Annotated in this window: 189 protein-coding genes and 10 pseudogenes (2 of these 199 only partly in view); 91 read left to right on the top strand and 108 right to left on the bottom strand. The window is 73.8% G+C overall.

The window, feature by feature from the left end:
* The 7 genes from AC2RP6_RS34340 to AC2RP6_RS34310 form a co-directional block, all read right to left on the bottom strand.
* Positions 1–478 carry the 5' portion of a transcriptional regulator gene (locus AC2RP6_RS34340; RefSeq protein WP_486449728.1) on the bottom strand. The gene continues 314 nt to the left of window position 1, outside the view, so 478 of the gene's 792 nt are visible here — the first part of the coding sequence; the start codon lies at positions 476–478; the stop codon falls past the left edge of the window.
* Positions 475–888 (bottom strand): hypothetical protein, encoded by a 414-nt coding sequence (locus AC2RP6_RS34335; protein ID WP_486449727.1) that lies wholly within the window; start codon positions 886–888, stop codon positions 475–477. Before AC2RP6_RS34335 ends, AC2RP6_RS34340 begins: the two co-directional genes overlap by 4 nt.
* A gap of 160 nt (positions 889–1048) precedes the next feature.
* The gene (locus AC2RP6_RS34330; protein WP_030654054.1) at positions 1049–1291 is read right to left on the bottom strand and encodes a helix-turn-helix domain-containing protein; all 243 of its coding nucleotides are present in this window, start codon (positions 1289–1291) and stop codon (positions 1049–1051) included.
* A 355-nt stretch (positions 1292–1646) separates the two neighbouring features.
* A complete protein-coding gene (locus AC2RP6_RS34325; protein ID WP_486449726.1) occupies positions 1647–3611 on the bottom strand; it encodes an APC family permease in 1965 nt (654 codons plus the stop codon).
* A 61-nt stretch (positions 3612–3672) separates the two neighbouring features.
* Positions 3673–5130 carry a helix-turn-helix domain-containing protein gene (locus AC2RP6_RS34320; protein ID WP_486449725.1) on the bottom strand — a complete coding sequence of 486 codons (1458 nt, stop codon included), beginning with the start codon at positions 5128–5130 and terminating at the stop codon, positions 3673–3675.
* A 170-nt stretch (positions 5131–5300) separates the two neighbouring features.
* Positions 5301–5756, bottom strand: a complete 456-nt coding sequence (locus AC2RP6_RS34315) for a (2Fe-2S)-binding protein (protein ID WP_486449724.1) — start codon at positions 5754–5756, stop codon at positions 5301–5303.
* A gap of 21 nt (positions 5757–5777) precedes the next feature.
* Entirely contained in the window at positions 5778–8015 is a 2238-nt protein-coding gene (locus AC2RP6_RS34310) for a xanthine dehydrogenase family protein molybdopterin-binding subunit (RefSeq protein WP_486449723.1), read from the bottom strand.
* Positions 8016–8505: 490 nt separating this feature from the next.
* Here AC2RP6_RS34310 and AC2RP6_RS34305 point away from each other — a divergent pair, with 490 nt between their 5' ends.
* Positions 8506–9927: a PP2C family protein-serine/threonine phosphatase gene (locus tag AC2RP6_RS34305; protein ID WP_486449722.1), complete on the top strand. Its 1422-nt coding sequence runs from the start codon at positions 8506–8508 to the stop codon at positions 9925–9927.
* A gap of 215 nt (positions 9928–10142) precedes the next feature.
* Here the strand turns inward: AC2RP6_RS34305 and AC2RP6_RS34300 are convergent, their stop codons facing one another.
* On the bottom strand, positions 10143–11642 hold the full coding sequence (locus tag AC2RP6_RS34300) for a DNA-binding protein NsdB (protein WP_486449721.1): 1500 nt from the start codon (positions 11640–11642) through the stop codon (positions 10143–10145).
* Positions 11643–11871: 229 nt separating this feature from the next.
* Between AC2RP6_RS34300 and AC2RP6_RS34295 the strand changes: the two genes are divergently transcribed.
* The 3 genes from AC2RP6_RS34295 to kstD all read left to right on the top strand — a co-directional run bounded on the left by AC2RP6_RS34295 (position 11872) and on the right by kstD (position 15464).
* Entirely contained in the window at positions 11872–12996 is a 1125-nt protein-coding gene (locus AC2RP6_RS34295) for an aminoglycoside phosphotransferase family protein (RefSeq protein WP_486449720.1), read from the top strand.
* Between the two features lie 159 nt (positions 12997–13155).
* Positions 13156–13548 (top strand): MmcQ/YjbR family DNA-binding protein, encoded by a 393-nt coding sequence (locus AC2RP6_RS34290; RefSeq protein WP_486449719.1) that lies wholly within the window; start codon positions 13156–13158, stop codon positions 13546–13548.
* 122 nt (positions 13549–13670) lie between these two features.
* On the top strand, positions 13671–15464 hold the full coding sequence (kstD, locus tag AC2RP6_RS34285) for a 3-oxosteroid 1-dehydrogenase (protein ID WP_486449718.1): 1794 nt from the start codon (positions 13671–13673) through the stop codon (positions 15462–15464).
* 63 nt (positions 15465–15527) lie between these two features.
* Here kstD and AC2RP6_RS34280 read toward each other — a convergent pair whose 3' ends face one another.
* The 8 genes and pseudogenes from AC2RP6_RS34280 to AC2RP6_RS34245 all read right to left on the bottom strand — a co-directional run bounded on the left by AC2RP6_RS34280 (position 15528) and on the right by AC2RP6_RS34245 (position 24689).
* Positions 15528–16028: a hypothetical protein gene (locus AC2RP6_RS34280; protein WP_030030746.1), complete on the bottom strand. Its 501-nt coding sequence runs from the start codon at positions 16026–16028 to the stop codon at positions 15528–15530.
* A 469-nt stretch (positions 16029–16497) separates the two neighbouring features.
* Complete coding sequence (locus tag AC2RP6_RS34275; RefSeq protein WP_486449717.1) at positions 16498–19320, bottom strand: ATP-binding protein; 2823 nt, start codon at positions 19318–19320, stop codon at positions 16498–16500.
* A 157-nt stretch (positions 19321–19477) separates the two neighbouring features.
* The gene (locus AC2RP6_RS34270) at positions 19478–19897 is read right to left on the bottom strand and encodes an ACT domain-containing protein (protein ID WP_486449716.1); all 420 of its coding nucleotides are present in this window, start codon (positions 19895–19897) and stop codon (positions 19478–19480) included.
* A gap of 63 nt (positions 19898–19960) precedes the next feature.
* Positions 19961–20188 (bottom strand): DUF397 domain-containing protein, encoded by a 228-nt coding sequence (locus AC2RP6_RS34265; RefSeq protein WP_486450548.1) that lies wholly within the window; start codon positions 20186–20188, stop codon positions 19961–19963.
* A 133-nt stretch (positions 20189–20321) separates the two neighbouring features.
* A complete protein-coding gene (locus AC2RP6_RS34260) occupies positions 20322–21488 on the bottom strand; it encodes a thiolase domain-containing protein (protein ID WP_486449715.1) in 1167 nt (388 codons plus the stop codon).
* On the bottom strand, positions 21485–22558 hold the full coding sequence (locus AC2RP6_RS34255) for a thiolase domain-containing protein (RefSeq protein ID WP_486449714.1): 1074 nt from the start codon (positions 22556–22558) through the stop codon (positions 21485–21487). Before AC2RP6_RS34255 ends, AC2RP6_RS34260 begins: the two co-directional genes overlap by 4 nt.
* Positions 22558–23524: pseudogene (locus AC2RP6_RS34250) on the bottom strand (Zn-ribbon domain-containing OB-fold protein). The gene AC2RP6_RS34255 and the pseudogene AC2RP6_RS34250 overlap by 1 nt, the downstream one beginning before the upstream one ends.
* Before the next feature lie 364 nt (positions 23525–23888).
* Positions 23889–24689 (bottom strand): crotonase/enoyl-CoA hydratase family protein, encoded by an 801-nt coding sequence (locus AC2RP6_RS34245; protein ID WP_486449713.1) that lies wholly within the window; start codon positions 24687–24689, stop codon positions 23889–23891.
* 187 nt (positions 24690–24876) lie between these two features.
* On the opposite strand from AC2RP6_RS34245, the gene AC2RP6_RS34240 reads away from it, so the two are divergent.
* The 4 genes from AC2RP6_RS34240 (at position 24877) to AC2RP6_RS34225 (ending at position 30089) form a co-directional block, all read left to right on the top strand.
* A complete protein-coding gene (locus tag AC2RP6_RS34240; RefSeq protein WP_486449712.1) occupies positions 24877–26529 on the top strand; it encodes an acyl-CoA synthetase in 1653 nt (550 codons plus the stop codon).
* 522 nt (positions 26530–27051) lie between these two features.
* Positions 27052–28368, top strand: a complete 1317-nt coding sequence (gene paaK, locus AC2RP6_RS34235) for a phenylacetate--CoA ligase PaaK (protein WP_486449711.1) — start codon at positions 27052–27054, stop codon at positions 28366–28368.
* Between the two features lie 106 nt (positions 28369–28474).
* Positions 28475–29008, top strand: coding sequence for a hypothetical protein (locus AC2RP6_RS34230; RefSeq protein ID WP_486449710.1), 534 nt, complete (start codon positions 28475–28477; stop codon positions 29006–29008).
* Between the two features lie 232 nt (positions 29009–29240).
* Positions 29241–30089, top strand: a complete 849-nt coding sequence (locus AC2RP6_RS34225; RefSeq protein WP_486449709.1) for a YhjD/YihY/BrkB family envelope integrity protein — start codon at positions 29241–29243, stop codon at positions 30087–30089.
* Between the two features lie 33 nt (positions 30090–30122).
* Here the strand turns inward: AC2RP6_RS34225 and AC2RP6_RS34220 are convergent, their stop codons facing one another.
* Positions 30123–31661 (bottom strand): fatty acyl-CoA synthetase, encoded by a 1539-nt coding sequence (locus tag AC2RP6_RS34220; protein WP_486449708.1) that lies wholly within the window; start codon positions 31659–31661, stop codon positions 30123–30125.
* Between the two features lie 157 nt (positions 31662–31818).
* Between AC2RP6_RS34220 and AC2RP6_RS34215 the strand changes: the two genes are divergently transcribed.
* The gene (locus tag AC2RP6_RS34215; RefSeq protein WP_486449707.1) at positions 31819–34344 is read left to right on the top strand and encodes a penicillin acylase family protein; all 2526 of its coding nucleotides are present in this window, start codon (positions 31819–31821) and stop codon (positions 34342–34344) included.
* A gap of 42 nt (positions 34345–34386) precedes the next feature.
* On the opposite strand, the gene AC2RP6_RS34210 is transcribed toward AC2RP6_RS34215, so the two are convergent.
* From AC2RP6_RS34210 to AC2RP6_RS34200, 3 genes are all read right to left on the bottom strand, one after another.
* Positions 34387–35502: a calcium:cation antiporter gene (locus AC2RP6_RS34210; RefSeq protein WP_486449706.1), complete on the bottom strand. Its 1116-nt coding sequence runs from the start codon at positions 35500–35502 to the stop codon at positions 34387–34389.
* 167 nt (positions 35503–35669) lie between these two features.
* Positions 35670–37253, bottom strand: coding sequence for an acyl-CoA synthetase (locus tag AC2RP6_RS34205; protein WP_486449705.1), 1584 nt, complete (start codon positions 37251–37253; stop codon positions 35670–35672).
* 5 nt (positions 37254–37258) lie between these two features.
* Positions 37259–38374, bottom strand: coding sequence for a nitronate monooxygenase (locus AC2RP6_RS34200; protein ID WP_486449704.1), 1116 nt, complete (start codon positions 38372–38374; stop codon positions 37259–37261).
* 456 nt (positions 38375–38830) lie between these two features.
* On the opposite strand from AC2RP6_RS34200, the gene AC2RP6_RS34195 reads away from it, so the two are divergent.
* The gene (locus tag AC2RP6_RS34195) at positions 38831–40612 is read left to right on the top strand and encodes a serine hydrolase domain-containing protein (protein ID WP_486450547.1); all 1782 of its coding nucleotides are present in this window, start codon (positions 38831–38833) and stop codon (positions 40610–40612) included.
* Positions 40613–40634: 22 nt separating this feature from the next.
* On the opposite strand, the gene AC2RP6_RS34190 is transcribed toward AC2RP6_RS34195, so the two are convergent.
* The 3 genes and pseudogenes from AC2RP6_RS34190 to AC2RP6_RS34180 all read right to left on the bottom strand — a co-directional run bounded on the left by AC2RP6_RS34190 (position 40635) and on the right by AC2RP6_RS34180 (position 43048).
* Complete coding sequence (locus AC2RP6_RS34190; protein ID WP_486449703.1) at positions 40635–41009, bottom strand: VOC family protein; 375 nt, start codon at positions 41007–41009, stop codon at positions 40635–40637.
* A gap of 9 nt (positions 41010–41018) precedes the next feature.
* Positions 41019–42102, bottom strand: a pseudogene (locus tag AC2RP6_RS34185) (IS630 family transposase).
* Between the two features lie 292 nt (positions 42103–42394).
* A complete protein-coding gene (locus tag AC2RP6_RS34180; RefSeq protein ID WP_486449702.1) occupies positions 42395–43048 on the bottom strand; it encodes a TetR/AcrR family transcriptional regulator in 654 nt (217 codons plus the stop codon).
* A gap of 77 nt (positions 43049–43125) precedes the next feature.
* Here AC2RP6_RS34180 and AC2RP6_RS34175 point away from each other — a divergent pair, with 77 nt between their 5' ends.
* Together AC2RP6_RS34175 and AC2RP6_RS34170 are read left to right on the top strand one after the other, a co-directional pair.
* Positions 43126–44334 carry an FAD-dependent monooxygenase gene (locus AC2RP6_RS34175; RefSeq protein ID WP_486449701.1) on the top strand — a complete coding sequence of 403 codons (1209 nt, stop codon included), beginning with the start codon at positions 43126–43128 and terminating at the stop codon, positions 44332–44334.
* Between the two features lie 42 nt (positions 44335–44376).
* Positions 44377–44826, top strand: a complete 450-nt coding sequence (locus AC2RP6_RS34170; RefSeq protein WP_486449700.1) for a nitroreductase family deazaflavin-dependent oxidoreductase — start codon at positions 44377–44379, stop codon at positions 44824–44826.
* Between the two features lie 77 nt (positions 44827–44903).
* On the opposite strand, the gene AC2RP6_RS34165 is transcribed toward AC2RP6_RS34170, so the two are convergent.
* Genes AC2RP6_RS34165 through AC2RP6_RS34155 form a run of 3 tightly spaced genes read right to left on the bottom strand, consistent with a single transcriptional unit; the run spans position 44904 to position 49596 of the window.
* Positions 44904–46481, bottom strand: coding sequence for a phytoene desaturase family protein (locus tag AC2RP6_RS34165; protein ID WP_486449699.1), 1578 nt, complete (start codon positions 46479–46481; stop codon positions 44904–44906).
* Positions 46478–48610 carry a serine/threonine-protein kinase gene (locus tag AC2RP6_RS34160; RefSeq protein ID WP_486449698.1) on the bottom strand — a complete coding sequence of 711 codons (2133 nt, stop codon included), beginning with the start codon at positions 48608–48610 and terminating at the stop codon, positions 46478–46480. Before AC2RP6_RS34160 ends, AC2RP6_RS34165 begins: the two co-directional genes overlap by 4 nt.
* Positions 48611–48636: 26 nt before the next feature.
* On the bottom strand, positions 48637–49596 hold the full coding sequence (locus AC2RP6_RS34155; protein WP_486449697.1) for an oxygenase MpaB family protein: 960 nt from the start codon (positions 49594–49596) through the stop codon (positions 48637–48639).
* 167 nt (positions 49597–49763) lie between these two features.
* On the opposite strand from AC2RP6_RS34155, the gene AC2RP6_RS34150 reads away from it, so the two are divergent.
* The 3 genes from AC2RP6_RS34150 to AC2RP6_RS34140 all read left to right on the top strand — a co-directional run bounded on the left by AC2RP6_RS34150 (position 49764) and on the right by AC2RP6_RS34140 (position 51826).
* Entirely contained in the window at positions 49764–49958 is a 195-nt protein-coding gene (locus AC2RP6_RS34150) for a hypothetical protein (protein ID WP_486449696.1), read from the top strand.
* 225 nt (positions 49959–50183) lie between these two features.
* Positions 50184–51521: a geranylgeranyl reductase family protein gene (locus AC2RP6_RS34145; protein WP_486449695.1), complete on the top strand. Its 1338-nt coding sequence runs from the start codon at positions 50184–50186 to the stop codon at positions 51519–51521.
* Positions 51522–51652: 131 nt separating this feature from the next.
* Complete coding sequence (locus tag AC2RP6_RS34140; protein ID WP_486449694.1) at positions 51653–51826, top strand: CsbD family protein; 174 nt, start codon at positions 51653–51655, stop codon at positions 51824–51826.
* 102 nt (positions 51827–51928) lie between these two features.
* On the opposite strand, the gene AC2RP6_RS34135 is transcribed toward AC2RP6_RS34140, so the two are convergent.
* Together AC2RP6_RS34135 and AC2RP6_RS34130 are read right to left on the bottom strand one after the other, a co-directional pair.
* Positions 51929–53035: an SRPBCC family protein gene (locus AC2RP6_RS34135; protein WP_486449693.1), complete on the bottom strand. Its 1107-nt coding sequence runs from the start codon at positions 53033–53035 to the stop codon at positions 51929–51931.
* A gap of 3 nt (positions 53036–53038) precedes the next feature.
* Positions 53039–54265: a histone protein gene (locus AC2RP6_RS34130; RefSeq protein ID WP_486449692.1), complete on the bottom strand. Its 1227-nt coding sequence runs from the start codon at positions 54263–54265 to the stop codon at positions 53039–53041.
* Between the two features lie 243 nt (positions 54266–54508).
* Here AC2RP6_RS34130 and AC2RP6_RS34125 point away from each other — a divergent pair, with 243 nt between their 5' ends.
* The 8 genes from AC2RP6_RS34125 to AC2RP6_RS34090 are packed head-to-tail and all read left to right on the top strand — an operon-like array spanning position 54509 to position 58369.
* On the top strand, positions 54509–54892 hold the full coding sequence (locus AC2RP6_RS34125) for a gas vesicle protein GvpO (protein WP_486449691.1): 384 nt from the start codon (positions 54509–54511) through the stop codon (positions 54890–54892).
* Between the two features lie 34 nt (positions 54893–54926).
* Positions 54927–55391 carry a gas vesicle structural protein GvpA gene (locus AC2RP6_RS34120; RefSeq protein ID WP_486449690.1) on the top strand — a complete coding sequence of 155 codons (465 nt, stop codon included), beginning with the start codon at positions 54927–54929 and terminating at the stop codon, positions 55389–55391.
* A gap of 27 nt (positions 55392–55418) precedes the next feature.
* The gene (locus AC2RP6_RS34115; protein ID WP_486449689.1) at positions 55419–56129 is read left to right on the top strand and encodes a GvpL/GvpF family gas vesicle protein; all 711 of its coding nucleotides are present in this window, start codon (positions 55419–55421) and stop codon (positions 56127–56129) included.
* A gap of 17 nt (positions 56130–56146) precedes the next feature.
* Complete coding sequence (locus AC2RP6_RS34110; RefSeq protein WP_486449688.1) at positions 56147–56398, top strand: gas vesicle protein GvpG; 252 nt, start codon at positions 56147–56149, stop codon at positions 56396–56398.
* Positions 56399–56416: 18 nt separating this feature from the next.
* Entirely contained in the window at positions 56417–56869 is a 453-nt protein-coding gene (gvpJ, locus tag AC2RP6_RS34105; protein ID WP_486449687.1) for a gas vesicle protein GvpJ, read from the top strand.
* Positions 56866–57759, top strand: a complete 894-nt coding sequence (locus AC2RP6_RS34100; protein WP_486449686.1) for a GvpL/GvpF family gas vesicle protein — start codon at positions 56866–56868, stop codon at positions 57757–57759. Before gvpJ ends, AC2RP6_RS34100 begins: the two co-directional genes overlap by 4 nt.
* Positions 57756–57971: a gas vesicle protein gene (locus AC2RP6_RS34095; protein WP_486449685.1), complete on the top strand. Its 216-nt coding sequence runs from the start codon at positions 57756–57758 to the stop codon at positions 57969–57971. The genes AC2RP6_RS34100 and AC2RP6_RS34095 overlap by 4 nt, the downstream gene beginning before the upstream one ends.
* Positions 57968–58369, top strand: a complete 402-nt coding sequence (locus AC2RP6_RS34090) for a gas vesicle protein K (protein ID WP_486449684.1) — start codon at positions 57968–57970, stop codon at positions 58367–58369. The genes AC2RP6_RS34095 and AC2RP6_RS34090 overlap by 4 nt, the downstream gene beginning before the upstream one ends.
* Positions 58370–58430: 61 nt before the next feature.
* Here AC2RP6_RS34090 and AC2RP6_RS34085 read toward each other — a convergent pair whose 3' ends face one another.
* Both AC2RP6_RS34085 and AC2RP6_RS34080 read right to left on the bottom strand, forming a co-directional pair.
* On the bottom strand, positions 58431–58694 hold the full coding sequence (locus tag AC2RP6_RS34085; protein WP_486449683.1) for a GlsB/YeaQ/YmgE family stress response membrane protein: 264 nt from the start codon (positions 58692–58694) through the stop codon (positions 58431–58433).
* A gap of 36 nt (positions 58695–58730) precedes the next feature.
* Positions 58731–58895 (bottom strand): hypothetical protein, encoded by a 165-nt coding sequence (locus AC2RP6_RS34080; RefSeq protein ID WP_486450593.1) that lies wholly within the window; start codon positions 58893–58895, stop codon positions 58731–58733.
* Positions 58896–59016: 121 nt separating this feature from the next.
* On the opposite strand from AC2RP6_RS34080, the gene AC2RP6_RS34075 reads away from it, so the two are divergent.
* The gene (locus AC2RP6_RS34075) at positions 59017–59409 is read left to right on the top strand and encodes a TOBE domain-containing protein (RefSeq protein WP_486449682.1); all 393 of its coding nucleotides are present in this window, start codon (positions 59017–59019) and stop codon (positions 59407–59409) included.
* 11 nt (positions 59410–59420) lie between these two features.
* On the opposite strand, the gene AC2RP6_RS34070 is transcribed toward AC2RP6_RS34075, so the two are convergent.
* The 3 genes from AC2RP6_RS34070 to AC2RP6_RS34060 are packed head-to-tail and all read right to left on the bottom strand — an operon-like array spanning position 59421 to position 66564.
* On the bottom strand, positions 59421–60377 hold the full coding sequence (locus tag AC2RP6_RS34070) for an ABC transporter ATP-binding protein (protein ID WP_486449681.1): 957 nt from the start codon (positions 60375–60377) through the stop codon (positions 59421–59423).
* Complete coding sequence (locus tag AC2RP6_RS34065; protein WP_486449680.1) at positions 60374–63298, bottom strand: hypothetical protein; 2925 nt, start codon at positions 63296–63298, stop codon at positions 60374–60376. The genes AC2RP6_RS34070 and AC2RP6_RS34065 overlap by 4 nt, the downstream gene beginning before the upstream one ends.
* The gene (locus AC2RP6_RS34060; RefSeq protein WP_486449679.1) at positions 63295–66564 is read right to left on the bottom strand and encodes an FtsX-like permease family protein; all 3270 of its coding nucleotides are present in this window, start codon (positions 66562–66564) and stop codon (positions 63295–63297) included. Before AC2RP6_RS34060 ends, AC2RP6_RS34065 begins: the two co-directional genes overlap by 4 nt.
* Before the next feature lie 238 nt (positions 66565–66802).
* On the opposite strand from AC2RP6_RS34060, the gene AC2RP6_RS34055 reads away from it, so the two are divergent.
* Positions 66803–67528, top strand: coding sequence for an ABC transporter ATP-binding protein (locus tag AC2RP6_RS34055; protein WP_486450546.1), 726 nt, complete (start codon positions 66803–66805; stop codon positions 67526–67528).
* 202 nt (positions 67529–67730) lie between these two features.
* A complete protein-coding gene (locus tag AC2RP6_RS34050) occupies positions 67731–68438 on the top strand; it encodes a scabin-related ADP-ribosyltransferase (protein WP_486449678.1) in 708 nt (235 codons plus the stop codon).
* 37 nt (positions 68439–68475) lie between these two features.
* Here the strand turns inward: AC2RP6_RS34050 and AC2RP6_RS34045 are convergent, their stop codons facing one another.
* Both AC2RP6_RS34045 and AC2RP6_RS34040 read right to left on the bottom strand, forming a co-directional pair.
* Entirely contained in the window at positions 68476–69213 is a 738-nt protein-coding gene (locus tag AC2RP6_RS34045) for a VOC family protein (RefSeq protein WP_486449677.1), read from the bottom strand.
* 38 nt (positions 69214–69251) lie between these two features.
* Positions 69252–69461, bottom strand: a pseudogene (locus AC2RP6_RS34040) (hypothetical protein); the annotation flags it as partial.
* Positions 69462–69470: 9 nt separating this feature from the next.
* Between AC2RP6_RS34040 and AC2RP6_RS34035 the strand changes: the two are divergent.
* Positions 69471–69783: pseudogene (locus AC2RP6_RS34035) on the top strand (RHS repeat domain-containing protein); the annotation flags it as partial.
* On the opposite strand, the gene AC2RP6_RS34030 reads toward AC2RP6_RS34035, so the two are convergent.
* The 4 genes from AC2RP6_RS34030 to AC2RP6_RS34015 form a co-directional block, all read right to left on the bottom strand.
* Positions 69746–69988, bottom strand: a complete 243-nt coding sequence (locus AC2RP6_RS34030) for a hypothetical protein (RefSeq protein ID WP_486449676.1) — start codon at positions 69986–69988, stop codon at positions 69746–69748. The pseudogene AC2RP6_RS34035 and the gene AC2RP6_RS34030 overlap by 38 nt on opposite strands.
* Positions 69989–70158: 170 nt before the next feature.
* Complete coding sequence (locus AC2RP6_RS34025; RefSeq protein WP_486449675.1) at positions 70159–70551, bottom strand: Imm50 family immunity protein; 393 nt, start codon at positions 70549–70551, stop codon at positions 70159–70161.
* A 1-nt stretch (position 70552) separates the two neighbouring features.
* On the bottom strand, positions 70553–71035 hold the full coding sequence (locus AC2RP6_RS34020) for an Imm50 family immunity protein (protein WP_486449674.1): 483 nt from the start codon (positions 71033–71035) through the stop codon (positions 70553–70555).
* Entirely contained in the window at positions 71022–71288 is a 267-nt protein-coding gene (locus AC2RP6_RS34015) for an HNH/endonuclease VII fold putative polymorphic toxin (protein WP_486449673.1), read from the bottom strand. Before AC2RP6_RS34015 ends, AC2RP6_RS34020 begins: the two co-directional genes overlap by 14 nt.
* A gap of 366 nt (positions 71289–71654) precedes the next feature.
* Here AC2RP6_RS34015 and AC2RP6_RS34010 point away from each other — a divergent pair, with 366 nt between their 5' ends.
* Both AC2RP6_RS34010 and AC2RP6_RS34005 read left to right on the top strand, forming a co-directional pair.
* On the top strand, positions 71655–72677 hold the full coding sequence (locus AC2RP6_RS34010) for a hypothetical protein (protein ID WP_486449672.1): 1023 nt from the start codon (positions 71655–71657) through the stop codon (positions 72675–72677).
* A 469-nt stretch (positions 72678–73146) separates the two neighbouring features.
* Entirely contained in the window at positions 73147–73656 is a 510-nt protein-coding gene (locus AC2RP6_RS34005; protein ID WP_486449671.1) for a hypothetical protein, read from the top strand.
* Between the two features lie 90 nt (positions 73657–73746).
* Here the strand turns inward: AC2RP6_RS34005 and AC2RP6_RS34000 are convergent, their stop codons facing one another.
* The gene (locus AC2RP6_RS34000; protein WP_486449670.1) at positions 73747–74937 is read right to left on the bottom strand and encodes an acyl-CoA dehydrogenase family protein; all 1191 of its coding nucleotides are present in this window, start codon (positions 74935–74937) and stop codon (positions 73747–73749) included.
* A 127-nt stretch (positions 74938–75064) separates the two neighbouring features.
* On the opposite strand from AC2RP6_RS34000, the gene AC2RP6_RS33995 reads away from it, so the two are divergent.
* The gene (locus AC2RP6_RS33995) at positions 75065–75619 is read left to right on the top strand and encodes a DinB family protein (RefSeq protein ID WP_486449669.1); all 555 of its coding nucleotides are present in this window, start codon (positions 75065–75067) and stop codon (positions 75617–75619) included.
* A 20-nt stretch (positions 75620–75639) separates the two neighbouring features.
* On the opposite strand, the gene AC2RP6_RS33990 is transcribed toward AC2RP6_RS33995, so the two are convergent.
* Genes AC2RP6_RS33990 through AC2RP6_RS33980 form a run of 3 tightly spaced genes read right to left on the bottom strand, consistent with a single transcriptional unit; the run spans position 75640 to position 77958 of the window.
* Positions 75640–76203 carry a hypothetical protein gene (locus AC2RP6_RS33990; RefSeq protein ID WP_486449668.1) on the bottom strand — a complete coding sequence of 188 codons (564 nt, stop codon included), beginning with the start codon at positions 76201–76203 and terminating at the stop codon, positions 75640–75642.
* A 19-nt stretch (positions 76204–76222) separates the two neighbouring features.
* Positions 76223–77059 (bottom strand): class II fructose-bisphosphate aldolase, encoded by an 837-nt coding sequence (locus AC2RP6_RS33985; RefSeq protein WP_486449667.1) that lies wholly within the window; start codon positions 77057–77059, stop codon positions 76223–76225.
* Complete coding sequence (locus tag AC2RP6_RS33980) at positions 77056–77958, bottom strand: SIS domain-containing protein (RefSeq protein WP_486449666.1); 903 nt, start codon at positions 77956–77958, stop codon at positions 77056–77058. Before AC2RP6_RS33980 ends, AC2RP6_RS33985 begins: the two co-directional genes overlap by 4 nt.
* Positions 77959–78136: 178 nt before the next feature.
* On the opposite strand from AC2RP6_RS33980, the gene AC2RP6_RS33975 reads away from it, so the two are divergent.
* On the top strand, positions 78137–78916 hold the full coding sequence (locus AC2RP6_RS33975) for a DeoR/GlpR family DNA-binding transcription regulator (RefSeq protein WP_486449665.1): 780 nt from the start codon (positions 78137–78139) through the stop codon (positions 78914–78916).
* 32 nt (positions 78917–78948) lie between these two features.
* Here AC2RP6_RS33975 and AC2RP6_RS33970 read toward each other — a convergent pair whose 3' ends face one another.
* From AC2RP6_RS33970 to tdh, 3 genes are all read right to left on the bottom strand, one after another.
* Entirely contained in the window at positions 78949–79863 is a 915-nt protein-coding gene (locus AC2RP6_RS33970; RefSeq protein WP_486449664.1) for a LysR family transcriptional regulator, read from the bottom strand.
* A gap of 12 nt (positions 79864–79875) precedes the next feature.
* Positions 79876–81084, bottom strand: a complete 1209-nt coding sequence (locus AC2RP6_RS33965; protein WP_486449663.1) for a glycine C-acetyltransferase — start codon at positions 81082–81084, stop codon at positions 79876–79878.
* Positions 81085–81194: 110 nt separating this feature from the next.
* Positions 81195–82223 carry an L-threonine 3-dehydrogenase gene (gene tdh / locus AC2RP6_RS33960; RefSeq protein WP_486449662.1) on the bottom strand — a complete coding sequence of 343 codons (1029 nt, stop codon included), beginning with the start codon at positions 82221–82223 and terminating at the stop codon, positions 81195–81197.
* Between the two features lie 201 nt (positions 82224–82424).
* On the opposite strand from tdh, the gene AC2RP6_RS33955 reads away from it, so the two are divergent.
* Positions 82425–83333 (top strand): alpha/beta hydrolase fold domain-containing protein, encoded by a 909-nt coding sequence (locus AC2RP6_RS33955; protein WP_486449661.1) that lies wholly within the window; start codon positions 82425–82427, stop codon positions 83331–83333.
* 21 nt (positions 83334–83354) lie between these two features.
* Here the strand turns inward: AC2RP6_RS33955 and AC2RP6_RS33950 are convergent, their stop codons facing one another.
* Positions 83355–84092: a class I SAM-dependent methyltransferase gene (locus tag AC2RP6_RS33950; protein ID WP_486449660.1), complete on the bottom strand. Its 738-nt coding sequence runs from the start codon at positions 84090–84092 to the stop codon at positions 83355–83357.
* A gap of 125 nt (positions 84093–84217) precedes the next feature.
* Positions 84218–85156: a LysR family transcriptional regulator gene (locus AC2RP6_RS33945; protein WP_486449659.1), complete on the bottom strand. Its 939-nt coding sequence runs from the start codon at positions 85154–85156 to the stop codon at positions 84218–84220.
* Positions 85157–85218: 62 nt separating this feature from the next.
* On the opposite strand from AC2RP6_RS33945, the gene AC2RP6_RS33940 reads away from it, so the two are divergent.
* Together AC2RP6_RS33940 and AC2RP6_RS33935 are read left to right on the top strand one after the other, a co-directional pair.
* On the top strand, positions 85219–86712 hold the full coding sequence (locus AC2RP6_RS33940; protein WP_486449658.1) for an MFS transporter: 1494 nt from the start codon (positions 85219–85221) through the stop codon (positions 86710–86712).
* Positions 86713–86788: 76 nt separating this feature from the next.
* Entirely contained in the window at positions 86789–88918 is a 2130-nt protein-coding gene (locus AC2RP6_RS33935; RefSeq protein WP_486450545.1) for a PP2C family protein-serine/threonine phosphatase, read from the top strand.
* A gap of 160 nt (positions 88919–89078) precedes the next feature.
* Here the strand turns inward: AC2RP6_RS33935 and AC2RP6_RS33930 are convergent, their stop codons facing one another.
* The 4 genes from AC2RP6_RS33930 to AC2RP6_RS33915 form a co-directional block, all read right to left on the bottom strand.
* Entirely contained in the window at positions 89079–90170 is a 1092-nt protein-coding gene (locus AC2RP6_RS33930) for an IS630 family transposase (RefSeq protein ID WP_486449657.1), read from the bottom strand.
* Between the two features lie 43 nt (positions 90171–90213).
* Entirely contained in the window at positions 90214–91074 is an 861-nt protein-coding gene (locus tag AC2RP6_RS33925) for a hypothetical protein (RefSeq protein ID WP_486449656.1), read from the bottom strand.
* A 4-nt stretch (positions 91075–91078) separates the two neighbouring features.
* Positions 91079–92881, bottom strand: a complete 1803-nt coding sequence (locus AC2RP6_RS33920) for a glycoside hydrolase family 15 protein (protein WP_486449655.1) — start codon at positions 92879–92881, stop codon at positions 91079–91081.
* A 92-nt stretch (positions 92882–92973) separates the two neighbouring features.
* Positions 92974–93540, bottom strand: coding sequence for a DoxX family protein (locus AC2RP6_RS33915; RefSeq protein ID WP_486449654.1), 567 nt, complete (start codon positions 93538–93540; stop codon positions 92974–92976).
* Positions 93541–93661: 121 nt separating this feature from the next.
* Here AC2RP6_RS33915 and AC2RP6_RS33910 point away from each other — a divergent pair, with 121 nt between their 5' ends.
* The gene (locus AC2RP6_RS33910) at positions 93662–94126 is read left to right on the top strand and encodes a MarR family winged helix-turn-helix transcriptional regulator (RefSeq protein ID WP_486449653.1); all 465 of its coding nucleotides are present in this window, start codon (positions 93662–93664) and stop codon (positions 94124–94126) included.
* A gap of 55 nt (positions 94127–94181) precedes the next feature.
* Positions 94182–94490 carry a YkvA family protein gene (locus AC2RP6_RS33905; protein ID WP_486449652.1) on the top strand — a complete coding sequence of 103 codons (309 nt, stop codon included), beginning with the start codon at positions 94182–94184 and terminating at the stop codon, positions 94488–94490.
* Between the two features lie 16 nt (positions 94491–94506).
* Here AC2RP6_RS33905 and AC2RP6_RS33900 read toward each other — a convergent pair whose 3' ends face one another.
* From AC2RP6_RS33900 to AC2RP6_RS33890, 3 genes are read right to left on the bottom strand one after another with little or no spacing between them, the layout of a single operon-like run.
* Complete coding sequence (locus AC2RP6_RS33900; protein ID WP_486449651.1) at positions 94507–94878, bottom strand: VOC family protein; 372 nt, start codon at positions 94876–94878, stop codon at positions 94507–94509.
* A 55-nt stretch (positions 94879–94933) separates the two neighbouring features.
* Positions 94934–95569, bottom strand: a complete 636-nt coding sequence (locus AC2RP6_RS33895; protein ID WP_486449650.1) for an alpha-ketoglutarate-dependent dioxygenase AlkB — start codon at positions 95567–95569, stop codon at positions 94934–94936.
* A 45-nt stretch (positions 95570–95614) separates the two neighbouring features.
* Positions 95615–96859 carry an MFS transporter gene (locus AC2RP6_RS33890; RefSeq protein ID WP_486449649.1) on the bottom strand — a complete coding sequence of 415 codons (1245 nt, stop codon included), beginning with the start codon at positions 96857–96859 and terminating at the stop codon, positions 95615–95617.
* Positions 96860–97225: 366 nt separating this feature from the next.
* Here AC2RP6_RS33890 and AC2RP6_RS33885 point away from each other — a divergent pair, with 366 nt between their 5' ends.
* From AC2RP6_RS33885 to AC2RP6_RS33870, 4 genes are all read left to right on the top strand, one after another.
* Entirely contained in the window at positions 97226–97453 is a 228-nt protein-coding gene (locus AC2RP6_RS33885) for a CbtB domain-containing protein (protein ID WP_486449648.1), read from the top strand.
* Between the two features lie 12 nt (positions 97454–97465).
* On the top strand, positions 97466–98293 hold the full coding sequence (locus AC2RP6_RS33880; protein ID WP_486449647.1) for a CbtA family protein: 828 nt from the start codon (positions 97466–97468) through the stop codon (positions 98291–98293).
* Between the two features lie 153 nt (positions 98294–98446).
* Entirely contained in the window at positions 98447–98797 is a 351-nt protein-coding gene (locus AC2RP6_RS33875) for an ArsR/SmtB family transcription factor (protein ID WP_486449646.1), read from the top strand.
* A 199-nt stretch (positions 98798–98996) separates the two neighbouring features.
* A complete protein-coding gene (locus AC2RP6_RS33870; RefSeq protein WP_486450544.1) occupies positions 98997–100388 on the top strand; it encodes an MFS transporter in 1392 nt (463 codons plus the stop codon).
* Between the two features lie 210 nt (positions 100389–100598).
* Here AC2RP6_RS33870 and AC2RP6_RS33865 read toward each other — a convergent pair whose 3' ends face one another.
* Together AC2RP6_RS33865 and AC2RP6_RS33860 are read right to left on the bottom strand one after the other, a co-directional pair.
* On the bottom strand, positions 100599–101708 hold the full coding sequence (locus tag AC2RP6_RS33865; protein ID WP_486449645.1) for a CPBP family intramembrane glutamic endopeptidase: 1110 nt from the start codon (positions 101706–101708) through the stop codon (positions 100599–100601).
* A 62-nt stretch (positions 101709–101770) separates the two neighbouring features.
* Positions 101771–103708: a PAS domain S-box protein gene (locus AC2RP6_RS33860; RefSeq protein ID WP_486449644.1), complete on the bottom strand. Its 1938-nt coding sequence runs from the start codon at positions 103706–103708 to the stop codon at positions 101771–101773.
* 304 nt (positions 103709–104012) lie between these two features.
* Between AC2RP6_RS33860 and dhaL the strand changes: the two genes are divergently transcribed.
* Both dhaL and AC2RP6_RS33850 read left to right on the top strand, forming a co-directional pair.
* Positions 104013–104627, top strand: coding sequence for a dihydroxyacetone kinase subunit DhaL (gene dhaL, locus AC2RP6_RS33855; RefSeq protein WP_486449643.1), 615 nt, complete (start codon positions 104013–104015; stop codon positions 104625–104627).
* Positions 104624–105061 carry a PTS-dependent dihydroxyacetone kinase phosphotransferase subunit DhaM gene (locus AC2RP6_RS33850; RefSeq protein WP_486449642.1) on the top strand — a complete coding sequence of 146 codons (438 nt, stop codon included), beginning with the start codon at positions 104624–104626 and terminating at the stop codon, positions 105059–105061. The genes dhaL and AC2RP6_RS33850 overlap by 4 nt, the downstream gene beginning before the upstream one ends.
* Before the next feature lie 227 nt (positions 105062–105288).
* Here the strand turns inward: AC2RP6_RS33850 and AC2RP6_RS33845 are convergent, their stop codons facing one another.
* The gene (locus tag AC2RP6_RS33845) at positions 105289–105678 is read right to left on the bottom strand and encodes an RNA-binding S4 domain-containing protein (protein WP_046778076.1); all 390 of its coding nucleotides are present in this window, start codon (positions 105676–105678) and stop codon (positions 105289–105291) included.
* 146 nt (positions 105679–105824) lie between these two features.
* Here AC2RP6_RS33845 and AC2RP6_RS33840 point away from each other — a divergent pair, with 146 nt between their 5' ends.
* From AC2RP6_RS33840 to AC2RP6_RS33830, 3 genes are all read left to right on the top strand, one after another.
* On the top strand, positions 105825–106220 hold the full coding sequence (locus AC2RP6_RS33840) for a TOBE domain-containing protein (protein ID WP_030818506.1): 396 nt from the start codon (positions 105825–105827) through the stop codon (positions 106218–106220).
* A 189-nt stretch (positions 106221–106409) separates the two neighbouring features.
* A complete protein-coding gene (modA, locus tag AC2RP6_RS33835; protein WP_486449641.1) occupies positions 106410–107231 on the top strand; it encodes a molybdate ABC transporter substrate-binding protein in 822 nt (273 codons plus the stop codon).
* A 207-nt stretch (positions 107232–107438) separates the two neighbouring features.
* A complete protein-coding gene (locus tag AC2RP6_RS33830; protein WP_486449640.1) occupies positions 107439–109385 on the top strand; it encodes an ABC transporter permease in 1947 nt (648 codons plus the stop codon).
* 57 nt (positions 109386–109442) lie between these two features.
* On the opposite strand, the gene AC2RP6_RS33825 is transcribed toward AC2RP6_RS33830, so the two are convergent.
* Positions 109443–111512 (bottom strand): SpoIIE family protein phosphatase, encoded by a 2070-nt coding sequence (locus AC2RP6_RS33825; protein WP_486449639.1) that lies wholly within the window; start codon positions 111510–111512, stop codon positions 109443–109445.
* A gap of 134 nt (positions 111513–111646) precedes the next feature.
* Positions 111647–111874, bottom strand: a complete 228-nt coding sequence (locus tag AC2RP6_RS33820; protein ID WP_486449638.1) for a hypothetical protein — start codon at positions 111872–111874, stop codon at positions 111647–111649.
* A gap of 399 nt (positions 111875–112273) precedes the next feature.
* Here AC2RP6_RS33820 and AC2RP6_RS33815 point away from each other — a divergent pair.
* Positions 112274–112562 (top strand): annotated as a pseudogene (locus tag AC2RP6_RS33815) (DNA alkylation repair protein); the annotation flags it as partial.
* A gap of 566 nt (positions 112563–113128) precedes the next feature.
* On the opposite strand, the pseudogene AC2RP6_RS33810 reads toward AC2RP6_RS33815, so the two are convergent.
* Positions 113129–114424: pseudogene (locus tag AC2RP6_RS33810) on the bottom strand (DUF6777 domain-containing protein); the annotation flags it as partial.
* A gap of 60 nt (positions 114425–114484) precedes the next feature.
* Here AC2RP6_RS33810 and AC2RP6_RS33805 point away from each other — a divergent pair.
* On the top strand, positions 114485–115951 hold the full coding sequence (locus AC2RP6_RS33805; protein WP_486449637.1) for a streptophobe family protein: 1467 nt from the start codon (positions 114485–114487) through the stop codon (positions 115949–115951).
* A gap of 493 nt (positions 115952–116444) precedes the next feature.
* Here the strand turns inward: AC2RP6_RS33805 and AC2RP6_RS33800 are convergent, their stop codons facing one another.
* Positions 116445–118823, bottom strand: coding sequence for an FHA domain-containing protein (locus AC2RP6_RS33800; protein WP_486449636.1), 2379 nt, complete (start codon positions 118821–118823; stop codon positions 116445–116447).
* Between the two features lie 179 nt (positions 118824–119002).
* On the opposite strand from AC2RP6_RS33800, the gene AC2RP6_RS33795 reads away from it, so the two are divergent.
* From AC2RP6_RS33795 to AC2RP6_RS33775, 5 genes are all read left to right on the top strand, one after another.
* Positions 119003–120010: a cation diffusion facilitator family transporter gene (locus AC2RP6_RS33795; RefSeq protein WP_486449635.1), complete on the top strand. Its 1008-nt coding sequence runs from the start codon at positions 119003–119005 to the stop codon at positions 120008–120010.
* 30 nt (positions 120011–120040) lie between these two features.
* Positions 120041–120541: an NUDIX hydrolase gene (locus AC2RP6_RS33790; RefSeq protein WP_486449634.1), complete on the top strand. Its 501-nt coding sequence runs from the start codon at positions 120041–120043 to the stop codon at positions 120539–120541.
* A 48-nt stretch (positions 120542–120589) separates the two neighbouring features.
* The gene (locus tag AC2RP6_RS33785; protein WP_486449633.1) at positions 120590–121840 is read left to right on the top strand and encodes a Tm-1-like ATP-binding domain-containing protein; all 1251 of its coding nucleotides are present in this window, start codon (positions 120590–120592) and stop codon (positions 121838–121840) included.
* Between the two features lie 153 nt (positions 121841–121993).
* Positions 121994–123622 (top strand): serine/threonine-protein kinase, encoded by a 1629-nt coding sequence (locus AC2RP6_RS33780; RefSeq protein ID WP_486449632.1) that lies wholly within the window; start codon positions 121994–121996, stop codon positions 123620–123622.
* On the top strand, positions 123619–124227 hold the full coding sequence (locus AC2RP6_RS33775) for a hypothetical protein (RefSeq protein WP_486449631.1): 609 nt from the start codon (positions 123619–123621) through the stop codon (positions 124225–124227). The genes AC2RP6_RS33780 and AC2RP6_RS33775 overlap by 4 nt, the downstream gene beginning before the upstream one ends.
* A 133-nt stretch (positions 124228–124360) precedes the next feature.
* On the opposite strand, the gene AC2RP6_RS33770 is transcribed toward AC2RP6_RS33775, so the two are convergent.
* Positions 124361–125650 carry an ATP-binding protein gene (locus AC2RP6_RS33770; protein WP_486449630.1) on the bottom strand — a complete coding sequence of 430 codons (1290 nt, stop codon included), beginning with the start codon at positions 125648–125650 and terminating at the stop codon, positions 124361–124363.
* Positions 125651–125812: 162 nt separating this feature from the next.
* Here AC2RP6_RS33770 and AC2RP6_RS33765 point away from each other — a divergent pair, with 162 nt between their 5' ends.
* Complete coding sequence (locus AC2RP6_RS33765) at positions 125813–127267, top strand: glycosyltransferase family 39 protein (protein ID WP_486449629.1); 1455 nt, start codon at positions 125813–125815, stop codon at positions 127265–127267.
* A 162-nt stretch (positions 127268–127429) separates the two neighbouring features.
* Positions 127430–128209: a trypsin-like serine peptidase gene (locus AC2RP6_RS33760; protein ID WP_486449628.1), complete on the top strand. Its 780-nt coding sequence runs from the start codon at positions 127430–127432 to the stop codon at positions 128207–128209.
* Between the two features lie 38 nt (positions 128210–128247).
* On the opposite strand, the gene AC2RP6_RS33755 is transcribed toward AC2RP6_RS33760, so the two are convergent.
* The 5 genes and pseudogenes from AC2RP6_RS33755 to AC2RP6_RS33735 form a co-directional block, all read right to left on the bottom strand.
* Positions 128248–129447: an acyltransferase family protein gene (locus tag AC2RP6_RS33755; protein ID WP_486449627.1), complete on the bottom strand. Its 1200-nt coding sequence runs from the start codon at positions 129445–129447 to the stop codon at positions 128248–128250.
* Positions 129448–129567: 120 nt separating this feature from the next.
* Complete coding sequence (locus AC2RP6_RS33750; protein ID WP_486449626.1) at positions 129568–130059, bottom strand: NUDIX hydrolase; 492 nt, start codon at positions 130057–130059, stop codon at positions 129568–129570.
* Between the two features lie 35 nt (positions 130060–130094).
* Positions 130095–131735 (bottom strand): apolipoprotein N-acyltransferase, encoded by a 1641-nt coding sequence (lnt, locus tag AC2RP6_RS33745; RefSeq protein ID WP_486449625.1) that lies wholly within the window; start codon positions 131733–131735, stop codon positions 130095–130097.
* 119 nt (positions 131736–131854) lie between these two features.
* Positions 131855–132370, bottom strand: coding sequence for a hypothetical protein (locus AC2RP6_RS33740; RefSeq protein WP_486449624.1), 516 nt, complete (start codon positions 132368–132370; stop codon positions 131855–131857).
* Between the two features lie 86 nt (positions 132371–132456).
* Positions 132457–133545: pseudogene (locus AC2RP6_RS33735) on the bottom strand (FAD-dependent oxidoreductase).
* Positions 133546–133630: 85 nt separating this feature from the next.
* Between AC2RP6_RS33735 and AC2RP6_RS33730 the strand changes: the two are divergent.
* Positions 133631–134221: a TetR/AcrR family transcriptional regulator gene (locus AC2RP6_RS33730; RefSeq protein WP_486449623.1), complete on the top strand. Its 591-nt coding sequence runs from the start codon at positions 133631–133633 to the stop codon at positions 134219–134221.
* Positions 134218–135150 (top strand): ADP-ribosylglycohydrolase family protein, encoded by a 933-nt coding sequence (locus tag AC2RP6_RS33725; protein ID WP_486449622.1) that lies wholly within the window; start codon positions 134218–134220, stop codon positions 135148–135150. Before AC2RP6_RS33730 ends, AC2RP6_RS33725 begins: the two co-directional genes overlap by 4 nt.
* Here the strand turns inward: AC2RP6_RS33725 and AC2RP6_RS33720 are convergent.
* Both AC2RP6_RS33720 and AC2RP6_RS33715 read right to left on the bottom strand, forming a co-directional pair.
* Positions 135120–136721, bottom strand: coding sequence for an ABC-F family ATP-binding cassette domain-containing protein (locus AC2RP6_RS33720; protein ID WP_486450543.1), 1602 nt, complete (start codon positions 136719–136721; stop codon positions 135120–135122). The two genes, AC2RP6_RS33725 and AC2RP6_RS33720, sit on opposite strands and share 31 nt — an antisense overlap.
* A gap of 280 nt (positions 136722–137001) precedes the next feature.
* The gene (locus tag AC2RP6_RS33715; RefSeq protein WP_486449621.1) at positions 137002–137793 is read right to left on the bottom strand and encodes a glutamate racemase; all 792 of its coding nucleotides are present in this window, start codon (positions 137791–137793) and stop codon (positions 137002–137004) included.
* Between the two features lie 728 nt (positions 137794–138521).
* Here AC2RP6_RS33715 and AC2RP6_RS33710 point away from each other — a divergent pair.
* The 5 genes from AC2RP6_RS33710 (at position 138522) to AC2RP6_RS33690 (ending at position 144708) form a co-directional block, all read left to right on the top strand.
* Entirely contained in the window at positions 138522–139712 is a 1191-nt protein-coding gene (locus AC2RP6_RS33710; protein ID WP_486449620.1) for a glycosyltransferase, read from the top strand.
* A gap of 247 nt (positions 139713–139959) precedes the next feature.
* Positions 139960–140472, top strand: coding sequence for a DUF6643 family protein (locus AC2RP6_RS33705; protein WP_486449619.1), 513 nt, complete (start codon positions 139960–139962; stop codon positions 140470–140472).
* A 52-nt stretch (positions 140473–140524) separates the two neighbouring features.
* Positions 140525–141349 (top strand): MOSC domain-containing protein, encoded by an 825-nt coding sequence (locus AC2RP6_RS33700; protein WP_486449618.1) that lies wholly within the window; start codon positions 140525–140527, stop codon positions 141347–141349.
* A gap of 135 nt (positions 141350–141484) precedes the next feature.
* Complete coding sequence (locus AC2RP6_RS33695) at positions 141485–142096, top strand: Rv1733c family protein (protein ID WP_486449617.1); 612 nt, start codon at positions 141485–141487, stop codon at positions 142094–142096.
* A 146-nt stretch (positions 142097–142242) separates the two neighbouring features.
* Positions 142243–144708, top strand: coding sequence for a right-handed parallel beta-helix repeat-containing protein (locus AC2RP6_RS33690; RefSeq protein WP_486449616.1), 2466 nt, complete (start codon positions 142243–142245; stop codon positions 144706–144708).
* Here AC2RP6_RS33690 and AC2RP6_RS33685 read toward each other — a convergent pair.
* Positions 144659–147034 (bottom strand): hypothetical protein, encoded by a 2376-nt coding sequence (locus tag AC2RP6_RS33685; protein WP_486449615.1) that lies wholly within the window; start codon positions 147032–147034, stop codon positions 144659–144661. The genes AC2RP6_RS33690 and AC2RP6_RS33685 overlap by 50 nt on opposite strands.
* A 270-nt stretch (positions 147035–147304) precedes the next feature.
* Between AC2RP6_RS33685 and AC2RP6_RS33680 the strand changes: the two genes are divergently transcribed.
* Positions 147305–147793: an SRPBCC family protein gene (locus AC2RP6_RS33680; protein ID WP_486449614.1), complete on the top strand. Its 489-nt coding sequence runs from the start codon at positions 147305–147307 to the stop codon at positions 147791–147793.
* Between the two features lie 182 nt (positions 147794–147975).
* On the opposite strand, the gene AC2RP6_RS33675 is transcribed toward AC2RP6_RS33680, so the two are convergent.
* On the bottom strand, positions 147976–149139 hold the full coding sequence (locus AC2RP6_RS33675; RefSeq protein ID WP_486449613.1) for a PLP-dependent cysteine synthase family protein: 1164 nt from the start codon (positions 149137–149139) through the stop codon (positions 147976–147978).
* 198 nt (positions 149140–149337) lie between these two features.
* Here AC2RP6_RS33675 and AC2RP6_RS33670 point away from each other — a divergent pair.
* A pseudogene (locus AC2RP6_RS33670) lies at positions 149338–149887 on the top strand (ATP-binding protein).
* 11 nt (positions 149888–149898) lie between these two features.
* On the opposite strand, the gene AC2RP6_RS33665 reads toward AC2RP6_RS33670, so the two are convergent.
* Both AC2RP6_RS33665 and AC2RP6_RS33660 read right to left on the bottom strand, forming a co-directional pair.
* Positions 149899–151185, bottom strand: coding sequence for an ROK family protein (locus tag AC2RP6_RS33665; protein ID WP_486449612.1), 1287 nt, complete (start codon positions 151183–151185; stop codon positions 149899–149901).
* A gap of 145 nt (positions 151186–151330) precedes the next feature.
* Entirely contained in the window at positions 151331–152005 is a 675-nt protein-coding gene (locus AC2RP6_RS33660; protein WP_486449611.1) for an alpha-ketoglutarate-dependent dioxygenase AlkB family protein, read from the bottom strand.
* A 38-nt stretch (positions 152006–152043) separates the two neighbouring features.
* Here AC2RP6_RS33660 and AC2RP6_RS33655 point away from each other — a divergent pair, with 38 nt between their 5' ends.
* Positions 152044–152787, top strand: a complete 744-nt coding sequence (locus tag AC2RP6_RS33655; protein ID WP_486449610.1) for a maleylpyruvate isomerase family mycothiol-dependent enzyme — start codon at positions 152044–152046, stop codon at positions 152785–152787.
* Positions 152788–153042: 255 nt separating this feature from the next.
* Positions 153043–153903 (top strand): annotated as a pseudogene (locus tag AC2RP6_RS33650) (serine hydrolase domain-containing protein); the annotation flags it as partial.
* A gap of 210 nt (positions 153904–154113) precedes the next feature.
* On the opposite strand, the gene AC2RP6_RS33645 reads toward AC2RP6_RS33650, so the two are convergent.
* A complete protein-coding gene (locus AC2RP6_RS33645) occupies positions 154114–155070 on the bottom strand; it encodes a spherulation-specific family 4 protein (protein WP_486449609.1) in 957 nt (318 codons plus the stop codon).
* Between the two features lie 188 nt (positions 155071–155258).
* Positions 155259–155957: a TetR/AcrR family transcriptional regulator gene (locus AC2RP6_RS33640; protein WP_486449608.1), complete on the bottom strand. Its 699-nt coding sequence runs from the start codon at positions 155955–155957 to the stop codon at positions 155259–155261.
* A gap of 94 nt (positions 155958–156051) precedes the next feature.
* Between AC2RP6_RS33640 and AC2RP6_RS33635 the strand changes: the two genes are divergently transcribed.
* Entirely contained in the window at positions 156052–156588 is a 537-nt protein-coding gene (locus AC2RP6_RS33635) for a nitroreductase/quinone reductase family protein (protein WP_486449607.1), read from the top strand.
* A gap of 197 nt (positions 156589–156785) precedes the next feature.
* Here the strand turns inward: AC2RP6_RS33635 and AC2RP6_RS33630 are convergent, their stop codons facing one another.
* Positions 156786–157985 (bottom strand): geranylgeranyl reductase family protein, encoded by a 1200-nt coding sequence (locus AC2RP6_RS33630; RefSeq protein ID WP_486450542.1) that lies wholly within the window; start codon positions 157983–157985, stop codon positions 156786–156788.
* 336 nt (positions 157986–158321) lie between these two features.
* Between AC2RP6_RS33630 and AC2RP6_RS33625 the strand changes: the two genes are divergently transcribed.
* Positions 158322–159686, top strand: coding sequence for a M20/M25/M40 family metallo-hydrolase (locus tag AC2RP6_RS33625; RefSeq protein WP_486449606.1), 1365 nt, complete (start codon positions 158322–158324; stop codon positions 159684–159686).
* Positions 159687–159835: 149 nt separating this feature from the next.
* Positions 159836–160531, top strand: coding sequence for an MBL fold metallo-hydrolase (locus AC2RP6_RS33620; RefSeq protein WP_486449605.1), 696 nt, complete (start codon positions 159836–159838; stop codon positions 160529–160531).
* A gap of 63 nt (positions 160532–160594) precedes the next feature.
* Here AC2RP6_RS33620 and AC2RP6_RS33615 read toward each other — a convergent pair whose 3' ends face one another.
* A complete protein-coding gene (locus AC2RP6_RS33615; protein WP_486449604.1) occupies positions 160595–161632 on the bottom strand; it encodes an NUDIX hydrolase in 1038 nt (345 codons plus the stop codon).
* A gap of 197 nt (positions 161633–161829) precedes the next feature.
* Here AC2RP6_RS33615 and AC2RP6_RS33610 point away from each other — a divergent pair, with 197 nt between their 5' ends.
* Entirely contained in the window at positions 161830–162816 is a 987-nt protein-coding gene (locus tag AC2RP6_RS33610) for a LacI family DNA-binding transcriptional regulator (protein WP_486450541.1), read from the top strand.
* A 64-nt stretch (positions 162817–162880) separates the two neighbouring features.
* Here AC2RP6_RS33610 and AC2RP6_RS33605 read toward each other — a convergent pair whose 3' ends face one another.
* From AC2RP6_RS33605 to AC2RP6_RS33585, 5 genes are all read right to left on the bottom strand, one after another.
* On the bottom strand, positions 162881–164179 hold the full coding sequence (locus AC2RP6_RS33605; RefSeq protein ID WP_486449603.1) for a DUF6986 family protein: 1299 nt from the start codon (positions 164177–164179) through the stop codon (positions 162881–162883).
* A gap of 183 nt (positions 164180–164362) precedes the next feature.
* Entirely contained in the window at positions 164363–165325 is a 963-nt protein-coding gene (locus tag AC2RP6_RS33600) for an electron transfer flavoprotein subunit alpha/FixB family protein (RefSeq protein WP_486449602.1), read from the bottom strand.
* Between the two features lie 60 nt (positions 165326–165385).
* Positions 165386–166171: an electron transfer flavoprotein subunit beta/FixA family protein gene (locus tag AC2RP6_RS33595; RefSeq protein ID WP_486449601.1), complete on the bottom strand. Its 786-nt coding sequence runs from the start codon at positions 166169–166171 to the stop codon at positions 165386–165388.
* Positions 166172–166371: 200 nt separating this feature from the next.
* Positions 166372–166911, bottom strand: coding sequence for a flavin reductase family protein (locus tag AC2RP6_RS33590; protein WP_486449600.1), 540 nt, complete (start codon positions 166909–166911; stop codon positions 166372–166374).
* 283 nt (positions 166912–167194) lie between these two features.
* Positions 167195–167590, bottom strand: a complete 396-nt coding sequence (locus tag AC2RP6_RS33585) for a thioredoxin family protein (RefSeq protein WP_486449599.1) — start codon at positions 167588–167590, stop codon at positions 167195–167197.
* 229 nt (positions 167591–167819) lie between these two features.
* On the opposite strand from AC2RP6_RS33585, the gene AC2RP6_RS33580 reads away from it, so the two are divergent.
* Positions 167820–168542, top strand: coding sequence for a lysophospholipid acyltransferase family protein (locus AC2RP6_RS33580; protein ID WP_030657609.1), 723 nt, complete (start codon positions 167820–167822; stop codon positions 168540–168542).
* A 52-nt stretch (positions 168543–168594) separates the two neighbouring features.
* Here AC2RP6_RS33580 and AC2RP6_RS33575 read toward each other — a convergent pair whose 3' ends face one another.
* The 7 genes from AC2RP6_RS33575 to AC2RP6_RS33545 form a co-directional block, all read right to left on the bottom strand.
* Complete coding sequence (locus AC2RP6_RS33575) at positions 168595–168993, bottom strand: hypothetical protein (protein WP_486449598.1); 399 nt, start codon at positions 168991–168993, stop codon at positions 168595–168597.
* A 111-nt stretch (positions 168994–169104) separates the two neighbouring features.
* On the bottom strand, positions 169105–169704 hold the full coding sequence (locus AC2RP6_RS33570; protein ID WP_486450540.1) for a transglutaminase-like domain-containing protein: 600 nt from the start codon (positions 169702–169704) through the stop codon (positions 169105–169107).
* A gap of 96 nt (positions 169705–169800) precedes the next feature.
* A complete protein-coding gene (locus tag AC2RP6_RS33565; RefSeq protein ID WP_486449597.1) occupies positions 169801–170862 on the bottom strand; it encodes a threonine aldolase family protein in 1062 nt (353 codons plus the stop codon).
* Entirely contained in the window at positions 170859–171620 is a 762-nt protein-coding gene (locus AC2RP6_RS33560; RefSeq protein ID WP_486449596.1) for an SDR family NAD(P)-dependent oxidoreductase, read from the bottom strand. Before AC2RP6_RS33560 ends, AC2RP6_RS33565 begins: the two co-directional genes overlap by 4 nt.
* A gap of 26 nt (positions 171621–171646) precedes the next feature.
* Complete coding sequence (locus AC2RP6_RS33555) at positions 171647–173053, bottom strand: DUF6421 family protein (protein ID WP_486449595.1); 1407 nt, start codon at positions 173051–173053, stop codon at positions 171647–171649.
* Positions 173054–173134: 81 nt separating this feature from the next.
* The gene (locus tag AC2RP6_RS33550) at positions 173135–174193 is read right to left on the bottom strand and encodes an alpha/beta hydrolase (RefSeq protein WP_486449594.1); all 1059 of its coding nucleotides are present in this window, start codon (positions 174191–174193) and stop codon (positions 173135–173137) included.
* Positions 174193–175314 carry an LLM class flavin-dependent oxidoreductase gene (locus AC2RP6_RS33545; protein ID WP_486449593.1) on the bottom strand — a complete coding sequence of 374 codons (1122 nt, stop codon included), beginning with the start codon at positions 175312–175314 and terminating at the stop codon, positions 174193–174195. Before AC2RP6_RS33545 ends, AC2RP6_RS33550 begins: the two co-directional genes overlap by 1 nt.
* A gap of 49 nt (positions 175315–175363) precedes the next feature.
* Between AC2RP6_RS33545 and AC2RP6_RS33540 the strand changes: the two genes are divergently transcribed.
* Both AC2RP6_RS33540 and AC2RP6_RS33535 read left to right on the top strand, forming a co-directional pair.
* On the top strand, positions 175364–176008 hold the full coding sequence (locus tag AC2RP6_RS33540; RefSeq protein WP_486449592.1) for a PadR family transcriptional regulator: 645 nt from the start codon (positions 175364–175366) through the stop codon (positions 176006–176008).
* A gap of 191 nt (positions 176009–176199) precedes the next feature.
* Complete coding sequence (locus AC2RP6_RS33535) at positions 176200–176892, top strand: glycerophosphodiester phosphodiesterase (RefSeq protein WP_486449591.1); 693 nt, start codon at positions 176200–176202, stop codon at positions 176890–176892.
* Between the two features lie 11 nt (positions 176893–176903).
* Here AC2RP6_RS33535 and AC2RP6_RS33530 read toward each other — a convergent pair whose 3' ends face one another.
* Complete coding sequence (locus tag AC2RP6_RS33530) at positions 176904–177443, bottom strand: GNAT family N-acetyltransferase (RefSeq protein ID WP_486449590.1); 540 nt, start codon at positions 177441–177443, stop codon at positions 176904–176906.
* A 130-nt stretch (positions 177444–177573) separates the two neighbouring features.
* Here AC2RP6_RS33530 and AC2RP6_RS33525 point away from each other — a divergent pair, with 130 nt between their 5' ends.
* The 4 genes from AC2RP6_RS33525 to AC2RP6_RS33510 all read left to right on the top strand — a co-directional run bounded on the left by AC2RP6_RS33525 (position 177574) and on the right by AC2RP6_RS33510 (position 180589).
* Positions 177574–178140, top strand: coding sequence for a DUF5134 domain-containing protein (locus tag AC2RP6_RS33525; RefSeq protein WP_486449589.1), 567 nt, complete (start codon positions 177574–177576; stop codon positions 178138–178140).
* 84 nt (positions 178141–178224) lie between these two features.
* The gene (locus AC2RP6_RS33520) at positions 178225–179163 is read left to right on the top strand and encodes a M56 family metallopeptidase (protein ID WP_486449588.1); all 939 of its coding nucleotides are present in this window, start codon (positions 178225–178227) and stop codon (positions 179161–179163) included.
* 46 nt (positions 179164–179209) lie between these two features.
* Complete coding sequence (locus tag AC2RP6_RS33515) at positions 179210–179857, top strand: phosphatase PAP2 family protein (protein WP_486449587.1); 648 nt, start codon at positions 179210–179212, stop codon at positions 179855–179857.
* Between the two features lie 102 nt (positions 179858–179959).
* Positions 179960–180589 carry a TetR/AcrR family transcriptional regulator gene (locus tag AC2RP6_RS33510; protein ID WP_486449586.1) on the top strand — a complete coding sequence of 210 codons (630 nt, stop codon included), beginning with the start codon at positions 179960–179962 and terminating at the stop codon, positions 180587–180589.
* Positions 180590–180600: 11 nt separating this feature from the next.
* Here AC2RP6_RS33510 and AC2RP6_RS33505 read toward each other — a convergent pair whose 3' ends face one another.
* Positions 180601–182097, bottom strand: coding sequence for an LVIVD repeat-containing protein (locus tag AC2RP6_RS33505; RefSeq protein ID WP_486449585.1), 1497 nt, complete (start codon positions 182095–182097; stop codon positions 180601–180603).
* Positions 182098–182166: 69 nt separating this feature from the next.
* On the opposite strand from AC2RP6_RS33505, the gene AC2RP6_RS33500 reads away from it, so the two are divergent.
* The 3 genes from AC2RP6_RS33500 to AC2RP6_RS33490 all read left to right on the top strand — a co-directional run bounded on the left by AC2RP6_RS33500 (position 182167) and on the right by AC2RP6_RS33490 (position 185851).
* Positions 182167–182892, top strand: coding sequence for a DUF305 domain-containing protein (locus AC2RP6_RS33500; protein WP_486450539.1), 726 nt, complete (start codon positions 182167–182169; stop codon positions 182890–182892).
* 52 nt (positions 182893–182944) lie between these two features.
* Positions 182945–184309 (top strand): FAD-dependent oxidoreductase, encoded by a 1365-nt coding sequence (locus AC2RP6_RS33495; protein WP_486449584.1) that lies wholly within the window; start codon positions 182945–182947, stop codon positions 184307–184309.
* Between the two features lie 99 nt (positions 184310–184408).
* Positions 184409–185851, top strand: coding sequence for an SDR family NAD(P)-dependent oxidoreductase (locus tag AC2RP6_RS33490; protein ID WP_486449583.1), 1443 nt, complete (start codon positions 184409–184411; stop codon positions 185849–185851).
* Between the two features lie 42 nt (positions 185852–185893).
* Here the strand turns inward: AC2RP6_RS33490 and AC2RP6_RS33485 are convergent, their stop codons facing one another.
* From AC2RP6_RS33485 to AC2RP6_RS33475, 3 genes are all read right to left on the bottom strand, one after another.
* On the bottom strand, positions 185894–186241 hold the full coding sequence (locus tag AC2RP6_RS33485) for an ArsR/SmtB family transcription factor (protein WP_486449582.1): 348 nt from the start codon (positions 186239–186241) through the stop codon (positions 185894–185896).
* A gap of 133 nt (positions 186242–186374) precedes the next feature.
* The gene (locus AC2RP6_RS33480) at positions 186375–187484 is read right to left on the bottom strand and encodes an NADH:flavin oxidoreductase/NADH oxidase (protein WP_486449581.1); all 1110 of its coding nucleotides are present in this window, start codon (positions 187482–187484) and stop codon (positions 186375–186377) included.
* Between the two features lie 79 nt (positions 187485–187563).
* The gene (locus AC2RP6_RS33475; protein WP_486449580.1) at positions 187564–188907 is read right to left on the bottom strand and encodes a wax ester/triacylglycerol synthase family O-acyltransferase; all 1344 of its coding nucleotides are present in this window, start codon (positions 188905–188907) and stop codon (positions 187564–187566) included.
* 223 nt (positions 188908–189130) lie between these two features.
* On the opposite strand from AC2RP6_RS33475, the gene AC2RP6_RS33470 reads away from it, so the two are divergent.
* The 3 genes from AC2RP6_RS33470 to AC2RP6_RS33460 all read left to right on the top strand — a co-directional run bounded on the left by AC2RP6_RS33470 (position 189131) and on the right by AC2RP6_RS33460 (position 191931).
* Positions 189131–190222, top strand: a complete 1092-nt coding sequence (locus AC2RP6_RS33470; RefSeq protein WP_486449579.1) for a WD40/YVTN/BNR-like repeat-containing protein — start codon at positions 189131–189133, stop codon at positions 190220–190222.
* Positions 190223–190233: 11 nt separating this feature from the next.
* Entirely contained in the window at positions 190234–190920 is a 687-nt protein-coding gene (locus AC2RP6_RS33465) for a uracil-DNA glycosylase (protein ID WP_486449578.1), read from the top strand.
* Between the two features lie 96 nt (positions 190921–191016).
* On the top strand, positions 191017–191931 hold the full coding sequence (locus AC2RP6_RS33460) for a sirohydrochlorin chelatase (RefSeq protein ID WP_486449577.1): 915 nt from the start codon (positions 191017–191019) through the stop codon (positions 191929–191931).
* A 95-nt stretch (positions 191932–192026) separates the two neighbouring features.
* Here the strand turns inward: AC2RP6_RS33460 and AC2RP6_RS33455 are convergent, their stop codons facing one another.
* From AC2RP6_RS33455 to AC2RP6_RS33445, 3 genes are all read right to left on the bottom strand, one after another.
* Positions 192027–193073 (bottom strand): lactonase family protein, encoded by a 1047-nt coding sequence (locus AC2RP6_RS33455; protein WP_486449576.1) that lies wholly within the window; start codon positions 193071–193073, stop codon positions 192027–192029.
* A 73-nt stretch (positions 193074–193146) separates the two neighbouring features.
* Positions 193147–194283 (bottom strand): nitric oxide synthase oxygenase, encoded by a 1137-nt coding sequence (locus AC2RP6_RS33450; protein WP_486449575.1) that lies wholly within the window; start codon positions 194281–194283, stop codon positions 193147–193149.
* 254 nt (positions 194284–194537) lie between these two features.
* Entirely contained in the window at positions 194538–195125 is a 588-nt protein-coding gene (locus AC2RP6_RS33445) for a GNAT family N-acetyltransferase (protein WP_486449574.1), read from the bottom strand.
* 141 nt (positions 195126–195266) lie between these two features.
* On the opposite strand from AC2RP6_RS33445, the gene AC2RP6_RS33440 reads away from it, so the two are divergent.
* Positions 195267–197564 carry a HelD family protein gene (locus AC2RP6_RS33440; protein ID WP_486449573.1) on the top strand — a complete coding sequence of 766 codons (2298 nt, stop codon included), beginning with the start codon at positions 195267–195269 and terminating at the stop codon, positions 197562–197564.
* Here the strand turns inward: AC2RP6_RS33440 and AC2RP6_RS33435 are convergent.
* Positions 197554–199055, bottom strand: a pseudogene (locus tag AC2RP6_RS33435) (FUSC family protein). The gene AC2RP6_RS33440 and the pseudogene AC2RP6_RS33435 overlap by 11 nt on opposite strands.
* Positions 199056–199424: 369 nt before the next feature.
* Here AC2RP6_RS33435 and AC2RP6_RS33430 point away from each other — a divergent pair.
* Together AC2RP6_RS33430 and AC2RP6_RS33425 are read left to right on the top strand one after the other, a co-directional pair.
* Entirely contained in the window at positions 199425–199895 is a 471-nt protein-coding gene (locus AC2RP6_RS33430) for a MarR family winged helix-turn-helix transcriptional regulator (protein WP_486449572.1), read from the top strand.
* A gap of 139 nt (positions 199896–200034) precedes the next feature.
* Positions 200035–203085 (top strand): AfsR/SARP family transcriptional regulator, encoded by a 3051-nt coding sequence (locus AC2RP6_RS33425; protein WP_486449571.1) that lies wholly within the window; start codon positions 200035–200037, stop codon positions 203083–203085.
* Between the two features lie 166 nt (positions 203086–203251).
* Here AC2RP6_RS33425 and AC2RP6_RS33420 read toward each other — a convergent pair whose 3' ends face one another.
* Positions 203252–203458 carry a hypothetical protein gene (locus AC2RP6_RS33420; RefSeq protein WP_486449570.1) on the bottom strand — a complete coding sequence of 69 codons (207 nt, stop codon included), beginning with the start codon at positions 203456–203458 and terminating at the stop codon, positions 203252–203254.
* A gap of 211 nt (positions 203459–203669) precedes the next feature.
* On the opposite strand from AC2RP6_RS33420, the gene AC2RP6_RS33415 reads away from it, so the two are divergent.
* From AC2RP6_RS33415 to AC2RP6_RS33390, 6 genes are all read left to right on the top strand, one after another.
* Positions 203670–205535, top strand: coding sequence for an AfsR/SARP family transcriptional regulator (locus AC2RP6_RS33415; RefSeq protein WP_486449569.1), 1866 nt, complete (start codon positions 203670–203672; stop codon positions 205533–205535).
* Between the two features lie 91 nt (positions 205536–205626).
* Positions 205627–208917 (top strand): non-ribosomal peptide synthetase, encoded by a 3291-nt coding sequence (locus tag AC2RP6_RS33410; RefSeq protein ID WP_486449568.1) that lies wholly within the window; start codon positions 205627–205629, stop codon positions 208915–208917.
* A gap of 54 nt (positions 208918–208971) precedes the next feature.
* Positions 208972–210372, top strand: a complete 1401-nt coding sequence (locus AC2RP6_RS33405; protein ID WP_486449567.1) for a serine hydroxymethyltransferase — start codon at positions 208972–208974, stop codon at positions 210370–210372.
* On the top strand, positions 210369–211058 hold the full coding sequence (locus AC2RP6_RS33400) for a DUF2461 domain-containing protein (RefSeq protein ID WP_486449566.1): 690 nt from the start codon (positions 210369–210371) through the stop codon (positions 211056–211058). Before AC2RP6_RS33405 ends, AC2RP6_RS33400 begins: the two co-directional genes overlap by 4 nt.
* Positions 211055–212155 (top strand): threonine aldolase family protein, encoded by a 1101-nt coding sequence (locus AC2RP6_RS33395; RefSeq protein ID WP_486449565.1) that lies wholly within the window; start codon positions 211055–211057, stop codon positions 212153–212155. The genes AC2RP6_RS33400 and AC2RP6_RS33395 overlap by 4 nt, the downstream gene beginning before the upstream one ends.
* On the top strand, positions 212152–212733 hold the full coding sequence (locus AC2RP6_RS33390; RefSeq protein ID WP_030818697.1) for a GNAT family N-acetyltransferase: 582 nt from the start codon (positions 212152–212154) through the stop codon (positions 212731–212733). The genes AC2RP6_RS33395 and AC2RP6_RS33390 overlap by 4 nt, the downstream gene beginning before the upstream one ends.
* 75 nt (positions 212734–212808) lie before the next feature.
* Here AC2RP6_RS33390 and AC2RP6_RS33385 read toward each other — a convergent pair whose 3' ends face one another.
* The 8 genes from AC2RP6_RS33385 to AC2RP6_RS33350 all read right to left on the bottom strand — a co-directional run.
* Positions 212809–213954 carry an acyl-CoA dehydrogenase family protein gene (locus tag AC2RP6_RS33385; RefSeq protein ID WP_486449564.1) on the bottom strand — a complete coding sequence of 382 codons (1146 nt, stop codon included), beginning with the start codon at positions 213952–213954 and terminating at the stop codon, positions 212809–212811.
* Entirely contained in the window at positions 213951–215141 is a 1191-nt protein-coding gene (locus AC2RP6_RS33380) for an acyl-CoA dehydrogenase family protein (protein WP_486449563.1), read from the bottom strand. Before AC2RP6_RS33380 ends, AC2RP6_RS33385 begins: the two co-directional genes overlap by 4 nt.
* 74 nt (positions 215142–215215) lie before the next feature.
* Complete coding sequence (locus AC2RP6_RS33375) at positions 215216–216622, bottom strand: condensation domain-containing protein (RefSeq protein ID WP_486449562.1); 1407 nt, start codon at positions 216620–216622, stop codon at positions 215216–215218.
* The gene (locus tag AC2RP6_RS33370) at positions 216622–219978 is read right to left on the bottom strand and encodes a non-ribosomal peptide synthetase (RefSeq protein ID WP_486449561.1); all 3357 of its coding nucleotides are present in this window, start codon (positions 219976–219978) and stop codon (positions 216622–216624) included. Before AC2RP6_RS33370 ends, AC2RP6_RS33375 begins: the two co-directional genes overlap by 1 nt.
* Complete coding sequence (locus AC2RP6_RS33365; RefSeq protein WP_486449560.1) at positions 219971–224056, bottom strand: non-ribosomal peptide synthetase; 4086 nt, start codon at positions 224054–224056, stop codon at positions 219971–219973. The genes AC2RP6_RS33370 and AC2RP6_RS33365 overlap by 8 nt, the downstream gene beginning before the upstream one ends.
* A 241-nt stretch (positions 224057–224297) precedes the next feature.
* The gene (locus tag AC2RP6_RS33360) at positions 224298–225575 is read right to left on the bottom strand and encodes an MFS transporter (RefSeq protein ID WP_486449559.1); all 1278 of its coding nucleotides are present in this window, start codon (positions 225573–225575) and stop codon (positions 224298–224300) included.
* 119 nt (positions 225576–225694) lie between these two features.
* Positions 225695–226729 carry a winged helix DNA-binding domain-containing protein gene (locus AC2RP6_RS33355; RefSeq protein WP_486449558.1) on the bottom strand — a complete coding sequence of 345 codons (1035 nt, stop codon included), beginning with the start codon at positions 226727–226729 and terminating at the stop codon, positions 225695–225697.
* Between the two features lie 12 nt (positions 226730–226741).
* Positions 226742–227166: the 3' portion of a 4'-phosphopantetheinyl transferase family protein gene (locus tag AC2RP6_RS33350; RefSeq protein WP_486449557.1), read on the bottom strand. It continues 220 nt past the right edge of the window; 425 of the gene's 645 nt are visible here — the last part of the coding sequence; the start codon falls outside the window, past its right edge — the gene reads right to left on this strand; the stop codon is at positions 226742–226744.

The raw sequence follows: 227166 nt of genomic DNA, 5'->3' as shown, positions 1-227166 counted from the left end.
GGTAGGGCCAGACGGCGTCGAGCAGTTCGCGGCGGCGCCGGGTCTCGCGTTCGACGGCCGCGGCCGCAACGGAGCGGACGGAGCCGATCCAGTGGGTGGCCCCGCGGCGGAACCGGGAGGGACCGCTGCCCGGGGACAGTGCGAAGAAGGCGGCGTCGAAGATGGCGGCGAGGTGACAGATCTCCAGCTCCCCGCCGGCGAGCCCGCCGCTGTCCACGAGGAAGCGGGCGACCTGCCGGCGGGCCCCGGCCCGGTCCACCGCCTCGCGCCATCGTTCGGGGGCGAGGCCGCCGCCGGTGGTGAGGAGGACGTCGAGGCCGGGGGTGGCGGGGCTCTCCGCGTGGACTATTCGTCCGTCCTCCAGGAAGAGGGTGCCGCGGTCGCGGAGCAGGGCGCCGGTGGCCCGCTCCGCGGCGAGCCGGGTGAGGAGGGGGGAGACGGCCGCGAAGGCGTTCGGGGCCGTTGCCGGGGCGGTCATCTGAGCACCAGCCCCTCGGCGAGGGACCTGAGTTTGAGGCGGGCGAGGGCGAGGTTGCCGTCCGCGCGGTCGAGCCAGACGTGCAGGAAGACGCTGCTGTCGAAGCTCGTCTCGACGAACCGCAGGACGTGGAAGCCACTGCGGGTCGTGACGATCAGGTCCTCGACGGGCGGGCCGGCGGGTCCCACGACGTCACCGAGGGCCGGACCGGCCTCGGCGCGGGCGAAGGACTCGTACTCCGCGGCCGCACGGGCCAGCTCGGCGGTCTCGGCTGCGGTGGTCTCGTGGTCCCCCACGGGCGATTCCCCGATGGTGCCGAGAGCCAGACCACTGCTCCAGTCGACCAGCGCGGCCCCCCGCGCACCAGGCAGGGCCATGGCTTCGAGCAGGCATTCGTCGATCCCGGGCACGCGGGCTCCCCTCCCGGCCGGACGTGCGGTGTGCACGGTAGTGCGGCGCGACAGGAGGGAACTTACTCAAGTTCCGCAGGGCGAAAGGGCGTTCTGGCATTTTCCGCTGGAACATGCCATTCACCGTGTAAGAGCTTGGCCGGAACGCGTCGGAATCTGATCACGAAGCCAGTGGAAGATCGTCCGCGAGGCGGAAGGCCCCGCCTTCCCGCTCGACGTATCCCTCGTGGCTGAGGGTGCGGAGCAGGTGGTAGACGGTGGGCAGGGGGATCCCGGTGACCCGCGCGAGCCGTTTCGCCGTAGCCCCGCCTTCCGCGTGCATCGCTTCCACGAGCCGCAGCGCGCGCTGCACGGAACCGATCAGGGTGGGTGTGCTGTCCTTCTGGATGCGGTCGGTTCCCATGAATGGTCCCCCTGCTCCGGTACGAGGCGTGGCAGACCCATCAAAGTGGCTCACCGCCCGCAAAACCAGCGGACTCGCGTAAACCCGAGCATAAGATCACCGGACCCGGTGGCCCGGCCGGCGGGTGCGGTTGACATATGCGGGGAGCGGAGCGGGCATCCCGCCGCGGGTCCTGTCCCCGGTGACGTCCGCCATCCGGCACCCGCCACGGTCCGATCCTCGACATCGGCGCACCCCCACCGGCACGATAGTCAGTCCGCGGCCCGCTGCGGGAGGAGACGCCCGGCCAACGTCTCGATCAGGCCCTCCCCCGGATGGGCGTCCGGCGGCGCGGGCACGGTCAGGCCGTCCACGATCAGCCCGACACCCCCCGGCCGAGCTTCCCCGGGGCCGCGGCCGCGCGCGCCGCCTTCGCCGACTCCAGCAGGTACGGCACGTCGATCACCGCGACCCCCGGCGTGAAGAGCAGGCGCGCCTTGAGCCGGAGGGCGTTCTGGTTGTGCAGGGGCTGTTCCCACCAGTGCCCCACGACGTACTCCGGGATCACCACGGACAGCATGTCGGTGGCCGGTTCGGCGGCCAGTTCCTCCACGTACGCCAGGATCGGGCCGACGACCTCGCGGTAGGGCGAGTGGATGATCTTGAGCGGGAGGCCGGGGTCGCGCTCCTCCCACACCTGGCGCAGCCGGGCCGCCTCCGCCTCGTCGGCGGCGACGGTCACCGCCGTGAGGGTGTCGGGGCGCAGCCCCTGCGCGTAGCCGATGGCCTTGAGGGTCGGGGCGTGCACGGCGGCGACCAGGACGACCACGTGGTGGTGGACCGGCTTGCGCGGTCTGGTGCCGGGGGCGACGCCGACCTGCAGGGCGACGTGGTCGTAGTGGCGGCGTACGCCCTTCATGCCGACGAAGAGCAGGGGCATGGCGATGACGACCAGCCAGGCCCCGTGCGTGAACTTGGTGATGAGGACGATGACGAGGACCAGTGCGGTCAGGGTGGCGCCGACGGCGTTGATGGCGAGCCTGCGGTGGATGTGGACGCGCTCCTCGCGCGGGGTGGCGGGTGAGGCGAGCGCCTTGCGCCAGTGCCGGACCATGCCGGACTGGGAGAGGGTGAAGGAGACGAACACGCCGATGATGTAGAGCTGGATGAGGCGGGTCAGTTCGGCGTCGAAGGCCACGATGAGGGCGACGGCGGCGAGGGCGAGGAGCACGACGCCGTTGGAGTAGACGAGGCGGTCGCCCCGGTTGTAGAGCTGGCGGGGCGCGTAGCGGTCCCTGGCCAGGATCGAGGCGAGCATCGGGAAGCCGTTGAAGGCGGTGTTCGCGGCGAGGATCAGCACGCCGGCGGTGACGGCCTGGAGCAGGTAGAAGAGGAAGTGCCAGCTGCCGAAGGTGGCCCGGCCGATCTGGGCGAGTGCGGTGGAGGTCGCGGTCCCGGGGGGCAACCCCAGTTCGGTGGGGTCGGCCGCGACGTGCACCTCGTAGGTCATGGCGAGCGCGGTGATGCCGGCGAACATCGTCACCGACAGGAAGCCCATGGCGGCGAGCGTGGTCGCCGCGTTCTTCGCCTTGGGCTTGCGGAAGGCGGGGACGCCGTTGCTGATGGCCTCGACACCGGTGAGCGCGGTGCAGCCGGAGGCGAAGGCGCGCATCGCGAGGAGCACGAGGGCGAGTCCGGTGTAGGTGCCCTCCGCGATGATCGGGAGGTCGGCGGACTCGGCGCGGATGGTCTGGCCGGTGCCGAGCCGGACGGCGGCGACGGCGAACATGAGGTAGATGACGAGGACGAAGCCGTAGGTGGGGATGGCGAAGACGCGGCCGGACTCGCGGACGCCGCGCAGGTTCATCAGGGTCAGCAGCCCCACGAAGGCGACGGACATGACCACTTCGTGGTCGTCGAGCGCGGGGACGGCCGAGGTGATGGCGGAGACTCCGGAGACGACGGAGACGGCGACGGTCATGACGTAGTCGACGAGCAGGGCGCTGGCGGCGGTGAGCGCGGCGGTCTGTCCGAGGTTCTCGGCGCTGACGACGTACGCCCCGCCGCCGCCGGGGTAGGCGTGGCAGGTCTGGCGGTAGGAGGCGATGACGACGACGAGGAGGAAGACGATGGCCGCGGCCGCGTACCAGGTGAGGTGGAGCAGTGCGACGCCGCCGAGGGCGAGGATCAGCAGGATCTCCTCGGTGGCGTACGCCACCGAGGAGAGGGGGTCGCTGCAGAAGATCGGCAGGGCGAGCCGTTTGGGAAGCAGGGTCTCGCCGAGCCGCGCGGTGTCGAGTGGTTCGCCGACCAGCACGCGCTTCGCATTGATACGCCTCATTCGGGCATGATCGTCCATTTTTGCGCGTTTTCTACGGTGCACATCCCTTTCAGGGCTTGTGTCACTCGGCGAGCTCCTCGGCCCGGTGCGCCAGCCACAGGTCGTACCGGACGCTCGGGGACTGCAGCAGCGAGCGCTCCAGCACGGCCTCGATCCGGGCCAGCCGCTTGCGGGCGCCCGGGACGGAGACCCCGAGCGCGGCGGCGGCCGGGGCGAGCCGGGCGTCGTGCTCCAGCCAGGTGCGTACCGTGGTCCGGGCGCCGGCCGGGGCGTCCGGGCCGGTCAGCCGGCTCAGGTGGGCCCGGGCCCATGCGGTCAGCCGCGGATCGCGCAGGACCGTGTCGAGCGCGGGCGCCGCGGCCGGAGCCGTGCGGCCGGCGCTCCCCCGCCCCGCGCCCGGGGTAAGCCGCAGCGCCAGGGAGAGCGCCGACTGGTCGCCGAGCCGGCCGAGGTCAAGTCCGAGCAGCGTCTCGACCAGCCGGATCCTGGCCGCCAGGGTGTTGCGGTGCACCCTCAGCAGCCGGGTGGCGTGCGGGCCGAAGTTCAGCCAGGCGTGGGCGGTGTCGCGCAGCTCCCGCCCGCCCGGGTCCTGCGGGCGCCGGGGTTCGTACGCGTCCAGGGGAGCGAGCAGCGCGTCGGCCCAGCCGGACCCGGCCTCGTGGGCCGCGAGCGCCAGCTCCGGGCCGGGGCCGAACCGGGCGTGCCGCTCGCCGCGGCCGCGGGCGACGGCCAGGGCGTGGAAGGCCTGGGTGTAGGCGGTGGGGGCCTGCCCCAGGTCCAGCTCGCCGCTGACCCCGACGGTGCAGTCCGGGGCGGTCGCCGTCAGCGCCCCCGCCAGGGGGTCGTGGTCGGCGGACACCGCTGCCACGTCGGCCGGAACGAGGATGATGAGGTGGCGCACGTAGACCGGGCAGCGCACGACCCAGGCCCGGCCGCCCGTCAGCTCCCGGCACAGCCGCGCCACTTCGGCCAGACGCCCGGTGCGGCACTCGGCGACGTAGATCCGCATCGGGTCGGGCAGCGAGGGCCGCAGCGCCTCGGCGATCTGGTGGGCGGTGGGCAGCTGGCCGCTCATCAGCAGGCGGAGCACGGCCTCACGGGCCCGCGCCTCGGCGGTCGCGGCCCGCTCCTCGCGCCGTTCGGCCTCCTCGGCGCGCAGGACCAGCGCCAGCGGTACGGCCGCGTCCGCCAGCAGCGTCGGCGCGTCGGCCGGGTGGGGCAGGGGCAGTACGGCGGCCAGCGCGCGTCCGGCGTCCAACGCGAACAGCAGGGTGGCGGACCCCTCGCCGTGCAGGACGGCGGACCGTACACCGCGGGCGCTCATCTCGGCGGCGCCGCGGACGGCGGCGGCGGGCGCGTCCCCGGCGTGCTCCCGGTCCGCCCCGTCGGTGCCGGGACCCCCTGCACGTACCAGTCCGGTCCATCCCCCGAGGCGGGCGGCGAGCCACTCCAGCAGGGCGGCCGACCCTCCCGTGTGGGTGAGCCGGTGGATCTTGAGTACGTCGTCGGACCGTGCCACCGGCGCATTCAACCACCCACCCCACACTGTGCGCTGTGATACCGGTCTCGCCCGCTCACTGGGCAGTGCGAATCCTGCGGACGGCGACGCGCCCGCATAGGTTGTTCCACGAGCGGACGGGTCCCGGGGTCCATGAGTACGAACACGGGGGAGGCGCCGGGATCCGCCGCTCACATCCTGGCGGCCGCACTGCGGATGGCCTCGCGGATGCGGACGTAGGTGCCGCACCGGCAGATGTTGGCGATGGCGTCGATGTCCTCGTCCGTGGGCTCGGCGGTGCGCCGGAGCAGCGCGACGGCCGCCATGATCTGACCCGGCTGGCAGAAACCGCACTGGGCGACGTCCTGTTCGAGCCAGGCCTCCTGCACGGGATGCAGTTCGTCGCCGTTCGCGAGGCCCTCGATCGTGGTCACCTCCCGTCCCGCGCACGCCGAGACGGGCACCACGCACGGGCGGACGTCCACCCCGTCGAGGTGGCTGGTGCAGGCCTTGCAGACGTCCACCCCGCAGCCGTACTTGGGGCCGTGGACGCCCAGCATGTCGCGGAGCACCCAGAGCAGGGGCAGGTCGTCGGGCGCGTCCACGGTCACGCTGCGCCCGTTGACGGTGAAGGTGTGCGAGGGCACGGCGTACTCCTGGCTCGGCGGCTAGCGGGGGTAGGGGGTGAAGTCGACGTCGAAGGCGAGGGGAAAGCTGCGCGGCTTCGAACCGGTGGCCCGGGCCCACGCGTTGGCGATGGCTCCGACCGCGGCGGGCACGCCGAGCTCGCCCGCGCCGCCCGGCTCCGTACCGGTCGCCGGGAGCACGAAGACCCGTACGTCGCGCGGGGTGTCACGCTGCTGCGCCCAATGGAACTGGCTGTAACTGCCTTCCAGCGGAAGCCCCTTGTCGATGTGGAGCCCGGCGCGCAGGGTGGTGGAGACGGCGTCGGTGAGGCCACCGATCATCTGGGCCTCCAGCCCGCGCGGGTTGACCGGCAGGCCGACGTCCACGGCGATGACGGCCTTGGTGACGCGGGCGCGCTGCGGATCGCGGACGTCGATCTCCACGAGGCAGGCGGTGCGGGACTTGTACTCCTCGTGGAAGGCGATGCCCTGCGCGCGGCCGGGCTCCATCGCCCGTCCCCAGTTCCCCTCGGTCGCGACCTTGTCCAGTACGGCGCGCTGGGCGTCGGTCTTCAGGAAGGTGCGCCGGAAGCGGTACGGGGCCCTGCCGGTCGCCGCGGCCAGTTCGTCGACCATGATCTCCTCGGCCCCGCGCGTGTTGGCGGAGTACACCGAGCGCCACGAGGCGGTGGGGATCCCGGTCGGCACCTCGGTGAGGGCCTGGGTGGTGAGGCCGAAGTGGTAGGGGGACTTCACCGTGGTCAGGAACAGCGTCTGGGCGAGGGTGGCGTTGCCGATGCCGAGCGGCAGGTGGGCCGCGGTCGCGGTGATGATCTCACCGAGGCCGTGCCGGAAGTCGGTCTCGGCGGCGGCGACGCGGTGCTCGAAGCTGAGCACCTCGCCCAGCAGGTGCGTGGCGCGGATCCTGTGGTGGGTGGCGGGGCGCATCCGGCCGTGGCGCGTGTCGTCGACACGGGTCCACATCAGCTTGACGGGACGGCGGCAGGCCCGGGAGATCCGGGCGGCCTCCAGCGCTGCGTCGAAGAACAGCCGCCGGCCGAAGGAGCCCCCGGCCTGGACGACGTGCACCGTCACCCGGTCCAGGGGCAGGCCGAGGTCGGCCGCGATCGTCTGCCGGGCCACGACGGGGGACTTCAGGCCGGACCAGATCTCGGCCCGGTCGTCGCGTACGTCGGCGACGGCGCAGTTGGTCTCCATCGGCGCGTGGCTGACGAAGGCGAAGTCGAACTCGGCGTCCACGTAAGGGGTGAGCAGCGGCGGCACCAGCAGCGGCGGGGTGGCGGCGCGCAGCCTGGTGCGGATCTGCGCGTCGGAGAGCTGGTCGGCCGGGCCGGTTCCCCAGGTGACCTGCAGCGCCGCTCTGGCGGTGAGGGCCTGCCCGAAGGTCTCGGCGACGACGGCGACGCCGGTGGGGACGGTGACCACGTCCAGGACACCGGACATGGCCCGGACCGCGGCGAGGTTGGCGACCGTGCGGACGGCGGCGCCGAAGGTGGGCGGGCGGCGCACCACGCAGGGCCTGGCGCCGGGCACGTCGAGGTCCAGGGTGTACCGCAGGGCGCCGGTGACCATGGCGCGGGCGTCGATGCGGTTCGTCGGCCGGCCGACGAGGGCGTGCTGCGCGGCCTTCTTGGGGGCGCCGGCCGGGACGACGAGGTCGGGGGCGGCCGCGGCCACGGCGAGTTCGCCGTAGCGGGCGGTGCGTCCGTCGGGGGCGCGGACGGCACCTTCCGCGGTGGTCAGCGACGCCGGGGCGAGGCTCCAGCGCCGGGCGGCGGCCGCGACGAGGCGGGCCCGCGCGGTGGCGGCGCACTGGCGGACGGGGCCGTAGAGGGAGCGGATGGAGTTGGAGGAGCCGGTGAGCTGGTTGAAGAGCAGCTCGGGCCGGGCGTCGTCCAGCTCCACGCGTACGTCGGCCAGGGGCGCGTCGAGTTCCTCGGCGACGAGCATGGCCACGGCGGTGGTGAGTCCCTGCCCGACCTCCTCGCGCGGCAGCCGGAAGCGGATGGTCCCGTCCGTCTCGACAGCGAGGGCGAGCAGGGCGGAGGTGGGTGCGCCCGCGAGGATGAAGAGGTCGCCGAGGTCGATCACGTCGGCGACGGCCGGCAGGGAGGGCACGACGGCCTGGGCGGTCTGCGGGGCCAGCGCGTCGGCGCCGGCGCGGGTGACCAGGGCGAGGGTCGGCGCCGCCACGAGGAGGGTGAGGAAGGAACGCCGGCTCGGGCCGGTGGCGTCGGTGGCGTCGTGCTGCCCGCTCAATGTCCTCGTGTCCCCTGCGCTGTGCGGGCCCGCCCGCGCGGACCTCCCCCGGCTTATTACCGGCACGTAGGGTAGCGGCCGGTACACCGGCTGGGAAGCCCCGATTCCGCCGCCGTACCGCGCGCGGGGGTCCTCCGTTCGGGGGTATTGCGCCGCGCGCCCCGCGCCGGATCCGGCGTCGTCGGAACGGGCCGAACGCCTCGTACGGATCGGGCGTTTGATCGAGCCACAGAAGGCGGATGGCCGGAATCCGCCACAGGTCGCCTCCGCACCTCGCGCCCCACCGGCAGGCATGCGCACCACGGCCTCGAACCCCGGCTGACCGGATTCGTTCGTACACGCCGGAGGGGCTGCCAGGCCTGCGGCATATACCAGAAGCAAGAACGTAGCGGATGTTGCCAAACGTCTTACACAGTGTCGCCGCCTGTGCAACAGTCGTTACCGGTCCTTCCTTCAGACTTGGCCGTGCCGCGCCTGTATCGGAGTTCTCATGCCGTCCCACCTGTTCGCGGACCGTCCCGCGCAGCCGCCCGAGCCCGGGTCGGTGGACGCACTGATCTCTCAGACCCGGCGCCTCCGGGGGGACGTGGACGCGGTCCGCCGCGACACCGTCGTGGACGACGACGACGCCCAGGGCCGCTGGCAGCGCGCGTTGTGCGACCTCGCCGTGCACCACCTCGACGACCTCCGCGAGCACCTCGGCCAGCTCAAGGAGGGACTGCCCCCGGCCCCCGAGGCCACGGTGTTCCCGCAGGCGGCTCCCGAAGCGGCTCCCGAGGCCCAGACCCGGGTCGGCAGCGCCGAGTGGAACCTGCTGACCGACGAGGTCAGTTGGTCCGACGAGTTGTTCCAGATCTTCGGCCGGTCCCCCGAGGCGGGCGCCCTCCCCCTGGACGAGCTGGGTTCCACCCTGTTCTCCGAGGACCAGCCCCTGCTCACCGCGTGGGTCACCGCCTGCCTGGTGGACGGCAGGCCCATCGACGGCGAGTTCCGCATCGTCCGGGCCGACGGCCGGGTCCGGACGCTGCACATGAGGGGCGAGCCGGTACTCGACTCCGACGGCTGCGCCGCCTCGATGTGGGCCGTGCTGCGGGACGTGAGCGAACTGCGCCGCAGCCAGCGGGCGGTGCGCGAGTCCCGTGACTCGCTGCAGCGCCAGCGGGAGATCGCCCAGACCGAGCACCGCCTGGCGGTCGAGCTGCAGGAGGCCGTGCTCCCCCCGTGGCGCGGCTCCCTGCGGTTCCCGCACCGCGACGCCGGCTCGCTGGACGTGGCCGCGCACTACCTGCCCTCCGCGACCAGCGCGCTGATCGGCGGGGACTGGTACGACGCGCTCGAACTGCCCGACGGGTCGTCGATGCTGACGGTCGGCGACCTGACCGGGCACGGCGTGACCGCCACCTCCGGGATGGCGATGATGCTGGGTGCCCTGCGCGGCATGGCCATGGCCGGGATCGCGCCCGGACCGCTCATGGGCTGGCTCAACCAGCTCCTGGAGACCTCCGTCCAGCCCGCCCTGGGCTCGGCCGTGTGCTGCAGCTACGACCCCGCGCGCCGGGTCCTGACCTGGTCCCAGGCCGGCCACCCCGCCCCCCTGCTGTTCCGCCGCGGTTCGGGCCGCGCCCTGGCGCCGCCGGAAGGCATCCTGCTCGGCGCGACCTCGGGAGCCTCGTACGGACAGGCCGAGGAGCGCCTGGAAGTGGGTGACCTGCTGATTCTGCACACGGACGGCCTCACCCCGCGCAGCATCGAGTTCAGCCGGGCGGACGGGACCGAGCGGCTCCTGGCACTCGCGCCGAGGCTCTCGGCGGCGCGTTCGGCGCAGGACTGCGTACGGCTCGTGGTCGAGGAGTTCGGCGAGGTCGAGCGGGAGGACGACGCCTGCGTACTCGTCGCCCGGGTCGGCGGGTAGGACACCGGTCTGCCGCAGGGCAGTTCGTACGGACTTCAGGGCCGCGCCGGAAGGCGCGGCCTCTTCTCGTCTCCGCCGTGTCCGCGCACCTGTCGCCGGCTCGTCGGCGAGGCCGGTCACGACGTACCGGTCCCGCCCTCGTACCGGCCCGTGGGCGGTGTGGAGGGCATGGGGAACTGCTGGGGGGGGCAGGGCGGCCCGCCGGAGGGGGAAAACTACACCCCCGTCGCCGGCCGGCCGCTCGACGCCGGGGTGTCGGGGAGGGCCAGCTCGATCTCCTGGCGGAGGTCCTCGATGCGCGCGTACCCGGCGTACTGCGCGGTGAGCCGGTACATCTCGCGCAAACGGTCCCACGTCCGGTGCGAGGAGGTCTCGTTCATGGATACGAGGGCCAGGCGCGCGTAGCGGTCCGCCTGTTCCGGCTCGTCGGCGATGAAGCAGGCGGAGGCCATGGAGATGTAGTCGAAGATCTGCGAGCGCTGGTAGCCGTCGCCGCGCAGCCGCAGGGCCTCCTTGGCGTGGCGCGCCGCGATCGGCGCCGCCGTGGCGTCGTGGTCGGCGAGGGTCCGGTAGGCGAGCGCCTGCATGCCGTGGAGGTCCGCCTCGTCGAAGTGCTGCATCCAACTCGGCGGCGGTACGTCGCCCTTGTCGGAGACGAACAGGTCCTCCGCCTCGCCCAGGGTGCGGCGCATGGCCTGGCCCTTCCCCATGGCGGCCTGCGCCCACGCCTCGATGGTGTGCAGCATGGCGCGGGTGCGCGGGAGGGTCTGCTCGCCGGAACCGGACTGGGCGAGCTTCATCAAATCCAGGGCCTCGTTCGGCTTGCCGAGGTGGACCATCTGGCGGGCGGCTCGGGACAGCGCCTCCCCCGCGCGCGGGCGGTCGCCGCCCTCGCGGGCCGCGTGCGCGGCGATGACGAAGTACTTCTGCGCGGTGGGTTCGAGGCCCACGTCGTGCGACATCCACCCCGCGAGGACCGCCAGATTGGCCGCCACCCCCCAGAGCCGCCGCTGGAGGTGGTCGGGGTGGTGGTAGGCGAGCATCCCGCCGACCTCGTTGAGCTGCCCCACGACGGCCTTGCGCTGCAGTCCGCCCCCTCTGGAGGCGTCCCAGGCGCGGAACACCTCGACGGAACGCTCCAACGCCTCGATCTCCTGCGAGCCGATCGGGGCGGCCTCGTAGCGGTCGTATCCCGCCGGGTCGGCCTGGAAGGAGTCGCCGAAGCGCGCCGGACTCGCCTTCGCCGGGGCGGGGTCGGTGTGCAGCCAGTCGTACATGGCGTTGCTGAGGGCGGAGCCGGCGGTGAGCACGGCGCCCGCGCCCATCAGACCGCGACGGTTGAGCATGAGGTCCATTCCCGTGAATTCGGTGAGGACCGCGGCTGTGCGTTCGGGCGCCCAGGGCATCCCGTCGGGGTTCTCGCGAGCCCCGTCCGGCTGCCGTCTCGAGGTGCGCCGCTGCCGTACGAACCCGAGGTCCTCGATGGTCACGACACGACCGAGCCGCTCGGTGAACAGTGCTGCCAGTACCGTGGGCACCGGTTCGCGGGGGCTCTCCCCCATGTCGATCCAGCGCCGTACCCGCGAGGTGTCGGTGGCCAGCTGGGGGTGGCCCATGGCCGCCGCCTGCCGGTTCACCATCCTCGCCAGTTCGCCCTTCGACCAGCCGGCCAGGCCGAACAGGTCGTTCAAGCGGGTGTTTGGACCTTTGCTCACGTCAAGCCCCCAGGTTCTCGGCTGAGTTGACAGTAGCCCCCCGTCAGATGCCCAGCGACTATTCGCCAGGCTTCGCCAGGGCACGCCCGATGGTTCGCCACCTTGCGCCGGGTGTCAGGTAGGAATGCGCCTCCCCGCCCCGGTCACCGGCGGAACTCCCCAGGGTGAAGCACGGGATCGGCGGGGCGGCGTTCGCAACTCGTCGGCGCACGAAGGGATCCGTATCACCATGTACGCAGCAACGTCCTCCGTGTCCGCACCGGTCCGGTCGCACCGCACGCTCCCGGCGGGCGGCGGCCCCTACCTCGAACCGGGCCGCGCGTCGGCCGCGACTCAGGGCGCAGTCCGGGCACGGCGGATGCCGAGCGCCGGGTCCCAGCCCGTCAGCGGAAGAATCGACCTCTCCGGGCCGCAGGGCGCGCAACTGCGCACCGCCCTCGCCTCGGTGCAGCGGATCTGTCCGGAGTTCGCGCCGGTGCAGGTGCTGCGGCGCAGCGGCCGCTCGGTCCTCCTGGTGGGCACCACCGGTCGCATGACCGCCGTGGCGAAGGTGTTACTGGACCACTCGCCGGAGTGGCGTGAGCGCTACCGGCACGAAATAGCGGCATACCGGGCGTTCGTCCGGCACCGCCCGCCGGTCCGGGTGCCGCGGCTGGTCGCCGCCGACCCCGAGAACTGCACGCTGGTGGTGGAGCGGATGGCGGGCCGGGTGGCGGCGTTGCAGCGGCACCCGGTGGAGCCGCCGCCGCGGGTGGACCTCCGGGCGGCCCTGGGTGCGGTGTGCCGGGTCAACCACTGGCAGCCGCCGGCCGAGCTGTTCGGGACCCCGATGAACTACGCCCGGCGGATCGCCCGCGACTACGAGCTGGGGCTCCTCACCGACCGGGACCTCGGCGACCTGCAGAAGCTGCTGCACGGGGTCAAGGTGTCGGGAGCGGCGCTCCAGTTCAACCACGGCGACGCGCTGCTGTCGAACCTGCTGCTCTCCCCCGCCGGTCCGGTGCTGCTCGACTGGGAGCACGCCGGCTGGTACCTGCCCGGCTACGACCTGGCCACCCTGTGGGCGGTGCTCGGTGACGCCCCCGCCGCCCGCGCGCAGATCAGCCGGCTCGCCCAGTCCGCCGGTCCGGTGGCCCGGGACGCCTTCCTGATCAACCTGATGCTGGTGCTGACGCGGGAGATCCGGATGTCCGAGACGGCGGTGCAGCGTTCGATGCTGGCGACCGCCCCGGCCCAGCCGCTGCCGGTGGGCGCGCTGTCGTCCGGCGAGGAGCAGCGGCTGCTGCTCCGCCGTCTGCACGACGACGCGGGCATGGCCCGCCGGGCGGTGCGCGCGGCGGTCGGCACACGCTGATCCGCCGCGATCCGCCCCGGTCTCCGCTGGTCCACCCGGGTCCGCCCGCCCCCTGACGCGAAGTCCCGTGGCCCCCACCGCCACGGGACTTCGCTCGTTCGCGGTCCGGAAGGGCGACACCCCCTACCGTGGGTCGGGTCGATCGACGGGAGGCGTTGAATGAAGTCCGGTGTGCGCGCGTGGGAGGCGGTACGGGCATTCGCCCTGGGCCTGCCGGAGGCGGTCGAGGACCATCCGTGGGGTCCCGAGGACTGCGTGGTGAAGGTGAACAAGAAGATCTTCGTCTTCCTGGGCAACACCGACGGGCCGGGATCGCCCGGGCTGTCGGTCAAGCTCAAGGACGAGGCGCTGCACGGACACGCGATGACGGCACCGGGGGCGGAGCCCACCGGATACGGCCTGGGCCGGTCCGGCTGGGTGTCGGTACCGCTGGCGGGGAAGGGGGCGCCTTCGGTGCAGGTGCTGTGCGAGTGGGTGGAGGAGAGCTACCGGACGGTGGCCCTCAAGCGACATGTGAAGGAGCTGGACGCGCGGATCCAGGGTGACGGCTGAGCGGCGGGGCCGGACCCGGGTGCGTCGGATGGCTTGACATCACATGATCCCCCGAACACCTTTTCTGACTCAGCATCAGACATGTTGGTGTCACCTCCTCCCCATACCGCTGGAGCCTGCCGATGTCCGCAAGCGCTTCACGCACGTCCCCCTCCCTCCGCCCGTCCAGACGCGCCGTCCTCGCCGGTACCGGGGCCGGGGTGATCGCCGCGACCGTGCTGCCGTCCGGCGCGGCGCGGGCCGACGGTGCCCAGGCCGGGCCGCAGCTCGGTGAGTACGACGTGGTGGTGGTCGGTTCCGGGGCCGCCGGAATGACGGCCGCCCTCACCGCCGCGAAGCGCGGGCTGAGCGTGCTGGTGGTCGAGAAGGCCCCCACCTTCGGCGGGTCGGCCGCGCGTTCCGGGGCCGGCATCTGGCTGCCGAACAACTCGGTGATCCTGGCCGCGGGGGTGCCGGACACCCCGCAGAAGGCGGCGACGTACCTGTCGGCCGTCGTGGGTCCCGAGGTGCCGGCCGACCGCCAGGCCGCTTTCCTCGCCCACGGTCCCCGCATGCTGGACTTCGTCATGGCCAACAGCCCGCTGCGGTTCCGCTTCATGGAGGGGTACAGCGACTACTACCCGAACCTGCCGGGCGGGCTGCCGAACGGCCGGTCCATCGAGCCGGACCAGATCGACGGGAACGTCCTGGGCGGGGAACTGGCCCGCCTGAACCCGGCGTACATGCCGGTCCCGGCGGGCATGGTGGTCTTCAGCCAGGACTACAAGTGGCTGAACCTGGCGGCGGTGAGCGCCAGGGGCCTGGCCGTGTCCACCGAGTGCCTGGCACGCGGTACGAAGGCGGCGCTGCGCGGCGAGAAGCCGCTGACGATGGGGCAGGCCCTGGCGGCCGGGCTGCGGGCCGGTCTCCAGCGGGCCGGGGTACCGGTGTGGCTGAACAGCCCGCTGGTGGACCTGGTCCAGGAGGGCGGCGCCGTCACCGGGGCGGTGGTCGACAAGGAAGGTGTGCGGGGTGTCGTACGGGCCCGCAAGGGGGTGATCGTCGGCTCCGGCGGCTTCGAGCACAACGCGGCGATGCGGGCGCAGTACCAGCAGCAGCCGATCGGCACGCAGTGGTCGGTGGGCGCGAAGGAGAACACGGGCGACGGCATCCTGGCGGGTCAGCGGGCCGGGGCGGCGTTGGCCCTGATGGAGGACGCCTGGTGGGGGCCCTCGATCCCGCTGCCCGGGGAGCCGTACTTCTGCCTGGCCGAACGGACCCTGCCGGGCGGGCTGATCGTGAACGCGAACGGCACGCGCTTCGTCAACGAGGCGGCGCCGTACAGCGACGTGGTGCACGTGATGTACGAGAAGGACCGGGGCGCGGTCGGCTCGCACATTCCCGCGTGGCTGATCGTGGATCAGAACTACCGCAACAAGTACCTGTTCAAGGACATCCTGCCGACACTCCCCTTCCCGGACTCCTGGTACCAGGCGGGGGCGGCGAAGAAGGCGTGGACGTGGGACGGGCTGGCGGACCGGATCGGCGTGCCCGCGGGTGCGCTGCGGGCGACGCTGGGCCGGTTCAACGCGCAGGCGTGGAGCGGCACCGACGCCGACTTCCACCGGGGCGACACCGCGTACGACCACTACTACACGGACCCGAACGTGCTGCCGAACTCGTGCCTGGCGCCGGTCTGGGTGCCGCCGTTCTACGCGTTCAAGATCGTGCCGGGGGATCTCGGTACGAAGGGCGGCATGGTCACGGACGCGCGGGCCCGGGCGCTGCGGCCGGACGGCTCGGTGATCCGCGGCCTGTACGCGGCGGGCAACGCCAGTGCCGCGGTGATGGGCCACAGCTATGCGGGGGCCGGGTCGACGATCGGTCCCGCGATGACGTTCGGCTACGTGGCGGCCAACGACATCGCGGATGCGTGAGGTGATGGGGCGCGGGCCGGGACCCGGACCGGCCCGGGACCGCGGAGGGGCGGCCCGGTGGAGTCAGCCCTGCTGGAAGAGCTCGGCGGGGAGCGGCTTCAGGAGGGCGTAGAGGTCGTCCGTGATCGGGCGGTCCCAGCTGGCGATGGTGACCAGCACGTTGTCGCTGCGGTCGAACTGCACGCAGGAGATGCGGGACTCCGACAGCTTGATCTTCCGGACGATGAGGAGGTTGTCACCCTGCATGACGGGGCAGTCCTCGACGCCCGTGACCTCGACGTCCTCGTCGTTCTCCAGCGCGTCGAGGAGCTGGGCCACCTCGAAGGGGACCTGCCCGTCGGTGAGGTCCCGCGCCGGAGACCCCTCGGGCAGGTTTCCGATGATCATCGCGGGGCCGCGTCCGCCGAACAGGTCGTAGCGGAGGAAGACGCCCTGGCAGCTGCCGTCGGGCGCGGGCAGCAGCCCGGCCCCGAGATTGCCCGGCCAGTCCCCCGGGTCCATGGCCAGGACGTCGAAGTCCGGGCCGGCGGGTGTGGCGGCGCGGTGGCGGCGGAGGAAGGACATGCGGCCATGGTACGTGGCCGCGGGAGTTTTACGGTCCGGGGGCCCCGCATTCCGCGCCCCGCCGGCGGGCGGGCGCGGCGCCACGGGAAGATCGCCGGGCCCGGGGCGGGGCCGGCCGCCTCGACGGCGACCGGTGCGGTGGAGCCGGTCTCCGGCAGCACCTGGTCACCCGAGCAGAGGACGGTCGAGGATTCCGGGCCGCCCGTACGCCGGAAGCGGTACCCCTCCCCCCGTGCCGGGCGGCGCCTGCTGCCAGGCACGGCGGGCGGGGTGCCGGCCGCGGATTCGGTGTCCCCTCGGGGACGCACGGCTCGGTCAGCCCCGTGCGCGGCCGGGAGCCCGAGGTCCGCTGAGCCGATCAGGTCCACACGGGGGTGTCCGGGCCGCCGGGGCCGTGCGCGCGGGGCGTGAGCCGTGGGCGCGGGGCGTGCGCGAGGTGGCGTTGCGCTCCGCCGGACGGCGGCTGCCGTCACGTCGAGCTGCGGGCGAACGCCTCCAGGGCGGCGCGCAGCCCTGAGCGGTCGGTGCCGAGCTTGCGGCAGGCGGCCGACAGCACCCAGTCGGGGGACGCCGGCCCCGGTTCCTCCCCGGAGCGCACGGCCAGGTCGGCGGCCCGGATCTCCTCCTCGGTGACCCAGTCCGCCCGGGGCGGCACGGCGGGCAGGGCGCCGCCCATGCCGGTCAGGATCTCGGTCGCCTCCTCCACCAGTCCGTCGGCCCCGCACTCCCGGGCCGTGACCACGGCCGCGGTCAGCAGGTCCGCGTCGCGCAGCCCGTAACCGAGGGCGGCGAGGGCGCGGGCGAGTTCGTAGCCCGCGGGTGAGGCCGAGAGCAGGGTGACCGCCTCCCGGAGCAGCTCGGTGCGGTCCTGGGGTGCGGCGACCTCCGCCGCCACCCGGAGGGCCTGGCCGATGGCGGAGGGGGCGCCGAAGGCGCGGGCACGCCGGACGGCGTCCGCGGCGAGGGTCCGGGCTCGCTGCGGGTCGTCGGCGGCGACGGCGCGCGCGAGGTGCAGCTGCCAGGGGCACCAGGCCGGGTTCTGGATGCCGCGGGGGGTCAGCCGCCGGTCCACCGCCTCCAGTTCGGCGACGGCCGCGCCCGTCTCGCCGCGGGCGAGCAGCAGTTCGGCGTAGACGGTCTGCGAGTCGGGGAAGACCACGGCGGCCGGGAAGGGCGCGCCGAACTCGTGCTCCCGCGCGAGCTCCCAGGCCTCGTCGACCCGGCCCCGGGCGAGCAGGGTCGTGAGGAGGATCGCTATGGCGTACCAGTGCACGGGGGTGCGTCGGCCCACGCGTTCGGCGAGGCGCAGGCCGGACCGGGCCAGTTCCTCGGCGTCCACGAGCCGTCCCCGCCGGTAGCGGATGTAGGCGCGCAGGCTGTACGCGAAGGACAGGTGGGCGCCGCGCCAGCCCTGGCGTTCGAACTCGGCGGTGCCGGCCTCGAACAGCTCCTCCGCCCGGCCGGGGCGGTCCGCGTACATGTGGACCATGGCGGCGAGCACCGGGACCTCGAAACCGCGGTCCTCGTGGGCCCAGCTGAAGGGGCTCTCCAGTACCCGGCCGGCGTGGTGCAGGACCACGTCCACCGGCTCGCCGCGCAGGCAGGCGTCCCAGGCGCGCAGGGCGATGACGTACCGCTCGGTGAGGTCGCGGCCGGTGAGGCGGTCGGCGAGCCGGGCGAGGCGCCGGGAGCGGGCCGGCGAGTCGGTCTCGGCGGCGTTGAAGGCGTCCCACATGAACTGCTCCGACTGCAGGCGCAGTCGGGCGCGTACGTCGGGGGTCCGGGCGATCTCCCGGGCGAGTGCTTCGGAGGCGTCGGCGAGGCGGTCGCTGTGCGCGAGGACCTGGGCGAGCCGGATGACGATGCCCTGGCGCAGGCCCGGGTCGTCGAAGGGCTCGGCGAGGGCGGCCCGCAGGTGGTTGACGGTGTTGGCGGGCTCGGTCAGCAGGGAGGCGCAGCCCAGTTCGTACAGGACTGCGGCGCGTTCGTCGAAGTCGGGTGGCTCGCGCAGGGCGCGAGCTAGCTGGCGGCGGGCGGCGTCGGGGGCTCCGGCGCGGAGGTTCTCCGCGGCCGCCTCGCGCAGGGTGCGCACCACCCAGGGGTCGTTCTCGGGGTGGGTCTCCAGCAGGTGGCGGGCGGCGGCCGAGGAGCCGAGGCCCGCGTCGACGACGGCCGCGGCGGCCTTTCCGTGCAGTGCGACGCGCAGGGCGTCGGGGATGGCCCGGTAGATGGCGGTGGCGATGAGGGGGTGGACGAACTCCAGTCCGGGCTCGGGTTCGTCGTCGGAGGTGGAGCCGGGGGCCGACAGGATGCGGGCGGCCCGCAGGCGGGTGGTGGCGCCCGCTGCCTCCTCGGTGCCGAGGGCGGCGACGCGGGCGGCGATGTCCTGCGGGATGGCGGTGCCGAGGACGGCGCAGGCCCAGGCGAAGCGGACGGTGGAGGGGCCGAGGCGTTCCAGGCGGGCGACCAGGCCACTGCCGCGCTGGGCTGCGGCGAGGTCGGCCAGTTGCGGGGCGTTCTCCTCGACGGGTCGCAGTCCTGTGCCGCGGACCTTGGCGGTGAGTTCGACGGCTTCGAACGGGTTGCCGGTGGTGACCGCCCAGGCCTCCTGGCAGAAGGCGTCGTCGGCGTGATCGCCGAGGGCCTCGCGGACCAGTGCGGCGACGGCGGCCGGGGTGAGCGGGGCGAGGGGCAGCGGGGCCTGTCCCGCCCGGCCGGGCAGGGTCCGGAAGGCATCGGCGTGCGCGGGCAGTTCGTCGGGCCGGTAGGCGACGACGAGGAGCAGCGGGAGGTGTTCGGCGCGCGGGGCGAAGGCGGCGAGCCAGCTCAGGGACTCGGGGTCGGCCCAGTGAGCGTCGTCGAGGACGAGGGTGACGGGGGCACGTTTGACGACGAGGTGGGTGAGGACCCAGTCGAGGCCGTCGCGCAGGCCCTGGGGGTCGGGCGGGGCGCCCTGTTCGGGGGCGCAGAGTCCGAGGGCGGGGCCGACGATGGGGTACCAGCCGCCGAGGGCGGCGCGCAGTTCCTGTTCGGAGGTGCCGGCCAGCTGGGGCTGGATGAGCTGGCGTGCGACGTGGAAGGGCTGGCTCTGCTCCTGTTCGCCGCCGCGTGCGGCCAGGACGGTGCAGGAGCGGGCGTGGGCGCGGCGGCGCAGTTCGGCGAGCAGGGTGGTCTTGCCGAGGCCGGCGGGCCCGGAGAAGGCGAGCAGCGCGCCGCCGGCGTCCGGGCCCGGACCGGTGAGCTGGTCCAGGGCCTCGTCGACGATCGCGAGTTCGGCATCGCGTTCGACCATGGTGCGCCGTATACGCATCCGGTGGTCCGTCATGGCTGGTACCCCCCAGGCCTGTTCCGGGAGATCAGCGTACGCCCGCGCACATCGCGGGGTGTCCCACTGTCGGAAACAATCCGATCTTCTTTTCCGGCGGGGTTCCGAGAAGGATCCGGGACGGTCACGAACCCGATCGGTCCTGCCCGGAACGGGTCGCGAGGCCTTCGAGGGCGGCCATGGCCTCGGTGGTCCGGTCGGCCGCCACGAAGAGGTGGTCGTGGTGGTGTCCTGCGATGACGTTGCAGCTCAGACCGTGCGAGCCGAGTGCGGTGGCGACGGCCGCGGTGAGGCCGACGGCGTCGAGCGCGGAGTGGACGCGCAGGGTGATCCACCCGGCGGTCCAGTCGTAGGCGAGCCCGGCGGCGTCGGCGTCCTCCTGGCGCAGGACGAGGGTGAGGCCCTCGGGCTCCAGGACGGTGGCGACGGGTGCCGTCCCCGGGGGAACGGCGTCCCCGGGGACGGTGCAGAACACGTACACTCCGTCGTTCAGCTCGGGCCGCATCCCGCTCAGCAGTTTCCGCAGGTCGCTCTCTCCGCTCATGCGGCGACCCTACCGACCGCGCGGGCCCCGCCCCGGCAGGCGGGCCGGGGCGGTGACGGGCGGTCAGGTGAGGTCGAACTCCCCGCCCCGGGCGTCCAGCACGAACTTGTGCCACTCGTCCGGCGAGAAGATCAGGGAGGGGCTCTCGGGGCGCTCGCTGTTGCGCATCGCGATGAAGCCCTCGACGAAGGCGATCTGGACGTCACCCGCTCCCCGGCTGCTCGACCGCCAGTCCGCCCCGGTGAGATCGAGGTCCGGCTTCCCCCAGCCGGCCAGGGGCTCTGAAGTCATGCTCTCGGCCACGTGCGTGCTCCTCCCGGTACGTCGTCCGGGGGCCAGGTTAACCATCGCGGCGGGTGCCGCACAGGCCACGGTGCGTCACGCGTGACCGGTCCGGCACCCGGGCGGGACCCACCCCGCGGTGTCAGGTCGTCGGCTCCTGCGCCCCCACCAGCCACATGGCGAAGAACTGAGCGCCGCCGCCGTAGGCGTGCCCGAGTGCCCGGCGGGCTCCCGGGACCTGGTGTTCCCCGGCCTGGCCGCGCACCTGGAGGGCCGCCTCGGCGAACCGGATCATGCCGGACGCGCCGATCGGGTTGGTGGACAGCACACCGCCGGACGGATTGACCGGAAGGTCCCCGTCGATCTCGGTGACCCCCGCCTCGGTGAGCTTCCAGCCCTCGCCCTCCTCGGCGAAGCCGAGGTTCTCCAGCCACATCGGCTCGTACCAGGAGAACGGCACGTACATCTCGACCGCGTCGATCTCCCGGCGCGGATCGGTGATCCCGGCCTGCCGGTAGACGTCGGCCGCGCAGTCCTTGCCGGCCTGCGGGGAGACGAAGTCCTTGCCGGCGAAGAGGGTGGGTTCGCTGCGCATCGCCCCGCCGTGCACCCAGGCGGGGGGCTTCGGCGAACGGGCCGCACCCGCCCGGTCGGTGAGGACCATCGCGCAGGCGCCGTCGGAGGACGGGCAGGTCTCGGAGTACCGGATCGGGTCCCACAGCATCGGCGAGGCCTGGACCTTCTCCAGGGTGATGTCGTGCTCGTGCAGGTGCGCGTAGGGGTTCTTCAGCGCGTTGCGCCGGTCCTTGTACGCCACCAGCGAGCCGACCCCGTCGGGTGCGCCGGTGCGCCGCATGTAGGCGCGCACGTGCGGGGCGAAGAATCCGCCGGCGCCGGCGAGCAGGGGCTGCTGGAAGGGCACGGGGAGGGACAGCCCCCACATGGCGTTCGATTCGGACTGTTTCTCGAAGGCGAGGGTGAGGACGGTGCGGTGGACGCGGGCGGCGACGAGGTTGGCGGCGACGAGCGCGGTGGACCCGCCGACCGACCCGGCCGTGTGCACGCGCAGCATCGGTTTGCCGACGGCGCCGAGCGCGTCGGCCAGGTACAGCTCCGGCATCATCACCCCCTCGAAGAAGTCGGGGGCCTTGCCGATGACGACCGCGTCGATGTCGGCCCAGGTCAGTCCGGCGTCGGCGAGGGCGCGTACCGCGGCCTCGCGGACGAGTCCGGCGATGGACACGTCGTGGCGGGCGGCCACGTGCTTGGTCTGGCCGATGCCGACGACGGCCACGGGCTCTTTACTCACCTTGCGTCCCCTTCCAGGACGGCGACCAGGTTCTGCTGGAGGCAGGGGCCGGAGGTGGCGTGGGCGACGGCCCGGTCGGATGCGCCGCGGTGGATGCGGGCGGCCGCCTCACCGATGCGGATCAGGCCGGCGGCCATCATCGGGTTGGCGGCGAGCGCCCCGCCGGAGGGGTTGACGGCGACGGCGTCGCCGAGCCCGAGGGCCTTGCGGAGCACCACCTCCTGGGAGGTGAACGGCGCGTGCAGTTCCGCCGTGTCCACGGGCGCGTCGAAGACCCCGGCGTGCTGCGCCGCGATCCGGGTGGACTGGGAGTCCGTGAGGTCGCGCAGGCCCAGGCCGTGCGCCTCGATGCGGTGGTCGATGCCGGTGATCCAGGCGGGGCGTTCGCAGAGCTGCCGGGCGAGGTCTCCGGCGGCCAGGACCACCGCGGCCACGCCGTCGCCGATGGGCGGGCAGTCCCCGGTGCGCAGCGGCCTGACCTGGTGGTCGCCGTGCGGGACGGCGCCGCGCAGCTGGGCGTGCGGGTTGGCCTCGGCGTCGGCGCGGCTGCGCGCGGCGATGGCGGCGAGCGCGGGCTCGTCGGTCTCGCCCGCGTCGAGGAGGGCCCGGGCCTGGAGGGCGGCGAGGGCCACCGCGTCGGGCCAGAGCGGGGCGAGGTAGTACGGGTCGAGCTGGCGGGTGAGCACGTCGCGCACGGATCCGGGCGAGGACTTCCCGTACGAGTAGACGAGGGCGGTGTCCGCCTCACCTGTCTGGATCTTGACCCAGGCCTCGTAAAGGGCCCAGGCACCGTCCATTTCGACGTGGGACTCGGAGATGGGCGGCCAGGCACCCACCCCGTCGAGGGTCATGGTAAAGGAGAAGGCGCGGCCCGCGAGGTAGTCGCTGGATCCGGAGCAGGTGAAGCCGATCTCGCCGGCCTTCAGTCCGGTGGCGGCCAGCACCTGGTGGAGGACCGGCATGACCATCTCGACTTCGCTGAGCTCGTCGGTGCGGCGCAGGTGGTCGCTCTGCGCGAAGGCGACGACGGCCACGTCGCGCGCGTACCTGCTCCTCCTGGGCCCGGTCATCAGATGAGCTCCTTGTACGCGTCGTAGTCCGCGTCCGGTTCACCGGTGGGGCGGTAGTGGTCGGGGTAGCGGCCGCCCTCGGTCCAGACGGGCTCGACGCGCAGGCCCATGCGGACCTGGTCGTACGGGATGCCGCCGATCCGGCCGTGGAGGGCGAGGCCGGCGTCCGTCGAGGGCGATGTGGGCGTAGACGTAGGGGACCTCGATGTCCAGGTTCTTCGCCTTGATGTTGACGATGCAGAAGGTGGTGACCGTGCCGGCCGGGCCGACCTCGACGTGGTCGGTGGTGGCGACCCCGCAGGTGGGGCAGGCGCCGCGCGGCGGGACGTAGACCTTGTGGCAGGAGGGGCACCGCTCGCCGACGGTCCGCCGCTCGGAGAGGGCGTTGATGTAGGCGGTCTGGGCCCGGCCGGGGCTGTAGACGTAGTCCAGGCGGGCCTCGGCGACGATGCCCGTGACGGGGTCCTGGAAGACGCCGTCGTGCGGGGCGGGCGGCCCGGCTTCGGGGACGGGGCCGTCGTCGGGCTCGAAGCAGGCGATGTCGGTGATGGCGCCGGTGCGTTCGGCGGCCCAGCGGACGCGCACGCGCATGCCGGTGCGCACGGCGTCGGGGCCGAGGGCGTCGAGGGCGTGCAGGAGGGCGGTGTCGGCTCCGTCGAGCCGGACCAGCACCCAGGCGAAGGGGGTGTCCAGGGGCTGTTGGGGGCGGGGGCGGTCGTTCCAGGCCCAGGTGGTGACGGTGCCGGTGGCGGCGACCTCGACGAGTTCGCGGACCTCCTCGGAGGTGACCGGGTCGTACTCGACGGGCGGCACCACCACGGTGCCGTCGGAGGTCTTCACCCCGAGGACGACGCCGTCGCGCAGGCCGGTGAGGAAGGCGCTCTGGACGGGCCCGAGGGACCGGGTGAAGGGGAACTCGACGACGAGAGGCGCGCGGAGCACCTCCGGTGGGGAGGCAGCTGTCATGGTGGCTCTCCGTTGCGGTTGATTCCGGTGATTCGAAGCGCTCTTCCGACCCGGCCGGCGCCCGAGCCCGTCCTTCCGGCCCCGCCGGCGTTCGAGGAGTTCTTCCGGCCCGGCCGGCGTTCGAGGCCGCCCTCCCAGCCCCGCCGGCATTTGAGGCGCGGGGGCCCGGGGGCAGGGCCCCCACCACCAGCCCCGCCGGCGTTCGAGGCGCGGGGGCCCGGGGGCAGGGCCCCCACCACCAGCCCCGCCGGCGTTCGAGGCGCGGGGGTCCGGGGGCAGGGCCCCCGGCAGCGGCGCCGGACCCGGGCACGGGTACCGGTAAGGGCACGGGCACGGCACCGCGCCCGGCGCCAGCCGCCCCGGCCTACTCGCGCCGGTACACCGGCGGCCGCCGCTCGGCGAAGGCCCGCGCCCCCTCCTTCGCGTCCGCGGTGTCGAAGACCGGCCAGCCGCGCAGCAGTTCCGACGCCAGCCCCTCCGTCTCCGTCAGCCCGGCGGTCTCGTAGACCGACGCCTTGACCGCCTCGACCGCCAGCGGCCCGCACGCGTTGATCTGCCCGGCGATCTCCAGGGCCGCGTCGAGCGCCGTTCCGTCCGGGACGACCCGCCCGACGAGCCCGATCCGCGCGGCCTCCTTGGCGGAGTACGGGCGTCCGGTCAGCAGCATCTCGAGGGCGTGCGTGCGCGGGATCTGCCGGGGCAGCCGCACCGTGGAGCCGCCGATCGGGAAGAGCCCCCGCTTGACCTCGAAGAGCCCGAAGGTGGCGCCCTCGGCCGCCACCCGGATGTCGGTGCCCTGGAGGATCTCGGTACCGCCGGCCACGCAGTAGCCCTCCACAGCCGCGATCACGGGCTTGCGCGGCCGGTGGTGGCGGAGCATCGCCTTCCAGTGCAGGTCGGGGTCGGCCTTGAGGCGGTCCCGGTACTGGTCGCCCGCCATGCCCTTGCCGGCCAGGGCCTTGAGGTCCATTCCGGCGCAGAAGTCGCCGCCGGCGCCGGTCAGGACGACGGAGCGGATCTCGTGGTCGGCGTCCGCCTCCAGCCAGCCGTCGTACAGCCCCACCAGCAGCGGCAGCGAGAGCGCGTTCTTCGCCTCGGGCCTGTTCATCGTGAGCACCAGCGTGGCGCCGCGGCGTTCCACGGTCAGGTGTTCCGTCCCACCCATTGCCGTCCTCCCGTCTCAAGACCTAGAACAGGTTGCAGTAGGGGAGGGTGCAGTTCAAGAGTTTTCTGACACCCAGTCAGTTTTCTTGGGCGGCGCCCCTTCCCAGTTGCCGGCCGCGGCGCTCTAATGACCGCCGAGCAGCCGGCCACGGGGCCAGTCGTCGGGATCAACGGGGTCAGGAGGAACGGTGGAGTACAACCTTGCCGACCTGTTCGAGTCGGTCGTGGACGTGGTCCCGGACCGCGAGGCCCTCGTGTACGTGGACCACCCCGGTACGGGCGCCGAGCGCCGTCTCACGTACGCGGAGCTGGACACGGCGGCGAACCGGATCGCGCACCACCTGCTGGACAGCGGCCTGGAGGCCGGCGAGCACCTGGGCCTGCACCTCTACAACGGGATCGAGTACCTCCAGACCGTGCTGGCCTGCCTGAAGGCCAGGCTGGTCCCGGTGAACGTCAACTACCGCTACGTGGAGGAGGAGCTGGTCTACCTCTACAACGACGCCGATCTCGCCGCGCTCGTCTTCGAGGGCGAGTTCACGGAGCGGGTCGCGGCCGCGCTGCCGCGGACGACGAAGCTCCGGCACCTGATCCGCGTCGGTGAGGCCCCCGAGGGCGCCCCGGAGCCGTCCGTCGCACCCGTCCCGTACGCGGCCGCCGAGGCGTCCGGCTCACCCGCGCGCGGGTTCCCGCCGCGCAGCCCCGACGACCTCTTCATCATCTACACCGGTGGCACCACGGGCATGCCCAAGGGCGTGATGTGGCGGGCGGAGGACCTCTTCTTCGCGGGACTCTTCGGCGGCGAGCCCTCCGGCGAACCGGTGAAGCGGCCGGAGGAACTGGCGGAGCGGGTGGCGGCGCGCGGCGCCGGGCTCACCTTCTTCCCGGCTCCCCCGCTGATGCACGGCACGTCGACGCTGACCTCCTTCATCGCCTTCAACTACGGCCAGCGGGTGGTCATCCACCGCAAGTACGCGCCCGAGGAAGTGCTCCGTACGATCGAGAAGGAGAGGGTGTCCAGCGTCTCCCTGGTCGGCGACGCGATGCTGCGCCCGCTGATCGACGCCCTGAACGGCCCGCTCAGGGGTACGGACCTGTCGTCGCTGTTCAGCGTCTCGTCGTCCGGGGCGATCATGTCGGACACGGTGCGCGCCGAGTTCCGGCGACTGGTGCCGAACGTCGTGCTCCTGAACAACTTCGGGTCCTCCGAGTCCGGGTCCAACGGCCGGGCCACGGACGACTCCGGCCCGGAGAAGGGATTCCGGCTGGAGGTCAACGACCGTACGCAGGTGGTGGACCCGGTGACGCACGAGCCGGTGGCGGTCGGCGAACCGGGACGCCTCGCGCAGCGCGGCCACGTACCGCTCGGCTACTACAACGACCCGGAGAAGACCGCCGACACCTTCTTCCAGAAGGGCGGGGAGCGGTGGGTGCTCCTCGGCGACATGGCGACCGTCGACGAACAGGGCATCGTCACGGTGCTCGGCCGCGGCTCGCAGTGCATCAACACGGGCGGCGAGAAGGTCTATCCGGAAGAGGTCGAGCAGGCGCTGAAGTCGCACCCCGACGTGTACGACGCCCTGGTGGCCGGGGTCTCCGACCCGACCTGGGGCAGTCACGTGGCGGCGGTGGTGCAGGTGCGCGCGGGCGCCGAGGCGCCGACGCTGGACGCCATCCAGAGCCACTGCCGCACGCGACTGGCGGGCTACAAGATCCCGCGGCAGCTGGTGATCGCACCGGCCATACAGCGCTCCCCGAGCGGCAAGGCGGACTACCGCTGGGCGAAGGCGGTCGCGACGGAGGCGGACGCCGGCGGCAGGGGCGCCGGCACCGCGCACTGAGGGAACCGGCGGGTCCGGTCCGGCGCCGCCCTGCGCGGGCGCCGGACCGGACCCGTTGCCCGTGTCGGGCCCCGGCGGCCGGGAAGCGCTCGACGCGCCCCGTGAAGCGGACGGGGTCCTCCGGCGACGGGTGCTGCGCGGCGCCCGACGCCGAGGAACCAGCCGGGCAGCGCCGCCGCGATCCGCGCCGGGCGGGCCGACCAAGGCGGTCCGGCCCCGCCGCGCAGTCGCCGGTGCCGGGCAGGTCGAGGAGGATCGGAGTGCGGCCGGCGGCAGTGCTCCGAGGTCCCCCGGACAGCGCGGGGCGCGCACGGCACCGCGGGGAGGGAGCGGGCGTCGGCCCCTCGCCCTTGGTGCGGTGGGCGAGGGCGGTCCCGTCCTACGCGGAACGCCGAGAAGGTCGGCAGGGAGGCCGTCAGATCAGACGATCACTCGTTCGAGTCATTGATTTAACCTGCGGAGACCTGGCAATCTACCGAATGATCGGTCGGTGTTCGGGGCTACTCACGATGGGGTGACGACATGGCGGCGCGGGCGGGATTCCACGACGACGGCGAGCGGCTGAGCCGCGACGAGCTGGCGGCCCTCCAGCTCACCCGGCTGCGGGCGACGCTGCACCGCGCTTACGAGCGGGTGCCGTTCTACCGGCAGGCCTTCGACGAGGCCGGCGTCCATCCGGACGACTGCCACTCCCTCGCCGACCTCTCCCTGTTCCCCCTCACGACCAAGGCCGATCTGCGCGACCAGTACCCCTTCGGGATGTTCGCGGTGCCGCGTTCCGAGGTGCGCCGCATCCACGCCTCCAGCGGCACCACCGGGCGTCCGACCGTTGTCGGCTACACCGAGGGGGACCTCGCCACCTGGTCCGACGTCGTGGCCCGTTCGATACGAGCGGCCGGCGGCAGACCCGGCCAGATCGTCCACATCGCCTATGGTTACGGCCTGTTCACCGGCGGCCTCGGCGCGCACTACGGCGCCGAGCGCCTCGGCTGTACGGTCGTGCCCGCCTCGGGCGGGATGACGGACCGCCAGGTCCGCCTCATCGAGGACTTCCGGCCGGAGGTCATCATGGTGACCCCCTCCTACATGCTGACCCTGCTGGACGAGATGGAGCGCCAGGGCATCGACCCGCGCACCACGTCCCTGCGGACGGGGATCTTCGGCGCGGAACCGTGGACCGAGGAGATGCGCCGCGAGATCGAGGAGCGCCTCGACATGGACGCGGTGGACATCTACGGCCTGTCCGAGGTCATGGGACCGGGCGTGGCGCAGGAATGCGTCGAGACGAAAGACGGCCTGCACATCTGGGAGGACCACTTCTACCCCGAGGTGGTCGATCCCCTGACGGGCGCGGTGCTGCCGGAGGGCGAGCTCGGGGAACTGGTGTTCACCTCCCTCACCAAGGAGGCCATGCCGGTCGTCCGCTACCGCACCCGGGACCTGACGCGGCTGCTCCCCGGCACGGCACGGCCGGCCTTCCGCCGGATGGAGAAGATCACGGGCCGCAGCGACGACATGATCATCCTGCGCGGGGTGAACCTGTACCCGACCCAGATCGAGGAGATCCTGCTGCGGACGCCGGGGCTGGCACCGCACTTCCAGCTGCGGCTGGGCCGGGAGGGGCGGATGGACACCCTGACGGTCCGCGTGGAGGCCCGCCGGGAATCGGACGCCGCCCTGCGGGAGAAGGCGGCGGCCGATGTGGTCCAGGCGGTGAAAGCGGGGATCGGCGTCTCCGTCCGGGTCGAGGTGGTCGACCCGGAAACCCTGGAACGCTCCGTAGGCAAGATCAAGAGGCTGGTGGACCTCCGCACCCCGAACCGCACCCCGACCGGCTGACCCCCGGCAGGGGCCGATCGGACGAATCCGCCGGACGACCACCCGCCGGACGAACGGAATCGGACCCGGCGGTGGTTCACCTTCCGGGGAGGGCCATAATCCCGCCATGAACATGACGGCCGGGCGGGCGCTGGTGGCGTTCGTGCTCCTGGGGGCGGGTCTGAGCGGCTGTTCCCTCCTTCCCCCGTACGAGACGTGCGAGGGAACGGAGACGGCCGTGGCGGAACTCGATCAGCTGCCCCCGCTGGACCTGCGCCCGAAGGGCGCGGCGTCGGTCGGCGGGCCGTGGGCCGGTGCCGAATGCGTCGACGACACGGGCGGCGCCTGGCTCTCCGCGACGCGGTTCTACGCCTTCGGCGGGACCAGACAGGAAGTGCTTGAGTACTACGGCCGACAGGCCTCGGCGGCGGGATGGCGTCCGGTGGGCGACCTGGACACGGGACCGGACGGCCGCGTCGCGGTCTTCTGCTTCGCATCACCCGACCGCCCGAGCATCACCCTCGCCTTCGAGTCGCCGCAGGACCTCCGCGAGATCTACGGCACGCAACCGCACCCCGCGGAGCTGCTCGGGGTGGAAGCGCGCACCTGGTTCTCGTGGTCCACCGAAGCGGAGACCGACGGCTCGCCCATCAGCTGCTAGCGGGTTTCCGACCTTGTCCGCCGGACACCCCCCAGGGAGCGTCCTGGTGCGCCCCTGCCCGGTCCTGGCCGGCATGGTCGTCCACCGCGTCCGGGGCGAGGCCCCACGGGTACGGCCCGGCCGCCCGAGCATGCGCGTCGGCGCCGGGGGCGGGCGGCCCGAGCCACCCCTTCGGGCTCATTTCGGTCCGGGTCCCGGGAGCCGTCGGGCCCGTCCGGGTAGTGCATGAGGCGTGACCTCGACCCTCCGGCAGCTCCATGACCGGCTCCAGGGCTCCTACGTCGGGCTGGCCTGGAGCCGGGGCCGGGAGATGGAGCTGATGCACCGGGCGATGGGCTTCGCGGCCCTCGGGTTCCTCACCCTGGTGCCGCTGCTGGTGGTCGTGGCAGCCGCGGCGCCCGGGAGCGGCTCCGGTTTCGGCCGGTGGCTCGGCCAGGCCCTCGGGGTGACGGAGGCCTCGCGGGCCAGGGTCGAGATGGTCTTCGGCGCGGCGGACCTGGCGCTGGAGCGGACCACGGCCTTCGGGCTGGCCGCCCTCGCCGTGTTCGGCCTGACCTTCGGCTCGGCCGTGCAGACGGGCTACGAGAAGGTGTGGGACCTGCCGACCGCCCGCTGGCACACCATGTGGCGGCACGTGGTGTGGCTCGCCCTCCTGGTCTGCTACCTCGGGCTGCTGGTGGCGATCCCCGCTCCGTCGAACGACGGCTTCGGCCCGGTCCTGGGCACGCTCGGCGACCTGTTCGGCACCTGCCTGTTCTTCGTCGGCTCGCAGCGCCTGCTGCTCGGCGGCCGGGTGCGCTGGCGGGCCCTGGTACCGGGGGCGGTGGCCACCAGCATCGGCCTGCTCGGGCTGCGGGTCTTCTCGCAGCTGGTGTTCTCGCCGCTCATCGCGTCCAACGCCGTGACGTACGGGCCCTTCGGGACGCTGCTCGTGGTTCAGTCGTGGCTCGTCGGCGTCGGCTTCGTGGTCTACGGCGGCGCGCTCGTCGGCCGCCTCGTGCACGAGCACCTCACCCTGCGGCGCCTGCGGCGCAGCGGCCTCCTCCCCGCGGACGCCCACCCTTCCCCGCCGACGGACTGACCGCACCGGACCGGCCGCGCCCGGGGCTCACGCTCACCGGGGCGTTCCGAAGCGGTCCCGCAGCTCCCGCTTGAGGATCTTGCCGCTGGCGTTGCGCGGGAGCGAGTCGACGAACAGTACCCGCTTCGGGGCCTTGAAGTGGGCGAGCCGCTCCCGGGCGTAGGCCATGACTTCCGCCTCCGTCACCTCGCCGCGCGGTACCACCACCGCCGTGACCGCCTCGATCCACTGCTCGTCGGGCAGCCCGACCACCGCCGCCTCGGCGACGCCCGGATGGGTGTAGAGCACGTCCTCCACCTGCCGCGAGGCGACCAGCACCCCGCCCGAGTTGATGACGTCCTTCACCCGGTCCACGACCGTGAAGTAGCCTTCCGCGTCCCGTACCGCGAGGTCGCCCGAGCGGAACCAGCCGTCCCGGAAGGCCTTCTCCGTCGCGCCGGGGTCGTTCCAGTAGCCCAGGCAGAGCTGCGGCGAGCGGTAGACGACCTCGCCCGCGGTGCCGTCCGGTACGTCCTCGCCGTCCTCGTCGACGACCTTGGCCTCCACGTGGCGTACGGGACGTCCGCAGGAGTCCATCCGGCCCTCGTGTTCCCGGGGACCGAGCACCGTGGCCAGCGGGCCGATCTCGCTCTGGCCGAAGCAGTTGTAGAAGGCGAGGTCCGGCAGCCGGTCGCGCAGCCGCTCCAGGACCGGGACGGGCATGATCGATGCCCCGTAGTACGCCTTGCGCAGGCCTCCCAGGTCGCGTGCGGTGAACTGCGGATGGTTGGCCAGTCCGATCCAGACCGTCGGCGGGGCGAACAGGCTGTCCGCCTCCCCCGCCTCGACGAGGTCGAAGACCTGCTCGGCGACGGGTGCGTCCATGACGGTGTTGCGGGCCCCGACCGCCAGGTACGGCAGCAGGAAGACGTGCATCTGCGCCGAGTGGTACAGCGGCAGCGAGTGCACCGGCCGGTCCTCCTCGGCCAGGTCGAGTGCCTCGACCGCGCTCTCGTACTCGTGGGCCAGTGCCCGGTGGGTCATCATCGCGCCCTTGGGCAGCGCCGTGGTCCCGGAGGTGTAGAGGAGCTGCGCCAGGGTGTCCGGGCCGCGGTCCGGCTCGAAGGGGAGCGGTTCTGCCAGCCCGTCGAGGAAGGAGCCGGGGGCGTCGCGCAGGGGCCGTACGCGGTACCCGTCGGGGACACGTCCGGCCGGCCCCGGGTCGGCGAGGACGAGCGTGCTCCCGGAGTCGTCCAGGATGTGCGCGAGGTCCTCGCCGGTGAGGTTCTGGTTGACCGGCACGTGGGTGAGCCCGGCCCGGGCGCAGGCGAGGAAGGCCAGCAGGTAGGCGTCGCTGTTGTGGGCGTAGGTGGCGACCCGGTCGCCGGCGGCCAGCCCGTACCGCCCCCGCAGGACGGCCGCCCCGGTGGTGACGGCCGCGTCGAGTTCCGCGTACGTCCAGCTGCGCCCGGCGTAGCGGACGGCCGGGCGATCGGGGACCCGCCGCGCGCTGTCGCGGACCAGCCCGTCGACCGTGTTGTGCCGCACGGCGCCTGCCGCCGGCCCTGTCTGCCCCGCTCGCGCTGACGTCATGGCGTGATCCTCGTCGCCGGGGGGACGCCGGTCAATGACCGGATGCCAGAAGGCATGTTGACAGGTCATCAGTCCACCTGAGTGAGTGTGGGGGCACGGAGGCACCGCCTGTCCGATCGGGTAACCACGGCCGTTCTCGGCCCACTTGGGAGGCACTTTGCACCGCAGTACGTGGCACGGCAGTACACGGCACCGCAGTACGCGTTCGGCGCTCCGCCGCATCGCCCTCGCCGGGGCGGCCCTGCTCGCCGCGACGGCACTGGTCCCCCCGGCGCACGCCCAGGCCCGCGCCACCGGCGCCGAGACGGCGTCCGACGAGCGGATACCGGCCGGCGGCGGCCTGTCCGCCGTCATCCGCTACACCGAGAACGGCATCCCGCACATCCTGGGCCGCACCTACGCGCAGATCGGTTTCGGCACCGGCTGGGCACAGGCCGCGGACCAGGTCTGCGTCCTCGCCGACGGGTTCGTGACCGTCTCGGGTGAGCGCTCGCGCTGGTTCGGGCCGGACGCCTCGACCGACGGGTCGCTCTCCTCCCCCACCCGGAACCTCTCCAGCGACCTGTACTTCAAGGGCGTGCGTGAGTCGGGCACCGTGGAGAGGCTGCTGGCGACGCCCGCCCCGGCGGGTCCGAGCAAGGACCTCAAGGAGCTGATGCGGGGCTGGGCCGCCGGCTACAACGCCTGGCTCGCCCAGAACGAGGTCACCGATCCGGCCTGCGGGGGTGCGGGCTGGCTCCGCCCCGTCACCACGGCCGACGTGGCGGCACGAGGCTTCGCCATCGCGGTCCTCGGCGGCGAGGGACGCGGCATCGACGGCATCACGGCGGCCGGCCCCCCGGCGCCCGCCGCCCCGGCGCCGCCCTCGCCGCCCTCGCCGCCCGGCGGCGGATCCCGTACGGCCGCCTCGGCGGAGACCGGTCCGGCGGACGCGGCGGAGGCCGCGCGGGAGTTCTTCGACACGACCCGCTACGACATGGGCTCCAACGCGGTGGCCTTCGCGGGGTCCACCACGGCGAACGGCCGCGGTCTGCTGCTCGGCAACCCGCACTATCCGTGGCAGGGCGGACGTCGCTTCTGGCAGTCGCAGCAGACCATCCCGGGCGAGCTGAACGTCTCCGGCGGGTCGCTGCTGGGCATGCCCGCGATCAGCATCGGCTTCAACGAGAAGGTGGCCTGGAGCCACACCGTGGCCACCGGCACCCCGGTGAACCTGCACGAACTCACCCTCGACCCGGCGGATCCGACCGCGTACCTCGTCGACGGCGTCCCGCAGAAGATGGTCCCGCGAACCGTCACCGTACCCGTGGCCGGCGGCGCCCCGGTCACCCGCACCCAGTGGTGGACCCGCTACGGCCCGGTCGTGACGAGCCTCGGCCCCGGTCTGCCGCTGCCCTGGACCAGTCGGTCGGCGTACGCCCTGAACGACCCCAACGCGTCGAACCTGCGCGGCTCCGACACCGCCCTCGCCCTGGGCAGGGCCCGCTCGGTCGCCGGGGTCCAGGAGGCCCTGGCCCGCACCCAGGGGCTGCCCTGGGTCAACACGGTGGCCGCCGACTCGGCGGGCCGGACGCTCTTCACCCAGACGCAGGTGCTCCCCCGCATCACGGACGAGCTCGCCGCCCGCTGCTCCACTGCGCTGGGCCGGGCCACGTACCCGGCCTCGGGGCTGGCGGTGCTGGACGGTGCGCGCGGCGACTGCGCACTCGGCTCGGACGCCGACGCGGTGCAGCCCGGCGTGTTCGGCCCGGGGAAGGCGCCGACACTGCGCGACGCCCCGTACGCCGAGAACTCCAACGACAGTGCCTGGCTGGCCAATGCCGACCGGCCCCTCACCGGCTACGAGCGGATCTGGGGCAATGTAGCCACCCCGCGCTCGCTCCGGACGCGCGGAGCGGTCGAGGACGTGGCGGCGATGGCCGCGAAGGGCCGCCTGACCGTGGCCGACCTGCAGGAACAGCAGTTCGCGAACCGGGCCCCGGCCGGGGACCTGGCGGCGTCGGACGCGGCGCGGGCCTGCTCCGACCTGCCCGGAGGCACGGCCACCGCGAGCGACGGCTCGGAGGTGGACGTCTCCGCGGCCTGTCCGGTGCTCGCGCGCTGGGACCGGACGACCGACGGCTCCAGCCGCGGTGCGCTGCTCTTCGACCGGTTCTGGCGCCGGGTGACGGCATCGACGCCGCCCACGGACCTGTGGCTGGTGCCGTTCTCGGCCGCCGACCCGGTCAACACGCCGCGTACGCTCAACCGGGCCGCGCCCGGCATCGGACGGGCGCTGGCGGACACGGTCGCGGAGTTGGAGGCGGCCGGCTTCGCGCTGGACGCACCGCTGGGCGCGCACCAGTTCGTGGTCCGTGACGGCCGGAAACTGCCGGTCGGCGGCGGTACGGAGGCGCTCGGCGTCTGGAACAAGGTCGAGGCGCGCTGGAACGCGGCCGCCGGCGGATACCCGGACGTTGCGAACGGGTCCAGCCACATCCAGGCGGTGGGCTGGGACGGCAGCTCCTGCCCGGTGGCGCGCACTCTGCTGACGTACGGACAGTCCTCGGACCCCGGTTCGCCGTTCCATGCGGACCAGACGCGGCTGTTCTCCCGGGAACGGTGGGTGCGGGCGCGGTTCTGCGAGCGGGACATCCTCACCTCGCCGCAGCTGAGGGTGGTGCTGGTGCGCGAGCGGCGGTGAGGGGCGGCCGCGGCCTCTTCCCGGACCGGCCACGCCGGCCCTTCACGGGCTGACGGCGAGGAAGAGGTACGCGGCCAGCACCACGACGTGCACCCCGCCCTGGAGCAGGGTGGCGCGGCCGGGAGCGAGGGTCAGGGCGCTGACCACGACGGTCAGGGCGAGCAGCACCATGTGGACGGCGCCGAGACCGAGCAGGAGCGGGCCGGAGAGCCAGATCGAGGCCAGCGCGATGGCCGGGATGGTCAGCCCGATGCTGGCGATCGCGGAGCCGTAGGCCAGGTTGAGGCTGGTCTGGACGCGGTCGCGGCGGGCCGCACGGACGGCGGCGAGGGTCTCGGGAAGCAGCACGAGCAGGGCGATGATCACGCCGACGACCGCCTGGGGCAGGCCCGCTTTGGCCACCGCCGACTCGATGGTCGGGGAGACGGCCTTGGCGTCGCCGACCACCGCGACGAGCGCGACGAGCAGCAGGCCGAGGCTGAGCAGGGCGGCGCGGGCGGTGGGCGGGGCCGCGTGGTCGTCCTGCTGGTCGGCGTCCCGCCCGGTGTCCCGGCCGGTGTCCACGGGCAGGAAGTAGTTGCGGTGGCGGACGGTCTGGACGGCGATGAACAGCCCGTACAGGGCGAGCGAGGCGACGGCGGCGAAGGTCAGCTGCGCGGTGGAGAACTCCGGGCCGGGCTTGCTCGTGGTGAAGGTCGGCAGGACCAGGCTGAGGGTGGCGAGGGTGGCGACGGTCGCCAGCGCGGCACCGGACCCCTCGGGGTTGAAGACGGCGACCCGGTTGCGCAGGGCGCCGACGAGCAGGGACACGCCGACGATGCCGTTGCAGGTGATCATGACGGCGGCGAAGACGGTGTCCCGGGCCAGGGAGGCCGTCTTGTCCCCGCCGTCGGCCATCAGGGTGACGATGAGGGCCACTTCGATGACGGTGACCGCGACGGCGAGGATGAGGGAACCGAAGGGTTCGCCCACCCGGTGGGCGACGACCTCGGCGTGGTGGACGGCCGCGAGGACCGCGCCGGCCAGGCACAGGGCGACGAGTACCACCGCGAAGCCGGGTAGGTCCCGGCCCCAGCTGAAGACCAGCGCGACCAGCGCCACCACGGGGACCAGGACGGTCCAGTCGGTCAGGGGGGATCTGCGCTTAGTCGTACCCATATCGTCCAACTTGCCAGAAGCATCCCTCCAGTGGGCCGCACGGCGCGCTCGCACCCCCTTGACGTGGCATTCCTCACGGAACCGCGCGCCCGCCCAGCCGCACAGCCGCGGGCAGCAGCGCACGCGGGCGCGCGGGCACCACCGCTCGCCGGCGCGGTCCCCTCCGATCACATGGCGCGCTCGTGACCTTCCCAGTACGGGTCGCGCAGCCGCCGCTTGTAGAGCTTGCCGTTGGGGTCGCGCGGCATCGTCTCGATGAAGTCGACGGTCTTGGGCCGCTTGTACCCGGCGAGCTGCCGCTCGCAGTGGTGCAGGATCTCCGCGGCCAGCGCGTCACCGGCCGCGAACCCCTCCGCCGGTTCGATGACGGCCTTGACCTCCTCGCCCCAGTCGGCGTGCGGGATGCCGAAGGCGGCCGCGTCCGCGACGGCCGGGTGGGAGAGCAGGGCCGACTCGATCTCGGCGGGGTAGATGTTGACGCCGCCGGAAATGATCATGTCGATCTTGCGGTCGCGGAGGAAGAGGTAGCCCTCCTCGTCCAGCAGCCCGAGGTCACCGACGGTGAAGAAGTCCCCGATGCGGTTCTTCCTCGTCTTGCCCTCGTCCTTGTGGTAGCTGAAGCCGCCGGTGTTCATCTTCATGTAGACGGTGCCCAGTTCGCCCGGGGGCAGCCGGTTGCCGTCGTCGTCGAAGACGGCCAGCTCGCTGATGGGCCAGGCCCTGCCCACGGTTCCCGGCTTCTTCAGCCAGTCCTCGGCGGTCGCGAAGGCGCCGCCGCCCTCGCTCGCCGCGTAGTACTCCTCCACGCAGCCGCCCCACCAGTCGATCATCGCCCGCTTGACGTGGTCGGGGCAGGGCGCGGCGCCGTGGATGGCGTGCCGCATCGAGGAGACGTCGTAGGCGTCCTTGGTCTCCTGCGGGAGGGCGAGCAGCCGGTGGAACTGGGTCGGCACCATGTGGGTGTGGGTGCAGCCGTGGCCGTCGATCAGGCGCAGCATCTCCTGCGGGGTCCACTTGTCCATGAGGACGAGCGGGTGGCCGATGTGCAGGGCGGCGCCCGCGAACTGCAGGACGGCCGTGTGGTAGAGCGGTGAGCAGACCAGGTGGACGTTGCCGTCGAAGGGCCGGATCCCGAAGATGCCGAGGAAGCCGCCCAGGTACGTCTCCTCCGGGGGCTTGCCGGGCAGGGGGCGGCGGATGCCGCGCGGCCGGCCGGTGGTCCCGGAGGTGTAGTTCATGACCCAGCCGAGGGTGCGCTCCCCCGGGGGCGTGGCGGGCTGCCCGTCGAGGAGCTCGCCGTACGCCCGGAACCCCGGTACGGCTCCGACCGCGTAGCGGTGGCTCGCGGGGAGGGCGGCCTCGTCGGCCGCGGCGGTGGCGGCGGCGGCGAATCGCTCGTGGGCGATCAGGACCTTGGCGCCGGAGTCGGAGACGATCCAGGCGATTTCGGGGCCCACGAGGTGGTGGTTGACGGGGACGAGGTAGAAGCCCGCCTGCGAGGCGGCGAGGTAGGCGGTGAGGAATTCGACGCCGTTGGGGAGGACGACGGCGAAGACGTCGCCCTTCTCCAGCCCGGCGGCGCGCAGCCCGTGGACGAGGCGGTTGACGTCGGCGTGCAGCCGGCCTGCGCTCCACTCCTCGCCGCCGGGGGCGGTCAGGACGGTGCGTCCGGGGTCGGCGGCGGCCTGGGCCCAGAAGCCGTTGGGGGGCTGCGGGCCGGACGCGGGGGCGGTGGACGGGGTCGCGGTCATGGCGGTCACGCCTCTCGGACTCGGCCGGCGATGCGGTTGATGCGGTCGATCGCCTTCTCGAAGCCGCTGGTGAGCTCGTCGAAGACGGCCTGGACGCTGCGTTCGCTGTTCATCCGGCCGACGATCTGGCCGACGGGCGTCCCGAGCAGCGGCTGGACCTCGTACTTCTGGATGCGGGAGACGGCGTCGGCGACGAGGAGGCCCTGGAGCGGCATGGGCAGCGCGCCCGGACCCGCCGGGTCGTCCCAGGCGTCGGTCCATTCGGTGCGCAGCTGGCGGGCCGGCTTGCCGGTGAGGGCGCGGGAGCGGACGGTGTCGCCGGAGCCGGCAGCGAGGAGCTTCTCGGTGAGGGCGCGCGAGTGGAGGTCGGCCTCGGTGGTGGTGAGCCAGAGCGAGCCGAGCCACACGCCCTGGGCGCCGAGGGCGAGGCCGGCGGCGATCTGCTCGCCGCTGCCGATGCCGCCGGCGGCGAGGACCGGGAGCGGTGCGACGGCCTCGGCGATCTCCGGGACCAGGACCATGGTGGCGATGTCGCCGGTGTGGCCGCCCGCCTCGTAGCCCTGGGCGACGACCACGTCGATGCCGGCTTCGGCGTGGCGGCGGGCGTGTTTGGCGCTGCCGGCGAGGGCGGCGACGAGGACGCCGTGGTCGTGGGCGCGGGCGATGACGTCGGCGGGCGGCGAACCGAGGGCGTTGGCCAGGAGTTTGACGGGGTAGTCGAAGGCGACGTCGAGCTGGTTGCGGGCGACCTGCTCCATCCAGCCGGTGATGCGCCAGCCGGAGGCCTCGCCCCCGGCGAGTTCGGGCACGTGGTGTTTGGCGAGGGTGTCGCGGACGAAGGCGCGGTGCCCGGCGGGGATCATCGCCTCGATGTCGGCTTCGCTGACGCCGTCGACGGCCTTCTTGGCGGGCATGACGACGTCGAGGCCGTAGGGCTTGCCGTCGGTGTGCGCCTGCATCCAGTCGAGGTCGCGCCTGAGGTCGTCGGGCGCGGTGTAGCGGACCGCGCCGAGTACCCCGAGACCACCCGCCCGGGTGATCGCGGCGGCGACCGCCGGGAAGGGGGTGAAGCCGAAGATGGCGTGCTCGACTCCCAGTTTCCTGCTCAGCTCCGTCTCCATGGGCGGCAGGATGCCGCAGCCGGGCGGGCGAGGGAAGAGATTTTCTGATGCGGTGTCAGATTCTTTGGGGGTCCACCGGTGCGGAGCCTGCCCGGCGGGCGGGCAGATACCCATTAGCCTGCGGCACGCCCGGCGGAACCGGGGGGCCCGGGGGCCCGTCGGCCGGCGACGCACCCGACGGGCGGGGGCGGCCGGCGCCGATGCGGGCGGGATCGGTGCGACGCGTGCCCGGGAGGGCCGCGGTGTGCGGGTTGCGTCGCGGGTTGCGGTAGCGATTGCGGTTGCGGTTGCGGACGAGGAGGGCCGGACATGGCAGCGGACACGGGGGCCGACGTGGTGGCGGAGGCCCGCACGGGGAGCACGGGCGGTACCGACGGCGCGCGACCACGCGAGCGCGGGAAGTCCCCGCGGGCCGCGCGGAAGGCGGCCGGCCCGCCCGCCGGGGAACGGGGCGGGATGAGCCGGCGGCGACTCGGGGCGCGGCTGCTGGCGCTCGGCGGGGTGCTCGTCCTGCACGCGGCGCTGCCCGGGGCGGCGGGCGCGGCGGGTCAGGGCAATCCGGCCGAACGGCGCGCCCTCCAGGGGCTGCGCCTGCGGTACGGGTCCGCGCGCCGGGCCGGGCTGCTGGAGAGGCACCTGGAGGCGGTGGCGGACGAGGCCCGGCGGTTCCTGGGCCCGTCCCCCGAGCACCCGTACTACGCGGGGGCCGTGGTCCTCGCCGGGCGGGGCCGGACCGTCGCCCTGCACCGGGCCGTGGGCGACGCCGTCCGGTACGCGGACTACGACGGACGGACCGACCGGGTCCGGGAGTTCCCCGCGGCCGAGCGGATCGCGATGGCCGAGGACACGGTCTTCGACCTCGCCTCCCTGACCAAACTGTTCACGTCGATCCTGGCCGTGCAGCAGATGGAGCGGGGCCGGCTGGAGCTGGAGGCGCAGGTGCGCCGCTACCTCCCGGAGTTCACCGGCGGCGGCAAGGAGGCCATCACGGTCCGTCAGCTGCTGACGCACACTTCGGGGCTGCGCTCATGGGCGCCGTTCTACCAGGAGTCCACGCGCGAGGGGCAGCTGCGGCTGCTGTGGTCGGTACGGCCGCAGGAGCCGCCGGGGTCCGTCTACCGCTACTCCGACCTCAACCTCATCGCACTGCAACTCCTCCTGGAACGGATCACCGGCCGCACTCTGGACGTCCTGCTCCACGACGAGATCACCGCTCCGCTCGGAATGCACCGCACGCGCTACAACCCGCCGCTGTCCTGGCGTCGCGTCACCGCCGCCACCGAGGTGCAGCGACCGCCGTGGTCCGGCCTGGACCGCGGCCTGGTGTGGGGCGAGGTCCACGACGAGAACGCCCACGCCCTCGGCGGGGTCGCCGGCCACGCCGGCGTCTTCGGCACCGCCTGGGACCTGGCCGTCCTGGCCCGCACCCTCCTGGACGGCGGCGCCTACGCGGGCCGCCGGATCCTGCGCCCCGCCTCCGTGGAGCTGCTCTTCACCGACTACAACACGGCCTTCCCGGGCGACGACCACGGTCTGGGCTTCGAGCTCTACCAGCACTGGTACATGGGCGCCATGGCCACCCCGCACTCGGCCGGCCACACGGGCTTCACCGGCACCTCCCTCGTCCTGGACCCCTCCACCGACTCCTTCCTGATCCTGCTGGGCAACTCCGTCCACCCCGTACGCACCTGGCGCGCCGGCAGCGCCCCGCGGGTCGCCGTCGGCAACCGCTTCGCCCGCGCCGTCCCGGTCCGTACGCGGCACGGCGGCGCGGCGTGGTTCTCCGGGACCGAGCCCGGCGGCTCGGGCACCCTCACGCTGCCGCCGCTCACCCCGGCCGGCGCCGCCGCCCGGCTGCGCTGCTCCGTGTGGTGGGACACCGTGCCGGGCGAGGGCGCCCTGCACCTGGAGGCCTCGGCGGACGGCGTGGACTGGTCGCCGCTGGCGTTCACGACACTGCGGTCCACCGGCGGCGCCCCCGAGGAGTGGCCGCAGGGCTCGGTCGGCGGCTGGTCGGGGCGCGTCTGGCACCGCCTGGAGGCCCCCCTCACGGCCGCCTGGGCGGGCCGTGAGGTGCGGCTGCGGTTCCGCCACACCGCCACCGGTCGCTATGTCGGCCGCGGGGTCTACGTGGACGTCGTACGCGTGGCGGAACCGTCCCGGCTGCTCTTCGCGGAGGACCGGCCCGAGGACGCGGCCCTCGTCGAGGCCGTCGGCTGGACCCGGTCCGCGGACTGAACGGCCGGACGGCCCGGCGGCGTCACTCGCGCACGAGACAGAAGGGGTGCCCCGCCGGATCCGCGTAGACCCGCCAGCCGCGCCCGTCCGCCCCGTCCAGCAAGGTGCCGCCGGCCGCGAACACCTCCTCCTGCGCGCGGTCCAGGTCCGGGACGCCGAGGTCGAGGTGGAACTGCTGCGGCCGGCTGGGGTCGGGCCAGCTCGGCGGCACGTGGTCCGCGGCGCGCTGGAAGGCGAGGACGAGGCCCGTCGGCGTGTGCAGCGTCGCCCAGTCCTCGTCGAGCGACCAGCGCCGGTCCGGCCGGTCGACGTCGCCGCCGAGCAGCGACCGGTAGAAGGCGGCGAGCACCCGCGGCTCGGGACAGTCCAGGACCACGCACTGCAGTTCAGCGATCATGCCGGGATCCTAGTGTTCTGAGTCCGGAATTCTGTTCAGATAGCTGGCGAGGCGTTCAAGGATCTCGTCCGCAGTCTTGGTCCAGACGTAAGGCTTCGGGTCGCTGTTCCACGTGGCGATCCAGTCGCGGATGTCCTTCTCGAGGGCCTGGACGGACTTGTGGACGCCTCGCCGTATCTGCTTGTTGGTGCAGCTCGGCGAACCACCGCTCCACCAGGTTCAGCCAGGACGATCCGGTGGGTGTGAAGTGCAGGTGGAAGCGGGGGTGTGCCAGCAGCCACTTCTTGATGTCCGGGGTCTTGTGGGTGGCGTAGTTGTCCAGCACGAGATGGACCTCCAGGCCAGCCGGGACTTCCTTGTCGAGCTTGACCAGGAACTTCTTGAACTCCTCGGCTCGGTGGCGGCGGTGCAGGGATCCGATGACCTTGCCGGTGGCGACCTCGAGTGCGGCGAAGAGGGTGGTGGTGCCGTGCCGGACGTAGTCGGCCGTCCGCCGCTCGGGCACCGCCGGCATCATGGGCAGCACCGGCTGTGACCGGTCCAGGGCCTGGATCTGCGACTTCTCGTCGACGCAGAACACCAGGGCCCGCTCCGGCGGATCCAGGTACAGGCCGACGACATCGTGGACCTTGTCGACGAAGTACGGATCCGTGGACAGCTTGAACGTCTCGGACAGGTGCGGCTGCAGGCCGAACGCCCGCCAGATGCGCGACACCGTCGACTGCGACAGACCGGTCTCCCTGGCCATCGACCGCGTGGACCAGTGCGTCGCACCCTTCGGCGTCGACTCCAGCGTCTTGGTGACGAGAGCGGCGACCTGCTCGTCCGTCACCGTCCTGGGCCCGCCCGAACGCGGCATGTCTCCAAGGCCCGCGATCCGGTACTCCACGAAACGGGCCCGCCAGCGGCCTACCGCCTGAGGCGTGGAACCCACCCGGGCCGCAACATCCTTGTTCGTCGCGCCTTCGGCGCAGGCCAGGATGATTCGGCAACGCAAGGCCCACGCCTGAGGCGTCGAACGGCGCCGCACCCAGCCCTCGAGCGCGGCCCGCTCCTCATCGGTCAGTACCAACTCGGCCTTCGGCCGCCCCATCGCCATACCGAAAGCCTACATCTAAACAGAATTCAAGACTCAGAACACTAGGTCGTGTCCGCGAACTCCCGTTGCCCATCGGGGCCAACAGGAAATCGTGACGCCCTTGACTGTATGAATCAAGCCATGCGGAGGGGTGTATTTTCGGCCACGCCGGGCGTAGCGTGAACGCACTCCACCAGGAGGAACGCACCGGCCTCCCGCCTTGTACCCGCCGGCGCGTACCGATGGAAGAGCCCCGCCGCCACATCCCCCGGTGCGGCGGGGCTCTTCCGCGTTCACGTCCGGCCCGTCACGTCGGGTCGGCCAGGACCGCGGCGAGCATCCTGCGGGCCACGGCGGTGAGTTCGGCGAGGTCCGGGGCCGGACGGGAGCGGGCCAGGGCCCCGGCCAGCCGGTCGTAGAGGAGCCCTTCGGTCCAGGCGACGAGCAGCTCCGCTGCCTGCGCGGGCCGTTCGGACCCGAGCGCGGCGACGACGGCCGCCGCCCGGGCCCGGGCCCCCAGCCCCGCCCGGTGCAGGTCCGCCTCCAGTTCGGTGTTGCGGGCGGCCTCCAGGCTCAGTTCGAAGCGGGCCAGCTGGCGCTCGCGGCCCACTGTCAGCCAGCGGTACAGCAGCCCCGCCATCGCCGCCGCGGCCGCCTCCCGGTCCGCGGGTGCCCCCGGCAGCGCCGTCGGCGGGACGGTGGCGGCGGGACCCCCCGGGCTCCCGTCGTCCACGTCGGCGAGGTCGAGCTCGGCCAGCCGCTGGTAGCAGGCGCCGATCAGGGCCGTCCTCGTACGGAAGTAGTACGAGGTGCTGCCCGCGGGCAGTCCCGCGGCCGCGTCGACCGCACGGTGGGTCAGACCCCGCAGCCCGGCGGCGGCCACGAGGCCGATCGCGGTGTCGGCGATCAGCGTCCGGCGATCGACGGAGGGAGCGGAGGAAGCAGGGGGAGGGGTGGACATCGACTCACTCTACAGCTGTAGAGTGACACCGTCGCCCTCTACAGATGTAGAGGCTCGGAGAAGGGCAGGGATCCGTCATGTCGGCAGTTCAGCGTCACGCGGTGGTCGCAGGCGCGGGGATCGGCGGACTCACCGCGGCCCTGGCCCTGCACCGCACGGGCTGGCGGGTGACCGTGTGCGAGCGGGCGCCGGGGCCGGCCGCCGTCGGCGCCGGGATCGTGCTCGCCCCCAACGCCCTGCGCGCCCTCGACGCCATCGGCTTCGACCTCACGCGCGCCGCCGGCCGTACCCTCCCGGCCGCGATGGGCCTGCGCCGCCCCGACGGCCGTTGGCTGAGCCGCGCCGACACCGCGGCCCTGGCCGCCCGCTACGGCGGCCCGCCGCTCGCCGTGCACCGCTCGGCCCTCGCCGACGCCCTGGCCGCCGCGCTCCCCGGGGGAACGATCCGCTACGGCGTGGAGGTGACCTCCGTGGACGGCGCCGACGGCTTCCCCGTCGTCCGCACCTCGGCGGGCGACCTCGACGGCTCCGCCGATCTCGTGATCGCCGCGGACGGCATCCACAGCCCGCTGCGTCGCGCGTACTTCCCCGACCACCCCGGCCTGCGCCACAGCGGCGAGACCGCCTGGCGCACCGTGCTGCCGGCCGGCGCGGGCCCGGCCGGGGCGGCGACCGCCGAGACCTGGGGCCGCGGCGAGCGCTTCGGCGTGGTCCCGCTCGCCGACGGCCGGACCTACGTCTACGCCACCGCCGTGGCCCCCGAGGGATACCGCCCGGCCGACGTCCGCGCCGAACTCCTGCGCCGGTACGGCACCTGGCACGACCCCGTCCCGGCCCTGCTGGAGCGGATCGACCCGGCGGCGGTGCTCCAGCACGACCTCTACGACCTGGCGGCCCCGCTCCCCCGCTTCCACCACGGGCGCCTGGCCTGGCTCGGCGACGCCGCCCACGCCATGACGCCCAACCTGGGCCAGGGCGGGTGCCAGGCCGTCGAGGACGCGGTGGTCCTCGCCCACCTGCTGGACGGGACCGGGCCGGGCGGTGTCCCCGCGGCCCTGGCCGCCTACAGCGCCGCCCGTTGCGCCCGCACCGACGCGATCCGGGTCCGGGCCCGGCGCGCGGGCCGGATCGCGGCCGTCACCCACCCCCTGGCCGTCGCCCTGCGCGACCTCGCCGTCCGCGCCACGCCGGCCCGCGCCGCACGGCGGGCGATGGACGACATCTTCGACGGGTTCACCCTTCCGGCCGGAATCGACCGCGGGCCCCAGGGCGTTGGCACTCGTTGACGAGGTTCGTTGACCGTTCGACACGAAGGCAGGCGCCACGCCATGACGACCGGAATCGACTGGGACCACCCGACCGACCCGCGGGCCGGGAGCTGGCAGCTGGAGCACGTCCAGCAGTACGTGGGCTCCGGCGGGACCGAGGGCCAGTACTGGAACGGCACCCAGACCCTCCTGCTCACCACCGTCGGCCGGATCTCGGGCCGTCCGGTGCGCACCCCCCTCATCTACGGTGAGGCCGACGGCCGCTACCTGCTCGTCGCCTCGAAGGGGGGCGCCGACGAGCACCCCCTGTGGTTCCGCAACCTGAGCGCGCACCCCGAGGTGCGCATCCAGGTCGGGCCGCGGATCCTCCAGGGCACGGCGCGCACCGCGAACGCCGAGGAGCGCGCCGCGTACTGGCCGGTGATGGTCGGGCACTGGCCGGCCTACGACGAGTACCAGGCCAAGACGGACCGCGAGATCCCGATCGTGGTGATCGAGCCCGCCGCGTAGCCCGACCCCGGCGGTGCCGCAACGGCAGGTGCGCCTCAGCGGCACGGGCGCGCCACGGGCCGGTAGCCCCGCCGGGGCTACCGGCCCAGCACCGCCATCGCCGCGTTGTGGCCGGGGACCCCGCTGACGCCGCCGCCGCGGACCGCGCCCGCGCCGCACAGCAGGACGTTGCGGTGGGCCGTCTCCACGCCCCACCGCCCACCGCCCTGTTCCTCGTCCGCGTACGGCCAGGACAGGTCGCGGTGGAAGATGTGGCCGCCGGGCAGCCGCAGTTCGCGTTCCAGGTCCAGCGGGGTCTTCGCCTCGATGCACGGGCGGCCGTCCGCGTCGAAGGCCAGGCAGTCGGTGAGCGGCTCGGCCAGGTGCGCGTCGAGCTGCGCGAGGGTGGCGGTCAGCAGCACCTCGCGGGCCTGCTGGTTGTCGTGCCCGAACAGCCGCGCCGGGGTGTGCAGGCCGAACAGGGTGAGCGTCTGGTAGCCCTGCTCGACCAGTTCGGGACCGAGGATCGTCGGGTCGGCCAGTGAGTGGCAGTAGATCTCCGAGGGCGGCACGGACGGCAGTTCCCCGGCCGCCGCCTCCGCGTAGGCGCGGGCGAGCTCGGCGTACCCCTCGGCGATGTGGAAGGTGCCGCCGAAGGCCTCGCGCGGGTCGACGGTGGTGTCCCGCAGCCGGGGCAGCCTGCGCAGCAGCATGTTGACCTTGAGCTGGGCGCCCTCGGGAGCCGCCGCGCCCTCCGGGACCGTGCTCTCCCCGAGGAGTTCGGCGAGGGCCCGCGGGGAGGCGTTGACCAGTACGGTCCGGCCGACGACCCGGCCCTCGCCGGTCGCGGTGCGGAACACCACCTCGGCGGGCGCGTTCCCGTCCGTGTCGATCCGCAGCACCTCGTGGCCGGTGGCGATCTCCGCGCCGGCCTTGATGGCCGCCGTCGCGAGGGCGTCGGTGAGGGCGCCCATCCCGCCGACCGGGACGTCCCAGTCGCCGGTACCGCCGCCGATGACGTGGTAGAGGAAGCACCGGTTCTGGGCGAGCGAAGGGTCGTGCGCGTCCGCGAAAGTGCCGATGAGGCCGTCGGTGAGGACGACCCCGCGGACCAGGTCGTCGGTGAAGTGACGTTCCACCGCCTGCCCGAGCGGCTCCTCGAACAGCATCCGCCAGGCGGCCTCGTCGTCGATCCCGGCCCGCAGCTCCGCCCGGGTGGGCAGCGGCTCCGTCAGGGTCGGGAACACCTTCCGGGCCACCTGCCCGGTGGTCGCGTAGAAGGCGCGCCAGCTCTCGTACTCCCGGTCCGAACCGGTCAGCCGGGCGAAGGACTCCCGGGTGCGCTCCTCGCCCCCGCCGACGAGCAGTCCGCCGGGCCGTCCGTCGCGCTCGGTCGGGGTGTAGGAGGAGACCGTGCGCCGGCGTACGGCGAAGCTCAGGTCGAGGTCGCGCACGATCTTGTCGGGCAGCAGGGAGACCAGGTACGAGTAACGGGAGAGGCGGGCGTCGACACCCACGAAGGGTCTGCTGGAGATCGCCGCCCCACCGGTGTTGCCGAGCCGCTCCAGGACCAGCACCGAGCGGCCCGCCCGGGCCAGGTATGCGGCGGCCACCAGTCCGTTGTGCCCGCCGCCCACGATCACGTCGTCGTACACGTCCCGCCCGAAGGTCGTCATGGCTCTTGGTAGCACACCTGGCCGAGCCGCTCCAGACAGTGGGCCTCGTCGGCGTGGGCCAGCACGGTCTCGGGATGCTCGTCGCCCAGGGACCTCTCGCGGATGCCGGAGAGGTCCCGGTAGATCGGCAGGGCCTCGTCCCAGCGGCCCAGCCGGCCCAGACCGACGGCCAGTTCGCGGCGGCTGACCAGGGTGTCCGCGTGTTCGGCGCCGAGCGCGGCCGACCGGGCGGCGGCCACCTGGCGGGCCTCGGCCACCGCCTCCTCCCACCGGTCGAGGCGGCCCAGGTTGACGCCGAGGACGTGCCGGGCGCGCAGCGTCTCGGGGTCGGTGGCCCCGTACGCGCGGGTGCGGTCGCGGACCAGGGCCCGGAAGAGGTCGAGTGCCTGGGCGGTGCCGCCGGTGCGGCCGAGCGCGATGCCGACCTCGTAGCGGGCGGCCAGGGTGTCGGGGTGGTCGTGGCCGAGGACGCGTTCCCGGGCGGCGGCCACCTCGCGGAAGCCGGCCAGTGCCTCCTGCCAGCGGTCGAGGCGGCCGAGGACGTACGCCGCCTCGTACCGGGTCAGCAGGGTGTCGGGGTGGTCGGGGCCGAGGACGGCCGCCCGGTCCGCGGCGACCGCGACGGCCGTGGCGTGGGCGTCGGCGTGCCGGCCCAGCGCCCGCAGGGCGCAGGCCAGGTTGTGGCGGCAGCGCAGCGTGTCGGGGTGGAGCCGGCCCGTGGTCCGCTCGCGGGCCACGAGCACCGCGCGGTAGGCGTCATGGGCTTCCTGGTGGCGGCCGAGCCGGCCCATCTCGTACGCCGCCTCCTGGCGCGCGGCGAGGGTGTCGGCGTGGTCCGGGCCGAGGATCCGGGCGCGCCCGTCGGCGACCGCCAGGTACACGGACAGCGCCTCCTCGGAGCGTCCGGCACGGCTGAGGGCGTAGGCGCGGGCGTGGCCCGCGGCGAGGGCGTCGGGGCCCGTCTCGCGGGGCCCGGCGGGGCGCGGGAACCCGTAGGCCGCGGTGAGGCGGGGGTCCTCGGCGGGCGCCGGGCGGACGATGGTGCCGCCGGGGCGGACGGGATGCTGCCCGCCGGGGCCGGCCGGGTGCCGCCCGCCGTCCGGGCGGGGGACGGGGTGTTCGCCGCTGGGGCGCACGGCCGTCCAGGAGCCGGTGAGCACGGCCCACCGGCCGCTCGCGGGACGCGCCTCGATGCCGGCCTTGCGGCCGGCGGTCATGCCGTGGGCCCAGGCCGGGAGCGGAGCGGCGGCACCGGGGAAGACCCCGGTGCCGAGGCGGGACTCGACGAGACTGCGGTGCACCTGGCGGGCGTCCTGCGGACGGTCGTCGGGGCACTTGGCGAGCAGGTCCAGGACGACCCGCTCGAAGTAGCCGGGCAGGTCGGGGCGGTGCTCGCGCAGCGGCACGGGCGGGGTGTCGCGGTGGCCGACGAGCACCGACCAGGAGTCTCCGAGGTCGAAGGGCGGGGCACCGGTGGCGATCTCGTACAGGACGCAGCCGAGGGAGTAGAGGTCGCTGCGGTGGTCGACCTCGCCGCCCGCGATCTGCTCGGGCGACATGTAGTGCGGGGTGCCCATGGCCATGCCGCCGCCGGTGAGCTTGGCGGTGAAGCCGATGTCGTGGGCGAGCCGGGCGATGCCGAAGTCGCAGATCTTCACAGTGCCGTCGACGAGCCGCATGATGTTGGCCGGCTTCAGGTCGCGGTGGACGACGCCCTGGTCGTGGGTGTAGCCGAGGGCGGCGGCCATCTGCTCGGCGATGTCGACGACCACGTCCACGGGCAGCGGGCGGGTCTCGTTGTCCTCCATGAGCTGGCTGAGATTGCGTCCCTCCAGCAGCTCCATGACCAGGTAGAGCGGGCCGCCCGCGGCGCTGTCGTCGCCGAAGTCGTGGACGACGGTGACGCCCCGGTGCTGGAGGGACGCCGCCACGCGGGCCTCGCGCCGGAAGCGCTCGCGCAGCACCTGCGTGAAGTGGGCGTCCTGTTCGGCGCCGATCGGCTTGAGGCACTTCACGGCGACGTGCCGGCCCAGCGATTCGTCCCGGGCGCGCCATACCTCGCCCATGCCGCCGCGCCCGATCAGATCGAGCGACCGGTACCGGCCCTGGATCAGTCTGGACTCCGCCATGTCTTGAAATCGCCCCCGTCGTTGCGCTACGCCCTCCCCGGCCGGTCCAGTATGGCCGCTGATGTACGCAGTGTGTACGGGGAGGGGCGGCTCGCGGGGCCCATGCGGCGCATCGCTTTCAAGATGTGACCTGGGGGCAGCTTCCAGCGCAGACCTGCGGGAATGCTGCGCAGCAGGCGTCCCGTGAGGCGCAGGCGCCGGGTGACGCTGCGCGGGGCGGGAGCCGGCCGCCCGTACAGCTGGTGCGCCCAGCCGGGGAGGGAACCGTACGCGAGGCCGGCGAGCGGGCGCCACAGCAGGTTTCGGCCAGGCACCAGGAGGAGAGGGACGGGCGGGGCGCGCAGGAAGTCGTCCACGGCGAGGGCGTCGGGGCCGGCGGCGAGTTCGGGGCGGACCGCGTCGAAGTACGCGGCGAGCGCGGCGGTGTCGGCGGGGACGCCGGCCGGATCGAGGCCGACGAGGCGCGCGTTGACCCGGTTCTCGTCGACGTAGCGGTCGGCCTGGGCGGGGGTGAGCACGACGCCGGACCGGCGCAGGACGTGCAGGAAGCTGTCGATCTGCGCGCAATGGATCCACAGCAGCAGCTCGGGGTCGTCGACGGGAAAGGTGCGGCCGGTGGCCGGATCGGTGGCGGAAAGCCTGCGGTGGATGGCGCGGACGCGGCCGCCGGCGCGCTCGGCGGCCTCGGTGGTGCCGTAGGTGAGGGTGCCGACGAAGTCGGCGGTGCGCATCAGCCGGCCCCAGGCGTCGTGCCGGAAGTCCGAATTCTCCATGACCCCTCGGACGGCGCGCGGGTGGAGGGCCTGCAGGTAGAGGGCGCGGACCCCGGCGATCCACATCATCGGGTCGCCATGGCACTGCCAGGTGACGGAGCGCGGGCCGTAGAGCCCCGGGTCGGCGCCGGACGCGTGCGCCGCCGCGGGTCCTGTCCGGCGCCCGGGTCCGCTGCCGGGTCCGGGCCACGGTCCGGTCGCGGTGTTCCCCATCCCGTACCTCCCCGTCGCAGGCGCCCGGCGGCTCCAGCCTACCGAGCACGGCGGCGGCCGGGCAGGCGCCGCAGTTCCCGGGCCCCCGCTTCCGGGCGGGATCCGGACCGGTTCCGGTGCACTGACCGTACGGGTGTCCGGCGGCCGGGAACGGGCAGGTGCCCGGTGTGAAGCTCATCTTCGGGCGGCACGGACGCAAGCGGCGCCTGCTCCGGGCGCTCGTCCGCGCAACGCCCAAAGTCGTCCTCGTCCGGATCGGCAGGGTCCTGACGGTATGGAGCCTGCGCCTCGCGGTGCGGGGCGCGCGCAAGGCACTCCGGCGCACGCTCCGCGCCCTGGTCCCCGGCCTCAGGACCGTATGACGGGACCCGGCGTGACGGCACGGTGTGTGGCGGGCCGGCATCCGGTGGCGGGCAGGCATCCGCCGGAGCGCCCGACCGACCTGCCGCGACCGTGGCGGCGGAGGTATCCGGAGGGGCGTCCACCCGGGCCGGAGGGGCCGCCGCGGGGCCGCGCCCGGGCGACACGCGTCGCGCCGGTCCCTGCCGCAGGGCCCGCGACGGCGGGGTGAGCGGCATAGTGGTGGTGTGACCACCGAACAGGACGACGCAGGCGGCGACGGCACACCGGCCACCCGTTCTCCGGAGCCCGGAGACGGGGAGGACGCGGAGGCGCACGTCATCGTGGTGGGAGCCGGACCGGCCGGTTCCGCCGCTGCGGTGAACCTGGCCCGGGCGGGCCTGGACGTACTGCTGCTGGAGAAGAGCGGCTTCCCCCGGGAGAAAGTCTGCGGCGACGGCCTGACACCACGGGCCGTGCACCAGCTCGTACGGCTCGGCATCGACGTCAACGCTCCCGGCTGGATGCGCAACAAGGGCATGCGGTGGGTGTGCGAGGGCCACCAGGCGGAGCTGGACTGGCCGCGCCTGGGCAGCCTGCCCGATTTCGGACTCACCCGCAGTCGGCACGACTTCGACGACCTCCTCGCCGCCCACGCCCAGGCGGCCGGCGCCCGCCTGCACACGCACGTGAAGGTGACGGGGCCGCTGACCGACCGGTCCGGGCGCATGACCGGGGTGACCGCCACCCGCGGTCCGGAGAAGCAGCCGGTCACCTACCGGGCCCCGCTGGTCGTCGCCGCCGACGGCGCCTCCGCACGGCTCGCCGTCGCGCTGGGCCTCGCGCGCGACGCGGGCCGTCCGGTCGCCGCGGCGGCCCGCCGCTACTACCGCAGTGCGGCCCGCACCCACGACCCGTACCTCGAACTCTGGGCGGATCTGCGCTGCCCCGACACCGGACTCGACCTGCCCGGGTACGGCTGGGTGTTCCCCCTCGGTGACGGGCGCGTCAACGTCGGTCTCGGCGCCCTACCGCAACGGCGCAGCCGGCCCGTGGACCTCCGAGCCGCCATGGAGCACTGGCTCCTGCGCCTCCCGACGGGCTGGGGCGTGCGGGAGGAAACGGCGGCGTCGCCCCTGCGCAGCGCGCCCCTGCCGATGGGAATGAACCGGAGGCCGCAGTACCGCGGCGGCCTGCTCCTGGTCGGTGACAGCGCGGGCATGGTCAGCCCGTGGAGCGGCGAGGGCATCGGTCAGGCCATGGAGGCCGCGGAAGTGGCGGCGGAGACCATCGCCCTGGCCCTCGCCCGGCCGGCCGGACCGAGGCGCGAACACGCGTTGCAGCAGTACCCCGCGGAGATCCGCCGGCGCTGGGGGCGCTACTACCGGCTCGGCAACCTCGCCAGCGATCTCGTCTTCTCCCGCTACGGCTTCCGGTCGCTGCTCCACCCCCGGGTGATGGCTTCGCCCGTGCTCCTGCGCACCCTGGCCCGGCTGCTCACCGACGTGAGCGCAGAGCCGGGCCGGGACACCATCGATTCCGTCCTGCACGCGCTCCTGCGCGTCGTCCCGACGCCACGGTCCTGAGACGGCGCGGGCGCGGACCTTCCTCCGACCGCCGGCGCGATACGGGTGTACGCGCTGCCGGAGCGGGCACCCGATGTATGGCGGGACACGATTCACCCGTTCTTCTCCGGCAGGTTTTGGAGGTGTCGAGGATGGCCGCAGGCAAGAAGGCCAAGAACATCGGCAAGTCCGTCAAGGGAAAGACGAAGGAGGTCACCGGCAAGGCCGTCGGCAACGAGAGCCTGGAGATGAAGGGCCGCGCCGAGCAGACCGCAGGTGACGCGAAGCAGGCCGCTCAGAAGGCGAAGGACGCTCTCAAGCACTGACGCCCCCGCGGAGGGTGGTGGAGGGGCCGACGGCTCGGCCGTCGGCCCCTCCACCACCCTCCGCCTCCTGATGCGGCCCGCCCGTGCGGGCGGGCCCGCTCATCAGCGCCGTCGTGAGCGCCGGGGCCGCGGCGCCTCTTCCTCTTCCTCGTCGTCGTCCTCGGCGTACTCGTCCTCGTCGCCCTCGGCATCGGCGTCGTCCTCGTACTCATCGCCGTCATCGTCGGGCTCGTCCTCCTCCCCGCCCTCTTCCCCGCCCTCTTCGTCCTCGTACTCCTCTTCGTCCGCGTAGGCGTCCTCGTCCTGGTCGGCGTCCTGGTCGGCTTCCTCCCCGCCCTCTTCCGGCTCCTCGGCCGCCGCCTCCTCCTCTTCCAGGGCCTCTTCGTGCGTGACGACGACCTCCCCGTCCTGGATCTCTCCGCGCCAGCCCTCCGGCTCGTCGTTGGAAAGGGTGACGAAGCGGTTGAAGTTCTTCAGGTCGAGCCGCATGCGCCGGCCCTGGGCCCGCCATATGTTGCCCGTCTTCTCGAAGAATCCGGCCGGGTAGTACTCGACGACGAGGACGATCCGGGTGAGAGAAGGGGCCAGCTCGTGGAAACTCACGCATCCGCGGGTGGTTCCCTTGGCGCCCTCCGAGGACCAGACGATCCTGTCGTCCGGCACCTGTTCCTGGATCGAGGCCTTCCAGCTGCGGGTGGACGGGCCGACCTTGACCTTCCAGTCCGTGGTCGTGTCGTCGTTCTGCGAGACGCTGCGCACGCCCTTGGCGAAACTGCTGAAGTTCTCGTACTGGGTCCAGTGGTCGTAGACGGTGCGCAGGGGGAGTCCCACGTCCATGGTCTCCATGATGTGCATGGCCTTGGTGCCGCCCTTGCGTCCCTTGCCCTTGCTCTTGCCTCCGAAGAGGTTGCCGGCCGTTTCGCTGACTTTGTCCTTCAGCCCGCTGACCGTCTGGCCGAGGACGGCTTTCACCGGTGAGTCGCCCTGCAGGAGCCGACCCCCGATGCCGGCGAGGGAGCCTCCGTTCTCCGCGACGTCGGAAAGGCGGTCGGTCAGGTCCCCCACCTTGTCCACCGCCTTGTCCGCCAGGTCCTCGGCCTGGGCGGAGACGTACGCACCGAGTTCATCGAGCAGCTTGTCGAAGCCGGACTGTCCGTTCTTGGAGCCCTGCTGGGAGCCCTGCTGGGAGCCCTGCTGTGTGGTGGCCATGGTTCACCTCCGCGCCGTCGGCTTGCGGCGGGCCGTTTTCTTCGCCGCGGTGGTCTTGGCGGCACTCTTGGACGCGGCCTGGCGGCCGGGGGGCTTCTTCGCCGCGGTCTTCTTCGCGGGAGCCTTCTTCGCGGGGGCCTTCTTCGCCGCCGCCTTCTTGGCGGGTTGCCCGGCCCCGGAGCCTCCGCCCGCCCTCGCCGACCCCCCGGCCGTCGCCTTCCTGGCCGGAGCTGCCTTCTTGGCCGGCGCCGACTTCTTCGCCGGCGCCGACTTCTTGGCCGGGGCCGACTTCTTCGCGGGAGAGGACTTCTTCGCGGGAGCGGCCTTCTTGGCGGGCGCCTTCCTGGCCGGAGCGGTCTTCTTGGCCGGGGCCGGCTTCTTCGCGGGAGCGGACTTCCTGGCGGGCGCGGCCTTCTTGGCCGGAGCGGACCTGCCGGCCGCGCCGCCGCTCGCGGATGCGGACCGACGACGTTCCGGCTCGGCCCTACGGCCGGAGGTGGACCGGCGGCGTGCGGGGCGCCGCGCCGCGGGCTCCTCCTCGTCCTCGCCCTCTTCCTCGCCCTCCCCCTCGTCCTCGGGCTCCTCCTCGGGTTCCTCCTCGTCCCGGGGTTCCTCCCGCCTGCGGGCGGACCCGGAGCGGCCCCGGGCCGACCGCGGGCGGGGAGCCGGCTCCTCCTCGGGCTCCTCCTCCTCGGGCTCCTCCTCTTCGGGCTCTTCCTCGTACTGCTCGTCGTCCTCGTCCTCGTCTTCGTCCTCGTACTCCTCCGGTTCCTGCTCCTCCTCGTCGCCCTCGGCGTCCTGGTAGGGCTCCTCCCCATAGGACTCGTCCTCGTCCCCCTCCTCGCCCTCGCCCTCGTCCTCACCCTCGTCCTCGTAGCCGTCCTCGTACTCCTCCTCGCCCTCGTCCTCGTCCCGCCCCTTGCCGACAGCGAGCGTGCGCTGGTGGAGCGAGTCGGCGAGCTGGGAGAGCTGACGGTTGGCTGCGGCCGTCAGCGCCTTGCGGCCGGCGTCCAGTGCCTCGCCCCTGATCTGCTCGCTGAGCTCGGCGACCTGTGGCATCTCGCCCAGCTTCTTCAGGCCTTGCGCCGCGAGTTCCTTCGGCTCCAGGCCGAGGCGGCGGCCGGCGACGAACGTCGCCAGGCTGAGGGCCATACGACCCTTTTTCGCCCGCCCCAGCACATAGCCACCGACGATGGCGGCCGCCAGGGCGATCTTGGTCGTGTCGTCCATGAGCCCTTTCCCTTCACCAGATGCGCCCGGTGGCCTCCGCCTTCGCACCCCGGGCGCCGCCGCTGCCGCGGGACGCGCGCCGGGGGTGACGGGGCGCGCTGATCGCTCGGTTACTAAGGGGCTGCCCCACTGGTGCGAGATATGCCTGATATGGGACGAAAATATAGTTTTGATGTGATCCAATACGTTTGATCTTCGCGCGAGCGGGCAGCTCTAGGGTCAGTTCGCGAGGGGAGTGGGTCCATGGCCCCAGCAGAACCCGCGCGCCGTCGGCGCACCCCGTCCGACGACGGCGACCGCGACGACACGGCGACGAGCCGGCCCGGCCGCACGGCGCCGGCCCGCAAGCAGGCTGCGCGCCGCGGCACCCCGGGAGCGGCCGCGGCCATGCGGCTGGCGGCCCAGCAGCTGTCGGAGCTGCTCGGGCGTCCGCCCGAGTCGGTGTCGGCCCTGAAACCCACCGAGGACGGCTGGGAGGCCCAGGTCGAGGTCCTGGAGCTGGAGCGCATCCCCGACACGACCAGTGTCCTGGCCAGCTACAAGGTGACGATCGACGAAGAAGGGGAGCTGATCTCCTACGAGAGGACGCGGCGGTACAGCAGGGGAATGATCGACCGGCCGGCGTGAGGGGGCCGCCGGCCACCGGTGAAGGGAAGCGGCCATGACCGTGATGCCGCAGGGCGGAAGCAGCATCGGCAGAGGCGGGGGCGGTGGGACCAGCCTTTACGACGTCCTGGAACTGATCCTCGACCGCGGGCTGGTCATCGACGTGTTCGTCCGCGTGTCCCTGGTCGGGATCGAGATCCTGAAGATCGACGCGCGGATCGTCGTGGCCAGCGTCGACACCTACCTGCGGTTCGCCGAAGCCTGCAACCGGCTCGACCTCGAAGCGGGCCGCAAGGCACCGGCCCAGCTGACGGACGTCGTCGGCAACATGGTCGAGAGCGGCGCGCACGGCAAGTCCAAAGGAGCGCTCAGCGGGGCGGTGGACGCGGTAACGCAGTCTCTGACCGGAAAGTCCGGCGCGTCCGAGAAGGAGGACGAGCCGGAGGCGGAGACCGAGGAGGAAGAGGCCCCGCGGCGCCGCCGGCCCGCACGCCGCCCGGTACGGCGTGAGAGGGAGTAACCGCGAGAGGGAGTGGAGGAGCGGGCGATGGCTCTGTACGTGTACTCGATCATCGGGGCCGGGCACCCCTGCCGTCTGGACGGGCTGACCGGCGTGGGCGCGCAGCCCGGGGCACTCCGCACCGTCACCACCGAGCAGCTGTCCGCGGTCGTCAGTGACGTGGACGAGGAGATCCGTCCCAAGCGGCGCGACCTCACCGCACACCAGGAGGTTCAGACGAGCCTGATGGCGGACGGCGCGGTCCTGCCCCTGCAGTTCGGGTACATCGCCCCCGACGAGCAGACGGTACGGGAGGCGCTCGTGCGGCGCGCGGAGTCCTACCTCGACTCCCTGGCGCGCATCGAGGGCTGCGCCGAGTACAACGTCAAGGCCTCCCAGGACGAGGAGGCGCTCCTGCGCGAGATCCTCGACGACTTCCCCGAGGCGCGGAAGCTCAACGACCGCATCCGGGAGGGCGACACCGACCCGCGGCTCCCCCTCCAGCTGGGCGAACTCGTCGCCACGGAGGTGCGCGGCCGGCAGGAGACGCTCGCCGCCGGTCTCGTGCAGGCGCTGGTCGGCTTCGCCCGCGACCATGCCGTCCGCGCTCCCGTCGACGGCGACGTCCTCAACCTGTCCCTCCTGGTGCACGGCGACCAGAAGGAGGAGTTCCTCGACGCCGCGGCCGGCCTCGCCGAGCAGGTCGAAGACGTCGACTTCCGCATCGGCGGGCCGCTGCCGCCGTACAGCTTCGTCTAGGGCGCCGAGGAGGAGCCATGGGACTGCTGACCGGACTGCTGACCTCACCCCTGGCCCCCGTACGCGGCGTGGTGTGGGTGGCGCAGCGCGTCGCCGACAAGGCGACCGAGGAGTACTACGACCCCGCCCCCGTGTGGGCGGCGCTCGCCGATCTGGAGGGCCGGCTCCAGCGGCGCGAGATCGACCCCGACACCTTCGAGGCCATGGAGGACGAACTCCTCGACCGGCTCGACGAGATCACGCGATACCGGCAGCAGGGACTGCCGTGACCTGGGAGGTCGGGGACCGTGACTGACCCGCTCGCCAACCGGCTGGGCCCCTTGCCGTCCCGCGCGACACCGATGTCCTCTCCACCCGGATCCTCGTCCGCCAGCCTGGCCGACATCCTCGAACGCGTCCTGGACAAGGGCATCGTCATCGCCGGTGACATCCGCATCAACCTCCTCGACATCGAGCTGCTCACCATCAAGCTGCGGATCCTCATCGCCTCGGTGGACAAGGCCAAGGAGATGGGCATCGACTGGTGGGAGTACGACCCGTCCCTCTCCTCCCGCCACGGCGGTGATCCCCTGGCGGAGGAGAACCGCCGTCTGCGGGCCGAGGTGGAGGCACTGCGGCGGGAGCGCCTGGGCACCGCAGAGCCCGGCGCGGCCGACGTCGACGGGCGGACGGGCGGCCCGGCCCGGGCGCAGGAACGCCCGGCGCGCGGCGCCCCCGAGTGGAAGAGGCCCGCCCCATGAACGGGGAGCCGACCAGGGAACCGACCCTCACCTACGTGTACGCCGTCGCCGTACCCACGCCGGAACTCGGCCGGATCCTGGCCGCCTTGCGGGGCGTGGGCGGTGCCGCGCTGTCCCTCCTGCCGCCCCCCGACGACGCCGGTCCGGCGGCTCCCGCGTTCGTCACCAGCCAGGTCCCCCACGGCGATTGGCGCGAAGAGGCCCTCCGCTCGCACTTCGAGGACCTCGACTGGCTGGAGGACACCGCCCGGGCCCACCACCACGTCATTCAGGCCCTCCATGACGGGACCACGGTCCTGCCCCTGCGGATGGCGACGCTCTACCAGGACGAGGACCGGGCGCTGGCGGCGCTGCGCGAGCAGGGACCCGCCCTCGCCGACCGGCTGGCCCTCCTGGCCCAGCACGCCGAGTACGGCGTCAAGGTCTACGTACGCCTGGACGCGGGCGCGCCCGGGCCGCAGTCAGCGCCCGCCGGACCCTCCCCCGCCCCCGGCAGCCCGGGCAAGGCGTACCTGCAGGCCCGCAGGAGGCAGCACCACGCCCGCGAGGACCGCTACCAGCAGGCCTCCCTGGCGGCGGAACGCATCGCCGCCGCGGCGGCCCCGTACGCCACCCACGCGGTGCGGCACCCGCCCCAGTCGGGCCCCCTCACCCGCGGCGGGGCGGGCGAGGACGGCGAGAACGTCCTCAACGACGCCTACCTCGTGCCCGAGGACCGGGCGGAAGCGTTCCGCCGGGCCGTTCGGCAGGCGGGCGAGGACCTGCCCGGCGTACGCGTCGACGTCACCGGCCCCTGGGCACCGTACTCCTTCGCCATGCCGGCCCCGCCGCCCCCGGGCACCGACCCTGCGGAGGACACTTCCGGGGGCACGTCCGGCGGGGCGACATGACGCTCACCCCGCGCGACGAATCCCTGCCGGGCCGGCAGGTCGCCCTCGTCGACCTCCTCGACCGGCTGCTGGCCGGCGGCGTCGTGATCACCGGTGACGTCGTCCTGTCCATCGCCGACATCGACCTGGTACGGATCTCCCTGCGCGCCCTGATCACCTCGGTGTCCGGCGGCTCCGCCCCTGCGCCCCCGAGCGGCGGCGAACGGCCGTGACCGGCGACGACCGCGCGCCGCGGCCCCCCACTGCGGACCTCAGCGCCGTCGGCGACACGATGGCGAACGCCTTCCGGCTCCTTCAGGCACCCCCCGACACGCCCGGAAGCGGCCCTCCCCGGCCGGCCCGCCGCCTGCACACCGACCCCGACACCGTCGGCGAGGACCTCCTCAAACTCGTCCTGACACTCGTCGAGCTGCTGCGCCAGCTCATCGAACGCCAGGCCCTGCGCCGGGTCGACGCGGGCGACCTCACCGACGAGCAGGAGGAGGAGCTCGGGGCCACGCTCCTCGCCCTCCACGACCGCATGACCGAGCTGTGCGAGGAACACGGCTACGCCCTGGAAGACCTCAATCTCGATCTGGGCCCCCTGGGGCCCCTGCTTCCGCCCTCCTGAACGAGGAAAACGGCTCGCCCTCACGAGGAGGAGGAGCCGTTGCGTTCCTCGGTGCCGCCCGTCAATGGGCGGCGCGGCGGAACAACCGGTAGATGATCAGGAGGATGAGGGATCCGACGATGGCGGCGATCCAGGTCGACAGCTCGAAGAATCCGTCGATGGAGTCGACGCCGAAGATCACCTTGCCCAGCCATCCCCCGAGCAGGCCGCCCGCGATGCCGATCAATATGGTGACGATGATGCCGCCCGGGTCCTTACCGGGCATCAGCATCTTCGCGATGATGCCCGCGAGCAGACCGAGCAGGATCCACGCAATGATGCCCATGCTTCCTTCTCGCTTTCAGAATCCTCCACATGGCGATCAGCGCAGGGTGTCCTTGCCCTTCTCCTTGACGCTCCGCGCCTTGCCCCGGGCCTCCAGAGCCGCCCCCTTGGCGGCCAGGGTTTCCTTTCCCATCGCGTGGGCCGCTTTGCGCACGGCCTTTCCCGCGATCTGTTCCATCTCGGCCTTTGCCTTCTCGCCCACACCCATGGCGTTCCCTTCACATTCCATCTGCTACACATATGTCCGGATATATGGCTCCAAAACACATGCGCGTGCCCTGCGAGCCGGTCCGCCGGGGCGGGTCGCCGCATAGAGTTGCGGGGTGCAGCTCTACACCATCGGCGAGGCCGCCCAACTCCTCCGCGTCAGCACCGACACCGCCCGCCGCTGGGCCGATGCCGGGCGCTTCCCGACCCGGCGGGACGGCACGCGGCGGATGGTGGCGGGCGAGGACCTGGCCGCCTTCTGCGTGGAGGTCGCGCGGGAGCCCGCCGAGGACGACGGCGAGATCGCGACGTCCGTGCGCAACGCCCTGCCCGGGATCGTGACCGCGGTGACGATCGGCGAGGTCGCCGCCCAGGTCGAGATCCAGGCGGGCCCCCACCGGGTGGTCTCCCTGCTGACGCGCGAGGCGGTCGAGGAACTCGGACTCGCGGTCGGCGTGCGGGCCGTGGCCCGGGTGAAGTCCACCAGCGTCCACATCGACGTCGACTGAACCGCCCGCCCTCAGACCCGGTCGGGGCGGAGCTCTATGTGGTCGGGCGCCAGGTCCACCGCCACGCGGTGTTCCATGCCCAGCGCCTCCAGGAACTTCGGAGGGAGCTGGACGCGTCCCGAGCGGTCGAGGACGACGTACTCGCGCTCGCTGATCGACTCCTCGCCGTGCTCGTCGGTGACGAGGCGGCGCAGTACCTCGCTGCTGGTGCGGCCGTCGCGGATCGCGACCGTCCGGCGGACCTCGCCCGCCACCATGGGGTCGTGCGTCACGATGACCACCGTCACGCCGAGTTCCTTGTTGACCGTGCGGAAGGCCTCGAAAACGGCCGCGGCCGTCTCCGAGTCGAGTTCGCCGGTGGGTTCGTCGGCCAGCAGGACCCTGGGGTCGTTGGCCATCGCCACCGCGATCGCGACGCGCTGCTGCTGGCCGCCGGACAGTTCCGCCGGACGGCGGTGCGCCAGGTCGCCGATCCCGAGGGCGTCCAGGATCTCCGCCACCCGGGCCGAGCGGCGCGCGCCGGCGCCGCGCCGCGGACCGTCCCCCCTCAACTGCATCGGCAGGGCGACGTTCTGCGCCGCCGTCAGGAACGGCAGCAGGTTGCGGGCCGTCTGCTGGAAGACGAAGCCGACCGCTTCGCGCCGGTAGCGCAGCCGGTCCCGGGCCGTCAGTTCCAGCAGGTCGTAGCCGGCGACCGCCGCACTGCCCGCCGTCGGGACGTCCAGGCCCGCGAGGATGTTCAGGAGGGTGGACTTGCCGCTGCCGGAGGCGCCGACGAGGGCCACCAGGTCACCCCGCTCGACGGTCAGCTCCAGGCCCTGGAGGGCCTGCACCTCGATGCCGTCCGTGCTGAAGATCCGGACCAGGCGGTCGCAGACGATCGCGGCGTCCTCCGCCCGGGTGCGGGGCTCCGCCGCGGCCGTGGCCCGGCGGCGCAGTTCCTCGTACGTCGGCTGGTCGCTGTTCAACGCTGGTCTCCCGCTCTCAACTCGGTGGTGATCTGCCGTCGTCCGGATGTCGCCGCCTCGACGAGTACGGCCGCGGCGACCAGGGCGGCCAGGCCCAGGGCCTGGGTCAGCACCGGCCCCGCCGTGAGCCGTACGCCGGTCGGCACGCTCGCGCCGACCAGCGTGGACAGGTCCATCGCCGGGCCCAGCAGCGCCACCGCGGCGGCCGCCACCAGGGCCCCGCCCAGCGCCGCGGCCAGGGTCTGCGGCAGGGTCTCGGCGAGGATCAGCGCGACGCCCTGCCGGCGGCGCAGCCCCATCGTGCGCAGCCGGGCCAGCAGTGCCGCGCGTTCGGGGACGCTGCGCATCAGCGTCAGCAGTACGGCCAGCAGCGCGAAGCCGGCCGCCCCGGCCACGGAAGCCCAGAAGAGTCGCTCGGCGGACCGCTGCAGCGGGTCGGAGCCCAGTGCGGCGACCGCGTCGGCGCTGGTGCGCACCGGGTACACCTCGTCGGCCGGCTGGGTCCCGGCGGCCGGGGCCGCGGACTCGGCAGTCGCCGGCGCGGAGGCCGGTGCCGACGGGGAGGCGGAGGCCGAAGGGGAGGCCGGTGCCGACGGGGAGGCGGACGGCGCGGTGGACTCCGCCGGGAGGGCGGAGCGGACCAGCGCCCGCAGCCGGTCCCCGTCGACGGCTCCGAGGCCGAACCAGCGGTTCGGGCGGTCGGCGCCGCCGATGAGGGCCGCCGCGCGGTCCGCCGGCAGGACGACGGTCGCGGCATCGGCGGCCGGGACCGCCGGGGTGCAGTCGATCACCGCGGCGCCCCGGACCCGTACCTCGCCGCCGTTGCCGGGCTGGACGGTGAAGGGGCCCGAGCCGCCCAGCCTCGCCAGGCCCGAGCTGAACAGCGCCGGCACCGGGGCGTCCGCGGGCTCCCCGCCGTTCGTGGCGAGCAGGGCGGGGTCGAAGGGTCCGCAGCCGAGGACGCGGGACAGTTCCGCGTACGCCCGCGGCTCGACGACGATCAGGTTGACCTGGCTGGAGCGCTGGACGGTGCCGACGAGGGCGGAGTCGTGGTCGATCCACAGCGGCACCGAGGTCCGTACGCCCGGCAGTTCGCCCGCGGCCTTCGCGAGGCCCTGCGGGAGTTCCGCCTTGCCGAAGGCGGAGATCGACGCGTCGCCGCCGACGGTCAGCCGGGCGACACCGAGCCGGTTGGCCTCCACGGACTGCAGGACGGCGGCTCCGAACCCTCCGGTGGTGATGGCGAGCAGCAGGGCGACCATCGGCAGGACGGAGGGGCCCGCGCGGCCCGCGTCGCGGACTCCGGAGCCGCGCGCGGCGCGGGCCAGTCCGAGGAAGCCGACCAGTCCGGAGCGGCGGCCGGCCGCCCGGGCGAACCACCCGGTCACCACCGGCTGGATCCTGGCCAGCAGCAGCGCCCCGCACAGGGCGAGCAGCAGCGGGGCCACGACGAGCAGCGGGTCGGGGTCGCTGCCGGCCGGGGCGACCCCGCGGCGGCGGACCTCCAGCACGGCGGCGGCCGTGGCGGCGAGGACGAGCAGCTCGGCCACGGGCCGCCGCCAGCGCCCGGCGGGGCGCGGCGGGGTCAGCAGCACGGCGGCCCGTACGGGGAAGGCCAGCAGCGCGAGCACCGCGACCGTCGCGGCGGAGGCGAGCGCGGGGGCGAACCGCGGTGTGGGCAGCAGCAGTACGGCGAGCGCGGTGGCGGCCGCCGCGGCGGGGAGGACCGTGACGGCGCCTTCCCGCAGGAGGCGGCCGGCGATGGCGGAGCGGGAGCCGCCGCGGGCCAGCAGCAGCCGCAGTTCGGCGTCGCGCCGGTCCGCGGCGAGCGCCCCGGCGAGGCAGAGGACGACGAAGGCGACCCCGCCGACCCCGGCGGGGCCGATCAGGGCGAGGGGTGCGGCCGCCTGTCGGCGGTCGTGGGCCTGCTCGAACAGTTCGGGCAGCCACGAGGTGGTCCGTATCCGCTCGCGGCGGGTGTCGAAGGCGAGGGCGGAGGCGGTGGGGCCGGCGACGTAGGAGGCGATCTCCTCTGTCGTGGCGTCCAGCCGGTCGGCGCGCAGCCGGGTGACGTCCACCGGGAGGCGCCAGAAATCCTCGGCGTTGTGGCCCCAGAGGTCCATCCGGTCGAGGTCTCCGGCGCCGATCAGGGCGTCGGCCTCCCACAGGTAGCTCTCCCCGACGGTCTGCTTGCAGGCGCGCGGGAGGCAGTCCAGGTTCACCCAGAAGTCCTCGGTCGCGTCCGTGACCGCGAAGAGGCCCACGACCTCCACGGACGGCGTGCCCTCCACGAGGGGGGTGCTCCTGAGGACGGACCCGACGCGGGCGCCGATGGTCTCGGCGGACTGCCGCGACAGGGCGACCTGCAGCGGCGGCTCGTACGCGGCTCCCCCGGCGGGGCGGGGGTCGCCGCTCGGCCAGCGCCCCTCCACCAGCTTCACGTGTTCCCGCGCCTGCTGGATGTAGAGCAGGGACATCTTGGGCGGGAGGCCGTGCGGGCGGGACAGCTCCGGGTTCATCAGCGGCTGCCGCTTCGTGGTCCGCGTACCGTGCACGACCTTGCCGGTGTCGACGTGGAAGGTGTTGCCGGTGCGGGCGAGCAGGCTCTTCAGCGTGTGGTCGAGGGCCTGGGCACTCTGCCCGGACGCCGGGGCCGGCGCGGTCACCTGGAGGCTGGTGCGCTCCCGGCCGGCGTCGTGCAGGAAGGCCCGGAGGGCCTGGTCGGCGCCCCGGTCCTGGGCCCTGGGCAGGGCGGCGGCGAGCAGTACGGCGACGAAGGCCAGGGCGGCGGCGAGCAGGGTGCCGAGCGGGGCCGCGCGGAGCCGGGTCCGTACCCACGGCGCGGGCCGCGGAGCGGGCCTGGGCGCCGCGGACGGCGGCGGGGTGGACGGCGGCGGGGTGGACGGCGGCGGGGTGGTCACATCTCCTCCACGGGGCGCAGCCGGGCGGCGATGTCGCGGCCCCGGGGGCCGCTGAAGACGGCCGACAGCAGGGGAACGGCGGCGATGGCGGCGGCCGTCAGCAGGATCTGCCAGGAGGACAGGTCCACCTGTACGGGCGGGAAGGGGCGGCCGGCGGAGGGGGTCAGCACGACCAGGGGCGCCATCAGGTGGACGAGGGCGACGCCGAGGCCGGTGCCGACGGCGGTACCGATGACGATGAGCACCCCGCCCTCGGCGGCGGCGGCCAGGGCCAGTGAACGGCGCGGCGTGCCGAGCGCGAGCAGGACGGAGAACTCCCGGCCGCGCACCCGGCGTTCGGCGGCCGTGGAGGTCGCGAAGCCGATGGCGGCGAGGACCGCGCAGGCGACGGCGAGTGCGGCCAGCGCGCTCTGCGGGCCGGCGCTCAGCGGGTCGTCGAGCAGGCGGTCGGTGATCTCCTCGCGGAGCTGGACCCGCTCGGTCCTGACGCCCGCGCGCAGTTCGGCGGCCGCGCGCGCCGGTACCGGGTCGGCGGCCGAGGCGGCGGGCAGCCACCACTCGGTGGGCGCGGGGGGCTGCCGTCCGGCGGACTCTACGAGGAAGCGGCCGAGCGCGCGCAGGTCGGTGGCGATCGCCGTGCGTCCGACGACGGGGAGGGCGTCCACGGAGGCGGTGATCCGCAGGGGAACGGTCGTCCCGTCGATCGGGACGGGGACGGTGTCCCCGACGGAGGCGCCCACGGTCCGCAGGTAGTGGGTGGTGGCGACGGCGGGGACCGCGGCGGCGGCGGGCGCGGCGGGGGCGGGGAACAGCACGGTGGTGACGCCCTTCTGGGTGCCGAACCCGCCCCAGTAGCGCAGCCGCGCCAGGTCGGTGGAGCCGGCCGGGACCGGGGACGTTTCGGGAGCCCGCTGGACGCGCTGTTCCTGCGGGGGCGAGGAGCGCCAGCCGTCCGGGCCGGCCGGGCCGGGCGCGGGGACGGCTGCCGCGGCTCCGTCCACGGTGTCGGAGACGCCGATCCGGCGCAGGGTCAGCTCGCTGCCGTCGCCCGGGGGACCGCCGTCTCCGGCGTACGACAGGCGCAGGCCCGCCAGGGTCAGCGGCGCGGCGGCCGAGCCGATGGGCGCGCCGGTCAGGGTGTCCAGCGGGAAGGCGAGGGTGGCGTCGCCGCTGCTGGGCAGGGTCACGGACTGCGTGCCGTGCACCGCCCCGAACCGGTCGCGCAGCAGGACGCTCACGGCTGCCCAGTCGGTGGCGGTGGTCCGTACCGTCACGTCGAGGTCGATCCGGCGGGGCGAGCCGGGCAGTGCGACACCGGGGGCCCGCGCGCCGGTGTCGGTGAGCGGGGTGAACAGGTCGCGCAGGTCGCGGCCGCCCCGCAGGTCGGCGCGGAGCGGTATCCGCTCGGCCGCTTCGGCGGCGTCGAGGGCGAGGACGTCGGCGACGGTCCCGCCGGGCAGTTGCTGCTCGCGGCGGGCCACCGGGTTGAGGTGCTCGCCGCCCGGCAGGGCCCCGTAGCGGCCGCCCTGGCCCATCGCGCTCATGCTGCTCGCGGAGATCCGCAGGCCGCCGGCGGTCGCGAAGTCGGCCTGGTCGCGCTGGGACGCGGACCAGGCTGCGTCCTGGCCGAGGGCCAGGATCCCGCTGGAGACGGCGAGTACGAGGAGCAGCACGGGCCCGGTGGCGCGCCCGGGGCGCCGGGCGAGCTGCCAGCCGAACAGGGCGGGGGCGAGGCTCTGGCCGCGGGCGGCCAGCCGTCCCCCGGCGCGCGCCGCGAAGGGCAGCAGGCGCAGGACGAGCAGGGTGCCTCCGCACAGGGCGAGGGCGGGTGCGGCGACGAGGACGGGGTCGACGCCGAGTGCGCCGCCGGTGGCGGACGGCGGGGCGTCCGCACTCCCGTACTGCGACAGCTGCTGGTAGCCGAGGACGGCGAGGGCCACGACGGCCAGGTCCAGGCCGGAGCGGGCGGCTCCGGTGACCACGGCCTGCCGGCTGCCCACGCGGCGCAGCACGGCGGCCGACGCTCCGCGCAGGACGGAGGGCAGGGTCGTCAGCAGGACGCAGGCCAGGGCGGAGCCGGCCGCGACGGGCCAGACCAGCCAGGTGTCCGGGATCTCCAGGCGGACCCGTTCGAGCGGTCCGAACCGGCTGAAGAGGCGCAGCAGGGGCGGGGTCAGCAGGGGTGCCAGGACGGCTGCGGGCAGGGCCAGGAGCAGGGCTTCGGCGGCGCTCAGGGCGCCGAGCCGCCTGCGCGAGGCGCCGCGCGCGGTGAGCAGGACGCGCTCCGGCTCCTGGCGGACCGTCACGATGTGGGAGACGAGGAGCAGGGCGGCCGTGGACAGGACGGTGAGCTGGAGCGCGCCCATCATCAGGGTCGAGCGGGCGACGCGCAGGCCGGAGTCCAGCTCGGTGAGGACCTTCGGCAGCTCGGTGGCGGCCCGTAGGGAAGCGGTGTGTTCGAGGTCGGCCACGGCGGGGTCGGTCGCGGCGCGGAGGGCCTCGGCCTCGGTCGAGCGCAGGGTGCGCAGGTCCGGGGTGAGGAGGGTGAGGCGGTAGTTCTGCAGGAGGGCGCCGGTGGTGAAGGCGCTGTCGTCCACGAGCAGCGGACCGTAGGTGGCCAGGGTGCTGGACTGGACCTCGCGGCCGCCGAGCGGGTCGAGCCGCCAGTAGCCGGCGTCCGGGTCGGCGGCCCGGTACACGCCGGTGACCAGCACGGTCAGCGGGGGCCCGCCGAACCGGTCGTCGAGCCGGACGGGTGCGGGCAGTGCGGACTCGGCGAGGCCGAGGCGGGCGAGCGCGGCGCGCGGCACGGCGACCTGGGTCGGCGCCGGGGCCGCGCCCGCGGCGGGGGCCCGGACCGGCCCGGGCCACTGGCCGGCGGTCAGCTGTACGTGTTCCCTGGCAAGGGCGGCGAGCAGGGTCAGGTCGGCGTCCTGGCCGGACGTGGCGGCGCCGGGGAGGCCGTACGAGCGGCTGCGGGCGACGCTCTCGGTGGCCACGGGGAGCCGCCCGAACACCCGGTCCGCGAAGGCCCGGACGGAGGCGTCGTCCCTGGCGCGGTCGCCGGCGGGACGGCCGCTGGTGACGACGACGGTGGTCCGGGGTTGTTCCGGGCCCGTCAGGGCGCGCCGCAGCCCCTCCTCGCCCACGCCACGGGTGAATGCCGTCAGCGCGGTCAGAGCGGTCGCGGTGATCAGTACGGTGAGCAGCACGGCGACGGCGAGCGGCCAACGCCCGCGCAGCCGGCGCACGACGAAGCCGAGCACGTGGTGAGTTCCTCCCCCATCCGGACCCCAGGTACCGGATAGCGGACGATGTTGTCAGATTCGAGCCATGTACGGAAGGGGCTTGCGAGATGGGTGTGGCAGATGCGCAAATGCGATCAGAAAGCTGCAGCGACAGCGTGAGCAGGCCGGTCGAAGAGGAGCCGGGCGCTCCGCTCGGACGACCCAACGGGGGGCACAGGCGATGACGGACCACCAGGAAACAGCCACCGCCGCGACCATGGTGGAGCGGCGGGCCGACGGCACACCGATCGTGGTCGTCGATGACGTGCGCCACAGCTTCGGCAGCGGGGCGCAGGCCGTCCACGCCCTGCGCGGCGTCTCCTTCGAGGTCCGCCGGGGCGAACTGACCGCCCTCAAGGGCCGCTCCGGCTCCGGCAAGACGACCCTGCTGAACCTCGTCGGCGGCCTCGACACCCCGACCGGCGGCCGGATCAGCGTCGACGGCACCGACCTGGCCGGCCTCGGCGAGCCGGACCTGCTCGCCCTGCGCCGGGACCGCATCGGCTTCGTGTTCCAGTCCTTCGGCCTGATACCCGTGCTCACCGCCGCCGAGAACGTCGGCGTACCGATGCGGCTGCGCCGCGTCCCCGCCCGGGAGCGCGAGGAGCGCGCCCGGACCCTGCTTGCCCTGGTCGGCCTGGCGGACCACGCCGAGCAGCGCCCCGGCGAGCTGTCCGGCGGTCAGCAGCAGCGCGTGGCGGTGGCCCGCGCCCTGGCCAACGACCCCGACCTGATCATCGCGGACGAGCCGACGGGCCAGCTCGACTCGGAAACCGGCCGGTCGATCATGGAGCTGCTGCGCGCGGTGGTGCGCAGCGAGTCGGTCACCGTCCTCGTCGCCACCCACGACCCCAACCTGATCGAACTCGCCGACCGGGTCGTGGAACTGCGCGACGGCCGCATCGTCGAGACCGCCGAGGCCGTCGCCCCCGGGGAGGCGTGACGCGCGTCAGCCGGACGCCGCGGACGTCGAACGCCCGGTCAAGGGCGCGGACGTCCGGCCGGGTCCGGGGCCCGCGCCCCGGCGAATCCTTTTCCCAGTACGACTGATCCCTCCGCACGAGTGGTCCTGCCTGCGGCTCGTGGTCCGACGTCGGGCGGCACCCCTATAAACGGGGTGCTCCCCCTCCTCCACGCTCCGACTGATGGGTCGTCGTATCATGCTGAAGGCCGCTCTGCGGGTCCTCGCCGCCTCCTTCCTCCTCACCGTCGTCGTCACCCCGGCCGCCACGGCCGCGCCGGCGGCGGCCGTCGACGACACCACCGCGCCCTGTGGGCCGGTCGTCGAGTACCGGGCCGCGGACTGGTGGCGCACCACGACCGTCGAGCACATCGCTCCCGTGGTCGCCGCCACCGCCTCGGCCGAGCGCTGGCAGTGGCGCGAGGACGTCAACACCCTGTGGCGCGGGGACACGAGGGAGAACGTCGAGGAGATCTTCCGTACCGGCTTCACCCCGCGCGGCGACCAGCTGCTCCCCCTCGCCGAGTACATCGTCAAGGGCGGCGGTCAGCTCAGTGCCCACCTCAGCACGAGCTGCGACCAGTCGGTGGCCAAGCGGTTCGCGACCTACGGCACGGAGAAGACCGGCTGGGTGTACGAGATCTACGCACCCGGCGGCATCGACGTCAACGCGACGGCCCGCGTGAACAACTACCAGTCGCCGTACCTGTGGAACAAGGAGATCGACTTCCCCGGCGGCGTCCGGGGCCACTTCATCAAGGGCGCGTGCAAGTACCGGCTGACGGGCACCGACCCCGTCACCAACGACAAGACCTGGGAGCAGCTCGGCTGCAAGGACAACACCGGTTTCGCCCCCTACCGGACCGCGCCGGCCGCCGCTGCCGCGCACTGAGCGGCCCGTCGGCACCATCGCGGCCCCGCCGCCGGGATCAGGCAGGGGTGAGCAGGCAGAACTCGTTGCCCTCCGGGTCGGCCAGCACCGTCCAATGGATCGCGGACTGGTCGATGCCGGGGTCGGTGGCGCCCAGGGCCCGCAGCCGGGCCGCCTCCGCCTCCAGGTCGTCCCCGGGGTAGGGGCGGACGTCGAGGTGGACCCGGTTCCACACGCTCTTGGTGTCGGGGGTGCGGACGAACTCCAGGTAGGGGCCGACCCCTTGGGCGGACCGCAGGGTGGCCTGGTCGTCGGTGGCGCCGTGCACCGTCCAGTCGGTCGCCCGGCCCCAGAAGCGGGCCATCTCGCGCGGGTCCGCGCAGTCGACCACCACGGCGGCGATCGGCCCGGTGTCCCGGTAGACCGGACGGGGTTCCAGGACGCAGAACTCGTTGCCCTCCGGGTCGGCCATGACCGTCCAGGGCACGTCGCCCTGACCCACGTCGGCGAGGGTCGCACCGAGGTCCTTCAAGCGTGCGACCAGGTCCGCCTGATGGGCGGTCGAGGTGGTCGCCAGGTCGAGGTGCACCCGGTTCTTCACCGTCTTGGGTTCCGGACGGGCGATGAGGTCGATGACCACGGCCGTGGGGTCGGGGTAGGAGAAGCCCACGGGTTCCAGGTTGGTCACGCCGGGACCCTCGCTGTCGAGACCCCAGCCGAGCGCCTCCGCCCAGAACCGGCCGAGCGCGGAGTCGTCCTGCGCCTTCATGTTGATCTGCACGAGTCGTGTCGCCATGCCCCCGATCCTAGGTGCCCCCTGAATCACCTCGGGCGCTCGGATCGCCAGGTGTCCGGCTTGCTCGACAGCCTCGCCTTCTGGCGCAGGACGGTCCGGCCCAGGGCGTCGTGCTCGTACCGGATTCCACCCGCGTTTGCGATACGGGTTCCCGTACAACTGCGGGAGCCCCGTGCCGCCGCTCCCGGGTGGTGATCGGGCCAGGTGGCCGCGATCTGGTTGCCCACGGCCTCGTACGCGTACTGCTCTGGTAGGAGTGGGACGCTGAGGACAGGCTGACCGGGGTGGTGACCCGGACGGCACGATCTGGCGGTATGTCTACGACGCGCCGTCCTGCCGGATTGCCAAGCACCGCTGGCCACAAACGGTTCAGTGGCCGAGGAAACGGTCTTCACCTGGGACGGCTCCACCCTGTGCGAGCAGACCAGTACCCCGGTCACGGTGACGTGGACTCACGTCGGTGTGCACCCGCTGACGCAGACCGAGACCAACGGTGTCGACGAACGTTTCTTCGCGATCGTCACGGACCTGATCAGCACACCGAAGGAACTCGCCGGTTGGGCCTCAAGCCGTACGACATCCCGTGGTCGAGCGGCAATGTCTCCCGCGCGGTGCGGGACATCGACAACGGGCAGACCTCGATATACGTGAAATCGAGAGCAACCGAAACGCCGAAGGCTTCGATGGCAAGGGGACGCGCCAGTACTTCGGCGACAAGACCGGTACGTAGCAGCGGGACGACAAACTCGGAGAGGACGGCCGCGTTCTGGGGCACGGTGCTAATAATCGGGACGGGGACTTTCCCCCTCCAAGTCCACACTTTCCCGAATCTCAGCACAGTGGCGAAATCAGCTGAGTATTCTGGGGAGAGAGGTAAAGAGATGCGCATGCAGGCGGCCGGCGCGACGACTATCCGCTGTAGCGGTGTACCGGCGGCAGCGCCCGCTACACCGGTCCCTGCAGATAGACCCGGGTGTGTGAGACCCGAGAAGCAGCGGCGGTGAAGGCCATTGAGCGGGTGCTGCTGCGCACCGAGACGTGAAGGGAGCCGGGTGCGTCGCCGCCGGTGATCTGGACTGAGCGTTCCGCCTCCGCCTGGATGCCGCACAGCTGGAGGTCTGCCACACCGGTGAACTCGATCCAGAAGCGCAGCGTGTTGTACGCCTTTTCCGCCCACTCCGGCTTCGGGTGCCGTGGAAGCTGCTGAGTCTCGAAGCCGAACGTCACCGAGGTGTCGCGCTCGTCGATGTGCAGGTAGAAGAAGTGGCAAGTGCTCAGATCAGGTACGGGCGTGCCGTACAACGTCTGCAGCTCCGGCCAATCGATTGAATCTGTCATTTTACACACGCTCAAAGAAGGTGTTGACGTACGTCGGAGGCACAGTCGGGTAGAGCTTTGTTTCGACCGGCCGGGAGAAGTGGTGCCGACCGCTGTCGCTGCCATCCTCACCCGGCGTGAAGACACTGATTCTGCCGGCCTTGAGCGACGCGTTCGACGTGAACGAAACGGTGACACCCGGGCCGGTCACGTCCACCGCCAGTCGGTGTTCGGGCAGTGCACGCAGTGCAACGTCCGCCGTGACCGGTGGCCGCCACCCTTCCATGCGGAAGTCCTCGACCATGTAGAACTGAATGTGGCACTGCATGGTGTCACCCGGGCCGCCTTGCCAGTGATCGGGGAATCTCGGCAGGTCGAGCCGCAGCGTAACGGTTGGGTCCCAGCCGTCCAGATGCACCGAGCGCAGTCGAACGCCTGTCAGGTCCGGAACCTCGTCGTAGTGCGACTGAAGGTCAGGGTTCACTACGAGATCAGTCCACGTCATAGTAATAGTGTGCCTCTGTGCCGTCGATGACACCGTTGCGGGGGTCGTCCCCCGGTCGAACGTGCACGTGCGGCGGCTGATACCCGGGCTGCCCCGGCTGCTGGTGGCCGAACCAATGGTCTTGGTAGATGACGACGTCGCCGTTCGGCAGCTCGTACCACTCCTCCCTGTAGTAGATCGGCTGGTGGTCCGGTCCCATCAGCTGTCCGCCACCCTGCCAGTCGGGCTTCGTGGCCTTCACCCAGTCGTCCACGTACCACCAAGGCCAGTCCTCGGCGGCCGCGTTCTGGCTCGGGCAGTGGCCCCGCGGGATCCTTCCCTCCTCATTCGGCCCTCGCGACGATGCCCTCTCGCACGTACAAGGAGAGGGGGCATCGTTGCGTGTGATCCAGAGCTCGTCCCTGCGGGTTCCCGCTGGGCACTGCCGCAGCTTCGGCTCGCGTTCGCCCCCCGAAGCCTCCACAGTGCCACCAGATGACCGCGCCTAGACACAAGGCCACTCCACAGCATTGGCATCTCGGTCCGTCTCCCCCTGAGGCGACTCCTACAGTCATATGCTCAATGAAGGTGCAGACAGCGCGTAACTGGGGATAACCAGGGCGAGACGAAGGGAGTATTGATGAAAGAGAAGTCTCTGAAACAACTCCTCGAAGAGGCCCGCCGCCAGATCGAGGTCACCGAGGACGAGCTCGCCGAGGCGAAACGCCGAAGACAGCTTCTCGCCAACGCACTTGGACGCGCGTTTCCCGGATCAACCGTCTACTTCAACGGCAGTGTCGCCCACGGAGACGCCAACACTCCGCTGACGGATGTCGACCTCGGTGCCAAGCTGAGCCCGCAGGACGCGCAGGGCTTCGGACCCGACGGCGACGACGCGCTCCGCCTGATGGAGCGCGCGCGAGACGCCATACGGGAGGATCTGTCCGACGAGTTCCCCAAACTCACCGTAGAAGTCGCGGGTCGGCGGCGTGCCGTGCTCGTACGGTTCGGCGAACCGGTGACTGCGGACCAACCGGACTTCACAGCCGACGTGATGATCGCGATCCCGCACCCTTCCGGCAAGGGCCTCTTCATTCCCAACATGGAGATCGCCGACAAGTGGGACCGGGCCGATCCGATCACGCACACGAAGATGGTGCTGGATGCCATCGGCAAGACAGAGAACACGTTCGCCAGGACGGTGCGACTTCTGAAGCACTGGAACTGCACCCACAGCAAGCCGCTCTGCTCCTGGAACATCAAAGCGCTCGCGCTGGAATGCATCACGGCTCCGATGCCACTGGCCGAGGCGCTCCAAGCCTTCTTCACCCACGCGGCCCGAGAGCTTGAATCCGGGCAGACTAACGACCCGGCCGGTGTCGCCGGCCTCATCCCTCTCAACCTGCCGATCAGCGAAGTCCGCAAACGGCTCGACACAGCCCGGGAATACATCGACCTCGCCATAGAGCACGAGGCCGAGAATCGACCGCTGAGCGCCCAGCACGTCCTGAGCAAGATCTTCCCCGAGATCGTTCCGGATGCGGACCCCTCGCGGGAAGAGGCCGCCCGGCTCCGCCTGGACGTGGCCGTCACCGGGAGTGCAGCGTCCGGACTCGGGATGGTGGGCCCTCGAGTCACCCCCACCCGAGCCTGGGCGCCGTAGAGATGGGGATCTGGTACGGGGTTCAGCCTGTCTGGTGGGCCCCACTGGAACGGGACGCCCGGCACCGCTTCGGCGACGGCCTCCGGCATTCGTACGGCAAAGGTCGGCTCACCTACCGGTTGAGCGGACTCGACGTGATCGGCGAGCCGACTCCTGTGCCAGTGACCGTCTCCTTCTTCGAAGAGCCGCCCTACCCAACGTTCGGGCAGCACCCTCGGGACTTCCCGCGCGTCCACGCCAAACCCGGCGCCGCATCAAAGCACCGGCACGGCAGCGACGATGCCCTGTGCCTCTGGCAGCCGTACGATCCTGAGGAGCGGCGGTGGACCAGCGCGAAGGGCCTCCTCGACCTGTTCGAGATCATCCGGACACACCTGTTCATGGAGCACTGGTGGCGGCACACCGGCGGAAACGACGGAGGCGAATGGCTCATCGAGGACGCACCGCACGGCCTGCCGGGGAGTAGCACGTGGGCACCGTCGTCATCCTCTCGGCCACGGCGCAGGCGGGCAGTTGGACGTGGGCCCAGACCACCGCTCTGATCGTTCCCGTCATCGCACTGGTCGGCGTCTACATCACCTTCACCCTCAACCAGCGCGCAGCACGGCGTGAACGCCGTTCCAGAACGTTCGCCGAAGCGCTCACGGCGGTCGAGGAGTATCTGGAGATGCCGTACCGCATCCGCCGACGGCCGGCTTCTCCAGACGCCCGACGGGAGCTGACCGACGAGGCCAGCTCCCTTCTCGCCCGCATGGCCTTCCACCACGCCTGGCTCCAGATCGAAGCCTCGGCGGTCGCCGAACCCTACGCCGCCCTCGTTGCCGCCGCGCGCTCCGAGGCCGGTGCCCACATGAGCGAAGCCTGGCAGCAACCCCCCATCGACACCGACGGCGGCATGAACCTGGGCACCGCGTACTCCCGCGACCGCTCGAACGCGGCCCGAGCCGCCTGTATCGGGGTTATGCGTCGCCATCTGTGATCCAGGGGCCCGAGGTGCTGCCGTACCGCGCGCACATTCGGTGACAACCATCCCCGGCATGTGACAACCATCGCCGGGAGTCACACGCGCTCAGCGGCGGACGCGGGGCATGCCCAGGCCTATCCACGAGATGATCTCGCGCTGGATCTCGTTGTTGCCGCCGCCGAAGGTGAAGATGACCGCGCTGCGGTAGCCGCGTTCGAGCTCGCCGTGCAGGACCGCGCCGGCCGAGCCGTCCTTGAGGGGGCCGGCCGCGCCGACGACCTCCATCAGCCAGGCGTAGGCGTCGCGGCGGGCCTCCGAGCCGTACACCTTGACGGCGGAGGCGTCCTGCGGGGTGAGGGTGCCGGCCTCGACCGCGTTCACCATCTGCCAGTTGAGCAGCTTCATCGCGTCGAGGCGGGTGTGCGTGCGGGCGAGCCGGCCCCGGACCCAGGACAGGTCGATGACCCGTCGGCCGTCGGCGAGCTTCGTCGACGCGGCCCAGCGCTGGACGTCGTGGAGGGCCCGGATGGCCATCGTGCCGTGTGCGGCCAGGGTGACGCGCTCGTGGTTGAGCTGGTTGGTGATCAGGCGCCAGCCCTTGTTCTCCCCACCGACGCGGCGCGCGGCGGGGACGCGGATGTCCTCGTAGTAGCTGGCCGTGGTGTCGTGGGAGGCCAGGGTGTTGATGAGGGTGCAGGAGTAGCCGGGGTCCGAGGTCGGGACGAGGAGCATGGTGATGCCCTTGTGCGCGGGGGCGTCCGGGTCGGTGCGCACGGCCAGCCAGACCCAGTCGGCGGTGTCGCCGTTGGTGGTCCAGATCTTCTGTCCGTTGACGACGTAGGTGCCGGTCTCCTCGTCGCCCTCGCGGACCGCCTTGCACTTCAGCGCTGCGAGGTCGGTGCCCGCGTCGGGCTCGCTGTAGCCGATGGCGAAGTCGATCTCCCCGGAGAGGATCCGGGGCAGGAAGTAGGCCTTCTGCTCGTCGGTGCCGAACTGCATGATGGTCGGCCCGACCGTGTTGAGGGCCATCAGGGGAAGCGGTACGACCGCCTGCGCCGCCTCGTCGAAGAAGATGAACTGGTCCATCGGGGTCATCCCGCGGCCGCCGTACTCCTCGGGCCAGCCGACGCCGAGCCAGCCGTCGGCGCCGAGCCTGCGGATGGTCTCGCGGTAGAACCGCTTCTGGGCGGCCGGGTCCTCGTAGCGGGCGTAGACGTCCTCGGGGACCAGCTCGGCGAAGTAGGCGCGCAGCTCGGTGCGCAACTGCTGCTGCTCAGGCGTGTATTCGAGGTGCACGGCCCCTCCGGGGATCTGGCGGCCACAGCGGGATCGCTGCGATGGCGGCGGTCAGATTAGAACCTGTTGCAAGAATTCGGAAGGACCCGCGCGCGGGCCATTCGGCGCCGGCAGCCATACTGCGGCCATGACGAGCGCACGGAGCAGAGCGGAATTCTTCGTCGACCCCGAGCGCGAGGCCCGCTTCGGCGGCCCCGCGACCGGCGGTGAACGACCCATGCTGGCCGCCTTCCTGGCGGACCATCGGGCCACCCTGGCGCTCAAGTGCGCCGGGCTGGGCGCCGAGTTGGCGCTGCGGTCGGTGGAGCCGTCGACGCTCTCGCTGCTCGGGCTGGTGCGGCACATGGCGGACGTGGAGCGCCGCTGGTTCCGCGGCGTCCTGGCGGGTCAGGACGCCCCGCCGCGGTTCTCGTCCGACGCCGATCCCGACGGCGCCTTCGACGGCGCCCTGCCCGGCGACCCGGCGGCCGTCGAGGAGGCGTGGGCGGCCTGGCGCGACGAGGTGGCCTTCGCCGAACGGTTCACCGCCGAGGCACCGGACCTCGACGTCGAGGGCGACGACGGCTGGCGGGGCAGGGTGTCCCTGCGCTGGGTGCTGATCCACATGGTCGAGGAGTACGCCCGCCACAACGGCCACGCCGACCTGCTGCGCGAGCGGATAGACGGCGCCGTGGGCATCTGAGCCCGCCGCCTGCCGATGGTTCAGGTGTAGAGGTACAGGAGGTCGAAGCGGACGAGGTCCCGCGCCGTGTCGAAGAGGTACTCCCCCGACGGGTGCCCCTGCGCGCCCTCGTGGTTGGCGTACGCGTCGAACTGCCGGCTGTGCTGCCACGCCGCACCGGCCGGCGCGTACGGGGCCAGCTCGGGAGGCATCTCGGCCACAGCGGCCGCGGGCGCGAAGGCGTACTCCGCCCGCTCCGTGATCGCCGCCGCCCCGCCGGCCGCGAGGCGGGCGACGCCGACCAGGCGGATCCGCGCGTCGGGGCCCGGAATGGTCCGGCTCTCGGCGGACCCGGGCTTCTCGTCGATGTCGTAGCCCAGCCAGTGCGCCTCGACCGGCGTCCCGACGTACGGGCCGAAGCGCGCGTTCAGGGGGTCCAGGTCGGTGCGCACCTGCGGCCCGGGCCGGTCCGGTCCGGGCCACACGGCGTAGGCCGTGCCCGCGCCCGCGGTCAGCAGGGGGATCCCCGCGATCAGCAGGAAGCGCCTGCGGCTCGTGCGCCCCCGCGGCTCCTGCTGCCGCCCCGGTCCCCGCTGTGCGTCCACGGCCGCCCCCCGATGCCCCTCAGTTCAGGGCGCCGATCATAGCCGTGGCCGTCGCCGTCATCGCCGTGCGGGCCGCCGTCAGGTACGGCCGGGGGTCCGCCGCGGTGAGGTGGGTGCGGATGGCCTCCGTCATGGCCAGGTTCAGCGCGGTGCCGATGTTGACCTTGCGGATGCCTCCGGCGACGGCCGCCGCGAGCTCGGAGTCCGGCAGCCCGGACGAGCCGTGCAGGACCAGCGGGACCTCCACCGTCTTGGCCAGCCGGGCCAGCAGGGCGTGGTCGAGGGCGGCGGTCCGGCTGGTCATCGCGTGGCTGCTGCCGATGGCGACGGCCAGCGCGTCGACCCCGGAGTCGGCGACGAACCGCCGCGCCTCGTCGGGGTCGGTGCGGGCTCCGGGTGCGTGCGGGTCCAGCGGGGCGGCGCCGTTCTTGCCGCCCACCTCGCCCAGTTCGGCCTCGATCCACAGCCCGTTGGCGTGGGCCCAGTCGGCGGCCGAGCGGGTGGCCTCCAGGTTCTCGGCGTAGGGGAGCTGCGCCGCGTCGTACATCACCGAGCTGTATCCGGCGTCGCAGGCCTGCCGCAGCAGCTCGGGGCTCTTGACGTGGTCGAGGTGCAGGCCGACCGGGACCGTGGCCGCCTCGGCGCAGGCGGCGGCGGCCCGGGAGATCGGCAGCAGCCGTCCGCCGCGGAACTTCACGGCGTTCTCGCTGAGTTGGAGGATGACCGGCAGTCCGGCGGCCTCGGCGCCGGCGACGACGGCCTCGGCGTGCTCCAGCGTGATGATGTTGAAGGCGGCGACGGCACGGCCGGCGCCGGAGGCCTCCCGGACGAGTTCGCCCGCGCGCACGAGGGTCATCGGACCGCCTCCTCGCCCGTGGAGAGGATCACCGAGCGGGTCAGATGGCGCGGCGCGTCGGGGTCGAGCCCGCGGTCGGCGGCGACGGCGAGGGCGAGGCGGTGCACGCGGACCAGTTCGGCGAGCGGGTCGAGGCGCCCGGCCACCCAGTGGCCGCCCGTCCGGCCGACCTGCTCGGCGAGTCCGTCGGGGGCCTCGTCGAGCGACCAGGTGAGGGTGCCGGGCCCGGAGATGCTGACCGGCCCGTGCCGGTACTCCATCGCCGGGTAGGACTCGGCCCAGGACAGCGACGCCTCCCGCATCTTCAGGGCCGCCTCGTGGGCGAGCCCGACGCTCCAGCCGCGGCCGAGGAAGGTGAACTGGGACCGGCCCGCCAACTCGGCGGGGAGCGGCTCACCGAGGGCGGTGCGGGCGTCGGCGACGGCCGCGGCCGTGTGCAGCCCGACGTGGGCGCGCAGCAGGGTCAGGGCCGTGGTCGCGAAGCGGGTCTGCACGACGGACTGTTCGTCGGCGAAGTCGAGGACGACGAGCCCGTCCGCCAGCGCCGTCACCGGCGTCGCCGGATCGCCGACGACGGCGGTCGTGGGCACGTCCGCGTCCCGCAGTGCGGCCAGCAGCTCCAGGACCTCGGTGGTGGTGCCGGACCGGGTGAGGGCGACGACCCGGTCGTAGCGGCGGTGGCGCGGGAACTCCGATGCGGGGAAGGCGTCGGTCTCCCCCTGCCCGGCCCGCTCCCGCAGCGCGGCGGCCGCCTGGGCCATGTAGTACGAGGTTCCGCAGCCGACGATCGCGGTGCGCTCCCCCGGCTGCGGAAGCACCGTCCGCCGGGCCGGGGCCAGTTCGGCGGCCCGCTCCCAGCATGCGGGCTGCGTGCCCAACTCGTACGCGACGTGACTCATACAGGCTCCCTCGTGCGACAGACGGGTCTGAATGCGTTGTGCGTGGTGCGCCATGCGTTTTCCTGCAAGGTAGCGGGCACTTTCGCGCAACTTCAAGCAACCACGGGGTGATCTGCTGAGTTAGTGTCGCCGGGTGGCCCGACGGAGGCCATGGGACGAGCACGGGAGGGGGCGGCCGATGACCCGCAAGGAGCGCTGGCAGACACTGCTGGACCTGCTGGTGGAGCGGGGCGAGCTGGAGGTGGAGCCGGCGGCCGAGGCCCTCGGGGTGTCCGCCGCGACCATCCGCCGCGACCTCGACCAGCTCGCCGAGCAGCAGCTCCTGGTCCGCACGCGCGGCGGCGCGGTGGTGCACGGGGTCAGCTACGAACTCCCCCTGCGCTACCGGACGTCACGGCGCGCGGCCGAGAAGGGCCGGATCAGCGGGGCCGTGGCGGCCCTGATCACCCCGGGTGAGGTGATCGGTCTGACGGGCGGCACCACGACCACCGAGGTGGCGCGGGCCCTCGCCGGGCGGCCGGACCTGGCGCAGGGTGCTCCGGCGCTCACCGTGGTCACCAATGCCCTCAACATCGCGGGCGAACTGGTGATCCGGCCGCAGTTCAAGATCGTGCTGACGGGCGGCGTGGCCCGGCCCCAGTCGTACGAGCTGACGGGGCCGCTCGCCGAACAGGTGCTCGGGCAGCTCGCCGTGGACACGGCGGTGCTCGGCGTGGACGGCTTCGATCCGCAGGACGGCGCGGCGACCCGGCACGAGGACGAGGCGTCGGTCAACCGCCTGCTGTGCGAGCGCGCCCGCCGGGTGGTCGTGGCGGCGGACTCCAGCAAACTGGGGGTGCGCGCCTTCGCCCGTATCTGCGCGACCTCGTCCGTGCACGTCCTGGTGACGGACACGGGCCTGGCTCCGGCGGTGGGCCGGGCCTTCACCGCCGCGGGCGTGGAGGTGGTCACCGTGTGAGCGCCGGCCTTCAACGCCCGGGGCCACTCCCGTCAGTGGGCGGGCAGCCGCTCCGACTCCCGGACCAGGGCTGCCAGTACGGGGGCGATCAGCGGGTGGGTCTCGGCGCCGCGGCGGGTGGCCGCGAAGACCCGCCGGGTGGCGGCCGGCCCGGCGACCGGGCGGACCTCGACCTCCTTGAGGTCCATGCCGCGCAGGGCGGAGCGTGGTACGAGCGCCACCCCGGCGCCGGCTCCGACCAGTGCCGTCACGGCGCGGAAGTCGTCGGAGGAGTGCGCGAACCGCGGCTGGAAACCGGCCAGTTCGCACGCGAGCAGGGTCACGTCGTGGCACGGGTTGCCGGGGTACTGGCCCACCCAGTCCGAGTCGGACAGGTCCGCCAGCGAGACCGCGGGCAGATCGGCCAGCGGGTGCCCGGCGGGCAGCACCGCGTCGAAGGGCTCCGCGTAGAGCGGGAGGACGGAGAGCCGGCCGTCGTCGGCGCCCGGCGCGCCCCGGTACTCGACCGCGAGCGCGAGGTCCGCCTCGCCGTCCAGGAGCAGCGGCAGGCTCTGGTCGCCCTCGGCGTCCCGCACCCGCAGCCGGATCCCCGGGTGGTCGAGCGCGAGCCGGGCGATCGCGGGGGCGAGGACCTCGGCGATGCCCGTCGCGAAGGCGGCGACCGTGACCTCGCCGCCGGTGCCCTCCGCGTACGCCGCGAGTTCGGCCTCGGCCCGCTCCAGCTGCGCGAACACCTCGTGGGCGTGGCCGAGCAGGATCTCGCCGGCGGCGGTCAGCCGTACGCCGCGGCCGCTGCGGGTGAGCAGCGCGTGCCCCGTCTCCTGTTCCAGCGCCGCGAGCTGCTGGGAGACGGCGGAGGGGGTGAGGTACAGGGCTGCGGCCGCGGCGGTCACCGTACGGTGGTCCGCCACGGCCCGCAGGATGCGCAGCCGGCGGGGGTCGATCACCCCTCCATGATGTCAGCCCTGAGCAGCGGAAAGCGCCGCGCGGGCGTCGACGAACGCGGCGACCGCGCGCTCGACGTCGGCCGTGGAGTGGGCGGCCGAGAGCTGGACGCGGATGCGCGCCGCACCCATGGGCACCACCGGGTAGGAGAAGCCGATCACGTAGACGCCGCGCTCCAGGAGCAGCTCGGCCATCCGGCCGGCCTCCGCCGCGTCGCCGATCATCACGGGGGCGATGGCGTGGTCGCCGGGCAGGATCTCGAAGCCGGCCTCGGTCATCTTCGTACGGAAGAGGGCGGTGTTGGCGGCCAGGCGCTCGCGCAGGTCACCGGCCGATTCCAGCAGGTCGAGGACCTTGAGGGAGGCCGCCGCGATGACCGGGGCGAGGGAGTTGGAGAACAGGTACGGGCGCGAGCGCTGGCGCAGCAGCTCGACGATCTCGGCGCGCGCGGCGACGTAGCCGCCGGAGGCGCCGCCGAGGGCCTTGCCGAGGGTTCCGGTGATGATGTCGACGCGGTCCATGACGCCGTGCAGCTCGGGGGTGCCCCGGCCGCCGGGGCCGACGAAGCCGACGGCGTGCGAGTCGTCGACCATGACCATGGCGTCGTGGCGCTCGGCGAGGTCGCAGATCTCCTGGAGGGGGGCGACGTAGCCGTCCATGGAGAAGACGCCGTCGGTGACGATCAGCTTGCGGCGGGCGCCGCCCTCGGTGGCCTCCTTCAGGCGCGCCTCCAGCTCGGCCATGTCGCGGTTGGCGTAGCGGAAGCGACGGGCCTTGGACAGGCGGATGCCGTCGATGATGGAGGCGTGGTTGAGGGCGTCGGAGATCACCGCGTCCTCGGCGCCGAGGAGGGTCTCGAAGACGCCGCCGTTGGCGTCGAAGCAGGAGGAGTACAGGATGGTGTCCTCCTGGCCGAGGAAGGCCGAGAGGCGTGCCTCGAGCTCCTTGTGCACCTCCTGGGTGCCGCAGATGAAGCGGACGGAGGCCATGCCGTAGCCCCAGCGGTCCAAGGCGTCCTTCGCGGCTGCGACGACCTCCGGGTGGTCGGCCAGCCCCAGGTAGTTGTTGGCGCAGAAGTTGAGCACCTCGCCCGCGGTGCCGCCCGAGGTGACGGCGACGGCCGCGCTCTGCGGGGTGCCGATGACGCGCTCGGGCTTGTGCAGACCGGCGGAGCGGATCTCGTCGAGGGTGGTGCGGAGGTCGTCGCGGACGGTCTCGAACATGCTGCGTTCTCCTTGTGCGGCGGAGGGGGGCCGGGCCCCGCGGAGGGGGGAGGGTTGCGGGGCCCGGCCGGAGGGAGATGGTTCGTGGGGGACGGTGGAGGCGGCGGCTGCTACGCGGTCCAGTCCAGGATGATCTTTCCGCTCCGGGCGGTCGACGCCTCGTCGAAGGCGGCCTCGAAGTCGCGGTGGGAGTAGCGGCCGGTGATGACGGGGCTGAGGTCGAGGCCGCCCTCCAGGAGCACCGTCATCGCGTACCAGGTCTCGAACATCTCGCGGCCGTAGATGCCCTTGATCGTGATCATCGAGGTGACGACCTTCGCCCAGTCGACGGGGAACTCCGTCGCGGGCAGGCCGAGCATCGCGATCCGGCCGCCGTGCGTCATGTTGTCGATCATGTCGCGCACGGCCTCGCCGCGCCCGGACATCTCCAGGCCGATGTCGAAGCCCTCGCGCAGGCCGAGCTGCGCCTGCGCCGCGGCGATCGAGGACTCGGCGACGTTCACGGCGAGCGTGGCGCCCGCCTTGCGGGCGATCTCCAGCCGCTCGGGGCTCACGTCGGTGATGACGACGTTGCGCGCGCCGGCGTGCTTGGCGACGGCGGCCGCCATGATGCCGATCGGGCCGGCGCCGGTGATCAGCACGTCCTCGCCGACCAGCGGGAAGGACAGGGCGGTGTGCACGGCGTTGCCGAAGGGGTCGAAGATCGCGGCGACGTCCAGGTCCACGGCCGTGCGGTGCACCCACACGTTCTGCGCGGGCAGGACGACGTACTCGGCGAAGGCGCCGTCGCGGCCCACGCCGAGGCCGATCGTGCTGCGGCACAGGTGCCGGCGGCCGGCGAGGCAGTTGCGGCACTTGCCGCACACCAGGTGGCCCTCGCCGCTGACCAGCGCGCCGATTTCGATGTCCGCGACGTCCGCGCCGACCGCCGCGACCTCGCCGACGAACTCGTGGCCGAGGACGAGGGGGGTCTTGACCGCGCCCTGCGCCCAGCCGTCCCAGGAGCGGATGTGCAGGTCGGTTCCGCAGATGCCGGTGCGCAGCACCTTGATCAGCACGTCGCCGGGGCCGTACTCCGGCTCCGGGACGTCCATGAGCCACAGGCCGGGCTCGGCTTTGTGCTTGACGAGTGCCTTCATGGGTGGCTCCAGGCATGCGGAAGGGGGCGCCGTGGGCGTGCGGGGCCCGAGCGGCGTCGGTGACGGGCACCAATCTGCCGATCTCCGTGGTGATCAGTCCATCTAGACTTTCTTAAACGGGCCGACAGCGCAGCTTCACGAGCGTGTCTTCACGCCTATGCTCCTCCCTTGACGGGGCAGGGAAACGGGGAGGTGAGGGGCGTGCCGAGTCTGCGCAGCAGGGCGCTTTCGGTCGCCATGGCCGCGGTGGGCCGGCGAAGACGGTTCGCGAGCGCCGAGGCGGTGCGGGCCCGGGTCGCGTCGGCGGCCCGACGGCCCGCGTCGCATCTGCCGCCGCGCCGGCTGGGCCGGGTCGCGGACATCTCCCGGACCTTCGTCGGGGCCTGGCCGGTCTACGACGTCTCCCCTCGGGGGGCCGAGCCGTCGGCGCAGGTGCTGTACGTGCACGGCGGCGGCTACGTGGGCGAGCTGGAGCGCCCGCACTGGGAGCTGGTGCGGATCCTGGTGACGCGGGCCCGGGCGCGCGTCGTCGTACCGGCGTACGTCCTGGCTCCGCGCGGTACCGCGGACCGGACGGTCCCGGTCGCCACCGACCTGCTGAGCGGGCTGATCGCGGGCGGCGGGGACGGCGGGACGGTGCTGATCGGCGACTCGGCCGGGGCCGGGCTGGCCCTGGCGGCCGCACAGCGCCTGCGCGACCGGGACGGCGAGCAGCCGTCGCGGATCGTGCTGGTCTCGCCCTGGCTGGACGTGACGATGAGCCATCCGGACCAGGCGGCGATCGAGGCGGCCGATCCGGTGCTGGCCCGGGCCGGGCTGGCCGAGGCGGGACGGCTGTACGCGGGGACGCTGGCCGCCGAGGACCCCCTGGTGAGCCCGCTGCGGGGAACGCTCGGGGGGCTGGCGCCGCTGACGGTGTTCTCCGGCACCCGGGACCTGCTCGCGACGGACAGCAGGGAGCTGGTGCGCCGGGCCCGTGCGGAGGGGACCGAGGTGGAGTTCCACGAGGCGGCGGGGCTGCCGCACGGATACCCGCTGCTGCCGGTTCCGGAGGGGCGGGCGGCGCGGCAGCGGATCGTCGAGCTGGTCAGGTCCGCGGACGAGCTGTGAGGCCGCCCGCACGGACACGGGTCACGCCGTGCAGGTCATCAGGGAGCTGATCGGCCAGGCGCGGTAGGCCGTCCAGTAGGCGTCGTCGCGTACGGGGTCGGCGGGCGGCGTCCGGTTCGGCTGCCAGCCGACGGTGACGAAGCCCGCTTCGACGGCCGCCTCGGCGAGGTCGGCGTGGGCCCATTCGCGGAATTCGAAGGGCACGGGCGGCTCGGTCAGGAAATGGGCCTTCAGCAGGGGTGCGTCGCCGTCGCGCACCCGGTCGAGAATGCGGACGCCGTACGGCGACCAGTCCACCCTGGGGAACGCGCCGGCGTTGGGGACGATGGCGAGCAGTCGGCCGCCGGCGCGCAGGTTGGCGCGGACGGACCGGAACATCGCGTGCAGGGTCCGGCGGTCGGGCGCGTAGCTGAACACGTACGCGGCGGTGGCGAGGTCGAAGGGGCCGAGGTCGGGCAGGCCGGCGGCGTCGGCGACGAGGTACTCGACGTCGCTGCGGTCCTTCGTGGCCTCGTGCTCGCGGGCCAGCCGGATCATCTCCTCGGAGACGTCCACGCCGACGGTGCGCCGGGCGCCGCCGCGGGCCAGCAGCCGGGTGTTGTAGCCGTAGCCGCAGGCCAGGTCGAGGGCGTCGAGGCCGCGCAGGCCGCCGAGCGCGTCGAGGGCCCCGTGCAGGGTGTAGGTGTCGGCCGCGGAGAAGGCGGCCGTGCTCGTGGACTCCGCGTAGCGCTCGCCGATGGTGTCGTACTGGAACCGCATGCTCTGCCTTCCGGGGGCCTGCCGGGGGGTGTGACGCGTGCGTATCGTGCCCCGCGGCCCGGACGGGTGGCCGCCCGCACACCCGTCCGCCCCCGGACGTCCCCCGGACGAGGGAAGCGGTCGGCCTAGCGTGCGGGCGGTGCGACCGGGGACGGTCCGGGCCCCGCCGTCATGAGCTCGCGGGCGCGGCCGCGCAGCCACGCGTGCGCGGGGTCCGCGTCGTGGCGCGGGTGCCACGCCATGCCGAAGGGCAGCACGGGCAGGTCGAGGGGGACCTCGAAGGTCTCCAGGCCCAGCGCGGTGGCGAGCGGCACGGCCCGGGCGGTCAGCAGTCCCACGAGGTCGCTCTCGCGCAGGACGAACAGGGAGGCGGGGAAGCTGCCGACGCTGCCCACCACCCTCCGGGACAGGCCCCGTTCGCCGAGGGCGGTGTCCACCGGGCCCTCCAGGCGGCCGCGCCGGGAGGCGATGAGGTGATCGGCCGCGGCGAAGCGGCGCGCCGTGGGGCGGCCGCGCAGCAGCGGGTGGCCGGGGCGTACGACGGCCACCATCCGGTCGTCGTAGAGGTGCTCGACGTGGACCTCCGGCGAACGGGTGTCGATGACGCCGAGTTCCAGGTCGGCGACGCCTTCGCGCAGCGCCGGCACCTCCACGTGGCTCTCGGCGAGGAAGCGCAGCCGCACCCCGGGCGCCTCCCGGGCCACCCGGCCGAGGAGGGCGGCCCCGGTGACGGCGGTGAAGGCGTCGTTGGCCAGCACGGTGAAGGTGCGGGTGAGGGTGGGCAGGTCGACCTGGCCGCCGCTGAGGAAGAGGGCCCGGGCCCGTTCCACGACCGACCGGACCTCGCCGCGTACGGCCAGCGCGTGCGGAGTGGGCACCATGGCCCGCCCGGCGCGGACCAGGACCGGGTCGCCCAGGGCCTTGCGGATGCGGCCGAGGGTGCGGCTCATGGCGGGCTCGGACAGGTGCAGGCGCGCCGCCGCCCGGGACACGCTCGACTCCTCCAGGAGCACGTCGAGGGCGACGAGGAGATTCAGGTCGAGCCCGGATTGCGTCACACGCATGGATCCCTTGCAGAACTTGCACTGGAAAGCAGGTCACGCCGACTCTACGGTGCATCAGGGGGATGGCGCCGCCCGTCCCACCCACTCCCACTCGATTCCGACTCCCAGGAGGAGCCGTGCTCCGCCATGCCGTCCCGCGGGACCCGAAGGCCGGCCCGTACGCGACGTCCCTCTCCCGGCCCGCCCTGCTCGTCCTGTGCGCCTGCGTCCTGACCGCCCAGGCCCTGGTCGCCGCCGTCAACCTGCTCGTCCCCCAGCTCGCCGCCTCCGACCTGCGCCCGGACGCCGGCGAGCTGCTCTGGTCGGTGGACGCCTACGTCGTCGTCTTCGCCGCCCTGCTGATCCCCGCCGGGGCGCTCGGCGACCGCCACGGCCGCAAGGGCGCCCTGCTCGCCGGCCTGGGCCTCTTCGCCGCGGGCGCGGCCGTCAGCGCGCTCGCCCCGGTCCCGGCCGTACTGATCGCCGGGCGCGGGCTGTGCGGGGCCGGCGCGGCCCTGATCATGCCCGCGACGATGTCCGTGCTGATCCACCTGAGCCCGCCGGAGGCCCGCGGCCGGGCCCTGGCCACCTGGACGCTCGCCGTGGGCCTCGGCGGCCTCGCCGGCAACGTCGGCGGCGGCCTCGCCGGCGAGTACCTGACCTGGCGGGCCCTGTTCTGGGCCGTCGTCCCGCTCGGCGCGCTGCTCGCCCTCGCCGTCGCCCGCACGGTCCCCCGGACGCCCGCGCGGCCCGACGCGGCCGTCGACCCCCTGGGCACGGTGCTCCTCGCCGGGGCGCTGGTCTCGGTGGTCCACGGGATCATCGAGGGGCCCTCGTACGGCTGGGTCTCGGCCCGCGTGCTGACCGCCTTCGGCGCGGGCGCGGTGCTCCTCGCCGCCTTCACCGGGCACGCGCTGCGCGCGGCCCGCCCGTTGCTGGACCCGCGGATCTTCGCCTCGCGCCGGCTCCGCGCGGGGACGCTCGGCATCGCCGCCGGCTTCTTCGGGATGTTCGCGCTGTTCTACGTCAACGGGCAGTACCTGCAGTACGCGAAGGGGTTCACGGCGGCCCGGGCGGGCCTGGCGATCGTCCCGCTGACCGTCGGGATGGCCCTGCTGCCGCGGTTCGGCGCGCGGCTGGAGGAGCGCACCGGGCCCCGGCTTCCGGTGGGCGCCGGACTCGGTCTGATCGGGGCGGGCCTGCTGCTGGTCTCCACGGCCGACGCGGGCACCCCGTACGCCCTGTACGCCCTCTACCTGCTGGTCCTGTCGGCCGGCGCGGGCCTGTCCGCGCCCTCGCTGACCCTGACGGTGGTCGGCGCCCTGCCCGCGCACCAGGCCGGGCTCGGCTCCGGCCTGAACACCGCCGCCCGGGAGGTCGGCGCCGCGCTGGGCGTGGCCGTGGTCGGTACGGCGCTGGCCTCCCGTTTCCACGGCGACGCCCTGGACCCGGCCGGGGCCGCCGCCTTCACCGAGGCGATGGGGACCGCGCTGCGCACCGTGGCCGTGGTGCTCCTGTTCGCGTCGGCGGCGGTGGTCGCGGGGCTGCGCGGGACGGGCCGGCGCGGCTCCCGATGAGGCCCCGGCGGCGGCCCGTACCATCCCGGGCGCCGGGATGCCGATGCCGTCGCCGATGGCGCATCCTGACTGTGTGATGGCGAGAGCGGACAGCGTCGGCGCCGCCACCGACGCCGTGGTCCAGGCGCTCGCCCGGGCCGCCGTGAGCGCCGTGGAGGCCGTGGGCGGATACGCGGGCGGGGTCTACCTGCGCTCGCGCTCCGGCGAGCTCCTGCAGCTGGCCCTGTTCACGGGGCTGCCGCTGCCGCTGTTCCGGCCGTGGTGGCGGATGCAGGTCAACCGGCCCTTTCCGGTGGCCGAGGCCTACCGCTCGGGACAGGCCGTGCACCTCGTCGACGCCGCGTCGGCCATGAGCCGCTTCCCTCAGCTGGTCGCCGGACTGCCCTTCCCCTTCGCCTCGCTGTACGAGCCCGTGACCGCGGGCCGGGAGCGGTTCGGCGTGCTGCTGGTGCTGCGTCCGGCGACCCCCGGTGTGCCGGTCGGGGCCCGGGACCGCCGGCGGCTCCGGGAAGCCGCGGAGGGGCTGGCGCAGGAGCTGTCGGCACTGTCGGCGGCCGGGGAACCGGTGGCGTGGGAGGCGGACCCGGTGGCCGTGCCGGCTCCGCCCGCGGAGGCCGAGGCCGAGGCCGGGGCGCCGGGCGCCCGACGCGCCGTGGACCGGCTCGCGCAGGCGGTGCTCTCCCTGGACCGGCAGGGCCGGATCGGCTTCGTCAATTCCGCGGCGGAGCACCTGCTGGGCGTCGGTCCCGGGCAGCTGCACGGGCGGCTGCTGTGGGAGGCGGTGCCGTGGCTCGGACACTCCTCGCACGACGACCACTTCCGGGCCGTCTTCATGTCCTCGGAGCCGGTGCACTTCTCCGCCCGGCGCGGCCGGCATCCGCCGGGCGACTGGCTGTCGGTGGGCCTCTACCCGGCGTCGGACGGCGTGACCGTGACGATCGGCACGGCCGATCCGCCCTCCTACGCGCCTGCGGCGACGGCAGATCCCGGCACGGGTTCCCCGGCCGAGCAGGCGTCCGCGCTGTACCGGCCGGTGGCCCTCGCCATCGCGCTGACGGAGGCGGTGACGGCCCGGCAGGTGTCGGCGGTGGTCACCGAGGAGCTGCTGCCCGCCTTCGGCGGCCGCCAGCTCGCGATCTACCTGCTGGACGAACGGCATCTGCACCTGGCCTGGGAGACCGGTTTCCCGCAGGGCTTCCTGAACCGGTTCGACGGGGTCGCGCTCGACGTCAGGTTGCCGGGCGTGGAAACGCTGACCACGGGCCGGCCGCTGTTCTTCGAGTCGATGCAGCGGCTGGCCGCCGCCTATCCGGGCATTCCGCTGGACGCCGACGTCGGAGCGCGCGCCTTCCTGCCGCTGATCGCCTCCGGCCGGCCGGTCGGCTCGTGCATCCTCGGCTTCGACGCGCCCCGCGGCTTCAGCCCCGAGGAGCGCACCGTGCTGACGGCGCTGGCCGGACTGATCGCGCAGGCCCTGGCGCGGGCCCGGCGCTACGACAGCGAGGCGGCGCTCGCGCACGGGCTGCAGGCGGCGCTGCTGCCGCACCGGCTGCCGGTGCGGCAGCACGTGGACGCGGTCGGCCGCTACCTGCCCGGCTCCGCGGGCATGGACGTGGGCGGCGACTGGTACGACGTCGTCGAGACCGGATCGGGCCGGCTGGCCCTGGTCATCGGCGACGTCCAGGGCCACGGCGTGGCCGCCGCCGCGACCATGGGCCAGCTCCGCAGCGCCGTACGGGCCTTCGCGCTCGCCGGCAGCACACCGGAGCAGGTGATGCGCGGCACCAACCGGCTGCTCATCGATCTCGACCCGGGCCAGTTCGCCAGTTGCTGCTACGTGGTGCTCGACCCGGCGTCCGGCTCCGCGCAGGCCGTCCGCGCCGGGCACCCGCAGCCGCTGCTGCGCCGTCCCGACGGCCGGACGGAGGTGCTGGAGCTGGCGGGCGGGGTGGTGCTCGGGGTCGACCCGGAGGCCACCTACCCCGTCACGGAGCTGCGGCTGGCGCCGGGCGCGGTGCTCGCCCTCTACACGGACGGCCTGGTGGAGCTGCCCGGCGTCGACATCGACGAGGGGGTGGAGCGGCTGCGGCTGGCACTGGCGTCGGGCCCGCCGGTCCCCCTGGCCGAGACCGCCGACCGGCTGATCGGCAACGCCGCCGACCGGCCGGACGACATCGCCCTCCTGCTCGCGTGCCTCACGGCTTAGGTCCTGTCGTCAAAGTGGCGCCGGTCAGGCCCGCGGTGTCCGGTGCCGTGCATCGCAAGGCGGAGGGGCGCCCGAGTACTGGACGTACTGGGGCGCCCCGACAACGCGGCGAGGTGCGGTGCCGGGCGCCGCGGGCCAGGTGCAACCTTGACGACAGGGCCTAGTCTTCTGAGTCAGGAATTCTGTTCAGATAGCTGGTGAGGCGTTCAAGGATTTCGTCCGCGGTCCTGGTCCAGACGTAGGGCTTGGGATCGCTGTTCCACGCGGCGATCCAGGTCCGGATGTCCTGTTCCAGGGCCTGGACGGTCTTGTGAACGCCTCGCCGTATCTGCTTGTTCGTCAGCTCCGCGAACCATCGCTCCACCAGATTCAGCCAGGACGACCCGGTGGGTGTGAAGTGCAGGTGGAATCGGGGATGGGCCAGCAGCCAGGTCTTGATGGCCGGGGTCTTGTGGGTGGCGTAGTTGTCCAGCACCAGGTGGATCTCCACGTCGGCCGGGACTTCCTTGTCGAGCTTGATGAGGAACTTCTTGAACTCCTCGGCGCGGTGGCGGCGGTGGAGTGAGCCGATCACCTTGCCGGTGCCGACCTCGAGGGCGGCGAAGAGGGTGGTGGTGCCGGCGCGGACGTAGTCGTGCGTGACCCGCTGCGGGACACCGGGCATCATCGGCAGGACGGGCTGCGAGCGGTCCAGCGCCTGGATCTGGGATTTCTCGTCCACGCAGAAGACCAGGGCCCGTTCCGGCGGGTCGAGGTAGAGGCCGACGACGTCGTGGACCTTGTCGACGAAGTACGGGTCCGTCGACAGCTTGAAGGTTTCCGAGCGGTGCGGCTGCAGGCCGAACGCCCGCCAGATCCGTGACACGGTCGACTGCGACAGGCCTGTCTCCTTCGCCATCGACCGCGTCGACCAGTGCGTGGCGTCCTTCGGTGTCGACTCCAGCGTCCTGGTGACCAGCGCGGCGACCTGCTCGTCCGTGACCGACCGTGGACCGCCGGATCGCGGCATGTCTCCGAGGCCGGCGATCCGGTGCTCGACGAACGTCGCACGCCACCGGCCCACCGCATGCGCGGTCGAGCCGAGCCGGGCTGCCACGTCCTTGTTCGAAGCGCCTTCCGCACAGGCCAGAATGATCCGGCAGCGAAGTGCCCACGCCTGCGGCGTGGAACGGCGCCGCACCCACTCCTCGAGTGCGGCCCGCTCCTCATCCGACAACGTCAACTCGGCCTTCGGCCGCCCCGTCCGCGCCATAAACCAAGCCTACACATCTGAACAGAATTCCTGACTCAGAAGACTAGGGGGCGTCCGCTCCGTGGGGCCGTTCGAAGGCCTGCAGGATTCCGCCGACCGAGAAGCACAGGGCGCCGCACAGCGTCCCCCAGTTGGCGACGCCCACGTCGACCAGACTGCCGGTGGCGGGCCGGGTGAAGGCGGCCAGGGCCGAGACCATGAACAGCACCGAGCCCAGCTGGTTCACCGCGACGACCCACCAGCCGAGGCTGCGCGAGCGCAGGCAGGGCCAGGGGCGGTGGCAGATCTCGACGAACGCCAGGTGCCCCGAGAGCAGGAAGAGCAGGCATCCGATCATGTCGGGGGTCCAGACGAGCCGGTTGGTCTGCTGGGCGGTGAGCCCCTGGAGGAAGGAGTCCAGGAGGTTGACGCCGAACACGAGCGTTCCGACGAACAGCACGAAGGTGCTCAGCCAGTCCAGGCGCATCGGCTCGTACCCCCACCACTTCCAGCGGGTGATGACCAGCCGGTCGCCCTCGGGGGTGTGCCGGGGTCCGTTGAGGACCTGCAGGAGCGAGACGTAGCCGCCGGTGTTGAAGAACAGGCCTCCCGCGAAGTAGATCGCGGCGCTCTCGGCCGTGTCGCCCCAGCCGAACTGGGCCACGGCCGCGCCGAGGGCGAAGAGCGCTCCCCCGATGACGAACGCCGCGGAGGCGATGGCGTTGAGCCGGCGCAGGCGGGCCAGGGCCGCGGCACCGGCCGTCGCCGTCGTGGCCGCCGTCCCCCCGGGCCCCCGGACCGCGAGCGTTCCGCGCCGGCGGGCGGCCCGCGACTCCCACACGACCGTGCCGCCTTCGGGGAGCTGCCAGGTGCGCCGGGTGGTGAAGGGGCCCGCGCCCTCGGTGCGCTGCTGGGGCAGTTCCACGTCCTCAGCCCGCCTCGGTCGTCCGCTTTTCCATGCCGGCCAGGGTGAGCGCGGTGTTGACCAGGCCGACGTGGCTGAACGCCTGCGGGAAGTTGCCGAGTTGGCGCCCGGAGACGGGGTCGTACTCCTCGGCGAGGAGCCCCACGTCGTTGCACACCGTCAGCAGCCGTTCGAAGAGGGCGCGGGCCTCGTCCTCCCGGCCCGTCAGATGCAGGGCGTCGGCGAGCCAGAACGAGCAGGCGAGGAAGGCTCCTTCGTCGCCGGGCAGTCCGTCGTCCGTGTCGGCGGTGCTGTAGCGGCGCACCAGGCCGCTGCGGCCGAGTTCGGCGCGCACGGCGTCGACGGTGCCGGTGACGCGGGGGTCGTCGGGCGGGAGGAATCCGACCCGGGGGATGAGCAGGGTCGCCGCGTCGAGTTCGCGCGAGCCGTAGTACTGGGTGAAGGTGCCCCGCTCGGGGTCGAAGCCCTTCTCGCACACGTCGCGGTGGACAGCGTCGCGCATGGCCCGCCAGCGGTCCACGTCGCCGGGCAGCGAGGGGTCGCCCTCCAGGGTCCGCACGGCCCGGTCGGCGGCCACCCAGGCCATCACCTTGGAGTGCACGAAGTGCCGTCGGGGGCCGCGCACCTCCCACAGGCCCTCGTCGGGCCGGCGCCAGTTCTGTTCCAGGAAGTCCAGGAGCACGAGCTGGATGCGCCAGGAATGCGCTTCGGCGGGCAGCCCGGCGGACCGGGCCAGGTGCAGGGAGTCCATCACCTCCCCGTAGACGTCGAGCTGGAGCTGTTCGACGGCCGCGTTGCCGACGCGGACGGGCGCGGATCCGGCGTAGCCGCGCAGCCAGGGCAGTTCGCTCTCGGGGATCCGCCGCTCGCCGCCGAGCCCGTACATGATCTGCAGGTCGGCGGGGGCGCCGGCGACCGCGCGCAGGAGCCACTCGCGCCAGGCGCGGGCCTCGTCGAGGAAGCCGGTGGTGAGGAGGGAACCGAGGGTGAGGGTGGCGTCGCGCAGCCAGCAGTAGCGGTAGTCCCAGTTGCGGACGCCGCCGAGTTCCTCGGGCAGGGAGGTGGTGGCGGCGGCGACGATGCCGCCGGTCGGGGCGTAGGTGAGGGCCTTGAGGGTGATCAGGGAGCGGGTGACGGCTTCCTTGTAGGGGCCGTCGTAACGGCATTGGGAGGCCCACTCGCGCCAGTCGGTGAGGCTGCACTCCAGCGCCTCGAAGGGGTCGGTGGGTTCGGGCCGGGGGTCGTGCGAGGGGTGCCAGGTCAGGACGAAGGCGACGCGGCGGCCGGCGGTCACGGGGAACTGGGAGCGGGTGCTGTTGTCCTCGCCCCAGGTGCGGACGGGGGGTTCGCTGCGGAACCAGGCCGAGTCGGGCCCGGCGACGGCGACCCGCTCGCCGTCGCTGCGGCGCACCCAGGGCACGACGTGGCCGTAGTCGAAGCGCAGGCGGAGGGTGCTGAGCATCCTGACGGTCCCGCTGATGCCCTCGACGATGCGGACGACGTCGGGGGCGACGTCCCGCTGGGGCATGAAGTCGATGACCTTGACGGTGCCGGTCTCGGTCTCCCAGTAGGACTCCAGGACCAGGGAGCCGTCGATGTAGGCGCGGCGGGTGCAGCGCTCGCCGTCGGCGGCGCCGAGGGGGGCGATGCGCCAGTGGCCGTTCTCCTCGTCCCCGAGGAGCTTGGCGAAGCAGGCGGCCGAGTCGAAGCGCGGCAGGCACAGCCAGTCGATGGACCCGTCGCGACCGACGAGCCCGCTGGTCATGAGGTCGCCGATGAGAGCGTAGTCCTCGATGGGTTGTGTCATTTGAGCGCTCTTCCCGCGAATGTCCGGGGCCAATCAGCCGGAGCCCCGGACACCCCCGAGCGGCGCGCCCGGGATCACCGCGACGGCACGTCTCAGTGACGTACGAGGAGCATGACGGAGGCGAGGACGACGCCGAGGGCGAGGGCGAGGGCGCCGTGGGCGAGGCGGTGGGCGCGCACGACGGGGAGGAGGGCGTCGACGGCGTACCGGCCGGGGCCGGTGAGGGCGAGGGCCGCGGCGGCAGCGGTCAGCAGGAGTTCGTACTCGATGCCGGCGGGCGCGAAGAAGGAGCCCGTGCCGTGGACGGCGATGGCGTTGATGAGGGTGCCGACGACGGCGGCGCCTGCGAGCGGGGTGAGGATGCCAGCGGCGAGTCCGAGTCCGCCGAGGGTCTCGGTCAGGCCGGCGAGGAGGGCCATGGCCTCGCCGGCGGGGTAGCCGCTGGCGGTGAAGAACTGGCCGGTGCCGTCGATGCCGCCGCCGCCGAACCAGCCGAAGAGCTTCTGGGCCCCGTGTCCGGCCATGGTGAGACCGAGGACGAGGCGCAGGAGCAGCAGGCCGGTGTCGTGGCCGGGGGTGGAGGGGGCCGCGGGCCGGGAGGGCGCGGTGGCGGGCGCGGCGGCCTGCCGCTGCGTGGCGGTGGCGGAGGGGCTGGTCATCGTGGGGGTCCTTCCGGTCGTGCGGCCCGGGGAGGCAGGTGCAGAGTTGTTCAAATTCGAACCGCTGGCCATGGACCCTAACCGGTGATTCAAATTCGAACAACCCGTGTAGGGTGGGGGCATGGCTGAACCGAGATGGCTGGACGAGCGTGAGATGCGCGCCTGGAGCGGGTTCCTGGCGGCCTCGGCCCTGGTGAACCGGCGCCTCGACCAGCAGCTCAAGGACGAGTCGGGACTGTCGCACCCGCAGTACGAGATCCTCGTACGCCTCGCCGCGGCCCCGGGGCGGGAGCTGCGGATGACCGAGCTCGCCAACGGTCTGATCAATTCGAAGAGCGGCCTGACCTATCAGGTCACCCAGATGGAGAAGGCCGGACTGGTCCGCCGCCGCAGCTGCCCCTCGGACGTGCGCGGGGTGTTCGCCGTGCTCACCGACGCCGGCAGCGCGAAGCTGGAGGAGGCCGCACCGGGTCACGTGGCCACGGTGCGCGAGGTGCTGGTCGACGTACTGACGCCGGCGCAGCTGGACGCGCTCGCCGAGGGGCTGGGCGAGGTCGGGCGCCGCCTGCGCGCGCAGGGCGCCTGAGCGGTCCTGCCCGCCCGCCAGGCATCAGGACCCGGATCCGGGGTATAGGGGCGCCATGGACGGAAAGGTCTGGCTCGTCGTCGGCACGGTCCTGATGGTGGGGGTCGCGGTCGCCGCCGCCGTGCTGTTCTTCCGGGTGCTCAAGGCGCGGCGGCTGCTGACCGACGCGGGCATCCCGTTGCAGGACAAGGCGCTGTTCTGGGCCGCCCTGATCTACACCGTCTCCCCCGTGGACCTGATTCCGGACCCGGTGTACCTGGACGACATCGGCGTCCTGATGCTGGCGCTGCGCTCGCTGCACGCGGCGGCTGCCGCGGGCCGCCCGTCCAAGGAGCCGGGCGTGGACGTGAGCCCCCGCCTCTGAACCGGGCTCCGCCCGCTCAGACGTGCTGGTCCACCAGGACCGGGTTGCCGTCCGGGTCGAGGACGAGGAAACTGCCCGGCCCCGAACCCGACTCGTCGGCCTCCGTCAGGAACTCCACGCCGCGCGCCTTCAGCTCCCGCTGGAGGTCCCGCACGTCGGTGAAGGAGCCGACGGAGGCAGCGCTCTGGTCCCAGCCCGGGTTGAAGGTGAGCATGTTCTTCTCGAACATGCCCTGGAACAGCCCGATGACGTGGTCGCCGTTCCGCAGGATCAGCCAGTTCTGTGCGGGGTCCCCGCCGGAGGCGGTGAAGCCGAGCTTCTCGTAGAACACCCGGGAGGCGTCGATGTCCCGCACGGACAGACTCACGGAGAACGCACCGAGATCCATGCGCACCAGCCTGTACGCCCGGTGCCGGGGCCGCAACCCCGTCGCCGGGACCCGGTCAGCGCACGCCCCGGGTGCGGAACTGGATGCTGATGCGCGGCCCGACGGCCCGCGCCGACTTGGGTACGGCGTGTTCCATGGTCCGCTGGCAGGAGCCGCCCATGACCACGAGGTCGCCGTGGCCGAGCGGCAGCCGCAGCAGGGTGGCCCCGCCGTCGCGGGGACGGACGGCCAGGTCGCGCGGGTCGCCGACGGAGACGATGGCGACCATGGTGTCCTCGGTGGAGGAACGGCCGGTCCGGTCGCCGTGCCAGGCGACGCTGTCGCGGCCGTCGCGGTACAGGCACAGCCCGGCGGTGGTGAACGGCTCGCCCAGTTCGGCGGCGTAGTGCGCGCCCAGCACGTCCCGGGCCTCCACGAGCGAGGGGTGCGGCAGGGCGTCGCCCTCGCCGTAGAAGGCGAGCAGCCGGGGCACCTCCACCTCCCGCTCGTACATCTGCCGCCGCTCGGCACGCCAGGGCACGTCGGCGGCCAGCCGCTCGAAGAGTTCGTCGGCGCCGCGCAGCCAGCCGGGCAGGTGGTCGACCCACGCCCCGGCTCCCAGCTCGGTCCGGCGCAGCCCGTCGAGGGGGCCGAGGCCGATCTCGTCGCCCTGGTCGAAGAGGGAGCCCTGGAGGCCCTGGACAGCGTGCATGTCTCCAGCCTAGACCCATAACCGAACACCTGCACGATTACGTGGTCACGGCTGCTGCTCGTCGCACGGGCGGAGGGAGGGACGGGTGAGGAGCGTGACGGCGAGCGAGGCCGCGGCGGCGAGGGTGATGGCCGGGCCTGGGCCGAGGCACTGGGCCAGGCCGCCGGCGATGGCGGCGCCCAGGCCCTGCCAGGTCATCCGCCCGGCCGATTCGACCCCCTGCACCTGCCCGCGGATCGCTTCGGGGGTCAGTTCCAGGAGCTGTTCCTGCAGCGGCAGGGTGGCGGCGAACCCGGCGCCGGCGAGGAACACCGCGACCGCCAGGACGGGCTCGGGCGGGTGGACCGCGAAGAGCAGGAAGGGGGCGGCGAGCAGCAGCCGCAGACCGGTGGCGTGGCGGCGGCGGGCCGCGGCGGTGAGCAGCCTGCCGACGGCGAGGTCACCGAGGAGCATGCCGGCCGATCCCGCGGCCAGCAGGGTTCCGGCGTGGCCGGGGTCGTAGGGGATGAACAGCGCCTCGCAGCCGACGATCAGGCCGTTCGGGACCCACAGGGCCAGCAGCACCGCCCGTCGGCCGGGGTGGGCGAACAGCTCGGCGTTCGTCCGCCAGGTCTGCCGCAGGCCCGGTCGGCGGGTGAGCCGGACCGAGTGCTCCCGGACGGTGGCCGCGACCACGGCCGTGCCGAGGGCGGTCAGGCAGGCCGCGACGACGAACACGCCCCGTGGTCCCGCGCAGCGCAGGAGCACGGCTCCGACGGCGTAGCCGAGGATCGCCGTACCGCCCGAGGTGATGTTCATCAGGGAACGGGCCGGCGCGTAGGCGGAGGCCGGTACGACCTCCGACAGCAGCCCGAGCCGCGCGCCCGTCCCCAGGGACTGGAAGAAGCCCAGGAGCAGCAGCAGGGCGAACCGAACGGTCAGCGGCAGCCCCGGAATCGCCTGCGCGGCGACCCCGGCCAGCGAGGCGAGCTGGAGCTGGACGACGGTCCGGCGCGGACGCCCGCCGTCGGCGACCGACATCAGGGTCAGCGCGCCGAGGACCGTTGCGAAGGTGGCACCGTACATGCTCACGGCCGTCAGGAAGGGGGAGCCGGTCTGTTCGTCGACGAGCGTGCCGAGGGCGAAGCCCGAGAGGGTGCCCGCGGCGACCGTGAGGGTGAAGCCGGCGTAGAGGCCGGCGAACTCCCGGTTGCGGAGCAGGCCGAGGTAGCCGGTGGAGGCGGGGAGCGGGTCGGGGGCGGGGGCCGGTACGGCGTGGGCCGTGGAGCGCGAGGCGGGGTCGGAAGGCATGAAAAAAGCCTCCGGACACATGCACGGGGCACGCACGCCGAAGGCCAACACCGGGGATTCTAGCAGCACTCCGGACCCGCGCGCCGCGGATTCCGCCGTTCCCCACCGTTCCGAACCGGCATTACCGCAGCGTAACTGTGTGATCAGGGACTCACGGTCTTGGCCGCGGGCCCGCCACGCGGTAGCGTCAACGCGACATAAAGACATAGCGACGACGGCGAGACGGAAGTCCGGTGTGAATCCGGCATGGTCGCGCCACTGTGTGCTGCGGCGGCTCCTCCCGGGGGGCGTCGCGGCGAGTCAGACCCGAGGACCGTCGTCCTGCACCACCGTATGGGACGCGTTGTTCCCCGAGGAGGTTCCATCATGGCCGAGGCCGTCGCTTCCGCTGCCGTATCCACCCCCGCCATCGCCCCGTCGGCTCCGCTGCCCGTCAAGGCCGTACTGCCCTGGGCGGTCTTCGTCGGCCTGCTGATGCTCGTGGCCCTGTACTTCGTCGGTGCCGAGCAGGGCGCCACCGCCGTGTTCGCCGGCGAGGGCGTGCACGAGTGGGTGCACGACGGCCGCCACCTGCTCGGCTTCCCCTGCCACTGAGAGGCCGCGCACATGTACGCCTCCACTGTCAGAGGTCTCCTGGTCCGCGGCATGCTCGCCGGCCTGATCGCCGGACTCTTCGCCTTCGCCGTCGCCTACGTGGTCGGTGAGCCCCCGGTCCGCGGTTCCATCGCCGTCGAGGAGGCCGCGGCCGCCGAGGAAGCGGCTCCCGCGGCCGGTCACGCCGGTCACGGCGGCGCGGCCGCGCCGGACGCGGCCGCCGAGGAGGAGGAAGAACTCGTCAGCCGGCCGGTCCAGTCGACGGCCGGCCTGGCCACCGGCGTCCTGGTCTACGGGGTCGCACTGGGCGGCATCGCCTCCCTGGCGTTCTCCTTCGCCCTCGGCCGCGTCGGCGGGTTCAGCCCGCGGGCCACGGCCGCGCTCACCGGCGCGGGCGCGTTCGCCCTCGTCTACCTCGTACCGTTCCTCAAGTACCCGGCCACCCCGCCGGCGGTCGGCAACCCGGACACGATCGGACAACGCACCACCCTGTTCTTCCTGATGATCCTGCTGAGCGTGCTGCTCGGCGTCGGCGCGATCATCCTCGGGCGACGACTGGCACCCCGCCTGGGCAACTGGAACGCGACACTCACCGCGGCCGGCGCCTTCGTCGTCGCCACCGCCCTGGCGTTCGTGTTCCTCCCGGACAACAGCGACGCCGTCCAGCCCGGTTTCCCCGCCGCCCTGCTGTGGGAGTTCCGGATCGCCTCCCTGGCCGTCCAACTCGTCCTGTGGACGGTGTTCGCCATCGTCTTCGGCGCCCTCGCCCAGAAACTCCTCGCCACGCGGACCGAGGACGCGGAAGTGACGGCCCGGCAGCAGGCTCCCGCCCTCGGCTGATTCACCGCCGCGGACGCGAACGGGCCCCGCTCCCCCTGGGGACGGCGGGGCCCGTTCGCGTTCGCACGCGTGCGCGTGCGGCGCACCCATCGCGCCACGAGCGCGGCCCGCCCGGCCAGACGGGACTTCGACGACACGACCTACGATGTACGGATGAGCCGCAGCACGCAGCCGGCAGGTGCGCAGGACGCCCAGGACCGGGGTGACCGGCTGGAGGTCGCCGCGTCCGTCCTGGCACTGCTGGCGGACCGCACGCGCCTGGCGCTGATGGAGCGGCTCGGCCGGGGCGAGGCGGACGTCACCACGCTCACCGAGGCGTGCGGGGCCGCCCGGCCCTCCGTCAGCCAGCACCTGGCCAAGCTCCGGCTCGCCGGGCTGGTCACCACCCGCAGGGACGGCCGCCGCGTCGTCTACGCCCTGCGCCACGGGCACCTGCGCCGGCTGGTGGACGAGGCGATGAACGTGGCCGACCACCAGATCGGCTCCCTGCCGCCGCACGACTGAGCCCGCGGGCCCGGATCGCCGGACACTCCCTGGACCACAGGTGCACAGGTGCGCACATGTTGGCTACGCTGGCCATCGCGTCATCGATCCGCCGACCGGAACGGGGCCGCCCGTGCCGTCCTCGCCGTCCCCGAGATCCCCCCGGCCCCCCGAGCGCCCCCAGTCCTCGCCGGCGTCCTCGGCCGCGCCGGCGTCCGTCCTGCGCAACAGGACCTACCGCCGGCTGTTCACCGCCCAGGTCGTCGCCCTCACGGGCACCGGGCTCGCCACCGTCGCGCTGAGCCTCCTCGCGTACGACCTGGCCGGCGACGGCGCCCCGCAGGTGCTCGGCACCGTGCTGGCGATCAAGATGATCGCGTACGTGACGGTCGCGCCCCTGGTCACGGCCCTCGCCGACCGGATGCCGCGACGGGTCCTCATGGCGGCGACGGACCTCACCCGCGCCGGTGTGGCGGTGGCCCTCCCCCTCGTCGCCGACGTGTGGCAGATCTACGTCCTCGTCTTCGTGCTCCAGGCGGCCTCCGCGGCCTTCACCCCGGCCTTCCAGGCCACGATCCCGCAGGTCCTGCCCGACGAACAGGACTACACCCGGGCCCTGTCGATGAGCCGGCTCGCCTACGACCTGGAGAGCCTGTGCAGCCCGGTCCTGGCCGCGGCGCTGCTCACCGTGGTCTCCTACGACCGGCTGTTCGCCTGCACCGCGGCCGGCTTCCTCGCCTCCGCCGCGCTCGTGACCGCCACGGCACCGCCCGGGCCCACCGCCGCGGAACGCACGGGCGGCGTCCGGGGGAGGGCCGTCCTCGGGATCCGCCTGTTCCGCGCCACCCCCCGGCTGCGGGCCCTGCTCGCCCTCGACCTGGCGGTCGCCGCCGCCGGAGCCGTGGTCTTCGTGGACACCGTCGCCGTCGTCCGCGACCACCTCGACCGGTCGGCCGGCGCGGTCTCGGTCGCCCTCGGTGCGTACGGCGCCGGGTCCGTCCTCTCCGCGCTCGCCCTGCCGCGGCTGCTGCGGCGCTCCACCGACCGCGCGGTGATGCTCTCGGCCGCCTCCGCCCTCCCGGTGCTCCTCGCCGCCACGGCCGCGCTCACGTCAGCCGCTCCCGGCGCCTGGTCCTGGCCCGCGCTCCTGGGTGCGTGGGCGGCGATCGGAGCCGCCTGTTCGGCCGTACTGACCCCCGGGGGCCGCGTGATCCGCCGCTCCACGGCCGAAGCGGACCTGCCCGCCGCGTTCGCCGCGCGGTTCTCCCTCTCCCACGGCTGCTGGTTGCTGACCTACCCGCTCGCCGGGTGGCTCTCCCCGTGGGCCGGGCTGCCGCTGGCGGCCGCCGTCCTGGGGGCGGTCGCCCTGGCCGCCACCGCCGCCGCGGCCGCGGTCTGGCCTGTGCGTGACCCGTACCGTCTGGAACACGCGCACCCCGATCTGCCGCCCGGTCACCCGCACCTCGCCGACGCCCGTGCGGCCGGCGACGGCCGGCGGCACGACCACCACTACGTCATCGACCAGCACCACCCCCGGTGGCCCGGACGCGACGGTCCGCACCGGAAAACGCCTGGCCGGTCCCGGCCGCGCTCGCCGCGCTCACCGCGATGACCCGGTTCCCGGTGCGCGGGGTGAGCGCTGCTGCCGACTCGGCCGCCCGCGCACCGGGACCCCCGCCGGGACGAGGACGGCCCGTCCTGCGTACCGGAGCGGACCCCGCCCCGGGCCCGGTGGTGTCCATCGGGTCGCCCGCGTCCGCCCGGTGCGCCGTGCCGCGCGCGGGGGCCGGCTGCGGCGGGGCTCTGCGGGTCCGCGGGCGGCTCAGGCCGCCGCCGGCCGGTCCGTGGGCCCGCTGCCGTCCGTCGGGCTGGTGCGGCGTACGCCGTGAGCGGTGGCGAGCCTGGCGATCAGCAGGCAGTACGCCGGCGCCGCGATGAGTTCCAGGACCAGTGCCTGCCAGTTGGCGTCCGCGGCATTGCCCGATTCGGCCAACTGCCCCAGGGCGACGGTGATGCCGTAGGCGGTGACGTTGTTGGCCACGTGGATCGCGATGGCGGCTTCGAGGCCTCCCGTGCGGACGGTCAGCCAGCCCCACCACAGGGCGGAGTAGAAGAGCAGGCCGAACCCCGACAGCTCGCCGAAGCCGTGCGCCACGGCGAAGAGGGCGGAACCGATGACGATGCCGGGCCAGGGGGACCTGAGGAAGCCGCCGAAGAACTGGGTGATCCAGCCCCGGAAGACGAACTCCTCGGCGGCGGCCTGGAACGGGATCAGCGCCCACAGCACGACGAGTCCGAGGACGAACCCCGACCAGCCGGGGAAGTCGCCCGCGAGGCTCTCCTCGCCCTCGCTGAGGTAGCCCCACAGGGCCAGCGCGCCCATCTGGAGCACGATCAGGGGGAAGGCGACCGCCGCGCAGCGGCCCAGCCAGCCCCAGCGCACCCGCCCGAGCACGGAGGCCACGGTGCCGCCGGGGCGGCTGCCGCACCAGCGCACCGCGAGCAGCACGGTGGGGATGCCGGCGGCTATGGAGAGCAGGGCGAGCGCCTCGTCGGGAAGCGGGTCCGCCAGGATCCGCTCCCCGTCCCCGGGCGCGAAGTCCAGACCCAGTACGTACCAGACGAGGGCGCCGGCCCCGATCACCAGCAGCGGTCCGATCAGGTTCCCGACGAGGACGAGCAGGAACTCCCCGATGCGCTGCGGGGCCTTCTGGCGGCCGTTGCGGGCCAGTTCGTGGTAGGCGCTTCCGGCCGGCGCGGCCTCCGTCCGCGGCCGCGGAACGGCGGGGAAGCCGAACGGCGGGCCGCCCTGGGGAGGGGACGGCCACCCCTGGGCGGGGGTCGGGTCGGGCCACGCCCGGACGGGGGCCGCCCCTTGCGGGGCGCTTCCGGCCGGCGCGGCCCAGGGGTCGGGCGGGGGCGTATCTGACACAGCGGAACCCTTTCCGTCACGGCCGTTCACCCGCCCATTCGATCACGTGATCGCCCGGCGGCTCAGTCGCATTTCGTACGGGGGTCCGCGGGGGCCGGGTCGGGGGCGGGCAGCGGGCGCGGGTCGGAGCGGGGCGCGGGCAGGGGCAGGGAGAACCAGACGGCCTTGCCCTCGGCCGTCGGGAGGGTCCCCCAGGAGGAGGCGAGGGAGTCGACGAGGAGCAGGCCGCGGCCGGATTCCGCGTCGGGTTCGGCGAAGCGGGCCTGCGGCAGGACGGGACTGCCGTCGCAGACCTCGACGCTGAGTTCGCGGCCGGCCTGGCGCAGCCGGAGGCGGACGGGGCCGCGGCTGTGGTTCACGGCGTTGGAGAGCAGCTCGGAGGTCAGCAGGCAGGCGGTGTCGCGCAGTTGCTCGTCGTCCCTGCCCCATTGGGCGAGGGTGGAGCACAGGAAGCGCCGTCCGGCGCCGACACTGCTCGGGTCCGCGGCGAGGAGCATGCTCTGCGAGGTCACGGGTGCGTCGGGGATGCGGACGAGCAGGAGGGTGACGTCGTCGGGGTTGTCGTCGGCGTCGGGCAGCAGTTCGGCCAGCAGCCGGTCGGCGGCGGCCTCCAGGCCGTCCGTCGTCGCGACGGCCTTCTCCAACGCCGCCGCGAGACCGTCCACCTGGCCCTCGATGTCGCTGTCGGGCGTCTCGACCAGCCCGTCCGTGTAGAGCGCGAGGACCGAGCCGGGCGGCACGGAGTGCCGGGTCTCGTGGTGGGGCACCTCCCCCACCCCCAGCGGAACGCTCACCTCGACGGGCAGCCGGGTGGCCTCGCCGCCCGGGGCGACGAGGAGGACCGGCAGGTGTCCGGCGGAACACATGGTGATCTCGGCCGCGTCGGCGTCGACGACCAGGTAGCAGCAGGTGACGAACTGGTCGGGCAGTTCGCTGACGACGGCGTCCAGAGCGCGCATGAGCTGCCAGGGCGGCATCCCGGTCTTCGCCAGGGCGTGGGAGGCGGACCGGAGTTGCCCCATGACGGCGGCGGCGTCGAGGCCGCGCCCCATCACGTCGCCGACCATCACGCCGACCCGGCCGCCGCCCAGCGGGATGAGGTCGAACCAGTCGCCGCCCACCCCGGCCCCCTGCCGGGCCGGGAAGTACCGGCTCGCCGTGGGCATTCCCGGTACGTCGGGCGGGGAGCCCATGAGGCTGCGCTGGAGGGTCAGGGCGACGTGCCGCTGCTGCTCGTAGAGCTGCGCGAGCATCTCCTCGGCGGACTTGCGCTCGGTGACGTCGCGGATGGCCGCGGAGACGAGGGTGCCGTCGGGGGTCTCCAGCGGGCTCAGGCTGATCTCGACCGGGAACTCGCCGCCGTCGCGGCGCAGGCCGTACAGCTCCAGGCCCGCGCCCATCGGGCGGGTCTTGCGGTTGACGAAGTAGCCGTGCCGGAAGTCGGAGTGGTGCCCGCGGAAGCGTTCGGGGACGAGCACCTCGACCGGTCTTCCCAGCAGTTCCTCGCGGGCGTAGCCGAAGAGGGCCTCGGTCTGCGCGTTGACGAGCTGGATCGCGCCCCGCTCGTCGACGATCACCATCGCGTCCGGCGCCGCCTCCAGCAGAGCCCGGAAGCGCTCCTCGGCGGCCCTGCGCTCGCTCACGTCCCGCACGGCCGCCGAGATCAGCAGGCCCTCCGGGGTCTCCAGGGGGCTCAGGCTGATCTCCACGGGGAACTCGCGGCCGTCCCGGCGCAGGCCGTAGAGCTCCAGTCCCGCGCCCATCGGGCGCACCTGGCGGCTCGCGGCGTATCCGAGCCGGTGGCCGGGGTGATGGCCGCGGAACCGTTCGGGGACGAGGACCTCGATGTGCCGGCCCAGGAGTTCCCGACGGGGATGGCCGAACAGGGCCTCGGTCTGCGCGTTCACCAGCCGGATCACCCCGGCGTCGTCCACGATCACCATCGCGTCCGGTGCCGCTTCCAGCAGAGCCCTGAAGGGCTCTTCAGTCGTCGCTGCCACGCTGCGCCTCGCACTCGTCGAATCCCGCAGAAGCAGACATCCGACCACGTGGCTGAATCTCGCGCTTCCGGTTGACCGCATGCGGCGGCAATTGACCGATTCTGCGCGCCGGGCCCCGCCGGTGCCGGTGCGGTCGGACGCGACCGGGTCGAGTCGGGACCACGTCGGGCCGGGGCGGGCCGGGGCGGGGCCGGCCGGGTCCGGCCGGGGCGAACGCGCCCGTACGGGCGAAGGCGCCCGAGCAGCCGTGCTGATCTATGGTGGCGGGAGGACTGGCCAGGCTGACGCGAGGCGAGGAGATCCGGTGCGTGACGCAGAGTTCTTCCGGAGCTGGATGGCGGCCACCGCGGCCGCCGTGGAACGTGAGGCGGACCGGCTCACCGAGCTCGACTCCCCCATCGGGGACGCCGACCACGGGAGCAACCTGCTGCGCGGGTTCGCGGCGGTCCGCACGGCCCTGGACACGGAGGCTCCGGCGGCGCCGGGCGCGGTGCTCCAGCTCGCCGGCCGGACGCTGATCTCGACGGTCGGCGGTGCCTCGGGCCCGCTGTACGGGATGCTGCTGCGCCGCACCGGCAAGGAACTCGGCGACGCGACGGAGGTGTCCGACGCCGAGCTGCGCGAGGCCCTGGACGCGGGGGTCGGTGCGGTGGCGCAGCTCGGCGGGGCCGCTCCCGGCGACAAGACGATGCTGGACGCGCTGCTGCCGGGCGTGGCCGCGCTGGGCACGTCGTACCGGGCGGCGGCGGAAGCCGCGGAGAACGGGGCGCTCGCGACCGTACCGATGCAGGCGCGCAAGGGGCGGGCCAGCTACCTGGGCGAGCGCAGCATCGGGCACCAGGACCCGGGCGCGACCTCGTCGGCGCTGCTGCTGGGGGCGCTGGCGGACGTGGCGGACCGGACGGAGGGCGCGCGGTGACGGCCGGACCCGGCGGCGGGGGCGCGGCCGCGCAGCCGGCCCTGGTCGGGATCGTCCTGGTCTCCCACAGCGCGCCGGTCGCCGAGTCGGTGGCGGATCTGGCGCGGGGGCTGGCGGCGGGCGGCCCGGTGGCGCCGGTGGCCGCGGCGGGCGGCACGTCGGCCGGCGGGCTCGGCACGAGCGCGGACCTGGTCGTCGCGGCAGCGCGGGAGGTGGACCGGGGTGCCGGGGTGGCGCTGCTGGCGGACCTGGGCAGCTCGGTCCTGACGGTGAAGGCGTTGCTGCTGGAGGACGAACTGCCGCCGGATTCACGGCTTGTGGACGCCCCGTTCGTGGAGGGCGCGGTGGCGGCGGTGGTGGCCGCCTCGGCGGGTGCCCCGCTGGCACAGGTCGTGGAAGCCGCCGCCGAGGCGTACGGCTACCGCAAGGCGTAGGTCGTCCCCGCACAGTCCTGCCGGCCCGGTGGGGTCCGGCACCACTGTGCGGGCACCCCCTGGGGGGCGTCCTGCCGGTCGGGCCGGGCCATGATCCACCGGACGCCCCTGGCCGATCAGGTCGTCGTCGTGGCGGCGCGGCGCCGCGTTGACGACAGGGAGCCGGGTCGGGCCGGCGGGGCGGCCCGGGGGACGCGCCCGAGGCCTTGCGGTCGCGGGGCGCCCGGTCAGCGTCCGCGCAGGGTCTGGATCTCGCGGCGGTCGCGCTTGGTGGGGCGGCCCGTGCCCCGGTCGCGGATGCCGACGACCGCGGCCTCCACGGGGGTCGGCGGCGGCGGACTCTTGTCGATCAGGCACTCGGCGGCTACGGGCGCACCCACGCGCTTGGAGACGGGCCGCCTGACGACGACGATCCGCTCGCGCCCCGCGTGGAAGAGCCGGACCTCGTCGCCCGCCCGGATCGGCTGCGCCGGCTTGGCGCGTTCCCCGTTGACCTTCACGTGGCCCGCCCGGCAGGCCGTCGCCGCGATCGAGCGGGTCTTGGTCAGCCGCACGGACCAGATCCACGCGTCGACCCGCACCGTGCCCGTTTCCGTTCCCGATACCTCATCAGCCATGACCCGACTCTAGCGAGCCGGGCACGGAAGGACGGAACGACTTTTCCGGTGGCCTTTGGCAGATGCACCAAGGACCCTGGCACCTACCATGGCGATCTCCCCAAGAGAATTGCAAATGCGCCACACGTGCACCTACCTTGTCGCACATGCAGTCCTACACCATCGGACAGGCCGCGCGGCTGCTGGGCGTCAGCCCGGACACCGCGCGACGCTGGGCCGACGCCGGTCGGGTCGTGACCCATCGCGACGAGGTCGGCCGTCGGCTGATCAACGGCCGTGATCTGGCCGCCTTCTCCGTGGAGGTGGGCCAGGGCGCCCACACCGAGGACGGTGAGCCGTACACCTCGGCGCGCAACGCCTTTCCCGGCATCGTCACGGCCGTGCGGCTCGGCGACGTGTCCGCCCAGGTCGACATCCAGGCGGGCCCCCACCGCCTCGTGTCCCTGCTCACCCGCGAGGCGGTCGAGGAACTCGGGCTGGAGGTCGGCATGCGGGCCACCGCCCGCGTGAAGTCCACGAGCGTGCACGTCGACCGCGCCTGACCCCCGGGCGCCGCCCGCGCCGGCCGCTGCCCGTCCAGCGCACCGCACCGCCGCCCCGCACCACCGCCTCGCAACCATCGCTCAGCACCACTGGACCGTCCCCACCCGCTCCGCCCGTCACCGGCGCGGGTCACCACCCCGCGGCCCGGCACCCGGCCGGCCGCCGACCCGACCGAGGAGCCTGCGCCCATGTCCCCGACCCTGACCCTGACCCGCCGCCGTACCGTCGCCGCCGCCGCCCTGTCCGCCGCCCTGCTCGCCGGGCTGACCGCCTGCGGCGGCAGCGACGACAAGCCCGAGGCCTCGAACTCCGGCTCCGCCGCGCCGTCGGCCTCCACCGCGCCGCAGGCGAACCTCACCGTCCTGGCCGCCTCCTCCCTCACCGACGTCTTCAAGACCGCCGGTGCGGCGTACGAGAAGGCCCACCCCGGTACGAAGGTCACCTTCTCCTTCGCCGGTTCGCAGGAGCTCGCGGCGCAGGTCAAGCAGGGCGCTCCGGCCGACGCGCTGGTCACCGCCGACACGAAGACCATGGACGGCCTGAAGGCCGAGACCGGCGACCCGAAGACCATCGCGAAGAACCGCCTGGTCATCGCGGCCGGCAAGGGCAACCCGTTCAAGATCGACGAGCTGAAGGACCTCGCCGACACCAAGCTCAAGGTGGTGCTCGCCGCTCCCGAGGTGCCGGTCGGCCGCTACGGCAAGCAGATCCTCGACGCCCAGAAGGTCGAGGTGAAGCCGGTCTCCCAGGAGCCCAACGTCCGTGCCGTCCTGAGCAAGGTCGAGCTGGGTGAGGCCGACGCCGGGCTCGTCTACAAGACGGACTCCGTCAAGTCGGGCGACAAGGTCGTCGCCGTGGAGATCCCGGACGAGCAGAACGCCGTGGCCTCCTACCCGGCCGCCACGCTGAAGCAGTCCAAGAACCCCGAGGCCGCGGCCGCGTTCGTGGCGTGGCTGAGCACCCCCGAGGCGCAGAAGATCCTCCAGGACGCCGGCTTCCAGCAGCCGTAGCCGGCGCCGCTCGCCCGCAGTGACGCGGGGCGGCCCGTTCCGGGGGGACGGGCAGCCCTGGGGTGCGCGGGGGCGGCCCGTCCCCGGTCCACCGGGCCGGGGACGGGCCCGCTCCCGCATACGCTGCCCCTGCGCCACCGCCCAGGCGGGCCCGCGTACCGCCCGCTCCGCCCCGTCCGGCCACGCCGGCCCCAGCCAGGAAGTCCCGTGAGCAGACTCCGTACCCGCACCCGGCCGCCCGTGGCCCTGGCGCTCCCCGCGCTGCTCGCCGTGGCCTTCCTGCTGATGCCGCTGATCGGGATCCTCGCCCGCACCCCGTGGGGCGACCTGGGGGCCCACCTCGGCAGCCCCGGCGTCGTCGAGGCCCTGAAGCTGTCCCTGCTGGTGTCCCTGTGGGCGCTGGGCCTCTCCCTCGTCCTCGGTGTGCCGCTGGCCTGGCTGCTGGCCCGCGTGGAGTTCAGGGGCAAGGCCCTCGTCCGCTCGCTGGTGCTGCTGCCCATGGTGCTGCCACCGACCGTGGGCGGTGTCGCCCTGCTCCTCGGCTTCGGCCGTCGGGGGCTGCTGGGGCCGTGGCTGGAGGGCACCTTCGGGATCACCCTGCCGTTCCACACCTCGGGCGCCGTCGTCGCGGCGACCTTCGTCGCCATGCCGTTCCTGGTCATCAGCCTGGAGGGCGCCCTCGGCGGTCTCAAGCAGAGCTACGAGGAGACGGCGGCCTCGCTCGGCGCCCCGCCGGTGCGGGTGTTCTTCACCGTGACCCTGCCCATGGTGGCGCCCGGTCTGGTCGCCGGCGCCGCCCTCACCTGGGCCCGCGCGCTGGGCGAGTTCGGCGCGACCATCACCTTCGCCGGGAACCTGCCCGGCACCACCCAGACCCTGCCGCTCCAGGTGTACCTGCTGCTCCAGGACCAGCCCGAGGCGGCCACCTCGGTCTCCCTCCTGCTGCTGGCGATCGCCATGGCCGTACTGATCGCACTGCGCGGCCGCTGGACGGGCACCCCGATCGACCGCGGAACGGTCCGCACCGCGCGGCCGGCCGCCCCCGAGGAGGGACCGGCTCCCGCCCCGGCCCCGGAGCCGGACGGGGAGAGCGACGCGGCAACCGTCGCGGAGACGGGTCACTGGCCGCTGCACGCCACCGTCACCGGCTTCAACCGGCTCACCCTCGAAGCCGAACCGGGCACCACCATCGCCGTCGTCGGCGAGAACGGGGCCGGCAAGACCACCCTGCTGCGCGCCCTGCTGGGCCTGACCCCGCGGGCCCACGCCGACCTGCGGCTCGGCGACGCCGACGTCACCGCCCTGCCCCCGCACCGGCGGCAGGTGGCCTGGGTCCCGCAGGACGGCGCGCTGTTCCCGCACCTGAGCGCTCTGGCGAACACCGCGTACGGGCTGCGCGCCCGCGGCGTGCCGCGCGCCGCCGCCCGCCGCGCGGCACAGGACTGGCTGGACCGGCTGGGCGTGGGCCACCTCGCGCAGCGCAGGCCGTCCCAGCTCTCCGGCGGGCAGGCCCAGCGGGTCGCGCTCGCCCGCGCCCTGGCGGCCCGCCCGCGGCTGCTGCTGCTGGACGAGCCGCTGGCCGCGCTGGACCAGACCACGCGGGCCCGGGTCCGGCACACCCTGCGCACGCACCTGGCCGGGTTCGGCGGGGTCTGCCTCATCGTCACGCACGACCCCGTCGAGGCGGTGTCGCTGGCGGACCGGGTCCTCGTACTGGCCGACGGCCGGGCCTTGCAGGACGCGCCGCCCGCCGAGGTCTCCCGGCACCCGCGCTCCCCGTGGGTGGCACGGATGCTGGGTCGCAACGCCTGGCCGGGCATCGCCTCCGCGGACGGCCTCGCCCTCGCGGCGGGCGGGCGGCTGGTGGTCGCCGAGGCCCTGCCCGAGGGATCGCAGGCCCTGGCGATCATCGCCCCGGAGGCGGTGGCCGTGCACCGGGAGCGCCCGGGCGGCAGCCCCCGCAACGTGTGGCCGGGCACCGTCCGGGAGATCACCGCGGTGGGCAGCCGCCTGCGCGTGCTGATCGCGTCGGCCGACGCACCCGACCTGGTCGCCGAGATCACCCCGGACGCGGCGGCCGAACTGGGCCTGGCCGACGGCAGCGAGGTCTGGACGAGCGTGAAGGCCACCGAGGTCACCCTGGTCCGGCTGTAGTACCGCTCCTCGGGGGCCCTCGGCCGGCCGCAGCCGCGGGGCCGGCGCGGACACGCGCTACGGAGTGTGCGGCGTCGGCAGGGCGAACTCGCACCACACGCATTTGCCGCCGCCCCGCGGCTCCACGCCCCACGCGTCCGCGAGTTGCTCGACCAGCATCAGGCCGCGGCCCGACACCGCCCAGTCGCCCGCCTCGCGCCGCCGCGGCAGTGCGCTGCTGGAGTCCTCGACCTCGATCCTGATCCGTCCCAGGGGTGTGATGCGCATGCTGATGAGGCCGCCGCCGTCCGTGTGGACCAGGGCATTGGTCATCAGTTCGTCCGCCGCCAGTTCGATCTCGTCGGCGCGGTCCCGGGCGCCCCAGGCGGCCACCGCCGCCCGGATGAGGTGCCGGGCCAGCGCCGGGGCCTCGGTGTCACCGGGGTCCAGGCGCTGGCGCAGCGGGCCGCCGCCCCGCCCGGTGGGCGTACCGCGGCGGCGCAGGACGAGCAGGGCCATGTCGTCCCCGCCGCCCGAGTCGCCGACGAGGTCGCACAGCACGTCGGCGAGTTCCTCGACGTCCGTGGGGCCGCTGTGGACCGCCGCCATCAGCTCGCGCATGCCGGTGTCGGGGTCCGCTCCGGGCCGCTCGACCAGGCCGTCCGTGCACAGCACCAGGGTGTCTCCCGGGTGCAGTTCCAGACTGGTGACCGGGTAGCCGGTGCCCGTCGCCACGGACCGTTCGGGAGCCGGCAGCCCCAGGGGCAGCCCGCCCGCCACCTGGATCCGGTGGCAGCTGCCGTCGCCGCGCCGCACGACCGGGTCGAGGTGGCCGGCCCGGACGATCTGGAGCATCCCGCTGGTGAGGTCGACCTCGGCGTACGTGCAGGTGGCGAAGCGCTCCGTCTCCAGCTCGCGCAGGAAGGCGGAGGCGCGGGCCATCGCCGCGCCGGGCGTGTGGCCTTCGACCACGTACGCGCGCATGACGATGCGCAGTTGCCCCATGACGGCGGCCGCGTCCGTGTCGTGGCCCTCGACGTCGCCGATCATCACCCCGACCCGGCCGCCCCCCAGCGGCACCACGTCGTACCAGTCGCCGCCGATGTCCCGCCCCATCCGGGCGGAGCGGTAGCGCACGGCGATCAGGGCGCCGGGCACTGCGGGGATCCGGCGGGGCAGCATGGCCCGCTGGAGGCCCTCGGCCAGGTCGTGCTCCTGCTCGAAGAGGATGGCGCGCTGGAGGCTCTGGGCGACACCGCTGCCGAGCGCCATCAGCAGGTTGCGCTCCTCGGCGGTGAAGTCGCCGTCGCGCTTGTAGAGCAGCCCCAGGGCGCCGACGGGCCGGCCCTGGGCGATCAGTGGCAGGTAGACGCCGCTGCGGACGGCCAGCGGCTCGATGTACGGCCACAGCTCCGGGTAGCCCTCCTGGAACTGCTCCCGCGAGACGATGAAGACGGGCTGCATGGTGCGCACGGCCACGCTCATCGGGAACTGGGCGTCGATCCGCGTGTATTCGATCTCGGGGACGTACGTGCCGAGTTGTCCCTCCGCGACCAGGTGTATGCGGCCTCCGTCGACGACGCCCAGCATCACGCTGACGGCGCCCAGGTGGCCGAGCGCCTGGGGGTCCTTGAGGACGTCGGTCACGTCGTTGACGGTGCGGGCGTGGGCCAGGATGGCGGTCGTCCGCTCGACGACGCCGGTCATCCGGCGGCGCCCTTCGTCCTGCTCGCCGACGGCTCCCGGTTCGCCGGGGTCGTGCGCGGCGTCGCGGAGGATGCCGATGACGCGGTACGGGCGGCCGCCGGGGTCCCGCAGGATGTGCCCCTGGATGTGCGTCCAGGCCGGGCTGCCGTCGCGGCGGCGGCTGCGCACGTAGGCGCCGTAGTGGCTCCGGCCGTCCTTGATGGCCTGGGCGACCCGGGCGTCGAGCCGGGCCTCCTCGGCGGGCGCGATGCGCGCGCGCAGCCCGGCGGGGGTCCCGCCGTACTCGTCCGGACGCAGGTCGAGGACCTCGAGGGCGGTGGGATCCAGGTGCATCCGCCCGCTGTCGAGGTCCCAGTCGAAAGTACCCATGCGGTTGAGCGCGAGGCTCGTGTCCGGGCGCGCGGGCCAGTCGACCTCGGGAACGTCTCCCCTACGGGCCATGCAGCCAGGGTCTCACTGTCCCCGGCCGGTGTCCCCGTGGAGCGGCCGGTGGTGGGACGCGCCCCGCGCGGTGCGGTGGGGGCGCGGACGACGCTGTGCGGCCCGACGCGCGGGCCGCACAGTGTGCTGTGGTGTCAGCAGTCGTGTCCGTAGCCTCCGCCACGGTAGTCGTCGTCGTCATCGTCGTACCAGCCGTGGTGGTGGCCGCCCCGGTCATTGTCCCAGCCGCCGCCGCTGACGTACACGGGGGCCTGGGTGGGGGTCGCCGCCGAGGCGGTACCCGCGGCGCCCAGGGCGCCGCCGGCCATCAGAACGCCGATGGCGGACACCGCGAAAAGGCGCTTGACTCTCGTTGCTCGCATGGTTGAGAACCCTTCTCGTTGCTACGGCACGAAAATTTGTTCTTCCTCCTCAGGCAAGGGATTTTCATGGCTGCGCCCGTGGCCGCACAGATTTCATGAAGGCGCGTATCCCCGGTCAACGCGGCCTCGTTGGGCCACGGACCTTCGGGGCCGGTGCGATATGTCGCACGCCTCGCGCTCCGGCGATTCACTGCGGGTAAAGGGTGTGATTCCCGCAGTTGCCACAGTTACCTACGGATGATATTAGTCACCGCGCCGCCGATCGGCATCTCGGGGAAGGGGGGAATCCACCCGCATTCCGCTGCAATTCCCATGCATGAGCCAATCATTCGGGGCGGGCCCCCTGTCACCGCAACGGACCAGTAGGGGGTGCCCGGCACGTGGGGCGAGGCGAAGTGGCAGGGACTGGCCCGCGAACTCTGGGCCACCGGGGACACGACGGCGAGGCTGCCATCGCTCCAGATCTGCCGCCCGAAGGCTTTCTCGCGTGAGGAGTTGGACGCCATGCTGCGGGAGTCACGGACGCCCAAGGTGCACGACTGGCACGTGAGTCACGTGGGGAAGAAGAGCCCGCAGCGCGCAGGAGCAGCGCCCGGCCTGGCTCGCCGATCCCGATCCGGTGGTCGCGAGCGCCGCACGGGCGCTGACCACGGAGCGCGTGGCGAAGCGGCCGGAGGGCCTGGACCTGCCGGCCCCGGAGTGGATCGCCGAGATGGTCCGCCGCCCGGCGGCTCCGCCGGTGGCGTGAGGCGCGGCCTGCGGCCTGCCGTCGTCGCGTACCGGCAGCGCCGGTGGCCGAGTCGCTGACCCGCCGCGCCCGGAGCCGGACACCCCCTAACCGTTCCCGTTCCCGTTCCCGTCGTTGCCGCCGTTGCCGCCGCCGTCCCGGCGGGGCTGGTCGGCCGGCGGCGGCTCGACGTCCGTACGGGCCGTTCGGGTCGGCTCCGGCCGCGGTGCGGGCGTTGACTGCGCGGGCGCGGACCTGGTCGGCAGGGACGGCGTGCGGTCGGTCGGCTGCGGCGAACGCGTCGGCAGGGACGGCGTGCGGTCGGTCGGCTGCGGGGAACGGGCCTCAGAGGGCGTCGGGGACGGCCGGGGCGAGGGCGATGCCGCCGGGGACCCCGAGGGGGTGCCCGACGGCGACGGAGGTCCCGACGGGGACCCCGAGGGCGGCCTGGACGCGGTGGGAGACGGCGACGCCGACGGCGTCGGCGCACCCGAGGGCGAGGGCGACACCGTGGGTGAGGGCTTCGGTGACGGCGTCGGCGAAACCGACGGGGAGGTCGAGGGCGGCGTCGACGGGGAATTAGACGGCGGCTTCGAGGGCGACCGTGACGGAGGCTTCGAAGGCGGCTTCGAAGGTGATGCGGAGCCTGAGGGCTTCCCCGTGGGCGGGGGTGACTTCGAGGGCGACGTGGAGGGCGGCTTCGAGCCCGTGTGCGAGGGCGACTTCGACGGCGGTCCCGGCGGCTTCGGCCCGGTGTGCGTCGGCGTGACCCGCGGACTCGGCGTGGTGGGCGGCGTAGGCACCACGGGCGGCGGGATCGGCCGGTCCGGCCGCCTGTCCTGGTGGTGGCCCTTCTCGCGCTCGAACCACTGCCGGTTCTGGTGGTCGTAGATCACGATCTTCTTCACGGGCTGCACCGCCGGTGCGATCACCACGACCTTCGCCGGCTGGTACGAGGGCCACGTCTGCCCGAAGCGCTTCGGGGCGGCCTTGAGCGGTACCGGCGGGCCGAGCGGGTTCCCGCACGCGCAGCGCACCCGCGGCACGCCGCGGTCGTCCACGAGCACGGCCGTCCCGGCCTGCAGTACGGCCTGGTAGCTGGTGACCTTGCCGTTCTGGAAGCCGTGGTTCGTGACGCGGGTGTCCAGCCGCAGCTGCACGGGGGTGAGCGAGCGCAGGTACTGGGGGACGGCCGTCGGCTGGATGCCGAGCGTCGCGGCGAAGGCGGCGTTCTTCGCGGGCTCCGCCGCCAGGACCTTGATCTGCTTCTCGACGTCGCAGCTCGCCACGTCCTGGGTGCCCCCGTACACGCCGGCGGCGGCGCCGCTGACGCTCCTGGTGCCGGTGGTGGTGCCCTGGGTGGTGGGAGCGGCGCCGGTCCCGCTGGGGGACGGCGCCGGACTCTGCGGGGGCGGGCTCTCCGGTGGCGGTGCGTCCTCCTTCACCACCGTGGACTCGGTGAAGGGGTCGGGACCCGCGGCGGCGGCGGGCTGGAGGAACACCTCGCCCCCGGCACCGGGAGTCCCACTGGGCCGGGTCAGCACCACCGCCAGGGCCACGACCGCGACCACCGCGACGAGCGCGGTGGCGAGCCGTGGAACGGACCGCCACCAGGGAACCTTCTCCGGCCCCGAACCCGGCCCACCTGGGCCCGCAGGGCCGGCCGGACCTCCGGGCGGCCCGGTCGGCGGCGGGGGCGGAGGTACCTGCCGCCCGCCCGACAGCGGCCCGGAAGGCGGCCCGGTGGGTCGCTCTGACGACGGCTGCCAGCCGGAGGGATGTGTGCTCACGGGCTCTTCTTCCCAGGAGGAGGGAGTTCCCATCGGACCATTGTGTGCGCCGTCCGGGTGGTGGCCGCAAGCCGGGAGTGCCACGGTTGCAGGGTGAGCCAGACGCCGAGACCAGCCCCGACCGGGGGCTCCGCGAGGACCTGGCGCGACGCCCTCGTCACCGTCGTCGCGGGCTTCGCCGCGATGACCGCGGTCGCCGCCGCGGGCCTCGCGTGCGCGGGCGCCGGCGACCTCCCGGAAGGGGCCTTCCCGCACGTGCTCGCCGCGGTCGTCGTGATGGCGGCCGGCGGCACCGTGGAGGTGTCCGGCGACGCCGGTCTGCTGGCGGGCGCGGACGCGCACCTGGCGGTGCTCCCCCTTTCGGTGAGCCTGGCGGGCGCTCTCGCGGCCGGCTACTGCTTCTTGCGCCCCCTGCACAACCGGGCCGTGGCGAGACCCCGCGAACTCGCCGCCCGAGCCGTTCCGTTGGTCGTACTGTGGTTGCTCCTGCTGGTCGGCGCGGCGCTCCTGGCCCGTCAGGACTTCGGTATCTCGACCGGCGACCCCACCGTCGCGGTGATCGGTGAACTCCTCGACTCCGCGCCGACGGTGGGGTTCCGCTCCGACGTGCCCGCCACCGTCCTGTTCGGACTGCTGTGGATCCTGGGCCTGTTGCTGATCGCCCTGCTCGTGTCGCGGCGCGCACCGCTCCCGGCCGGGCTGGTCCGCTTCCACACGGCGGTCCGCCCGGCGGCCTTCGCCACGACCCTGCTGCTCCTCTCGTACGTCGTGATCGGCGTCGTCATCGGCCTGGTGGTGGCCGCGACGCAGGGGGACGCCGGCCGGACCCTCGCCGTGATCCTGCTCGGGCTGCCGAACCTCGTCTGGATCGCGCTCACCCTCGGCTTCGGCGGGGCCTGGGAGGCCCGGGTCGACGGGGCCTTCGGGCTGCCCATGCCGCAGCTGCTGGACGAGGTGCTGCGGGACGCCGACGGGGCCCCGGTCGACGTGGCGTCCTTCGCGGCGCGCGACCCGCGGGCGTGGTGGCTGGTGGTCGTGGCCGCCGTGCTGCTGCTGGCCACGGGCGTCCTGGCGGCCGTACGGTCTCCCGCACACGCACGGCCCTGGCAGCACGCGCTGCATCTCGGCGCGGCCCTCGCCCTGGCCACCCTCGCGGTCTGCCTGCTGTGCCGGATCCAGGCCCGGTACGGGCTGACCCTGCTGGGCATCGGCGAGGTGGACGGCCTCGGCGGGGAGGTCCTGCTGGACCCCGTGCTGTGGCGGACCGTCGGCCTCGGCCTGGTCTGGGGTGCGGCGGCGGGCTTTCTCGGCGGCGTCCTGGCCCGCCCGCTGCACCGCCGCGGGCGGGTCGACGCGCCGGCCGGGCACGCCGGCTCGCGGCTGAGGCCGCGCCGCCCTCACTCCGCCGCGGGGTCGTGCGTGTCCACGATCCGGGTGGGGTCGGCGTGCCGGTCGTGCCCGCCGGCCTCCGGGCCGGCGCCCGGCCGGGCGTCCGGCCGGGCGGGCGGCGCCTGGGCCCCGCGCCCCTGGGTGGTGCCCGGTCCCTCGGTCACCGCGTAGGTCGCGAGGCGGGTCCCGTCCCCGTACATCCACCGTCCCGCCGTCTCGTCGTAGAGCCAGACCGACTCCCCGTCGACGACGACGCCCGCCCGCAGCCCGCGCAGGGAACGCCGGAAGGAGTCGCTGTCGGCCCGGCCGGCGGCGAGTTCGTCCACGGCGTGCCGGTAGCGTTCGAGGGCGTCGGCGCCGCGTTCGAGCAACGGCCTGGGGTCGTCGGCGCGTGCCGACGGCCGCTCGCCCGTGGTCGGCGGCGGCTGGGGGACGGCGATGAGCAGCCGTCCGTCGACCCAGGCGCTCCATCCGTTGGCGCAGAGGATCTCCCCCCATTCCCCCCGCCGGGACAGCAGCTGGACGGGCAGGAAGGCGTCCAGGGCGGCGGTCGGCCGGGAGACGTCGGGGGATTCCCAGGCGGACAGCCCGGGGGGCGGCACCACGTGGGTGGGCTGGAAGTCGGCGACGGCGATCCCGGGATCCATCGAGCTGCTCATGAGGCCTACTTCCGCATGATCACGGGCTCGTGCCGGCGCAGCAGCCTCGCGACCAGCACCCCGAACAGGACGGACAGGACCACCAGCATGCCCAGGTTCAGCAGCCACACGCCGGGGGTGTGGGCGAACAGGGGGTCGTCGGTGAGGGCACCGGGCACGATTGCGCCGAGGTCGATGGTGCCCGCCATGGCTCCGAGGGCCCAGCGGGAGGGCACCAGCCAGGCCAGTTGTTCGATCACCGGGACGCCGTCCAGCCGGAGCAGCGCGCCGCAGAAGACCACCTGCACGATGGCGAGGAGGACCAGCAGGGGCATGGTGACCTCCTCCTTGCGCACCAGGGCGGAGATCAGCAGGCCGAGCATCATGGCGGTGAACGCCAGCAGGGCCACCGCGACGGTGATTTCGAGGAGGGGGTTCATGATCACGCCGTGGCCGCCCGGTGCGTTCAGGTCGACGCCGTAGAGGGCCACCAGGGTGAGCACCACGGCCTGGGCGACGGTGACGGCGCCGAGCACCACGACCTTCGACATCAGGTAGGCGGAGCGGGACAGCCCGACGGCCCGCTCCCGCCGGTAGATGACCCGTTCCTTGACCAGCTCGCGCACGGCGTTGGCGGCCCCGGTGAGGACGGCTCCGACGGACAGGATGAGCAGGGCGTTGATCGCGGTCTCCTGGGTGAGCCTGCTGCCGGCCAGGGCGCGGGCCATGGCGCCCATGACGAACGGCAGCGCGATCATGATGGCGAGGAAGGTGCGGTCGGCGGAGAGCGCGGCCGCGTAGCGCCGGACGAGGGTGGACAGCTGGGAGCCCCAGCTCTGGGCCTTGTGCGGCGGGGGGACGGCATCGGCCCGGGCCGCGGCCCGGTCCCGGTCGTTGCCGTGCCACGGCTGGTGGGCGGCGCCCAGGACGTACGTGCGGTGGGCGGGCGAGGCGGCGTACTCCCCCGCCCAGTCGCGGCCCGGCTGGTTCTCGAAGGCTTCGAAGGCCTCCGGCCATTCGGCGGCGCCGAAGTGGTCGAGGGTTTCGCCGGGCGGCCCGTAGTAGGCGATGCGGCCGCCCGGGGCGAGGACCAGCAGCCGGTCGCAGACGTCGAGGCTGAGGACGCTGTGGGTGACCACGATGACGGTGCGGCCGTCGTCGGCGAGGCCCCGCAGCATGTGCATCACCGAGCGGTCCATCCCCGGGTCGAGGCCGGAGGTGGGCTCGTCCAGGAAGAGCAGGGAGGGTTTCGTGAGCAGCTCCAGGGCCACGGAGACCCGTTTGCGCTGGCCGCCGGAGAGGCTGTGGATGGGCTGGCCGGCGCGCTCCTGCAGGCCCAGTTCCCGGATGACCTCGTCCACCCGGGCCTCGCGTTCGGCCTTGGCGGTGTCCTGGGGGAAGCGCAGTTCGGCGGCGTAGGCGAGGGCGCGCCGGACGGTGAGCTGGGAGTGCAGGATGTCGTCCTGCGGTACGAGGCCGATGCGGCTGCGCAGTTCGGCGTAGTCGCGGTAGAGGTCGCGGCCGTCGTAGAGGACGGTGCCGCGGTCGGCCGGGCGCAGGCCCGTCAGGGCGCCGAGCAGGGTGGACTTGCCGGCTCCGCTGGGGCCGATGACGGCGAGCAGGCATTTGGCGCCCACCGGGAAGGACACCTCGTCCAGGAGGGTCTTGCGGCCCCGGTCGACGGCGACGGTGAGGCCCTGGACGTCGAGGGTGACCTCGCCGGTGTCCTCGTACTCCTGGAGCCGGTCGCCGACGAGGCAGAAGGCCAGGTGGCCGATGCCGACGATGTCGCCCTCGGCGAGGGGGGCGGATCCGGTGACGGCGGCGCCGTTGAGGTAGGTGCCGTTGTGGCTGCCGAGGTCGGCGATCTCGTAGCCGCCGTCGGGGAGGGCCCGCAGTTCGGCGTGCCGGCGCGACACGTCGAGTTCGTCGATGACGAGGTCGTTGTCGGTGGCGCGGCCGATGCGCACGGCGGTACGGGCGGGCAGCGGGACCACGGCGCTGGGCCGCCGGAACGTGGTGGTCATCGACGGGTGGGAGACCCGGGCAGGGCCGTCGCCGGGGGTCCCGGGCGAGGGTCCGCGCCCGGGATCGCTGAGGACGGCCCGGGGGCCGTCCCGGGCGTCGCCGAAGCGCAGTTCGCTGCCGGCGCCGACGCTCCACTCGTGGACGCGGTGTCCGTCGGCCCAGGTGCCGTTGGTGCTGTCCTCGTCCTCGACCGTCCAGTGGTCGCCGTCGGGGCGCAGGACGGCGTGGTGCCAGGAGACGCGGGCGTCCTCGAAGCAGATCTCGCAGAGCGGGTCCCTGCCCACGTGGTACGACCGGCCCGGGCTCATCTGCGTGGAGCCCGTGTCGGTTTCCAGGACGAGCTCGGGCGCGGTCGGCACACCGGGACGCTGGACCATGAGCAGATTTTCCCACGATCACACCGCCCCGGCAGCGGCCGAACGAAACCGCAGGTCAGAGGCCTCTTATGGGGAATGACAACGGTCCCCGTTGCAGCCTTTGCCAGTCTCGCCCGGGTGCGCTTCACTTCACGCGACGGCACCGAACGAGCGGCTGCCGCGACGGGACGGGGGATGCCATGAGCGGGCACGACCACGGGCACGACGACCACGGCCACGGGCCCGGCGGCCACGGCCACGGCGTGGCGGCCGACGCCGACCGCCGCTGGCTGGCCATCGCGCTCGGCCTGATCGGTGCGTTCATGGCGGTCGAGGTGGTCGTCGGCGTCATGGCCCACTCCCTGGCCCTGATCTCCGATGCCGCGCACATGCTCACGGACGCCGTCTCGATCGTCCTCGCGCTGATCGCGATGCGGCTGGCGGCCCGGCCCGCCCGCGGCGGTTTCACCTACGGTCTCAAGCGGGCGGAGATACTCTCCGCCCAGGCCAACGGCCTGACGCTGCTGCTGCTGGCCGCGTGGCTGGCGTACGAGGCGGTGCGCCGGCTGATGGACCCGCCACCGGTGGAGGGCGGCCTGGTCCTGGTGACGGCGCTCGCGGGCATCGTCGTCAACGTGGCCGCGGCCTGGTGCATCTCCCGGGCCAACCGGTCGTCGCTGGCGGTCGAGGGCGCCTACCAGCACGTGCTGAACGACCTGTTCGCCTTCATCGGGACGGCCGTGGCCGGTCTGATCGTGATGACGACCGGTTTCCGGCAGGCCGACGCCATCGCCACCCTGGTGGTCGTGGTCCTGATGGTGAAGGCGGGGTACGGACTGGTCCGCGACTCCGGACGGATCTTCCTGGAGGCGGCACCCGCCCACGTGGACCCGGACGCGGTCGGCGACCGGCTCGTGGGGCACCCGCCCGTCACCGAGGTCCACGACCTGCACATCTGGACGATCACCTCGGGGCAGGCGGCCCTCTCCGCGCACGTGCTGGTCGAGCCGGCGGGCGACTGCCACGCCGTGCGCCGGGAGCTGGAGGGGCTGCTGGAGAAGGAGTACGGGATCACGCACACCACCCTGCAGGTGGACCACGCGCCGGACTCCCTCCTCTCGGTGGGGCGGCGGGGCGACGGCCCGTACGACCCGCACTGCGCGGACGCGCACGGTCCGGTCCACCGCCAGGGTCCGCACGATCACTGACCCGCCCCGCTGCGGGGCATGTATGGGCCCATGACGTACAAGCGCAGCGCCGGACTGCTCCTCTTCCGGCGGACGGCGACAACCGAGGGCGGGGGCGGGGGCGGGGCCGATGCCGGGATCGAGGTCCTGCTCGGGCACATGGGCGGTCCGTTGTGGTCCGGGCGGACCTCCGGGGACTGGGCCATCCCCAAGGGTGAGTACGGGCCGGAGGAGACTCCGCGCGACGCGGCCCGACGGGAGTTCACCGAGGAGATCGGGCTGCCGCCGCCGGAGGGCGAGTACCTCCCGCTGGGCGAGGTACGGCTGTCCAGCGGGAAGCTGGTGACCATCTGGGCGGTGGAGGCGGACCTCGACCCGGCGCTCATGGTGCCGGGAACCTTCACCCTGGAGTGGCCGCCGCACTCCGGGAACGTGCAGGAGTTCCCGGAGCTGGACCAGGTGGCCTGGTGCACCCCCCGGATGGCGCGGGACATGCTCATCCCCTCGCAACTCCCGTTCGTCGAACGGCTGTTGGAGCTTCTGAAGGCCTGACCAGAGCGCGTACTTGCCAACGTCCCCGCCTGCCTGGACATTGCACCCATGACCAACGTCGTGCTGGTGGGAACCCTGGACACCAAGGGTGTGGAGTACGGCTGGCTGCGCGAGAGGCTGCTGCGCGCCGGCGTCGAAGTGGTACTGGTCGACACAGGAATCATGGGCGAACCCCGGGTGGCCGCGGACGTACCGCGCGCCGCGGTGGCCCGGGCCGCGGGAAGCGAACTGTCCCTCCTCCGATCGGCCGCCGACCGGGGCGCGGCCGTGACCACGATGGCCCGGGGCGCCGAGGCGACCCTGGTGCGCCTGCACGCCGAGGGCCGGCTGCACGGGGTGCTCGCCATCGGCGGCAGCGGCGGCACCTCCATCGCCACCCGGGCGATGCGCGCGCTGCCGCTGGGTGTTCCGAAGCTGATGGTCTCGTCCATGGCGTCCGGGGACACCGCCCCGTACGTGGGCTCGTCCGACATCACGATGATGTACAGCGTGGTGGACATCGCGGGGATCAACAGCGTCTCCGCGCCGATCCTGGCGAACGCCGTCGCGGCCGTCGCCGGGATGGCCGGCTCCTATGCCCGCGGCGCGGCGGACCGCCCGCCGCGGCTGGGGGCGGGCCCCCGTCCGCTGGTGGCGGCCAGCATGGCGGGCGTGACCACGTCGGGTGTGGACGCGGCGCGCGAGCGGCTGACGGAGCTGGGCTACGAGGTGCTCGTCTTCCACGTCAGCGGCACCGGCGGCCGGACCCTGGAGGCCCTGGCCGGCCAGGGGGTGTTCGCCGGGGTCCTCGACCTCACGCTCAGCGAGCTGGCCGACGACCTGTGCGGGGGGATCCTGACGGCGGGGCCCGACCGGCTGAGCGCGGCCGGGCGCGCCGGTGTGCCGCAGGTGGTCAGCCTGGGGGCGCTGGACATGGTGAAGTTCGGCCCGTTGGAGTCCCTGCCCCAGCGGGTCCTGGACCGCGGCGTCCACGTCCACAACCCGTCGATCACGGTGATCCGGACGACCGAGGCCGAGTGTGCGGAGCTCGGCCGCCGGGTGGCCGCCAAACTCCGCGCCTCGACCGGTCCCACGGCGGTGTGCGTCCCGCTCCGTGGACTGTCCACGCTCGGCGCGCCGGGCGGCCCGTACCATGACCCCCGCGCGGACCGGGCACTCTTCTCGGCGCTGCGCGAGGGCTTGCGGGGCAGTGCCGCGCGGCTCTACGACTACGACACGCACATCAACGACCCGGTCTTCGGGCGGGCGGCGGCCGACCGGCTGCACGCCATGATCGGCGCGGTGTCGGCCGCGGCCTGAGACGGCGGCCACGGTCGGGAACCGGCCGTGGCCCGAACCACGTCCCTTGGGGAGTCCGGTGCAGGGCGGGCCGCTCGGCGGCCGGCCCCGCACCGGTCGCTGACATGGGCGGTTCGGGGCGACACGGCAGGCAGCAGGCAGGGGGCAGGAACGATGGACGACACTCGGGCGGCATGGTCGGTCCCCGGCTACACGGAGGTCCGCGAGCTCGGCTCGGGCGGCAGCGGCCGGGTGGTGCTCGCCGTCCACGACGCCACGGGCACGGCGGTCGCGGTGAAGTACCTCAGCGACCGGCTGCGCGAGGACCCGGCCTTCGTCGGGGAGTTCCGGGCTGAGGCCCGGCTGCTCGGCGGGCTGGAGTCCCCCTACGTGGTGCGCCTGTACGAGTACGTGGAGGCGCCCGGCGGCGCGGCCATCGTGATGGAACTGGTGGACGGGATCTCCCTGCGCGCGCTCCTGAAGCAGTCCGGGCGGGCCGACGCCGAGGCCGCGCTGGTGGTGCTCAAGGGGTCCCTGCTGGGGCTGGCGTCGGCGCACCGGGCGGGCGTCGTCCACCGGGACTACAAGCCCGAGAACGTGCTGGTCGCCGCCGACGGCTCGTCGAAGCTGGTGGACTTCGGGATCGCGGCGAACCGCGGCTCCACGCCCGGTGTCGCGGGCACCCCGGCCTACATGGCGCCCGAGCAGTGGCAGGGGCGGCCGGCGTCGCCCGCCGCCGACGTGTACGCGGCGACGGCGACCTTCTTCGAGTGCCTGACGGGGCGCAAGCCGTACGACGGGGAGAACTTCGCCGAACTCGCGGTGCAGCACATCGAGGCGCCGGTGCCGGAGACCGAGGCTCCCGAGCCCGTGCGTCCGCTGATCCGGCGCGGCCTCGCCAAGGCACCCGAGCAGCGGCCGGAGAACGCCGAGGCGTTCGTGGCCGAGCTGGAGGACGTGGCGCTGGCGGCGTACGGGCCCGAGTGGGAGGAACGCGGGCAGCGCAAGCTGGCGGCGCTGGCCGCCCTGCTGCCGCTGCTGTTCCCCTCGGCCGGTGCGCCCGCGGCGGGCACCACGGCGGTGGCGACGACGAAGCTGGACGGCGGCTCGGGCTGGGCTCCCGGCAAGCGCGGCTGGATCGCGGCGGGGGCCGCGCTGGTCGTCGGGGCGGTGCTGGTGCTCACGACGGACGCGATCGGCGCGGCCCCGGGCGGGGCTTCGGCGCTCAGCGCCTTCGCCACGACGAGCGCCGCCCCTCCGGGGCCGGCCTCCCCCTCTCCCGGAACGTCGGCGTCGGCCTCACCGTCGGCGAGCCCCAGCGCCTCGGCCTCACCGACGCCCACGCCGTCCGCCTCCGCGTCCGCGTCCGTCTCGGCCTCGCCCTCCGCCTGGCCGTCACTGTCGCCGGGCCCGACTCCGAAGCCGACGGTCACCCCGCCGCCGACACCGACCCCCACTGCGACGCCCACGCCGCCCGTGCGCGTCTCGAACGTCGCGGTGTCCCTGAAGACCGGTGTGTACCGCGGGGACGCGGCCATCACGGTCTCCTCCCAGGGCGCCGGCCCGGTGACCGTGGTGGTGGAGTGGTTCCTGGGCGGGGCCCAGGGCTCCTTGTCCGTCCCCGACGGCACCGATTCCTTCACGGTCCAGGCCGGTTCGACCGTCACCGTGAACAGGCAGCACGCCTTCAGCCGTGACCGGGGCTGCTACGGCGGTGTCCGGGTGACGACCAAGCCGGCCGCGGGCAACCGGTCCGCGTCGGCCTCGCAGTACCTGCCGCGCTGCGTGGAGGTTCCCCGATGACCGTTTCCCGCGCTCCCGAGGGCGACGACTACAGCGCGACCGTCCTCGGCAGCCACTGGATCAGCGGACCGCCCGCGGCGGGGACGGTGGAACCCGACCGGGTCGAGGGGTCCGTGCTCCGTTTCGGGCCCGGTGTCACCGCCGCCCTGCCGGCGCCGTTCCCGCTGGACGCGGCCGTGGCCGTGGCGGCCGCGCCGCGGCGCCGGCCGGGTGCCGGGCTGCGCCGGTACGCGCTCGCGGCGGTCGTACTGGCGGCGGTCCTCGCGTACCTGGGCTGGCAGCGGTTCGGACCCGGGATCGAGGTCCGCGACGTCGCGGTGACCACCGATCCGGCCGGACCCGCCTGCGACGCCACGGCCGACGTGGTCGCCGTCGTGGGCACCAACGGGCGCCCGGGGACCCTGACCTACCGCTGGATCCGCAGCGACGGCACCAGGTCCGAGCAGCTGACCGAGCGGGTGCCGCGCGGGCAGGACGAGGCGCGGCTGCACCTGCTGTGGACCTTCAAGGGCACCGGCAACTACCCCGCCAAGGCGCAGCTGGAGCTGCTGTCGCCCGGACGGCGCACGGCCGCGGTGGAGTTCACGTACCGCTGCACCCCGTAGCGGGCGACCTGACGACGGCGCGAGCGCCGTCGAGGTCGACGGTCGACGCGCGAGCGCGGCGGCGCACCGTCCGCCTCGCCCCTGACGTGACCGTGGCCGACCCGTGGGGCCGGGGGCCACGCCCGTACGGGCTTCAGAACCGGGCGTGGGCGGTGATGTCGGCCTCGAACTCGCCCGTCATCGCCGGGGTCACCGTCGGCCGGCACTGCCGGACGGCCTCCAGGTAGTCCCCGGTGGTCGCGCCGAGCTGCGCGGCCGTCGCGCCGCGGGCGCCCACCGCCTCCAGGTCCCGTTCGAAGGACACCTGCGCCGCGATGCGCGCCGCGTGCTCGATGTCGGCCGGGGTGAACAGTTCGGTCGCCTCCACCAGTGCGCTGACGTCGACGTCGGCGCGGCCCGCCGTGTAGCGGGCCCAGATCGCGGCGCGCGCCCCGGCGTCGGGGGTGCCGATCGGGATGAGGTAGTCGAAGCGTCCCGGGCGCAGGAAGGCCGGGTCGAGGGAGCGGATGGAGTTGGTGGCGCAGACGAGGAGCCGTTCGTCGCCGTCCCGGAAGCCCGGTATCAGCTTGAGCAGTTCGTTGGTCACGCCGTGGATCCCGCCGGGCTGTGCGGGCTCGGTGCGCACCGGGGCGATCTCCTCCACCTCGTCGATGAAGACCAGGACGCGTTCCAGTTCGGCGATCCGGGCGAAGGCGTCGCGCAGGGCGGCGGCCAGGTTGCCCTCGTCGGCGAGGCGCGAGGGCAGCAGTTCGACGAAGGGCCAGCCGAGCCGGGAGGCGATGGCCCGGGCGAAGGTGGTCTTGCCGGTGCCGGGCGGGCCGAACAGGGTGATGGCGCGCGGCGGCCGCACTCCGTGGGTGGCGGCCCGTTCGGGTTCGGCGAGCGGCAGGACCACGCGCCGTTCGATGAGGTCCTTCTCCTTCTCCATGCCGGCGACCCCGGACCACAGGTCGTTGGGCAGGAAGCGGCCGCCGAGGTCGTCGAGGAGTCCGGCGGCCGGTCCGTGGAGCGGCTCGGTCTTCTCGAAGTAGGCGACGGCGGGCTGCCGGGTGTAGCCGGCGTTGAGGAGTCCTTCGCCGAGCAGGTCCTCCTCGGGCAGCACGTAGGCGATGCGGCCGACGCGGGCTGCGATGAGCCGCCGTTCCAGTTCGACGAGAAGGGCGCTGGCCAGGCCCCGGCCGCGCCAGCCTGCGGCGATCGCGATGCGCATGACCCAGGCGCGCTCGCCGGTGACGCAGGCCAGGGCCGCGCCGATGGGGACGCCCTGGTGGACGGCGACCACGCAGGGCTGCCGGCCGGTCAGCGCGCTGATGCACTCGGCGAGCGAGAAGACGGACTCCTGGCCGAGTTCGGCCGTGGTGTCGATCAGGTGGACCACCGCTGCGAGATCGCTCTCGCGGTAGTCGTGGATGAGCCAGTTCACCGGGTACCGCCCCTCGTTCGTGCTCCTTGCGGCCGAGGCTAGGGGCGGGCGGGCCCGCCGATCTCGCGCCGCCGTGCACAACAGGAGGTCCGGAAACCCTCCGTGGCGTCCATAGACTGGTGGCTTCCGCCCGAACGCCAGAGCGAGGATCCCAGCACTTTCATGCGTTGCCACATACCCGCGGCCCATCGCGGGCTCCTCCTCTGCCTGATCCCCTTCCTCTGGACCCTGGCGCTGGGGCTGTGGGGGCTCTCCCGGCAGGACAGCGTGTGGCGTGACGAGGCGGCGACCTGGCAGGTGGCGGGCCGTCCGGCGGGCGAGATCTGGCGGATGCTCGGGAACGTCGACGCCGTCCACGGCCTCTACTACCTGCTGATGCACGGCCTCTTCGAGGTGTTCGGCGCGAGTACGACGACGTTGCGGCTGCCGTCCGTGCTGGCGGTCGCGGGAGCCGCCGTGTGCGTGGCGGTCGTCGGGCGGCGGCTGGCCGGCTTCTGGGCCGGGCTCGGCGGCGGGCTGGCGCTCGGGCTGTTGCCGGCCGTGCAGTTCCATCTGCAGGAGGGCCGGCCGTACGCGCTGGTCGCGGCCGGGGCCGGACTGTCGGCCGTGCTGCTGGTGTCGCTGCTCGGCGACCGGCCCGGGCGGCGGGCGTGGCCGCGCTGGACGGCGTACGGGGCGGTCGTCCTGGTGTGCGCGCTGCTGAACTGGCTGTCGTTGCTGGTGCTGCCCGCGCACGCGGTGACCCTGTGGTGGGTGCGGGCGCGGCGCGGGATGTGGCTGGGCTGGGCGGCGTCCGGCGCGGCGGCGGTCGCGGGCGCGCTGCCGCTGGTGCTGTTCAGCCGGAGCCAGTCCGATCAGGTGTCGTGGATACCGCCGCTGACCTGGCACATGATGATCGGGCCGGGGATCCTGCTGGCGATCGGCGCGCTCGGGGCGTGGGCGGACCGGCCGGACCGTTCGCGGCTCTCGGCGGCGGCGGTGGGGCTGCCGCTGCTGGCGGTGCCTCAGCTCGCTCTGGCCGGGCTGTCGCTGGTCCAGCCGCTGTTCCTGGACCGGTACGTGCTGTTCGGCATGGTGGGGCTGGCCCTGCTGATCGGCGCGGCCCTGGGGGCTGCCGTACGCGCGTGCGCCCCCCGGTTCCCGAAGGCGTCGGCCCTGCTGGTGCCTGGGGTGGTCGGGGTCGCGGTCCTGGCGCTGCTGCCGGTGGAGCTGGGCAAGCGGGCTCCGGCCAGCCGGATCGACGACGTGCTGGCCGTGGCCGGTGAGGTGGCCCGGCTGAAGCGGGACGGGGACGGGGTGCTGTTCGTGCCGGCGGCGCGGCGGGACACGGCGCTGGTCTCCCCGGGCGCGTTCGCGGGCCTGACGGACCTGGCGCTCGCCGAGGGCCCGGTGGCGTCGGCCACGCTCAAGGGCGAGGAGGCGCCGCCGGCCCGGATCCGGGAGGCGCTGCTGGAGCGGCGGCGGGTGCTGCTGGTGACGGACTCGGCGGAGGTCGCGAAGGCCCCGTCGGCGGAACGGGACCAGGCGAAGGCGGCCGTGCTGCGGGAGCGCTTCGCGGTGGTGGAGGACCGGCAGGTGCGGGGGCGCCGGGTGACGGTGTACGAGCGCCGTTCCTGACCGGGGCCGGCCCGCGGCGGGGGTGTCTCGTCCGGGGCTGTGCCGTTCGGAACCGTCTCGTCCGGTCATGGCCCGGCTTTCACGACGTCTTCACGGAATTCACAGGGGATTCATACGGAACACCGTCCTCCGGTCATAGGTTCGGGGGGCAGGGTGGAAAACATGATCCACGACACGCTCCCCCGAACGGCCCGGCGCTCCCGTGCGCGGCGGGCGTCACGGATCCTGCTCGCGCTGTCCGCGATGGCCGCGATGATCGGGGTGGACCTGCCCGATGCCGCCTCCGGCCCGCCGCTCGGCGTCACCGCGTGGGCCCGGCCCGGCGCCGAGGCCGACCGGGTGGGCGCGCTCTTCGCCGCCGGCCTCGACGGCGGGCACTCCTGCACCGCCGCGGTGGTGCGCAGCGACGGCCACGACGTGATCGCCACGGCGGCGCACTGCCTGGACGAGACGGGCGCCACCACGGTGTTCGCACCGGGGTACCGGGACGGCAGGGCCCCGTACGGACTGTGGAGGATCACCGGCGTGTTCGTGGCGCCGGAGTGGACCTCCGGACACGACCCGGACGCCGACATCGCCTTCGCGACGGTGACGCCGGTGGACGGCGGGCGGACCGGCGGCGTCGAGGACCTCGTGGGCGGTTTCCCGGTCGCCGCCGAGCAGGACGCCGGGGCCCGGGTGACGGTCATCGGCTACCCCAGGACGATGGAGGCCCCGCTGCGCTGCGCCAACGGCACCGACCTGCTCTCCCCGACCCAGCGCCGCATCGCCTGCCCCGATCTCAGCGGCGGCACCAGCGGCAGCCCCTGGCTGGTGGACGGCGCGCTGGCCGGGGTGCTCGGAGGCCACGAGGGCGGCGGGACCGTACCGGAGATCTCGTACAGCGCGGTGATGGGCGATCGGGCGGTGAAGCTGTACCGGGAAGCCGCCGTCGGCGGCTGACGGGTGGGGCGGGCAGCGCGCGCGGTCCCCGCGGGGCCTCAGGAGCGGGTGGCCCCGATGCGTTCCGCTTCGGGCGCGGACGGCTGCGCGGGGAGCCGGTCGAGCGCCACCCGGCACGGTGTGCCCAGGCGGATGTCCTGCACCCCGCGTCGCAGGCTGTCGCGCAGCAGGCGGCCGAGCGGGCGTTCGACGAGCCGGTGGACGAGCCATGCGACGGCCACCATGGTGGCGGTCACCCCCACGACCAGCGGGACGGGCGCGATGTCGCCGCGGAAGTGATGGATGGCGGTCAGCCCGGCCATCATGTGGATCAGGTAGAGCGGGTAGGTGACCGCTCCGGCGTGCGGGAGCCAGCGCCACTGGACGCGGTCGAGGGCACCGAGGGCTATGGCCGCCATGACGACGAATCCGAGCACGATGATCACGTGGGCCGGCCAGGCGGGCGTGTGCTGGGTGGCGTTGCGGCCCAGGCTGGAGATCATGCGGGCGTGCACGTGGTGCTGGGCGAGGAGGAACTGCACGCCGACCACGGCCCACAGCACGGCGTTCGGCCGGAAGCGGCGCATCAGGTGGAAGGCGATGCCGGCGATGAAGTACGGGGACGCCGACGACACCGCGAAGAAGGACAGCACGCCGCTGTCGACGGTCGGGGCGACGACGCCGGCGAGGGTCCAGGCCCCGCAGAACAGGACGCAGTTGCGGTAGGTCACGCCGCGCATGACGACGAGCGCGAACAGCACGTAGAACTTCAGCTCGACGAAGAGCGTCCAGTAGGCGTCGTCGACGTGCGGGACGCCGACCCCGGCCTGGAGCATCGAGAGGTTCACCACGACGTCGCTGAACGACGCGACCGTGCGCACCTCGGGCCAGTTGAACAGGACGAGTGAGGTGAAGACCACAGCCGCCCAATAGGCGGGGAACAGCCGCGAGGCCCGGGAGACCGCGAAGTCCCCCACGGTACGCCCCCAGGCGCTCATGCAGATCACGAACCCGCTGACCAGGAAGAAGATCTCGACGCCGAGCCAGCCGTAGACGGCCAGCGCGTGCGCTGCCGGGAAGACGTCCGCGGCGGGCTCGCCCCAGGCGCTGTCGAGGGCGGCGTAGTGGTAGAAGAGGACGGAGAGCGCGGCGATCACCCGGATGCCGTCGAGGGCCGCGAGGCGCGGCCCCGGCCCCCCGGCGCGCGGGGCGCCGTCCGTCGGGCGCCCGCCCGTCCTCGGTATGCCCGGCCTTTCCACCTGCACTCATTCTTCGACCCCGATGTTGGACGGTCTCGGTCTGACCCGTCGGATCTGCGGAACCTTACAGCGCCCTCCCGGCAGGTCCAGCCGACGCCACCATGATCGACGAGGTGTGCTCTAGGGTGTCTCGGAGAGGGCGGCGGGGACGTGGAACCAGGTGGGTTCGTCCCGCAGGGCCCGGTGGATCCGGTCCAGGGCGAAGGGCTCCAGGGGCGGCAGCGCGTCCACGTCGAACCACGCCACTTCGAGGGATTCGTGGTCATTGGCCCGTGCCTCGCCGCCCGTGGCGCGGCAGCGGAAGGTGATGTCCTGGAACTGGCAGACGTCGCCGTTGGGGTAGGTGATCGGCTCCAGCATCTGGACGAGGACCACGCGCTCGGGTACGCAGTGCACCGCCGTCTCCTCGTACACCTCGCGCACGGCGGTCTCGGCGGGCTGTTCGCCCGGCTCGGCGATGCCGCCCACCACGGACCACCGCCCGGTGTCGGTGCGCCGGCCGAGCAGCACCCGGCCCCGGTCGTCGATGACGATGGCCGTGACCCCGGGCAGCAGGAGCAGCTGGTGCCCGGCGGACTGACGGATCCGCCGGATGAAATCAGGAGTGGTCATCCCCCGACCCTACGAGCCCGGGGCGGGGCCCCGCCTCAGGCGGCGCGGCGGGCCCGGATCCGGCGGGCGGCGAGGACACCGAACCCGCCCGCGGCGAGCAGCAGCAGGGCGTACTCCGGCAGCGGGCCGAGGACGGTGGCCGGGGTGCGGCCGGAACGCAGCGGGATCTCGGCGACGAGCGCGTCGGCGGTGAACATCCTGGTCTGCGACACGATCCGGCCGTCGGGGCGGATGACGGCGCTGACGCCGCTGGTGACGGGTACGAGGACGGTCCGGCTGTGCTCGACCGCGCGGACCCGGTCCATGGCGAGCTGCTGGTAGGTCATCTGGGTGCGGCCGAAGGTGGCGTTGTTGCTCGGTACGGCGATCACCTGGGCGCCGTCCTGGACGGTCGAGCGGACGGCGTCGTCGAAGGCGGCCTCGAAGCAGGTGACCATGCCCACGCCGCTGCCGGCCATGTCGAAGACGCCCGGGTCCTTGCCGGGGCCGAAGTCGCGGCGCACCCGGTCCACGTCGGAGCTGAACAGCCGGACGAAGGAGCGCATCGGGATGCGCTCCCCGAAGGGCTGGATCTTGCGCTTGTCGTACGTCTCGGTGGGTCCCGCGACGGGGTCCCAGAGGATCATCGTGTTGCGCAGCGGGCCCGTCTCCGGGGCGACGACCGCGCCGATCGCGACGGGCACGCCGATGGCCTTGACCGCCTCGTCGATGACGGCGCGGGCGTCGGGTTCGGCGTACGGGTCGAGGTCGGAGGAGTTCTCCGGCCAGACGACGAAGTCGGGCTTGGGGGCCTTGCCGGCCTTGACGTCCTCGGCGAGCCGGATCGTGCGCTTGACGTGGTTGTCGAGGACGGCACGGCGCTGGGAGTTGAAGTCGAGACCGAGGCGCGGCACGTTGCCCTGGATGACGGCGGCCACGACGGTGCCGTCCTCGGCCGCGTCGGAGACCAGCGGGCGGGCCGCGAGGGCGGCGCCGACCGGGGCGGCGACGGTGAGCGCGGTCAGCGCGGCGGTGGCGCGGCCGGGGTGGCGGCGGGCGATGCGCAGGGCCTCGTACAGGCCGAATCCGCAGAGGGCCACGCCGAAGGAGAGCAGTGGTGTGCCGCCGAGGGCGGCGAGCGGGGTGAAGACGCCGTCGGCCTGGCCGAAGGCGAGCTTGCCCCAGGGGAATCCGCCGAAGGGGGCCCGGGAGCGCAGGGCCTCGCCCGCGACCCAGACGGCGGCGGCGAACACCGGCCAGGCCGGGAGGCGGCTGACGAGGGCGATGCCGAGGCCGGTGAGGCCGATGAAGAGTGCTTCGAGGGCGGCCAGCGCCAGCCACGGCACCGGTCCGACCTCCTCGCCGGTCCAGACGAGGAGCGGGAGCAGGTAGCCGAGGCCGGCGAGGGTGGCGAGCCCGAAGCCGGCCCGCGGGCGGCGCCCGTACAGGCATCCGGCGAGCAGGGCGAGGGCGAGCGGGGCCAGCCACCACAGGGGGCGGGGCGGGAAGCTGAGGTAGAGCAGTACGCCGGACAGCGCGGCCAGGAGGCACCGCAGCAGCAGGGCTCCGCGCCGCCGCGGTGGCGCGGCCGGGCCGTCGGGGGGTGTCACGGAGGGCGTCCTGGGTCCGGCCGGGCCGTCGGCGGGCCGCGGGGGCTCGTCGCTCCAGGCGGCCTCGCGGGTCACACTGCTGCTCATCTGGCGGAGTGTACGTCCCCGCGCCCTCGGATCCCGTAAGCGCCTCGGCCGTGCGGCGCGGGACCCCACCGCCGGACGGGCACCGGCGGGCGGGGGCGGGCCGGCGCGGCCCGGGAGGCTCAGCGGGCGAGGGTGCGCAGGTGGGCGCGGATGACGCGGACGGCATCCTCGGCGTCGTCGACGGTGACCGTGAAGAGCTTGCCGTCGTCCAGCGTCAGTTCGAAGCCCTCGCCGCGCCGGACGATCACGGCGGTGCCCTTCTCGGGACGCCAGCGGTAGCCCCAGCCGCCCCAGTGCTGCGGGGTGATCCGGGAGAGGAACTCGACCGAGGCCACGTCGGTGAGTTCGATCCTGCGGCGCGGGAACCCGATGTGTCCGCAGCGCACCTGGAGGGCCTCGGGGTCGATGGTGACGGAGACGTGCACGAAGGCGACCGTGCCGTAGACCATGAGCAGTCCGGCGGCGAGGCAGCCCGTCACGGCCATGAGCAGGGGCACGAAGCCCGAGGTCCAGGCGTTGTCGACGGCCAGCTCGACACCGAGCGCGACGCAGGCCGCGCCGACCGCCGCGAGCAGCCACTGCATGGGGTTGGAGGCCCGGCCCGTCCAGAGCGGACCAGGGGGGTGACCCGTCATACGTAGCAGCGTACCCACGTTGAGCTACGGCGCCACCGTCGCGCGCCCGGTCGGCCCACGGCGCGCCGCACCGCCGCGCGGAAGGGTCAGCCGGGGAGCAGGCGCACGAGCGCGTCGCGCAGGGCAGGGCGGCGGCCCGTCGTGAACCGGTGCAGGGCGCGGGAGCCGAAGGCGACGCGCTGGGCGCTGCGGCGGCGCTCGGCGTCGTACGCGCGCAGGGCGCCGGGCAGCCCGTCCGGCCCGGCGCCGGCGACGGCGCGGGCGAGGGCCTCGGCGTCGAGCAGCGCGGTGCAGGCGCCCTGACCGAGGTTGGGCGTCATGGCGTGGGCGGCGTCGCCGACGAGGGCGACCCGGCCGGCGGCGACGAAGGAGGGGAGCGCGGGGTACAGGTGGCGCATCTCGTACCGGATCCAGGTCGCGGGATCGGTCTCGGCCAGCACCCGGGGAATCGGGTCGTGCCAGCCGGCGAAGGCGTTCCGTACCTCCCGGGCGGTGGTGGCCGCGGGCAACGTGGCGTACCAGTTGGTGCGGCCGGGCTCGACCGGGGTCATGCCGAAGGAACGGCCCTCGCCCCACGTCTCGCCGTACCGTCCGGTCTCGAATCCGGCGATGCCGATCCAGGCGACCGTGCCGACGCGGCGGGGGCGGCTGCGGGTGCCGAAGTACGCCGGGCGCACCACGCCGTTGATGCCGTCGGCACCGACGACGAGACCGGCGTCGAGTGCGCCGGGGTCGGCAAGGGCCCGCCCGTGGGCGATCGGCGGGCCGCCGAGGCGGTCGAGTTCGGCGAGCAGCGCGTCGATCAGATGGGGTCGGGAGATCAGCAGTTCGGGCCGGCCCGCCCTGCGTTCGATCCGTTCCAGCGGGAGGGCTGCGAGGACCGTGCCGTCGGGGCGTCGGATGCGGGCGTCGCGGTACGGCACGGCGCGCGCCCGCAGCGCGTCGCCGAGGCCGGCGCCGAGCCGGTCGAGTGCGGCCTGGGCGGTGGGGTGGATGCCGAAGGCGGTTCGCTAGCGCTCGGGAGCGGCCCGCCGTTCGAGGACGGTGACCGTCCAACCGGCCCGGCGCAGGCCGATGGCGGTGGCGAGGCCGCCGACCCCGGCGACGACCACGACGGCCGTTCCCGGGGCGGCCCCGCTCGTGCCCCCCGGCGGCGTGCTGGTCCCGTCGCTCATGGCTCACCCCTCCGCTCGCACGACCGCGACCACCACAGCCGTGGTACTACATCTGTGGTACCACGGCTGTGGTTATCCTGACAACGTGAATCAGGACCGGAGGGACCGGCTGCGGGACGCGGCCGTCGCCGTACTGGCGGAATCGGGCGGGCGCGGGCTGACCCACCGCGCCGTGGACGCGGCCGCCGACGTACCGACGGGGACCGCCAAGAACTACTTCCCGACGCGTGACGCCCTGCTGCGGGCAGTGGCGGAACGCTGCCTGGAGCAGTACCGGGCGCTGGCCGCCTCGCTGGCGGGTGCCGGACCCGGCCCGGCCGACGCGGGCGGGCTCGCGGCGCTGCTCGCCGGGCTGCTGCGGGACGTGGCGGGGCCCGGGCGTCCCCGCGTCCTCGCCTACCTGGAGCTCCAGACCGAGGGGACGCGCCGGCCGTGGCTGGCGGCGCTGCTCGACCCGATCGCCGCGGCGGACTTCGCCGCGCACGCGCACCTGCTGCGCGCGGCCGGGCTGCCCGCCGGCACCGAACGGGCTCGGGCCCTGACCCTGGCCCTGCACGGTGCCGTGCCCCACCTGCTGGCCGGAGCCCCGGCCACCCTGGCCGCCGCCGGACTGGACGACCTGGACCGCTTCGCCCGCGACCTGCTGGCCGCCGTACGCTGCGGGGAGCCCCGGTGACCGCCCCCAGCCGACTGGACCGGGCCGTGGGAACCGTACTCGGATCAGCGGCGGGCGACGCCCTCGGTGCGCCGTACGAGTTCGGTCCGGCGGGGCAGTTGGGCGCGCGCGGCGAGGAGATGCGCGGGGGCGGAGGCTGGGACCCGGGCGAGGCGACGGACGACACCCAGATGGCCGTCCTGGTCGCCGAGTCGCTGCTGGAGCGGGGCGGCCTCGAACTCCCGGAGATGTTCGAGAGGTTCCAGCGGTGGGCGGCCGGTGAACCGAAGGACATCGGCCTGCAGACCGAGGACGTGCTCACCAACGGCGAGCCCTGGGACCTCGCGGCGGCCCTGCACTTCCAGATCAACGCCCGGGCGGCCGGCAACGGCTCCCTGATGCGGGCCGCCGGCTCGGCCGTGTACTTCTCCGCCGCCGGGCGGGAGGCCACCATGGACGCCGGGCGGCGGATCGCGGCGCTGACGCACGGCGACCGGGCGGCCTGGGAAGGGACCGCGATCCTGCACGATCTCGTCCGCGTCGCCCTGGACGGCGCCGATCCGCTCGCGGCCCTGCCGGCCACGCTCGACGCCGTGCACCCGGCCCACCGCGAACGGTACGGCCGGGTGCTGGCACCCGACTGGCACCCGGGTCTGGCCACCGAGTTCAACGGTGCGGTGTGGCCCTGCCTGGGCTCGGCGGTGTGGGCGCTGCGGACCACCACCGGGTTCGCCGAGGCCGTACGGGCCGCCGTGGACCTGGGCGGGGACACGGACACGGTGGCCGCGGTGACGGGTGCGCCGGCCGGCGCCCGGTACGGGCAGGGGGCCGTTCCCGCGCACTGGGCGGCACGGCTGCACGTACCGCTGCCCGGGTTCGGCGAGCGGGTCCTGTACGCGGACGACCTGCGCGTGCTGGCTCAGCGCCTCGCGACGGCCGGCTCCGGCTGAAGCTCCAGGCGGCGGCCGCGGAAGCCCGCGCGCAGCCGCCGGTCGTGCGTGACCACCACCAGGGTCCCGCCGAAGTGGGCCAGGGCGGCCTCCAGTTCCTCCACCACGGCCGGGGCCAGGTGGTTCGTCGGCTCGTCCAGCAGGAGCAGGCAGAGGGGACGCGCCACCAGCCGGGACAGCTCCAGCTTGCGGCGCTGGCCGGCGGAGAGGGCGCGCACCGGCCGGGTCAGGTCGGCCGGGGCCAGCAGGCCGAGTCCGGCGACGTACCGGTCGGCGTGCTCGGGGCCGAACAGTTCGACGGCGGAGCGGCGTTCGCGCGCCCATGGATCGTCCTGCCGGAGCAGTCCCACCCGCTCGGGGGTCCGGACGAAGCCCCGCGCCGGAGGCAGTTCACCGGCCATGAGCCGCAACAGGGTCGTCTTTCCGGCCCCGTTGGGTCCGGTGACCAGGAGCCGCTCCCCCGGCGCGAGCTCCAGCGAGACCGGTTCGAGCCGTCCCGGCACGGCCGCACCCGCCACTTCCACGGATCCGGCGGCGCCCTCGGTGAACCGCCCGGTGAAGGTGAGCGGCCGCGGGGGCGGCGCAACGGGATGCGCGGCCAGCCGGTGCAGCCGCTCGCGGGCGGTGCGGATGCGGCTCGCGGCGCCGTGGGTGCGCGACCGGGCACGGAAGGCGCCGGCGCCGCTGAAGCCGCGGGGCAGCTTGCGCGGAATCGCCGCGGACCGCCCGATGTTGGTCTCGGCGAGCCGTTCGGCGCTGCGCACCTCCTCGCGCCACTGCTCGTACTCCCTCTCGTGGCGGGCCCGTTCGGCGGCGCGGCCGGCCAGGAAGCCGGCGTAGCCGTTGCCGAAGCGGCGCACCGTCCGGCGGTCGCCGTCGACCTCCAGGACGGCGGTCGTCACCCGGTCGAGGAAGAGCCGGTCGTGGGTGACCGCCACGAGGGTGCCGCGGCGTGCGCGCAGGTGCTCCTCCAGCCAGGCGACGGCCTCGTCGTCGAGGTCGTTGGTCGGCTCGTCGAGCAGCAGCAGTTCCGGCTCGGCGGCCAGGGCGGCCGCGAGGGCGAGCCGGGAGCGCTGCCCGCCGGAGAGGGTGCCGAGCCTGCGGCCGGGGTCGATGTCCGCGCGTTCGCCGAGGCGGCGCAGGGTGGTCGCGACCCGGCGTCGGGCGTCGCGGCCGCCGCGCGCTTCGTAGGAGGCGAGGAGGTCCGCGTAGGCGGTGAGTTCTTCGGGGCCCGCCCGGTGCAGGAGTGACTCGGCGGTGCGGATGCGGTGTTCGAGGGCGGTGAGGTCGGCGAGGGCGAGGTCGACGGCTTCTCCGACGCGGGCGTCCGGAGGGAGGTCGAGGGTCTGCGCGAGGTGCCCCGTGCCGCCGGGGGCGGTGACGGTGACCTCGCCGTGGTCGGGGCGTTCCCGTCCGGCGAGGAGCCGGAGCAGGGTGGATTTGCCGGAACCGTTGTCGCCGACGACGCCGACCCGCTCGCCGGGCCGGACCGTGCAGCTGACCCGGTCGAGGACGACGCGGGTGTCGTAGGTCTTCGTGACCTCGGACAGGACGATCTGGCTGGAGGCCAGTGGAGCGCGCAAGGGCAGTGCCTTTCGGTGGGGGACGGGAGCCGGGTCCACCCGGCCTTGCGAGACGATACGGATCGTCTCGCAACACGCAGACCATAGCCCAGACAGGGAGGGCTTCGCAAGACGGTTCGTCTCGTCAGTGCGGCTGCGGCCTCGTGCACCGCCCGGACCAGGCCGAAACGGGCGGGTCGGTCACATCAGCCCGAGGCAGGGGGAACCGGAGACCCCGCGCCCGGCACCATCCGACGGGCACGCTCCGCGTGCCGCGCGGCGGTCGCCGTCAGCCGACGGGCGCGCCCTGGCCCGCCAGGAGGCGGCCCTCGACGTACGCGAACGCGGCGGCGGGCAGGGCCGCTTCGCGGCCGCTGTGCAGGACGGTCAGTCCGCCCGTGCGGGGCAGGGCGGGCTCGGCGACGGCACCGATACGGCGCAGCGCCTGGGTGGCGACGGGCTCGGCGGAGCCGTAGTAGACCAGCGCCGCTCCCCCGGTCCGTGCGGCGAGGGCGGCCCGGATGGGGCTCTCGGTCAGCTCGTAGTGGGTGCAACCGAGCACCACGTCGGTGACGTCGGCCGGGGTCAGCGCGGCCGCCGCGGCGACGGCCGCGGTCACCGCGGCGTCGTCGGCGGCCTCCACGGCGTCGGCCAGTCCGGGGCAGGGCACCTCCGTGACGCGGGCGCCGGACGCGAAGTCGCGGATCAGCCCGCGCTGGTAGGGGCTGCCGGTGGTGGCGGGGGTGGCCCAGATGGCCACCCGGCCGCCGGCCGCGGCGGCGGGCTTGATGGCGGGTACGGTCCCGATGACCGGGATGCCAGGCTCCAGTTCGGCCCGTACGGCGTCCAGGGCGTGCACGGTGGCGGTGTTGCAGGCCACGATCAGTGCGTCGGGACGGTGCGCGGCGGCGGCCCGGGCCACGGCCAGCGCCCGGCCGGTGAGGTCCTCGGGGGTCCGCGGACCCCAGGGCATGCCGTCGGGGTCGGAGGACAGGACGAGATCCGCGTCCGGCCGCAGCCGCCGCACCGCCGCGGCCGCCGCGAGGAGGCCGATTCCGGAGTCCATGAGCGCGATCTTCACCCGGCCACTTTAGTCGACCCCGGCTCGGGCCGAACCGGCACCGGCCGGATCCCGCCCCGCGCGCCGCCGCCCCTCCGGCCCGTCCGGCGCCCGGCCCGGGCCCGCACCCGGGGAGCCTCCACCGCGTGGCGCCGACCGCCGGAAGGGCGGGCACGGGGACTCCGGTGCGGCAGGTCCGGAGCGGCGCGTCCGGAGCGGCGCGTCCGGTACGTTCGCCCGCCGGGGAGGGCGGGCGCGGCGGCTCCGGTGCTGCGGTCCGGTGCGCCGACCGCCGGGAAGGCGGGCGCCGCCGGTCCGGTGCCGCCGGTCCGGTGCGTGCGCATGCCGGGCGGGTCCTTGCGGCCGACGACACCGCGGCATGCAGGCTGCCGGACCCCGGCGGGGCGGCACGAGGCGCGGGCGGAGCGGACCGGAGACGCGGACCGGGGCGCCCGCTCGCCGCACCCGACCGGAATCCCTCCGGGGATCGTGCGGACCCCACCCGGGCGCCGCGGCGGCCCCCACGGGTCGGGCGCGACCGGCGCGGCGCCGAACACACCATCGCCCAGGGGCGGCCGCCCACCCGCGCGCACGCCCCGGACCGGGGCGCCTTCACGGTCGGCCGCGCGCCCGGCCCGCTCCGGGTCACGCGCCCGGCCGGCTCCGGGCCGCGCGCCCGGCGCCGGAGGCCGCCGCACCGGCGCGTCCGGATGCGCGACAGGTCCCCGCCGGCCCGGCACACTGCCGCCATGGGCCTCCTCACCGGCGCCTCCGTCGCCACCGCCGCGTCCTACGCCTCCCTCGCCGCATGGCTCTGGCTCACCCTCGCCCAGGGCATGTTCTGGCGCACCGACGTCCGGCTCCCGCCGCGCACCGCCCCCGCCCACTGGCCGTCCGTCGCGATCGTCGTACCCGCCCGGGACGAGGCCGGGGTGCTGCCGCTGAGCCTGCCCTCGCTCATCGCCCAGGACTATCCCGGTGAGGCCGAGGTCATCCTCGTCGACGACGGCAGCACGGACGGCACCGGCGACCTGGCCCTCCGGATCGCCGCCGAACAGCCGGGCCTCCCGCTCACCGTGGTCTCGCCCGGGGACCCGGCCCCCGGCTGGACGGGCAAGCTGTGGGCACTGCGCCACGGCATCTCGCTCGCGCGCACCGCGCACGCCACCGAGCCCGATTTCCTGCTGCTCACCGACGCCGACATCGCGCACGAACCGGACAGCCTGCGCGAACTGGTCTCCGCCGCCACCTCCGCGGACCTCGACCTCGTCTCGCAGATGGCTCGGCTGCGCGTCGCCGGCCTGTGGGAGCGCCTCGTCGTCCCCGCCTTCGTCTACTTCTTCGCCCAGCTCTACCCCTTCCGCCGGATCAACCGGCCCGGCGCCCGTACCGCCGCGGCCGCGGGCGGCTGCGTCCTGCTGCGCACCGCGGCGGCCGTCCGGGCGGGCGTGCCCGACCGCATCCGGCAGGCCGTCATCGACGACGTCTCCCTGGCCCGGGCGGTGCAGGACTCCGGCGGCCGGATCTGGCTGGGGCTCGCGGAGCGCGTGGACAGCGTGCGCCCCTACCCGGCCCTCGCGGACCTGTGGCGGATGGTCTCGCGCAGCGCCTACGCACAACTGCGCCACCAGCCCCTGCTGCTGGCCGGGACGGTGGCCGGGCTGGCGCTCGTCTACCTGGTGCCCCCGGTCGCCCTCCTGGCCGGCCTCGCCGCCGGACGGGCCTCGACGGCCTGGGCCGGGGGCCTCGCCTGGCTGCTGATGACCGGCACCTACCTGCCGATGGTCCGCTACTACCGGCAGTCCGCCGCGCTCGCCCCGCTGCTTCCGCTCACGGCGCTGCTGTACCTGCTGATGACCGTCGACTCGGCCGTTCAGCACTACCGGGGGCGTGGCGCGTCATGGAAGGGCCGGACCTATGCCCGTCCGAGCGACGCCTGAAACGGCGAACCCCTGTCCTGAACCGCGTCATCCGAGGTCACCGCGTTGTGACGCTGTGTCAGCGAGAAGTCGGTGCAACGCACAACCGGTGGGTACGAGTTGGGCCAAGGCGGGATGGAAGTGACCAAATCGTGCACGTGAACGCCAAGTGAAAGCTGTGGCTCTGACCTGCGAATATGCAGGTCAGCGCGGTGTTGACGGCACCTCGCTATGGACCCGGTGAATTCGTGGGCTTAACTTATGTCTCATGACCTCCCCCCGCTCCACTTATGGCGGCGGTTACTACTCCGCGCCCTCCTTCCCGGACACCCCCATCTACGACTCCCTCGTCGCCGAACGCGGCACTCCGCAGATCGCCCCGATCCGCGTCCCGGCCGCCTACGAGTCCCCGAGCGCGGGTTATTCGAGCGGTGGGTACCTGCCGGCCCTCCCGTCGGCCCTGCCGGCGCTGCCGCCCCCCTCCCCTCAGCAGCAGGCGCCCGCGTACGGTTACGGCTACCCGTACCAGCAGCAGGCCGCTCCGCAGCCGATGCCGCTGCAGAACGCGCCCGCGCCCTACATCCCGCAGCAACAGCCGGTGGCCGCCCGCGCCGGCTACGTGCCGCAGCCCCAGCCGCAGCAGCCCCGCCCGGCGGCCATGGCCACCGGCTACGAGGCGATGCGTCCGGCCGCACCGCGCCCCGTGCAGGTGCCGGCTCCCGTCGCGGGCGCCTCGTACGAGGACCCGTACGGCCGCCCCTACCAGGGGCGCGGCTACTGACCGGGCCCCTCGCGCGCGCCGGGACGGCGGAGCGGGCTGGCAGTATGCCCCCATGTCGAAGTTGCACGTTCAGGCGCTCCACGTCCACCCCGTCAAGTCGGTAGCGGGGAGCGCTCCCGACGAGGTGGCCGTGGAGCCCTGGGGGCTGTCCGGGGACCGGCGGTGGGCCCTGATCGACCCCGAGGGGACGGTCGTCACCCAACGCCGCCATCCCCGGCTCGCCTTGGCGTCGGCGCGCCCTGCGGGCGACGACCGGATCGCGGTGACCGCTCCCGACATGGCGGAGCTGGTCGTGGAGGTGCCCGAGCCCGGTCCGCTGGAGCCGGTGACGCTGTTCGGGAAGAAGGTCGAGACCGTGGTCGCGGCGCGGGCCGCGGGCGACTGGTTCAGCACGTTTCTCGGGGTTCCGGTCCGACTGGTGCACCTGGACGACCCTGCCGTACGTCGTCCCGTGGACCCCGACTACGCACTGCCCGGCGAGACGGTGAGCCTGGCCGACGGCTATCCCCTGCTGCTCACCACGCTCGCCTCGTTGGACGCCCTGAACTCCCTGATCGCGGCGGGGGACCACCCCGAAGAGGGCCCGCTGCCGATGAACCGTTTCCGGCCCAACGTCGTCGTCTCGGGTGCCGAGGCCTGGGCGGAGGACGGCTGGCAGCGCCTCGCCATCGGCGACGCGCTCTTCCGCGGCGTGCGCGAATGCGGCCGGTGCGTCGTCACCACCACCGACCAGCGGACGGCGGAGCGGGGCAGGGAACCGCTGAAGACGCTGGCCAGGCACCGGCGGATCGGCAGGTCGCTGGCCTTCGGGCGGCTGCTGGTGCCGCTCCGCACGGGCACCCTGCGCGTCGGCGACGAGGTCCGCGTCCTGGCGTGACGGACCACGTCCGGGTGGCGGCCGGACCACAGGAATGACACCTTCGGGGGGCTCCGCCCCCGAGCTGGAACCAACCGGCGCGACCGGGCCGTTGGAGCAGTCGGAACAGGAGACAGACGCAGGGGGAGCCGAACCGTGCGGACAGCTATGGGTGTGTGGCGCTGGCGGCGCAATCCGCTGCGCCGGCCGACCGATCTCTTCGAGGCGTGGGTGGCCTTCGCGGCGCTGGTGTGCGTCGTGCTGGTGGCCCCGGCCGTCGGCTGGGTGGCGGGCCTGCGCGTGGACGGCACGCTGCAGCAGGCCGCGTACGAACAGCGGCTGGAGCGTCATCTCGTACCGGCCGTGGTGGTCCGCCCCGCCCCCGCCCCGGACGAGGAGGTGTCCGCCGACCCGTCGGCACAGCGGACGTCACCTCGGCGTACGCAGATCGTGGCCTCGTGGACCGCGCCCGACGGCAGCAGCCACGAGGGCACGGTGCCGGCCGCGGAGGAACCCCCGCTGCCCGGCGACCGGTTCCGCATATGGACCGACGACCGGGGCCGGCTGGTGGGACGGCCGCTGGACCCGTCCGCCGCCACCTTCCACGCGGGGACGGCCGGCCTGGCCGCCGCGGCCGGCGTGGCCGTCCTGGCCGTGACGGTCCGCCGCCTGGTCGTACGCCGGCTCATGCACCGTCGGTACACACGTCTGGACCGCGCGTGGGCGGCCGCCGGACCGGACTGGGGCCGGGCGGGCGCAGGTGGCTGACCTGGCGACCCATCGGCTCCGCGCGCGCTACGGTGGACCGGCCGGACCGGTCGCACCCGTGACAGCAGTCACCCGAGTGGCCTCGGACATCTGCGGCTCAGGCCGCATCGGCAGCGCGAGCACGAGGGTGGGGGCACGACAGCACCATGGTTCAGGGCACGGTCCAGGTGACGCACGGCGGCTCTTCGCGGTGGCGGCGCCGCTCCGGTGAATATCCGACGCTGACCGCCGCGCTCGCCGCCGCGGGCGACGGTGATGTGCTGTCCATCGCCCCGGGCACCTACCGGGAGAATCTGGTGCTGCACCACGCCGTCACCCTGCGCGGGCCCGAGGACGGGTCGGGTTCGGTGCGGATCGCGCCCCTCGACGGCGTCGCGCTGACCCTGCGCGCCTCGGCCGTGGTGCAGGACCTGTACCTGGAGGGCCAGGACCGGGCGGCGCCGGCGCTGCTGGTCGAGGACGGCTCCCCCGAACTGACCGACCTGCGCGTGAGCACCCACTCGGCGGCCGGCATCGAGGTGCGCGGGTCCGGGGCCCGGCCCCTGGTGCGCCGCTGCACCGTGGAGAATCCGGCCGGCGTCGGCATCGCCGTACTGGACGGCGGCGGCGGGGTGTTCGAGGAGTGCGAGGTCGTCGCCTCGGGGCAGACCGGGTTCTCGGTGCGCGGGGGCGGCCGGCCGCGCCTGGAGCGGTGCCGCATCCATCACTCCACGGGCGCGGGCATCGCGGTCACCGGCGAGGGCTCGGGCCTGGAGGCCCTGGGCTGCGAGGTGTACGAGGTCAGGGGCGCCGGGGTGCAGATCGCCGCCCGCGCCGCCGCCCGCCTCACCGACTGCGCGGTGCACCGCACGTCGGCCGACGGGGTCACGCTCGACACCGACGCCGTCCTCACCCTGGCCGGGTGCGACATCCACGACATCCCGGAGAACGCCGTCGACCTCCGGTCACGTTCGGTCCTCACCCTCAGCCGCACCTCGGTGCGCCGGTTCGGGCGCAACGGCCTGTCCGTCTGGGACCCGGGAACCCGGGTGGACGCCGAGTCCTGCGAGATCCACGACAGCACCGGCGACTATCCGGCGGTGTGGGTCAGCGACGGGGCCACCGCCTCCCTGGACTCCTGCCGGGTCCACGACGTGCCGGACGCCCTCTTCGTCCTGGACCGCGGGTCGAGCGTCGACGTCACCGACAGCGATCTCTCCCAGGTCCGCAACACCGCCGTCTCGGTGAGCGACGGTGCGACCGCGCAGCTCGACGACTGCCGCATCCGCGAGGCGGCCACCGGGGCCTGGTTCCGCGACCACGGCAGCGGCGGCATCCTCGCCGGCTGCACCATCGACGCCGTGCAGACCGGTGTGATCGTCACCAAGGGCGCCGACCCGGCCCTGGAACGCTGCACCGTCACCTCTCCCGCCGAAGCCGGTTTCTACGTGTCGGCGGGCGGCCGCGGCACCTTCAAGGCCTGCCGGGTGACGGACAGTTCCGGTTTCGGCTTCCACGTCCTCGACGGCTGCCGCACCACGCTGACGCGCTGCCACACCGAGCGCTGCGCCCGCGGCGGCTACGAGTTCGCCGAGGACGGGCCCGTCGCCGAGGAGTGCACCGGCGACGGGTCGGGCCTGCGGCCGGCGCCGGCCGCCCAGCCGGCCCCGGGCGGCGGCTTCACCGGCGCGCAGGCCGGAGTGCGTACGGTCACCGCGGCGCGCAGCCCCGTGGCGCAGCCGTCACCGGCGGCCCCCGCGGCCGTACCGCGGCCCGCGCGGCCGGAGCCGGCCGGGGCCGCGGCCGTGGAGGCGCGGGCGTCCGGGGCGGTGCTGGGGCAGCTCGACGCGCTGGTGGGCCTGGACAGCGTCAAGCGCGAGGTGCGTGCGCTCACCGACATGATCGAGGTGGGCCGGCGGCGGCAGCTGGCGGGCCTCAAGGCCGCCTCGGTGCGCCGGCACCTGGTCTTCACCGGCTCCCCCGGTACCGGGAAGACCACGGTCGCGCGGCTGTACGGGGAGATCCTCGCCTCGCTCGGGGTCCTGGAGCGCGGGCACCTGGTCGAGGTGTCGCGCGTGGACCTGGTGGGCGAGCACATCGGCTCCACGGCGATCCGCACGCAGGAGGCCTTCGACCGGGCGCGCGGCGGAGTGCTGTTCATCGACGAGGCGTACGCGCTGGCCCCGGAGGACTCGGGCCGGGACTTCGGGCGCGAGGCGATCGACACGCTGGTGAAGCTGATGGAGGACCACCGGGACGCGGTGGTGGTGATCGTCGCCGGATACACGGCGGAGATGGAGCGCTTCCTGACCGTCAACCCGGGTGTGGCGTCGCGGTTCTCCCGGACCATCGCCTTCGGTGACTACGGCCCGGGTGAGCTGCTGAGGATCGTGGAGCAGCAGGCCGAGGAGCACGAGTACCGCCTCGGCGAGGGCACCGTCGAGGCCCTGCTGGCGTACTTCACGGAGCTGCCCAAGGGGCCCGCCTTCGGCAACGGCCGCACCGCGCGCCAGACCTTCGAGTCGATGGTGGAGCGGCACGCGGGGCGGGTGGCCCAGCTGCCGGAGCCGAGCACGGACGACCTCACCCTGCTGTTCCCGGCGGATCTGCCGACGCTGTCGGCCCCTTGCTGACGCCGGGGCGCTGAGCGGGCACCTCGGCCCGGGCCGAGGTCTCCAGCCGGGCGAGGAGTGCGGCGCGTTCGGCGGCGAAGGCGGGGTCCGCCTGGTAGTCGGCGTGGCCGAGGATCGGCGCGGGCAGCGGGTGGCGGGCGCTGCGCCCGTAGGCGAGCGGGTCGGCGAGCGGGCCGCGGTCCACCTCCGGTGCCTCCGCGCCGGGGAGCGCGGGACCGCCGATGGGGTCGGTGGCGCGCCAGAGGTTGCGCCAGCAGTCCACGTCGCGGTGCAGGGCGTCGAGCTGTCCGGGGCCGAAATAGGCGGGGAACCAGCGTCCGTAGAGGCGGGCGAGCGGGGAGCCGTACGTGAGCAGCGCGACGCGGCGGCGTACGGGTGGCGGCAGTTGCCAGACGGCGGCCGCGGCGAGCACGCTGCCCTGGGAGTGTCCGGAGATCACCAGCCGGCCCCCGGTGCGGCCGGTCCAGCCGGCCATCCGCCAGGTCAGGTCGGGAACGGCGCGCTCGGCGTAGCAGGGCGGGGCGAAGGGGTGGGCGGCGCGCGGCCAGAAGGTGCCGACGTCCCAGAGGATCCCTATGGTCCGCCGGGCGGCCGGGTCGCGGTAGGCGCGGCGGCCCCAGGCGACGAACAGGGCGATGCCCAGGCCGATCAGCCAGGAACCGGCGTCCTGGGCGGTACGGGCGGCGGTCTCCAGCAGTGGCGGACCGCCGCGGGCGGCCTCGCCCGGGACCCGTCCGCTGAGCCACGCCCCGGCCAGTGCGCCCGCGCCGAGCACCAATGTGATCCCGGAGACGGCCGCCACGAACCAGGGCGCGGAGTCGGTGAGCGCGGCGGCGGTCCGCGCCCCGGCGATACGGCGGCTGCGCGCCCTGTCCGGGGCCTCCCCCGGGTACTCGGCGGCGACGGCCGCGGCGAGGTCGCGCCGCGCCCCCGCCGCGCGCACCGCGAACCAGGCGGCGAGCAGCGCCAGTACGAGGAGCAGCGGGGGCAGGACGGCCGCCTGCCAGGACAGCAGGACGGGCGGCCCGGGCAGCGGTGCGCCCGCCATGCCGGGGGTGGCGCCGCCGTCCAGCCAGTCGGCGACGCGCTGGGCGACCCCGCCGGACATGACCCCGCCGAGGGCGCAGCCGAGCATGGCGACGGCGGGGCCGCCGAGGCCGCGCAGGGCGGTCGCGGGGTCGGGGGCCCTGCGGTACAGGTGGCGGGCGACGACGGCGAGGGCGAGTACGCACAGGCCCTGCCCGAGCATGAGCACCCCGAAGGCGAAGTCGCCGGGGAGCCGTCCGGTGGAGGTCCAGCCCGGGCGTGACCAGCAGGCGTGCAGCAGGACGGCGGTGAGCAGGGCGAGGGCGGCTCCGGGGAGCAGGCTGACGGCGGCCCGGTCGAGGCGGTGGTCGGGGCGGTCCTCGCTGCGGCCGCGCCGGCAGACGACCCAGGCGACGGTGACGGCCCCGGCGGCGAGGAGGCCCTGGGTGATCCAGCCGAGGGCCTCGACGACGGGGGCGGTGGCCGCGGTCCGGCGGTCGTGGTCGGCGGTGGGGGCGGAGACGGCCACCGCGACGGTGAGCAGCCCCGCGGCGGTGTGCGCGGCCCGCAGCCGGGCCACGATGCGGCGCCCGTACCAGAATCCGGGGCGGCCGAGCGCGGGCGCGGTGTCGGAGGCGGTGTCCGGGTCGGCGGAGCCGGCGGGCGGCGGCTGGGACTCGTAGGCGCTCCAGGTGCGGTTCGACAGGAACCAGAGCAGCCCGGTCAGTGCGGTCGGGGCCAGCGCGCCGAGGGCGAGGCGGCGCCCGGGCTGGGACCACCAGCCGCCGCTCCCGGGCGTGAGGAAGCCGAGCGGGGAGCCGGTGTCCGTGCAGCTCGCGGAGCCCGCGCACTGCCAGGCGGCGAGGTCGAGCGCGACCTCGCAGGCGGCGGCGATCAGCAGGACGGTCAGGCTGAGCGCGAGGACGCGTACGAGGACCCCGTAGGTGCGTACCGCGCGCGGCGCGGGGTCGGCGCCGGGCCCGGTGGGGCCGGCGGGCCGGGCCCAGTGGGCGAGGTTGGCCACCATGAACGGCAGGAGCAGCAGCCAGAGGGCGCGGGTGCCGTTGCCGGAGGTGAGCCGGGACCAGCAGTAGGCCTCGGGAACGGGCAGGCCGGCGTACCGCTCGGGGTGGGCTTCGGCGTCCGCGTCGTCGGTGCGGCGGAACACGGCCGCGGTGGAGTCGCCGGTGACGCGCACGGTGCGCGGGTCGCCGAGCAGTTCGGCGGGGGAGGCCCCGGCGACACCGTGGACCAGGAGTTCGAGGGCGAGGGGCGGGTCGGCGTGGGGGCGGTCGGGCACGTAGGCCTCCGCTCGCGGGGGGATCGGCGCTGCTCCAGGATCCCGCGCGGAGCGGGCGCTGCCCAGGCCCCGTCCGGGGGAATCCGCGGCGGACGGACGCGCGGACGGGGCGACGGACGGACGCGCGGACGGGGCGACGGACAGGGGCGTCGGGGGGCGCTCCGGCGGCGAAATCGCGGGGACGGCAGCGGACTTCTCGGGTGCGCACGGCTATGGTGTCGCGCGCACTCCCCCGGACCATTTCCGGACCATCACTCAGGAGGTACCGCCATGGCTCGCCGACTCCGCCCGGTGGGGCTGGACTTCATCGAGGACGCGCCCGTCCGGCTGGTGTTCGCCGCGGAGGTGTCGGCGCCGCCGGAGGCCGTGTACCAGGCGCTCGCCGAGGAAGTGGAGGGCTGGCCGCGCTGGTTCAGGGCGGTGACGCTGGCCCGCCCGACGTACGGCGGGGCGGGTCGCGAGATCAAACTGCTGGGCGGGGTGCACATGCAGGAGACGATCATGGCCGCGGATCCCGAACGGCGTTACGCGTACCGGGTGGACACGACCAACGCGCCGGGGGTTCGGGCTTTGCTGGAGGAGTGGAGGCTGACTCCGGCCGGCTCGGGCACGCGCGTGCGCTGGACGTTCGCCGCGGACGGCCCGACGGCGTTCCGCATGGCGCTGACCGTCGCCCGGCCGGGCCTGGGCCACTCCTTCCGCACCGCGGTCCGCGCCCTGGACGCCCGCCTCGACGCCCGCCGCGCGACGGACCGGTGACCGCGGCGGGACGGGCGCACTCCCACGGGTCGTACGCGCTGGACACGGTGACCTCGTCCGCGTGGTCCCGGACGAGGTCGCGCAGCCGGTCGCGGGTCGCGGTACGGGCCGCCTCCCCGCCTGTCGTGTCCGCCGGTGTCAGGAGGGGGCCGTGCGCCCACCGGCGCGTGCCCCCCTGGGGGTCAGGCCGTCGGTTCGCGCCAGACGCCGGTCGTCAGCAGCGTGTCGAGGGTCTTGGCGTACGGGGCGATGTCGAGGCCCTGCGCCGCCAGCCATTCGTCGGAGTAGTACTTGTCGAGGTAGCGGTCGCCGGGGTCGCAGAGCAGGGTGACGACGCTGCCGGTGCGGCCCTCCGCCACCATCTCCGACACGATCTTCAGGGCGCTCCACAGACCGGTGCCGGTCGAGCCGCCCGCCTTGCGCCCTATCGCCGTCTCCAGAGCGCGGCAGGCGGCGACGCTCGCCGCGTCGGGGACCTTCATCATGCGGTCGATGGCGCCGGGCACGAAGCTCGGCTCCATGCGCGGGCGGCCGATGCCCTCGATGCGCGAGCCGCAATCGCTGCTCGCGCCGGGGTCGTTGCGGGTCCAGCCCTCGAAGAAACAGGAGTTCTCCGGGTCCGGGACGCAGATGCGGGTGTCGTGCTGCATGTAGTGCACGTACCGCGCGATGGTCGCCGAGGTGCCGCCGGTGCCGGCGGTCGCCACGATCCAGGCGGGCTCGGGGAACCGCTCCAGGCGCAGCTGCTGGTACATCGACTCGGCGATGTTGTTGTTGCCTCGCCAGTCCGTGGCCCGCTCCGCGTAGGTGAACTGGTCCATGTAGTGCCCGCCGGTGCGGGCGGCGAGCTCCGCCGACGCCTCGTACATCTTCATCGGGTCGTCCACGAAGTGGCATTCACCGCCGTGGAATTCGATCAGGCGGCACTTCTCCGGGCTGGTCGTGCGGGGCATGACGGCGATGAACGGGACACCGATGAGCTTGGCGAAGTACGCCTCGGAGACTGCGGTCGAGCCGGACGAGGCCTCGATGACGGGGCGGCCGGGCCGCACCCAGCCGTTGCAGAGGGCGTAGAGGAACAGCGAGCGGGCGAGACGGTGCTTGAGGGAGCCCGTCGGGTGCGTGGACTCGTCCTTGAGGTAGAGGTCGATGCCCCACGCCTCGGGGAGCGGGAACTTCAGCAGATGGGAGTCCGCGGAGCGGTTCGCGTCGGCCTGCACCTTGCGCACGGCCTCTTTGAGCCAGGCGCGGTAGTCCGCGTCGCTGCGGTCGACGTCGACGGTCGTGGCCGTCGCACCGGTGGTGGTTTCGGTGCCGCTGGTGCCGGTAGTGCCGGTGGTGCTCATGCGCCGCGCTCCTTCATGGGTCTACTACGTCCCTCCTTTCGCAATGTACCTCTCTCACCTGCACAAACGGTCACTTTGGGTATCTATGCGGATCGCTTTCGATCGCGTTCGGTTGCAGTGTGCGGAACCGTGGGTGACCCTGGTGGAGCATTACCGAGGGTGCAGCACCCGTAACACTCATGTCGGGGAGTCGCAGCCGTGATCAGTCATTCCCGCAGGCACTGCGTCGTGGAACTGCAGGCCTTGCCGTCGCGGATCGGCCAAATCCGCAGAATCGTCTCCGCCCAGCTGCGCCACTGGCAGCTCGATCCGCTCATAGACCGGGCCGCGCTCGGCGTGACGGAGCTGCTGGGCAACGTGCACCGCCACGCGCAGCCGGACAAGACCTGCGTCGTCGAGATCGAGCTCCGGCTCGGACGGCTGACGGTCTCGGTCATCGACAGCGATCCGCGCCTCCCGGTGCTGCGCGGGGCGCCAGGCCGGGCCGATGGAGACCAGCGGTCGCGGGCTCGCCCTCGTGGAGGCGCTCAGCGAGGCCTGGGGGGTGCGCGAACGGTCCGACGGGCCGGGCAAGGCGGTCTGGTTCTCCCTGACGGCCGCGCCCGCGCCGGTGGCACCGCAGCTCCCCGTCTCGATCGTGGCCAGGCCCGCACGGGAACCCGCGCGCACCGTGGTCATGGCCGTCGATCCTGCCACCGTCCCGGCCGTGCTGCCGGTGCCGGCGCCGGTCGCCGTCCGCCCCGGGTGACCGGGGCCTGATCAGGCGAGGGCGCCGAGCGGGTCGTCGAGCACGGGCTGCCAGGCCAGTTCCGCCGCGCCGACCAGGCTGTTGTGGTCCAGGGTGCACGGCAGGATGGGTACGCCTCCGCTGCGGCCCCACAGGCTGCGGTCCGCGACGACCGCGCGGAGCCGCTCCGGATCGGCGTGGAGCAGCTCGCGGTGCAGGCCGCCCAGGATGATCCGGTCCGGGTTCAGGATGTTGACCAGGCCCGCGAGGCCCAGCCCGAGCCGGTCGATCAGCTCCTCCGTGGCAGCCCGTACCGCCGGCTCCTCCGGTTCCTCGCGCAGCAGGTCACGGGCCTGCTGGAGCAACGACACCTCGGGGCCGGGGCTGCGGCCCGCCGCGGTGAGGAAGGCCAGCGGGTCCGCCTCCACGTCCAGGCAGCCGCGGCCGCCGCAGTGGCAGGCCCGCCCCTCGGGGTTCACGGTGAGGTGGCCGACCTCCAGGGCCAGGCCGGAACTGCCGCTGTGCAGGCGGCCGTCCAGCACCAGGGCCCCGCCGACGCCCCGGTGGCCGGTGGCGACGCACAGCAGGTGCTGCGCGCTGCGGCCCGCGCCGTGCCGGTGCTCGGCGAGCGCCGCGAGGTTGACGTCGTTCCCCGTGAGGGCCGGTCCGTCGATCCCGGCCTCCTTCACGCACTCCGCGAAGATGTCCCGTACGGGAGACCCGGCCGGCCAGGCCAGGTGCAGCGGGTTCAGGGCGGTGCCGTCCGGCTGGGCGACCGCCGAGGGGACCGCGAGGCCGGCGCCGACGCAGCGGCGGCCGCTGTCCGCGAGCAGCTCCGCACCCGCCCGCACGACCGCCCCGAGGACCTGGGCCGGGTCCGCGGAAACGGTGACCTTGCCGGGGGCGGTGGCCACGATCCGGCCGCCGAGCCCCACCAGGGCGGCCCGGAAGCCGTCGGAGTGCACCTGGGCGGCGAGCGCCACCGGCCCGTCCTCGGCCACCGAGAGCCGGTGCGAGGGGCGGCCCTGGGTCCCGCCGGTGCCTCCGGTGCCTCCGGTCCCGCCCGAGGCGCCGGGGCGGGAGTCGACCCGGATCAGCCCGAGGGCCTCCAGCTCGGCCGCGACGGCGCCGGCGGTGGCACGGGTGACCCCCAGTTCGGCCGTCAGTACCGCACGGGTCGGGGCGCGGCCGGTGTGGACGAGCTCCAGCGCCGGCCCGAGCGCGCCGCGGCCGCGTTCCAGTTTGGTCCGCGTGCCGGTGCTCGACACCGCTGGCGCGGTCGCATCCCCCATCCGCGGTGGGGCCCCGTTGCCGTTCATGGCATCGATCCTCGCATGATCGGAGGGCGCCGTACGCCGCCCCCGGGGGGTACCCGTCCCCGATCCGGCCCGATGCGGTCCGATGCAGTCCGACGCGGTCCGATGCGGGAGGGCGGCCCAAGGGGGGTGCCCTGCTCGACACCCTTCAGAGGGTGACCACCCCTTGGCCCAGCCCGCCGACTCTGAGCGTGATGTTGAGCCGCCCGGTCAGCCCGAGCGTCGGCGGACCGGTGCCCGGCAGGACCTTCGGCACGCCGTGGTACGCCTGCCGGCTGGGGCCGCCGAAGACGAAGAGGTCCCCGCTGCGCAGCTCCACGTCGTGGTAAGGGCGCCCGCGCGAGGCGGTGTTGCCGAAGCGGAAGAGGCAGCTGTCGCCGAGGCTGAGCGAGACCACCGGCGCCGGGGACTTCTCGTCCGCGTCGCGGTGCATGCCCATGCGGGAGTCCCCGTCGTAGAAGTTCACCAGGGCGATGTCGTAGGCGGCCGCGCCGGGCTCCGGGGGCTGCCCGTAGGCGGCGGCGACCGCCTCCCGGCCCAGCTCGGCGAGCCAGTGCGGCATCGGTTTGACCGGCTCCCCGTCGCCGTCGACGGCGGTGCGGGCGTAGCCGTACGGATACCAGTGCAGGCCCAGGCACACCTGCCGGGCGGTCATCACTCCGCCGCCCGGGGTGCGTACGGTGCGCAGGCCGGCCGGGGGGCGGGCCCACGCGCGGCAGGCGGCCAGCAGCTCGCCCTGCCGGCGCTCCCCCAGCCAGTCGGGCACGTGCACCGCGCCGGGGGCGATCACGGTCCGCTCGCGCGGGAAGAGTGCGCCGTCCATCCCTCCATTGTGGGTGCCGGGGCTGACAGACTCGCGGTATGGAGATCACCGAGTACGTGAAGACCCTGGCCCGGGAGGGCGAGCTGCTCGCCGACGTCGCCGAACGCGCCGGGACGGATGCCTTCGTCCCGTCCTGTCCGGGCTGGCACGTCACCGACCTGCTGCGGCACACCGGGTCGGTGCACCGCTGGGCCGCCGCCTACGTCGCGGAGGGGCGGCTGGAGCCGACCGGTTTTCCGGAGGCGCCGGAGCTGGTCGGCGGCGAACTCCTGGCGTGGTTCCGCGAGGGGCACGCGGAGCTGGTGCGGACGCTGACGGAGGCGCCGGACGACGTGCAGTGCTGGACGTTCCTCCCGACGGCGCCGCCGTCGCCGGTCGCGTTCTGGGCCCGGCGGCAGGCCCACGAGACCACCGTGCACCGGATGGACGCGGAGACCGCGCTGGGCGTCGCCTTCTCGCCGGTGACGGCGGAGTTCGCGGAGGACGGGGTGGAGGAGCTGCTCACCGGCTTTCACGCGCGGCCTCGCAGCCGGGTGCGGACGCCGGAGCCGCGGACGATGCGGATCCGCGCCGCCGACACGGGCGCGGTGTGGACCGTGCACCTGTCTCCGGGGCCGCCGCGCACGGTGCCGGCCGACCTGGGCGACGCGGTGGACTGCGAGGTGACCGGCGAGGCGGCCTGGCTGTACGCGGCGCTGTGGAACCGGGAGCCGCTGACGGGTCCGGGGGTGACGGGCGACCTGTCGCTGACGGCGCTGTGGCGGGAGACCGGCGAGATCTGACGCGTCCGGGAGGTCCGGGACGCCTTCGCGGGGGTGCGGGCGACGCCGACCGGCTCGCGCCCGCCCGCCGACTGCGAAGCACGACGCGGAACCTGGCGCCGGCCGAGGCTTCAAGAGAACGGCATCGGCACCCGCGACAGGATCGGCACCCGAATGCGGGCCGCCCGGACGACCACCGCTGGCGGGGCGGCGGTCCCCCTCCGTGAGAGGCCCGGGCGGTTGATCACCGCGGCTGCGATGCCGGCGGCATGACGGATGCCGGCAGGGACCCGGAGGCCTACTCCGCCGCTCCCGCCGCAACCGCGGCGTCGGCCGGTCGCCGGGGGATTCAGCCGCCCGGAACGGCGCGTGCCGGAGGCCGAAGGCCCGCCTCCCGCGAAGGACTTCGTCCGGTGTCCGGGCGGCGGCCATCCCTGGGACCGGGCCGCGCACGGCACCCGGCACTCCCCCGGGGTACGGCCCGGAGACGTCCACGAGCTGCGTCCTGAGGAGGAGCGGCTCAGGATCGCACCGCCGACCCCGGAGCCGCCGCGGACGGCGGGCGGGGGAGGTGCACGGGCGGGAGACCGGGCGGCCGCCGCGCTCCACGACGCCCTCGCGGCCGTCGGGAGCGCCGTGGGCGGCCTCTTCCACTCGACCTGCTGTCACCCCCAAGATCGGCTGGCCGGGGCACGACCGCCGGAGGACTCTCCACGGTGGGAGGAAGGTGGCCCACGTGCACCGGAGGGTGACGTCGTACGCGGCCGGGGCCGCTCTGCTCGTGGTCTCCCTCGCGGGTGTCATGGCCCCGCGCGCGCACGCGTCCGACGGCGCCGCGCCCGGCACAGCGCGGCGGTCCTCCAGGGGCTGGTGCCCTCCCCCGGGGGCCCGGGGTGCGCGGCCGCGGTCGGCGGACGCGGTGACGTCGTGTGGGAGGCGGGCCGGGGCAAGGCCGACCTCGCGACCGGGCGGGCCATCACCGCTCAGACCGTCTTCGACATGGCCTCGAACTCCAAGCAGTTCACCGCCTACGCCGTCCCCCTGCTGGCCGGGCGGCACCGACTCGCGCTGGGCGACCCCCTGTCCGACTTCCTCGACGACCCGCCCGCCTGGACCCGGGAGGTCACGCTGGGCGCAGTTCCACAGCACCTTCAAGGTGAGCCCGGACCGCAGCACCGTGGTCACCGTGGTCTGCGACGCGGACGCCCCCGACCACTTCCGCGCGGCGAACCGTCTCCTGTCCATCCGGACCGGGTGAGTTCGCCGGGCAGCGCCCTCGGGGACGGCATGCGACCCGCGACGTTCGTACGGGACGCTCGTACAACCCCCCGGTTCCGGTGGCCTGTCTCAGCCGAGGGTGGCCGCATGGGTGGTCTGGGCGGTGTACTTCCATGTCGGGCCCGTGTTCCAGGGGTTGGGCATGACCGTGTCCGTGGCGTACGCGTAGCCGGCGCCGCGGTCGAAGGCGGTGCGGAGGGTGGCGCGCATCGCCTCGTCGCCGGGGACGTCGTGGACCAGGTGCCAGAAGGCCGTGCCGCTCGGGTCGAGTTCGGTACCGGGGCGGTAGCCGGACTCGTGGTCGAAGACGTTGCCGCCGAGCCAGCCGGCGCCGGTGTACGCGGCGTAGGTGTCCTCGTAGGTGACGAAGACGTCCGCGGTCCGGTGGCCGGGCTCCAGGTAGCAGTCGGCTATGGCGGTGCCGGGGTTGTTGACGACGAGGTCGGGGACGGCGGGGTCGACCGCGTTCATGGACTCCTGGACGTAGCGGCGCAGTTCGGCGTAGTGGTCGCGGGTGGTGTTGGCGGGGCCGCAGTCGCGGCTGACGACGTCGAAGAAGATGCCGTCGACGTGGAGACGGCCGTCGGGAGTCCTGAGGTAGTTGTCGACGGAGGCCTTGACGGCGGCGAGGTCACGGTCACCGTGGTCGGTGTGCACGTAGCCGAGCACCTTGGTCCGCTCGCCGGTGGAGGTGGTCCGGGCGCGGAGCGCGTCGGCGCGGGCCCGCCACGGTGCGTCGAAGGGGGCGTCGCCGTTGCCCGGGTTCAGCACGACCACCGAGGGCGCGGGGGCCGCCCTGGTGAGGTCGGTCAGCATGCGGTCGTTCGCCATCGCGTAGGCGGGGACGCCGATCTCCAGGCCCCGCACGCCGGGCGTCCGAGGGGTGGGGGGCGGGGCGGGCGCCGGTGCGGCGGCCGGTGCGGACCCGGTGGACGCCTCGCGCTGGGGCGTGACGGCGGACGGCGCCGGCGCGGCCAGGAGGACGGTGGCCAGGACGGCGTAGAAGGCCTTCTCGGCGCGGGGCATGAACGTTTCCTCCGAGGGAGGCGGGGAGGGGTCCCGAGGAACACTAGACGGGCGGCTCCCGGTGCAAGGCGGAACGCGTGCATTGACGGGAGGAACAGCAGAGCGAGCCATCGCCCCATCATGTGAATTTCCGCGGGGAAGCCCCCTCCCGCACCCGCCTGCCCTAGGGGGGTGTCATACGGCGGGTGTCATACGGCGGGCAGTCCGACCCCGTGCGCCAGTTGGCCCGCGGCGTGCGTGAAGAACGCGGAGCGTTCCTCGACGACTCCCTGGAACTGGCCGAACAGCTCGAAGGAGACCAGCCCGGCCAGCTGCGCCCAGGCGGCGACGAGCGCGGCGACGACCGCGGGGGGCAGGCCCGCGGCGAACTCGGCGGTCATCCGCTCCGCTTCGCGTCCCAGGGCGGGCGGCAGCGGCGGGAGGGCGAGTCCGCGCCCTTCGTATGCGGCGCGGACGATGCCGATGAGGACGTTGCCGACCCGGGAGGCGGGACCGATGGTGTCGGCGGGGGCGCTGTAACCGGGCACCGGGGAGCCGTAGACCAGGGCGTATTCGTGCGGGTGGGCCAGTGCCCACGCCCGGACGGACTCGCAGGCGGCGATCCAGCGGTCGCGGGGCGGACCGCCCGCGGCGAGGGTGCGGGCGTCGGCCTGCTCGGCGGCGGCGCCGAGGCTGTCGTACGCGTCGATGATGAGCGCGGTCAGCAGCTCGTCGCGGCTCGGGAAGTAGCGGTAGAGGGCCGAGGAGACCATCCCCAGCTCGCGGGCGACGGCGCGCAGGGAGAGTTTGGCTGCGCCCTCGGCGGCGAGCCGGCGGCGGGCCTCGTCCTTGATCGCTGCGGTGACCTCGACACGGGCCCGTTCCCTGGCTCCTCGCACGGTGTTCATGCGGGCCAGTCTGCCACGCGGGCGGAGCACTGCCCACAAAGCAGATCCCCGATCCTTTTCGAGAGCACCGCTCTTGCTTTGGTGCACTGATCCGATGCAGACTGATGTCAAGCGAGAGCACCGCTCTCCCGACGCTCTCCCCGACGCAGCAGACGGCCCGGAGGTCCTCGTGAACGCGCCCACCCCGTACTACGTCCAGGCCGGTCCGCTCGTCACCCGCTTCAACGCGCTCTTCGGCAAGCTGGCCCGCGTCGGCATCAGCCTGGCCGGCAGCGCCGAGCTCTCGGTACGCGGCCGGACGTCCGGCAAGATGCAGCGCATCCCGGTCAATCCGCACAGGTACCAGGGCGCTGAATACCTCGTCTCGGCCCGCGGCCACTCCCAGTGGGTCCGCAACATGCGGGTGGCGGGCGGCGGCGAGCTGCGCGTGGGACGGAAGGTGCGCGCCTTCACCGTCGTCGAGATCACCGACCCGGTCGAGAAGTCCGCGATCCTGCGCACCTACCTGGAGAAGTGGGGCTGGGAGGTCAACCAGTTCTTCCAGGGCGTCGACGCCAAGGCATCGGACGCGGAGATCCGGGCCATCGCCGACGACCACCCCGTCTTCCGGATCGTCCCCGCCCCGCGCTGACCCGGCGGGAGGGGGACCGCCGCGGGGTCGGGGTGGTCGAGCGCGAGCGCGATCACCGCCGCCCCGGCCGCCGGTTCACCCCGCGCGGAGGCCGCGGAGGCCGCGAAGGGCGCGAAGGCCGCGAGGACCACGTCCGGCCGGTCCCACCTCATCGAGGTGCGAGCCGCTCCGCCGGTCCGGGTCCTCGCGCCCGCCGACTATCCCCCGTCGCCGTCGCGCGCCGCCGCCTGGCGCGCGTCCAGCGCGTGCAGGGCCCTGCGCGCCAGCGGGTACGTACGCACCATGTCGGCCAGGGTCGTCGCGCCCCGCGTGATGCGGGCGAAGGCCCGCCAGGCCGGCCGGAAACCGGTGATCGCCGCGTGCAGCAGCCCCGGCCGGGACTCGAAGACGGTCAGCATCCGCTTGCCGACGCCCATCTCCACCCCCAGCCCCGCCTTCACCGCGAAGGCGTAGTTCAGGGCCTGGCGGCGCGCGTCCACCGCGTCCTGCGCCTCGGCGATCTTGACCGCCCACTCCCCCGCGAGCCGCCCCGAGCGCAGCGCGAAGGAGATGCCCTCGCGGGTCCACGGCTCCAGCAGGCCGGCCGCGTCGCCCGCGACCAGGACCCGGCCGCGCGAGAGCGGCGAGTCGGGCTTGCGGCAGCGCGTGAGGTGCCCGGAGGAGACGGCCGGTTCGAAGCCGGCGAGTCCGAGGCGGGCGATGAAGTCGTCCAGGTACCGCTTGGTCGCGGCTCCCTCGCCCTTGGCCGAGATCACCCCGACCGTGAGGGTGTCGCCCTTGGGGAAGACCCAGCCGTAACTGCCGGGCAGCGGGCCCCAGTCGATCAGCACCCGACCCTTCCAGTCCTCCGCCACCGTGGCGGGGACGGGGATCTCCGCCTCCAGGCCGAGGTCGACCTGGTCCATCTCGACGCCCACGTGCGCGCCGATCCGGCTCGCGCTGCCGTCCGCGCCGACCACCGCGCGCGCCAGGACGGTCTCCCCGTCCGCCAGCACCACGGCGACGGTGCGCCGGTCGGGCACGGCCGCCCCGTGCTGCTCCACGCGGGACACGGCCGTGCCCGTACGGACGGTGGCGCCCGCCTTCTCCGCCTCCGCGACCAGACCGGCGTCGAACTCCGGCCGGTTGATGAGCCCGAACAGCATATGCTTCGAGCGGCGGGTCCGGGTCAGCCTGCCGTTCATGGAGAAGGTGACCGCGTGGATGCGGTCCTTCAGGGGGAGGACGAAGCCCGGCGGGAGGGCGTCGCGCGAGGGGCCGATGATGCCCCCGCCGCACGTCTTGTAGCGGGGCAGTTCGGCCTTCTCCAGCAGCAGGACGCGCCGCCCCGCCGCGGCCGCCGCGTACGCGGCGGAGGACCCGGCCGGTCCGGCTCCGACCACGACCACGTCCCACACCTCGCCGGCTCCCCCGGCCACCTCGTCGCCCGCCCCCTGCCCGGCCGGGTCCGCGCCCGGCTCCGTGCCTGCGTCCGGTCCGGCCACGGCGTCCCTGCCCGCGCCCTCGCCTGCATCCGCACCTGCGTCGCGTACGTCGTCGTCGCTGCTCACGATGTGTTGCTGCTCCTGATCACCCGGTTGCTCCGATGCCTGGGAAATCCTACGGCGAGACGCCGCCCCACCCTGCTGTGCGAAGATCGGACCGTCTTTCCGCCGCACCCGGCATACGCACATCCCGCGCATGCGCGGACTGCGTACACGGATAACAACGTCGCACCCAAAAGGAGCGTGCCCATGTCCCAGAATCCGATCGCCGAGACCATCGCCTCGCTGATGCCCCGCGCCAAGCAGGAGCTGACCGAGCTGGTGGCCTTCCAGTCGGTGGCGGACTGGGCGCAGTTCCCGCGCAGCGAGAGCGAGGCCGCGGCGAACTGGGTGGCCGACGCCCTGCGCGTCGAGGGCTTCCAGGACGTGGCGCTGCTGGACACCCCCGACGGCACGCAGTCCGTGTACGGCTTCCTGCCCGGCCCCGAGGGCGCCCCGACCGTGCTGCTGTACGCGCACTACGACGTGCAGCCGCCGCTGGACGACGACGCCTGGATCTCCCCGGCCTTCGAGCTGACCGAGCGCGACGGCCGCTGGTACGGGCGCGGCGCGGCCGACTGCAAGGGCGGGTTCATCATGCACCTGCTCGCGCTGCGCGCGCTGAAGGCCAACGGCGGGGTGCCGGTGAGCGTGAAGGTGATCGTCGAGGGCTCGGAGGAGCAGGGCACGGGCGGGCTCCAGCAGTACGCGGAGGCACACCCGGAGCTGCTGACCGCCGACACCATCGTCATCGGCGACGCGGGCAACTTCCGCCTCGGCCTGCCGACGGTGACCGCCACCCTGCGCGGCATGTGCCTGCTCAAGGTGAAGATCGACACGCTGGGTGGCAACCTGCACTCCGGCATGTTCGGCGGTGCCGCGCCCGACGCGCTGGCCGCGCTGATCCGCGTACTCGACTCGCTGCGCGCCGCGGACGGTTCCACGACCGTCGACGGGCTCGCCTCGGACGAGGTGTGGGAGGGCCTGCAGTACCCGGAGGCGGACTTCCGCACCGACGCGAAGGTGCTGGACGGGGTCGAGCTGATCGGTGAGGGCACCATCGCCGACCGGCTGTGGGCCCGCCCGGCCGTCACCGTGCTCGGCATCGACTGCCCGCCGGTCGTCGGCGCGACGCCGTCCGTGCACGCGAGCGCCGGCGCGCTGATCAGCCTGCGCGTGCCGCCGGGCGTGGACACCACCGGGGCCGTCAAGCTGCTCCAGGCCCACCTGGAGGCGCACACGCCGTGGAAGGCGCGTCTCGAACTGGAGGTGGTCGGGCAGGGCCAGCCGTTCCAGGCGGACACCGACAGCCCGGCGTACGCGTCGATGCGGACCGCCCTGGAGACCGCCTACCCGGGCCAGGAGATGCAGATCAGCGGCATGGGCGGGTCGATCCCGCTGTGCAACACGCTGACGTCGCTGTACCCGCAGGCGGAGATGCTGCTGATCGGGCTCAGCGAGCCGGAGGCACAGATCCACGCGGTCAACGAGAGCGTGTCGCCGGAGGAGCTGGAGCGCCTGTCGGTGGCCGAGGCGCTCTTCCTCGTCAACTACGCGGAGTCCAAGCGCGCCTGATCCGGCCGGACCCGGTACCGGCCGCTCCGGTACCGGCCGCTCCGGCACCCGCCGCTCCGTTTACGCCCAGGGCACACTGCGCCCTGGGCGTACTCCGCTCACGGTGAAGTCACGTGCCGGGAGCGGCGGGCCGTCCGTACGTTCGGCGCATGGATCTCGTCGAAGTGCTCCCGAACCGGCTCCACATGCTCCGCTTCCCCATCGGCCAGGCGTACCTCTGGCAGGACGCCGGGGCGCTCACCCTCGTCGACGCGGGGAACGCCGCGTCCGCGGCGCAGATCGAGGGGGCGATACGTTCCCTCGATCTGCTCCCCGAGCGGCTGGAGCGGATCGTCCTCACGCACTGCCACCGCGACCACGTGGGCGCGGCCGGTGAACTCGCCGCCCGCTGGGGGGCGCGGGTGCTCGCGCACCGGCTGGACGCGCCCGTGATCCGGGGCGAGCGGCCCGTTCCCGAGCCGGTGCTCCTGGACTGGGAGGTGCCGCTGTACGCGCACGGCCTGACCGTGCCCGAGGCCCCGCCCACCCCCGTCGACCACGAGCTGGAGGACGGGGACGCGCTGGGTTTCGGGGACGGGGCGTACGCCGTCCACGCCCCGGGCCACACCGACGGCAGCATCGGCATCCACCTGCCGCGCCACGGCGTGCTGTTCACGGGGGACTGCGTCGCCGCCGTCGGCCCGCTGATGCTGGGTGTCTTCAACGTCGACCGGGGCCGGGCGATCGAGTCGTTCCGGCGGCTGGCAGGGCTGGCGCCGTCGGTCGCCTGCTTCGGCCACGGCGATCCCCTCACGGTGGCCACCGCCTCCGCCCTGGCCGAGGCCGCCGCCGACACCCCTGCCTGACCGCGGGCCAGTGACCGGCACCGGGCGCCCCGGAGGCGGACCGAGCCATGGGCAGCGACCACCTCAGCCGGTGGGGACGCCCGCCTCCAGGTAGAGGGGGCGGCCGCGTTCCCGGGCGCGCAGCGCCCAGCGCAGGCGCTCGTGGCGGTGCTGCGGCAGCAGTCCCGCGGCCTCGGCCTCCGTCACGAAGCGCCAGGCCCGCAGTTCGGGGCCGGGCAGCCGGAGGCGGGCGGCCGCCTCCGGCGTGAGGCGGCCGCCGTCGAAGAGCAGCCGCAGCCCTCCGAAGCCCGGGGGCTGCGGGCGTTCCCAGTCGACCACGAGGAGCCCGGGGGCGCGGTCCAGTACGAGGCCCAGTTCCTCCGCGACCTCCCGTACCCCGGCGGACGCCGGTGCCTCGCCGGCCTCGACGACGCCTCCCGGGAACTCCCAGCCCGCCTTGTAGGTCGGGTCCACCAGCAGCACCCGGTCCTGCTCGTCGAAGAGCAGGACCCCGGCCGCCACCGTCTCCCGCGTGGGCTCCGGCGTCTGCACGATGTCGCAGACCCGGGCGGTCTCCGAGCGGACTGCCTCGGCGATCCGCTCGGCGCTCTCGCGGACGGTCAGGGGTCCGTTGTCGATGACGTGCGCGTCTGCGGTGAGCCAGCCGAGGGCCTCCTGGTAGGCGGGGATGTGGTCGTAGGCCCACTGCCGGACCCGCAGGTCCACCTCCGCGGGGTCGCCGGGCTCGACGCGGGTCGCGATCCGCTCCCGAAGGATCGTTTCCGCAGGGGCGAGCAGCACGTGGCGCACCGGGATGCGCCGCGCCGCCAGGCCGCCGAAGATCTCGTCCCGGTAGTCCTGACGCAGCAGCGTCATCGGCACGACGAGCACCCCGCCCACTTCCGCGAGCAGCGCGGCGGCCGTGTCCACGACCAGCCGCCGCCAACTCGGCAGGTCCTGGTAGTCGGTGACCTCCGCCAGCCGTTTCGGCGGCAGCAGCACACGCAGCGCGTCGCCGACGAACTCCGGGTCGAACAGGGTGCTGTCCGGGAGGATTGCGGTCAGTTCACGGGCCGTGCCGGTCTTCCCGGCGCCGAACGTGCCGTTGATCCAGACAATCACGTCTACCCCTCTCCCCATGGCTCGTCCGGAGCCCCCAGTGGCCTGCCCGCCCCACCCTGCCACGGAAACCTCACTATCGGCCGAGTGCTTATCCTCAAGGTCACGAGCCCGCACGCTCGCCCGAGTACCAGGGAGGATTCACGACCGTGCCCCACAACCGCCGCACGTCCGACCCCCGCTACGGCAACCGGCCCACCATGAAGGACGTGGCGGCCCAGGCGGGTGTCGGCCTCAAGACGGTGTCCCGGGTGGTCAACGGCGAGCCGGGCGTCACCCCCGAGACGGAGAAGCGGGTCCTGGAGGCCATCGAGGCCCTGGGCTTCCGCCGCAACGACAGCGCGCGCGTGCTGCGCAAGGGCCGTACCGCCACCGTCGGCCTGGTCCTGGAGGACCTCGCCGACCCCTTCTACGGTCCGCTGAACCGGGCCGTGGAGGAGGTGGCCCGTGCGCACGGGGCCCTGCTCATCAACGGCTCCAGCGCCGAGGACCCGGACCGCGAGCGGGAGTTGGCGCTCGCCCTGTGCGCCCGCCGGGTGGACGGCCTGATCGTGATCCCGGCCGGGAACGACCACCGCTACCTGGAGCCGGAGATCCGGGCGGGTGTGGCCACGGTGTTCGTGGACCGGCCGGCCGGCGGGATCGACGCGGACGTGGTGCTGTCGGACAACTTCGGCGGGGCCCGCGACGGAGTCGCCCACCTGATCGCGGGCGGCCACCGCCGGATCGGCTTCATCGGGGACCACCCCCGCATCCACACGGCGACCGAGCGCCTGCGCGGCTACCGGGCGGCCATGGCGGAGGCGGGCCTCCCCGTGGCCGGATCCTGGGTGTCGCTGGGCTCGACCGGCCCCGAGCGGGTCACGGCGGCTGCGCGGGCGATGCTCGCGGGCCCGGAGCCGGTGACGGCGGTCTTCGCCGGGAACAACCGGGTGACGGTCACGGTGGTGCGGGTGCTGGCCCCGCTGGAGCGCCCGGTGGCCCTGGTCGGCTTCGACGACTTCGAGCTGGCGGACCTGCTGCGGCCGGGCGTCACGGTGGTGGCCCAGGACCCGGCCGCGCTGGGCCGGGTGGCCACGGACCGGCTGTTCCAGCGCCTGTCCGGGGCGGGGCTCTCCCCGTCCCGCGCCGAGCTGCCCACCCGCCTCGTCCCCCGCGGCTCGGGCGAACTCCCGCCGTCGGACTGACCCCCGCGACGCCGACGGCCCGGCCCCGGTGGAACGGGGCCGGGCCCAGGGGGTGTCCTGCAGGTCAGGCGGTGGCCGTCAGGGTCGCCGAGCGGCGGGGGATCGCGAAGGCGTCGAGTTCGGCGCGGGTCAGACTGGTCAGGGCGGTGACCTCGTCGGCGCCCACCGCGCCGCAGTCCAGGCCGCGGACCAGGTACCCGGCGAGGGCCTTGGCGGTCGCCGGCTCGTCCATCACGTCGCCCTCGATCTTGGCCACGTACGCCTTCAGGCGGGCCGCGGCGGCTTCGAGGCCCTCGCGGTAGAAGGTGAAGACGGCCGCGTAGCGGGTGGGCAGGTGCGCCGGGTGCATGTCCCAGCCCTGGTAGTAGGCGCGGGCCAGGGCCCGGCGGGTCAGGCCGTAGTGGAGCTTCCAGCCCTCGTGGACCTTCTCGGTGGTGCCGATCGGCAGCACGTTGGTGGAGCCGTCGGAGACGCGTACGCCGGTGCCGGCGGCCGCGACCTGCATGATCGCCTTCGCGTGGTCCGCTGCGGGGTGGTCGCTGGCCTGGTACGCGGCGGACACGCCGACGCAGGCGCTGTAGTCGAAGGTGCCGTAGTGCAGGCCGGTGGCGCGGCCCTTGGAGGCCTCGATCATTCGGGCGACGGTGGCGGTGCCGTCGGAGGCCAGGATGGACTGGCTGGTCTCGATCTGGATCTCGAAACCGATCCGGCCCGGGCGCAGGCCGCGCGTGTGCTCGAAGGCCTCCAGCAGCTTGACGAAGGCGCTGACCTGCTCGGCGTAGGTGACCTTGGGGAGCGTGAGGACGAGGCCCTCGGGCAGGCCGCCGTGCTCCAGGAGGCCGGAGAGGAAGATGTCCGTGGTGCGGATGCCGCGGTCGCGGACGTTGGACTCCATGCACTTCATGCGGATGCCCATGTACGGCGCGTTGGTGCCGTTGGAGAAGGCCTCCGAGACGAGCCGGGCGGCGCGGGCGGCGGCCTGGTCCTCCTCCTCGTCGGAGCGGACGCCGAAACCGTCCTCGAAGTCGACACGGAGGTCCTCGACGGGCTCGCGCAGGAGCTTGGCGCGGACGCGGTCGTAGACCGGGACGGCCAGTGCGTCGGAGATGCCCAGCACCTTGGCGAAGGTGGCGGCGTCCGGGGCGTGCTCGTCGAGCGCGGCGAGGGCCTGGTCGCCCCACGAGCGGATGGTGTCCGCGGCGAAGACGTCACCGGGCACGTAGACGGTGTGGATGGGCTGCCGGGTGCCGGGGTCGCCCGGGTAGTGGCGCGCGAGCTCCGCGTCCACCGGCGCGAGGGAGGCGCTGATGCCCTCGCTGACCGCGCCTGCGAGGCTCGTCGCCACCTTCTCCTGCTGACCCATCGTGCACTCTCCTCTTTTCCGCTTCACGGAAGCTTAGATCCGCATAGCAGAATTTAGTCACAGGGTTCCGTTGCGTCAATGGTCCCTCGGCCGCCCGGGGCAAACGACTCGGGGCCGCGCGGTGAGAATCACCACACGGCCCCGAAGGAAGCGGTACTACCAAGAGAAGCGCAGGTCAGGCGGTCAGCCCTTGCGCGCCTTGATCTCGTCGGTCAGCTGCGGGACGACCGTGAAGAGGTCGCCGACCACGCCGTAGTCGACGAGGTCGAAGATCGGGGCCTCGGCGTCCTTGTTGATGGCCACGATGGTCTTCGAGGTCTGCATGCCGGCCCGGTGCTGGATCGCTCCGGAGATGCCGGAGGCGATGTAGAGCTGCGGGGAGACCGACTTGCCGGTCTGGCCGACCTGGTTGGTGTGCGGGTACCAGCCGGCGTCGACGGCGGCACGCGAGGCGCCGACGGCCGCACCGAGGGAGTCCGCGAGGGCCTCGATGATGCCGAAGTTCTCGGCACCGTTGACGCCACGGCCGCCGGAGACCACGATCGCGGCCTCGGTCAGCTCGGGACGGCCGGTCGACTCGCGCGGGGTGCGGCCGGTGACCTTGGTACCGGTGGCCAGGGCGCCGAAGGTGACGGCGAGCGCCTCGACGGCGCCGGCGGCCGGAGCGGCCTCGACGGGGGCCGAGTTCGGCTTGACGGTGATGACCGGGGTGCCCTTGGAGACGCGGGACTTGGTGGTGAACGACGCGGCGAAGGCGGACTGCGTCGCGACCGGGCCCTCGTCACCCGCCTCCAGGTCGACGGCGTCGGTGATGATGCCGGAGCCGATGCGCACGGCCAGGCGCGCGGCGATCTCCTTGCCCTCGGCGGAGGACGGGACCAGCACGGCGGACGGGGACACGGCGTCGTAGGCGGCCTGCAGCGCGTCCACCTTCGGTACGACGAGGTACTCGGCGAACTCGGGGGCGTCGGCGGTGAGGACCTTGACCGCGCCGTGCTCGGCGAGCACCGCGGCGGTGGCGTCGGCACCGGCGCCCAGGGCGACGGCGACGGGCTCGCCGATCCGGCGGGCCAGCGTCAGCAGCTCGAGGGTGGGCTTGCGGACGGCGCCGTCCACGTGGTCGACGTAGACGAGAACTTCAGCCATGGGACTGCTCTCCTGCTATTGCGAAGTGTCTGGGGGCTTTGAGGGGGATGGCCGAAGCTCTTAGATGAACTTCTGGCCGGCCAGGAACTCGGCCAGCTGCTTGCCGCCCTCGCCCTCGTCCTTGACGATCGTGCCGGCGGTGCGCGCCGGGCGCTGCGCCGCGGAGTCCACCGCGGTCCAGGAGCCTTCCAGGCCGACCTCGTCGGACTCGATCTCCAGGTCCTCGAGGTCCCAGGACTCGACCGGCTTCTTCTTCGCGGCCATGATGCCCTTGAAGGACGGGTAGCGGGCCTCGCCCGACTGGTCCGTCACCGAGACGAGCGCGGGGAGGGAGGCCTCCAGCTGCTCGCTGGCGGTGTCGCCGTCACGGCGGCCGGTGACGGTGCCGTCCTCGACCTTGACCTCGGAGAGCAGGGTGACCTGCGGGACGCCCAGGCGCTCGGCCAGGATCGCCGGGAGGACGCCCATGGTGCCGTCGGTGGACGCCATGCCCGTGATGACCAGGTCGTAGCCGGCCTTCTCGATGGCCTTGGCGAGCACCAGCGAGGTGCCCATGACGTCGGTGCCGTGCAGGTCGTCGTCCTCGACGTGGATGGCCTTGTCGGCGCCCATCGACAGCGCCTTGCGCAGCGCGTCCTTGGCGTCCTCGGGGCCCACCGTCAGGACGGTGATCTCGGCATCGTCGGCCTCGTCGGCGATCTGCAGCGCCTGCTCGACGGCGTACTCGTCGAGCTCCGACAGCAGGCCGTCGACGTCGTCACGGTTGACGGTCAAGTCCTCGGTGAACTGCCGGTCGCCGGTGGCGTCGGGCACGTACTTCACACAGACAACGATCCTCAGGCTCACGCCGGCTCTCCTACCGCATCGTCTTTTCGTGTACCGCCTTATGCAGGCAGCATAGGCGCCTTGTCGGGCGGATCCCGATCGGGGCGGCCCGCGCCCCGATCGGAATGTTACTCGTCAGTACACCGTGGGTCCCACCAAGTCGCAAGGTCGGCGAACTGTGATCTGCCCAACGCCGCCCGACCCGCCCCAGCAGGGACGATTCAGTCGCGCAGCGCGTTGAAGCGCCCTTGGTGGTACAGCAGGGGGCGGCCTTCCCCGGCCGGGTCCCCCACGACCGCCTGAGCGATGATCACACGGTGCTCGCCCGCGGGCACCCTCGCCACCACCCGGCAGACCAGCCACGCCAGCACCCCGTCCAGCACCGGCACCCCGTGCGGGCCGGTGGCCCAGCCGGTGCCGGGCCCGAAACGGTCGGCACCGCTGCGCGCGAAGAGGCCGGCCAGGTCCCGCTGGTGCTCGCCGAGTATGTGGACGCCGAGGTACTCGCTGTCGCGCACGGCGGGCCAGCTGGAGGCCCCGGTGCCGATGGTGAAGGAGAGCAGCGGGGGGTCGGCGGAGACGGAGTTGAGGGAGGTGGCGGTGAACCCCACGGGACGTCCGCCGTCCTGGGAGGTGATCACGGCGACTCCGGCGGCGTGCTGCCGGAAGACGGAGCGCAGGAGGTCGGGCGAGCCGGGGCGGCCGGCGTCGGGAAGGGGGGAAGCGGCCGTCTGGACCGTAGGGGCCGTCGGAGCACTCATCAGGGTTCTGCCTTCTGCCGCAGGGCGTGCGGACACGGTCGGGATCACGGGCGGGTCGTTCAGTGATCCTGACAGCGCGCGCTCGCGTGGCGGACGAGGTCCACACGGGGCCGTCCGTGGAGCAGGAGTTCATACCGCATACGGTCAGCCTGGCGATCTCCCGTGGACGCAGTCAAGCGGGATCGGGCAGATGTCAGGCGCGTCACGCGCCGTGCGGGCGCGCGCACCGGCGCGTCCGGGCCCGGGCCGGCATCGTCCGCGGGCCGCGCGGCTCGCGGTCGCGTCATACGGCGGCGCCGAGGGCGGCGATCACGTCGGCCTTGCGGGGCATGCCGGCCGCCCGCCGCACGACGCGACCCGCCGCGTCCAGCACGAGGACGGTCGGCGTCTTCTCGATCCCCAGCGCCCGCACCAGGTCGAGCCGCTCCTCCGCGTCGATCTCGACGTGCGCGACGCCCTCGACCATGGCCGCGACCTCGGCGAGGATCCGCCGCGTGGCCCGGCAGGGCTGGCAGAAGGCGCTGGAGAACTGGACCAGCGTGGCCCTCCGGCCCGGCTCGGCGCCCAGTTCCCCGGCGCCCAGGCGCGCCGGAACGCCGTCGCCCGGACCGCCGGGCCGGGCGTCGGCCCCACCCCCGGACCGGTCGTCCCTTCCGTCTTCCCGCGTGCGCACCCGCACTCCCGTCTCCACCGTCGCCTTCGCGTACGTGCATGATCGTCGTACGCTCGTACGTGGATGGACACCCGGCGGGCCCCGGGCATTCCCGGCGTGACGAGAATCTCCCCGGGCACGGGCGTCCGGACTGGCCAGCGGCCCACGTTTGGGGCACCATCCCCAAGGGTCGCGTACCTACGCTTCCGTAACTTCCGGCCGGGAGCACCTCCCCAGGCAGAAAGCGGGTCTCCCCATGGCTGAGCTCGTCTACCCTCCGGTGATCGGCGCCGCGCACGGACTGTTCCGCGCGCTCGACATCCGCATCGACATGAAGGGCACCGAGAACATCCCCCGCAAGGGCGGTGCGGTCCTCGTGTCGAACCACATCGGGTACCTCGACTTCATCTTCGCCGGCCTGACGGCCCGGCCCCAGAAACGCCTGGTGCGCTTCATGGCGAAGGAGTCGGTGTTCCGGCACAAGGTGTCCGGCCCGCTGATGCGCGCGATGAAGCACATCCCGGTGGACCGCAAGCAGGGCGAGACGGCGTACCAGCACGCACTGGAGTCACTGCGCTCCGGTGAGATCATCGGGGTGTTCCCCGAGGCGACGATCTCCCAGTCCTTCACCCTGAAGAGCTTCAAGTCGGGTGCGGCCCGCATGGCGCAGGAGGCCGGCGTCCCGCTGATCCCGGTGGCGCTGTGGGGCACGCAGCGGCTGTGGACCAAGGGCCGCCCCAAGAACCTCAAGCGCAGCCACATCCCCGTGACGATGCGGGTGGGCGAGCCGATCGAGGCGCCCACCGACCAGTACGCCGGGGCGATCACGCGCCGGCTGCGCGAGCGGGTGCAGGAGCTGCTGGACGCGGCGCAGCGGGCCTACCCGGAGAAGCCGCGGGGCACCGAGGACTCCTGGTGGCTGCCGGCCCACCTGGGCGGTACGGCGCCCACCGCGGCCCAGGTCCGCGAAGCGGGCTGACCCCTCCCGGGCGGACCGCCGCCCCTGACGACACGTCCTGGGCCCAGGGGGTTCAGTGGTGCGGGTGCCGGCTGCCCCCGGCGCTGCCGGGAGGGCCGCACGGCGCGGTGATGCACTGCCACGTCGGCTCCTCCGGGCGGTGCTCGCCGTGCTTGGGTCCGCCCTTGCCGGGGGGACCGCACGGGGCGGTGATGCACTGCCACTTCGGCTCCTCCGGGTGGCGCTCGCCGTGGTCCGGGCCGCCCTTGCCCGGCCGCTCCTTGCCCCACGTGCCGTCCTTCTTCCCCTGGCCGTGGTGCTTCCCGCCCGGCGCGTCCCGGTCCACCACGACGGTGTGCGCGGTCGCGGGCGTGGCGGCGAACGAGGCGGTGGGGACCAGAACGGCTCCGGCGGCGAGGGCGGTGGTGGCCGCGAAGAGGGCCAGGCGGCGCGTGCGGAGGGGGTGGGTCATGGTGGTTCTCCTCGGAACGAGCGAGCGGATCGGACCCCTCCAGTACGCCCCGTGCCCGGCCGCCCGTCACGCCCCTGGATTCCGTGGCTTGACATCCGGAAGCGGCACCTGTCAGAGCGCGGCCGGCAGCCTTCGCCAGAGCTCCTGCCGGTCGGCGGATTCCCGCAGGGCCGCAAGGACGGCCGGGTGCGGGGCCGCGTACAGCTCGGGGTGGTCGACCTCGCCCAGCTCCGGGCGGACGGGGAAGGCCAGGCGTTCCTCGGCGAGATCGAACCGCGCGTCCACCCCGGGCCCGTTGCCGCGCGGGTCGAGCCGGCTCCAGCGGTCCGCGCCGGGCAGGCGCAGGGCGATCAGGCCGTGCACGAGGGGGTGGGAGCCGTCGTCGTCGGCGAGGCGCTGGTAGCACAGCGCGGCCGGGATCCCCTGGGCGCGCAGCAGGGCGGCCAGGGCGTGGGACTTGGCGTGGCAGATGCCGTTGCGGGTCGCCAGTACGTCGGAGGCCCGCCAGGCGACCCGCGGGTCCCCGGAGTCGGCCGAGTGCGGGATGGCGTCGCGGACGAACTCGAAGGCGGCCTCGGCGTATGAGTATGCGTCGCCGGTGGCGGACCACAGGGTTTCCGCCGTATCCAGTACGAGGGGATGCCAGTGGTCAATGGCTTCGCACGAGGCCAAGTACGCGAAGACGTCGGGGTTCTGCTGGATCAGCTGCATGGCGCGGAGCATAGGCATGCCGCCCACCGCGAATCAATGAATTTACGGCGGGCGGCATAACTATGCAGCGATGTGGACGGTTGCGCCGTCCGGGAACTAGCGGGCGAGTTCCTCCTTGAGGGCCTGCAGGAAGCCGTCCACGTCCTCGACCTGGGTGTCGAAGCCGCACATCCAGCGGACGTCACCCGCGGCCTCGTCCCAGAAGTAGAAGCGGTAACGCTTCTGCAGGCGCCGCGACACCTCGTGCGGCAGCCGTGCGAACACCGCGTTCGCCTGCACCGGGTAGAGGATCTCCACGCCGTCGGTCTCACGGACCCCGGCGGCGAGCCGCTGCGCCATCTCATTGGCGTGGCGGGCGTTGCGCAGCCACAGGTCCTTGGCGAGCAGCGCCTCCAGCTGCACCGACACGAAGCGCATCTTCGAGGCGAGCTGCATCGACATCTTGCGGATGTGCTTCATCCGGCGGACCGCGTCCGGGTTGAGCACGACGATGGCCTCGCCGAACATCATGCCGTTCTTGGTGCCGCCGTAGGACAGCACGTCGACGCCGACCGTGTTGGTGAAGGTGCGCATCGGCACGTCGAGCGAGGCCGCGGCGTTGGCTATGCGGGCTCCGTCGAGGTGGACCTTCATGCCGAGCCCGTGGGCGTGGTCGCAGATGGCCTTGATCTCGTCCGGGGTGTAGACCGTGCCCAGCTCGGTGTTCTGGGTGATCGACACGACCTGCGGCATCGCGCGGTGCTCGTCCTCGAAGCCCCAGGCCTCCTGGTCGATCAGCTCGGGCGTGAGCTTGCCGTCCGGGGTGGGCACGGCGAGCAGCTTGAGCCCGGCCATCCGCTCCGGCGCGCCGCCCTCGTCCACGTTGATGTGGGCGCTCTTGGCGCAGATCACGGCGCCCCAGCGGTCGGTCATGGCCTGGAGGGCGGTGACGTTCGCGCCGGTGCCGTTGAAGACCGGGAAGGCCTCCGCGTACGGCCCGAAGTGGCTGCGGATGATCTTCTGCAGGTGCTCGGTGTACTCGTCCTCGCCGTAGGAGATCTGGTGACCTCCGTTGGCGAGGGCGAGGGCCTCCAGGATCTCCGGATGGACCCCCGCGTAGTTGTCGCTGGCGAAGCCGCGCACTGCCGGGTCGTGGTGCCGGCGGGCATCGGTCTTCACGGTTGCGGAGTGAGCCACAGACGCTGTCCGTTCACATCGATGGCGGACTGCTCCCACACGCCGGCGATGGCCTCGGCCAGCTCCTTCACGTCGGTGAAGCCCGCGAACTTCGCATTGGGACGCTCGGCGCGCATCGCGTCGTGCACCAGTGCCTTGATGACCAGGATCGCAGCTGCCGCGCCGGGGCCCTCGTCACCCCCCGCCTTGCGGAAGGAGTCCGCCATGGCGAGGGTCCAGGCCTCGGCGGCCGCCTTGCCCGCGTTGTAGGCGGCGTTGTTGGCGACCGGCTTGTGCGCGCCGGACTGGCTCACCAGGACGTAGCGGCCGCGGTCACTGCGCAGCAGCCCGTCGTGGAAGGCGAGGGAGGTGTGCTGGACGGTGCGGATGAGGAGCTTCTCCAGGAAGGCCCAGTCCGCGAGGTCGACGTCGGTGAAGGTCTTGCTGCCGCGCCAGCCGCCGACGAGGTGGACCAGACCGTCGATCCGGCCGAACTCCTTCTCGGTGTGCTCGGCCCAGGCCTTGGTGGCCTCCAGGTCGAGCAGGTCCACGGTGTCACCGGTGATGGTGGCGCCGCCGTGGGCGTAGCGTGCCGCGTCCACGGCCTCCGCCAGGCGCGCCGGATCGGCGTCGGACGCGACGACGGTCGCTCCCGCCTCGGCGAGGCGGAGCAGGGCGGCGCGGCCGGCGGGCCCGCCGGCCCCGGCCACCGCCACCACCGCTCCGTGCAGCTTTCCGTTGCCGTTCCCGGAGCCGTTCATCTGTGCAGCCTCCTGTGGGCGAGTGCTCACGCGGCGACCCGCTCGGCGTGCTCTGCGTTCAGAGCGGTGATGCCCTTGGTCGAGGCGATGGTGCCCTTGAGCTTCTTGGCGAGCGCCTCAAAGAACATGCTGAGCGGAAACTCGTCCGGAAGCACGTCGTCGACGAGCTTGCGCGGCGGCTGCGTCAGGTCGAGCGTCTCGGCGGCCTTGGCCCACTTGGAGCCCGGGTGCGGGGCGAGGTAGGTCGAGACGAGCTCGTAGGCCTTGAGCCAGTGGACCAGCTTCGGGCGGTCGATGCCGGCCCGGTAGAGGTCCTCGATCTCGGCGCACAGCTGGTTGGTGACCTGCGGGGCGCGCATCCAGTCGATCTTCAGCTTGTTGTCCGTCCAGCGCACGACGTCGTGCTTGTGGAGGTAGGCGAAGAGCAGCTGGCCGCCGAGACCGTCGTAGTTGCGGTTGCGGTCGCCGGAGACCGGGAAGCGGAACATCCGGTCGAAGAGAACGGCGTACTGCACGTCACGGCCGTGCTCGTTGCCCTCGGACTCCAGCTTCACGGCCTCCTTGAAGGCGGTGAGGTCGCAGCGCAGCTCCTCCAGGCCGTACATCCAGAACGGCTGGCGCTGCTTGATCATGAAGGGGTCGAACGGCAGGTCGCCGTGGCTGTGCGTGCGGTCGTGGACCATGTCCCACAGCACGAAGGCCTTCTCGCAGCGCTCCTGGTCGTCGACCATGCGCGCGATGTCCTCGGGCAGGTCGATGCCCAGGATGTCCACGGCGGCCGCGGTCACCTTGCGGTAGCGGGCGGCCTCCCGGTCGCAGAAGATGCCGCCCCAGGTGAAGCGCTCGGGGGCCTCGCGCACGGCGATGGTCTCCGGGAACAGCACGGCGGAGTGCGTGTCGTAGCCGGGGGTGAAGTCCTCGAAGGTGATGCCGAGGAAGAGGGGGTTGTCGTAGCGGGTGCGCTCCAGCTCGGAGAGCCACTCGGGCCACACCATCTTCAGGACGACGGCCTCGAGGTTGCGGTCCGGGTTGCCGTTCTGCGTGTACATGGGGAAGACGACGAGGTGCTGCAGGCCGTCGGCGCGCTCGGCGGCCGGGTGGAAGGCCAGCAGGGAGTCGAGGAAGTCCGGCACGCGGAAGTCGTCGGCGGCCCACTTGCGCAGGTCGGCGATGAGCGCACGGTGGTAGGCGGCGGCGTGCGGGAGCAGCGGGGACAGCGTCTCCACAGCGCCGATCACGCGCTCGACCGCGGCGAGGACGGTGGCGCGGGCGTGCTCGCCCTCGGCCTCGAAGTCGATGGAACCGTCGGCCGCCTGCCAGGGGCGGATCTCCTCCACGGCGGCCTTGAGCTCGGGCCACGCCGGGTGGTCCACCACCCGCGCCCCAGCGGATATCACGGCACCGCCGACGCCCGGCACAAGAGTTTCCGTCATGTCACTTCCTCCACAGGAGAACCTCACGTCCGCACAGCGTATGCGTGCGAGGCTGTCCCGCTCAAGAGGCAATTCGGGAAATTATCCTGCGTCACCCCCCGCTTCACCGAAAGTCTTCCCGTTCGCCAGGGTGGAACTGATAGCTCCGCCCAGTCGCGCCAGGGCTTCACATGCCGGTGGCAGTACCCCGGCCAGTGCCAGGAAGCCGTGGAACATGCCGGGGTGGCCGTCCAGGACCGACCGGATCCCGCTGCGCACCAGCCGGCGGTGGTACGCGCGGGCCTCGTCCCGCAGCGGGTCGCACCCGGCGACCACCAGGTGGGCGGGCGGCAGCCCGGTGAGGTCCGCGCGCAGCGGGGAGGCCAGCGGATGCCGGCCGTCGCCCCCGGGGCCGAGGTACTGCTCCCAGAACCAGCGCATGTGCCCCGCGGTCAGGAAGCAGCCCTCGGCGGCGGTGCGGTACGAGGCGCGGTCCTGGGCGGCGTCCAGGGCGGGATACACCAGGGCCTGCAGGGCGACGGCAGGTCCCCCGCGGTCGCGCGCGAGCAGCAGCGAGGCGGCCGCCAGGTTGCCGCCCGCGCTGTCCCCGGCCACGACGAGGGCCGCCGGGTCCCCGCCCAGCTCCTCCCAGTGGCGGCCGGCCCAGCACAGCGCCGCGTACGCGTCCTCCGCGGCCGCCGGGAAGCGGTGCTCGGGAGCCCGCCGGTAGTCCACCGAGACCACGGCCGCGCCGGCCGCCCGCGACAGGTGGCGGGCGGTGGTGTCGTGAGTGTCCAGGTCGCACAGGACCCACCCGCCGCCGTGGCAGAACACGACCGTCGGGCGGGGTCCCGGCCACCGCCCGGGGTCGGGCAGGTAGATCCGCACGGGGACGGGCGGGGCGCCGGGCGGGCCGGGGACGGATCGGTCGGCCACGGACCCCACGCGCGGCCTGCCGGCGGGCGGTCGGGAGGCGGCCGCCAGGATCCGCCGGGCCTCGCCGGCGTCGGTGACGCCGTTGCCGAGGTCCGGGAACGCCGCGGCGAGGGCGTCGACCCACGGCACCGCGGCCGGGTCGAGGCGCTCCCGGGCCCGGCCCCGGCCCCGGCTCCGGCCCCGGCCCCGGTCCCTGTTCCCACCCCCGCCCCGGGCGGCGGCCATCACCGGCTCCGGAAGTGCGGGATGACCTTCTCGCCCCACTGGCGCAGGGTCTCCATGCACGCGTCCTGCTCCACGGTGCCCATCTGGATCAGGCACATGATCTCGTCGGCCCCGGCCTCCCGGAGCCGTTCCACGTAGGCGATGGCGTCGTCGGCGGTCCCGTAGGCGTGGTCGGCGTTGAAGGTGGCCGTCGAGGTCGGCCGGACCGGGATCTCCAGCTCGTGCAGCCGTGCCACCACCTGCTCGGCGGCCCTGCGCATCTCCCCCGCCTCGTCGGCGCCCTCGACGACGGCCTCGTCCGGGACGCCCGCGCCGCCGTACCAGTGGCCGATGGCCTGGGCGAAGAAGCGTTGGCCCCGGATGCCGATCCGCCGGGCCCGTTCGCCGTCGTCGAGCACGATGGTCGGGCAGAGCACGGAGAAGTGGTCGTTGACGACCGTGGAGACGAGGCGGCTCCCGTCCCTTCCGGCGATCGCGCCGTCGTAGACGGAGCGCATCTGCGCGATCGACGCGGGCCCGGCGAAGCCCATCACCAGCGCTCCGATGCCCAGTTCGGCCGCCTGGACCAGGGTCTCGGCGCGGCTGCAGGCCAGGAACAGCGGCGGGTGCGGGGTCTGCCGCGGCCGCGGCAGGATGGGGTGCGGATCGATGTCGATCAGTTCGCCGTGGTACTCCAGCTCCTCCTCCTGCCAGGCCCTGCCGATGATCCGCAGGGCCTCCTCGACCTCCGCCGCGGTCCGCTCCTTGTCCACCCCGCACAGCGAGGTCTCCTGCTCGGTGCCGCCGCGCCCGGCGCCGAGGTCGAGGCGCCCGCCGGAGAGCAGGTCGAGCATCGCGGCCCGCTCGGCGACCCGGACCGGGTGGTTGAAGTTGAAGGGCATGCACACCACGCCGTGCCCGATGCGTATGGTGTGCGTCCTGGCCGCGACCCAGGTCAGGAAGACCTCGGGCGCCGACATGTGGGCGTACCACTTCAGGGAGTGGTGCTCCACGGCCCAGATCCGGTCGAATCCCATGCGTTCGGCGAACACCGCCTGCTCGACGCAGTCGCGGATGAGCCGGTGCTCGCGCTCCACCGTCGGGTCGGCCAGCTGTGCTTCGAAGATCACGGAGAATTTCACGGTGCCTCCAGGGTTGCGTCCCGTGCCCGGTCTTACTTCAATTCGGAATATGACTAGTAGTCACACGTCGAAGAGGCAAGAGAAGCAGCAGGACCCGGACCTCCCGCCGACCGCGTGGGCCGTTCTCGGCCTGCTGTCCTTCCCCGGCGAGCGCACCGGCTACGAGCTGAAGAAGTGGGCGGACTCCTCGCTGCGCTTCTTCTACTGGTCACCGGCCATCAGCCAGATCTACGCGGAGCTGCGCCGTCTGGAGGAACTCGGTTACGCCGCCTCCGCGCGCTCGGGTCCCGAGGAGGCGCGGGCCAAACGCCGTTACTCCATCACCGCGGCCGGGCGCGAGGCGCTGTCCCGCTGGGCCGCCGACACCGCCGAGGCCGGCCCCCCGGTGCTCAAGCACGGGCTGCTGCTGCGGATCTGGCTCGGCCACCTGGCCGAACCGGCGCGGCTGCGGGCGATGGTCGGCGAGCACCTGGAGCGCACCCGGGGCGAGCTGACCGCCGTACGGGAGGCGATGGAGCAGGCGGCCGAGGTGGCGGACTGGGTCTTCCCCACCCTCGCGCTGCGCTGGAGCGAGCGGCAGCACCTGGCCGAACTGGAGCTGGGCCAGGCGCTGTTGGCGGACCTCTCGGAAGTCTCTCCGCCGGGGGCCGCGCAGGGGCGTCAAGCGGCTGGGGACGCGCCCACGCCCGGGTGACGCGGCAGGGCCGCGGGAGGCCCGCCGGGGGCGCACGACCCTGGCGGGAAGCGGTCGGTGGCGCTTCCGAGGGGCCGTGCACGCACGGTCCGCATCCACGACCGGCGCACTAGCATGCGACCTCATCGCGCGCGGCCGGTCGGGACACCGCGACCGCGCGGGGAGCCGCCGTCGACGGAAGCGAGAGAACCTTGACTTTCCTCACCATCGGTCACCGCGGGGTCATGGGTGTCGAGCCGGAGAACACCCTCCGGTCGTACCTCCGAGCGGAACGTTCCGGCATGGACGCCATCGCCCTGGACCTCCGGCTCAGCAAGGACGGCGTCCTCGTCGCCCTGCACGACCCCGAGGTGGACCGCACCACCGACGGCTCCGGGGCCGTCGCCGACCTCACCCTGGCCGAGCTGCGCGCGCTGGACGCCGGTCAGGGCGAGCGCGTGCCGGTCTTCGAGGAGGTGCTGGACGCGGTCCGCTCACCGCTCCGAGCGGCCGTCGGGGACGAGGGCGCGGCCACGGCGCTCGCGGAACTGGTCCTGCGCCGCGACCTGGTCGGCCGGGTGGAGATCGCCTCCGCCGACGGCGCGCTGCTCGCCGGGGCGGCCCGCCGGGTGCCGGGTGTGCGGACCACGCTGTTCGCGGAGCCGCTGGGCGGCGACACGGAGGCCTTGGTGAACCGGGCGCGGGCCGCGGGGGCGGCGACGATCGCCCTGGACATCCACCGCATCGCCCTGGAACTGGTGGAGGCGGCCCACACGGCCGGCCTGCGGGTGACCGGCCAGGCGGTCGACACCCTGGACCAGTTGCGGCTGGCGCGGGCACTCGGACTGGACGGTGTGACCACGGGCTTCCCCGAGATCCGCAGCACGGGCCGCTTCACCGCCTGAGCGGCTCCGGATTACAGGGGCTTGACCAGCAGTTCGAAGGCGAGGTCGTCGCGCAGCGGGATGCCGAAGCGCTCGTCGTCGTACGGGAAGGGGCTCAGCTCGCCGGTGCGCCGGTAGCCGCGGCGCACGTAGTAGGCGATGAGTTCCTCCCGTACGTTCACCACCGCCATCCGCATCTCGGCGGCGCCCCAGGTGTCGCGGGCGCGGCGCTCCGCCTCGGCGAGGATCTCCTTGCCGAGGCCGCCGCCCTGGAGCCCCGGGCGGACGGCGAACATGCCGAAGTAGGCGTGGTCGCCCCGGTGTTCGATGTGGCAGCAGGCCACCAGCTCACCGGCGCGCTCGACGACGAGCAGGACGCCGTCCGGGCCCTCGATGACGGCGCGGACGCCGTCCGGGTCGGTGCGCTGCCCCTCCAGGTAGTCGGCCTCGGTGGTCCACCCGGCCCGGCTGGCGTCCCCGCGGTAGGCGGACTCCACGAGAGCCACCAGTTCCGGTACGTCCGCCTCGACGGCGCTGCGGAAGCTGAGGGCTGCGGGCTGGGCGGTCGACATGGGCGCTCCGTTCGGTGCGGTGGCATATGACATGCCGGGGGCGGCAGACAGAGCCTATCCCGGCGCCGCGTGAGCGCCGTGCGAGAAGGGCATCTCTCCCCGTGACGCCGACGAACCGGGAGGTTCCGCCGTGCACGGATCCGCCTCGTCCCTGTCCGCCTCCGTCTCCGCCTGGCTGCTGGTGCTCCTGTGCGCGGTGAGCGGTGCGTACTGCCTGCGGCGGGTGCGCGGGCGGGACGGCCGGGGCGGTGCCGCCGCCGGCGAGGCGGTGATGGGGTTCGGCATGGCGCTGATGGGGGTGCCCCTGGGGGGCGGCGGGTGGCGGCAGCCCGTGCTCGGGGCGGTCTTCTGCGCGGCGGCCCTGCACTCCCTGTGGCTGCTCCGGGGCGGGGCGCACCACGCGCACCACCTGGTGGGGTCGCTGACGATGGTGTACATGACCGCCGCGGCGGGATCCGGCCACGGCCACGGCGCGGGGCCGCCGCTGCTGACGGGGGCGCTCCTCCTCTACTACGCCGGCTACGTGGTGCTCGGCGGCACACGGCTGATCACCGCGGGCGGCCCGGCTCCCGTGCACACCGCAGGCGCGGTGCGCACCACTGCCGCACGCACCCCGAGAGCCGCGCCCGCGGAGCTGATCAGGGCCTGCCGACTCGCCATGGCCATGGGGATGTTGGCGATGCTGCTGTCGATGTGACGGCGCTGCGGGCGGACGTGTCCTGCGTCACCAATGCCGCCGTCTCATACCCGCAGGTAGCCCCTCGCTCATAGGCTGGTGGCCATGATGGTCCCCGCCGTTCTCCTGCTGCTCGGCGCCCTGACCGCGGTGCTCGCTCCCCGTCTGCTGGCCCGGGCCCGCTGGCCCGAACGCGAACCGGTCGTGGCCCTGTGGGTGTGGCAGTGCGTCGTCGCGGCAGTGCTGCTGTGCTTCGCACTGTCCATGCTGCTGAGCGCCGCGGCGGCCTGGCAGGCGGTCCGGGGCCGGCTCTTCGCCGTGGCTCCGCACGGGGTGGTGGACGCCTACGCCCTGGGCGCGTCCGGGGGCCCCTGGGCCGCCGGTACCGCGCTCCTCCTGGCGGGCGGGGGCCTGTGGACCGCGGCGATGCTGGCCGGGGAGGTGCTGCGGGCCCGGGCCCGGCGCCGGGCGCAGGGCAGCGAACTGCTGGAACGCGCCCCGCTGCTGCCCGGGGAGGACCCCTCGGGCGCGCGCCTCGTCGTACTGGAGGGTCCGCGGCCGGATGCCTGGTGGCTGCCGGGGGCCGCTCCTCAGCTGGTGGTCACGACGGCGGCGCTCGGCCGGCTGAAGGGAAGCCAGCTGGACGCCGTCATGGCGCACGAGCAGGGCCACGCGGCGGCCCGGCACGACTGGCTGCTGCACTGCTCGCGGGCGCTGGCCCGGGGGTTCCCGCAGGTGCCGGTGTTCGCCGCGTTCGAGGCGGAGATGCACCGGCTGGTGGAGCTGGCCGCCGACGACATGGCCTCGCGGCGGTTCGGGCGGCTGACGGTCGCGCTGGCGCTCGTCGGACTCAACGAGGACCGCGGGGTGTTCGCGGGAACCTCGGCGCCGGAGGCGCACGTACCGCAGCGGGTGCGCAGGCTGCTGTCGGCCGCTCCCCGGCTCTCGCCGGGCCGCCGGCTGCGGCTGACGGCGCTGGCCACACTGGTGCCGGCGATCCCGCTGCTGGTGGCCTTCGTACCGGGACTGAGTGCGCTGACGTAGGGGTGTCCGGCGCGGCGCGGGCCGCATCCGGTGCAAGGATCCCGGTATGCGGAACGATCACTTTCGGTGGATGGGGATCGGCTGCGCGGTGCTCGGGGCGGTGCTGACCGCCCTGGTGGTGGCCGCCTGGCAGCCGCTGCTGGCCTGGGACGAGCGGGTCGCCGGGGACCTGCACGCCCACGCCGTCGCCCATGACGGGGTCACGCGGTCCATGCGGGTGCTGTCCGACTGGGTCTGGGACCCCTGGACCATGCGGGCGCTGGCCGCGGTGGCCTGCGTCCTGTTGTGGTGGCGGGGCGACCGGGAGCGCGCCCTGCGGGTGGCGCTGGCCACGCTGGCGGCGACGGTGGTGCAGCAGGGGCTGAAGGCAGCGGTGGGCCGGGAACGTCCGGTGTGGTCGGACCCGGTGGACTCGGCGCACTTCGCGGCCTATCCCTCCGGTCACGCCCTGACGGCGACGGTGGTGTGCGGGATGTTGCTGTGGCTGGTCCCGCGCCCGGCGCCGCGATGGGCCCCGGCCGCCCGGGTCGTGGCGGGCGTCTCGGTGGTCGGCGTCGGCTTCACCCGGCTCTACCTGGGCGTGCACTGGTTCTCGGACGTCGTGGGGGGCTGGCTCCTGGGCGCGGCGCTGGTGGTCCTGGCGACGTCGGTGCCGAAGCGGCGCGGACGCGGTGGCGGGCGGCCCGGGGCTTGAGGATGCGGCGCGCCCGCCCTGGATGATCCCCCGTGTCACCCAGAGCAGGCGACCCCGTGCGCTGAGTATATTGGCTGCGAGCCAGTCAACGCAGGAGTAAGCATGTCCCCGCGCAGCGCATCGGTCAATGAAGAATTGCGCAGACGTTCCCGGGAGCGGCTGCTGCAGGCCACGGTGGAACTCGTCGCCGAGCGCGGCTACGAGGCCACGACGCTGGGCGACATCGCCGACCGGGCCGGCGCGGCGCGCGGTCTGGTCTCGTACTACTTCCCGGGCAAACGGCAGTTGCTGCAGTCGGCCGTGCACCGGCTGATGCACCTCACCCTGCAGGCCGCCCTGGAGCGGGAGCCCCGCAGCGAGGACGGACGCGAGCGGCTGGCGCGGGCCGTCGACGCGGTCCTGGGACTGGCCCGGGACGAACCCCTGCTGATGCGGACGCACATGGCGGGCATCCTCACGGCCGACGGTTTCGTGCAGTGCCCGGAGCAGCGTCGGCTTGCGGAACTGCTGCGGGACACCGTCACCCGGTACGGCTCGGCGGACGTGGACGCGGACTATCCGCTGCTGCGCGCCCTGCTGATGGGCGCGGTCGTGGCGGTGCTGCTGCCCGGGGCCCCGATGCCGGCGGTCCGGCTGCGCGCCGAGCTGTTCCAGCGCTACGGGCTGGAGTGGGAGCTGGGCGTCCCGCCGGACGGGGGACCGCCCGGCGGAACGTTTCCCTCACACCTCTGACCTCATGCGGTTCAGTGGTACTCGGGCTGGGTCTGCACGTTGAGCCGGTCCATGCGGACCCGTTCGGCGCTGTCGGTGCGCCGGTCGTCGAGCCGGAGCACGTCGAGGCCCTTGGTGATGTCGTTCGAGTAGATGTGGCCGTTGTAGTAGTAGGCCGACCAGGACCCGCCGAGGCCGAGCCGGTCCGTCGTCAGCGGTCCGCGCTCGAAGTAGGCGATCTCCTTGGGGCGGTCGGAGTCGGTGAACTCCCAGACCGAGACGCCGCCCTGGTACCAGGCCTGCACCATGATGTCGCGGCCGCCGCCGACCGGGACCAGCGAGCCGTTGTGGGCGACGCAGTTCTCGGTGTCCGCCTGGTGGCGCGGGATCTTGAAGTAGCTGCGGAAGGACAGCTTGCGCTGGTCGCCGCGGCCGGTGATGTCGTAGATCCCGTCGGCGCCCCGGTCGGGGCCGGTGGCCTCGTTGCAGGTGGCGCCGCCACCGCCGCCGAGCTCGTCGGTGAACACCACCTTGTTCGCCCGCTCGTTGAAGGTGGCCGAGTGCCAGAACGCGAAGTTCACGTTGTCCTGGACCCGGTCGATGACGCGCGGCTGCTCGGGCCGGCTGATGTCGAAGAGGATGCCGTCGCCCATGCAGGCGCCGGCGGCCAGGTCCTTCGACGGCAGCACGGTGATGTCGTGGCAGCCGGTGGTCTTGGAGACGCCGGGGTGGGTGGGCGCGCCCGGGTTGCCGCCGTCCGGGAAGAGGACCGGGAAGGCCACGACCGCTGCCTTCGTCGGCGTCTTCCTCGGGACCTTGACCACGGAGATGCCGTCGTGCGGCGGTTGGCAGTCGGGGAAGGCCTCGCTCGGTGAGTAGGAGGCGACGTAGAGGTAGATGTCCTTGCGGCCCGGGACCAGGGTGTGGGTGTGGGACCCGCAGGCCGTCTCGACGGACTTGACGTACCGGGGGTTCTTCTTGTCCTTGATGTCGAAGATCTTGATGCCCTCCCACGAGGACTTCTCCGTCGCGGGCTGCGAGACGCTGTTGCAGGAGTCGTCGCTGCGGGAGGAGTCGGTGGAGAGGAAGAGCAGGTCGCCGTCGACGGAGATGTCGTTCTGCCCGCCGGGGCAGAGCACCTCGGTGACCTTCTTCGGCGCCTTCGGGTTGGCGATGTCGTAGATCGTGAAGCCGTTGTAGCTGCCCGCGTAGGCGTACTTGCCCTGGAACGCGATGTCCGAGTTGATCACGGTGGGGTCGGTGGAAGGGATGTTGGCCAAGGGTTTGATGTTGGCGCTGTGCACGATCTCGTCCTGGCCGGGGATGTCGCCCGGGGCGAGTTCGCCGCCGCCGGGAGGGGCGGTGCTCTGATGATTGCCGTGGCCAGGGGTCAGGTCGCCCGGGTCGGGGGTGGCGGCCGCCGGTCCGGCCGCCAGGAGGGTGGTGAGGAGACCGGCCGCCGCGGCGACCACCCCCACCCTCCGCCGGTGCGCTCTCCTGGTGTGGAGCGAGGTCACTGTGCCTCCCATGGAAGCCCGATCGGTTCCTTCCGCAGGGGAACGGAACCAGGACCCCGGCAGTATCTTCCCTTCATGGACATGGCAAAAGACCTCCGGGGCCGTGTGGCCCGGACCGTGCGGCCCCTCCGGTCGGCCGCGGCGATGGCGACCGCCGGCCTCCTTCTGACCCTCCCCGCATGCCAGGACGACGGGACGGACCGGGCCGACGACGGGCGGGCGTCGGTCGTCGCGCCCGGCCGGCCCGGCGAGAAGTCACGCACCCTCACCCCCGAACAGGCCGCCAGGGCCAAACCCGACGACAGCCCGAACGCCGCCGACCACTCCTACGTGCAGCGGATGATCGAACACCACCGGCAGGCGCTGACGATGAGCGCGCTGGCACCCGAACGGGCCTCTGCGGACCCGGTCAAACGGCTCGCCGAGCGGATCACGGCCGGACAGAAGCCCGAAATCGGCGCGATGCAGAAGTGGTTGGACCGCCATCCGGCACCGCCGTCCGGCACCGGCGGCCCCTCGGACGCGTCCTCCGGCGCTCCCTCGGCGGGTCACGACCACGGCCGTGCCCAGGGCCATGGTGCGATGCCGGGCATGGCGACCGAACAGCAGCTGAAGGAGCTGACCGACGCCAGGGGGGCCGACTTCGACCGGCTCTTCCTCACACTGATGACCGCCCACCACGAGGGGGCCCTGACCATGGCGGGCGAGGCGCTCGCCGGTGGCAACGACCCGGCCGTCGAGGAGATGGCCAACGAGGTGGTGGCCACGCAGAGCGCCGAGATCCACCGGATGCGCGCGATGGGCTGACGGGACCGGGGCCCGGTGTCATGCTGGGACCACCTGCGGGAGGAGTTCCGCCGTGCTTCGTGTCGCCGTCGTCGGATCGGGCCCCAGCGGGGTCTACGCGGCCCAGACGCTGGTCCAGCAGCGCGAGGTGCCGGGGGTGCGGGTCGACGTACTGGACCGGCTGCCCGCACCGTACGGCCTCGTGCGCTACGGGGTCGCACCGGACCACGAGAAGATCAAGTCGTTGCAGGGCAGCCTGCGCACCGTGCTGGAGGACGAGCGGATCCGCTTCCTCGGGCACGTCGAGGTCGGCGGGGCCGCCCTGCCCACGACCCGGCTGCTGGAGCTCTACCACGCGGTCGTGTACTGCGTGGGTGCGGCGCGGGACCGGATGCTGGGGATCCCCGGCGAGGACCTGGCCGGGGTGCGTTCCGCGACGGACTTCGTGTCCTGGTACAGCGGGCACCCGGACAGCGCCGGCGAGGCCTTCGACCTGTCGGGAGTCGATGCGGCGGTGGTGATCGGGGCGGGCAACGTCGCGGTGGACGTGACCCGGATCCTGGCCCGCGGCCCGGCCGAGCTGGCCCCGACGGACATGCCGCAGCCGGCGCTCGGCGCGTTCGCGTCCAGTGGGCTGCGGGAGGTGTCGATGGTGGCCCGGCGCGGGCCCTCGCAGGGCAGGTTCACCACCAAGGAGTTGCGCGAACTGGGCACGCTGCCGGGCGTGGACGCCCGGGTGGACCCGGCCGAGCTGACGCTGGACCCCCTGTACGCCGATCCGGCCGCGGCCGCCGCGCTGCCCGCGGTGGCGCGGCGCAACCTGGAGGTGCTGCGCGGCTGGGCCGGACAGGCCCCGGCCGGGGGGCCGCGCCGCATCGCGCTGCGGTTCTACCTGCGCCCCGTGGAGATCCTCGGCGGGCCCGGCGGGCGGGTCGCGGCGGTGCGCTTCGAGCGGACCGCCCCCGACGGCCGGGGCGGGGTGACCGGGACGGGGATCCACGAGGACGTCGGGGCGCGGCTGGTGCTGCGCTCGGTGGGCTACAGGGGCCTGCCGCCGGCCGGGCTGCCCTTCGACCCGGAAAAGGGCACGGTCCCGCACGCGGCCGGCCGGGTGCTGCGGGCGGGCCGGGCCTCGGTCGGGGAGTACGTGGCGGGCTGGATCAAGCGCGGCCCGACCGGGGTGATCGGCACGAACCGCCCCTGCGCGAAGGAGACCGCGTCCTCGCTGCTCCAGGACGCGGGAGCGCTGGCCCGGCGGGAGCTGCCCGGGGACCCGCTGGACGCCCTGCGCGCAGCCGGCCTGCGCCCGGTGGAGTGGCCGGGCTGGCTGGCCATCGAGTCGGCCGAGGCCGACCTGGGGCGTTCCCTGGGCCGCCGCTCCGTGAAGATCCCCGACTGGCCGGGCCTGCTGGGCGCGGCCGGCGCCGGCCCGGCGTAGCGGGTGTCGGCCGCCCGCAAGCCTCTGGGGGCGTAGCGGGGAACGGGGCGGCCCGGGGGCCGGCCGCCGGGGCGGGCGGGGCGCCCCGAAAATGGGACGGTGAACGCGAAGACGTGGATGGACAGTGAGTCCGTGGAGACCCTGCTGGCGCTGCTGGAGCAGGCGGCCCGGCTGCCGGCGCAGGACGCGCGGCGGCGCCGCATCGAGGGGGCCGCCAAGAAGCTCATCCGGAGCGGCCGCCGCGACCGCCGTGCCCTGGCGCGCGTACGCGACCGGGAGATCGACGCCACGCTCCTCGCCGCCACCGCCACCGGGGCCCGCGACCGGGTCATGGACACGCCGCTGCCCGTCCGGTCCACCGGACCGCGGCAGTTGGCGGGAGCCCCGCACGGTGCCGAGCCGGCGGCCGCCCTGGGTGTCCTGCGCCGCGGCCAGCGCTGCTACGTCTGCAAGGCCCCGTACCGGGACGTCCACCCGTTCTACCACCGGCTGTGCACACCGTGCGCCGAGGTCAACCTCGAACAGCGCACCGCACGCACCGACCTGACCGGCCGCCGCGCGCTGCTCACCGGGGGCCGCGTGAAGATCGGGCACGAGCTGGCCCTGATGCTGCTCCGTGACGGCGCCGATCTGACCGTCACCACCCGGTTCCCCCGCGATGCCGCCGCCCGTTTCGCCGCGGCCCCGGACCGGGACCGGTGGTGGAACCGGCTGTCCATAGCGGCGTTGGACCTGCGCGACCCGCGTCAGGTGCTGGCCTTCACCGACCGGGAGCTGGCCGGGGCCCGCCCGCTGGACATCCTCGTCAACAACGCGGCCCAGACCCTGCGCCGCGCCCCCGGGGCGTACGCGGCCCTGGCCAGCGGTGAGGCCGCTGCCACTGGTGGGGCCGCGGCCGGGCTGCCCGCCGTCCGGCACTGGGCGGCCCCGGGGTTCGTGGTGCCCGGCAGCGCGCGCCCGGCCCTCGCCACGGGCGGCCCGGCGGCCCCGACCGCCCCCGGTGTGCCCGAGGGCATCGGCGGCGCGGTGGACGCGGCCGGCCTCCTGCCGGACGGCGCCCCGGTGAACTCCTGGACGCTTCAGCTCGGCCAGATCGGCGCCGCCGAGCTGATCGAGGTGCAACTCGTCAACGCTGTCGCGCCGTTCCTCCTCGCCGACCGGCTGATGCCACTGATCGAGGCCTCGCCGCACCCCACCCGCTACCTGATCAACGTCTCCGCCGTGGAGGGCCAGTTCGGAGCGCCCAACAAGTCGCCCGACCACCCGCACACCAACATGGCCAAGGCCGCCCTGAACATGCTCACCCGCACCAGCGCGTCCGCTCTCGCCGCACGCGGCATCCACTGCTGCTCGGTCGACACCGGATGGGTCACGGACGAGAAGCCCGCGGCGGCCCGCGCACGACACGCGGCGACCGGCTGGAGGCCGCCGCTGGACGTCGTCGACGGCGCGGCACGCATCTACCACCCGATCCGCGAGGGCGAGGCGGGCCGGCCCGTGCACGCGGTGTTCCTCAAGGACTACCGCCCTGCCGCCTGGTAGCCCTGCCGGTCCCCCGGGCCCGCCGGCCGCCCGCGGCGGACGTCAGGGCGTGAGCCGTGAGGCCTCGGCCGCGGCCGCCGTCAGGACGCTGTCGAGGAGGCCGGGGAAGAGCTCCTCCAGGTCCTCCCGGCGCAGGGCGTTGAGCTTCGTGGTGCCCCGGTAGGCCTGGCGTACGACGCCGCTCTCCCGCAGGACGCGGAAGTGGTGGGTGGTCGTGGACTTGGTGACCGGCAGGTCGAAGTGCGAGCAGGCCAGGTCGTCCGCCGAGCCGGCCAGGTCCAGGACGATGGAGAGCCGCACCGGGTCCGAGAGGGCGTGCAGCACCCCTTCCAGGCGGATCTCGGCCGCCTCCGGGTGGGCCAGGGTGCGGGAGGTGTCCCGATCCGTCATGTCCCTGCTCCACTCAGTCGGCTTGGGTCCGGGCCCCCATGGTACGAGAGCTGTCGAAGGAGGCAGGAAGGTCGGGGAAATCGGCGGAAACGGGCGGGTGCGGCCGCGGCTCCGGGCCCCGGCCGCACCGCCGTCACCAGGACCGGTGGTACTGCTCGGGCGTACGGACCTCCGCGCCCAGCTCCTCGGCCGCGCGGCGGGCCCAGTACGGGTCGCGCAGCAGCTCGCGGCCCAGCAGCACCGCGTCGGCCTCGCCGTTCGCCAGGATCTTCTCGGCCTGCTCAGGTTCCGTGATCAGGCCGACGGCGGCCACGGGGAGGGTCGTCTCGTTCTTCACCCGGGCGGCGAACGGCACCTGGTAGCCCGGGCCGACCGGGATGTCCACCCCCGGGGCGAGGCCGCCGGTGGAGACGTCGAGCAGGTCCACGCCGTGCTCCTCGAGCAGCCCGGCCAGGCGTACGGTCTCGTCGGCGGTCCAGCCGTCCGCCTCCAGCCAGTCGGTGGCGGAGATCCGGAAGAACAGCGGGAGTTCCTCGGGCCACACGGCCCGGACGGCGTCCACGACCTCCAGGGCGAAGCGGGTCCGGTTCTCGAAGGAGCCGCCGTAGGAGTCGGTGCGCCGGTTGCTGTGCGGGGAGAGGAACTCGCCGATGAGGTAGCCGTGGGCGCCGTGGATCTCGACGACCTCGTAGCCGGCGGCGAGCGCGCGCCGCGCGGCGGCCGCGAACTGGCCGGTGATCTCGGCGATCTCGGCGACCGTCAGCTCGGACGGGACCGGGTGGCCCTCGGCGAACGGCACGGCGCTGGGGGCGACCGGCTGCCATCCGTGGGCGTCGGCGCCGACCGGTGCGCCGCCCTTCCAGGTCCGGTCGGTGGACGCCTTGCGCCCGGCGTGGGCGATCTGGATGCCCGGGACGGTGCCCCGGGCCTTGAGGAAGCCGGTGATCCGGCGGAGGGCCTCGACCTGGGTGTCGTTCCAGATGCCGAGGTCGTAGGGGGAGATCCGGCCCTCCGGGGAGACCGCGGTGGCCTCCTGGATGATCAGGCCGGTGCCGCCGACCGCGCGGGCCGCGTAGTGGGCGAAGTGCCAGTCGTGGGCCACGCCGGCGTTCGGCCCGAAGGCCTCGGCGCTGTACTGGCACATCGCGGCCATCCACACCCGGTTGGGCACGGTGACCGATCGCAGGGCGTACGGCTCGAACAGGGCGGCGAAGGCGGCGGGTACGGCGGGGGCAGCACTCATCGGGGCTCTCCAGAGGTCACCGGGCGCGCCGGGATCGGCGGCTAAGTACGAGGATCACCATACTACGAACCCCGTCGTACTACGAGACCTCTCGTACAAGTGCGTCGAGCTCCGCGCGCAGCGCCCCGGCCAGCGCCGCCAGGTCCGGAACGGCGGCGGCGTCGGCGACCAGTCCGTAGTGGACCGTCCCCTTGTACGTGGAGACCGCGACCGCGAGGGACTGGCCGCGGGCCAGCGGGGCGAACGGGTAGACCTCGTGGACCCGGCTGCCACCGAGGGAGAAGGTGAGCCCGGGCAGCGGGACGCTGGTGACGAGGATGTCGTAGAGCAACCGGGCCGCATGGGCGACGAGGGGCCCGCCGAGCCGGTGGCCGAGCGGGTGGACGTGGTCCGCGAGGAGGGCGACGGCCCCCGCGCCCCGGGCGGGCCCGGCGTCCTTGTTGCGGTCCATGCCGGCGCGCACGTGGTCCAGCCGGCGCAGCGCGTCGGGCTCGGCGAGCGGCAGCCGGAGCAGGTAGCCGGAGAGGCGGTTCCCGGCACCCTCCGACCCGCGGGGTCCTCGGCGGCGGGACACCGGGATCAGGGCCCGCGGTCCGGCCCCCAGGGGTTCGGGGTCCCCGCGTTGTGCGAGCCAGCGCCGCAGGGCGCCCGCGACCAGGGTGATCAGCACGTCGTTGACGGTGCCGCCGGCTCCCTTGCGGATGAGGTTGACCTCGTCCAGGTCGAGGGCGAGTCCGGCGACGGTACGGGTGCCCGCGCCGACGGGGTCGGCCGTCAGTGCGGCCGGGACCCCGAGCGGCAGGCCGCCGCGGGCCACGGCGGCGCCGATCTCCAGGGCCTGGCCGACGCCCTGGACCCGGGCGGCCAGTGCGCCGGGGAGCCGGCTCAGGACGGTGCCGGCCCGCTGGCCGGGGACGGGGCGGGCGGGCGCCCGCGGCTCCGGGACCCCGTCGAACAGCGCGGCCGCGAGGGCGAGGGCGCCCAGGCCGTCGGCGAGGGCGTGGTGGAACTTGAAGAGCACGGCGAAGGTGTCCGGATCGGGCCCGGCCAGGACGTGCGCCTCCCACGGTGGCAGTTCCCGGTCCAGCGGCCGGGCCATCAGCGGGCCGGCGGCCTCGTGCACGCAGGTGCGGTCCGTGCGGACGAGGAAGACGTGCCGCGCCGGGTCGAAGCCGGGGTCCGGCGACCAGGCGGCGGCGCCGAGCGGCAGCAGGACGTCCCGGATCCGGCGGCGCAGGCCCGGCACGGCGGCGCAGCGCGCGGCCAGGAGGGCGGCGGCCCGCTCGGCGGCGGCGTGCCCGTCGCCCGGACCGGGGTGCCCGGCGGTGCGGAAGACGGCGAGGGCTCCCAGGTGCATGGGGTGGTCGGCGGATTCCATCCGCCAGAAGGCGAGATCGAGCGGAGACAGGTGCTCGGTGGCCACATACGTCCTCTCACGTGCGGCTGCAGTGGCTTGAAGTCAACCCATCGCGAACACCCCTATGCAAGGCGCAATCATTTCCCGGCGGTAAATGATCGGTATAGATCATCCGAAGTGAGCTGCGCCGCGTTCACCGGGCCCCTGTCGGTGGGCGGGTGCAGACTGGCCGGAAAGACGCTGCGAGAAGGACGATCCTGCCCGCCGAGAAAGCCCGGAGGTGCCGGCCATGGCCGAGGTACTGCTGCTCGTGGGAACCCGCAAGGGACTGTTCATCGGCCGTCGCCGCGGCGACGGGCCGTGGGAGTTCGGCGGGCCCCACTTCAACGCCCAGGCCGTCTACGCGGTCGCCGTCGACCGGCGGGGGCCGGCCCCGCGGCTGCTGGTCGGCGGGGACAGCGCCCACTGGGGACCGTCCGTCTTCAGCTCCGACGACCTGGGGGCGACCTGGCGGGAACCGGCCAGGGCCGCCGTGAAGTTCCCCCAAGACACCGGCGCCTCGCTGGAGCGGGTCTGGCAGCTCCAGCCGGCCGGGGCGGAGGCCCCCGACGTGGTGTACGCGGGCACGGAGCCGGCGGCGCTGTTCCGTTCGACGGACCGGGGCGAGTCCTTCGAGCTGGTCCGCCCGCTGTGGGAGCACCCGAGCCGCGGCAAGTGGCAGCCGGGCGGCGGCGGCGAGGGCCTGCACACCGTGATCACCACTCCCGGCGACCCGGACGCGGTGACGGTGGCCGTCTCCACGGCCGGGGTGTTCCGGACCAAGGACGGCGGGGCCAGCTGGGAGCCGTCCAACCAGGGGGTCTCGGCGGTGTTCCTGCCGGACCCGAACCCCGAGTTCGGCCAGTGCGTGCACAAGATCGCCCAGGACGCCGGCGACACGGACCGGCTGTACCTGCAGAACCACTGGGGCGTCTACCGCAGCGACGACGCGGGGACCCGCTGGACCGACATCGGCGGCGGGCTGCCCTCCGACTTCGGCTTCGCGGTGGCGGCCCATCCGCACCGGCCGGACACCGCGTACGTCTTCCCGCTGAACGCCGACTCCGACCGGGTCCCGGCCGAACACCGGTGCCGGGTCTTCCGCACCCGGGACGCGGGCGCCACCTGGGAGCCCCTGACGCGCGGACTGCCGGACGCCGACCACTACGGCACGGTGCTGCGGGACGCGCTCTGCACGGACGACGCGGACCCGGCGGGCGTCTACTTCGGCAACCGCAACGGCGAGCTGTACGCCAGCCACGACGACGGCGACAGCTGGCAGTTGCTCGCCGAGCACCTGCCGGACGTCCTGTGTGTGCGGGCGGCGACGATCGGCCAGTAGACTGATCCACCGTGGCAGCACGACCGTTGAACGAGATCGTCGAGCCGGGCTGGGCCCGTGCTCTGGAGCCGGTTGCGACGCAGATCGCCGCGATGGGCGACTTCCTGCGGGCCGAGATCGCGGCGGGGAGGACGTACGTCCCCGCCGGGGCGCATGTGCTGCGCGCCTTCCAGCAGCCCTTCGACGAGGTCAAGGTCCTCATCGTCGGCCAGGATCCGTACCCCACCCCGGGGCACGCGGTGGGCCTGTCCTTCTCGGTGGCACCTGACGTACGGCCGGTGCCGCCGAGCCTGGACAACATCTTCCTGGAGATGCACCGGGACATAGGCACCGGGCGGCCCGCCAACGGCGACCTCACCCCGTGGACCCGGCAGGGCGTGCTGCTGCTCAACCGTTCGCTCACGACGGCGCCCCGCCGTTCGAACGCGCACCAGGGCAAGGGCTGGGAGGCGGTCACCGACCAGGCGATCCGGGCCCTGGCGGCGCGCGGCAAGCCGCTGGTGTCCATCCTGTGGGGACGGGCGGCCCGCAACCTGCGCCCGCTGCTCGGCGAGCTGCCGGTGGTGGAGTCCTCGCACCCCTCCCCCAAGTCGGCGGACTACGGCTTCTTCGGCTCGCGGCCGTTCAGCAGGACGAACGAGCTGCTGGTGGGCCAGGGTGCACAGCCTGTGGACTGGCGCTTGCCGTCCGTCAGTTGATCGTATCTGCAATTCAGCGGATAAATACGGACAGATGCGGCACGAGAAGGCCCTGCCCGAACACCTTGTTCCGATAAGCCAGTAGCATGCGGCGCCATGAGCTCCCCCACTGGCCCCGCAAATGGCCTGCCCGTACGAATGCCGCGACCCCGCCCGACCGGACGGCACCGCCGGCCCGAGCCCGCGGCGGCGCCCGAGGGCGCGCCCGCGCTGGTGCTCGCCGTGCCCGGTGCGCCCTCGGCCGCCTCGCGGGGGCTGGCGGAAGAGATCATCAGCATCGGCCGCTCCGAGCTGCCGGGCCTCGACGCCCGCATCGGTTTCCTCGAGGGTGACGACGCCTCCGAGTTCCCGTCCCTGTCCGGCGTGCTGAGCGCCGTCGCGGCCGACCGGACCGCGCGCGCGGAGTTCGCGCGCGCCGCCGGCCACGAGGTGCCCGAGCAGACCGGCCCGGACGCCGTGGTCGTCCCGCTGCTGGCCGGCCCGGACAGCGACCTGCTGCGCCGGATGCGCCAGGCGCTGATGGACTCCTCCGCCGCCGCCGAACTGGCCGACGTCCTCGGCCCGCACCCGCTGCTGGCCGAGGGCCTGCACGTGCGGCTGTCCGAGGCCGGTCTGGCCCGCGCCGACCGCGCCCGCCTCTTCACCGTGACCACCGCCGCCGACGGCATCGTCCTGGCCACCACGGGTGGCGAGGAGGCCGTCCAGGCCGCCGGGATCACGGGCATGCTGCTCGCCGCCCGGCTCGCCGTGCCCGTCCAGGCCGCGGCGCTCGACCAGGAGGGCTCGGTGGCCGCGGTCGCCGAACAGCTGCGCCGCGAGGGCTCCACGCAGCTCGCGCTGGCTCCTTACCTGATCGGTCCGGAGGCCGCGGACGGGCTGCTGGACACCGCCTGCAAGGAGGCGGACTGCGCCACCGCCGAGGTGCTCGGCGCCTACCCGGCCCTCGGCAAGCTGGCCGTCGCGCAGTACACGGCGGCGCTGGGGATCCCCCAGGGCACCCCTGCGCACTGATCCGCCCGTTGTCGTCGCGAAGGCCCCCGACCCCCGGTTTCCCCGGTGGGCGGGGGCCTTCGCGTCGTCCGGGCCCGGGTCGTCCCTCCCCGGGATCAGGCGAGGACCACGCAGGAGGCGGCGGGCGCGGGCATCGAGCCCGCCCGGTGCGGCTGGCCGGTCAGCGGGTCCACGTCGAACCACGTGACGTCGCCCGAGTGCTCGTTGGCCGCGTAGAGGCGGTTTCCCGCGGCGTTCGCCGCGAGGTCGCGCGGCCATGCGCCACCGCAGTCCACTGCGCCGGTGAGCCGGGGCTTGCGGGGCCCGTCGGCGAGCGACAGGGTCACGATCACATCGGCTCCGCGGACGGCCGCCCAGACGAACCGCCCGTCGGGCGAGGGCACGACCGCCGAGGGGTACGCCCGTACGGCGCCTGAGCCGCCCGAGGAGACGATCGGAACCTCGCCGACCGGTTCCAGTCGCCCCGATGCGCCGTTCCAGCGGCAGACGGTCACCTGCGGCTCCAGCTCGTGCAGGACGTGGACGGTGTCGCCCCCGGGATGGAAGGCCAGGTGACGGGGCCCGGTCCCGGCGCGCAGCGGCGTCTCGGCGTGCACCCGCAGCTCGCCCGTGGCGGCGTCGGGCACGCACACGCGTACCGAGTCGGTGCCGAGGTCCACGCTGAGCACCCAGCGGCCGGTGGGGTCGGGCAGCACCTGGTGGGCGTGCGGACCCGCCTGCCGTGCGGTGTCGGGGCCGGAGCCCCGGTGCGCCAGGACGCGGGCCGGCCCGCCCGGGCTGCCGTCGGCGGCCAGCGCGAGGCTGCTGACGCTGCCCGAGGTGTAGTGGGCGGTGAACAGGCGGCGGCCGGCGACGCTGACGTGGGTCGGCCCGGAGCCGCCGACGCGCACGGGGGCGCCCAGCGGGGCGAGGCCCCCGGCCGTGGGCCGGAACGCCGTGACCTCGCCCCGGTCGGTCTCGCTCACCGCGTAGAGCACGCCGGTGTCCCGGGCGAGCGCGAGGTACGACGGATCCTCGGCGGTGGTGACCGAGAGCGGGGTCAGCGCCCCGGTCTTCGGATCCACGGTCGCGATGGTCACACCGCGGCCGCCCCCCGAGGTGAAGGAGCCGATGTAGGCCCGGTGTTCGCCGCTTCGGTCCATGCTGTCAGCGCCGCCCACAGGAAACCCCTCTCACCGCTGTCGGATCCGTCCGGAGCCGACGGTAACAGAAGGTCTAGACCAAATCCCGTCCCTGGGCCCGTTCCTGCGCGCCGGAGTGGTGGACGTAGGCCGTGCTGCTGGGGCGGTCCTCGTAGGTGCGGTGGAAGACCGGGGTGGCCGAGCCGGAGATCGGCGGCACGATCCAGGACCAGTCGGCGCCCACCTCGCGGCCCTTGCGCTCCTCGCGTTCCAGGTGGGAGAGGAAGCGCCGGGACTCGCTGTGGTGGTCGGCGATGGTGACGCCGGCGCGGTCGAAGGAGTGCAGGACCGCCCGGTTGAGCTCGACGAGGGCCCGGTCCTTCCACAGGGAGCGGTCGCTGGAGGTGTCCAGACCGAGGCGGCGGGCGACGGCGGGCAGCAGGTTGTAGCGGTCGGTGTCGGCGAGGTTGCGCGCGCCGATCTCGGTGCCCATGTACCAGCCGTTGAAGGGAGCCGCCGGGTAGTGGATGCCACCGATCTCCAGACACATGTTGGAGATGGCGGGCACGGCGTGCCAGCGCAGGCCCCAGTCGGCCCAGCCGTCGCCGTCCGGGTGGCGGATCGGCACCTCCAGGACCGCGTCCGCGGGGGTGTCGAACCAGCGGGGTTTGTCGTCGACGCCCTGGACCACGAGCGGGAGGAGGTCGAAGGGGGTGCCGGCGCCGCCGGACCAGCCGAGCTGGAGCAGGGCCTCGGTCAGCGGGGCGTTGCGGGCGTCGCCGACGGTTATCGAGGGGTGGTCGCCGTACCCGGCGTACCGCACGAGCTGCTCGCTCCAGATCACCGGCCCCGGCCGGTCGGGCGTCTCGGGGGCGAAGACCGTGATGGTCGGCCTGACGCGGCCGCCGTTCGTCGCCTCGCGCAGGTGGTCGAAGCACTCGGCGGCGATCGTGTCGGCGTCGGTGAGCCCGCGGCGGTCACGCACCCGCAGCGAGTTCCAGTAGAGCCTGCCTATGCAGCGGTTGCTGTTGCGCCAGGCCACGCGCGCTCCGTGGACCAGCTCCGCGGGCGTGTGCACGTACGTGCCGGTGTCCGCGAGCTCCGCCCGCACGGCGGCGAGCCGGGCGCGCGGATCACCCGCGCCGGCGTTCTCCCTGTGGAAGAGTCGGATGAACTCCTCGGCCGCCTGCCACACCTGAGCGGTGGTGGAGCGCTGTTGAAGAATTTCCATTCCGGCGGGTTACCCCCTGTCCGACCAGATCCACCCTGTACGTGCCGCATGAATGTGCGCTGAACATTGACCCGTTGTACCTGCCGCAGGTCAGCGGCGTGCGGCATGAGCCCCTGGAACACTCCTCCGGGTGATCCTCGGGGATCCGGCTGCGGACAGGGGGCGCGTCGGCGTAGGATCCGGCGCATTCCGCGGAACTGACGCCACCTCGGGCGCCCCCGCACGCGGGTCGGCCACCCCCTGCCGGACAGTACCTAGGGGCAGGGACGGGTCATGAAGAGCGCCCGCTCGCCCGCCGAGGGCGTGCCGCCGTAGAGGGCCGTGTCGAGGCCGCAGAGGGTGAACCCCATGCGCCGGTAGGCGTGCACGGCGGGCGCGTTGACCGAGCTGACCTCCAGCCAGAGGTGTTCCGCGCCCCGTTCGCGGGCGAACCCGGCGGCCCGCTCCATCAGGGCGCTGCCGATCCCGCGTCCCCGGTGGCCGGGCGCGACCTCGATGTCCTCGACGGTCAGCCGCCGGTTCCACGCGGCGTAGCCGACGGCGGCGAACCCGCACAGCTCGTCGCCGTCGAGGGCGACGAAGGTGCGGGAGTCCGCGTCCACGTCGGGGCCCCGGGCGCCGGCGAACCCCTGCTCGTCGTGCTCCTCCGGCGGGAAGACCTTGCGCACGGGCGGGTCCACCGGGACCTCTCGGAGCAGGAAGCCCCAGCCGTCGGCGGAGGTGGTCACCTCGAAGACGGTGGGGGTGGTGAAGGAGCTGTCCAGGGCCTCGATGGCGCCCGCGTCCTCGGGACGGGCGAGGCGGTAGACGATGCCGTCGGCCGGGCCGTGTGGGGTGGTCATGAGATCCACCGTACGCAAAAAATCCCCCGGCCGAATTCGCTGCCGAGGGAGGAGAGGGCGTATATTCAAGATTTCGCGACTTCGCTTTTGAGCTGGGCCGCGGAAAGCTTACGGAGACACTATATCGCGGCAGGAGCGCAATTGTCAACCGAGGAATTCCGGAAAGAGCAGCAATTCATCACCGATCTCTATCGGCGCCTCGACGACCTGCGCGACCAGGCCGAACAGGCGGTCGAAGGGGCATTGCGGGACGTCGGAACGGGCTTCCAGGCGCGCCTGGAGCGCGATGTCATCGTGGCCGAGCAGTCCGGTCTGCTCTCCGCCCTGAACGCCGGCGAGAACGGCCTCTGTTTCGGCCGGTTGGAGTTCTCCGACGGCCGCGACCACCACATCGGCCGCATCGGGATCCGCGCCGACGACACGGAGCGCACGCCCCTCGTACTCGACTGGCGGGCCGAGGTCGCGCGCCCCTTCTACCTCGCCACCGGACACACCCCCATGGGGCTGCGCCGCCGCCGGCACATCAGCAGCCGCGGCCGGACGGTCACCGCCCTGCACGACGAGATCCTCGACCTGACCGACGCGGAGCGCACGGGTCACGAGGGCGCAGACGCGGACGCGGTCCTGCTGGCCGCGCTCGACGCCGCCCGGACCGGCCGCATGCACGACATCGTGCGGACCATCCAGGCCGAGCAGGACCGGGTCATCCGCTCCACGCACCGCGGGGTGCTGGTGGTCGAGGGCGGGCCCGGCACCGGCAAGACGGCGGTCGCGCTGCACCGCGCCGCGTACCTGCTCTACGCCCACCGCGAGCTGCTCGCCAGGCGCGGGGTGCTGGTCGTCGGGCCGGGGCCCGCCTTCCTGGGCTACATCGGCGGCGTGCTGCCTGCGCTCGGCGAGACGGGCGTGCTGCTGTCCACCCCGGGTGAGCTGTTCCCCGGGGTGCACGCCACCGGCACCGACCGCCCGGGGGCGGCCGCGGTGAAGGGCCGCGCCTCGATGGCGCGGGTCCTGGCGCGGGTCGTGGCCGACCGGCAGCGCCTGCCGGAGCACGTGCCGGCGGACACCGGCGAGGAGTACGACACCGTCCCCGAGGCCGCGCTGGAGATCGACCACGACGACTACGGGACCCTGCTGCTGGACCGCACGATGGCCCACGAGGCGCGCGACCGGGCCCGGGCCACCGGGCTGCCGCACAACCAGGCGCGTCCGGCCTTCGCCTTCCGGATCATCGACGCGCTCACCGCGCAGCTCGCCGACCGCCTCGGCGCGGATCCCTACGGCGGTCCGAACCTGCTCGGTCCGGACGACGTCGCCCAGCTCGGCAAGGAGATCGCGACGAGTCGCGCCGTGCACGCGGCCATCGACTCGCTGTGGCCCTCCCTCACCCCGCAGCGGCTGGTCGCCGACTTCCTGGCGGATCCCACGCACCTGCCCGCGGACGAGGCCCGGCTGATCCGGCGCGCACCCTCGGTCCGGCCGGACTGGACCCCGGCCGACGTACCGCTCCTGGACGAGGCGGCCGAGCTGCTCGGCGAGGACGACAGCGCGCTGCGGGCCGCCGAGGAGCGGCAGCGCCGGCGGCGCATCGCGTACGCACAGGGCGTGCTGGACGTGTCCGCCGGTTCGCAGTCCTACGAGTTCGAGGACGAGGAGAACGAGTACCTCGCGGCGCACGACATCATCGACGCCGAGAGGATGGCCGAACGCCACGAGGAGGCCGACCACCGCAGCACGGCCGAGCGGGCCGCGGCCGACCGCACCTGGGCCTTCGGGCACGTGATCGTGGACGAGGCGCAGGAGCTGTCGGAGATGGCGTGGCGGCTGCTGATGCGGCGCTGCCCGACCCGTTCGATGACCCTGGTCGGGGATCCGGCGCAGACCGGCGACGAGGCGGGCTGCGGGTCCTGGGAGCGGATCCTGACGCCGTACGTGGGCGAGCGCTGGGAGCTGGTCCGGCTCGGGGTCAACTACCGCACGCCGGCCGAGATCATGGAGGTGGCGGCGGCCGTGCTGCGCGAACGCGACCCCGGCTTCGAGCCGCCGCGTTCGGTACGGTCGACCGGGGTGCGGCCGTGGGCGCGGGCGTCCGGGGACCTCGCCGCGGCGGTCGCGGAGGCCGTGGAGCGGGACCGGCCGGCCGAGGGGCGGCTCGCGGTGATCGCACCGCGGGAACGGCACGCGGCGCTGGCGGCCGTTCTGCCGGGGACACGGGAGGGCGCGGAGCCGGATCTGACCCGGGAGGTCGTCCTGCTGGATCCGCGGCAGGCCAAGGGCCTGGAGTTCGACACGGTGATCGTGGTGGAGCCGGCCGACTTCGGGCCGAGCGACCTGTACGTGGCGCTGACCCGGGCCACCCAGGCCCTGGGGATCGTGCACTCCCCCGGCCGGACGCCCGCGGGGCGGGCGCCGGCCTGGGGCGGACTGCTCACGCGCTGATGACGAACGGCGCCTTCGGGTCGCTGCCGAGCGGGGTGGCCAGCTCGGTGAGGGCCCGCTCCAGGCCCTGGAGGTGGGCGAGCGCGGGTCCGGCGGTGCCGGCGGGCGAGGACGTGGCGTGTGCCGCCGCGGGTCCTTCGGCTCCCGCTCGCCGGCGGTCAGCGCCTGGACGGCCGACTCCACGCGCCAGCAGGCGGCGGCGAGCCGGGCGTCGTGGCCGGCGTCCGGGTCGGCGGCGACGGCGACCAGTCCGCGCACCTCGCGGGCGCAGTCGTCCAGCAGGGCGATGACCTGGCCGGCCCGGGCCTTGCGCGCGCGGAACGGGCTGAGCGGGTGGACCAGCGGCGCGAGCGCCATCCGGACCCGGGCGAGCAGGGTCTCCAGCTCCGCGGCGTGCGGGGCGGGATCGGCCGACGGCGAGCCGGCGAGCCGGGCGGTGGCCTGGGCGGAAGCCGCGTGCACGCAGAGCAGGGCGCGCTGGATCCACGCGTCGTTGGTGGCGTGGGTGGTGACCGGCAGGACCAGGACGACGGCCAGCGCGGCGCACGCGGCGCCGACGGCGGTCTCCTCCAGGCGCAGCACGAGCAGGCCGGGGTCCAGCACGCCGAGGAGGCCGTAGAGCAGCCCGGCCATCAGCGTGACCGCGAGGATCATCCAGCTGTAGGAGACGGCGGCCGTGTAGAAGATGCCGAAGACGCAGACGGCGACGAGGAGGGCGGTGGGCAGGGGGGCGCCGTCCAGCGGGATGGCGATCAGCACCCCGGCGGCCACGCCGACGACGGTGCCGAGGACCCGGCGGAAGCCGCGGACCAGGGTCTCGCCGCGGGAGGCCGTGTTGACGAAGATCCACCAGGCCGTGCCCACGGCCCAGTACCAGCGGTCCTCGGAGAGCACCTGGCCGACGGCCAGGGCGACGGCGCAGGCGGCGGTCGCCTGGAAGGCCTGGCGGGTCGTGTGCCGGGCCAGGCCGCGGCCGGGCAGCGGTGCGGGGGCGGCGGGCGGCGGGGTGCGCCGTTCGATGGGCCAGAGCAGGAACCGTACGGCGGCGGAGGCCGCCAGGGCCAGGCCGACGGCGGCGTACAGTTCGGGGAGCTGGGCCGGGAGGGCGTGCAGGAACTGCGTGATGAAGAAGTTCATGAACGCGAAGATCCCGAGGGCGTGTCCGCGCGGGCCCCAGCGGCGGGCGTAGACCCCGCAGAAGACGACGAGGACGAAGGCGGCGTCCCGCAGCGGGGTGATTCCGTGCAGGGCCGTGGCCAGCGCCAGGACCGGGAATCCGGCGGCGGGCAGCAGGGCGGTGGTGACGGCCTGGCGGCGCACGGTCGGGTCGGTGACGGTGAAGAGCGCGAGCAGGGCCGCGAGTCCGCCGGTGATGGAGGCGGTCAGGGAGAGACCGCACAGTTCGGCGAGAACGACGGCGGCGCCGACGCCGAGCACGGCGCGGGCCGCGTTCCTGAGCCTCAGGCGCCCCGGATCCGGAGCTACGAACATCCTCTTCACAGCGGTGTGCCGCCCCCCTGCAGTGGTGCGCGCCGGGTCCGCGCCGCCCCGGGGTGGTGGGCGGCGGACGGGCACGGCGAAGGCGCCGCGCTCCGGAACCGGCCTCGTTGCCGTCCGGCGCTGCGCGGCGCCGTAAGTACATGGATAGGACACAGATAAGCACCTGGGGGCCCACTGGCTCAACTCGACCCCGGTGACCAGTGCCATTGGTACGGCTACTGAGGAGTTGCGTCGGCCACGGGTCTGCCAACGGACCAGTCCGGACGGACGCCTGCGCTCCGACCGCGCACGGCTCTCGTCCGCGTGACCACGCGCTGTTATCGTGCAGCGACCCGGAGGGCGTACGGAAGGGGGCCGGCGTTGACGCGTACAGCGGAGTCCGGGGAGGCCGAGGCGTTCAGCCGGGCCGCCGTGGCCGTCTTCCGGCTGAACGGACGGTTCACCGCGGCCGTCGACCGGCTGACGCTGTCGTTCGGTCTGAGCGCGGCGCGCTGGCAGGTCCTGAGCACCGTCACGGCGGAATCCCTGTCGGTCTCCGAGGTGGCCCGGCGGGTGGGGACCACGCGGCAGAGCGTGCAGCGCATAGCCGACCTGCTCGTCGACCAGGGCCTGGCCGTCTACCTGGACAATCCGGCGCACCGGCGGGCGAAACTGCTCGCCGCGACCGAGCGGGGCGCGGCCGCAGAGCGGGAGATCGACTCCTGTCTGGCCGAATGGGCCCGGCACCTGTGCGAGAGCCTGGGCGGCGAGGAGGAGATGCGGCGAACGGCCGAGATCATTCGGGGCCTGTCGGGCGCGCTGGCCTCGGCCGGCACCGGCGACTCTCCGTGAGGAGCCCGCTCGGGGCTACCGCTATACGGACAAGGTGGCCTGAAACAGCCGACGTTTTTCCCAAGAGTTGACTGCACCGAGGAATCGTCTTTGCGGTACCGTTCGCGCCTGACGCGGGGTTTCAAAGGCGGGGGACCTGTTGAATCGGTTTGTCTTCAGACTGCTGGGGCCACTGCTCGTCCAGGCCGACGACGGCCCCTTGCGCATCAACGGTCGGCGCCAGGCCACGGTCCTCGCGATGCTGGTGCTCTATGCCGACCGCGTCGTCTCGGTGGACACCCTCGTGGACGCCGTCTGGCCGAATTCGCCTCCCGCGACCGCGCGGAACCAGATCGCCATCTGCGTGGCCACCCTGCGCAAGACCTTCAAGCAGGCCGGGGTGACCGATCTGCTGATCACCTCTCCCCCGGGCTACCTGCTGGCCAAGGGTGAGCACCGCGTCGACGTCCAGGAGTTCCTGGAGCGTGCCGACCAGGGGCGCGACGCCGCCCGGCACGGCCGCACCGAGGAGGCCTGCACGCTCTTCGAGGAGGCGCTGAGCATCTGGCGGGGCTCGGCCCTCGACGAGACCCCCGGCTCCCGGCTGGAGGCCGAGGCGACGCGCCTGGAACAGATGCGGCTCACGCTCATCGAGGAGCGGGCGGGGCTGATGCTCCAGCTGGGCCGGCACCGTGCGCTCATAGGCGAGCTCACCGAGCTGGTGGCGCGCCACCCGCTGCGCGAGCAGTGCCGCGAGCACCTCATGCTGGCCCTGTACCGGTCGGGCCAGCGGGCCGAGGCCCTCGACGTGTTCCTGGCCGGCCGCCGGTTACTGACCGAGCAGCTCGGGATCGAACCCGGTCCGGGGCTGCGGCAGTTGCACGAGCTGATCCTGCGGGACTCGCCGGAACTGACCCGGCCCCCGGCGGTGGTCAGCCCCGCGCCGGCCGCCGTGCACACGGTCCCGGCCCAACTTCCCGCGGGGGTCATGGCGTTCACCGGGCGCCAGCGGGAGATGGCCTCGCTGGACCGACTGCTGAAGGAGCCGTACAACCCCCACACCCCGGCGCTGGCCACGATCGTGGGCGTGGGCGGGGTGGGCAAGACGGCGCTGGCGGTGCACTGGGCGAGCCAGGTCGCCGACCAGTTCCCCGACGGCCAGCTCTTCGCCGATCTGCGGGGCTACGACGAGGAGCAGGCGCCGGTCTCGCCCGCCGCCGTGCTCGACCGCTTCCTGCGGGCCCTCGGGATCGCCGCGCCCCAGGTGCCGGCCGATCCCGACGAGCGGGCCTCGCTGTTCCGGAGCCTGCTGAGCACCCGCAAGACGCTGATCGTCCTGGACAACGTCCGTACCTTCCACCAGCTCCGGCCCCTGCTCCCGGGCGGCGGACGCAGCGTGGTGCTGGCCACCAGCAGGGAGAACCTGGGCGACCTGACCGGGGACTACACGGCGCTCAGCATCCGGCTGCGCATGCTGGAGCCCACCGAGGCGACGGCCCTGCTGATCAAACTCGCCGGGGCGGACCGGTTCGGCAGCGACCCGGTGGCCGTGGAGCAGCTCGGTGCGCTCTGCGACTGCCTGCCGCTGGCGCTGCGGATCGCCGGCGCCCGGCTGGCGGCGAAACCCAACCTGAGCGTGCGGAGCCTGGTGGAGCGGCTGCGCGACCACCGCTCGCGGCTCGACGTGCTGAGCCCGGGCGAGGGCGGGGTGCGGGCCGGCTTCCGGCTCACCTACCGGGACCTGCCGCCGGAGGCGGCCCGGATGTACCGGCGCCTCGGGCTGCTGCGCACGGCGGACTTCGCGGCGTGGGCCGGGGCGGCGGTGCTGGACACCAGCGTGTGGCACGCGGAGGAGCTGATCGACCAGCTCGTCGACGCCCAGCTGCTGGAGGTCGCGGAGGCGGCGCCGGGCCGGGCCGCCCGCTACCGCTTCCAGGACCTGCTGCGGCTGTTCGCCCGGGAGCGGGCGGAGTCGGACGAGCCGGAGGAGGAGACGGACGCCGCGCTGGAGCGGGCCTTCGGCGCCTGGCTCTGGCTGGCCGAGGAGGCGCACCGGCGGATCGACGGACGGGACTTCCCGGTGGGCCGGCCCGCCGCACCCGCACCCGGCTTCCTGGGCGAGCTCGCCGACGAGCTGCTGGGCGCGCCGATGGACTGGTTCGAGTCGGAGCGCACCGCCGTGACCGACGTGGTGGCGCAGGCGGCGGAGACGGGCCGGGCGGGCTACGCCTGGATGCTGACCGAGAGCGCGGTGCCGCACTTCGAGACGAAGAACTACCTGGAGGACTGGCAGCGCAGCGCCGATCTGGCCCTGGCCTCGGCCCGGCGGGCCGGCGACGAGCGGGGCGAGGCGACGATGCTGCGGATCCTGGGGTCGTTGGCGATCTACCAGCGGCGCTACGAGCAGGCCGAGGGCTGGAACATGGCCGCGCTGCGTCTGCTGCGCGCCGCGGGTGATCCGGGCGGTGCGGCGCTGGCCCAGCGGAACCTGGCGATGTGCGCGCGGTTCCAGGGCGACTGGGAGCGGGCGCTGGAGTACTGCGAGGCGGCGCTCAGCGGATTCCACGCGTCCGGGGACATCGGCAACGAGGCCCATCTGCTGGGGTTCCAGGCGCAGATCGAACTGGACCGGGGCAACGTGGGCGGCGCGCTGCCGCTGGCGCAGGAGGCGGTGGCGCTCAGCCGGCGTACCGGATCGGTACGGGCGGAGGCCCAGAGCGTGTACCGGCTGGCCGAGGTGCGGCTGCGCGCCGGGGATCTCGGCGAGGCGGCCGAGGCGTTCGGTTCGGTGCTGCGGCTGACCCGCGGTGAGGGCGACCGGGTCGGTGAGGCCCACGCGCTGCGGGGCCTGGGGCAGACGCAGTGGAGCCAGGGCCTGCTGCAGGCGGCGGGGGACACGCTGCGGCAGGCCCTGGAGATCACTGAGGAGCTGGCGGACCGGTTCCTGTACGCCCGGGTGGAGACGGACCTCGGGTGCGTGGACGCGCTCGGGGGCCGCTGTGCGGAGGCGGCGGAGAGGTTCCGGCGGGCCTGTGCCGGCTTCGGCGAGGTCGGCGCGCAGCCCTGGCGGGCGCAGGCGGGCCGGCTGCTGGTGGCCGTACGGGACGCGGGAGGCGAGGAGGCACCGTGCGGTGGGGGGCCCGGAGGGCTGCCGCATCGTTCCTTCACTCCGGAGGAACTGACGGAGCTGCTGGCGCATCCGGCGAACTGACGCCCGTCCGGTACGGATCGGGCCGCGGCGGTGTGCGCGGGGTGCGGCGCTGCGGTGGTGCGGGGCCGCGTGGTGCGGGCTTGCGGTGGTACGGGCTTGCGGTGGTGCGTGGGGCGGTGGTGCGGGCGGAGCGGCGCGGCGCGTGAGTGGGGGGCGCCGGGGGTGGTCAGCCCCAGGGCATGTCGCCGTTCGTGCCGGCGGAGCCCGGGTGCGAGGGGTGCAGCGGCTTGACGACCCCCCACGGCATGTCGTCCGCCTGGACGCTGGTGCTCGCCTGCGCCGTCAGGGCCGTGGCGGCCCCCGTGCCCACGAACATCCCCGCAAGAACGACCAGGCAAGCGGCCGTCGTCTTCGCCGTCCGGGTGCTGCGCATCTCGGATTCCCCTCTCGGTGGATCATCACTGCCGCTCGCTGCGGCATGAATGGAACAGTAGGGACGGCTCCTTTCTCTTCCGTGTTCCATCGATTTCGCGACCGAGGCCCCCCTCGAAATCGCCACGATATCGAGGGGACAACGGGCTCCTCTAGCTTCGTTCGAAGATTCTTCTCAGGAATCACGGATGGGGCGGTACATGGAATTCCGAGTGCTCGGGCCAGTAGAGGTACGGCGGGACGGCCACCGGGTCGCGTTCTCCGGGGCGAAGCTGCACACCGTGCTCGCGGCGCTCCTCCTGGCCCGCGAAGAAGTGGTGTCGGACGAGCGGCTGTGCCGGCTGCTGTGGGGCTGGGCGCCCCCGGCCACCGTCAGCGCACAGCTCTACACCTATATTTCGCGCCTGCGCAAGATTCTCGGCGCCGACGTGATGATCGATCGCAGACCGCCGGGATATGCCATGAGCATCGGTAATGCGACCGTCGACCTGAACGAATTCGAGAAGCTGGCGCTCGCCGGCCGCGAGGCACTGGTCAAAGAGGACTTCGAAAGGGCCGGTGAGCTGCTGCGCGACGCCCTGGCCCGGTGGAACGGGCAGCCCTTCGCGAACGCCACGGAATACCTCGCCGACGCCGAGGCCCCGCGGCTGACCGAGGCGCGGGCCGTCACGCTGGAGCACCGCATCGCCGCCGACCTCGCCCTGGGCCGCCACGAGCAGATCACCGGTGAACTCACCGGACTCGTCGCCGAGTTCCCGCTGCGCGAGCGCATCAGGTGCCAGCTCATGACGGCCCTGTGCCGGTCCGGGCGGCAGGCGGACGCCATCCACCTCTACCACCACGGCCGGGCGGTGCTCGCGGACGAGCTCGGCGTCAATCCGGGTGAGGAGCTCCAGGCCACCTACCGGGCCCTGCTGGACGGGACGCTCGACCGGTGGCAGGGCTCCGCCCCGGCCGTCCGCGCGGGCGGGGCCCGGCCGCGGCCCGCCGGACCGTCGGCCGGGACGCCGGCCATGCTGCCCCCGGACACCGTCGACTTCACCGGGCGGGGACCGGAACTGGAGCTGGTGTGCCGTGCCCTGACCCCCGAGGGGCAGGGCTCCGGACGGCCCCGCCGGGTCCTGGTCACGGGCATGGCCGGGCTGGGGAAGACCGCACTGGCCGTCCACGCGGCCCACCGCTGCCAGCGGCACTTCCCCGACGGGCAGTTGTACGCCGACCTGCGCGCCGCGGACGGCACCCCGCGCCACCCGGCCCGGGTGCTGCGCCGTCTGCTGCGGGCGCTGGGCCCGACGGACGACGTACCGGTCACCGACGACCAGGACCAGCTGGTGCGCCTCTACCGGGAGCGGACGCGGGGGCGGCAGCTGCTGATCGTCCTGGACAACGCCTCGGGGGCGGCCCAGCTCGGTCCGCTGCTGCCCAACACCCCCGAACCCGCCGTCCTGGTGACGGGGCGTACGGCCCTGCCCACCGTGGCCGGAGCGCACACCGTGGCCCTCGCGCCCCTGGAGGCCCGCGACTCCCTGGAGCTGCTGGCCGCGGCCGCCGGTCCGGCCCGGGTGGCGGGCGCTCCCCGCGCCGCGTCCGCGATCGTCGAGCACTGCGCCGGCCTGCCGCTGGCGCTGCGGATCGTCGGGACCCGGATCGCGGCCCGGCCGCACTGCACCCCCGACCGGCTCGCCCGCAGGCTCGCGGACCCCGTCACCCGGCTGCGGGAACTGCACTCGGGCGACATGGACGTGCACACCTCCCTGCTGCCGTCCTGGCGCGCGCTGGAGCCGGAGGTGCGGGCGGTGTTCCCGGCGCTGGCGGCGCTGGGCCCGGAGCCGTTCCCGGCCGCCGAGGCCGCGACCGCCCTGGACCTGCCGGAGGCCGAGGCCGAGCGGCTGCTGGAGGCGCTCGCCGACGCGGCCCTGCTGGAGGTCAGCGGCGCGGACGAGTGGGGGCAGCCCTGCTACCTGTTCCACCCGCTCGTACGGCTCTTCGCGCTCTCCCTGGCGGAGGGGCGGGCCCCCCTGCCCGGCGACCGGGCGGCCCGCACGGAGCATAACCGGCGGCTAACCCACCGCCCCTAGCCTCGCCCTGCCCCGCAGCAGGGCGTCCCGGCCCGTACCCACCCCGAGCACGCACACGCCAACGGCCCGTAACACCGAATGGAGTTGGACCATGACCGAGCTCCTGCCCGCTCGCGCGGACAGTGCCGCGTCCTTCCCGATGACCGAGACGCAGCAGGCACTGATGATCGGGCGAGGCGAAGCCGTCGAGATGGGCGGCATCGGCTGCTACGGCTACTTCGAGTGGGAGCGCGCCGACCTCGACCCCGAACGGTTCGCCGCCGCCTGGCGCAAGGTGGTCGCCCGCCACGACATGCTCCGCGCGATCGGCAGCACGGACGGTACCCAGTGGGTGCCGTCCGACCCGCTGCCGTTCTCGATACCGGTCGTGGACCTGACCGGCCTGTCCGCCGACGCAGCACGGGAGCACCTCGCCGCGCTGCGCGAGGAGATGAGCCACGTGGTCTTCCCGGTCGGCAGCTGGCCGCTGTTCGACCTGCGGATCATCCGGCTGGGCGGTCCGGAGAACCTCGGCCGGGTCCACCTGGGGATCGACCTGCAGGTGCTGGACGCCTCCAGCGCCTTCCAGGTGCTCTTCCCCGAGCTGGTCGACCTGTACGAGAACCCCGACGCGGAACTCCCGGAGCCCGGCATCTCCTTCGCCGAGTACGCCCGCTGGCGCGCCGACGCGCTGCCGCACACCGAGGCCTTCCGGGCGGCCCGCGACTACTGGGTGCGGCGCGTGCCCACCCTGCCGCCCGCCCCGTCGCTGCCCACGGGCGGATCCGGCGGGGACACCGGCGAGGTCCGGTTCGACCGGCGCGAGCACCGGCTCTCCGCCGCCGACTGGCAGCGGTTCACCGAGCGGGCGCACGAGGCGGGGACGACCCCCTCGGTCCTGCTGACCGCGGCCTTCGCCGAGGTGGTCCGGGCCTGGGCGGAGGAATCGGACTTCACGATCAACTACCCGGTTTTCCAGCGCCCGGCGGTGCACCCGGACATCAGCGGCGTGCTCGGCGACTTCACCAACGCGGTGATGCTCGCCGCCGACGGTTCGGGGGCGACCTTCCTCGACCGTGCGCACGCCCTGCGCGACCAGCTCGCCCGGGACGTGGAGCACGGCTCCTTCAACGGCGTCCGCGTGCTGCGGGAGCTGACGCGTCTGCACGGGGTGGGCGCGCAGGCCGGGATGCCGGTGGTGGTCACGAGCCTGCTCGACTACCCGGTGCGCCGGCCCGTCACGGACCTGGGCCGGGAGGTGTACTCGATCTCGCAGACCCCGCAGGTGACTCTCGACGTGCAGTTGCGCGAACTGGCCGGCGAGCTGCGCGTCATCTGGGACTTCGTCGACGGTGCCTTCGCGCCCGGTTTCGTGGACGCCGCCTTCGGGGTGTACGTGGACCTCCTGACCCGGCTCACCGAAGACCCGGACAGCCTGCACACCGCCCGCTTCGACCTGATCCCGCCGGCCGAGCGGGAGCTGCGCCGGCGCGTCAACGACACCTCCGGGCAGATCCCGTACACCACCCTGCACGAGCTGTTCGCCCGCCAGGCCGACCTCACCCCCGACGCCGAGGCCGTGGTGGACGCCTCCGGGCGGCGGCTGAGCTACGCCGAACTGGCCGCGTACGCCTGGCGGATCGGGCACACGCTGCGCGAGCACGGCGCGGCCCCGGGCGAGCTGGTCGCCGTGGTGATGGAGAAGGGCTGGGAGCAGTACGCCGCGGTGTACGGGATCCTCGCCTCCGGCGCCGCCTACCTGCCGCTGGACGCCTCCGTGCCGCCGGAGCGGCTGCGCCGGCTGCTCGCCGAGGCCAAGGTCGACCGGATCCTCACGCAGTCCTCGCTGGACTCGCGGATCAGCTGGCCGCCCACGGCCCGCCGCTACCGGGTGGACAAGGACTTCGAGACCGGCGCCGCCACCCGGCCGGACACCGCGCAGACCCCGGCGGACCTCGCGTACACGATCTTCACCTCGGGTTCGACGGGCGAGCCCAAGGGCGTGATGGTCGACCACATCGGTGTGGTCAACCTGATCCGTGACGTCGCGGAGCGCTTCGAGGTCGGCCCGCGGGACCGGCTGCTGGCCATTTCCGGGCTGCACTTCGACGCCTCGATCTACGACGTCTTCGGGGTGCTCACGCAGGGCGGGACCGTCGTGGTGCCACCGCCGTTCGAGCACGCCGAGCCCGACGTGTGGGCCGACCTGGTGCGGGCGGAGCGGGTCACCCTGTGGAACTCCGTACCCGTGCTGATGGAACTCCTCGTCGGCGAGGCGGAGGTGCGCGAGCGGCGCGGGGGCGGCCGGCCGCTGGAGTCCCTGCGGCTCTCGGTGCTCTCCGGCGACTGGATCCCGCTGACGCTGCCGGACCGGCTGCGGGCGCAGAGCCCGCGGATCCAGGTGGTGGGTTCGGGCGGTCCCACCGAGACGATCTGCTGGTCGCTGTTCCAGCCGATCGGCGAGGTCGACCCGTCCTGGACGAGCATCCCGTACGGCAAGCCGATCACCAACCAGCGCTACTACATCGTCGACGGGGCGGCGTACGAGCGGCCGCTCGGCGTCGTCGGCGAGATGGCCGTGGCCAGCGACGTCGGCCTCGCCCTCGGCTACTGGAACGACGCCGGGCGCACCGAGAGCCGCTTCGTGCGCCTGCCGGAGACCGGCGAACGCGCGTACCTGACCGGTGACCTGGGCCGCTACCTGCCGGACGGCAGCATCGAGATCCTGGGCCGGGACGACTTCCAGGTGAAGATCCAGGGGCACCGGATCGAGCTGGGCGAGATCGAGGCCGTGCTGCGCCAGGACGCCGAGGTCGAGGCGGCCGTGGTCGTGGCGCCGGCCAGCGCCCACGGGGTCCGCAGGCTGCACGCCTTCGTGGTGGCGGGGGCCGGCTGCGACGCGGGCGCCGCCGACCGGGTGCTGGAGCGGCTCGCCGCGCAGCTGCCCGGCTACATGGTGCCGGCCGCGGTGACCGCGCTGGACGAGCTGCCGCTGACCCGCAACGGCAAGGTCGACCGGCTGCTGCTGGCCTCCTCCGCCGGGAGCCGGCAGTCCGCCGCCGACGCGTCGGTCGTGGACGGCGGCGACGGGCCGGGCAGCGCGCTGGAACTCGTGCTGTGCGCGGCGGTCGCCGACATCCTCGGCCTGGACGGGGTGGCGCCCGGCGACAACTTCTTCACCCTGGGCGGCGACTCGCTCAGCGGGACCCGGCTCGCGGGACTGCTCAAGGAGCTGCTCGGGGTGCCGGTTCCGGTCAAGACCGTGTTCCAGAACCCGGTGGTCCGCGAGCTGGCCGAGAAGATCGCCGCGGACGAGCAGCACGGCGCCGAGGCCATCGCGGCGGCCGAGGCCTTCGGCGAGCTGGAGGCCGACGAGACGGACACCGCCGGTGCGAACGGCTGAGGACACCGCCCGGTTCAGCACGGCCATCACGGACGATTCCGAGAGGGGACAGTCATGAGTCTCACCCTGCCCGCGCCCGTCACCGGTCCACTGGACGGGGAAGGGCTGCCCGGCGGCGCGCCGCGGGTACCCGCGCCGGACCTGGTCGATTTCGCCGCGCACGCCAACACCCGCCTCAGAGAACGCGATTCGGTCCTGTACGACCTGTTGTCCCGGGAGTCGGCGCGCCAGCGCGACACCCTGATGATGGTCGCGGCGTCCAGCGTCGCGGACCCCTCCGTGCTGGCCTGCGAGGGCAGTGCGCTGGGGAACCTGACGGCCGAGGGTTTTCCCGGGAACCGCTACCACGCGGGCTGCGGCGTCGCCGACGAGATCGAGCGCCTGGCGATCGAGCGGGCGTGCGCGGCCTTCGGGGCGCGGGACGCGATCGTGCAGCCGCACTCCGGGTCGTCCGCGAACCTCGCCGTGATCACGGCGCTGCTGAGCCCGGGCGACAGCCTGCTCGGGCTCGACCTGGACTGCGGCGGCCACCTCACCCACGGCTCCCCCGCGTCCGTGACGGGCCGCTACTACCGCGCCCACGGCTACCGGGTGACGCCGGAGGGTCTGCTCGACTACGACCAGATCCGCGAACTGGCCCTGGAGCACCGGCCGAAGCTGATCGTGTGCGGGGCGAGCGCGTACCCCCGCAGCATCGACTTCGCCCGGTTCCGGGAGATCGCCGACGAGGCCAACGCCTACCTCCTGGCCGACATCTCGCACATCGCGGGACTCGTCGCCGCCGGCCTGCACCAGAGCCCGGTCGACCACGCCCACGTGACCACCACCAGCACCTACAAACAGCTCTACGGCCCGCGCGGCGGGCTGATCCTGCTGGGCCGCGAGGCCCGCCGGGCGGGACCGGAGCGCGGCACCCTCGCGGCGACCCTGCGCCGGGCGGTGTTCCCCTTCACCCAGGGCACCCCCGACCTGGCGTCGGTGGCGGCCAAGGCCCGCGCGCTGGACTTCGTGGCCAGCCCGGACTTCGCCGAGGTCGCCAAGCGGTTGGCCGACGGTGCCCAGGCGATCGCCGAGCGGCTCCTGGACCGGGGTTTCCGGCTGGTCACCGGTGGTACGGACACCCACATGGTGCTGCTCGACCTGCGCGGCTGCGGTGTCACCGGGGACGTGGCCGAGGAGGCCCTGGAGTCCTGCGGGATCGTCGTCAACCGCAACCGGGTCCCGGGGGACACCACGCCGGTCCGGGTGACGGGCGGCCTGCGGCTGGGCACCAACACGCTGGCCGCGCGCGGGATGGACCGGACGGTGGCCGCCGAGTGCGCCGACCTGGTCGCGGACGTCCTCGTGGCGCTCGCCGCGTCCGGCGGGGCGCTGCCGGACGCGCTGCGCGACCGGGTCCGCTCGCGGGTGTCGGAGCTGTGCGCCGCCCATCCCCTGCCGGGGTACCTGCCGTGACCTTCAGCGGCTTCCCGCCCTCGGCACTGCGCCTGTACGAGGACCTCGCGGCCGACAACAGCAAGGAGGCGTGGCGGCTGCGCCACCGCGAGCGGTACGAGCGCGACGTGCGTGCGCCGATGGACGAGCTGGCCGCTGAACTGGGCACGTTCTTCGGGGAGTGGGCCGGGCCGGACGGGGTGCAGGTGCTCGGCCCGGTCCGGGACACGCGGATGTCCCACGACAAGTCCCCGTACAAGACCTACCAGGGGGCCTACCTGGACCTGCTGCCCTGCCTCGGCCTGTGGGTGCACCTGGACCGGGACGGGCTGTACGCCTCCGGCCGCTGGTACCCGTACGCCGGGGCCGAGGTGGCCCGCTTCCGCGCCGCCGTCGAGGAGGAGGACGGCGGTGCGGAACTGGCCCTGATCACGGGCCGGCTGGAGCGGGCGGGTTTCGTCCTCGGCGGGGACCGGCTCAAGTCCCGGCCGCGGGGGGTGCCCGCGGACCACCCGCGGCTGGACCTGCTGCGCCACCGCAAGATCGACGCGGGGCGCCGCTACGGTCCGGCCGCGGGCCTGCACACGGCGCGTGCCGGGGAGCTCGTACGGGAGACCTGGCTGCTGGTACGGCCGCTGCTGGACTGGATGGCGGCCCGTGAACTCACCCCGAAGCCCAGAGAACGAGGAGTTGACGATCCGTCATGAACAAGGGTGCTTCCGGCATCGTCGATCTGCGCAGCGACACGGTGACCCGGCCGGGTCCCGGGATGCGGGCCGCGATGGCCGGCGCGGAGGTCGGTGACGACCTCTTCGGGGAGGACCCGACCGTCCGGGCCCTGGAGGAGCGGGTCGCCGGGCTCTTCGGTTTCCCGGCGGCGCTGTTCACGCCGTCCGGGGTGATGGCCAACCAGATCGCGCTCCAGCTCCTCGTCGCACCCGGCGAGGAGCTGGTGTGCGACGCCGAGGCGCACGTCCTGGCCCACGAGGAGGCCTCCCCCGCGCGCTACGGCGGGATACAGACCCGCACGGTGACGGCCGAGCGGGGGGTGATCACCCCGGCCCTGCTGGCGGGCGTGCTGCGGCGGGGCAACGCGTACACCCTGGGCACGCGCGCGGTGGAAGTGGAGCAGACCCACACGCGGGCCGGAGGCACGGTCCATCCGCTCCCGGTGCTGCGGGCGGTGCGCGAGCTGACGTCCGCCGCGGGGGTGGCGGTCCACATGGACGGCGCCCGGATCTGGAACGCGATGGCCGCGACCGGGACATCGGCGGAGACGTACGGGGAGACGGCCGACTCGCTGTCCGTGTGCCTGTCGAAGGGGCTGGGCGCGCCGGTCGGCTCGGTGCTCCTGCTCCGGGCCGAACACCTGCCCAGGGCGAGGAAGTTGCGGCACGGTCTGGGCGGCGGCATGCGGCAGTCGGGCATCCTGGCCGCTGCGGGACTGTACGCCCTCGACCACCACGTGGAGGCGATCGCCGAGGACCACGACCACGCCGGGCTGCTGGCGGCGGGACTGCGGGACGCGGGTTTCCCCGTACGCCCGCCCGAGACCAACATCGTCCTCGTCGGGGTGCCGGGCGCCGACGAGGTCGTCGTGCGGGCCGCGCAGGAAGGAGTGCTGGTGACCGCGCCGGACCCGGACACCGTCCGGCTGGTCACCCATCTGGACGTAGGACGCGAGGCGTGTCGGCGGGCCCTGGAGGTGCTGACCGCCGTGATGACCGATGTCGTCGCCGGGGTGCGCAAGGCCGCGCCCGCGGGACGCTCGCAAGAAGCGGAAGAGAGCGAAGTAGCAGCATGAGTTTAGAAGTCCGGCCCGCCACGGCGGATCTGTGGGACGACGTCCGCCGGGTGCTCCAGCCGAAGAAGAGCGCGCACACGTGCTGGTGCATGGCGTGGCGGCTGACCACCGGCGACTACGGGCGGATGACCGCGGAGGAGCGGGGCGAGCACCTGCGCACCCTCACGGAGAAGGCGGACCCGCCGCCCGGGGTCCTCGGTTTCCTGGACGGCGAGGTGGCCGGCTGGTGCAACGTGGCGCCGCGCCGTCAGCTCGACCGGCTCACCTCCTCGAAGACGATCACACCGGTGGACGACGTGCCCGTGTGGTCGGTGACCTGTTTCGTCGTGCGCAAGGAGTTCCGCGGCAAGGGGGTCGCCTCCGGCCTGCTGGAGGGGGCCGTCGAGCACGCGCGGGCGAACGGCGCGCCCGCCGTCGAGGGCTATCCGGTCGATCCCGAGGGCGGCCGGGTGAACCCGACCCTCGCCTACGTCGGGACGATGGACATGTTCGAACGGGCCGGCTTCCGCCGGATCCAGCGCACCGAGGCGAAGAGCGACAAGCGGCACCGCTGGATCGTCCGGCGCGACCTGGTCTGACCGTCCTCACCGGTACCGGTGTCGGAGGAAGGGGCTCCCGCGGCGCGGGGGCCCCTTCCCACGTGCCGGGGCCGGTCAGGGGGTGTGGGCCGCGGTGTCCCACAGCTGGGCGGGTCGCCCGCAGCGCAGGGCCTCCCAGGCCGCGCGCCGGTAGCATCCGGCGACCAGGCCGTCCCGGACGAGACCGGAGGCACCGTGCAGGTGCACGGCGTCCCGCGTCACGTCGAGGGTGGTCTCGGCCGTGAGGGCGATCAGCCCGGCGGCCTCCCCCGGGGTCAGTCGGCCCTCGTCGAGGTCGCGGGCGGCGTCGCCGACGGCCCAGCGGACGGCGTCGAGCCGGGCCAGCAGCCCGGCCACGCGGAGCCGGGGCCCCTGGTGCTTGACCAGGGCCTGCCCGAACTGCTGCCGTCCGCGGATCCGGGAGACGACGGCGGTCAGGGCGGCCGCGGTGATGCCGGCCAGCAGGGACGCCTGGTGGACGGCGGCGCGCAGGCCGACGCGGGCGAGGGCGTGCTCGGCGGCGACGCCGCGCAGCAGCACCGAGCCGGCGGGGATCCGCGCCTCGTCGAAGACGGCTCCGGCGACGGCTCCCCCGCCGTGGTCGCGCAGCGGGCGTACGGTGACGCCGGCCGCGGGCAGGTCGACGAGGGCCACGCACGGCCCGTCCGGGCCGCTCGCCAGGACCAGCAGCGCGTCGGAGCCGACGCCGGCGGCGAACGGCCCGCCGGTGCCGGTGAGGACGACGCCCGCGCCGTCGCCGTCCGGTTTCCAGGCGATGCCCGGGGGCACGGCGCCGCGCGGGTCGGGCAGCCGGCCGGGCACGGCGAGCTGGAGCTCCCCGGCGCGCACCCGGTCGAGCCGGTCGTCGGTCCCCTCGGGGGCGAGGGGACCGAGGGCGGAGAGCACGTCGAGCGCGAGGAGGGTGTCGGCCAGCGGGACGGGCTGCATCCCGTTGCCCGCCTCCTCGCACACCATGGCGAGGACGGCCTGGCCGAGGTCGAGGCCCTCCTTCTCGATGGGGAGGGCGAACTCCCAGGCGCCGACCTGCGTCAACGCCTCCCAGGCGCCCGCGGGGGTGTCCCCGTCGACCTCCAGGCCCTGCCGCACGGTGAGCCGGAGCTGCCGGAAGAGCGAGTCCTCGTCCTCCCTCTCCCGCCACCGCTCGGGCGCCGCGCCGGCCGCCCCGTCCGTACCGCTGCCGTTGACCGCGTGGGTCGTCATGGCCGTACCTCCGCCCCTGAGTCGAGACGCAGCCGGGCCAGCGTCTCCAGCATCATTTCGGCGGTGCCGCCGGATATCCGCATCCCCGGGGCTTCACGCATCGCCGAATCGAGTGGGTGTGCCACCCCGTCGACCTCCGGGTCGTCGAGGGTCATGCTGGTGTCGCCGTCGAGTTCGGCGGCCCACCAGGCCACCTCCGCGGCGAGTTCGGTGGTGTACCACTTCGCGGCGGCGGCCTCGTCCTCGTTGAGCTCGCCCCGGTCGAGGCGGGTGAGGACGCGCCGGACCAGGGTGCCCGCCGCGAGCAGCCGGGCGTTGAGTTTGGCCAGGCCGATCTGGTCGTGCTGGCCGGCCTCCAGCCGGTCGGTGTGGGCCTCCAGCCGTTCGACCGCGGCCCGGTACCAGCGCAGCGCCTTGACGTAGTAGTCGAGTCCGGTGCGTTCGAAGGCCAGTGTCTTGACGACGATCGCCCAGCCCTGGCCGATGCCGCCGACGACGTCGTCGGCGGTGACGGCCACGCCGTCGAGCGCGACCTCGTGGAAGGCGTCGTCGCCGATGCCGGGGATCTGCCGGATGGTGACGCCGGGCTGGGCCAGGGGCACGAGGAAGAGGCTGAAGGCGTCGTCCTCGCCGCGGGCCAGGCACAGTCCGTAGTCGGCGAAGCGGGCGAAGAGGGAATGGACCTTGGTGCCGTAGAGCTTGTAGCCGCCCTCGCCGTCGGAGACGGCGCGGGTGGAGAGGATGTTGAGGTCGGAGCCGGCCTGCGGTTCGCTGAAGAGCACGCAGCCGAAGGAGGTGCCGTCGGCGAAGCCGGGCAGGTGGCGCGCCTTCATCTGCTCGCTCGCGACGTTGAGCAGGGTGGAGCCGACGATCTGCACGGTGAGGGTGTGCAGCAGGTCGGGGACGTCGTGCATGGCGAGTTCCTCGACCAGTACGGCGGCCGCGACCTGGCTGACGCCGCGGCCCCCGTACTCCTCGGGCCACTGGGGCGCGAGGAGGCCGCGTTCACCCAGGGCCCGGTGGATGGGCCGCGGGTCGCGGGTGCGCCGGGCCTCGGCGACGGGCGCGGAGACCAGGATGTCGTGGATGTCCTCGCGCAGGGCCCGCATGGGGGTGCGGGGCACTCCGGCCCCGCTCCGTACGAGCCCGCAGTCCGCGGGCGCGCGGTAGAACTCGGTGGTGAGCACGGGCAACTCCCTAGGCGGGTCTGGGTGGGTCGGGGGGGAAGCAGGGGGCCGGGGCGACCGTGCCCCGGCCCCGCTCAGTGCCGGGCGGTGGTGACCGGGGAGGCGGGCGCGGCGACGGCCCGGTCCAGTACCTCCTCGATCCCGGTGAGCAGGCCCCGCACGTCCTCGGGCGTGGCCGCGTGCCGGTTGTACTCGGCGGTGCCGCCGATCTCGCCGTCCCGTTCCACCAGGCCCACGCAGGCGAGGGCGGCGGCCGGGTCGGGGCTGTAGAGCTCCAGGTGGCGTGCGGGCGGCCCGGGCAGCTGGCCCACCTCGATGCCCGGGAGGTCCAGTGGCACGGCCGGGTAGTTGTGGAGGGCGAACAGGACGTTGTACGGCGGGGGCGTGCCGTCGCCGAACAGCACGTCGACGGGCAGGCGCTGGTGGGCGAGGGCGTCGGCCACCGCGGTGCGGGTGCGGTGCAGGAGTGCGCGGAAGGAGGGCCCGCCCGCGAGGTCGAGCCGGATCGGCACGACGGTGGTGTACTGCCCGACGGCGCCTTCGAGCGGTGCGGCGAACCGGCCGGCGGCCGGGGTGCCGATCACCACGGAGGTACGGCCCTCCCTGCGGGCGAGGACGACGGCGAGCGCGGCGAGCAGCGTCATGAACGGGGTGGCCCCCTCTGCCGCGCCCAGCTCCAGCCCGGCGTCGACGGGACCGCGGGCCAGCCGTACGGGGAGATGGCCGCGCTCGAAACCGCCGGCGGCCCGGGGCGCGGGCGGGTCGGCGGCGAACACCGCCCTGCGGCGGGCGAGTTCGGCGGTGCCGTCCGGTCCGGCGAGCCAGCGGTGCTGCCAGTCGGCGTAGTCGGGGAACTGCAGTTCGGGCGGGGTGGGGTCCTCCGGGCCGTCGCGGTAGCCGGCGGCGAGGTCGGCGAGGAAGACCCCCGAGGACCAGCCGTCGAAGACCGCGAGGTGGGAGGCGAGGATCAGGACGTGCTCCTCGGGTGCGGTCCGCAGCAGCCGGAAGGCGCTGGTGCGGCCGCTCTCCAGGTCCAGGACGGTGGAGGCGCTCTCGGTGGTCTGCAGGGCGACCCGCTCCGCGGCGGCCCGCGGGGTGAAGCCCGTGAGGTCGGCCCGGGTGATCCGCAGGACCGGTTCTCCTTCGACGTGCAGCCGCGGCTGGTCGGCGGTGGAGCGGACCAGCCGGGTGCGCAGCGCCTCGTGGCGGCGCAGCACCCCGGTGAGGGCCGCCTCCAGCCGTCGGGGGTCGAGGGGGCCGGTCAGCCGGAGCGCGTGGGAGCCGGTGGCGACGGCCGGGTGGGTGCGTTCACGGCGCCACAGCCGGGTCTGGAGGGCGGTCGGGGGGACCGGCCCCGCGCCGGAGCGCGGGGCCGGGTGGGCGGGCACGGGCCGGCGGGCGGCCAGCATCAGGCGGGCCAGCTCGCGTTTCGCCTCGGGGAGCGCGGCGAGGGCTCCTTCCAGGCCGGACAGTCCGGCCATCAGGGACCCTCCGGCTGCTGGAGGGAACCGAGGAGGGCGGCGGCCTCCTCGTCGCTCATGTTCTCGATCTGCTCGAAGACCGCGAGCAGCCGGTCCTGTTCGCCGGCGGCCTCGGCCTTGGCGGCGCGGACGAGCTCGGCGAGGCCGGCGACGGTCGGCCGGCCGAAGAAGTCGGCGAGGGCGATGTCGATGCCGAAGAGGGCGCGGACCCGGGAGACCACGATGGTCGCCTGGAGGGAGCTGCCGCCGAGGGCGAAGAAGTCGCCCTCGACGTCAGGGTTCTGCCATTCCAGGAGCGGGGTGAGGATGTCGCGGCAGATTTGTTCCTCGACGGCGTCGCGCGGCGGGGTGCCGCCCTGGGCCGACTGCTCGGTGGGCAGGGGCAGGGCGGCCGTGTCGACCTTGCCGTGCGGGGTCAGCGGCAGCTCATCCAGGACGACGACCACCGGGACCATGTAGCCGGGCAGCCGTACGGCCGTGTACGCGCGCAGGCCCTCGGCGTCGGCGACCTCCGACGCGTAGGAGCCCACCTGCTCGACGGTGACGTAGGCGGCCAGCATCCGCTCGCCGCCCGCGGCGGGCTGGGCCACCACGACGGCCTGCTGCACGGAGGGGTGGCCGGTCAGGACGGCCTCGACCTCGCCGGGCTCGATGCGGTGTCCGCGCACCTTGAGCTGGCGGTCGGTGCGGCCGAGGAAGTCCAGGTTCCCGCCGGGCAGCCAGCGCACCAGGTCGCCGGTGCGGTACAGGCGGGCGGTTTCGGGGCCGTCGGCGTAGGGGTTGTCCGCGAAGCGTTCGGCGGTGAGGTCGGGACGGCCCAGGTAGCCGCGGGCCACGCCGGGGCCGGCCACGCACAGTTCGCCGGGGACGCCGGGCGGGACCGGGCGCAGCCGCTCGTCGAGCACGAAGGCCTGGTGGCCCGGCATGGGGCGGCCGATCGGCGGGTTGCGGTCGTAGCTGCCGGTGCAGTCCATGAGGGTGACCGCGACGGTCGCCTCGGTGGGTCCGTAACCGTTGACGAAGCGGCGCTCCCCCGCGGTCCATTCGGCGACGAGCCGACCGGGGAAGGCCTCACCGCCCACCGAGACCAGGCGCAGGTCGGGCAGGGCCGCCTGGTCGAGGAGGGGCAGCAGGGCGGGCGGGAGTTCGGCGACGGTGACCGCGTCCTCGCGCATCCGCGTCTGGAGCAGGGCGGGGTCGCGGCGTTCGTCGTCGGTGGCGATGACGAGCGAGCCGCCGGCGAGCAGGGTGGTGAAGATCTCGAAGACGGAGACGTCGAAGGTGAGGGGCGCGAACTGCAGGACGCGGTCCTCGGCCTTGATCTCGTAGGCCTTGGCGATGGTGCGGGAGAAGTGCGTGACCGAGCGGTGCTCGATCATGACGCCCTTGGGCGTGCCGCTGCTGCCGGAGGTGTAGAGCACGTAGGCCAGGTCGGCGGGGGTGGAGCTGAGGGCGAGGGAGGGGACCTCGCGTACGGGGGCCGCGGACCCGGTGTTGACGAGTTCCAGGGGTACGGGCAGCTGCGCGCTCTCGTCGACGAGGGCGTGCCGGACCTTGGCGTCGGCCAGGACGGTACGGGTCCGCTCGGCCGGGGCGGCCGGGTCGACCGGGATGTAGTGCGCGCCCGCCTTGAGGACGCCGAGGACGCCGGCGACGGCGGCGGGCCCGCGGGCCACGCACACGGCGACGGGGTCCCCGTGTCCGACGCCGCGGTCGCGCAGCCGGTGGGCGATGGCCTCGGACCAGCGGTCGAGGGCGGCGTAGTCCAGCCGCGTGGTGCCGTGGCGGACGGCGACCGCGTCGGGGTGGATGGTGGCCCGCTCGCGGAAGGCGCGGTCCAGGGTGGTGGTCCAGGCGGCCTCGTCGACGGGGCCGCCGCGGGACAGCTCGCGGGCGTGCCGGGAGGCGGCCGGCTCCTCGACCAGGCTGATGTCGCCGACCCGCAGGTCCGGGTTGTCGGCGACCTGCTCCAGGACCTGCCGGAAGGCGGCGAGGAGGGCGGCGGCCGTGCCGTGCCGGTAGAGGGAGGTGTTGTATTCGAGGGAGAGTTCCAGGCCGTCGTTCTCGCCGACGAGGAAGCTCATGTCGAACTTGGCGGCGCCGTCGTGGAGCTGGTCCATGGCGAACTCGACGTCCGCGGCCTGCGCGCGGTGGGTGCCCCAGCGGCCGAGCGAGGTGAACTCGATCTGGAAGAGCGGGTGGCGCAGCGGGTCGCGGACGGGGCGGACGGCCTCGACGACCTGCTCGAAGGGCAGTTCGCTGCTGGTGAAGGAGTCCATCACGGAGGCCGCGGTGCGGGTGACCAGCTCGCGGAAGGTGAGGCCGTCGGTGACCTCGGTCCGCAGGGTGATCATCTGGACGAAGCAGCCGATGACCTGTTCCAGGTCGGGGTGCGGGCGGGAGGCGCTGGCGGTGCCGACGACGACGTCCTCGGTGCGGGTCCAGTGCCGCAGCAGGGCGTTGAAGGCGGCGAGCAGGGTGGTGAAGACGGTGGTGCTGTTCGCGTCGGCGAGTTCGGTGAGCCGGTCCAGCAGCTTCTGGTCGAGGGTGAGCTTCAGGCCGCGGCCGTCGCCCTTCGTCTCCGGACCGCGCGGGTGGTCGGGCATGACCTCGGTGGCGACGGCGCCGGCGAGGATCTGGCGCCATTTGGCGGCGAGCGCCCGGCCGTGCTCGTCGTTCTCCAGCTTGGCCCGCTGCCAGGCCGCGAAGTCGGCGTACTCGACGGCGAGTCGCGGTGCCTCGGGGCGCCGTCCCGCGGCTGCGGCGGCGTAGCTGGTGGTCAGTTCCTCGGTGAAGATGCGGGTCGAGCCCGGGTCCCAGGCGATGTGGTGGACGACCCAGAGCAGGACGTGGCGGTCGGCGGCGAGGCGTACCAGGTGGGCGCGCACGGGCGGGGCCGCGGCCAGGTCGAAGGGGGCGGCGGCGCAGGCGGCGGTGAGCTCGGCGAGTTCGCGGTCGGCGTCCTCGCTGCCCGACAGGTCGGTGCTCTGGACGCCGAGGACGAAGGAGGGGACCGGTTCCTGCCAGGGGACGCCGTCGATCTCGACGAGTTTGCTGTGGAGCACCTGGTGGCGGGCGACGACGGCGTTGAGCGCCTCGTGCAGGGCGGCCCGGTCGAGCGGACCGCCGAGGGTTATGGAGAGGGCTATGTTGTTGCGGGCCTTGCCGGCGCCGAGCTTGTCGACGAACCACATCTGCTCCTGCTGGAAGGAGGAGCGGGAGCGCGGTCCGTGGTCGGCGCGCTTGAGTTCGACGCGGCGGCCCACGCCGGCCGTCATCTGGTTGCGCATCCTGCCCAGCAGCCGGGAACGCTGTCCCTGGGGCAGGCGGCCGAGCCGTTCGGCGAGATCAGACATGGTTTCCTCCGTTGCGGTGCAGGTCGGCGAGCAGGGCGGCGAGCCGGTCGGGGAGGTGCTTGGCGAAGTAGTGGCGGCCACCGGGGATCACGGCGAGCGTCACGTCGGCCGCGTAACGGCCCCAGGCGCGGTAGCCGTCCTCGTAGCCGTCGGTGGCGTCGTCGGCGTCGCCGATGATGCAGGTGAGCGGGGTGGTCAGGGGCCGGTCGTAGCCGGCCGGGGTGCGGGCGAAGAAGCGGGCGGCCTCGGTCATGTCGTGCCGCACCATGCGCAGGACGGCGGTGAGGTCGCGGTCGTCGAGGACGCCGTCGAAGCCGTCCATGGTGGTCAGGTAGGCGACGAGGTCGTCGTCGCCGGAGACGCGCTCCATCTCCAGGGCGTACTCCGGGTCCTCCTCGGGGAGGGCCGCGGCGAGGTCCAGGGCGACCGGGCGCTGTCCGAGCCGTTCGAGGACGTGGGTGGTCTCCAGGGCGGTGACGACTCCGGCGCAGTGGCCGTAGACCGCGTACGGGCCCCGCACCGTGCGGGCGATCTCCTCGGCGGCGAGCTCGGCGAACTCGGGGACCGGCAGCATCGGCCCCGGGCGCAGCGGGTCGTGTCCGGGCGGGGAGACGGCCAGCAGCTCGATGTGCGGCGGGAGCTGGGCCGCGAGGGGCTGGTAGGCGATGGCGTCACCGCCGCCGTGCGGGAAGCAGACGAGGGTCAGGGCGGTGGTGCCGGGCGGCCGTTCGGGGGTGAGCCGGTGCAGCAGGCGGTGCTGCTGCGTACCGGTCCCGCCCAGTTCGGCGGTGCGGGCGGCGAGGCCGGCGGGGGTCGGGTTGCTGAAGAGGTCGACCACGCGCAGCCCGGCGGCCCCGCCGTCGGGCAGGGCGGCCGCGACGGCCCGTACGGCGCGCACCGCGGCGAAGGAGTCCCCGCCCAGGGCGAAGAAGTCGTCGTCGGAGCCGACTTCGGCGACGCCGAGCACCTCGGCCCAGACGGCGGCGATGCGCAGGGCGACGGGGTCGCCGCCGGCCGGTGCGGCGGCGGGCCGGTCCGCGGCGGGGGCGGCGGGGCGCGGGTCGGGCAGGGCGCCGCGGTCGACCTTGCCGTTGGGGCTGAGCGGCAGCCGCTCCAGCAGCACCAGTTCGGCGGGGACGCAGTGCGGGGGCAGGACCGTGCCGAGTGCGGTGCGCAGGGCGGCGGTGTCGAGGCCCGCGCCGTCCTCGGGGACGACGTAGCCGACGAGACGGTCGGAGCCGGCCGCGGTGCGGCGGGCGGCGACGACCGCTTCGCGGACGCCGGGGCGGTCGCGCAGCGCGCTCTCCACCTCGCCCGGCTCGATGCGGAGCCCGTTGAGCTTGATGCGGAAGTCGGTGCGGCCGAGGAGTTCGATGGTGCCGTCCGTGCCGTAGCGGGCCAGGTCGCCCGTGCGGTAGAGGCGTTCGGTGCGGCCGGGCTCCAGCTCGACGTGGACGAACTTCTCCTCGGTGAGCTCGGGCCGGTTCAGGTAGCCGCGGGCCAGTCCCACGCCGCCGAGGTGGAGTTCGCCGGGTACGCCGACGGGGACCAGGCGGTCGTGCGGGTCCAGGACGTACGCCAGCTGGTTGGCCATGGGGCGGCCGTACGGGAGCTTCGTCCACTGCGGATCGACCCGGCCGACCCGGTACTCCACCGAGTGGATCGACGCCTCCGTGGCCCCGCCGAGTGCCACGAAGGACAGCGCCGGTGCGAAGGCGCGGATCCGGTCGGGCTGGGTGACGGGGATCCAGTCGCCGCCGAGGAAGGCGGTGCGCAGCGTGGGCAGCCGGGGGCCGCCGGCGTGTTCGAGCTGGTCGACGAGGAGGCCGAGGAGCGCGGGGGCGGAGTTCCAGACGGTGACGCGGTGGCGTTCGACGAGGTCGGCCCAGTGCGCCGGGTCCTTGGCGGCGGCCGGGTCGGGCAGGACGAGGGTGCCGCCCGCGGCGAGGATGCCGAGGGTTTCGTAGACGCTCATGTCGAAGCTGGGCGAGGACAGCGCGAGCACCGCGTCGGCGGGGCCGATGCCGTACGAGCGGTTGAGGTCGAGGAGGTTGTTGACCACGCCGCGGTGCTCCAGGGCGATGCCCTTGGGGGTGCCGGTGGAGCCCGAGGTGAAGATGACGTAGGCGAGGTCGCGGGCGGTGACGGGCACGTCGGGCCGGGTCGCGGGGAGTTCGGCGAGTGCCGCGCGGTCGGTGTCCAGGAGCACCTGCGCGGTGCCGGCGGGGACGGGCAGCCGGCCGATCAGCTCGGCGTCGGAGACGACGATGGGCGGCGCGGCGTCCTTCAGCAGCAGCGCGAGGCGTTCGGCGGGGTAGTCCGGGTCGAGGGGGACGTAGGCGCCGCCGGACTTGAGGACGGCGAGGATGGCGGTGACCAGGCCGGGGCCGCGGCGCAGGCACAGGGCCACGGTCCGGCCGGGGCCCGACCCGGCCTCCACGAGCCGGTGCGCGAGCCGGTTGGCGCGCTCCTCCAGCTCCCGGTAGGTGACGCTCCAGCCGCCGAGTCCGCCGAGGATCACGGCGGGTGCGTCGGGCCGGCGGTCGGCGTGCTGCTCGAAGAGGTGGTGCAGGCAGGCGTCCTGGGGGAAGGGGGCGCGGGTGGCGTTCCAGTCGTCCAGGGCGGCGTGCCGCTCGGCGTCGGTGAGCAGCGGCAGGGAGGACAGCGGTGCGTCGGGGCGGCCGACGGCGCCTTCCAGGGTGGTGAGGAAGTGGCCGAGCAGCCGGTCCACGGTGGCGGCGTCGAACAGGGCGGTGGGGTACTCCACGAGGGCGCGGACCGCGGTGCCGGTGTCGTGCACGCTGATCATGAGGTCGTACTTGGTGGCGTGCGAGGAGAAGTCGATGGGCTCGGTCGCGAGGCCCGCGAGCCCGGGGGCGGTGTCCGGGGTCTCGTCGAGGAGGAACATCACGGAGGTGAGCGGAGGCCGGCTCGGGTCGCGGGGCAGCCCGAGCGTGTCGACGATCAGGTCGAAGGGCAGTTCCTGGTGCGCGTACGCCTGCAGGGTGGTGTGGCGGGTGGCGCGGACCAGCTCGGCGAAGCCGGGGTCGCCGCCGGTTCTGATGCGCAGCGGCAGGGTGTTGACGAAGAAGCCGATCAGTTCGCTGAAGGCGGGGTGGTCGCGGCCGGAGACGGAGGTGCCCACGACGATGTCCTCCTGGCCGGTCCAGCGGCGCAGGGTGGCGGCGAAGCCGGCCAGCATCGTCATGTAGAGGGTGGCGCCCTCGGACTTGCCGAACTCCCGCAGCCGGGCGATGAGGTGGGGCGGCAGGTCGATGTAGCGGGAGGCTCCCTCGTGTCCGAAGACGGGGGGCCGGGGCCGGTCGGTGGGCAGGTCGACGGGGGCGGCACCGCCCAGTTCCTCGCGCCAGAAGGAGGTCAGGCCCTCCAGCCGGTCGCCGCTGACGCGGCGGCGCTGCCAGGTGGCGAAGTCGGCGTACTGGAGGGCGAGCGGGGCGTTGGGCTCGGTGGGGGCGCCGGTGCGGGCGGCGTAGGCGCGTTCCAGTTCCGTGTAGAGGATCCGCATCGACCAGCCGTCGGTGACGATGTGGTGGAGGTTGAGGACGAGGACGTGGTCCTCGGCGCCGAGGCGGCCGAGCCGGGCGCGCAGCGGGACGGCGCCGGCCAGGTCGAAGGGGGCGCCCGCGTCGGCGTCGTAGAACGGCCGGACGGCCTCCTCGCCGGGCAGTTCGGTCAGCGGCAGCGGCAGCCGGAACCCGTCGACGACGCGGGGCAGGGCCTCGGAGGCGCCCTCCTGGTAGGTGTAGACGGTGCGCAGCACCTCGTGGCGGTCCACGATGTCCTGGAGCGCCGCATGCAGGGCGGGGACGTCGAGCGGGCCGCGGATGCGGGTGGCGACGGGCACGTTGTAGGCGGGGCTGCCGGGCTGCAGCTGGTCGATGAACCAGAGCCGGCGCTGCGCGAAGGAGAGCACCGGCGGGTCCGCGGGGTCGCGGGGTGCCGGCTCGGGGTCCTCCCGTACGGCGGCGCGCCCGCCGGTGCGGCCCGTCAGGGCCTGGAACAGTGCCCGGCGGGACTTCGGCAGTGCGGCTATGCGTTCGGCGAGGGACTCGCTCACCTTGAGCCTCCGTGCGTCTTCGGGAGAGGGAGTACGGCAGGGCGCGCCGCGGCAGCGCGGCGCGTGCGTGCGTGCGTGCGGGGTGCGTGCGGGGTGCGTACGGGGTGGGTGCGGGGTGCGTTCGGGGTGCGTGCGGGGTGGGTGCGTGCGGGCTGCGGGTGGGCCCGGGCGGGCGTGGGTGCGGGTGTCGGGAGCGGGTGCCGCTGGGCGGGCACCCGCTCCCGTGGGCCGGTCCGGACCGTCAGGCGGTGATCCTGGTCTCGTCCGCGGCCGGAGATCCCTCCTCGGCGGCGTCGTCTCCGCCGGGCATTTCCTTGATCTTGGCGACCGGCCCACCGAGCAGGGTCAGGCCGCCGATGATGGTGACGGCGCCGGCCACCGCGAGGCCGCCGGTCAGTCCGATCGCCTCGCCGAGCGCGCCGCCGGCGAAGTAGCCCAGGGACAGGGCGCCGTAGACCGCCGAGAGCGCGGTGCCGCTGACGCGGCCCATCTGCTCGTTCGGGGTGACCCCCTGGACGAGGCTGAGGACGTGGATGTCGAACATCGGGGAGACGAAGCCGATGATGGCCTGGACCACGATCAGTCCGACGAAGCCGCCGATCGCGCCGCCCGTCGGGACCAGGATGTAGCCGGCACCGAGCACGACCGCGGTGATGACCAGGAGGCGGCCCACCGAGAGGCTCTTGGAGACGACCTCGGAGAGCACCGCGCCGACGATGACGAAGACCGACATGACGGCGAAGGCGGCGCCGACCTGGCCCGGGCTGAGGTCCAGCACCTTGTACGCGTAGACGATCAGGATGGCGTCGCCCATCGCCGCGCCGAGGTTGACCACGACGTTGGCGGTGAACAGGCCGCGCAGGACCGGGTTGCCGAAGAGGGTCCGCATGCCCTCCTTCATCTCCGCCTTCGCGGAGGCCTTCCGCTCCTCGGTCCGTTCGCGCACGTCCCGGTGGCGGATGACCAGCAGGGCGACGAGCGAGATGAGGAACGTGAAGGCGTCGGCGGTGATGGCGCGTGCGGCGCCGAGCAGCTGGATGAGCGCGCCACCGGCGCCCGCGCCGACCGCCTCGGCGACGCTGCGGCTGATCTGGAGTTTGGTGTTGCCCTCGATGAGGTTCTCGGTGCCGATGAGCTGTGGCAGCCAGGACTGGTAGGAGACCTCGAAGAAGGTGGTGAGGCAGCCGGTGACGCCGGCCACGATGAAGATGTGGGTCATGCTGACGGAGTCGAGCGCGAAGGCCAGCGGAATCGTCGCCAGGGCCAGGAAACGGCCCAGGTCCGCGACGATCATGACGGTGCGCCGAGAGACCCGGTCGGCCACCAGCCCGGCGATCGGGGCGAGCAGCAGGAAGGGGAGGAAGCGCAGCGCGCCGAGCACGCCGACCTCCAAGGCTCCGCCGTCCAGGACCACGACCGCGAGGGTCGGCAGTGCCAGGAGGGAGATCTTGTCGCCGAAGTTGCTGACGGTCTGCCCGAACCACAGGCGATTGAAATCGGAATGCCGACCGAGTGCCATGTCGACGCCCTTTTCTGATTGGGTACGGAATTGTCGGACGGCACTGACGCTATGGACCGCGAGTTAGGGCCCGGTTATGGATTCCGGGAATGTAGAACGCTTGTAGACATGCGATGAGCTCAGCCGGAGAAGCGTGCGATGTCGGCGCTCTCGCGGGCGATCCCGGCGGCCACGGCGGGGCTCGGGGGCTCCGCTGCGGGGAACGGTTCGACCTTCACGGGAGTTCCCCGGCGGCCGCCGGACCAGGTGCCGACGGCCAGGCCGTCGACGACCACGGTGGCCCGGATCTGGCCGCCGCCGGGCCACACCCGGCGTTCGTGCTCCGCGGGCACCGAGAGGTCCCGGCCGCGGTAGCCGACGAGGTAGTTGTCGTAGGCCGGCAGGAGCCGCACGTCGGGGTCGCCGGGGGCGGGCGGGGTCTCGGGGGCGGTGTCCCGGACGGCGGCGGTCCAGGCGTTCCGGCCCACCGTGGTCCTCAGGCCCGACCAGTGCACGAAGTCCAGTGCGTCGGAGGGGCCGTGGGCCGTACGGTAGCGGCGTGCGAGTTCCCGTACGGCCGCCTCCCCCGTGTACGGCAGGGGTCCGGTGGCGGGCAGCCAGTCGTCGAGGAGGACGAAGGTCGCCTCGCCGTCCTGCTGGGGCCCGTGGCAGATGCGGCCGGCCAGGGCGGCGCGGCGGATGAGGTGAAAGGCGGCCTGCCCCTTCGGCTCGACGCCGAGGGTGGTGAGCCGGTCGGTGAGCCGGGCGCGGGTGAGCGGTCCCTCCGCGCCGATCGCGTCGGCGATGAGCTGCTCCGAGCGCGTGCACAGGGAGTCGTCGAGGCCCAGTTCGCGCAGGCGCCGGCCGGCGAGTGCCAGGTAGACCGGGCCGAAGAGGGCCAGCAGCCAGCGGGCGTCGGCGGCGGGCACCAGCTGCAGGGTGCCGCGCATGAACCAGCCGCGGACGGCGGTGCGCTCGATGTCGGTGGCCCGGCGCACGGCCTCCTGCGTCAGCCCGCGGGCCCGGGCCCGCAGTCCGAGTTCCGCCGCGGGCAGGTCCTGGGCCTGGACGGCCAGCACCCGGTCGAGGACGGCGGCGACGGAGTCCTCCCGGACCTCGCCCCCGATGGCCTGTGCGCGCGCCCTGAGCAGCCGTTCGGTCGTACGTCGTTCCACGGGTCCAGTCTTTCAGCCGAGCAGCCGCAGCCGCATTTCCTCGCGGGCCGCCACGCATCCGACGGCCTGCGCTCCGCCCCAGTCCAGCAGCCGCCAGCCGTGCCAGCGCGGCGGCTCCTGCCCGTACACGGGAAGGTCGAGGCGGGCCGGCTCGTCCAGCGTGCCCGCCCCGACCTTGACCAGGGACTCCTTTCGTACCCACTGGCGCAGGAAGGCGCGCCGCGGGTGGGGGTCCGACCGCAGGGCGGTCAGTTCCTTCTCCGTGCAGACGGCCGAGGCCGTCCGCCAGTCCATGGGGCCGTCGCCGACGGCCTCCACGTCCACGCCGACCGGGCCGGCGGCCGCGGCGGCGGCGACCCAGCCCCGGGTGTGCGCGAGGCTGACGCCGGTGCCGGACGCCTCGACGAGCCGCGGCCTGCCGTGCGGCCGGTCGCACG

The sequence above is a fragment of the Streptomyces sp. WAC03905 genome, from assembly GCF_057371075.1.
This window is presented reverse-complemented; position numbering and strand designations above follow the sequence as displayed.

What these genes read in the sequence shown, in the direction of transcription:
- AC2RP6_RS34130 (WP_486449692.1), bottom strand. Translation starts at nt 54,265, where the DNA reads ATGGACGACACGACCAAGATCGCCCTGGCGGCCGCCATCGTCGGTGGC.
- AC2RP6_RS34200 (WP_486449704.1), bottom strand. Translation starts at nt 38,374, where the DNA reads ATGGAGACGGAGCTGAGCAGGAAACTGGGAGTCGAGCACGCCATCTTC.
- AC2RP6_RS33480 (WP_486449581.1), bottom strand. Translation starts at nt 187,484, where the DNA reads ATGAGTGCTGCCCCCGCCGTACCCGCCGCCTTCGCCGCCCTGTTCGAG.
- AC2RP6_RS33635 (WP_486449607.1), top strand. Translation starts at nt 156,052, where the DNA reads ATGCAGACTGATGTCAAGCGAGAGCACCGCTCTCCCGACGCTCTCCCC.
- AC2RP6_RS34270 (WP_486449716.1), bottom strand. Translation starts at nt 19,897, where the DNA reads ATGAGCGGAGAGAGCGACCTGCGGAAACTGCTGAGCGGGATGCGGCCC.
- AC2RP6_RS33445 (WP_486449574.1), bottom strand. Translation starts at nt 195,125, where the DNA reads ATGACCACCCCACACGGCCCGGCCGACGGCATCGTCTACCGCCTCGCC.
- AC2RP6_RS33455 (WP_486449576.1), bottom strand. Translation starts at nt 193,073, where the DNA reads ATGGACCGAAGCGGCGAACACCGGGCCTACATCGGCTCCTTCACCTCG.
- AC2RP6_RS33580 (WP_030657609.1), top strand. Translation starts at nt 167,820, where the DNA reads ATGGCTGAGCTCGTCTACCCTCCGGTGATCGGCGCCGCGCACGGACTG.
- AC2RP6_RS33975 (WP_486449665.1), top strand. Translation starts at nt 78,137, where the DNA reads ATGACCCGCAAGGAGCGCTGGCAGACACTGCTGGACCTGCTGGTGGAG.
- AC2RP6_RS33680 (WP_486449614.1), top strand. Translation starts at nt 147,305, where the DNA reads ATGGCTCGCCGACTCCGCCCGGTGGGGCTGGACTTCATCGAGGACGCG.
- AC2RP6_RS33640 (WP_486449608.1), bottom strand. Translation starts at nt 155,957, where the DNA reads ATGAACACCGTGCGAGGAGCCAGGGAACGGGCCCGTGTCGAGGTCACC.
- AC2RP6_RS33510 (WP_486449586.1), top strand. Translation starts at nt 179,960, where the DNA reads ATGTCCCCGCGCAGCGCATCGGTCAATGAAGAATTGCGCAGACGTTCC.
- AC2RP6_RS33825 (WP_486449639.1), bottom strand. Translation starts at nt 111,512, where the DNA reads ATGGCCCGTAGGGGAGACGTTCCCGAGGTCGACTGGCCCGCGCGCCCG.
- AC2RP6_RS33700 (WP_486449618.1), top strand. Translation starts at nt 140,525, where the DNA reads ATGTCGAAGTTGCACGTTCAGGCGCTCCACGTCCACCCCGTCAAGTCG.
- AC2RP6_RS33675 (WP_486449613.1), bottom strand. Translation starts at nt 149,139, where the DNA reads ATGAGCACCACCGGCACTACCGGCACCAGCGGCACCGAAACCACCACC.
- AC2RP6_RS34265 (WP_486450548.1), bottom strand. Translation starts at nt 20,188, where the DNA reads ATGACTTCAGAGCCCCTGGCCGGCTGGGGGAAGCCGGACCTCGATCTC.
- paaK (WP_486449711.1), top strand. Translation starts at nt 27,052, where the DNA reads ATGGCGGCGCGGGCGGGATTCCACGACGACGGCGAGCGGCTGAGCCGC.
- AC2RP6_RS34290 (WP_486449719.1), top strand. Translation starts at nt 13,156, where the DNA reads ATGAAGTCCGGTGTGCGCGCGTGGGAGGCGGTACGGGCATTCGCCCTG.
- AC2RP6_RS33360 (WP_486449559.1), bottom strand. Translation starts at nt 225,575, where the DNA reads ATGGCACTCGGTCGGCATTCCGATTTCAATCGCCTGTGGTTCGGGCAG.
- AC2RP6_RS34160 (WP_486449698.1), bottom strand. Translation starts at nt 48,610, where the DNA reads ATGGCGGAGTCCAGACTGATCCAGGGCCGGTACCGGTCGCTCGATCTG.
- AC2RP6_RS34135 (WP_486449693.1), bottom strand. Translation starts at nt 53,035, where the DNA reads ATGGCCACCACACAGCAGGGCTCCCAGCAGGGCTCCCAGCAGGGCTCC.
- AC2RP6_RS33385 (WP_486449564.1), bottom strand. Translation starts at nt 213,954, where the DNA reads ATGACGACCCACGCGGTCAACGGCAGCGGTACGGACGGGGCGGCCGGC.
- AC2RP6_RS33530 (WP_486449590.1), bottom strand. Translation starts at nt 177,443, where the DNA reads ATGTCGACCGCCCAGCCCGCAGCCCTCAGCTTCCGCAGCGCCGTCGAG.
- AC2RP6_RS33845 (WP_046778076.1), bottom strand. Translation starts at nt 105,678, where the DNA reads ATGGCTGATGAGGTATCGGGAACGGAAACGGGCACGGTGCGGGTCGAC.
- AC2RP6_RS34020 (WP_486449674.1), bottom strand. Translation starts at nt 71,035, where the DNA reads ATGACGTGGACTGATCTCGTAGTGAACCCTGACCTTCAGTCGCACTAC.
- AC2RP6_RS33550 (WP_486449594.1), bottom strand. Translation starts at nt 174,193, where the DNA reads ATGGCCGCCGCCCGGGGCGGGGGTGGGAACAGGGACCGGGGCCGGGGC.
- AC2RP6_RS33790 (WP_486449634.1), top strand. Translation starts at nt 120,041, where the DNA reads ATGACGTACAAGCGCAGCGCCGGACTGCTCCTCTTCCGGCGGACGGCG.
- AC2RP6_RS33450 (WP_486449575.1), bottom strand. Translation starts at nt 194,283, where the DNA reads ATGGAAATTCTTCAACAGCGCTCCACCACCGCTCAGGTGTGGCAGGCG.
- AC2RP6_RS34165 (WP_486449699.1), bottom strand. Translation starts at nt 46,481, where the DNA reads ATGACGACCTTCGGGCGGGACGTGTACGACGACGTGATCGTGGGCGGC.
- AC2RP6_RS33555 (WP_486449595.1), bottom strand. Translation starts at nt 173,053, where the DNA reads ATGACGGAAACTCTTGTGCCGGGCGTCGGCGGTGCCGTGATATCCGCT.
- AC2RP6_RS33880 (WP_486449647.1), top strand. Translation starts at nt 97,466, where the DNA reads ATGTACGCCTCCACTGTCAGAGGTCTCCTGGTCCGCGGCATGCTCGCC.
- AC2RP6_RS33905 (WP_486449652.1), top strand. Translation starts at nt 94,182, where the DNA reads ATGGACGGAAAGGTCTGGCTCGTCGTCGGCACGGTCCTGATGGTGGGG.
- AC2RP6_RS34180 (WP_486449702.1), bottom strand. Translation starts at nt 43,048, where the DNA reads ATGTCCACCCCTCCCCCTGCTTCCTCCGCTCCCTCCGTCGATCGCCGG.
- AC2RP6_RS33610 (WP_486450541.1), top strand. Translation starts at nt 161,830, where the DNA reads ATGAAGGACGTGGCGGCCCAGGCGGGTGTCGGCCTCAAGACGGTGTCC.
- AC2RP6_RS33965 (WP_486449663.1), bottom strand. Translation starts at nt 81,084, where the DNA reads ATGTTCGAGACCGTCCGCGACGACCTCCGCACCACCCTCGACGAGATC.
- AC2RP6_RS33605 (WP_486449603.1), bottom strand. Translation starts at nt 164,179, where the DNA reads ATGGGTCAGCAGGAGAAGGTGGCGACGAGCCTCGCAGGCGCGGTCAGC.
- AC2RP6_RS34190 (WP_486449703.1), bottom strand. Translation starts at nt 41,009, where the DNA reads ATGATCGCTGAACTGCAGTGCGTGGTCCTGGACTGTCCCGAGCCGCGG.
- AC2RP6_RS33785 (WP_486449633.1), top strand. Translation starts at nt 120,590, where the DNA reads ATGACCAACGTCGTGCTGGTGGGAACCCTGGACACCAAGGGTGTGGAG.
- AC2RP6_RS33370 (WP_486449561.1), bottom strand. Translation starts at nt 219,978, where the DNA reads ATGTCTGATCTCGCCGAACGGCTCGGCCGCCTGCCCCAGGGACAGCGT.
- AC2RP6_RS34140 (WP_486449694.1), top strand. Translation starts at nt 51,653, where the DNA reads ATGGCCGCAGGCAAGAAGGCCAAGAACATCGGCAAGTCCGTCAAGGGA.
- AC2RP6_RS33900 (WP_486449651.1), bottom strand. Translation starts at nt 94,878, where the DNA reads ATGGATCTCGGTGCGTTCTCCGTGAGTCTGTCCGTGCGGGACATCGAC.
- AC2RP6_RS33515 (WP_486449587.1), top strand. Translation starts at nt 179,210, where the DNA reads ATGCGGAACGATCACTTTCGGTGGATGGGGATCGGCTGCGCGGTGCTC.
- AC2RP6_RS34255 (WP_486449714.1), bottom strand. Translation starts at nt 22,558, where the DNA reads ATGACCGGGCCCAGGAGGAGCAGGTACGCGCGCGACGTGGCCGTCGTC.
- AC2RP6_RS33820 (WP_486449638.1), bottom strand. Translation starts at nt 111,874, where the DNA reads ATGCGAGCAACGAGAGTCAAGCGCCTTTTCGCGGTGTCCGCCATCGGC.
- AC2RP6_RS33945 (WP_486449659.1), bottom strand. Translation starts at nt 85,156, where the DNA reads ATGCGTGTGACGCAATCCGGGCTCGACCTGAATCTCCTCGTCGCCCTC.
- AC2RP6_RS33625 (WP_486449606.1), top strand. Translation starts at nt 158,322, where the DNA reads ATGTCCCAGAATCCGATCGCCGAGACCATCGCCTCGCTGATGCCCCGC.
- AC2RP6_RS33935 (WP_486450545.1), top strand. Translation starts at nt 86,789, where the DNA reads ATGGCGAGAGCGGACAGCGTCGGCGCCGCCACCGACGCCGTGGTCCAG.
- AC2RP6_RS33600 (WP_486449602.1), bottom strand. Translation starts at nt 165,325, where the DNA reads ATGGCTGAAGTTCTCGTCTACGTCGACCACGTGGACGGCGCCGTCCGC.
- AC2RP6_RS34170 (WP_486449700.1), top strand. Translation starts at nt 44,377, where the DNA reads ATGACGACCGGAATCGACTGGGACCACCCGACCGACCCGCGGGCCGGG.
- modA (WP_486449641.1), top strand. Translation starts at nt 106,410, where the DNA reads ATGTCCCCGACCCTGACCCTGACCCGCCGCCGTACCGTCGCCGCCGCC.
- AC2RP6_RS34295 (WP_486449720.1), top strand. Translation starts at nt 11,872, where the DNA reads ATGTACGCAGCAACGTCCTCCGTGTCCGCACCGGTCCGGTCGCACCGC.
- AC2RP6_RS34195 (WP_486450547.1), top strand. Translation starts at nt 38,831, where the DNA reads ATGAGCCGGCGGCGACTCGGGGCGCGGCTGCTGGCGCTCGGCGGGGTG.
- AC2RP6_RS34205 (WP_486449705.1), bottom strand. Translation starts at nt 37,253, where the DNA reads ATGACCGCGACCCCGTCCACCGCCCCCGCGTCCGGCCCGCAGCCCCCC.
- AC2RP6_RS34115 (WP_486449689.1), top strand. Translation starts at nt 55,419, where the DNA reads ATGGCTCTGTACGTGTACTCGATCATCGGGGCCGGGCACCCCTGCCGT.
- AC2RP6_RS34230 (WP_486449710.1), top strand. Translation starts at nt 28,475, where the DNA reads ATGAACATGACGGCCGGGCGGGCGCTGGTGGCGTTCGTGCTCCTGGGG.
- AC2RP6_RS33740 (WP_486449624.1), bottom strand. Translation starts at nt 132,370, where the DNA reads ATGACGGGTCACCCCCCTGGTCCGCTCTGGACGGGCCGGGCCTCCAAC.
- AC2RP6_RS33950 (WP_486449660.1), bottom strand. Translation starts at nt 84,092, where the DNA reads ATGCGGTTCCAGTACGACACCATCGGCGAGCGCTACGCGGAGTCCACG.
- AC2RP6_RS33750 (WP_486449626.1), bottom strand. Translation starts at nt 130,059, where the DNA reads ATGACCACTCCTGATTTCATCCGGCGGATCCGTCAGTCCGCCGGGCAC.
- AC2RP6_RS33420 (WP_486449570.1), bottom strand. Translation starts at nt 203,458, where the DNA reads ATGCGCAGCACCCGGACGGCGAAGACGACGGCCGCTTGCCTGGTCGTT.
- AC2RP6_RS33885 (WP_486449648.1), top strand. Translation starts at nt 97,226, where the DNA reads ATGGCCGAGGCCGTCGCTTCCGCTGCCGTATCCACCCCCGCCATCGCC.
- AC2RP6_RS33875 (WP_486449646.1), top strand. Translation starts at nt 98,447, where the DNA reads ATGAGCCGCAGCACGCAGCCGGCAGGTGCGCAGGACGCCCAGGACCGG.
- AC2RP6_RS33470 (WP_486449579.1), top strand. Translation starts at nt 189,131, where the DNA reads ATGGCCGAGGTACTGCTGCTCGTGGGAACCCGCAAGGGACTGTTCATC.
- AC2RP6_RS33405 (WP_486449567.1), top strand. Translation starts at nt 208,972, where the DNA reads ATGAGTCTCACCCTGCCCGCGCCCGTCACCGGTCCACTGGACGGGGAA.
- AC2RP6_RS33765 (WP_486449629.1), top strand. Translation starts at nt 125,813, where the DNA reads ATGCGTTGCCACATACCCGCGGCCCATCGCGGGCTCCTCCTCTGCCTG.
- AC2RP6_RS33995 (WP_486449669.1), top strand. Translation starts at nt 75,065, where the DNA reads ATGACGAGCGCACGGAGCAGAGCGGAATTCTTCGTCGACCCCGAGCGC.
- AC2RP6_RS33505 (WP_486449585.1), bottom strand. Translation starts at nt 182,097, where the DNA reads ATGGGAGGCACAGTGACCTCGCTCCACACCAGGAGAGCGCACCGGCGG.
- AC2RP6_RS33500 (WP_486450539.1), top strand. Translation starts at nt 182,167, where the DNA reads ATGGCAAAAGACCTCCGGGGCCGTGTGGCCCGGACCGTGCGGCCCCTC.
- AC2RP6_RS33800 (WP_486449636.1), bottom strand. Translation starts at nt 118,823, where the DNA reads ATGGTCCAGCGTCCCGGTGTGCCGACCGCGCCCGAGCTCGTCCTGGAA.
- AC2RP6_RS33920 (WP_486449655.1), bottom strand. Translation starts at nt 92,881, where the DNA reads ATGACACAACCCATCGAGGACTACGCTCTCATCGGCGACCTCATGACC.
- AC2RP6_RS34280 (WP_030030746.1), bottom strand. Translation starts at nt 16,028, where the DNA reads ATGTCCTTCCTCCGCCGCCACCGCGCCGCCACACCCGCCGGCCCGGAC.
- AC2RP6_RS33395 (WP_486449565.1), top strand. Translation starts at nt 211,055, where the DNA reads ATGAACAAGGGTGCTTCCGGCATCGTCGATCTGCGCAGCGACACGGTG.
- AC2RP6_RS33775 (WP_486449631.1), top strand. Translation starts at nt 123,619, where the DNA reads ATGACCGTTTCCCGCGCTCCCGAGGGCGACGACTACAGCGCGACCGTC.
- AC2RP6_RS33760 (WP_486449628.1), top strand. Translation starts at nt 127,430, where the DNA reads ATGATCCACGACACGCTCCCCCGAACGGCCCGGCGCTCCCGTGCGCGG.
- AC2RP6_RS33575 (WP_486449598.1), bottom strand. Translation starts at nt 168,993, where the DNA reads ATGACCCACCCCCTCCGCACGCGCCGCCTGGCCCTCTTCGCGGCCACC.
- AC2RP6_RS33570 (WP_486450540.1), bottom strand. Translation starts at nt 169,704, where the DNA reads ATGCAGCTGATCCAGCAGAACCCCGACGTCTTCGCGTACTTGGCCTCG.
- AC2RP6_RS33795 (WP_486449635.1), top strand. Translation starts at nt 119,003, where the DNA reads ATGAGCGGGCACGACCACGGGCACGACGACCACGGCCACGGGCCCGGC.
- AC2RP6_RS33665 (WP_486449612.1), bottom strand. Translation starts at nt 151,185, where the DNA reads ATGAACGGCAACGGGGCCCCACCGCGGATGGGGGATGCGACCGCGCCA.
- AC2RP6_RS34085 (WP_486449683.1), bottom strand. Translation starts at nt 58,694, where the DNA reads ATGGGCATCATTGCGTGGATCCTGCTCGGTCTGCTCGCGGGCATCATC.
- AC2RP6_RS33940 (WP_486449658.1), top strand. Translation starts at nt 85,219, where the DNA reads ATGGCGCCGCCCGTCCCACCCACTCCCACTCGATTCCGACTCCCAGGA.
- AC2RP6_RS33390 (WP_030818697.1), top strand. Translation starts at nt 212,152, where the DNA reads ATGAGTTTAGAAGTCCGGCCCGCCACGGCGGATCTGTGGGACGACGTC.
- AC2RP6_RS34010 (WP_486449672.1), top strand. Translation starts at nt 71,655, where the DNA reads ATGAAAGAGAAGTCTCTGAAACAACTCCTCGAAGAGGCCCGCCGCCAG.
- AC2RP6_RS34055 (WP_486450546.1), top strand. Translation starts at nt 66,803, where the DNA reads ATGGTGGAGCGGCGGGCCGACGGCACACCGATCGTGGTCGTCGATGAC.
- AC2RP6_RS33460 (WP_486449577.1), top strand. Translation starts at nt 191,017, where the DNA reads ATGAGCTCCCCCACTGGCCCCGCAAATGGCCTGCCCGTACGAATGCCG.
- AC2RP6_RS34305 (WP_486449722.1), top strand. Translation starts at nt 8,506, where the DNA reads ATGCCGTCCCACCTGTTCGCGGACCGTCCCGCGCAGCCGCCCGAGCCC.
- AC2RP6_RS33375 (WP_486449562.1), bottom strand. Translation starts at nt 216,622, where the DNA reads ATGGCCGGACTGTCCGGCCTGGAAGGAGCCCTCGCCGCGCTCCCCGAG.
- AC2RP6_RS33890 (WP_486449649.1), bottom strand. Translation starts at nt 96,859, where the DNA reads ATGCCTTCCGACCCCGCCTCGCGCTCCACGGCCCACGCCGTACCGGCC.
- AC2RP6_RS33710 (WP_486449620.1), top strand. Translation starts at nt 138,522, where the DNA reads ATGGGCCTCCTCACCGGCGCCTCCGTCGCCACCGCCGCGTCCTACGCC.
- tdh (WP_486449662.1), bottom strand. Translation starts at nt 82,223, where the DNA reads ATGAAGGCACTCGTCAAGCACAAAGCCGAGCCCGGCCTGTGGCTCATG.
- AC2RP6_RS33540 (WP_486449592.1), top strand. Translation starts at nt 175,364, where the DNA reads ATGACTAGTAGTCACACGTCGAAGAGGCAAGAGAAGCAGCAGGACCCG.
- AC2RP6_RS33655 (WP_486449610.1), top strand. Translation starts at nt 152,044, where the DNA reads ATGGAGATCACCGAGTACGTGAAGACCCTGGCCCGGGAGGGCGAGCTG.
- AC2RP6_RS34095 (WP_486449685.1), top strand. Translation starts at nt 57,756, where the DNA reads ATGACGCTCACCCCGCGCGACGAATCCCTGCCGGGCCGGCAGGTCGCC.
- AC2RP6_RS33520 (WP_486449588.1), top strand. Translation starts at nt 178,225, where the DNA reads ATGATGGTCCCCGCCGTTCTCCTGCTGCTCGGCGCCCTGACCGCGGTG.
- AC2RP6_RS34175 (WP_486449701.1), top strand. Translation starts at nt 43,126, where the DNA reads ATGTCGGCAGTTCAGCGTCACGCGGTGGTCGCAGGCGCGGGGATCGGC.
- AC2RP6_RS33560 (WP_486449596.1), bottom strand. Translation starts at nt 171,620, where the DNA reads ATGAACGGCTCCGGGAACGGCAACGGAAAGCTGCACGGAGCGGTGGTG.
- AC2RP6_RS33690 (WP_486449616.1), top strand. Translation starts at nt 142,243, where the DNA reads ATGGTTCAGGGCACGGTCCAGGTGACGCACGGCGGCTCTTCGCGGTGG.
- AC2RP6_RS34155 (WP_486449697.1), bottom strand. Translation starts at nt 49,596, where the DNA reads ATGGGGAACACCGCGACCGGACCGTGGCCCGGACCCGGCAGCGGACCC.
- AC2RP6_RS33645 (WP_486449609.1), bottom strand. Translation starts at nt 155,070, where the DNA reads ATGCCCCGCGCCGAGAAGGCCTTCTACGCCGTCCTGGCCACCGTCCTC.
- AC2RP6_RS33840 (WP_030818506.1), top strand. Translation starts at nt 105,825, where the DNA reads ATGCAGTCCTACACCATCGGACAGGCCGCGCGGCTGCTGGGCGTCAGC.
- AC2RP6_RS33620 (WP_486449605.1), top strand. Translation starts at nt 159,836, where the DNA reads ATGGATCTCGTCGAAGTGCTCCCGAACCGGCTCCACATGCTCCGCTTC.
- AC2RP6_RS34245 (WP_486449713.1), bottom strand. Translation starts at nt 24,689, where the DNA reads ATGGGTGGGACGGAACACCTGACCGTGGAACGCCGCGGCGCCACGCTG.
- kstD (WP_486449718.1), top strand. Translation starts at nt 13,671, where the DNA reads ATGTCCGCAAGCGCTTCACGCACGTCCCCCTCCCTCCGCCCGTCCAGA.
- AC2RP6_RS33895 (WP_486449650.1), bottom strand. Translation starts at nt 95,569, where the DNA reads ATGCACGCTGTCCAGGGCCTCCAGGGCTCCCTCTTCGACCAGGGCGAC.
- AC2RP6_RS34100 (WP_486449686.1), top strand. Translation starts at nt 56,866, where the DNA reads ATGAACGGGGAGCCGACCAGGGAACCGACCCTCACCTACGTGTACGCC.
- AC2RP6_RS34110 (WP_486449688.1), top strand. Translation starts at nt 56,147, where the DNA reads ATGGGACTGCTGACCGGACTGCTGACCTCACCCCTGGCCCCCGTACGC.
- AC2RP6_RS34330 (WP_030654054.1), bottom strand. Translation starts at nt 1,291, where the DNA reads ATGGGAACCGACCGCATCCAGAAGGACAGCACACCCACCCTGATCGGT.
- AC2RP6_RS34045 (WP_486449677.1), bottom strand. Translation starts at nt 69,213, where the DNA reads ATGGCGACACGACTCGTGCAGATCAACATGAAGGCGCAGGACGACTCC.
- AC2RP6_RS34125 (WP_486449691.1), top strand. Translation starts at nt 54,509, where the DNA reads ATGGCCCCAGCAGAACCCGCGCGCCGTCGGCGCACCCCGTCCGACGAC.
- AC2RP6_RS33705 (WP_486449619.1), top strand. Translation starts at nt 139,960, where the DNA reads ATGACCTCCCCCCGCTCCACTTATGGCGGCGGTTACTACTCCGCGCCC.
- AC2RP6_RS33410 (WP_486449568.1), top strand. Translation starts at nt 205,627, where the DNA reads ATGACCGAGCTCCTGCCCGCTCGCGCGGACAGTGCCGCGTCCTTCCCG.
- AC2RP6_RS33485 (WP_486449582.1), bottom strand. Translation starts at nt 186,241, where the DNA reads ATGACGGATCGGGACACCTCCCGCACCCTGGCCCACCCGGAGGCGGCC.
- AC2RP6_RS33985 (WP_486449667.1), bottom strand. Translation starts at nt 77,059, where the DNA reads ATGACCCTCGTGCGCGCGGGCGAACTCGTCCGGGAGGCCTCCGGCGCC.
- AC2RP6_RS34220 (WP_486449708.1), bottom strand. Translation starts at nt 31,661, where the DNA reads ATGACGTCAGCGCGAGCGGGGCAGACAGGGCCGGCGGCAGGCGCCGTG.
- AC2RP6_RS33780 (WP_486449632.1), top strand. Translation starts at nt 121,994, where the DNA reads ATGGACGACACTCGGGCGGCATGGTCGGTCCCCGGCTACACGGAGGTC.
- AC2RP6_RS33930 (WP_486449657.1), bottom strand. Translation starts at nt 90,170, where the DNA reads ATGGCGCGGACGGGGCGGCCGAAGGCCGAGTTGACGTTGTCGGATGAG.
- AC2RP6_RS34325 (WP_486449726.1), bottom strand. Translation starts at nt 3,611, where the DNA reads ATGAGGCGTATCAATGCGAAGCGCGTGCTGGTCGGCGAACCACTCGAC.
- AC2RP6_RS34210 (WP_486449706.1), bottom strand. Translation starts at nt 35,502, where the DNA reads ATGGGTACGACTAAGCGCAGATCCCCCCTGACCGACTGGACCGTCCTG.
- AC2RP6_RS34025 (WP_486449675.1), bottom strand. Translation starts at nt 70,551, where the DNA reads ATGACAGATTCAATCGATTGGCCGGAGCTGCAGACGTTGTACGGCACG.
- AC2RP6_RS33980 (WP_486449666.1), bottom strand. Translation starts at nt 77,958, where the DNA reads ATGAGTCACGTCGCGTACGAGTTGGGCACGCAGCCCGCATGCTGGGAG.
- AC2RP6_RS33590 (WP_486449600.1), bottom strand. Translation starts at nt 166,911, where the DNA reads ATGAGTGCTCCGACGGCCCCTACGGTCCAGACGGCCGCTTCCCCCCTT.
- AC2RP6_RS33915 (WP_486449654.1), bottom strand. Translation starts at nt 93,540, where the DNA reads ATGACCAGCCCCTCCGCCACCGCCACGCAGCGGCAGGCCGCCGCGCCC.
- AC2RP6_RS33910 (WP_486449653.1), top strand. Translation starts at nt 93,662, where the DNA reads ATGGCTGAACCGAGATGGCTGGACGAGCGTGAGATGCGCGCCTGGAGC.
- lnt (WP_486449625.1), bottom strand. Translation starts at nt 131,735, where the DNA reads ATGAGCAGCAGTGTGACCCGCGAGGCCGCCTGGAGCGACGAGCCCCCG.
- AC2RP6_RS34120 (WP_486449690.1), top strand. Translation starts at nt 54,927, where the DNA reads ATGACCGTGATGCCGCAGGGCGGAAGCAGCATCGGCAGAGGCGGGGGC.
- AC2RP6_RS34275 (WP_486449717.1), bottom strand. Translation starts at nt 19,320, where the DNA reads ATGGTCGAACGCGATGCCGAACTCGCGATCGTCGACGAGGCCCTGGAC.
- AC2RP6_RS34050 (WP_486449678.1), top strand. Translation starts at nt 67,731, where the DNA reads ATGGGTCGTCGTATCATGCTGAAGGCCGCTCTGCGGGTCCTCGCCGCC.
- AC2RP6_RS33660 (WP_486449611.1), bottom strand. Translation starts at nt 152,005, where the DNA reads ATGGACGGCGCACTCTTCCCGCGCGAGCGGACCGTGATCGCCCCCGGC.